The organism is Streptomyces canus (assembly GCF_001514145.1).
GTDB classification, from domain to species: domain Bacteria; phylum Actinomycetota; class Actinomycetes; order Streptomycetales; family Streptomycetaceae; genus Streptomyces; species Streptomyces canus.
The window spans coordinates 120124-349530 of the sequence record NZ_KQ948662.1 but is presented as its reverse complement, the minus strand read 5'-3'; the positions used below and the strand labels follow the sequence as shown (position 1 = coordinate 349530).

193 protein-coding genes and 10 pseudogenes (1 of these 203 only partly in view) are annotated in these 229407 nt (G+C 70.6%); 108 read left to right on the top strand and 95 right to left on the bottom strand.

Features of this window, described 5'->3' with window-relative positions; translation table 11 throughout:
• Positions 1–224 carry the 3' end of an amylo-alpha-1,6-glucosidase gene (locus tag AQJ46_RS24025; RefSeq protein ID WP_059207560.1) on the top strand. It extends 1537 nt beyond the left edge of the window, so 224 of the gene's 1761 nt are visible here — the last part of the coding sequence; its start codon lies beyond the left edge, outside the window; its stop codon occupies positions 222–224.
• Here AQJ46_RS24025 and AQJ46_RS59085 read toward each other — a convergent pair.
• Positions 163–297 (bottom strand): annotated as a pseudogene (locus AQJ46_RS59085) (cytochrome P450); the annotation flags it as partial. The gene AQJ46_RS24025 and the pseudogene AQJ46_RS59085 sit on opposite strands and share 62 nt — an antisense overlap.
• Before the next feature lie 67 nt (positions 298–364).
• Positions 365–772: a RidA family protein gene (locus tag AQJ46_RS24020; RefSeq protein WP_059207559.1), complete on the bottom strand. Its 408-nt coding sequence runs from the start codon at positions 770–772 to the stop codon at positions 365–367.
• Positions 773–1529: 757 nt separating this feature from the next.
• Here AQJ46_RS24020 and AQJ46_RS24015 point away from each other — a divergent pair.
• The 4 genes from AQJ46_RS24015 (at position 1530) to AQJ46_RS24000 (ending at position 8299) form a co-directional block, all read left to right on the top strand.
• Positions 1530–2513 (top strand): hypothetical protein, encoded by a 984-nt coding sequence (locus tag AQJ46_RS24015; protein WP_059207558.1) that lies wholly within the window; start codon positions 1530–1532, stop codon positions 2511–2513.
• Positions 2514–2593: 80 nt separating this feature from the next.
• A complete protein-coding gene (locus AQJ46_RS24010; protein ID WP_059207557.1) occupies positions 2594–4450 on the top strand; it encodes an HSP90 family protein in 1857 nt (618 codons plus the stop codon).
• A gap of 2 nt (positions 4451–4452) precedes the next feature.
• Positions 4453–7386: a hypothetical protein gene (locus AQJ46_RS24005; protein WP_059207556.1), complete on the top strand. Its 2934-nt coding sequence runs from the start codon at positions 4453–4455 to the stop codon at positions 7384–7386.
• A gap of 22 nt (positions 7387–7408) precedes the next feature.
• A complete protein-coding gene (locus AQJ46_RS24000) occupies positions 7409–8299 on the top strand; it encodes an endonuclease/exonuclease/phosphatase family protein (protein ID WP_059207555.1) in 891 nt (296 codons plus the stop codon).
• A gap of 11 nt (positions 8300–8310) precedes the next feature.
• Here the strand turns inward: AQJ46_RS24000 and AQJ46_RS23995 are convergent, their stop codons facing one another.
• On the bottom strand, positions 8311–9531 hold the full coding sequence (locus tag AQJ46_RS23995) for a metallophosphoesterase (protein WP_059207554.1): 1221 nt from the start codon (positions 9529–9531) through the stop codon (positions 8311–8313).
• Between the two features lie 125 nt (positions 9532–9656).
• Positions 9657–11123: a non-reducing end alpha-L-arabinofuranosidase family hydrolase gene (locus AQJ46_RS23990; protein WP_059207553.1), complete on the bottom strand. Its 1467-nt coding sequence runs from the start codon at positions 11121–11123 to the stop codon at positions 9657–9659.
• 310 nt (positions 11124–11433) lie between these two features.
• On the opposite strand from AQJ46_RS23990, the gene AQJ46_RS23985 reads away from it, so the two are divergent.
• From AQJ46_RS23985 to AQJ46_RS23945, 9 genes are all read left to right on the top strand, one after another.
• Positions 11434–12864, top strand: coding sequence for an endo-1,4-beta-xylanase (locus AQJ46_RS23985; RefSeq protein ID WP_059207552.1), 1431 nt, complete (start codon positions 11434–11436; stop codon positions 12862–12864).
• Between the two features lie 117 nt (positions 12865–12981).
• On the top strand, positions 12982–13266 hold the full coding sequence (locus tag AQJ46_RS23980) for a hypothetical protein (RefSeq protein ID WP_059207551.1): 285 nt from the start codon (positions 12982–12984) through the stop codon (positions 13264–13266).
• Positions 13267–13570: 304 nt separating this feature from the next.
• Positions 13571–14407, top strand: coding sequence for an SDR family oxidoreductase (locus AQJ46_RS23975; RefSeq protein WP_059207550.1), 837 nt, complete (start codon positions 13571–13573; stop codon positions 14405–14407).
• 6 nt (positions 14408–14413) lie between these two features.
• Positions 14414–15739 (top strand): NAD(P)/FAD-dependent oxidoreductase, encoded by a 1326-nt coding sequence (locus AQJ46_RS23970; protein ID WP_059207549.1) that lies wholly within the window; start codon positions 14414–14416, stop codon positions 15737–15739.
• Positions 15740–15793: 54 nt separating this feature from the next.
• Positions 15794–17278, top strand: a complete 1485-nt coding sequence (locus AQJ46_RS23965; RefSeq protein ID WP_059207548.1) for a cytochrome ubiquinol oxidase subunit I — start codon at positions 15794–15796, stop codon at positions 17276–17278.
• A complete protein-coding gene (locus AQJ46_RS23960) occupies positions 17278–18318 on the top strand; it encodes a cytochrome d ubiquinol oxidase subunit II (protein ID WP_059207547.1) in 1041 nt (346 codons plus the stop codon). Before AQJ46_RS23965 ends, AQJ46_RS23960 begins: the two co-directional genes overlap by 1 nt.
• A gap of 90 nt (positions 18319–18408) precedes the next feature.
• A complete protein-coding gene (locus AQJ46_RS23955; RefSeq protein WP_059207546.1) occupies positions 18409–20196 on the top strand; it encodes a cation:proton antiporter in 1788 nt (595 codons plus the stop codon).
• A 226-nt stretch (positions 20197–20422) separates the two neighbouring features.
• Positions 20423–20842, top strand: coding sequence for a DUF7144 family membrane protein (locus AQJ46_RS23950; RefSeq protein ID WP_057610702.1), 420 nt, complete (start codon positions 20423–20425; stop codon positions 20840–20842).
• 17 nt (positions 20843–20859) lie between these two features.
• Complete coding sequence (locus tag AQJ46_RS23945) at positions 20860–21402, top strand: gluconokinase (RefSeq protein WP_059207545.1); 543 nt, start codon at positions 20860–20862, stop codon at positions 21400–21402.
• Between the two features lie 39 nt (positions 21403–21441).
• Here AQJ46_RS23945 and AQJ46_RS23940 read toward each other — a convergent pair whose 3' ends face one another.
• Positions 21442–22404 carry a DUF389 domain-containing protein gene (locus AQJ46_RS23940; RefSeq protein ID WP_059207544.1) on the bottom strand — a complete coding sequence of 321 codons (963 nt, stop codon included), beginning with the start codon at positions 22402–22404 and terminating at the stop codon, positions 21442–21444.
• Positions 22405–22534: 130 nt separating this feature from the next.
• On the opposite strand from AQJ46_RS23940, the gene AQJ46_RS23935 reads away from it, so the two are divergent.
• The 5 genes from AQJ46_RS23935 (at position 22535) to AQJ46_RS23915 (ending at position 29512) form a co-directional block, all read left to right on the top strand.
• The gene (locus AQJ46_RS23935; RefSeq protein WP_208616974.1) at positions 22535–23467 is read left to right on the top strand and encodes a cyclase family protein; all 933 of its coding nucleotides are present in this window, start codon (positions 22535–22537) and stop codon (positions 23465–23467) included.
• Between the two features lie 206 nt (positions 23468–23673).
• Positions 23674–24588, top strand: a complete 915-nt coding sequence (locus AQJ46_RS23930; protein ID WP_079072412.1) for a YhjD/YihY/BrkB family envelope integrity protein — start codon at positions 23674–23676, stop codon at positions 24586–24588.
• A 79-nt stretch (positions 24589–24667) separates the two neighbouring features.
• Entirely contained in the window at positions 24668–26254 is a 1587-nt protein-coding gene (locus AQJ46_RS23925) for a GMC oxidoreductase (RefSeq protein ID WP_059207543.1), read from the top strand.
• Entirely contained in the window at positions 26251–27669 is a 1419-nt protein-coding gene (locus AQJ46_RS23920; protein WP_059207542.1) for a DUF2252 domain-containing protein, read from the top strand. The genes AQJ46_RS23925 and AQJ46_RS23920 overlap by 4 nt, the downstream gene beginning before the upstream one ends.
• Positions 27670–27694: 25 nt before the next feature.
• Positions 27695–29512 carry a glycoside hydrolase family 15 protein gene (locus tag AQJ46_RS23915; protein WP_059207541.1) on the top strand — a complete coding sequence of 606 codons (1818 nt, stop codon included), beginning with the start codon at positions 27695–27697 and terminating at the stop codon, positions 29510–29512.
• On the opposite strand, the gene AQJ46_RS23910 is transcribed toward AQJ46_RS23915, so the two are convergent.
• The gene (locus tag AQJ46_RS23910) at positions 29463–30767 is read right to left on the bottom strand and encodes a chloride channel protein (protein ID WP_079072411.1); all 1305 of its coding nucleotides are present in this window, start codon (positions 30765–30767) and stop codon (positions 29463–29465) included. The genes AQJ46_RS23915 and AQJ46_RS23910 overlap by 50 nt on opposite strands.
• 296 nt (positions 30768–31063) lie before the next feature.
• Between AQJ46_RS23910 and AQJ46_RS23905 the strand changes: the two genes are divergently transcribed.
• The 17 genes from AQJ46_RS23905 to hypE all read left to right on the top strand — a co-directional run bounded on the left by AQJ46_RS23905 (position 31064) and on the right by hypE (position 46622).
• Entirely contained in the window at positions 31064–31345 is a 282-nt protein-coding gene (locus AQJ46_RS23905; protein WP_059207540.1) for a DUF6400 family protein, read from the top strand.
• A complete protein-coding gene (locus AQJ46_RS23900; protein ID WP_059207539.1) occupies positions 31332–31577 on the top strand; it encodes a hypothetical protein in 246 nt (81 codons plus the stop codon). Before AQJ46_RS23905 ends, AQJ46_RS23900 begins: the two co-directional genes overlap by 14 nt.
• A 96-nt stretch (positions 31578–31673) precedes the next feature.
• Positions 31674–33455 carry a hydrogenase maturation protein gene (locus tag AQJ46_RS23895; RefSeq protein WP_059207538.1) on the top strand — a complete coding sequence of 594 codons (1782 nt, stop codon included), beginning with the start codon at positions 31674–31676 and terminating at the stop codon, positions 33453–33455.
• 63 nt (positions 33456–33518) lie between these two features.
• Positions 33519–34607, top strand: a complete 1089-nt coding sequence (locus AQJ46_RS23890) for an NADH-quinone oxidoreductase subunit B family protein (RefSeq protein WP_059207537.1) — start codon at positions 33519–33521, stop codon at positions 34605–34607.
• A gap of 86 nt (positions 34608–34693) precedes the next feature.
• Positions 34694–36478, top strand: a complete 1785-nt coding sequence (locus tag AQJ46_RS23885; RefSeq protein ID WP_059207536.1) for a nickel-dependent hydrogenase large subunit — start codon at positions 34694–34696, stop codon at positions 36476–36478.
• On the top strand, positions 36475–36993 hold the full coding sequence (locus AQJ46_RS23880) for a hypothetical protein (RefSeq protein ID WP_059207535.1): 519 nt from the start codon (positions 36475–36477) through the stop codon (positions 36991–36993). The genes AQJ46_RS23885 and AQJ46_RS23880 overlap by 4 nt, the downstream gene beginning before the upstream one ends.
• A complete protein-coding gene (locus AQJ46_RS23875) occupies positions 36990–37631 on the top strand; it encodes a DUF5947 family protein (RefSeq protein ID WP_059207534.1) in 642 nt (213 codons plus the stop codon). Before AQJ46_RS23880 ends, AQJ46_RS23875 begins: the two co-directional genes overlap by 4 nt.
• The gene (locus AQJ46_RS23870; protein ID WP_059207533.1) at positions 37628–38311 is read left to right on the top strand and encodes a DUF6084 family protein; all 684 of its coding nucleotides are present in this window, start codon (positions 37628–37630) and stop codon (positions 38309–38311) included. The genes AQJ46_RS23875 and AQJ46_RS23870 overlap by 4 nt, the downstream gene beginning before the upstream one ends.
• The gene (locus tag AQJ46_RS23865; protein WP_059207532.1) at positions 38308–39738 is read left to right on the top strand and encodes a hypothetical protein; all 1431 of its coding nucleotides are present in this window, start codon (positions 38308–38310) and stop codon (positions 39736–39738) included. Before AQJ46_RS23870 ends, AQJ46_RS23865 begins: the two co-directional genes overlap by 4 nt.
• Positions 39735–40280 carry a hydrogenase maturation protease gene (locus AQJ46_RS23860; RefSeq protein WP_059207531.1) on the top strand — a complete coding sequence of 182 codons (546 nt, stop codon included), beginning with the start codon at positions 39735–39737 and terminating at the stop codon, positions 40278–40280. Before AQJ46_RS23865 ends, AQJ46_RS23860 begins: the two co-directional genes overlap by 4 nt.
• Before the next feature lie 11 nt (positions 40281–40291).
• Positions 40292–40396, top strand: a complete 105-nt coding sequence (locus AQJ46_RS59080; protein WP_371563411.1) for a DUF6893 family small protein — start codon at positions 40292–40294, stop codon at positions 40394–40396.
• 144 nt (positions 40397–40540) lie between these two features.
• Entirely contained in the window at positions 40541–40942 is a 402-nt protein-coding gene (locus tag AQJ46_RS23855; RefSeq protein ID WP_059207530.1) for a hydrogenase maturation nickel metallochaperone HypA/HybF, read from the top strand.
• A 3-nt stretch (positions 40943–40945) separates the two neighbouring features.
• Positions 40946–41701: a hydrogenase nickel incorporation protein HypB gene (gene hypB / locus AQJ46_RS23850; RefSeq protein WP_059207529.1), complete on the top strand. Its 756-nt coding sequence runs from the start codon at positions 40946–40948 to the stop codon at positions 41699–41701.
• Entirely contained in the window at positions 41698–44085 is a 2388-nt protein-coding gene (gene hypF, locus AQJ46_RS23845; protein WP_059207528.1) for a carbamoyltransferase HypF, read from the top strand. Before hypB ends, hypF begins: the two co-directional genes overlap by 4 nt.
• A gap of 32 nt (positions 44086–44117) precedes the next feature.
• Entirely contained in the window at positions 44118–44426 is a 309-nt protein-coding gene (locus AQJ46_RS23840) for a HypC/HybG/HupF family hydrogenase formation chaperone (protein WP_079072410.1), read from the top strand.
• Complete coding sequence (gene hypD, locus AQJ46_RS23835; RefSeq protein ID WP_059207527.1) at positions 44423–45550, top strand: hydrogenase formation protein HypD; 1128 nt, start codon at positions 44423–44425, stop codon at positions 45548–45550. Before AQJ46_RS23840 ends, hypD begins: the two co-directional genes overlap by 4 nt.
• Positions 45543–46622 (top strand): hydrogenase expression/formation protein HypE, encoded by a 1080-nt coding sequence (gene hypE, locus AQJ46_RS23830; RefSeq protein ID WP_059207526.1) that lies wholly within the window; start codon positions 45543–45545, stop codon positions 46620–46622. Before hypD ends, hypE begins: the two co-directional genes overlap by 8 nt.
• Positions 46623–46680: 58 nt before the next feature.
• On the opposite strand, the gene AQJ46_RS23825 is transcribed toward hypE, so the two are convergent.
• The 4 genes from AQJ46_RS23825 to AQJ46_RS23810 all read right to left on the bottom strand — a co-directional run bounded on the left by AQJ46_RS23825 (position 46681) and on the right by AQJ46_RS23810 (position 53243).
• Entirely contained in the window at positions 46681–47055 is a 375-nt protein-coding gene (locus AQJ46_RS23825; protein WP_059207525.1) for a hypothetical protein, read from the bottom strand.
• A 527-nt stretch (positions 47056–47582) separates the two neighbouring features.
• The gene (locus AQJ46_RS23820; RefSeq protein ID WP_059207524.1) at positions 47583–48725 is read right to left on the bottom strand and encodes an acetate/propionate family kinase; all 1143 of its coding nucleotides are present in this window, start codon (positions 48723–48725) and stop codon (positions 47583–47585) included.
• A 931-nt stretch (positions 48726–49656) separates the two neighbouring features.
• Complete coding sequence (locus AQJ46_RS23815; RefSeq protein ID WP_059207523.1) at positions 49657–51831, bottom strand: FUSC family protein; 2175 nt, start codon at positions 51829–51831, stop codon at positions 49657–49659.
• 329 nt (positions 51832–52160) lie between these two features.
• Entirely contained in the window at positions 52161–53243 is a 1083-nt protein-coding gene (locus tag AQJ46_RS23810; protein ID WP_079072409.1) for a hypothetical protein, read from the bottom strand.
• A gap of 516 nt (positions 53244–53759) precedes the next feature.
• Between AQJ46_RS23810 and AQJ46_RS23805 the strand changes: the two genes are divergently transcribed.
• Positions 53760–54209: a DUF1931 family protein gene (locus AQJ46_RS23805; RefSeq protein WP_059207522.1), complete on the top strand. Its 450-nt coding sequence runs from the start codon at positions 53760–53762 to the stop codon at positions 54207–54209.
• Positions 54210–54383: 174 nt separating this feature from the next.
• Here the strand turns inward: AQJ46_RS23805 and AQJ46_RS23800 are convergent, their stop codons facing one another.
• The 11 genes from AQJ46_RS23800 to AQJ46_RS23750 all read right to left on the bottom strand — a co-directional run bounded on the left by AQJ46_RS23800 (position 54384) and on the right by AQJ46_RS23750 (position 65011).
• Positions 54384–54776 (bottom strand): DUF2267 domain-containing protein, encoded by a 393-nt coding sequence (locus AQJ46_RS23800; protein WP_059207521.1) that lies wholly within the window; start codon positions 54774–54776, stop codon positions 54384–54386.
• 145 nt (positions 54777–54921) lie between these two features.
• Positions 54922–55425, bottom strand: a complete 504-nt coding sequence (locus AQJ46_RS23795) for an Hsp20/alpha crystallin family protein (RefSeq protein WP_079072408.1) — start codon at positions 55423–55425, stop codon at positions 54922–54924.
• Positions 55426–55472: 47 nt separating this feature from the next.
• Positions 55473–57254, bottom strand: a complete 1782-nt coding sequence (locus AQJ46_RS23790) for an FAD-dependent oxidoreductase (protein ID WP_059207519.1) — start codon at positions 57252–57254, stop codon at positions 55473–55475.
• A complete protein-coding gene (locus AQJ46_RS23785) occupies positions 57254–57517 on the bottom strand; it encodes a UBP-type zinc finger domain-containing protein (RefSeq protein ID WP_020123227.1) in 264 nt (87 codons plus the stop codon). The genes AQJ46_RS23790 and AQJ46_RS23785 overlap by 1 nt, the downstream gene beginning before the upstream one ends.
• A gap of 5 nt (positions 57518–57522) precedes the next feature.
• A complete protein-coding gene (gene trxA / locus AQJ46_RS23780; protein WP_059207518.1) occupies positions 57523–57969 on the bottom strand; it encodes a thioredoxin in 447 nt (148 codons plus the stop codon).
• Complete coding sequence (gene clpB, locus AQJ46_RS23775; RefSeq protein WP_059207517.1) at positions 57966–60605, bottom strand: ATP-dependent chaperone ClpB; 2640 nt, start codon at positions 60603–60605, stop codon at positions 57966–57968. Before clpB ends, trxA begins: the two co-directional genes overlap by 4 nt.
• Positions 60596–60967, bottom strand: a complete 372-nt coding sequence (locus AQJ46_RS23770; protein WP_208616973.1) for a chaperone modulator CbpM — start codon at positions 60965–60967, stop codon at positions 60596–60598. Before AQJ46_RS23770 ends, clpB begins: the two co-directional genes overlap by 10 nt.
• Positions 60967–61899 carry a DnaJ C-terminal domain-containing protein gene (locus tag AQJ46_RS23765; RefSeq protein ID WP_059207516.1) on the bottom strand — a complete coding sequence of 311 codons (933 nt, stop codon included), beginning with the start codon at positions 61897–61899 and terminating at the stop codon, positions 60967–60969. The genes AQJ46_RS23770 and AQJ46_RS23765 overlap by 1 nt, the downstream gene beginning before the upstream one ends.
• Positions 61900–61905: 6 nt before the next feature.
• On the bottom strand, positions 61906–62490 hold the full coding sequence (locus AQJ46_RS23760; protein ID WP_059207515.1) for a nucleotide exchange factor GrpE: 585 nt from the start codon (positions 62488–62490) through the stop codon (positions 61906–61908).
• Positions 62491–62500: 10 nt separating this feature from the next.
• Positions 62501–64417, bottom strand: coding sequence for a molecular chaperone DnaK (gene dnaK, locus AQJ46_RS23755; RefSeq protein WP_059207514.1), 1917 nt, complete (start codon positions 64415–64417; stop codon positions 62501–62503).
• A 66-nt stretch (positions 64418–64483) separates the two neighbouring features.
• On the bottom strand, positions 64484–65011 hold the full coding sequence (locus tag AQJ46_RS23750) for a general stress protein (RefSeq protein ID WP_059207513.1): 528 nt from the start codon (positions 65009–65011) through the stop codon (positions 64484–64486).
• A 248-nt stretch (positions 65012–65259) separates the two neighbouring features.
• Between AQJ46_RS23750 and AQJ46_RS23745 the strand changes: the two genes are divergently transcribed.
• The gene (locus AQJ46_RS23745; protein WP_079072407.1) at positions 65260–67020 is read left to right on the top strand and encodes a PucR family transcriptional regulator; all 1761 of its coding nucleotides are present in this window, start codon (positions 65260–65262) and stop codon (positions 67018–67020) included.
• Positions 67021–68202: 1182 nt separating this feature from the next.
• Here the strand turns inward: AQJ46_RS23745 and AQJ46_RS23735 are convergent.
• The 3 genes and pseudogenes from AQJ46_RS23735 to AQJ46_RS23730 all read right to left on the bottom strand — a co-directional run bounded on the left by AQJ46_RS23735 (position 68203) and on the right by AQJ46_RS23730 (position 71691).
• Positions 68203–69921, bottom strand: coding sequence for a cellulase family glycosylhydrolase (locus AQJ46_RS23735; protein WP_059207511.1), 1719 nt, complete (start codon positions 69919–69921; stop codon positions 68203–68205).
• 423 nt (positions 69922–70344) lie between these two features.
• Positions 70345–70625, bottom strand: a pseudogene (locus AQJ46_RS59475) (IS5/IS1182 family transposase); the annotation flags it as partial.
• 31 nt (positions 70626–70656) lie between these two features.
• The gene (locus tag AQJ46_RS23730; RefSeq protein WP_059207510.1) at positions 70657–71691 is read right to left on the bottom strand and encodes a LacI family DNA-binding transcriptional regulator; all 1035 of its coding nucleotides are present in this window, start codon (positions 71689–71691) and stop codon (positions 70657–70659) included.
• 181 nt (positions 71692–71872) lie between these two features.
• Here AQJ46_RS23730 and AQJ46_RS23725 point away from each other — a divergent pair, with 181 nt between their 5' ends.
• The 4 genes from AQJ46_RS23725 (at position 71873) to AQJ46_RS23710 (ending at position 75946) form a co-directional block, all read left to right on the top strand.
• The gene (locus AQJ46_RS23725; protein WP_059207509.1) at positions 71873–72655 is read left to right on the top strand and encodes a TIM barrel protein; all 783 of its coding nucleotides are present in this window, start codon (positions 71873–71875) and stop codon (positions 72653–72655) included.
• A gap of 120 nt (positions 72656–72775) precedes the next feature.
• Positions 72776–73795 (top strand): sugar ABC transporter substrate-binding protein, encoded by a 1020-nt coding sequence (locus AQJ46_RS23720; RefSeq protein WP_059207508.1) that lies wholly within the window; start codon positions 72776–72778, stop codon positions 73793–73795.
• 94 nt (positions 73796–73889) lie between these two features.
• Positions 73890–74909 (top strand): Gfo/Idh/MocA family protein, encoded by a 1020-nt coding sequence (locus AQJ46_RS23715; RefSeq protein ID WP_059207712.1) that lies wholly within the window; start codon positions 73890–73892, stop codon positions 74907–74909.
• Positions 74910–74983: 74 nt separating this feature from the next.
• Positions 74984–75946 (top strand): sugar phosphate isomerase/epimerase family protein, encoded by a 963-nt coding sequence (locus AQJ46_RS23710; RefSeq protein WP_059207507.1) that lies wholly within the window; start codon positions 74984–74986, stop codon positions 75944–75946.
• Between the two features lie 700 nt (positions 75947–76646).
• Here AQJ46_RS23710 and AQJ46_RS23705 read toward each other — a convergent pair.
• Positions 76647–76832 carry a hypothetical protein gene (locus AQJ46_RS23705; protein ID WP_159064046.1) on the bottom strand — a complete coding sequence of 62 codons (186 nt, stop codon included), beginning with the start codon at positions 76830–76832 and terminating at the stop codon, positions 76647–76649.
• A 161-nt stretch (positions 76833–76993) separates the two neighbouring features.
• On the opposite strand from AQJ46_RS23705, the gene AQJ46_RS23700 reads away from it, so the two are divergent.
• Entirely contained in the window at positions 76994–77221 is a 228-nt protein-coding gene (locus AQJ46_RS23700) for a hypothetical protein (protein WP_059207505.1), read from the top strand.
• Here the strand turns inward: AQJ46_RS23700 and AQJ46_RS23695 are convergent.
• Positions 77214–78116 carry an SDR family oxidoreductase gene (locus AQJ46_RS23695; protein WP_059207504.1) on the bottom strand — a complete coding sequence of 301 codons (903 nt, stop codon included), beginning with the start codon at positions 78114–78116 and terminating at the stop codon, positions 77214–77216. The two genes, AQJ46_RS23700 and AQJ46_RS23695, sit on opposite strands and share 8 nt — an antisense overlap.
• Positions 78117–78144: 28 nt before the next feature.
• Positions 78145–78549: a Dabb family protein gene (locus AQJ46_RS23690; protein WP_059207503.1), complete on the bottom strand. Its 405-nt coding sequence runs from the start codon at positions 78547–78549 to the stop codon at positions 78145–78147.
• A gap of 122 nt (positions 78550–78671) precedes the next feature.
• On the opposite strand from AQJ46_RS23690, the gene AQJ46_RS23685 reads away from it, so the two are divergent.
• Complete coding sequence (locus tag AQJ46_RS23685) at positions 78672–79289, top strand: TetR/AcrR family transcriptional regulator (RefSeq protein ID WP_059207502.1); 618 nt, start codon at positions 78672–78674, stop codon at positions 79287–79289.
• Between the two features lie 45 nt (positions 79290–79334).
• Positions 79335–79559 (top strand): hypothetical protein, encoded by a 225-nt coding sequence (locus AQJ46_RS23680; RefSeq protein WP_063803842.1) that lies wholly within the window; start codon positions 79335–79337, stop codon positions 79557–79559.
• 13 nt (positions 79560–79572) lie between these two features.
• Here the strand turns inward: AQJ46_RS23680 and AQJ46_RS58805 are convergent.
• Positions 79573–79713: pseudogene (locus AQJ46_RS58805) on the bottom strand (integrase); the annotation flags it as partial.
• A 381-nt stretch (positions 79714–80094) separates the two neighbouring features.
• Here AQJ46_RS58805 and AQJ46_RS52395 point away from each other — a divergent pair.
• Positions 80095–80548 (top strand): annotated as a pseudogene (locus AQJ46_RS52395) (transposase); the annotation flags it as partial.
• 351 nt (positions 80549–80899) lie between these two features.
• On the opposite strand, the gene AQJ46_RS23665 reads toward AQJ46_RS52395, so the two are convergent.
• A complete protein-coding gene (locus tag AQJ46_RS23665; protein WP_059207499.1) occupies positions 80900–81292 on the bottom strand; it encodes a nuclear transport factor 2 family protein in 393 nt (130 codons plus the stop codon).
• A 125-nt stretch (positions 81293–81417) separates the two neighbouring features.
• Here AQJ46_RS23665 and AQJ46_RS23660 point away from each other — a divergent pair, with 125 nt between their 5' ends.
• Positions 81418–81993 (top strand): PadR family transcriptional regulator, encoded by a 576-nt coding sequence (locus AQJ46_RS23660; RefSeq protein ID WP_059207498.1) that lies wholly within the window; start codon positions 81418–81420, stop codon positions 81991–81993.
• Between the two features lie 66 nt (positions 81994–82059).
• Here the strand turns inward: AQJ46_RS23660 and AQJ46_RS23655 are convergent, their stop codons facing one another.
• Complete coding sequence (locus tag AQJ46_RS23655; RefSeq protein ID WP_059207497.1) at positions 82060–83373, bottom strand: DUF3533 domain-containing protein; 1314 nt, start codon at positions 83371–83373, stop codon at positions 82060–82062.
• Between the two features lie 69 nt (positions 83374–83442).
• Positions 83443–84249, bottom strand: a complete 807-nt coding sequence (locus tag AQJ46_RS23650) for an SGNH/GDSL hydrolase family protein (protein WP_059207496.1) — start codon at positions 84247–84249, stop codon at positions 83443–83445.
• A 381-nt stretch (positions 84250–84630) separates the two neighbouring features.
• Here AQJ46_RS23650 and AQJ46_RS52390 point away from each other — a divergent pair.
• Positions 84631–84939, top strand: a pseudogene (locus AQJ46_RS52390) (transposase); the annotation flags it as partial.
• Here the strand turns inward: AQJ46_RS52390 and AQJ46_RS23645 are convergent.
• Positions 84937–86556, bottom strand: a complete 1620-nt coding sequence (locus tag AQJ46_RS23645; protein ID WP_059207711.1) for a PucR family transcriptional regulator — start codon at positions 86554–86556, stop codon at positions 84937–84939. The pseudogene AQJ46_RS52390 and the gene AQJ46_RS23645 overlap by 3 nt on opposite strands.
• 293 nt (positions 86557–86849) lie before the next feature.
• Between AQJ46_RS23645 and AQJ46_RS23640 the strand changes: the two genes are divergently transcribed.
• Genes AQJ46_RS23640 through AQJ46_RS23630 form a run of 3 tightly spaced genes read left to right on the top strand, consistent with a single transcriptional unit; the run spans position 86850 to position 92418 of the window.
• Positions 86850–88118, top strand: coding sequence for an aspartate aminotransferase family protein (locus tag AQJ46_RS23640; RefSeq protein ID WP_059207709.1), 1269 nt, complete (start codon positions 86850–86852; stop codon positions 88116–88118).
• Positions 88115–90982 (top strand): FAD-binding and (Fe-S)-binding domain-containing protein, encoded by a 2868-nt coding sequence (locus AQJ46_RS23635; RefSeq protein WP_059207710.1) that lies wholly within the window; start codon positions 88115–88117, stop codon positions 90980–90982. Before AQJ46_RS23640 ends, AQJ46_RS23635 begins: the two co-directional genes overlap by 4 nt.
• Positions 90979–92418, top strand: coding sequence for an NAD-dependent succinate-semialdehyde dehydrogenase (locus AQJ46_RS23630; protein WP_059207495.1), 1440 nt, complete (start codon positions 90979–90981; stop codon positions 92416–92418). The genes AQJ46_RS23635 and AQJ46_RS23630 overlap by 4 nt, the downstream gene beginning before the upstream one ends.
• A gap of 436 nt (positions 92419–92854) precedes the next feature.
• On the opposite strand, the gene AQJ46_RS23625 is transcribed toward AQJ46_RS23630, so the two are convergent.
• Both AQJ46_RS23625 and AQJ46_RS23620 read right to left on the bottom strand, forming a co-directional pair.
• Positions 92855–93598, bottom strand: a complete 744-nt coding sequence (locus AQJ46_RS23625; RefSeq protein ID WP_059207494.1) for an IclR family transcriptional regulator — start codon at positions 93596–93598, stop codon at positions 92855–92857.
• Between the two features lie 356 nt (positions 93599–93954).
• Positions 93955–94701: an IclR family transcriptional regulator gene (locus AQJ46_RS23620; protein WP_059207493.1), complete on the bottom strand. Its 747-nt coding sequence runs from the start codon at positions 94699–94701 to the stop codon at positions 93955–93957.
• A 279-nt stretch (positions 94702–94980) separates the two neighbouring features.
• On the opposite strand from AQJ46_RS23620, the gene solA reads away from it, so the two are divergent.
• From solA to AQJ46_RS57290, 13 genes and pseudogenes are all read left to right on the top strand, one after another.
• Positions 94981–96117, top strand: coding sequence for an N-methyl-L-tryptophan oxidase (gene solA, locus AQJ46_RS23615; protein WP_059207492.1), 1137 nt, complete (start codon positions 94981–94983; stop codon positions 96115–96117).
• Positions 96118–96122: 5 nt separating this feature from the next.
• On the top strand, positions 96123–97109 hold the full coding sequence (locus tag AQJ46_RS23610) for a succinylglutamate desuccinylase/aspartoacylase family protein (protein ID WP_059207708.1): 987 nt from the start codon (positions 96123–96125) through the stop codon (positions 97107–97109).
• Between the two features lie 107 nt (positions 97110–97216).
• Positions 97217–98320: an ABC transporter substrate-binding protein gene (locus AQJ46_RS23605; protein ID WP_059207491.1), complete on the top strand. Its 1104-nt coding sequence runs from the start codon at positions 97217–97219 to the stop codon at positions 98318–98320.
• A complete protein-coding gene (locus AQJ46_RS23600; protein WP_059207490.1) occupies positions 98313–99452 on the top strand; it encodes an ABC transporter ATP-binding protein in 1140 nt (379 codons plus the stop codon). The genes AQJ46_RS23605 and AQJ46_RS23600 overlap by 8 nt, the downstream gene beginning before the upstream one ends.
• Positions 99449–100387 carry an ABC transporter permease gene (locus AQJ46_RS23595; RefSeq protein WP_079072403.1) on the top strand — a complete coding sequence of 313 codons (939 nt, stop codon included), beginning with the start codon at positions 99449–99451 and terminating at the stop codon, positions 100385–100387. Before AQJ46_RS23600 ends, AQJ46_RS23595 begins: the two co-directional genes overlap by 4 nt.
• On the top strand, positions 100384–101253 hold the full coding sequence (locus AQJ46_RS23590; RefSeq protein ID WP_059207489.1) for an ABC transporter permease: 870 nt from the start codon (positions 100384–100386) through the stop codon (positions 101251–101253). The genes AQJ46_RS23595 and AQJ46_RS23590 overlap by 4 nt, the downstream gene beginning before the upstream one ends.
• Positions 101250–102641: an aminotransferase class III-fold pyridoxal phosphate-dependent enzyme gene (locus AQJ46_RS23585; protein WP_059207488.1), complete on the top strand. Its 1392-nt coding sequence runs from the start codon at positions 101250–101252 to the stop codon at positions 102639–102641. The genes AQJ46_RS23590 and AQJ46_RS23585 overlap by 4 nt, the downstream gene beginning before the upstream one ends.
• Positions 102642–102685: 44 nt before the next feature.
• On the top strand, positions 102686–103639 hold the full coding sequence (locus AQJ46_RS23580) for a succinylglutamate desuccinylase/aspartoacylase family protein (RefSeq protein WP_059207487.1): 954 nt from the start codon (positions 102686–102688) through the stop codon (positions 103637–103639).
• Complete coding sequence (locus AQJ46_RS23575; protein ID WP_059207486.1) at positions 103636–105090, top strand: aldehyde dehydrogenase family protein; 1455 nt, start codon at positions 103636–103638, stop codon at positions 105088–105090. The genes AQJ46_RS23580 and AQJ46_RS23575 overlap by 4 nt, the downstream gene beginning before the upstream one ends.
• Positions 105087–106025 (top strand): aldo/keto reductase, encoded by a 939-nt coding sequence (locus AQJ46_RS23570; protein WP_059207485.1) that lies wholly within the window; start codon positions 105087–105089, stop codon positions 106023–106025. The genes AQJ46_RS23575 and AQJ46_RS23570 overlap by 4 nt, the downstream gene beginning before the upstream one ends.
• Before the next feature lie 44 nt (positions 106026–106069).
• Positions 106070–106735, top strand: coding sequence for a haloacid dehalogenase type II (locus tag AQJ46_RS23565; protein ID WP_059207484.1), 666 nt, complete (start codon positions 106070–106072; stop codon positions 106733–106735).
• Between the two features lie 50 nt (positions 106736–106785).
• On the top strand, positions 106786–108069 hold the full coding sequence (locus tag AQJ46_RS23560) for an NAD(P)/FAD-dependent oxidoreductase (protein WP_059207483.1): 1284 nt from the start codon (positions 106786–106788) through the stop codon (positions 108067–108069).
• A gap of 61 nt (positions 108070–108130) precedes the next feature.
• Positions 108131–108342: pseudogene (locus AQJ46_RS57290) on the top strand (hypothetical protein); the annotation flags it as partial.
• Here the strand turns inward: AQJ46_RS57290 and adh are convergent.
• From adh to xylB, 6 genes are all read right to left on the bottom strand, one after another.
• The gene (gene adh, locus AQJ46_RS23555; protein ID WP_057609888.1) at positions 108339–109862 is read right to left on the bottom strand and encodes an aldehyde dehydrogenase; all 1524 of its coding nucleotides are present in this window, start codon (positions 109860–109862) and stop codon (positions 108339–108341) included. The pseudogene AQJ46_RS57290 and the gene adh overlap by 4 nt on opposite strands.
• Before the next feature lie 55 nt (positions 109863–109917).
• On the bottom strand, positions 109918–111198 hold the full coding sequence (locus AQJ46_RS23550) for a GAF domain-containing protein (RefSeq protein ID WP_059207482.1): 1281 nt from the start codon (positions 111196–111198) through the stop codon (positions 109918–109920).
• Between the two features lie 97 nt (positions 111199–111295).
• Entirely contained in the window at positions 111296–111895 is a 600-nt protein-coding gene (locus AQJ46_RS23545; protein WP_059207481.1) for an N-acetylmuramoyl-L-alanine amidase, read from the bottom strand.
• Between the two features lie 28 nt (positions 111896–111923).
• Complete coding sequence (locus tag AQJ46_RS23540; protein ID WP_059207480.1) at positions 111924–112937, bottom strand: acetamidase/formamidase family protein; 1014 nt, start codon at positions 112935–112937, stop codon at positions 111924–111926.
• Positions 112938–113200: 263 nt separating this feature from the next.
• A complete protein-coding gene (locus AQJ46_RS23535) occupies positions 113201–114409 on the bottom strand; it encodes an ROK family transcriptional regulator (protein ID WP_059207479.1) in 1209 nt (402 codons plus the stop codon).
• A 7-nt stretch (positions 114410–114416) separates the two neighbouring features.
• On the bottom strand, positions 114417–115862 hold the full coding sequence (gene xylB / locus AQJ46_RS23530; RefSeq protein ID WP_059207478.1) for a xylulokinase: 1446 nt from the start codon (positions 115860–115862) through the stop codon (positions 114417–114419).
• A 161-nt stretch (positions 115863–116023) separates the two neighbouring features.
• On the opposite strand from xylB, the gene xylA reads away from it, so the two are divergent.
• Together xylA and AQJ46_RS23520 are read left to right on the top strand one after the other, a co-directional pair.
• Complete coding sequence (xylA, locus tag AQJ46_RS23525) at positions 116024–117190, top strand: xylose isomerase (RefSeq protein WP_031039593.1); 1167 nt, start codon at positions 116024–116026, stop codon at positions 117188–117190.
• A gap of 180 nt (positions 117191–117370) precedes the next feature.
• Positions 117371–117826, top strand: coding sequence for a hypothetical protein (locus AQJ46_RS23520; RefSeq protein WP_063803841.1), 456 nt, complete (start codon positions 117371–117373; stop codon positions 117824–117826).
• Between the two features lies 1 nt (position 117827).
• On the opposite strand, the gene AQJ46_RS23515 is transcribed toward AQJ46_RS23520, so the two are convergent.
• Together AQJ46_RS23515 and AQJ46_RS23510 are read right to left on the bottom strand one after the other, a co-directional pair.
• Positions 117828–119168: an esterase-like activity of phytase family protein gene (locus tag AQJ46_RS23515; RefSeq protein WP_059207477.1), complete on the bottom strand. Its 1341-nt coding sequence runs from the start codon at positions 119166–119168 to the stop codon at positions 117828–117830.
• Between the two features lie 138 nt (positions 119169–119306).
• Entirely contained in the window at positions 119307–119987 is a 681-nt protein-coding gene (locus AQJ46_RS23510; RefSeq protein WP_059207476.1) for a TetR/AcrR family transcriptional regulator, read from the bottom strand.
• A gap of 100 nt (positions 119988–120087) precedes the next feature.
• Here AQJ46_RS23510 and AQJ46_RS23505 point away from each other — a divergent pair, with 100 nt between their 5' ends.
• Together AQJ46_RS23505 and AQJ46_RS23500 are read left to right on the top strand one after the other, a co-directional pair.
• The gene (locus AQJ46_RS23505) at positions 120088–120933 is read left to right on the top strand and encodes a patatin-like phospholipase family protein (RefSeq protein WP_059207475.1); all 846 of its coding nucleotides are present in this window, start codon (positions 120088–120090) and stop codon (positions 120931–120933) included.
• A gap of 52 nt (positions 120934–120985) precedes the next feature.
• Complete coding sequence (locus AQJ46_RS23500; RefSeq protein ID WP_059207474.1) at positions 120986–122161, top strand: cytochrome P450 family protein; 1176 nt, start codon at positions 120986–120988, stop codon at positions 122159–122161.
• Here the strand turns inward: AQJ46_RS23500 and AQJ46_RS23495 are convergent.
• Together AQJ46_RS23495 and AQJ46_RS23490 are read right to left on the bottom strand one after the other, a co-directional pair.
• Positions 122141–123409: an SWIM zinc finger family protein gene (locus AQJ46_RS23495; protein ID WP_059207473.1), complete on the bottom strand. Its 1269-nt coding sequence runs from the start codon at positions 123407–123409 to the stop codon at positions 122141–122143. The two genes, AQJ46_RS23500 and AQJ46_RS23495, sit on opposite strands and share 21 nt — an antisense overlap.
• Positions 123406–126177 (bottom strand): DEAD/DEAH box helicase, encoded by a 2772-nt coding sequence (locus AQJ46_RS23490; RefSeq protein WP_404828480.1) that lies wholly within the window; start codon positions 126175–126177, stop codon positions 123406–123408. The genes AQJ46_RS23495 and AQJ46_RS23490 overlap by 4 nt, the downstream gene beginning before the upstream one ends.
• A 297-nt stretch (positions 126178–126474) precedes the next feature.
• Between AQJ46_RS23490 and AQJ46_RS23485 the strand changes: the two genes are divergently transcribed.
• Both AQJ46_RS23485 and AQJ46_RS23480 read left to right on the top strand, forming a co-directional pair.
• On the top strand, positions 126475–127533 hold the full coding sequence (locus AQJ46_RS23485; protein WP_059207472.1) for an acyl-CoA desaturase: 1059 nt from the start codon (positions 126475–126477) through the stop codon (positions 127531–127533).
• A 130-nt stretch (positions 127534–127663) separates the two neighbouring features.
• The gene (locus tag AQJ46_RS23480; RefSeq protein WP_057609876.1) at positions 127664–127846 is read left to right on the top strand and encodes a hypothetical protein; all 183 of its coding nucleotides are present in this window, start codon (positions 127664–127666) and stop codon (positions 127844–127846) included.
• 53 nt (positions 127847–127899) lie between these two features.
• Here AQJ46_RS23480 and AQJ46_RS23475 read toward each other — a convergent pair whose 3' ends face one another.
• Both AQJ46_RS23475 and AQJ46_RS23470 read right to left on the bottom strand, forming a co-directional pair.
• The gene (locus tag AQJ46_RS23475; RefSeq protein WP_059207471.1) at positions 127900–128907 is read right to left on the bottom strand and encodes a hypothetical protein; all 1008 of its coding nucleotides are present in this window, start codon (positions 128905–128907) and stop codon (positions 127900–127902) included.
• A gap of 135 nt (positions 128908–129042) precedes the next feature.
• Positions 129043–129339, bottom strand: coding sequence for a hypothetical protein (locus AQJ46_RS23470; protein ID WP_059207470.1), 297 nt, complete (start codon positions 129337–129339; stop codon positions 129043–129045).
• A 349-nt stretch (positions 129340–129688) separates the two neighbouring features.
• On the opposite strand from AQJ46_RS23470, the gene AQJ46_RS23465 reads away from it, so the two are divergent.
• The gene (locus AQJ46_RS23465) at positions 129689–131050 is read left to right on the top strand and encodes an FAD-dependent oxidoreductase (RefSeq protein ID WP_059207704.1); all 1362 of its coding nucleotides are present in this window, start codon (positions 129689–129691) and stop codon (positions 131048–131050) included.
• 55 nt (positions 131051–131105) lie between these two features.
• Here AQJ46_RS23465 and AQJ46_RS23460 read toward each other — a convergent pair whose 3' ends face one another.
• Positions 131106–131636, bottom strand: a complete 531-nt coding sequence (locus AQJ46_RS23460) for a PadR family transcriptional regulator (RefSeq protein WP_059207703.1) — start codon at positions 131634–131636, stop codon at positions 131106–131108.
• A gap of 108 nt (positions 131637–131744) precedes the next feature.
• Here AQJ46_RS23460 and AQJ46_RS23455 point away from each other — a divergent pair, with 108 nt between their 5' ends.
• The gene (locus tag AQJ46_RS23455) at positions 131745–132500 is read left to right on the top strand and encodes an alpha/beta fold hydrolase (RefSeq protein WP_059207469.1); all 756 of its coding nucleotides are present in this window, start codon (positions 131745–131747) and stop codon (positions 132498–132500) included.
• 5 nt (positions 132501–132505) lie between these two features.
• Here the strand turns inward: AQJ46_RS23455 and AQJ46_RS23450 are convergent, their stop codons facing one another.
• On the bottom strand, positions 132506–133105 hold the full coding sequence (locus tag AQJ46_RS23450; RefSeq protein ID WP_059207702.1) for a class I SAM-dependent methyltransferase: 600 nt from the start codon (positions 133103–133105) through the stop codon (positions 132506–132508).
• Positions 133106–133258: 153 nt separating this feature from the next.
• Here AQJ46_RS23450 and AQJ46_RS23445 point away from each other — a divergent pair, with 153 nt between their 5' ends.
• The 5 genes from AQJ46_RS23445 to AQJ46_RS23425 all read left to right on the top strand — a co-directional run bounded on the left by AQJ46_RS23445 (position 133259) and on the right by AQJ46_RS23425 (position 138331).
• The gene (locus AQJ46_RS23445) at positions 133259–134032 is read left to right on the top strand and encodes an MHYT domain-containing protein (RefSeq protein ID WP_059207468.1); all 774 of its coding nucleotides are present in this window, start codon (positions 133259–133261) and stop codon (positions 134030–134032) included.
• Between the two features lie 63 nt (positions 134033–134095).
• On the top strand, positions 134096–136621 hold the full coding sequence (locus AQJ46_RS23440) for a sensor histidine kinase (protein ID WP_059207467.1): 2526 nt from the start codon (positions 134096–134098) through the stop codon (positions 136619–136621).
• Entirely contained in the window at positions 136618–137091 is a 474-nt protein-coding gene (locus AQJ46_RS23435; protein WP_059207466.1) for a roadblock/LC7 domain-containing protein, read from the top strand. Before AQJ46_RS23440 ends, AQJ46_RS23435 begins: the two co-directional genes overlap by 4 nt.
• A 22-nt stretch (positions 137092–137113) precedes the next feature.
• Positions 137114–137527 carry a DUF742 domain-containing protein gene (locus AQJ46_RS23430; protein WP_059207465.1) on the top strand — a complete coding sequence of 138 codons (414 nt, stop codon included), beginning with the start codon at positions 137114–137116 and terminating at the stop codon, positions 137525–137527.
• Positions 137528–137725: 198 nt separating this feature from the next.
• Entirely contained in the window at positions 137726–138331 is a 606-nt protein-coding gene (locus tag AQJ46_RS23425; RefSeq protein WP_057609868.1) for a GTP-binding protein, read from the top strand.
• Between the two features lie 30 nt (positions 138332–138361).
• Here AQJ46_RS23425 and AQJ46_RS23420 read toward each other — a convergent pair whose 3' ends face one another.
• A complete protein-coding gene (locus tag AQJ46_RS23420) occupies positions 138362–138790 on the bottom strand; it encodes a PPOX class F420-dependent oxidoreductase (protein WP_059207464.1) in 429 nt (142 codons plus the stop codon).
• Between the two features lie 94 nt (positions 138791–138884).
• Between AQJ46_RS23420 and AQJ46_RS23415 the strand changes: the two genes are divergently transcribed.
• On the top strand, positions 138885–139298 hold the full coding sequence (locus tag AQJ46_RS23415) for a roadblock/LC7 domain-containing protein (RefSeq protein ID WP_057609866.1): 414 nt from the start codon (positions 138885–138887) through the stop codon (positions 139296–139298).
• A gap of 125 nt (positions 139299–139423) precedes the next feature.
• Positions 139424–140308, top strand: coding sequence for a DUF6397 family protein (locus AQJ46_RS23410; protein ID WP_059207463.1), 885 nt, complete (start codon positions 139424–139426; stop codon positions 140306–140308).
• A gap of 1 nt (position 140309) precedes the next feature.
• Here the strand turns inward: AQJ46_RS23410 and AQJ46_RS23405 are convergent, their stop codons facing one another.
• Both AQJ46_RS23405 and AQJ46_RS23400 read right to left on the bottom strand, forming a co-directional pair.
• Positions 140310–141176 carry an acyl-CoA thioesterase gene (locus tag AQJ46_RS23405; protein WP_057609864.1) on the bottom strand — a complete coding sequence of 289 codons (867 nt, stop codon included), beginning with the start codon at positions 141174–141176 and terminating at the stop codon, positions 140310–140312.
• A 19-nt stretch (positions 141177–141195) separates the two neighbouring features.
• Positions 141196–143709 carry a DEAD/DEAH box helicase gene (locus AQJ46_RS23400; protein ID WP_059207462.1) on the bottom strand — a complete coding sequence of 838 codons (2514 nt, stop codon included), beginning with the start codon at positions 143707–143709 and terminating at the stop codon, positions 141196–141198.
• A gap of 145 nt (positions 143710–143854) precedes the next feature.
• On the opposite strand from AQJ46_RS23400, the gene AQJ46_RS23395 reads away from it, so the two are divergent.
• Complete coding sequence (locus AQJ46_RS23395; protein ID WP_059207461.1) at positions 143855–144649, top strand: metal-dependent hydrolase; 795 nt, start codon at positions 143855–143857, stop codon at positions 144647–144649.
• Positions 144650–144672: 23 nt separating this feature from the next.
• Here AQJ46_RS23395 and AQJ46_RS23390 read toward each other — a convergent pair whose 3' ends face one another.
• The 4 genes from AQJ46_RS23390 to AQJ46_RS23375 form a co-directional block, all read right to left on the bottom strand.
• Entirely contained in the window at positions 144673–144933 is a 261-nt protein-coding gene (locus tag AQJ46_RS23390) for a type B 50S ribosomal protein L31 (protein WP_059207460.1), read from the bottom strand.
• 79 nt (positions 144934–145012) lie between these two features.
• On the bottom strand, positions 145013–145483 hold the full coding sequence (locus AQJ46_RS23385; protein WP_059207459.1) for a DUF5709 domain-containing protein: 471 nt from the start codon (positions 145481–145483) through the stop codon (positions 145013–145015).
• A gap of 443 nt (positions 145484–145926) precedes the next feature.
• Entirely contained in the window at positions 145927–147708 is a 1782-nt protein-coding gene (locus tag AQJ46_RS23380; protein WP_059207458.1) for an ABC transporter ATP-binding protein, read from the bottom strand.
• A complete protein-coding gene (locus AQJ46_RS23375; RefSeq protein WP_059207457.1) occupies positions 147705–149501 on the bottom strand; it encodes an ABC transporter transmembrane domain-containing protein in 1797 nt (598 codons plus the stop codon). Before AQJ46_RS23375 ends, AQJ46_RS23380 begins: the two co-directional genes overlap by 4 nt.
• Before the next feature lie 180 nt (positions 149502–149681).
• Between AQJ46_RS23375 and AQJ46_RS23370 the strand changes: the two genes are divergently transcribed.
• The 3 genes from AQJ46_RS23370 to AQJ46_RS23360 all read left to right on the top strand — a co-directional run bounded on the left by AQJ46_RS23370 (position 149682) and on the right by AQJ46_RS23360 (position 153623).
• Positions 149682–150407, top strand: a complete 726-nt coding sequence (locus AQJ46_RS23370) for a L,D-transpeptidase family protein (RefSeq protein ID WP_059207456.1) — start codon at positions 149682–149684, stop codon at positions 150405–150407.
• A 56-nt stretch (positions 150408–150463) separates the two neighbouring features.
• Positions 150464–152083: a peptide-N4-asparagine amidase gene (locus AQJ46_RS23365; RefSeq protein ID WP_079072402.1), complete on the top strand. Its 1620-nt coding sequence runs from the start codon at positions 150464–150466 to the stop codon at positions 152081–152083.
• Between the two features lie 169 nt (positions 152084–152252).
• Positions 152253–153623, top strand: a complete 1371-nt coding sequence (locus AQJ46_RS23360) for a cation:dicarboxylate symporter family transporter (RefSeq protein WP_059207454.1) — start codon at positions 152253–152255, stop codon at positions 153621–153623.
• 63 nt (positions 153624–153686) lie between these two features.
• Here the strand turns inward: AQJ46_RS23360 and AQJ46_RS23355 are convergent, their stop codons facing one another.
• Entirely contained in the window at positions 153687–154124 is a 438-nt protein-coding gene (locus AQJ46_RS23355) for a MarR family winged helix-turn-helix transcriptional regulator (protein WP_057609854.1), read from the bottom strand.
• A 94-nt stretch (positions 154125–154218) separates the two neighbouring features.
• Here AQJ46_RS23355 and AQJ46_RS23350 point away from each other — a divergent pair, with 94 nt between their 5' ends.
• Positions 154219–156057 carry an ABC transporter ATP-binding protein gene (locus AQJ46_RS23350; protein WP_059207453.1) on the top strand — a complete coding sequence of 613 codons (1839 nt, stop codon included), beginning with the start codon at positions 154219–154221 and terminating at the stop codon, positions 156055–156057.
• A 62-nt stretch (positions 156058–156119) separates the two neighbouring features.
• Positions 156120–156968 carry an endolytic transglycosylase MltG gene (gene mltG / locus AQJ46_RS23345; RefSeq protein WP_059207452.1) on the top strand — a complete coding sequence of 283 codons (849 nt, stop codon included), beginning with the start codon at positions 156120–156122 and terminating at the stop codon, positions 156966–156968.
• Between the two features lie 13 nt (positions 156969–156981).
• On the opposite strand, the gene AQJ46_RS23340 is transcribed toward mltG, so the two are convergent.
• The 5 genes from AQJ46_RS23340 to AQJ46_RS59075 form a co-directional block, all read right to left on the bottom strand.
• Entirely contained in the window at positions 156982–158058 is a 1077-nt protein-coding gene (locus AQJ46_RS23340; protein WP_059207451.1) for an NAD(P)-binding domain-containing protein, read from the bottom strand.
• A 45-nt stretch (positions 158059–158103) separates the two neighbouring features.
• The gene (locus AQJ46_RS23335) at positions 158104–159123 is read right to left on the bottom strand and encodes an ABC transporter substrate-binding protein (RefSeq protein WP_059207450.1); all 1020 of its coding nucleotides are present in this window, start codon (positions 159121–159123) and stop codon (positions 158104–158106) included.
• A gap of 41 nt (positions 159124–159164) precedes the next feature.
• A complete protein-coding gene (locus AQJ46_RS23330; protein WP_059207449.1) occupies positions 159165–159989 on the bottom strand; it encodes an ABC transporter ATP-binding protein in 825 nt (274 codons plus the stop codon).
• On the bottom strand, positions 159962–160873 hold the full coding sequence (locus AQJ46_RS23325) for an ABC transporter permease (protein WP_059207448.1): 912 nt from the start codon (positions 160871–160873) through the stop codon (positions 159962–159964). The genes AQJ46_RS23330 and AQJ46_RS23325 overlap by 28 nt, the downstream gene beginning before the upstream one ends.
• Positions 160874–160997: 124 nt before the next feature.
• On the bottom strand, positions 160998–161078 hold the full coding sequence (locus AQJ46_RS59075) for a putative leader peptide (RefSeq protein WP_404828482.1): 81 nt from the start codon (positions 161076–161078) through the stop codon (positions 160998–161000).
• A gap of 123 nt (positions 161079–161201) precedes the next feature.
• On the opposite strand from AQJ46_RS59075, the gene AQJ46_RS23320 reads away from it, so the two are divergent.
• Complete coding sequence (locus AQJ46_RS23320) at positions 161202–161630, top strand: YjbQ family protein (protein WP_059207447.1); 429 nt, start codon at positions 161202–161204, stop codon at positions 161628–161630.
• 23 nt (positions 161631–161653) lie between these two features.
• Here AQJ46_RS23320 and AQJ46_RS23315 read toward each other — a convergent pair whose 3' ends face one another.
• Together AQJ46_RS23315 and AQJ46_RS23310 are read right to left on the bottom strand one after the other, a co-directional pair.
• Positions 161654–162328, bottom strand: a complete 675-nt coding sequence (locus tag AQJ46_RS23315) for a polysaccharide lyase family 7 protein (protein WP_059207446.1) — start codon at positions 162326–162328, stop codon at positions 161654–161656.
• A gap of 169 nt (positions 162329–162497) precedes the next feature.
• The gene (locus tag AQJ46_RS23310) at positions 162498–163985 is read right to left on the bottom strand and encodes an extracellular catalytic domain type 1 short-chain-length polyhydroxyalkanoate depolymerase (RefSeq protein WP_059207445.1); all 1488 of its coding nucleotides are present in this window, start codon (positions 163983–163985) and stop codon (positions 162498–162500) included.
• 291 nt (positions 163986–164276) lie between these two features.
• On the opposite strand from AQJ46_RS23310, the gene AQJ46_RS23305 reads away from it, so the two are divergent.
• The gene (locus AQJ46_RS23305; RefSeq protein WP_059207444.1) at positions 164277–165701 is read left to right on the top strand and encodes a tannase/feruloyl esterase family alpha/beta hydrolase; all 1425 of its coding nucleotides are present in this window, start codon (positions 164277–164279) and stop codon (positions 165699–165701) included.
• 867 nt (positions 165702–166568) lie between these two features.
• On the opposite strand, the gene AQJ46_RS23300 is transcribed toward AQJ46_RS23305, so the two are convergent.
• Complete coding sequence (locus AQJ46_RS23300; protein WP_059207443.1) at positions 166569–167516, bottom strand: ATP-binding protein; 948 nt, start codon at positions 167514–167516, stop codon at positions 166569–166571.
• Positions 167517–167712: 196 nt separating this feature from the next.
• On the opposite strand from AQJ46_RS23300, the gene AQJ46_RS23295 reads away from it, so the two are divergent.
• From AQJ46_RS23295 to AQJ46_RS23270, 6 genes are all read left to right on the top strand, one after another.
• Positions 167713–168528, top strand: a complete 816-nt coding sequence (locus AQJ46_RS23295; RefSeq protein WP_079072401.1) for an oxidoreductase — start codon at positions 167713–167715, stop codon at positions 168526–168528.
• A gap of 70 nt (positions 168529–168598) precedes the next feature.
• Positions 168599–169696, top strand: coding sequence for an SMP-30/gluconolactonase/LRE family protein (locus AQJ46_RS23290; protein WP_225887384.1), 1098 nt, complete (start codon positions 168599–168601; stop codon positions 169694–169696).
• 55 nt (positions 169697–169751) lie between these two features.
• Positions 169752–170342: a TetR/AcrR family transcriptional regulator gene (locus AQJ46_RS23285; RefSeq protein ID WP_059207699.1), complete on the top strand. Its 591-nt coding sequence runs from the start codon at positions 169752–169754 to the stop codon at positions 170340–170342.
• A gap of 119 nt (positions 170343–170461) precedes the next feature.
• A complete protein-coding gene (locus AQJ46_RS23280) occupies positions 170462–170812 on the top strand; it encodes a DoxX family protein (protein ID WP_059207442.1) in 351 nt (116 codons plus the stop codon).
• A gap of 305 nt (positions 170813–171117) precedes the next feature.
• Positions 171118–172398 (top strand): MFS transporter, encoded by a 1281-nt coding sequence (locus tag AQJ46_RS23275; protein WP_059207441.1) that lies wholly within the window; start codon positions 171118–171120, stop codon positions 172396–172398.
• Positions 172399–172573: 175 nt separating this feature from the next.
• Positions 172574–173410 carry a helix-turn-helix domain-containing protein gene (locus AQJ46_RS23270; RefSeq protein ID WP_107117330.1) on the top strand — a complete coding sequence of 279 codons (837 nt, stop codon included), beginning with the start codon at positions 172574–172576 and terminating at the stop codon, positions 173408–173410.
• Positions 173411–173427: 17 nt separating this feature from the next.
• Here the strand turns inward: AQJ46_RS23270 and AQJ46_RS23265 are convergent, their stop codons facing one another.
• The 3 genes from AQJ46_RS23265 to AQJ46_RS23255 form a co-directional block, all read right to left on the bottom strand.
• Positions 173428–174252 (bottom strand): SAM-dependent methyltransferase, encoded by an 825-nt coding sequence (locus tag AQJ46_RS23265; RefSeq protein WP_059207439.1) that lies wholly within the window; start codon positions 174250–174252, stop codon positions 173428–173430.
• Positions 174253–174454: 202 nt separating this feature from the next.
• Entirely contained in the window at positions 174455–177808 is a 3354-nt protein-coding gene (locus tag AQJ46_RS23260; protein ID WP_063803840.1) for a S8 family serine peptidase, read from the bottom strand.
• A gap of 31 nt (positions 177809–177839) precedes the next feature.
• Positions 177840–178592 (bottom strand): DUF3152 domain-containing protein, encoded by a 753-nt coding sequence (locus AQJ46_RS23255; protein WP_059207437.1) that lies wholly within the window; start codon positions 178590–178592, stop codon positions 177840–177842.
• 173 nt (positions 178593–178765) lie between these two features.
• On the opposite strand from AQJ46_RS23255, the gene AQJ46_RS23250 reads away from it, so the two are divergent.
• The 3 genes from AQJ46_RS23250 to AQJ46_RS23240 are packed head-to-tail and all read left to right on the top strand — an operon-like array spanning position 178766 to position 181463.
• Complete coding sequence (locus tag AQJ46_RS23250; RefSeq protein WP_059207436.1) at positions 178766–179461, top strand: response regulator transcription factor; 696 nt, start codon at positions 178766–178768, stop codon at positions 179459–179461.
• The gene (locus AQJ46_RS23245; protein WP_225887383.1) at positions 179458–180918 is read left to right on the top strand and encodes a sensor histidine kinase; all 1461 of its coding nucleotides are present in this window, start codon (positions 179458–179460) and stop codon (positions 180916–180918) included. Before AQJ46_RS23250 ends, AQJ46_RS23245 begins: the two co-directional genes overlap by 4 nt.
• Positions 180915–181463 (top strand): hypothetical protein, encoded by a 549-nt coding sequence (locus AQJ46_RS23240; protein ID WP_059207434.1) that lies wholly within the window; start codon positions 180915–180917, stop codon positions 181461–181463. The genes AQJ46_RS23245 and AQJ46_RS23240 overlap by 4 nt, the downstream gene beginning before the upstream one ends.
• On the opposite strand, the gene AQJ46_RS23235 is transcribed toward AQJ46_RS23240, so the two are convergent.
• From AQJ46_RS23235 to AQJ46_RS23215, 5 genes are all read right to left on the bottom strand, one after another.
• Positions 181429–181827, bottom strand: coding sequence for an ArsR/SmtB family transcription factor (locus tag AQJ46_RS23235; RefSeq protein ID WP_059207433.1), 399 nt, complete (start codon positions 181825–181827; stop codon positions 181429–181431). The two genes, AQJ46_RS23240 and AQJ46_RS23235, sit on opposite strands and share 35 nt — an antisense overlap.
• A 155-nt stretch (positions 181828–181982) precedes the next feature.
• On the bottom strand, positions 181983–182357 hold the full coding sequence (locus tag AQJ46_RS23230) for a roadblock/LC7 domain-containing protein (RefSeq protein ID WP_059207432.1): 375 nt from the start codon (positions 182355–182357) through the stop codon (positions 181983–181985).
• Between the two features lie 267 nt (positions 182358–182624).
• Positions 182625–184382, bottom strand: a complete 1758-nt coding sequence (locus tag AQJ46_RS23225; RefSeq protein ID WP_059207431.1) for a SpoIIE family protein phosphatase — start codon at positions 184380–184382, stop codon at positions 182625–182627.
• A 91-nt stretch (positions 184383–184473) separates the two neighbouring features.
• The gene (locus tag AQJ46_RS23220; protein WP_059207430.1) at positions 184474–184761 is read right to left on the bottom strand and encodes a hypothetical protein; all 288 of its coding nucleotides are present in this window, start codon (positions 184759–184761) and stop codon (positions 184474–184476) included.
• The gene (locus AQJ46_RS23215; RefSeq protein ID WP_208616971.1) at positions 184758–185579 is read right to left on the bottom strand and encodes a phytanoyl-CoA dioxygenase family protein; all 822 of its coding nucleotides are present in this window, start codon (positions 185577–185579) and stop codon (positions 184758–184760) included. Before AQJ46_RS23215 ends, AQJ46_RS23220 begins: the two co-directional genes overlap by 4 nt.
• A 70-nt stretch (positions 185580–185649) precedes the next feature.
• Between AQJ46_RS23215 and AQJ46_RS23210 the strand changes: the two are divergent.
• Positions 185650–186429: pseudogene (locus AQJ46_RS23210) on the top strand (helix-turn-helix domain-containing protein); the annotation flags it as partial.
• A gap of 15 nt (positions 186430–186444) precedes the next feature.
• On the opposite strand, the gene AQJ46_RS23205 reads toward AQJ46_RS23210, so the two are convergent.
• From AQJ46_RS23205 to AQJ46_RS23190, 4 genes are all read right to left on the bottom strand, one after another.
• Positions 186445–187290 (bottom strand): metal ABC transporter permease, encoded by an 846-nt coding sequence (locus AQJ46_RS23205; protein ID WP_059207697.1) that lies wholly within the window; start codon positions 187288–187290, stop codon positions 186445–186447.
• A 14-nt stretch (positions 187291–187304) separates the two neighbouring features.
• On the bottom strand, positions 187305–188105 hold the full coding sequence (locus tag AQJ46_RS23200) for a metal ABC transporter ATP-binding protein (RefSeq protein WP_059207429.1): 801 nt from the start codon (positions 188103–188105) through the stop codon (positions 187305–187307).
• Positions 188102–189043 carry a metal ABC transporter solute-binding protein, Zn/Mn family gene (locus AQJ46_RS23195; protein WP_059207428.1) on the bottom strand — a complete coding sequence of 314 codons (942 nt, stop codon included), beginning with the start codon at positions 189041–189043 and terminating at the stop codon, positions 188102–188104. The genes AQJ46_RS23200 and AQJ46_RS23195 overlap by 4 nt, the downstream gene beginning before the upstream one ends.
• A 129-nt stretch (positions 189044–189172) precedes the next feature.
• Complete coding sequence (locus AQJ46_RS23190; protein WP_059207427.1) at positions 189173–189700, bottom strand: CGNR zinc finger domain-containing protein; 528 nt, start codon at positions 189698–189700, stop codon at positions 189173–189175.
• Between the two features lie 26 nt (positions 189701–189726).
• Here AQJ46_RS23190 and AQJ46_RS23185 point away from each other — a divergent pair, with 26 nt between their 5' ends.
• Positions 189727–190161, top strand: a complete 435-nt coding sequence (locus AQJ46_RS23185; protein ID WP_059207426.1) for a GNAT family N-acetyltransferase — start codon at positions 189727–189729, stop codon at positions 190159–190161.
• Here the strand turns inward: AQJ46_RS23185 and AQJ46_RS23180 are convergent.
• From AQJ46_RS23180 to AQJ46_RS59470, 5 genes and pseudogenes are all read right to left on the bottom strand, one after another.
• The gene (locus AQJ46_RS23180) at positions 190145–191044 is read right to left on the bottom strand and encodes an amidohydrolase family protein (protein WP_057609813.1); all 900 of its coding nucleotides are present in this window, start codon (positions 191042–191044) and stop codon (positions 190145–190147) included. The genes AQJ46_RS23185 and AQJ46_RS23180 overlap by 17 nt on opposite strands.
• A gap of 128 nt (positions 191045–191172) precedes the next feature.
• On the bottom strand, positions 191173–192441 hold the full coding sequence (locus AQJ46_RS23175) for a vWA domain-containing protein (protein WP_059207425.1): 1269 nt from the start codon (positions 192439–192441) through the stop codon (positions 191173–191175).
• Positions 192438–193581: pseudogene (locus tag AQJ46_RS23170) on the bottom strand (AAA family ATPase). The gene AQJ46_RS23175 and the pseudogene AQJ46_RS23170 overlap by 4 nt, the downstream one beginning before the upstream one ends.
• A gap of 61 nt (positions 193582–193642) precedes the next feature.
• Positions 193643–194524, bottom strand: a pseudogene (locus AQJ46_RS57285) (hypothetical protein); the annotation flags it as partial.
• A 483-nt stretch (positions 194525–195007) separates the two neighbouring features.
• Positions 195008–195538 (bottom strand): annotated as a pseudogene (locus AQJ46_RS59470) (hypothetical protein); the annotation flags it as partial.
• A 121-nt stretch (positions 195539–195659) separates the two neighbouring features.
• Here AQJ46_RS59470 and AQJ46_RS23160 point away from each other — a divergent pair.
• Positions 195660–196817 carry a cytochrome P450 gene (locus AQJ46_RS23160; RefSeq protein ID WP_059207423.1) on the top strand — a complete coding sequence of 386 codons (1158 nt, stop codon included), beginning with the start codon at positions 195660–195662 and terminating at the stop codon, positions 196815–196817.
• Positions 196818–196836: 19 nt separating this feature from the next.
• Here the strand turns inward: AQJ46_RS23160 and AQJ46_RS23155 are convergent, their stop codons facing one another.
• The 3 genes from AQJ46_RS23155 to AQJ46_RS23145 form a co-directional block, all read right to left on the bottom strand.
• Positions 196837–197610, bottom strand: coding sequence for a hypothetical protein (locus tag AQJ46_RS23155; protein WP_059207422.1), 774 nt, complete (start codon positions 197608–197610; stop codon positions 196837–196839).
• Positions 197607–198866, bottom strand: a complete 1260-nt coding sequence (locus tag AQJ46_RS23150; RefSeq protein WP_059207421.1) for a glycosyltransferase family 4 protein — start codon at positions 198864–198866, stop codon at positions 197607–197609. The genes AQJ46_RS23155 and AQJ46_RS23150 overlap by 4 nt, the downstream gene beginning before the upstream one ends.
• A gap of 74 nt (positions 198867–198940) precedes the next feature.
• A complete protein-coding gene (locus AQJ46_RS23145) occupies positions 198941–200014 on the bottom strand; it encodes an alkene reductase (RefSeq protein WP_059207420.1) in 1074 nt (357 codons plus the stop codon).
• Between the two features lie 100 nt (positions 200015–200114).
• On the opposite strand from AQJ46_RS23145, the gene AQJ46_RS23140 reads away from it, so the two are divergent.
• The 7 genes from AQJ46_RS23140 to AQJ46_RS23110 all read left to right on the top strand — a co-directional run bounded on the left by AQJ46_RS23140 (position 200115) and on the right by AQJ46_RS23110 (position 211895).
• Positions 200115–200483 carry a MerR family transcriptional regulator gene (locus AQJ46_RS23140; RefSeq protein ID WP_059207419.1) on the top strand — a complete coding sequence of 123 codons (369 nt, stop codon included), beginning with the start codon at positions 200115–200117 and terminating at the stop codon, positions 200481–200483.
• A gap of 43 nt (positions 200484–200526) precedes the next feature.
• Positions 200527–201723, top strand: a complete 1197-nt coding sequence (locus tag AQJ46_RS23135; RefSeq protein WP_059207418.1) for a cysteine desulfurase-like protein — start codon at positions 200527–200529, stop codon at positions 201721–201723.
• Between the two features lie 13 nt (positions 201724–201736).
• Entirely contained in the window at positions 201737–202525 is a 789-nt protein-coding gene (locus AQJ46_RS23130; RefSeq protein WP_059207417.1) for a DUF427 domain-containing protein, read from the top strand.
• Between the two features lie 149 nt (positions 202526–202674).
• Entirely contained in the window at positions 202675–206052 is a 3378-nt protein-coding gene (locus AQJ46_RS23125; protein ID WP_059207416.1) for a pyruvate carboxylase, read from the top strand.
• A 103-nt stretch (positions 206053–206155) separates the two neighbouring features.
• Positions 206156–208870 carry an MGH1-like glycoside hydrolase domain-containing protein gene (locus AQJ46_RS23120; RefSeq protein WP_059207415.1) on the top strand — a complete coding sequence of 905 codons (2715 nt, stop codon included), beginning with the start codon at positions 206156–206158 and terminating at the stop codon, positions 208868–208870.
• On the top strand, positions 208867–210312 hold the full coding sequence (locus AQJ46_RS23115; RefSeq protein ID WP_059207414.1) for an alpha-amylase family protein: 1446 nt from the start codon (positions 208867–208869) through the stop codon (positions 210310–210312). The genes AQJ46_RS23120 and AQJ46_RS23115 overlap by 4 nt, the downstream gene beginning before the upstream one ends.
• A 107-nt stretch (positions 210313–210419) precedes the next feature.
• Positions 210420–211895, top strand: a complete 1476-nt coding sequence (locus AQJ46_RS23110; protein WP_059207413.1) for an MFS transporter — start codon at positions 210420–210422, stop codon at positions 211893–211895.
• Here the strand turns inward: AQJ46_RS23110 and AQJ46_RS23105 are convergent.
• The 9 genes from AQJ46_RS23105 to AQJ46_RS23065 all read right to left on the bottom strand — a co-directional run bounded on the left by AQJ46_RS23105 (position 211870) and on the right by AQJ46_RS23065 (position 224344).
• A complete protein-coding gene (locus AQJ46_RS23105) occupies positions 211870–212640 on the bottom strand; it encodes a helix-turn-helix transcriptional regulator (protein ID WP_059207412.1) in 771 nt (256 codons plus the stop codon). The two genes, AQJ46_RS23110 and AQJ46_RS23105, sit on opposite strands and share 26 nt — an antisense overlap.
• A gap of 208 nt (positions 212641–212848) precedes the next feature.
• The gene (locus AQJ46_RS23100) at positions 212849–215752 is read right to left on the bottom strand and encodes a glycosyl hydrolase 115 family protein (protein WP_107117329.1); all 2904 of its coding nucleotides are present in this window, start codon (positions 215750–215752) and stop codon (positions 212849–212851) included.
• 167 nt (positions 215753–215919) lie between these two features.
• A complete protein-coding gene (locus AQJ46_RS23095) occupies positions 215920–217632 on the bottom strand; it encodes an NlpC/P60 family protein (RefSeq protein ID WP_059207410.1) in 1713 nt (570 codons plus the stop codon).
• A gap of 137 nt (positions 217633–217769) precedes the next feature.
• Positions 217770–218825 carry an NAD-dependent epimerase/dehydratase family protein gene (locus tag AQJ46_RS23090; RefSeq protein ID WP_059207409.1) on the bottom strand — a complete coding sequence of 352 codons (1056 nt, stop codon included), beginning with the start codon at positions 218823–218825 and terminating at the stop codon, positions 217770–217772.
• 140 nt (positions 218826–218965) lie between these two features.
• On the bottom strand, positions 218966–220219 hold the full coding sequence (locus tag AQJ46_RS23085; RefSeq protein WP_059207408.1) for a glucarate dehydratase family protein: 1254 nt from the start codon (positions 220217–220219) through the stop codon (positions 218966–218968).
• Positions 220216–221124 (bottom strand): 5-dehydro-4-deoxyglucarate dehydratase, encoded by a 909-nt coding sequence (locus AQJ46_RS23080; RefSeq protein ID WP_059207407.1) that lies wholly within the window; start codon positions 221122–221124, stop codon positions 220216–220218. The genes AQJ46_RS23085 and AQJ46_RS23080 overlap by 4 nt, the downstream gene beginning before the upstream one ends.
• 27 nt (positions 221125–221151) lie before the next feature.
• Complete coding sequence (locus AQJ46_RS23075; RefSeq protein WP_059207406.1) at positions 221152–222096, bottom strand: carbohydrate ABC transporter permease; 945 nt, start codon at positions 222094–222096, stop codon at positions 221152–221154.
• Positions 222093–223013, bottom strand: a complete 921-nt coding sequence (locus AQJ46_RS23070) for a carbohydrate ABC transporter permease (protein WP_059207405.1) — start codon at positions 223011–223013, stop codon at positions 222093–222095. Before AQJ46_RS23070 ends, AQJ46_RS23075 begins: the two co-directional genes overlap by 4 nt.
• The gene (locus AQJ46_RS23065; RefSeq protein ID WP_059207404.1) at positions 223010–224344 is read right to left on the bottom strand and encodes an ABC transporter substrate-binding protein; all 1335 of its coding nucleotides are present in this window, start codon (positions 224342–224344) and stop codon (positions 223010–223012) included. Before AQJ46_RS23065 ends, AQJ46_RS23070 begins: the two co-directional genes overlap by 4 nt.
• Positions 224345–224519: 175 nt before the next feature.
• On the opposite strand from AQJ46_RS23065, the gene AQJ46_RS23060 reads away from it, so the two are divergent.
• Positions 224520–225386, top strand: a complete 867-nt coding sequence (locus AQJ46_RS23060) for a fructosamine kinase family protein (protein ID WP_059207696.1) — start codon at positions 224520–224522, stop codon at positions 225384–225386.
• Positions 225387–225648: 262 nt separating this feature from the next.
• Here the strand turns inward: AQJ46_RS23060 and AQJ46_RS23055 are convergent, their stop codons facing one another.
• Entirely contained in the window at positions 225649–227820 is a 2172-nt protein-coding gene (locus tag AQJ46_RS23055; RefSeq protein ID WP_059207403.1) for a TerD family protein, read from the bottom strand.
• Positions 227821–227897: 77 nt separating this feature from the next.
• On the bottom strand, positions 227898–228281 hold the full coding sequence (locus tag AQJ46_RS23050; RefSeq protein ID WP_059207402.1) for a DUF5997 family protein: 384 nt from the start codon (positions 228279–228281) through the stop codon (positions 227898–227900).
• 58 nt (positions 228282–228339) lie between these two features.
• Here AQJ46_RS23050 and AQJ46_RS23045 point away from each other — a divergent pair, with 58 nt between their 5' ends.
• Positions 228340–229128, top strand: a complete 789-nt coding sequence (locus AQJ46_RS23045) for a LysR substrate-binding domain-containing protein (RefSeq protein WP_059207401.1) — start codon at positions 228340–228342, stop codon at positions 229126–229128.
• The last annotated feature ends 279 nt before the right edge of the window (positions 229129–229407 follow it).

Here is a 229407-nt window from a genome sequence, read left to right as displayed (position 1 = left end):
ACGGCCTGCGGCGCGGCGGGCACCACCGGCTGGCGGACGAGATCAGCGGCCGCTTCCGCGTCCTGTGCGAGGAGCACGGCTTCGCGGAGAACTTCGACGCTCTGACGGGCACGGGCCTGCGCGACCGCGCCTACACATGGACGGCGGCCGCCTACCTCCTCCTCGCGGAAGCACACGCACAACGAGAGGGCCGGCGAGACGCTGGATCAGCTCCTCGAACATGATCCGGAACTCGGTGGGGGCGAGGAGGTTGCCCAGGCACAGGTGCGGGCTGCCCATGCCGAAGACCTCCTCGTCGCGGTGACGGACGGCCGCCGCACCGGCGACCCGCGCGGGTGCGGCGCACGTCCCCGGGGGACCGTGCTCAGTCGAGAACTGCGACGGCCTCGATCTCGACCAAGTGGTCGGGGACGTCCAGTGCCGCGACGCCCAGCAGCGTGGCCGGCGGGACCGGGGTGACCCCCAGTCGCGCGGCCGCCCGGGACACTCCCTCCAGGAGGAGGGGCATCTTGTCGGGCGTCCAGTCGACGACGTGCAGGGTCAGCTTCGCCACGTCGTCGAAGGAACCGCCGGCTTCGGCCAGGGCCGTGCCGATGTTGACGTAGCACTGCTCGACCTGCGCGGCGAGGTCACCCTCACCGATCGTGCGGCCCTCGGCGTCCCAGGCGACCTGCCCGGCGACGAAGACCAGCTTCGTACCGGACGCGATCGACACCTGCCGGTAGACATCGATCTCCGGCAGTCCGCCGGGATTCAGCAAGGTGATGGCCATCCTCTACGCCTCCATGGTCGGGCCCCATGAGCCCTGGTCTCCAATAGTTACTGGGAAACCGTAGGAGAGTGTTCGCTGACATGGAAGAACGCACTTTTCGGTGCCTCGGGAACCCGATGGTGACCCAGCAGCTCAGCGGCCTTCCCTGGGGGTGTACTCGGGTACGTGACCGTCCACTCGGTGACCCCGGACTCGGCTGTCCGGACTGCGCCGCCACTGAGGCCGGACTGTTCCCAGGAGTGCTCGACGTCGTCTCCGGCAACCTATCCGTGGCCGGAAAAGCCCTCGGTCGTCCGTCGTCGACCGGGTGCCCGTCGCCCTCGGCGGCAGCCTGGATCAGGACAGGTGCGCTGGGCCCCCGGCGCGCGGACGCGTCCTGCTGCCTCCATCCGCGGGTGGAGCGCCTCGGCGCCGGGCTCGGGTCACCTCACGGGCAGCCGACGGCACGGTGGAGGGCCTCGAACTCCCGGGCCTGCCCGGATGTGCACCCCCGCCCCGTGGCATCCGAAGGACACCGCGCACGAAGGCCCCGCCCAACAGGGCCTGTGCCACGCCCTCGTGCGCACCGCGCGCGACGGAGGCCGACGCGGGCCTGAGGGCGCCCCCCGGAGACCGGGCCCCCCTCCCGAGCCAGAAACGTGGAGCCGTCCGCGGGCGCCGGACCGGTGAAGTGCCGGTGAAAACCCGGTGGAAGCGCTGTCAGTGGGCCCGCTTATGCTGCACCGGACGATCACGCGGGACCAGGGGAGGGCGCGGCATGTTCGGCAAGCTGTTCGGCAGGGATGCGGAGAGACCGGTGGCGGATCCGCACGCCCTGCCCGTCCCGCGCAGACAGAAGAACGGGACGTATCCGCTGCGCGCCCTCGGGGACACGCGGGTGCTCGCGCTGGTGGAGGCGGCCGACGCCGGTGACTGGGAGGCGGTCAAGGAAGCCCTTGCCCCCTTCGATCTCGGCCGCGAGCACGCGGTTCTGGGCCAGCTCGCCGACCTGGACGGTGTGCAGGACTGGATCGGCCGGGCCGTAGCGGAGGACAAGGAGCACCGGGCGACCGCCCTGCTGATATCCGGGGCGCGCCACATCAGCTGGGGCTGGGAGGCCCGCACCTCCGCGCTTGCCGTGAACGTCACGCAGGAGCAGTGGCGCGTCTTCCACGAGCGGCTCGAGATCGCCGAGGAACAGCTGCTCGAGGCCGCCGAGCTGCGGCCGGACTGGGTCACCCCGTGGCGCCGCCTCCTCACCTCCGGCCGTGGCATGTCCCTGGGCCCGGCCGTGAACGAGACCCGGCGCGACGCCGCCCTGCGCCGCGACCCACTGGACCTGGAGACCCACATCGAGTGGGTGTCCCAGCTGCAGCCCCGGTGGAGCGGCGAGCCCGGCCAGGCCCTGGCGTTCGCCCGCGAGGCCTTCGCCGGCGCGCCCGACGGGCACCGTCTCGGCTGTGTGGTCGCCATGGCGCACATCGAGGAGTGGGTGGAGTCCGACAACCGTGACTGCCTGCAAGACCCGCGGATCCGGACCGAGCTGAGGGAGGCCGCGGAGCGCAGCATCCTGCACCACTCGTACGAACGCCGCCTGGGCTGGCAGGGCGACTACAACATCTTCGCCATGGCCCTTTCGCTGGCGGGCAGCAGCAAGGCCTCCAATGTCTTCCGCGAACTGGACGGTGTCTTCACCGAGTGGCCGTGGACCTTCATGGCGGACCCCCAGAAAGCCTACGCACGCTTCCGCAAGGCCTTCTGAGCCGAAGGCCGCACGGTCCCCGCCCGTCCCGGCCGGACCATCGCCCACCCCCCGCCGTTCCCTTCTCCCCGGACTGCCCCATGCCTCTGCGCCATGACCCCGCCGACCACGCCACCACCGACCGCACCTTCCAAGTGGACCTGCGCGGCCTCGTCGACCTCCTCTCCCACCACCTGTACTCCAGCCCCCGCGTCTACCTGCGCGAGCTCCTCCAGAACGCGGTGGACGCGCTGACCGCCCGGCACAGCCTCGAACCGGGCGCCCCCGCCGACGCGTTCGGCATCCGCCTCTACGCCGACGGCTCCGTGGTACGCGTCGAGGACGACGGCGTCGGTCTCACCGAGGCCGACGTGCACACCTTCCTCGCCACGATCGGCCGCAGCAGCAAGCGCGCTGAGCAGATCGCCGACCAACGAGCCGACTTCATCGGCCAGTTCGGCATCGGCCTGCTCTCCTGCTTCCTGGTCGCGGACGAGATCCACGTCGTGAGCCGCTCGGCTCGCACCCCCGACGCCCCCGCCGTGGAATGGCGCGGACGCGGCGACGGCAGCTACGCCGTCCGCACGCTGCCCGCCTCCGCCCGCCCCCGGCCCGGCACCACCGTCACGCTGACGCCCCGCGCCGACGCGGGCGAATGGACCCGCCCGGCCCAGGTGCACGCGTTGGCCCGGCACTTCGGCTCCCTGCTGCGCCACCCGGTGACCTTCGACGACGGCACCGGCGGCCCCGGCGGCCAGGCCGCACCCGTCAACCCCGATCCCGCGCCCTGGGCGCGCACCCACCCCACCCCCGGAGCCCGCTCCCGTGCCCTGGCCGCCTACGGCGAGGAGGTCTTCGGGTTCACGCCGCTGGACACCATCGAGCTGGACCTGCCGGCCGTGGGCCTGAAGGGCATCGCATGCGTGCTGCCCGAGGCGATACCGGCCGGGCGCCGCCACGGCCACCGTGTGCACGTCAAAGGCATGCTGCTGTCCGAGCAGGCAGAGGAGATCCTGCCTGACTGGGCGTTCTTCGTCCGCTGTGTCGTCGACGCCGAGAGCCTGCGCCCGACGGCGTCCCGCGAGTCCCTGTACGAGGACGACACCCTGGCCGCCGTACGCGATGCGCTCGCCGAACGGCTGCGCGCATGGATCGCCCGGGCCGCCGCCAGCGACCCCGAGCTGCTCGGCCGCTTCCTCCAGGTGCACCACCTGGCCGTGAAGTCGCTCGCGGTGCACGACGACGAGATCATGCGGATGCTGCTGCCCTGGCTGCCGTTCGAGACCACCGACGGACACGCCACCCTCGACGAGTTCGCGCGCACCCACCGCACCGTCCTCGTGACCTCGAGCGTGGAGGAGTTCCGACAGGTCGCCGCGATCGCCTCGGCCGCCGGGCTCGGCGTCGTCAACGGCGGCTACACCTACGACCGTGAACTGGTCCACCGGCTGCCCGAGATCAGGCCCGAGGTCAGCGTCGCCGACCTCGACCCGGCGACCCTCACCGCCCACCTCGACCCCGTCGACCGGGAGACGGAGCTGGCCGCCGCGGCCTATCTCGCCCAGGCCCGCGACGCCCTCGCCGTCTTCGACTGCGACGTCGCGCTGCGCACCTTCCAGCCCGCCTCCGCTCCCGCCCTCCTCCTCGACAGCCGTGAGGCCCGGCACGAACGCACCCGCTCGCAGCTGGCCCGCGAGCAGCAGGGCGGCGTGTGGGGCGACATCCTCGGCGCCCTGCGCCAGGAGGCCCCGCGGGCCCAGCTGATCCTCAATCAGCTCAACCCGCTGGTGCGCACCGCCGTCGCCATCGGCGAGCCCGAGCTGGCCCGCACCAGCGCCGAAGCCCTCTACGGGCAGGCCGCGATGCTGTCCCGCCGCCCACTCAGGCCCGCCGAGTCGAGCCTCATCAACCGCTCCTTCCTCGACCTCCTCGCCCACGCCCTCCGCAAGGACAGCTGACGATGCCCACCACGATCCAGACCACCGACGAGCTGTACCAGGCGCTCCAGGCCAACGACGAGCGTCCCTACGGCCGTACCCGCACCGTCACCGCCGAGGAACTCGTCGACGCGGCCGAGCAGTTCGAGGAGACCGTCCCGCTCGTCCACGCCCTCCTCGAACTCCAGGAGGCGTACACCTACGGCTCCGAACCCCGGAAGTCTCCCGTCGTCTTCGCCCGGCTGCTCACCCTCTTCGACGAGCAGCCCGACGTCTTCGACGAGCGCCTGCGCCACATGGTGTTCTGGCGGTTCAAGTGGGTGGGCCACGCCCTGCGCCAGCTGCCCGAGATACCGCTGGCCAGCCTGCGCCAGTGGCTGACGGAGATGCGCGACCGCTACGAGAAGGCGGGGCTCGGCCTCCAGCCCTACTACGGACAGGCGTACCAACTCGCCGCCCATGTAGGCGAGGACACCGCTCTCGCCTACGAACTGTGGGCGGGCCGCGCCCGCACCCGGCTCAGCGACTGCGAGGCCTGCGAGATCTGCGAGCGCGCGCTGTTCCACCTCACCGCAGGCGACGACGAACGGGCGCTGCGCACCTGGGAGCCCGTCCTGGCGGGGAAGGAGTCCTGCCAGGAGGAGCCGGCCCGCTCCCTGTCGTACGCGCTGCTTCCCCTGCTGCGCACGGGCCACGCCGACCGGGCGCGCGAACTGCACCTCGTCGGCTACCGCGGCTGCCGCCGCAACCCCGCGATGTCCGGGGAGGTCGGCAGGCACCTGGAGTTCTGCGCGCTGACCGGCAACGAGGCCCGCGGCCTGGAGCTGCTCGCCGAGAACCGGAACCTGTTCGACGAGGTCGACTCGCCCCTGGACCAGCTCGACTTCCTCACCGGCGTCGAGGTCCTCCTCCAGCGCGTCGAGCTCCTCGGCCACGGCGAACTGCCCGCCGCCGGATACGCCGGCCGTACCTGGACGGTGTCCGGGCTGCACACCGAGGTACGGGGCCGCGCGGACGACCTCGCCGCCCGCTTCGACGCCCGCAACGGAACGTCGACCCACACCAACCGCCGCCAGGTCCGCCTCGACCGGGCACCCCTCCTCGACGCGCTGGAACTGACCCTGCGCACCCGCAGCCTCGACGAGGTCGCCCCGGCCGCCCCGGTTGCCGCGCCCGCCTCCCGTACGGCCGCCGCCGTTCCCGATTCGCTGCCCGAACTCATCCTCCAGGCAAGGAAGTTGGAGGAACAGGGACATCCGGACGCCCAGGCCTGCTTCGCGCGGCTGCGCACGCTCGTCGCCGCCCGCGACTACACCCACCCCGACGACCCTGCCGTGGGCCCGCTGGTCCAGCTGCGCGCCGACCTGCTGGCCGAAGAGGCGACCTCGGCGGCCAACAAGGACGACTTCGCCGAAGCCGCCGCGCTCAACGAGGAGGCCGCGGCCCTCTACGACGACGCCTCACAGCCCGGTCACGCGGCAGTCGCCCGCGCCTCCGCCCTGCTCGCCGCCGCCCAGATCCCCGCGGAGGACGCGGACGGAGCCGAGGCGAAGGCGGCCGCGCTGACCGCCGCCCACACGTCCATGGTCCGCCTGCACGAGGAGACGACCGGCCTCGCCCCCTACCAGGAGGCCCGCCTTCTGCGGCTGCGGGCGACCGCGCTCGGCCTGCGCCTGCAGACGACGGGAAGCAAGGAGCACGTCGCGCCGGTGTTCGCCGAGGCGGATCTGCTGCACGCGTTCGCCACCCGGCACGAGGTCGCCGGGCAGATCTCCGGCGCCCTGATGCTGCGGGCCAGCACACACGCCATCTCCGGCGACTTGCCCGCCGCGGTCACCGAGATCGATGCCCTCCTCGACCGGCTGAAGGCGCACGGCCCGGCCTGGCACCTGCCCCGCACCCTTGGACTGCGCGGCCGGCTCCAGCTCGCCCTCCGGGACCCCGAGGCCGCGTACGCGGACCTCACCGAAGGTCTGCGACTGGCCGCCGACTGGCCGGCCGACACGGTCGACACCACCCGCCTGCACGGCGATCTGGCCGAGGCGTGCATGCACCTGGGGCGTCCCGACGAGGCGTTGCGGCACCTGACGCGTTCGGCGGAGGCGGACCTTCGCCAGGGCAGCCGGATCGAGGCGTTCTGCACCTACAGCAACGCGGCCCAGCTCAGCCTCGACCTGGGCCGGGTCGAGGACTGCATCGCCCTGCTCGACTCCCTGTTGGCCGAACCGGACGTCGCCGCCGGGGAGTTGGACGACCGACTCGCCGCACAGCTGCGCCTGACCCGGGCCCGCGCACTGCGCGCGGGGGAGGACCTCAAGGCCGCCACGGCGGAGTTCGCCGCGCTCGCGGCCGAGTCGGCCGGGTGGGACGACGATCCGGGCAGCCACGCCATGATCGCCGCGGAGACGGCCGTACTCCTCGGCGAGTCCGGCGAGTTCGGCCCGGCCCGTGAGGCCGCGGACCAGGCGATCGCCGCCCATGCCCGGGACCCGCGCTACGAACTGCTCAGCAACTCCCTGCGCGAACTCGCCCGCCTCCAGGCCCAGCAGCAGGGCGCCGAGGGCCTGGCCGACGCCCTGGTCTTCCTCGCCGACGCCGGCCGGATCGCCGACGAGGCCCGCGCCGCCGGGTTCGAGGCGCGTGGCCGCTCCCTGGACAGCGCCCTGGCCTACGAACACGGGCGGGTCAACGCGTACGCCGGCGCGTACGAGGACGCGCTGACCGCCCTGGAGAGGGCCCTCGCCCTGCTCGGCGAGCCGGGGCCGGAGGACGACCGGGTCGGTGAGTGGGCCGAGTGCGTCCGCCTCGCGGGTGCCGTGGAGGGCCTCTACCTGAAACGCCCCGCCCCCGCCCTCACCCGCCTCGACGCCGCCGTCTCCCACCTGACCGCCCTGGGCCACACCGAGGAGACCGAGCCGCTGACCTCCCTGGCGGCCCGGCTGCGCGACGAGGAGTGAGCTCCGTCCCATAACATCGTTCATGCAGACGTCAGTTGTCCCATGGTTCCGTGTCGAGGAGGCGAGGGTGTTCGCAAAGGGCACGTGGTTGCTCGTGGGTGCCCTGGTCCTGGCCTGGATGGTGCTCTCCGGACCCAGTGCGCCCAGCGGTGCCCTCGACGCCGGGTCGCTGCCCGACAAACCCGTCCGGGACGTCGTACCGAACCGGGTCGTGACGTGGAACCTCTGCAACCCCTGCGAGACGGGCAACGACGACCGGGCGGCGGAGATCGCCACGTTCGCGCCCCAGGTCATCGGGCTGCAGGAAGCGTGCGTCGGTGACGTCGAGAAGATCCGGGAGTATCTGGAGAACCTTCACGGGCTCGTCTACCACGTCGAGTACGGCCCGGTTCTCCAGAGCTGGAGCCGTTGCGGGGGAGCGCCCTGGAACCCGGGCGGCTACGGCGAGGCGATCCTCTCGGCGGCCCCGATGAGCGACGTCGTCACCAAGGAATATCCCGACGGCGGCTCCGAGGACCGTGGGTACATGGAGGTCACCACGACGGTGGGTGGCCGCCAGGTCCGCGTCTTCAACACCCACCTCGCCGAACGACGTCAGGAATCGGTCCGGATGGACCAGGTCGGCGTACTCGTCAAAGAGGTCGCCCGGCACGACCCCGCGATCGTCATCGGCGACTTCAACGCGGTACCGGAAGCCTCCGAACTCACCAGGATGTGGGCGCTGGCCGAGGACGCGGACCCCCAGTGCCGTCCCTCGGCGACCGGCACCTGCGAACCGACCACCGACTGGCAGAGCAAGTTCGACTACGTGTTCCTGCGCGGCTACGTCCCGCTCGCGCAGCGCGTGCATCCGAACCCGGTCTCGGACCATCACCTGGTGTATGCCGACCTGAAGCCGACTCCGCGCCGCTGACCTGCGGAGAACTACGGCGAGGTGGACACCGGCGCGGAGCGGAGCACGAGCAGGGTGATCTCGCTGGGGGCGAAGACGCGGAACGGCGGGCCCCAGAAGCCGGTGCCGCGGCTGGTGTAGAGAAGGGTGCGGGTGCCGTGCCGGCTGAGGCCGGCGAGGGCGGGCTGGTCGGTGCGGACCAGGTAGTGGAAGGGCCAGATCTGGCCACCGTGGGTGTGGCCGGAGAGTTGGAGGTCGATGCCCTTGGCTGCCGCCCGGTCGACGAACTTGGGCTGGTGCGCCAGGAGCAGGACGGGTAGGTCCGGGTCGGCGCCGTTCAGGGCTCCCGCGAGGTGGGCGCGGTGGCCTGCCAGGCCGGAGGACTCGGCGGTGACGTCGTCCACGCCGGCGACCACGAGGGTGTCGCCTCCGCGTTCGAGCAGCAGATGGCGGTTGCGCAGCGGCTCCCAGCCCAGCTCGCCCATCAGATCGACCCAGCCCTGGGCCTCGCTGTAGTACTCATGGTTCCCGGTGACGTACACACGGGCCCGGGTGGCCGCCACGGTACCGAGGGGGACGGCCTGGGCGCGGCGGCGTTCGGCCGTGCCGTCCGCGATGTCGCCGGTGTGGCAGACCAGGTCGGCTTCCAGAGTGTTCACCGTCTCGCACACCCGCGCCGACCAGCGAGTGCGATCGAGGGGGCCGTAGTGGGTGTCGGTGATGAGGACGACGCGAAGGCCGTCCAACCCGGCACCCAGCCGTGGGAGGTGCACGTCGAGTCGGCGCACGCGCGGCACGCGGCGGGCTTCGGCGTACCCCCAGGCGAGGAGCACGGCGGTTGTGCCGAGGACGGCCCAAGTGACGATGCGGGCCCGGTCCTGGCCCCCGCCGACACCGGCCACGGTCAGGGCGAGCCGCAAGAGGACGCCGAGCAGAATGGACCAGGTGAACAGAACCCAGGAGGCGCCCAGCAGGGTGTCACCGACGATCGCCGCCCGGTCCTGCTGGCGCCGGCCGTGGCCGCGCGCCATCGCGAGCGGCATACCGACGAGGCCGAAGGCGAACAGGGCGGTGCCGACCAGTGTGACGGGCAGCGGCCAGTGCTGGCCGGTGTACAGGAGCACCCCGCAGGGCACGGCCCACAGCAGGACGGGGGCGATCAGGGGCAGGTAGCGCATCAGGCGGAGCAGTCGGCTCTGCCGCGGAGCTCGCGCTTCGCTGTCGGCGGGTCGGGCGTTGCTGGTATCGGTCACGCTTCTTCTCCCTGACCGGGCTGCCGTCTCACGCACTGTATCCGGTAGCCCTCGGGCGCGGCTCGTCCGCCCTCCTTGTCGCGTGACCCGGGCGGGCCCGGCCGTGCGCCGAGCCCGCCACGCCGTCAGCGCTGCAGTGTCAGCAGACCGGGACGGTAGGGCAGAAGGCCGTAGTCGCCGCCGGAGCTGGGGCTGCGCCCCTGGTAGAGCAACTGCAGATTGCAGGGATCGACGGTCATGGTCTGATCGGCGCCGGTGCGGATCAGTTCGCCATGGCTGATGTCGTTGGTCCAGGTGGCGCCACTGTTGGCCTTGCCGGCGAAGGGATTGCTCTCGGTCGCCGCCTGGGGTGTCCATGAGCCGTTCAGACCGGTGGCCGTGAACGAGCGGAAGTAGCGGCCCTGCGAGCCGATCGCCTCGACGATCATGAGGTAGCGGTTCTGGCCCTGCAGCTTGTAGACCTGCGGGGCTTCGAACAGGTTGTTCGTCGTATCGCTCATGACCACGGTCGAGGTCGAGCCGAAGCTGCCCGGGAAGTTCCCGATCGGCATACTGGCCCGGTAGATCTTGCCGTTGTCACCGGCGAAGAACAGGTACATGTTCGTCCCGTCACCGATGAGCGTCTGGTCGATGGGCCCTGTTCCGGAGCCGGAGATGCTTCCGGAGAAGAGCACCTGCTGGGATGACCAGCCATTCGGGTTGGTGGGGTCGCTCGACGTCCGGTAGGAGAAGGCGGTCCCGCCCCACTGGTAGGCGAGCACCCAGATGTTCTTCGGCGCGAAGTAGAAGAGCGTGGGTGCGACGGTGGAGGACGACATCGTGTTCTGGCTTGCCGAGCCCATCTCCGACCAATTGGTGAACAGGCCGAAGTTCATGGATCCCCAGCTCGTCCCCGTGTCGTGCGTCGTCGCATAGACGAGTTGCCTGCCGTTGTAAGGGACGACGGTGAAGTCCTTGAGCGAGACCCACCCCGCCTTGGGCTGCGCCAGCGCGCCCGTTGATGTCCAGCGGTAGGTCGACGGAAGATCGCACGGGCTGGAGGTGTCGCCGCCGACCTTGACCAGCTGCCACTGCTGGTTGGTGCCGCCCCAGTCGTCGTACTGGACGATGTTCGCGCTGTCGGCGGTGGCGGCGCCCTGCACTTCGAGCGCCTTGTTGCTGTGGCGCGAGATCAGCCTCACATAGCCGTCCGAGCTGTCGGCCAGCCGCCACTGCTGGTTGGTGGCGTTCAGGTCGGTCCACTGGACGATCGCGCCGCCGTTCGCGGTGGACCAGTTGTAGACGTCCAGCACCTTGCCCGAGTGGCGGGACTTGATGCGGTAGTAGCCGCCCCCGGCATCGACGAACTGCCACTGCTGCTGGGCCTGGTCGTTCCTGGACCACTGCGTGATGCGGGCGCCGTCGTCGGTCGCCAGGTTGTAGACGTCCAGGGCCTTGCCGCTGTTGCGGTTGACCAGCACATACGAGGCGTTGGGGTCCACGGTCGCCGCGCCGGCGGGCTGGGCGCCGATGAAGGTGGCCACGAGCAGCAAGGGCGCAAGGACGGCGAGCAGGCGTCTGAGACGGGCCGGGGACTGGTGGCGAAACCACATCAGAGGGCCTCCTTCGGGGGCCGGGAGCGATCTCGAAAGTTTCGAAGAAATCCCGGATGCTTCGACGCCACAAGCTAGGAACGTGCGACTCACCGGTCAAGGTCTGTCGCGGATCTGTCCATAAACAGCACCTCATCCGGCTCGCCGGGACTTCGAATGTTTCGGTTGAGGAACGGAAACTTTTTCTGCGGGGAGTATTGACGATCCATCATCGTCCCGGTCCCATGACCGTGGTGCCCGGTGATTCAGGCCGCCCGGGATCCGGCTCGCCCTTCAGTCCTTCCGCGATGTCTACCTTGGAGGCACAGTCATGGGCTCGTACGCCCTTCCCAGACCCGTTGTCCGCCGGAAGATCCGCACTCTGCTGCCGGCCCTGGTGGTCGGCGTCCTCGGTGCGGCCGCCGCACTGGTCGCGCCGCCGCCCGCACACGCCGCCGAGAACACGCTCGGTGCCGCGGCGGCGCAGAGCGGCCGCTACTTCGGTACCGCCATCGCCTCGGGAAGGCTGGGCGACTCGGCGTACACGACGATCGCGGGCCGTGAGTTCAACATGGTGACGCCCGAGAACGAGATGAAGATCGACGCCACCGAACCGCAGCGGGGCCAGTTCACCTTCACCGCCGGTGACCGCGTCTACAACTGGGCGGTCCAGAACGGCAAGCAGGTGCGCGGCCACACCCTGGCCTGGCACTCCCAGCAGCCCGGCTGGATGCAGAGCCTCAGCGGCAGCACGCTGCGCCAGGCCATGATCGACCACATCAACGGCGTGATGGCCCACTACAAGGGCAAGATCGCCCAGTGGGACGTCGTGAACGAGGCCTTCGCCGACGGCAGTTCGGGAGCCCGGCGCGACTCCAACCTGCAGCGCACCGGCAACGACTGGATCGAGGTCGCCTTCCGCACCGCGCGCGCAGCCGACCCGGCCGCCAAGCTCTGCTACAACGACTACAACGTCGAGGACTGGACCTGGGCCAAGACGCAGGCCATGTACGCCATGGTCAAGGACTTCAAGCAGCGCGGCGTGCCGATCGACTGCGTCGGCTTCCAGTCACACTTCAACAGCGGCAGCCCCTACAACAGCAACTTCCGCACCACCCTGCAGAACTTCGCCGCCCTCGGCGTCGACGTGGCCGTCACCGAACTCGACATCCAGGGGGCCTCGGCCACGACCTACGCCAACGTGACCAACGACTGCCTGGCCGTCTCGCGCTGCCTCGGCATCACCGTCTGGGGTGTGCGCGACACCGACTCCTGGCGATCGCAGGACACGCCGCTGCTGTTCAACGGCGACGGCAGCAAGAAGCCGGCCTACACCGCCGTCCTCAACGCACTCAACGGCGGCACCTCCACACCCCCCTCGGGTTCCGCAACGATCAAGGGCGTCGGGTCGGGCCGCTGCCTGGACGTGCCCAGCAGCAGCACCACCGACGGCACCCAGCTCCAGCTGTGGGACTGCAACAACGGCACCAACCAGCAGTGGACGTACACCGCCGCCGGTGAGCTCAGGGTCTACGGCAACAAGTGCCTGGACGCCGGCGGCACCGGCAACGGCACCAGGGTCCAGATCTACAGCTGCTGGGGCGCCGACAACCAGAAATGGCGCCTCAACTCCGACGGATCCATCGTCGGCGTCCAGTCCGGCCTCTGCCTCGACGCCGTCGCGGGCGGTACCGCCAACGGCACCCTGATCCAGCTCTACTCCTGCTCGAACGGCAGCAACCAGCGCTGGACCCGCACCTGAGGGAGACCGTGCGGCGCCGCCGGGTGGTGGGTTGCCTGGAGTCCGACGAAGTCTCCAGGCAACCGCCGGGCCGTTGGTCGGGATGCGAGGCGGCTCCCCCCGTTGGAAGGTGGAGCCATGAACCAGAACTACCGCCAGTCTCAGCGGATGATCGAGATCGACACCCGGCTCATCAGGGCCGGCGCCGTGCTCACCGCGGCCGGTGCCGCGGTGGCGTGCGCCGGCATGGGCGTCGCGGCCTTCGCCGTGTTCTCGGCGGGCCGGCGCATGATCCGCGACATGGACGTGCCCCCCTCGCAGCAGGCGGCCATGAAGTGGCGACAGGCCAAGGAGGCGTCCCTGGCGGGCGCGCGGGCGTGGCAGGCCGCGTCCGACGCCCAGAACGGGTCGCTCGCCCGCTAGGTCCGGCGCCGTCTCCTGGACTTGCCACGCGTGGACGGGATGGTCACGCGTGCCTCCGTTCGCGGCCCCGGCGGCCGCGAGCAGGCTTGAGCCTGCCCTGCAGTGCCGTATACGCCGTCCCTCGACGGCCCCGCATGACGCCCGGGCTGCTAGCCCGACGGTGTGACATACCCCGCCCAAATCGGCGGCACCGTGTGCCGGTCGGTGCTGCCCGTGGCGCAGGGTGCTTTCGTCTCAGGCCGGGTGTGCGACGGCTGTCACCTGTGTCTGCGTGCCGTCCGAAAACGTCCAAGGAGACATCGCGATGACAACGAAAGCCGAAAACCGCGGGACGACGTCCGCGCAACTTCTCAAGGGCCAGAAGGCACTGGTGACCGGCGCCAACTCGGGCATCGGCCTGGCGACCGCCGTTGCCCTGGGCCGGGCCGGAGCGGACGTCGTGGTGAACTACGTCGTCGGTGCGCACGAGGCAGAGAACGTCGTGAAGGAGATCGAGAGCTTCGGCGTCCGCGCCTACGCTCACGAGGCCGACGTGTCCGACGAGGACCAGGTGACCGCCATGGTCGCGCGGATGGTCGAGGAGTTCGGCACCATCGACATCATGGTGGCCAACGCCGGCCTTCAGCGGGACGCGGCCGTGACGGAGATGACGCTCGCCCAGTGGCAGAAGGTCATCGACGTCAACCTGACCGGCCAGTTCCTGTGCGCGCGGGAGGCAGCCAAGGAGTTCGTGCGGCGCGGGGTGGTGGAGGAGGTCTCCCGTTCGGCGGGAAAGATCATCTGCATGAGCTCGGTCCACCAGATCGTCCCGTGGGCGGGCCACGTGAACTACGCCTCCTCCAAGGGCGGGGTGGGCATGCTGATGCAGACCCTCGCCCAGGAGCTGGCGCCGAAGCGGATCAGGGTCAACGCGGTCGCACCCGGCGCCATCCGCACCCCGATCAACCGTGACGCCTGGGACACCCCCGAGGCCGAGGCCGAGCTGCTGCGCCTGATCCCGTACCGCCGTGTGGGCGATCCGGACGACATCGCCAACGCCGTCGTCGCCATGGCCTCCGACCTGCTCGACTACGTCGTCGGCAGCACTCTCTACGTCGACGGCGGAATGACGCTCTTCCCCGGCTTCGCCACCGGGGGCTGATCTCCGATGCAGGATCACATCACGCCCCGCCGGGTGGTGATCCTCGGCGGGGGGTTCGCCGGTCTGTTCGCCGCCCGTGCCCTGCGGAAGTCACCGGTCGCGGTGACCTTGGTCGACCGCCGCGCCCACCACCTCTTCCAGCCGCTGCTGTACCAGTGCGCCTCCGGGATCCTGTCCGAGGGGCAGATCGCCCAGCCGCTGCGCGGGGTCCTGCGGCGCCACCACCATGTGAGGTGCGTGCTCGCCGAGGCCACCGACGTGGACGCCGGCGCCCGGCTGGTCCACGCCCGGCGACCCGACGGCGAAGCGCTCGTGCTGCCGTACGACGAACTGATCCTCGCGGTCGGGATGCGCCAGTCCTACTTCGGGCACAACGAGTTCGCCGCGCATGCCCCCGGTATGAAGACCCTGGACGACGCGCTCGAGATCCGGCGACGGATCTACCGGGCGTTCGAGATGGCGGAAACGGCCGCGGACGACCGCGAACGGCAGCAGTGGCTCACCTTCGCGCTCGTCGGTGGTGGGCCGACCGGTGTGGAACTCGCGGGACAGATCCGGGAGATCGCCGGCCACACCCTCGACCAGGAGTTCCAGAAGATCGACTCCGCCAACGCCCGGGTGCTGCTCTTCGAGGGGTCCGACGCCGTGCTGGGCGCCTTCGGCCCGGCACTGGCCCACCGCGCGGCCCGAACCCTGCGGGGGCTCGGTGTGGAGCTCCACCTGGGCACGAAGGTCACCGACATCGACGCGCGCGGGCTGACGGTACGAGACCACGAGGGCGCGACCACCCGGTTCGACGCGCGCACCGTGCTGTGGACGGCGGGCGTCGAGGCACCGCCGATCGCGGCCGCCCTGGCCCGTGCGACCGGTGCCAAACAGGACCGGGCCGGGCGCATCCTCGTCGAACCCGACCTCACCGTCCCCGGCCATCCGGAGATCCGCGTCACGGGCGACGTGATGAGCCTGAACCGGCTGCCGGGCCTGGCCGAGGTCGCCATGCAGTCGGGCGCCTACGCGGGCCGGACGGTGCGACACCAAGTCGAAGGCAGGACGAAGGAGCCGAAGCCCTTCAAGTACGTGGATCTGGGCAGCGCCGCCTACATCGCCCGCGGCCGGGCCGTCGTCAAGGCCGGCCCCCTGCATCTCTCGGGATTCACCGGCTGGCTCGCCTGGCTCTTCATCCATCTGGCCTTCCTCACCGGCTTCCGCAGCAGGCTGGGTGCGGTGCTCAGCTGGTCCGTCGCCTTCGCCACCAGCTCACGCCGCGAACGCGCCTTCACCATGACCGACACCGACACCGACGCTCCGGCCGCCGGGCCGCCCCCTCAATAGACCTGTCCTTCCTCAGCCCCACCTGCTCATGGGGGGCAGACCTCCGAGGCGCACATGTTCAGCACAGCGATCCATCTCGCGAGCACGCCGGACCAACTCCTGCCGGCTCGCGAGCTGATGGCCTTCACCCTGGCCTCACACATCCTGCTGGTCCCCTTCGGTGTGGCACTGCCGTTCATCACCCTGCTGATGCACCACCGGGGGCTGCGACGCAACGATCCCGTCGCCCTCCTGCTCGCCCGGCGCTGGTCGGCGGTGATGGCCGTGCAGTTCGCCATCGGCATCATCACCGGCACCGTGCTGTCCTTCGAGTTCGGCCTGCTGTGGCCCGGCATGATGGGCCGCTGGGGCGACGTCTTCGGTCTCGGGTTCGGCGTCGAGGCCTGGGCGTTCTTCCTGGAGGCCGTGCTGATCGCGATCTACCTGTACGGCTGGCGCCGGCTCAAGCCCTGGACGCACTTCTGGCTGGCCGTACCACTGCCGCTGGCCGCCCTGATGGGGGCGTTCGGCATCATCGCGGCCAACTCCTGGATGAACACCCCCCAGGGCTTCAGCCTCGACGCCCAGGGCAAGCCGATCAACGTCGACGTGCGGCAGGCGATCTTCACGCCGATCTTCGGCCCGGAGTACTGGCACTTCGTCGTCGCGATGCTCCTGACCGCCGCCTACGTGGTCGCCGGCGTGTACGCGGTCGGCTGGCTGCGCGGGCGGCGAGACCGATACCACCGGCTCGGATTCACGCTGCCGTTCACGGTGGCCGCGATTCTCACGCCGGTCCAGTTCATGCTCGGCGACTCCGCCGCACGCGCCGTCTTCCACAAGCAGCCGGTCAAGTTCGCCGCCACGGAACTCGTCTGGAAGACCGACACCCATGTGCCCGAGTACATGTTCGGCACGCTGAACAGTGACGGGACGGTCTCCGGCGGACTCAAGATCCCCCAGCTGGACTCGATCCTCGCCGGCTTCAAGCCCAGCACGAAGGTGACGGGACTGACATCGGTGCCGGCCTCCGACCGTCCCACCATCGTCCAGGCCACCATCGCCCACTGGGCCTTCGACATCATGGTCACCGTCGGCAGCCTGCTCATCCTGCTCGCGCTCTGGTACGCCTGGTCCTGGTGGCGACACCGGGACAACCCCCGTGGCCGCTGGTTCTACCGCTGCGCCGCCGTCGCGGGCGTCGCCTGCCTGGTCACCGTGGAGTGCGGGTGGATCACCACGGAGGTCGGCCGCCAGCCCTGGATCGTCTACCAGCACATGCGGGTGTCCGAGGCGGTGACAGACACCGCCGCCGGATCGCTGTGGGCGATGCTCGGCATCGTCATCGCCGTGTACGTGGCCGTCTTCGGTTCGTTCCTCGCGGTCGTCCTGAAGATGCGCACCCGCTGGCGCATCGCCGACGAGGGTTCGGCCGCCGCGCGCGCCGGACTGCACCCGGAGGCCGACACCCCGTACGGACCCCGAAGCGAGCCCGAACCCGCGGCCGCCGGGGTCGCGCCCGACGGCGGGTCCGGCCACACCTCTGGCGGTGCGTCGTAATGGCCGAATTCATCGCATGGGTACTGGTGCTCGCGATCGCCGCCTACGCCTGCGCCGGAGGCACCGACTACGGCGCGGGCTTCTGGGACCTCCTGGCCGGGGGCGCGGAGCGCGGCAAGCGGCCCCGCTGGCTCATCGACCACGCCATGGCACCGGTCTGGGAGGCCAACAACGTCTGGTTGATCTTCGTCCTGGTCATCATGTGGACCGGCTTTCCCACGATGTTCCAGGCCGTCTTCGAGGCGATGTGGCTGCCGCTCCTCCTCGCCGCCGTCGGGCTGGTGCTGCGCGGGGCCGGGTTCGCCCTGCGCAAGCCGACCCGACGCCTGGCCCAACGACGGGTCTACGGGGCGATGTTCGCCGTCTCGTCTCTGCTCACGCCGTTCTTCCTGGGGGCGGTGCTCGGCGGCATCGCCTCCGGCCGGGTCAAGGTCGGCACGACCGCCTCCGCGGACGCCTGGGCCAACCCGGTCTCCCTCCTCACGGGTTTGCTGGCCATCGCGGCCACCGCCTTCCTCGGGGCAGTCTTCCTCTGCTCCGATGCCCTGAGGTTCGGCGCGCACGATCTCGTCGACTACTTCCGCGTCCGGGCGCTGATCGCCTTCGGCGCCGTGGTCGTCCTCGCGCTCATCGCCCTGCCCGTCACCCACGACGACGCCCGGTACGTCTGGGACGGCCTCACCCGGGGCTGGGGCCTGCTGCTGATCATCCTGGCCGCCGTCTGCGGACTGGCCACGGTGCTGCTTCTGCTGCGCCGCTCCCACGGCTGGTCCCGCTACACCTCGGTGGCGAGTGTCGCCCTGACCGTCGGCGCGTGGGGCTTCGCGCAGCGGCCCTACCTTCTGCCCACCTCGCTGACGGTGACGCAGGCGGCCGGCGCCGCCCACACCCTGCGTTGGCTGGTGATCGTCACCGCCATCGCGATCGTCCTGGTCGGTCCGGCGTTGGTACTGCTCTACCGGCTCGACACGATGGGCGAGCTGGCGGAACTCACCGACGCCGACACCGGGGCCGCCAGAGCAACGGGGGACAACCTGTAGCGACTTCGGGCCGTTGCTGCCTGTCTCCTGGTGGCGTGGCCCCACCGGATTGAGCACCGACTCGTTCCACCACGCATCGAAAGGCCACTCGTGACAACGGACCAGGTGCTCATCGGCGTGGGCCTGATCCTCGTCCTGGCCGTCGGATCGCAGGTCCTGGCCGGCCGCCTGCGCATCCCCGCCCTCATTCTGCTGCTGCCGGTCGGCTTCGCCGCGGGCGCGTTGATCGACGACGTCGATCCCGAGCGGCTGCTGGGGGCGGCGTTCTCACCGCTGGTGTCGCTGGCCGTCGCCGTGATCCTCTACGACGCGGGCCTCGGGCTGGACCTGGCGAGGCTGAAGGGCCACACCCGCCGCGTCGTCGTCCGGCTGATCTGGATCGGTGTCCTGATCACCTGGTTGCTCGGGACCCTCCTCGCCGCGCCGCTACTGGGGATGTCCCGACGCGCGGCCATCATGATCGGCGCGATCCTCGTGGTCTCGGGGCCGACGGTCGTGGGACCGCTGCTCAGCTTCGTGCGACCGAAGGACCGTCTCCAGCACATCCTGATCTGGGAGGGCTCCCTCATCGACCCGGTTGGTGGCGTTCTGGGAGCACTGGTCTTCCACGCGGTCGTGGCGAGTTCGGGCCACCACCTCGGCAGCGGGACCGCACAGTTCCTGGCCAGCGTGGGCATCGGAGCGGCCGGAGGAGCCGTCGGGGCGGCTCTGCTGTGGCTGTTGTTCCGGGTACTGCGGCTCGGTGAGGTCCTCGGCACCACAGCGCAGCTCGCCGCGGTGATCGGTGTGGCGGCGCTGTGCGATGTGCTGCGTGACGACACGGGACTCATCGCCGCCGTGGTCATGGGTCTGGCCGTCGCCAACCTCCCCGGCATGGGCGCACCCGCACGTCGGCCGTTCTTCGAGACGCTGGTCAGCCTGATCCTCGGCCTGCTCTTCATCTCCATCTCGGCCACCGTCACCCCGCACTCGCTGCGCCATGTGTGGCTGCCCGCGCTCGGGCTCGCGGCCTTTCTGGTGCTGGTCGTCAGGCCGCTGGTCGCGGCCGTGTCCACCCTCGGCACCGACCTGACGCGCGGCGAGCGGGGCTTCATCGGCTGGATGGCGCCGCGGGGCATCGTCGCGGCCGCCACGGCCTCGACGTTCTCGACCGGGCTGGTCGCCAAGGGGATCGGCGGCGCGTCGAAGATCCTTCCGGCCACCTTCGTGATCATCGTCGCGACCGTGACGCTCTACGGCCTGACCGCCTCGCCGGTTGCCCGGCGCCTGGGCGTCGTGCGCCCGTCCCGCTCGCGGCCCTTGCTCGTCGGGGGCGCCCCCTGGGTGGTCGACCTGGGTGTGGCCCTGAAATCGGCAGGGCTGGAGGTCCTGATGTGGGCGGGGGAGGAGGAGCAACGCGACCGTATCCGTCGGGCGGGGATCGAACTCGCGCCCGGTGAGCTGCTGGGTGCGGCCACGGGTGGGGCCGCCGAGCTGGAGGGCATCACGGCGGTGTACTTCCTCACCGCCGAGGACGACTTCAACGCATTGGCGGCGGTGCTTCTGCGAGGCAGCTTGGAGGGTACGGTCCACCGCCTCAACGCACCGGCTGACAGCCACGGAGTGGTGGCGCCGTTCATCGGCGGCGAGGTTCTGTTCGGTCCGGATCTGACCTGGCCGGCGTTCTCCCGTAGATACGAGGAAGGGGCAGCCGTGCTCGGGCAGCCCGCCGGCGACGTCGTACGGCCCGGCAGTGATCCGCTGTTCCTCGTGCGGCGCGACGGCCGCCTCGATCCGGTCACGGCAGGCAGCACGCCGCTGGCCCGGCCGGGGGACACGGTCGTTCTGCTGACACCGGGCGAACGGGCCGGCGAGAACCCGCCGGACAGCCGAGCTTGACCGCACCGCTGTTCCGGCATGGCGGTTTTGCTATCGCGCGCGGGCTGTGGGAAATAAGCAACCGACTTCCGGCCGGGTGCAATTATCGGTGTGCCGGTCTCCTCTATCGGAACACCGTATGCGCCCATACATGTTCTGCCGGTCGGTGATTCTCGTGGCAAGCTGAAATATGAGCCACGGATCGGCTGCAGGTCAGTGGCGAGGTCTACGCTGGAGGATCCAGAAAATGACTACAGCGGGAATGCACCAACGCCGAACCGGGGGAGTGTGGGCGTCCGGTTGGACCGCTTTCGCCGGGGTCATGATGATCTTCGGCGGAGCGATGGCGATATTCGAAGGCATCGCCGCCATCGCCGAGGACGACGTCTTCGTCACCACTCGCAACTACACCTACAACTTCTCTCTGACGAGTTGGGGCTGGATCCACCTCGCTCTCGGCGTCCTCGTCGTGGCCGCCGGTGTCGCCCTCTTCAGTGGAGCGATGTGGGCGCGTGTGATCGGCATCGCGCTCGCGGGCCTGTCGATGATCGCCAACTTCATGTGGCTGCCGTACTACCCCGTCTGGGCCGTCGTGCTGATCGCCGTGGATGCCTTCGTCATCTGGGCGCTGTGCTTCGGAAGGAGCCGGGAGGCCCGCACCGGCTAGGACAAGGGCGCGGCGCTGTGAATGTCACCGCCCACGGGCCGCCGACCGTGGTGGTCCTGGGGGTCTCGGGTTCCGGGAAGACCACTGTCGGCGAGGCGGTCGCCGGGCAGCTCGGAGTGCCGTTTCTCGAGGGCGACGACTTCCATCCGGCAGCGAACATCGCGAAGATGAGCGCCGGCCATCCCTTGGACGACGCCGACCGCGAGCCCTGGTTGCGGGCCCTCGCCGAGCGCATCCGTCAGTCCGCCGAGGCCCACGAGGGGCTGGTCATCGCCTGCTCGGCCCTCAAGCGTGCCTACCGCGACGAACTTCGGTCGGCCGCCGGTGCCGGGCTGTGGTGTCTGTATCTCGCACTGGACCGGGCCACCGCATGGGACAGGGTGTCCCGACGTACCGGTCACTTCATGCCCGCCGGGCTGGTCGAGTCGCAGTTCGCGACCCTGGAGCCGCTGCAACCGGACGAGCCGGGCACGACCCTGGACGCCACCGCAGATCTTCCGGCGCTTCTCAGCCGGGCGCAGGCCGCTGTCCCACGCTGCGACGGGAGCGCGGGCAGCTGACTCATCGCCACCGGTGTCCAGGAACTCGCAGCACCGCTCCTATGCCGTCGGGCGGTCCGCCCGCTCGCCTCGGCGTGCGCTGACCCGGCGCCAGATCGCCCGCTGACACTTGAGTGTGCCGGTCCCGACCACGATCAGTACGACGATGTTGAGCAGCAGTTGCAGCAGTGAGCCCCGGGCCTCGTCCCAGCTGGCGAACGCCGACGAGACACCGATGTCCGCCGCCGCCGGAATCGTGGTCACCGAGATGAAGACACCGAGCAGCGCGCTCGTGCGGGCCTCGGCCAGGGAGACGATGCCGACGATCCCGGCCAGCACCGCCACCGCGGCGGAGAAGAAGTTGGGGGTGTCGATCAGACTCGAGACGGGCCTGAGCCCCAGCTCGAAGGCCCTCGGCTGCAATCCGAAGCCCCGGACCAGCAGGGCGAAGAGGAAGGTCGCGACAATGGCCAGCAGGAAGCCCACGAGCAGCGCCATCAGGCCCTGCTCGATCCGCGGCCGGGCGCGGTGGTCGATTCCGAGCGCGATGCTGGTCATGGCCCCGTACTCGGGCCCGACCACCATGGCCGCGACGATGAGGATCTGGGAGTTGGTGATGATGCCCACCGCGCCGATGAGCCCGGCGATGACCAGGAACAGATAGAAGCTCGGTGGGTACCTGCCCTCGGCCCGGATCCGGGCCTCCACCTGCTCCCACACCGGTGCCCGCAGCCGGGCGCCGAGTACCTCGCTCCCGGTCCTGGCCGCGAGGTCCGAGAACACCGTGTCCACCGGATCGAGGACGAGGGTGCCACGGTGTTCCAGCCCGAGGTCCCGCAGGCCGCGCAACACCTCGTTCGCGGCTCCGGTCAGCACGTCGCACTCGATGGCGTCGCCCTCGGGGTGGCGTACCCGGCCCGTCTGCAGATGCAGGTTCAGCACGCATGTCTCGGCGCTCAGCAGGGCCATGGTGCGTTCGGTGAGGTCCGGCGGACACACCGCTCGGACATGGATCATGTCCATCCGGACCTCCGCGGATCGGTTCGGTGCGGCGGCCTGCGGCCCCGGACGGGGCGCCCATCCATTAACGCGGCGGCCCCCGGCCCCGGCAACTCGGCGTGCCGGTGCCCGGCGCCTGTCGGAGGGTGGGGGTATGCGAACGCCCGACGAGCTGAGCGAGGCCGAATTCCGGTCGCTGTACCGCCGCCTGCGCGCCACGGCCCCCGGCGGTGGCACTCCCAGGGGTGCCCTGGACACGATCACCGGGGAACAGGTGCTGGCGGCCGTCCGCGAGGTGCGGTCGGGACGTACGGTGTCGCTCGCGGCCCCGGTGAACACCCGCCCCGGACCTGACGACGCCGATCCGGCCGAGCACCGGCTCACGGCGCCGGCGGACGCCGAACCGGCGGCGACGGGCCTGGACTTCGCCCGGGACCGCTTCGCCATGAACATCCACGGTGACGTGAACAGTCACCTGGATGCGCTGTGCCACGTCCTCTACGACGGCACCCTGCACGGCGGTGCACCGGCGGCGGGCGTCCTGTCCCCGGCCGGAGCGAGCGCGCTCTCCGTCGATCTGGCCCGCGACGGCATCGTCGGACGCGGTGTCCTGCTCGACGTTCCCCGGCTGCACGGCGTCCCCTGGCTCGAACCCGGAACGGGCGTGACAGCCGAGGACCTCGCCGCGGCCGAGGCGCGGCAGGAGGTCCGGGTCGGCCGGGGCGACATCGTCCTCGTACGGGTCGGACACCGCCGGCGCCGCGAGGAGCTCGGCCCCTGGGACGTGGCCGACGCCCGTGCCGGACTCCACCCGACCGCCATGGAGTTCCTGGCCGAGCGAGAAGCGGCCGTACTCGGCAGTGACGGCAACAACGACACGGCCCCCAGCCCGGTGGAGGGAGTCGCGTTCCCGGTGCATGTGCTCGCCGTCCACGCGATGGGACTGCATCTGCTCGACTACCTGCGGTTCGAGGACCTCGCGCCGATCTGCGCGCGGGAGGGCCGCTGGACGTTCCTCTGCGTGATCGCCCCCCTCAGGCTGCCGGCGGCCACCGGCTCTCCGGTCAACCCCCTCGCGATCCTGTGACGGCAGACGGCAGACGGCAGACGGCAGACGGCAGACGAGCGATCGTCCGGCGTCCCATGGCTCAGGCGGTCAGCCGGAAGACCGCTCTCCTCACCCGTACGGCACAGTCGAGCACGCGCCGAGGGCATCGTCGGCCGCCCGGGGCGGCACTCTGGTGAGGCGGCCACGCCCCGGGCGTGACGGCCGGACCGGACAGCGGGAGCACCATGCGCGCAGACAGAGAATCCGGCTCGCCCGCAGACGGCGGGAAGCGCCGCCGACGCGTACGGGCGGCGGATCTGAAGGCCCGGCTGCTGAGGCTGCGCAGCATCGCCGAGGAGCGGTTCCCGGTGATCACCCGCCTCACCGCCCACCTGATCGCGGTGAACCTGCTGGACTCCGCGACAAGGCTGGCGGCCCAGGCCTTCCTGACCGCCGTACCCCTGCTCTTCCTGGTCGCCTCCCTCGCCCCGCAGGGCGTGCGCGACCAGATCATCACCTCTGTGCACGACCTCTTCGGCATCCACGGCGCCGCCGACCACGAGCTGAAGAAGGTCTACCAGGCCAACCCGGCCAATCTGCAGCAGAGCACCGGAGTGGTCAGCGCCCTGATGGTGCTGCTCTCCGCGACCGCCTGCAGCCGCGCGATGCAGCGGTTGTGCCAACGGGCCTGGCACATGCCGAGTGCGGGCGCCCGGGTCGCCGCCTGGAGATGGCCCGTGTGGCTCGCGGTCTGGCTTGTCGTCGTCGTTCTGCAGGGGCCGTTGCGGGAGGGATTCGGCGCCGGACTGTGGCTGGGCGTGCCGCTCCTGCTGACCCTGGAGGTGGCCGTGTGGTGGTGGACCCAGCACCTGCTGCTGGCCGGGCGCCTCCCCTGGCTGCCGCTGCTGCCCGGGGCGGTCCTCACCGGGGTCGCCCTGACCGCCCTGTCGGTGATCGCGAAGTTCTACGTGCCCGCCGCGCTCAACCGCAGCCTGGACCGGTACGGGTCGCTGGGTGCGGTCTTCACCGTGCTGTCGTGGCTGATCGGACTCTGTGTCGTGGTGGCCCTCTGCATCACCGTTGGTGCGGTCATCGCCCGGGAACCCGCCCTGGCCCGACGTCTTGGATCACCCGCTTGGCCCAACTCGCCGGAAAAGTGACCCAGGGATACGTTGGTACTGGATCAGGTGTCCCTTTCACCCGGCGGGACCGGAGCATGCTCCGAGGACGGTGGCCGGCATGACCGACGAACTGCACTACGACGTCATCATCATCGGTACCGGTGCGGGCGGCGGCACCCTCGCCCACCGCCTGGCCCCCACCGGAAAACGGATCCTCCTCCTCGAACGCGGCGACTATCTGCCCCGAGAACGCGACAACTGGGAATCCACCGCGGTCTTCGTCAAAGGCAAATACCGCGCTCCGGAGTTCTGGTACGACAAAAACGGAAACCAGTTTCCGCCCGAGGTCAATTACTACGTGGGCGGCAACACCAAGTTCTACGGCGCCGCACTTTTCCGAATGCGCCCCGAGGACTTCGGCGAACTCCGGCACCACGACGGCATCTCCCCGGCCTGGCCGCTGAGCTACGACGAGCTCGAGCCGTACTACACGCAGGCCGAGCACCTCTACCTCGTCCATGGCCGGCACGGCGAGGACCCGTCCGAGGGCCCCACCAGCGCCCAGTACGCCTACCCGCCGGTCCAGCACGAGCCGCGCATCCAGCAGCTCAGCCACGATCTGGAGAAGCAGGGGCTGCATCCCTTCCACCTCCCGATCGGGGTGAACCTCACCCAGGACGACCGGGGCCGGGCCACCCACACCAGCGTCTGCATCCGCTGCGACCGGGTCGACGGCTTCCCGTGCCTGGTCGGCGCCAAGTCCGACGCGCAGGTCATCTGCGTCGATCCCGCCCTCGAACACGCCAACGTCGAGATGGTGACCCATGCGGACGTGCGGCGCCTCGACACGGACGGGACCGGTCGCAGTGTCACCTCGGTCGTCGCAACGGTGGGCGACGGGGATCCCACCACCGTGGAGTTCAGTGCCGACATCGTGGTCGTCGCCTGTGGTGCGGTCAACTCGGCCGCCCTGCTGCTGCGTTCGGCCAACGACCGGCATCCTCAGGGCCTGGGCAACAGCTCGGATGTGGTGGGCCGGCACTACATGCGGCACAACAACCTCGCCCTGATGGCCGTGTCCAAGGAACCCAACGACACCAAGTTCCAGAAGACCCTGGCGCTGCACGACTGGTATCTGGGATCCGACGACTGGGACTACCCCCTCGGCGGCATCCAGATGCTGGGCAAGTCCGACTCCGAGCAGATCCACGGCGAAGCGCCCCGCTGGGCCGGGGCCGTCGCCCCCGACATGCCCTTCGAGGTGCTCGCCCACCACGCGGTCGACTTCTGGCTGTGCGGGGAGGATCTGCCCCTCGCCGAGAACCGCGTCACCCTGGACAGGGACGGCGCCATCCATCTGGCCCTCGACGAGAAGAACAACATCGCCGGGCTGAAGCGCCTGCAGCACAAGCTGCAAGGCATGCTCAGCCACCTGGGGATGCACGAACACCATCTGCTGTCGCACAGCATCTACCTGCACAAGGGCATGCCCATCGGCGCCACCGCGCATCAGGCGGGCACGGTCCGCTTCGGCCACGACCCCGAAAGCTCCGCGCTCGACGTCAACTGCAAGTCCCACGACCTCGACAACCTCTATGTCGTCGACACGAGCTTCTTCCCGAGCATCGGAGCGGTCAACCCATCATTGACCGCCATCGCCAACGCCCTGCGTGTCGGCGACCACATCGCGGAGCGACTGCAATGACGTCGAACCACCCGGACAACAGCCAAATCCGGCACCGCACGCCTCAGGAGCGAGCCGAACGGGGCAAGGCCGCCCGGTCGTCCGTGCCCCGTTCCAGCCACGTGGAGTTCGCGCCCACGGTGAAGCGGCCCGACCCGGTGGACATCATCGACGCACAGTCGGCGACGCGGGTACCCGAGCTCGTACCGATCCGCTACGGGCGGATGACCGAGTCGCCGTTCCGCTTTTACCGCGGTGCCGCCGCCATCATGGCCGGAGACCTCGCCGACACCCCCGTGACCGGGATCAGGGCGCAGTTGTGCGGGGACGCGCACCTGCTGAACTTCCGGCTGCTGGCCTCGCCCGAGCGCCGCATGATGTTCGACATCAACGACTTCGACGAGACGCTTCCCGGCCCCTGGGAGTGGGACGTCAAACGCCTGTCCGCGAGCTTCGTCATCGCGGGCCGGGCGAACGGCTTCAGCACCAAGGAGCGGGCCGGCATCGTCCGGGCGACGGTGCGCTCCTACCGCGAGTGGATGCGACGCTTCGCCAAGATGGGCAACCTCGCCGTGTGGTACGCCCAGTTCGACGAGGCGTGGGTGCGGGAGCACTTCGGCGCGGAACTGAGCGCACGAGGCCGCGACCGCTGGTCGCAGGCGGTGACCAAGGCACGCAGCCGGGACAGTCTCCAGGCCTTCGGCAAGCTCACCCACATCGTCGACGGGCAGGTCCGTATCGCCGCGGTTCCCCCGCTGATCACCCCACTCCAGGACCTGCTTGAGGGCGTCGAACGCGACGCGCTGGAGAAGGAGATCCACCGGCTGATCGAACGGTACGGCCGCACCCTGCAGTCGGACCGGCGGTCCCTTCTGGAGCAGTACCGGGTGGCCGACATGGCCCGCAAGGTGGTCGGGGTCGGCAGCGTGGGCACCCGCTGCTGGATCGTGCTCCTGCTCGGCCGGGACGACCAGGATCCGCTGCTCATGCAGGCCAAGGAGGCCGATCAATCGGTTCTGGCCCCCTTCGCCGGGGCCAGCGCCTACGGAACGCAGGGCGAGCGCGTGGTCTCCGGCCAGCGGCTCATGCAGGCCACCAGTGACATCTTCCTCGGCTGGGAGCGGGTCGACGGGATCGACGGTCGCCGACGTGACTTCTACGTACGGCAGTTGCGGGACTGGAAGGGCATCGCCGAACCCGAGGCGATGGTGCCTGCCGGAATGCGGACCTTCGGCGAGCTGTGCGGCGCCACGCTGGCCCGCGCACACGCGCGGTCGGGCGACCGGATCGCCATCGCCGCGTATCTGGGCAAGGGCGACGCCTTCGACCGGGCGCTGGTGACCTTCGCCGAGCGCTACGCCGACCAGAACGAGAAGGACCACCAGGCACTCGTCGACGCCGTCCGTTCGGGACGGGTAACGGCTCAAGCGGCCTGACGAGGCGATCAGCAGGGAGAACGCCATGGAACGCTACCCGCCCATCGCCGATCACGGACTCGTCGGGGATCTGCAGACCGCAGCCCTGGTGTCGTCGAAGGGCGTGATCGACTGGTTCGCGGCACCGCGCTTCGACTCGCCGAGTGTCTTCGCCGCCCTGCTGGACCATGACGGTGGCGGCCATTTCCTCCTCGCGCCCGATCATCCCGAGGGCACCTGGAAGCAGCTCTACTACCCGGACAGCGCCGTCGTGGTGACCCGGTTCATGTCACCCGACGGAGTCGGCGAGATCGTCGATCACATGCCGGTCCTGCCGGGCCCGACGCCGACGGACCGGCATCAACTGGTGCGCGTCGTCCGCGCGGTGCGCGGCACCGTGCACTTCGCCCTCGAATGCCGGCCGCGGTTCGACTACGCGCGGGCCACCCACGACCTCGACCTGGCGGACGGCACGGCCACGTTCCGGGCCCCGGGCACGACCGCCTACCTCCAGGGCAGCATCCCGCTCGAACGGGACGGCCAGGACGTCCGGGGCGGCATCACCCTCAGCGACGGAGACCAGGCTGCCGTGGTGTTCACGGTGTGCGCCCAGGACGGGGAGGCGCCACCGCCACCCACCACGGAACAGATCACCGAAGAGCTCTGGAAGAACGTCGACTTCTGGCACAAGTGGGTGCGCGCCTCGAACTACCACGGCCGCTGGATGGAGATGGTGCACCGCTCGGCGATCACCCTCAAGCTCCTCACCTACGCCCCCAGCGGCGCGCCGGTCGCCGCCGCCACCATGGGACTGCCCGAACAGGTCGGCGGTGAGCGCAACTGGGACTACCGCTACACGTGGGTCCGGGACGGCTCCCTCTCGGTGCGGGCGCTGCTCGACCTCGGCTTCGTGGAGGAGGCGACTCGCTTCACCCACTGGCTCGGCGACCGCCTGGGCGCACGGGAAGGGCCGGACGACGAACCCCTCCAGATCATGTACCGGGTCGACGGCGACCCGCATCTGACCGAGGAGATCCTGGACCACTTCGAGGGCTACCGCGGCTCCTACCCGGTCCGGGCCGGCAACGCCGCCTCCGACCAACTCCAGCTCGACATCTACGGCGAGGCCCTCTACGCCCTGGCCGAGGGCCGCGAGGTCGGCGAACAGGCGGGCTACCACGGGTGGAAGGGCCTGACCCGCACCCTCGACTGGCTCGCCGAGTCCTGGGACCGCCCCGACGAAGGCATCTGGGAGACCCGGGGCGGACGCAAGGACTTCACCTACAGCCGGGTGATGTGCTGGGCGGCCTTCGACCGCGGCCTGAAGATGGCAGCGGAGTTCAGCAGGCCGGCCGACACCGTGCGCTGGACACGGGCCCGCGACGAGATCCTCGAACAGGTCATGGAACGCGGCTGGAACGAGAAGGAGCAGGCCATGGTCCAGCACTACGGCGGCGACGTCCTGGACGCCTCCCTGCTGCTGGCCCCCCGGGTGGGCTTCGTGTCCCCCCGCAGCCCCGGCTGGCTCAACACCCTCGACGCCATGGAGCGGGTCCTCGTCTCCGACAGCCTCGTCTACCGCTACGACCCCCAGGCCTCCCCCGACGGACTGCGCGGCTCCGAAGGAACCTTCAGCCTGTGCACGTTCCTGTACGTCGACGCCCTGGCCCGCGCAGGCCGGCTCCCGCAGGCCCGCTACACCTTCGAGAAGATGCAGACGTACGCGAACCACGTCGGCCTGTTCGCCGAGGAGATCGGCCCGAGCGGCGAGCAACTCGGCAACTTCCCCCAGGCCTTCACCCACCTCTCCCTCATCATGGCCGCGACGACGCTGGACGAGGCGCTCGACCGGGCTGCGCGCTGAACGGCGGGATTCCCGGCCCCTGCGGCAGCAACTCCGTCGTCACGAACGCCACGACAGCGGCGAGCACGATCACGGGGACGGTCTCCGAGTTGCCGACGACGAGCACGACCAGCACCACACAGCTGACGGGCAGTCGGAGCGTGGCGGCGGACGCGGCCGCCATGCCCGCCGCCATGCCCGGTACGACTCCGAGCCCGGGCAGAGGTGAGAGCAGGACTCCGACCACACCACCCAGGAACAGTGCAGGGAAGGTCGGACCGCCGCGCAGGCTGCCCAGGCAGAGCGTGTACGCGATGCCCTTGAACACCAGGACCGCCACCAGAGCGCCGACGGACCATGCGTGGGGATCGGCGGCGAGTTGCGACAGGGTGGTCTGACCGGACAGGGACACCTCGGACGGCGAACGGCCGGTGATGCCGGCGTAGAGCGCCGCGCAGCCGGCCGCACCGAGTGCGCAGAGCACCGTGTTCCTGAGCGGCTGCGCGGCCACGAGGCGCGCCGCGATCCGTCCGCCCACCAGCATCCCGTGGACGGCCACGCCGATGGCGAGCGCCATCAGCAGCGACCACCCCACGTCGCCGACATCGAGGAGGGGCGGGGAGGGCAGCCCGATGTTCAGGCTTTCGGCATTGAGTCCGGTCCAGTGGCCGAAGCCGGTGAACACGATGGCGCCGACTCCGCTGGAGAGCAGGGCGGGAAGCATCACGGCGAACAACTGCGGCCCGCCGACTCCGGCCACTTCCATCAGCAGCACGGCAGCGACCAGCGGGCTGCCGAAGATCGCGGAGATGGCGGACGCGGCGCCGGCCGCACCGAGCAGTGTCGTGCTCGCCTTGGTCGCGGGGGCTCGTACGAGATCCCGGAACGCCAGCGCCAGGCCGCCGCCCAGGGCGATCAGGGGTGCCTCGGGACCGAGCGTGGCGCCCAGCGGCAGGCTGGCCAACGCGGCCAGGACCACCCCGGGAACAGCCGCCTTCGACGCCCCTCCGGCCTGCAGGCCCGCTGCTGGAATGTGGCCGCCCCTGCCGGGAAAACGCAGGACGACGAGGGCGACGCCCGCACCCGACACCAGAGCCAGGGGAAGCGGCCACCACCACGGCGGATCGCTCCAGCCGAGGTCATGCGGCCAGTCCACCCAGATCAGGTTCTCCAGCTCGTGGAGCAGGACGAGAAACCAGAACGCGATCAACGACACCGGGATCCCGATGATGCCGCAGAACACCAGCGCCCGCCGATACTCGGGCCGGCGCAGCATCTCCCGCAACTGGTCGGCCTCTTTGGGCTGGTTTCCCGGAGCGGTCCCGGCGCGCTCGGATTTCGGCTCGGCGATGGGTTCTCTCCTGATTCTGCTCGCAGACGCTTCGGCGGACAGCAGCGCGAGAGTACGCACCGGGTCACACGGCGCCGCTCCGAGCCACGCGGCATCGAACGGAAACCCTCCGTGTGGACGCGCGGACGTGCCGAATTCCTGTCCCCCGGGGGCGCTGGCCTGCTGTGACTTCTCCCACCTGCTCTTGCCGGGACGAGAAGCGCTTGCCTACGTTCGGTCGCATGTCCTCCCATGGCCGCGCCCTTCCAGGCGAACCGGACCGACCCGACCCGCTCCCGACGGTCGACCTGCACATCGACCTGAGCTCACACGAACTGCTCCGGCGCGCTCATGTCCTGGACGCTCTCGGCCCCGACTGGGACCCCGTCGAGGCGCTGCGCGGCGAGGAAGCGGCGTACGCGCTGCTGTATTCCGGCCTCAGCGCGGAGCAGCAGCGCGTGTACGACGATCTGGTCTCGGCCGGTGTACTGCCGCGGAGAGGCGGCAGCGATGCTGCCGCTTGACCCGCAGGCGGACATCGGGCGTCGCGCCTGGGTGGCCTGCCCGAACTGCGACGACCGCCGCGGCTGCGCCACCTGCGAGCAGGGGCGCACCTGTTCCGAGCACTGGCGCTACCTGCTGTCCCACGTCGGCAGCCTGCTCCACCTGCAGTGCCGGTCGTGCACTCACATCTGGGCACACGAGACCCACTTCGGTGTGAGGCCGGACGGCGGATCGGCGCCCGCTTTCGGATGATCTCACCGCCTGTCGTGGGGGACGGCAGGTCGCCTTGTCCGAGGATCGCGTTCGGCGGCCATCGCTGCCTGCCGTTCGTCCGTCCCGGAGGCAGCCGTGCACATCCTGCTACTGGCCAGCGCGTTCAACAGCCTCACCCAGCGTGTCCACGCCGAGCTGCGCGACCGTGGCCACACCGTGGCGGTGGAGCTCGCCCTGCCCGGCAGCCCGTGGCCCGAAACCGTGCGGCGGCATGCGCCGCAGCTCGTCGTGGCACCGATGCTGAAGACGGCGATCCCCGAGGACGTATGGACGGCGCATACCTGCCTCGTCGTCCATCCGGGGCCCGTGGGTGACCGCGGACCCTCCTCCCTGGACTGGGCGATTCACGAGGGCGTCGACCAGTGGGGCGTCACCGTCCTGCAGGCCGACGGGGAGATGGACGCCGGTGACGTGTGGGCCTGTGTACCGTGCCGGATCCCTCCGGTTCCCAAGAGCGAGCTGTACCGGGGCGAGATCGCCGACGCCGCGCTCGAGGCCGTCCTGCTGGCGGTGGAGCGCTTCGCCGGGGGCACCTACGTACCGCGCGAGCAGGACGCGGCGGGCACGGCCGACGCCCGTCTGCGCCCCCGCCCCTACCTCGACCAGAGCGTCCGGCGGATCGACTGGGCCGAGGACTCCACACAGGACGTCCTGCGCAAGCTGAGAGCGGCGGACTCGCAGCCCGGTGTGCTGGACGTCCTGCTCGGTGGTGAGTGGTACCTGCACGGCGGTCACCCCGAGAGCGTGTTGCGCGGCCGCCCGGGCGAGCTGCTGGCCACCAGGGCCGGGGCAGTGTGCCGGGCCACCAGGGACGGCGCCGTGTGGATCCCCGAGCTTCGGTCCCGGCGCGTGCCCGGGCAGCCGCCCACGTACAAACTGCCTGCCGTGCGGGCACTGGGCGACCGGCTGCCGCCCCTGCCCGAGCACGCCCTGCCCCTGCTGCCCGAGGTGCGGCACCGTACCTGGACGGACATCCGGTACCGAGAGGACGGGAACGTCGGGTTCCTCTCGTTCTCCTTCCCCGGCGGCGCCATGAGCACGGAGCAGTGCCGACGCCTGCTGGACGCCTACCGGCAAGCGTGCGAGCGGCCCACGTCCGCACTGGTACTGGGCGGCGAACGGGACTTCTTCTCCAACGGCATCCACCTGGGCGTCATCGAGGCCGCGGACGACCCCGCTGCCGAGTCCTGGGCGAACATCAACGCCATCGACGATCTGGTCGAGGCGGTCCTGACGACGACGGACCGACTGGTGGTCGCGGCGGTCGCGGGCAACGCCGCGGCGGGCGGGGTGATGCTCGCCCTTGCGGCCGACGAGGTGTGGTGCCGCTCGGGCGCCGTACTGAACCCTCACTACCGTCTGATGGGCTTGTACGGCTCGGAGTACTGGACGCACACCCTGCCCCGCAAGGTGGGTGCCGCGACGGCCGATCGGCTCATGTCCGAGGCTCTGCCGGTGAGTTCGGCGGGCGCACTGCGCCTCGGGCTCGTCGACCGGGTGGTCGACTGCGGTCCTGACGCGTTCGCGCGGGAGGTCGGCGGCCTGGCTGCCCGACTGGCGGCACTGTCGGCGACGGCGTCACGGATCACCGCGAAGAAGACGGAGCTGGACCGGCTGGAGAGCGTGACCCCGCTGGCCGGCTTCCGTGAGCAGGAGCTGGCCCGGATGCGCCGGACCTTCGACGACCCGGACGCCCCTTACCACTCGCTGCGTCGTTCCTTCGTCCACAAGGAGCGGCCGACGTGCACCCCGCCGCACCTCGGTCCCGTCCAGGTCGCGCAAACCGGTCCGACCCCCTTGGCCGCGGATGTCACCGGAATGGCCCCCTTCGGCGTCTCATCACGATCGAACGGCTGATACGAAGAAGAGCGATGGTCGAAATCTGGGCTTTCATCCCTAACCTCCCCAGGAGGCGGTCCCATGACTGAGGCGACGCCGGACACGGTCGACGCTGCGGACGCGAGTGGCGCGCCCGCCGACGAGACACCCACGATCCACATTCTCTGGATCAACGCGGGCCTGAGCTGCGACGGTGACTCGGTCGCTTTGACGGCGGCCATGCAGCCCAGCATCGAGGAGATCGTGCTCGGTGTGCTGCCGGGCCTTCCGAAGATCGCCGTCCACTGGCCGCTCATCGACTTCGAGTGCGGTCCGGTCGGCGGCTCGGACACGTTCATCGAGTGGTTCTTCAAGGGGGAGCGGGGCGAGATCGACCCGTTCGTCCTGGTCGTCGAGGGCTCCGTCCCCAACGAGGCGATCAAGCCCGAGGGCTATTGGTGCGGCTTCGGCGACAACCCGGAGACCGGCCAGCCGATCACCACCAGCGAGTGGATCGACCGGCTCGCCCCGAAGGCACTGGCGGTCGTCGCCATCGGCACCTGTGCCACCTACGGCGGCATCCACGCCATGGCGGGCAACCCGACCGGCGCGATGGGCGTACCGGACTACCTCGGCTGGGACTGGAAGTCCCACGCGGGCATCCCCATCGTGTGCGTCCCCGGCTGTCCGATCCAGCCCGACAACTTCTCCGAGACGCTCACCTACCTGCTCTACCAGGCGGCCGGCGCCGCCCCGATGATCCCGCTGGACGACAAACTGCGCCCGACCTGGCTGTTCGGGGCCACCGTGCACGAGGGCTGCGACCGCGCGGGCTACTACGAGCAGGGCCAGTTCGCCCTGTCGTACGACTCGCCGACGTGCCTGGTCAAGCTCGGCTGCTGGGGCCCGGTCGTCAAGTGCAACGTGCCCAAGCGCGGCTGGATGAACGGGATCGGCGGCTGCCCCAACGTCGGTGGCATCTGCATCGCCTGCACCATGCCCGGCTTCCCCGACAAGTTCATGCCGTTCATGGACGAGCCCCCCGGCGCCAAGGTGTCGAGCGGCGCCAGCGGAGCGTACGGCGCCGTGGTCCGCAAGCTGCGGTCGATCACGGCCAGGACGGTGGACAAGGAGCCCCAGTGGCGCAGCACCGGAGACAAGATCACCACCGGATACCGACCCCCGTGGTGAGCAATCGCCGCGGCTGATCCGCTCCCCGTTCTCGTGCATGCACCCCCCACACGAACCTCCCGCGCAACGAAGGGCACGGCACACAGATGGCACCGACGACGAAGGCGGCCGGCGACGGCAGCGGCCTGGTGGAGATGGCCTGGGACCCGATCACCCGGATCGTGGGCAGCCTGGGCATCCACACGAAGATCGACTTCAAGCAGAAGCGGGTCGCGGAGTGCTACAGCACCTCGTCGGTCTTCCGTGGCTACAGCGTCTTCATGCGCGGCAAGGACCCCCGCGACGCCCACTTCATCACCAGCCGCATCTGCGGCATCTGCGGCGACAACCACGCCACCTGCTCGGTGTACGCGCAGAACATGGCGTACGGCGTGAAGCCCCCGCACCTCGGCGAGTGGATCATCAACCTCGGCGAGTCCGCGGAGTACATGTTCGACCACAACATCTTCCAGGAGAACCTGGTCGGGGTCGACTACTGCGAGAAGATGGTCAAGGAGACCAACCCCGGCGTCCTCGAACTCGCCGAGCGCACCGAGGCCCCGCACGCCGCGGAGCACGGCTACCGCACGATCGCCGACATCATGCGTTCGCTCAACCCCCTCGAGGGCGAGTTCTACCGCGAGGCCCTCCAGGTCAGCCGCTACACGCGCGAGATGTTCTGCCTGATGGAGGGCCGCCATGTGCACCCCTCCACGCTCTACCCGGGCGGCGTCGGAACCATCGCCTCCGTGCAGCTCTTCACGGACTACCTCAGCCGGCTGATGCGCTACGTGGAGTTCATGAAGCGCGTCGTGCCCCTCCACGACGACCTGTTCGACTTCTTCTACGAGGCGCTGCCCGGGTACGAGGAAGTGGGCCGCCGACGTGTCCTGCTCGGCTGCTGGGGCGCGCTCAACGACCCCGAGTACTGCGACTTCACCTACGCCAACATGACGGACTGGGGCCGGCGCATGTTCGTCACGCCCGGCATCATCGTGGACGGCAAGCTCGTCACCAACGACCTCACCGAGATCAACCTCGGCATCCGCATCCTGCTGGGCAGCTCCTACTACGAGGACTGGCAGGGCCAGGAGCAGTTCGTCACTCATGACCCGCTCGGCAACCCGGTGGACCCGCGCCACCCGTGGAACCAGCACACCATCCCCACCCCGCAGAAGCGGAACTTCGACGACAAGTACAGCTGGGTCATGTCCCCGCGCTGGTTCGACGGCAAGGACCACCTCGCCCTGGACACCGGTGGCGGCCCCATCGCCCGCCTGTGGTCGACCGCCCTGTCCGGTCTCGTCGACATCGGGTACGTCAAGGCCACCGGCCAGAGCGTGGTCATCAACCTGCCCCGCACCATGACCAAGCCGGAGACCACCTTCGAGTGGAAGATCCCGAAGTGGTCCAACGCGCTGGAGCGCAACCGCGCCCGGACGTACTTCCAGGCGTACTCCGCCGCCGTCGCCCTGCACTTCGCGGAGAAGGGACTGGCGGAGGTCCGCGCCGGACGCACCCAGACCTGGGAGAAGTTCGAGGTTCCGGAGGAGAGCATCGGCGTCGGCTTCACCGAGGCGGTCCGCGGTGTCCTCTCCCACCACATGGTGATCCGGGACGGCAAGATCGCCAACTACCACCCGTACCCGCCGACCCCCTGGAACGCCAGCGTCCGGGACACCTACGGCACGCCCGGCCCGTACGAGGACGCCGTGCAGAACACGCCCATCTTCGAGGAGAACACCCCGGAGAACTTCAAGGGCATCGACATCATGCGCGCCGTCCGCAGCTTCGACCCCTGTCTGCCCTGTGGCGTCCACATGTACGTCGGGGGCGGCAAGACGGTGAAGTCGATGCACGTGCCCACTGGCCTGAGCGGACTGGGCGGATGAGCGCGGTCAGCTCCGCGGAGCAGACCGGGCGCCGCGTCGAGGAAGTCCTCGACAGGCTGGCCGAGAGCGGTGACCCGGCCGCCGCCGCGGCCGCGGAGGAACTCGTCCGCTCCCTCATGGACTTCTACGGTGCCGGCCTCGCCCGCATCCTCCACCTGCTGTCCGGCGCCCCCGGCGAAGCAGTGGCACGCCTCCTGGGCGACGACCTGGTCGCGAGCCTGTTCGTCCTGCACGACCTGCACCCCGAGGACCGCGACACCCGCATCGCCCGCGCCCTCGACGGGGTGCAGGAACACACCCTGGAAGTGGTGGGCTTCGACGACGAGAGCGGCACCCTTGCGCTGCGGGCCCGGGAGGCCGGCGGCTGCGGTTGCGGCTCCGGCACGGGTGCCCGGGAGGCCGCGGAGGCGGCGCTCGCCTGCTTCGCACCGGAGGTCAGGGCGGTCGACGTACAGACCGCCCCCGCGGGGCCGACGCTCCTCCAGATCGGCGCGGCACCGACGGGGGCCCGATGACGGCGTCCCCGGCGACGCGCACGCCCGGCCTGCGGAGGTTCCTCACCGAGAGGCCTCCGCAGCCCGAACGGTGTGAACTGTGCGCCGTGGCGGTGGAGGCGGGCCACCGTCATCTCGTCGACACCGAGAAACGCGCCCTCGTCTGCGCCTGCGCCCCGTGCGCGCTGCTGATGGAGCAGCCGGGCGCCGCCGCGGGCCGCTTCCGCACGGTCCCGGCCCGCTACCTCACCGACCCCGGACACCGCCTCGACGAGAGCGCGTGGGAGGCGCTGCAGATTCCGGTCGGCGTCGCCTTCCTCTTCCGCAACGCGGCGCTCGACCGGCTGGTCGCCCTCTACCCGAGCCCGGCCGGAGCCACCGAGAGCGAACTCGAACCGGCCACATGGACCGACGTTCTCGGTGGCAGCCGCCTCGCCGAACTACTCGAACCCGACGTGGAGGCGCTGCTGCTGCGCCGCACCGACGGCCGCTTCGAGTGCCACCTCGTACCGATCGACATCTGCTACGAACTCGTCGGCCGTATGCGCCTGTTGTGGCAGGGCTTCGACGGGGGAGCCGAGGCCCGCGCCGCGCTGGACGCGTTCTTCGCGGACGTCACGCGACGCGTCCGGCCCCTGGACGAGGTGAGTCACCCATGACCGAGTTCTCCTTCGCCTGCACCGGCGTCCGCGCCGACCGGTACGCCGCCGGACCCACCCTCGTCTTCCGGCTCCGCGTCACCGCCGCCGACAACGCGCATGTGCACGCCCTCGCGTTACGCTGCCAGATCCGCATCGAACCCGCTCGCCGCGGCTACGCGCCCGCCGAGGCCGACGGTCTCGCGGACCTCTTCGGCGAACGCTCACGCTGGGGCAGCACGCTCCAGCCGGTGCAGTTCGCCCAGGTCTCGGTCATGGTCCCGAGCTTCACCGGAGAGATCGAGACCGACCTCGTCGTGCCCTGCACCTACGACATGGAGATCGCCGCCACCCGCTACCTCACCGCCCTCACCGACGGCGAGGTGCCCCTGCTGATGCTCTTCTCCGGTACGGCGTTCACCGGAGACGGCGGCTTCCAGGTGGAGCCCGTCCCCTGGGACCGCGAGACAGCCTTCCGGATGCCCGTCACCGCCTGGCGGGAGATGGTCGAGCAGCACTTCCCCGGCTGCGGCTGGATCCGGCTGCCCCGCGACACCATGGACGCCCTCCTCGCCTACCGATCCCGGCACGCCCTGCCCTCCTGGGAGGCGACCGTCGAGGCGCTGCTGGAGGGTGCCGAGCCGCCCGCGCACGACCCGCTGCGCGCCCTCACCGCCACCACCGGAAGGACCGATCCGTGACCGTGACCGCGTTCGCCCCCGAGACCGAGGAGCGCTTCGCCCTCGCCCGGCAGGTGGCCGACGCCGTCCTCTTCGAGGGCTATGTGCTCTACCCGTACCGCGCCTCGGCGGCCAAGAACCGGCTGCGCTGGCAGTTCGGGGTGCTCGTGCCACCCGGCTGGGGCACCGAGTGCGAGGAGCACGACTTCCAGCACACCGAATGCCTGATGGAACCGAAGGCGGGGGCGACCCTCGCGGTCGAGGTGCGCTTCCTGCACGCCCGACGGCGCACGGTGCAGCGGGCCCGTCCGGACGGCGGCTTCGACACGGTGCCCGAACTCCACCTCGACGACCGGGTGCTGGTGCCCTGGGACGAGGGAAGCGAGGAGCGCGTCGCGGTGGTCGCGCCGATTGAGGCGCTCCTCGGTGACGGCGTCACACATCCCTTCCGGCTCCCTGCCCGCGAGGACACCGCACCGGTCCTGGACGCGGCCGGCCGAACCGTCGGCCGACTGGTCCGGCGCAGCGAGGAGATCAGCGGGACGGTACGGCTGTCCGCCCGCGAACTCGACGGCCCCTACCGGGTGTTGCGGCTGACCGCCGTCGTCGAGAACACCAGCGACTGGACACCGCCCGAGGGCCGCGGCGCGGACCGGGAGGCGGCGCTGCCGCGCTCCCTGGTGGCCACCCACCTCCTCATGGCCCTCAGCGCCGGATCATTCCTGTCGATGACCGATCCCCCCGAGTGGGCGAAGGGCGCGGTCGCCGCCTGTCGCAACCTGCACACGTGGCCCGTGCTCGCCGGTGAACCCGGCCGCGCCGACCTCGTGCTGTCCTCGCCGATCATCCTGGAGGACCATCCGGCCATCGCGCCGGAGAGCCCCGGCGCGCTCTACGACGCCCTCGAGATCGACGAGATCCTCGCGCTGCGCACCGCGGCCCTCACCGACGAGGAGAAACGCGAGGCCCGGGGCACCGACGAGCGGGCGGCCGCCGTGATCGAACTGGCGGACTCGATGCCCCCCGAGGTTCTGGAGCGTCTGCACGGGGCGGTGCGCGGCCTGCGCGAGGTGACCGGTCCCGGCCCCGCCGCCCCGGACGGCGGCTTCCCCGACGAATACGGGGTGATGCGGCCGGACACCCCCTGGTGGGACCCCGCGAGCGAGGAGGGCTTCGACCCGGCGCGGGACCGGGTCGTCGTGGACGGCCGGTCGGTGGGCCAGGGCAGTCGCGTCGAACTGCACCCCGGCCTGCGGCGCACCGACGCGCAGGACATCTTCCTGCGGGGCCGCACCGCGAAGGTCGAGGCAGTGCTGCACGACGTGGACGGCGGGGTGCACCTGGCGGTCACCGTGGAGGGCGACCCGGGCGCCGACGTCCGCCGCGAGCAGGGACGGTTCCTGTACTTCCAGCCCGACGAGGTCACACCGCTGGAGGACGACGTATGAACCCCTTACCGCAGACAGGCCCCAGGACCCTCGTCGCCGGCATCGGCAACATGTTCCTCGGGGACGACGGCTTCGGCGTGGAGACCGTCCGCCGGCTCGCCGAGCGCGACCTGCGCGGACACATCGAGGTCGTGGACATCGGGGTGCGCGGGGTGCACCTCGCCTATCAGCTGCTGGACGGCTACGACACCCTCGTCCTCGTGGACGCCACGGCACGCGGCGAAGCCCCCGGCACGCTGTACGTGATCGAGCACGACGTCGGCGGAGGGAGCCCTTCACCCGCCGCCCCCGCGCTGGACGGCCACCGGATGACCCCCGACACCGTCCTGGCACTGCTGGGCACCCTGTGCGCCGGGACCGGCGGCGAGCCACCACGCCGCGTCCTGGTCGTGGGATGCGAACCGGTCTCGGTGGAGGAGGGCATCGGTCTCAGCCCGTCGGTGTCCGACGCCGTACCGAAGGCCGTCCGGCTGATCGAAAAGCTGCTGCGGGACGGCGAGCCGTCCGTGGCGCAGGCCTCAACCGCTGAGGCTCCGACATGAGGAGAGACGGGATGAAGAAGATCGTCATCGGCGGAGCGGCCGTCGCCGCCATGGTCGCTGTCGTCGTCGAGGTACTTCCCGACCTGAGGCGCTACCTGCGCATCAGACGGATGTGAATCGGAGCCGCCGCCGGTGCGCCGCGCGGTTGCGTCGAACGGCGTACCCGCCGGCCGGCAACGGCGTGCCGGGCCGTGCGACCGGCCGCGCGCGCCTCTAATGAAGGCCGACCGGAGGCAGCCGCGGACGGAGGGACGGAAACCATGCACGAGATGTCCGTCGCGCTGGCCGTCGTCGACCAGGTGGAGGAGGCCGCCACACGGGCAGGTGATGTCACGGCGGTGCGATCGGTACGGCTCCAGGTGGGCGAACTGGCCGGAGTCGTACCCGATGCGCTCGCCTTCTCCTTCGAACTGGCCTGCGCCGGAACCCTGCTGGAAGGCGCCGAACTGATCACCGAAGCGGTGCCTGGGCGGGCCCGCTGCACCCCCTGCGCACACGAATGGGCCGTCGGCATGCCGCCCCGGCTGACCTGCCCCGCGTGCGGCGGTACGCGGACCGACCTGCTCGCGGGCCGGGAACTGCAGATCCTCGACGTGCACTGGGAGGACGGCCTCGGCCCCGCGCACACGCCCACCCGCGAACCGATTCCCGAGGAGCGCTGAACCATGTGCCGTGTCGTCGACCTGCGGCAGGCCGTACTCGCGAAGAACGACGCGAGCGCCCACGAACTGCGCGCGCACCTCGCGGCTCGGGGCATCGCGGTCGTCAACCTGCTGTCCAGTCCGGGCAGCGGCAAGACCGCGCTGCTGGAGCGCGAACTGCTGCTGGCGCGGGAGCGGGCCGTTCCCGTCGCGGCGCTGAGCGCCGATCTGGCCACCGAGAACGACGCGGCCCGGCTGGCGCGTTCGGGGGTCCCGGTCAAGCAGGTCCTCACCGACGGACTGTGCCATCTGGAGGCGGGGATGCTCGCCGGGCACCTGGACGGGTGGCTGCCCGACGACACCCGGCTGCTGTTCGTGGAGAACGTCGGCAACCTGGTCTGCCCGGCCTCCTACGACCTGGGGGAGACGCTGAGGGTCACCCTCGCCTCTGTGACGGAGGGCGAGGACAAGCCGCTCAAGTACCCCACCGCCTTCGGTCTCGCCCACCTCGTGGTGGTCACCAAGACCGACATCGCGGAGGCCGTCGAGTTCGACGAGGCGGCGTTCCGCGCGAATGTGGAGCAGGTCAACCCCGGAGTCGAGGTGATCCTGACGTCGGCACGCCGGGGGCAGGGAGTCGGCGCGCTGCTCGACCGGGCGCTGGCCGCCGTGGACGGCACACCCGTCCACTCACCGGTCATGGCCCGGCAGCCTCATCACCACGGTCACCCGCACACGCACCCGGAGGCCACCGGCACCATGGCCCACACCCACTCGTGAGCGGTCCGCAGGCTCCCACCGCCGTCGCCGAGAACGCCCCACGACGCCGCCGCGTCATCGTCCGGGGAGTGGTACAGGGCGTGGGCTTCAGGCCCTACCTCTACGGCCTCGCCACCGAACTCGCCCTGGCCGGACACGTGACCAACACCCCGGAGGGCGTCGTCGCGGAGGTCGAGGGCAGCGCCTCGGCCGTGGCCCGGTTCTGCGAGCTCGTCGCCGCCCAGGCACCGCCGCTGGCCCGCGTGGAGTCCGTCCACCACCGGGAGATGCCTCCCCTCGGCGGCACCGCGTTCACCATCCTCACCTCGCGCACCGGCGGACCGGCCCGCACCCTGGTCTCCCCCGACTCCGCCACGTGTGCCGACTGCCTCGCCGAGCTGGCGGCTCCGGCGGACCGGCGCTACCGGCACCCGTTCGTCAACTGCACTCACTGCGGCCCGCGCTTCACGATCGTCACCGGCGTGCCGTACGACCGGGCGAACACCACCATGGCCGGCTTCGCGATGTGCGCCGACTGCGCCCGGGAGTACGAGGATCCGGCCGACCGCCGCTTCCACGCGCAGCCGGTCGCCTGCCCGGCCTGCGGGCCCCGTCTGCGGCTGGTCCTCGCCCAGGAGGCACGGCTCAGCGATGTCGAGGGGGCGGACCCGCTCACCGACGCCCGCGTGCTGCTGAAGCGGGGCGCGATCCTCGCCGTGAAGGGCCTGGGCGGCTACCACCTGGCCTGCGATGCCACGAACCAGGAGGCGGTCGCCCTCCTGCGCCGGCGAAAGGCGCGCGGGGACAAGCCGTTCGCCGTCATGGCCAGGACCGCGGACGACGTCCGTCACCTCGTCCGGCTGAGCCCGGCGGAGCGGAACCTCCTCGAAGGCCGGGCCAGGCCGGTCGTCCTGCTGAGGCGGCGTCCGCACGCCGGCGGGGATCCCCGGCCCGCCGAGGCCGTGGCACCCGGCAGTCCCGACCTCGGCCTGATGCTGCCCTACACGCCCGTGCACCATCTGCTGCTCGGTCTGCCCGGCGACCCGGACGGCCCCAGGCTGCTCGTCATGACCAGCGGCAACCTGTCGGGTGAGCCCATCGTCACCGACGACGACGAGGCGCTGGAGCGCCTCGCGCACCTGGCCGACGCCTGGCTCACGCACGACCGGCCGATCCACGTCCCGTGCGACGACTCCGTGGTCCGCGTCTGCGACGGGGAGCCGCTGGTGATCCGCCGCTCGCGCGGCTACGCCCCGTTGCCCCTCTCCCTCCCGCTGCCCGTGCGGCCGGCCCTCGCCGTCGGCGGAGACCTGAAGAACGCCTTCTGTCTCGGGGCGGGCCGTCAGGCCTGGCTGTCGGCGCACATCGGCGACATGGACGACGTAGGCACACAGCGGATCTTCGAGCGCGCGGTGGCGCAGTTGGAGTCCATTACCGGGGTGCGCCCCGAGACCTTGGTCTCCGACCGGCATCCTGGCTACCGCTCCGCCGGATGGGCCGACCGGAACGTGGCGCAGCGGCCCGTCGTACGCGTCCAGCACCATCACGCGCACATCGCCGCCGCCATGGCCGAGCACGGACTGGACGGCACCCGGCCGGTGATCGGCGTCGCCTTCGACGGCACCGGCCACGGCGACGACGGCGCCGTGTGGGGCGGGGAGTTCCTGCTCGCGGACTACGACCGCTTCACCCGGTTCGGACATCTCGCGTATGTTCCCCTGCCCGGTGGTGACGCCGCGGTGCGCCGGCCGTACCGCATGGCGCTGGCCCATCTGAGGGCGGCCGGGATCGACTGGTCCGACGACCTCGCCTGTACGGACGCCTGCCCGCCCGACGAACTCCATGTCCTGCAAAGGCAGTTGGAGCGCGGCCTGAACTGTGTCCCCACGTCCAGCATGGGCCGGCTCTTCGACGCCGTGTCCTCTCTCGCCGGGGTGTGCCACCGAGCCGGATACGAGGCACAGGCCGCCGTCGAACTGGAGGGGGCGGCCCTGCACGCACCGGCCGACGACACCACCGCGTACGCCTTCGCCCTGCACGCGTCGGAGGAGAACCGGGACGGCGTCGTACGGGCCGATGCGGCACCCGTACTCGCGGCGATCGTCGGCGACCTGCGCATGGGCGTCGAGCCGGCCCTGGTCGCCGCGCGCTTCCACCGGGGCGTGACCGTCCTGGTGCACCGGATGTGCGCGCGGGCGCGAGAGCGGCACGGGCTGGACACCGTCGCCCTGACGGGAGGTGTGTTCGCCAACACGCTGCTCTCCTCGGCCTGTGCCGCCACCCTGCGCGAGGACGGCTTCACGGTCCTGCGGCACCACCTGGTGCCGCCCAACGACGGTGGCCTGGCGCTGGGCCAACTGATGGTGGCCGCACGCGCCACCCCCAGTCCCACTCCCACCGACTGAGCAAACGCGCGACCCACAGCGAGGAGAGGCTCATGTGCCTGGCGGTACCCGGCAGAGTGCTGGACATCGAGGAACGGGACGGCACCCGGATGGCCACGGTCGACTTCGGCGGCGTGGTCAAGGAGGTGTGCCTGGAGTACCTGCCCGACCTCCAGGTCGGCGAGTACGCCATCGTCCACGTCGGGTTCGCCCTGCAACGGCTGGACGAGGAGTCGGCGCGACAGACGCTCGAGCTCTTCGCCGAACTCGGCCTGTTGCAGGAGGAGTTCGGCGACCCCTGGGAAACGGCGGCGGCGGAGGCGGCGGGCTCGGAACCGGTGGAAGAGGTGCGCAACAAGTGAAGTACATCGACGAGTTCCAGGACCCGGAGCTGGCCCGCCGGCTGCTCGACGACATCCACGCCACGGTGACCAGGCCGTGGGCCCTGATGGAAGTCTGCGGAGGGCAGACGCACAGCATCATCCGGCACGGCATCGACCAACTCCTGCCGCACAAGGTCGAGTTGATCCACGGGCCCGGCTGTCCGGTGTGCGTGACTCCGCTGGAGGTCATCGACAAGGCACTGGAGATCGCCTCCCGCCCGGAGGTGATCTTCTGTTCCTTCGGTGACATGCTGCGCGTGCCGGGCACCGGACGGGACCTGTTCCAGGTCCGCGGAGAAGGCGGTGACGTGCGCGTCGTCTACTCACCGCTCGACGCGCTGCGGATTGCCCAGCAGAACCCGGACCGCGAGGTGGTGTTCTTCGGCATCGGCTTCGAGACGACCGCACCCCCCAACGCCATGACGGTCCATCAGGCCCGGAAGCTGGGCATCCCGAACTTCAGCATGCTGGTGTCCCACGTCCGCGTACCGCCCGCCATCGAGGCCATCATGTCGTCGCCGAGCTGCCGGGTGCAGGGCTTCCTCGCGGCCGGCCATGTCTGCAGCGTGATGGGCATGGGGGAGTACCCGGAACTGGCGGAGCGCTTCCGGGTGCCGATCGTCGTGACGGGCTTCGAGCCACTGGACATCCTCGAAGGCGTGCGCCGCACCGTCCGGCAGCTGGAACGCGGTGAGCACACCGTCGAAAACGCCTACGCCCGTGCCGTTTGCGCGGAGGGCAACCCGGCCGCCCGGGCCATGCTGGAGGACGTCTTCGAGGTCACCGACCGTGCCTGGCGCGGCATCGGGGTGATCCCGCAGAGCGGCTGGCGGCTGGCGCCGAAGTACCGCGCCTACGACGCCGAGCACCGCTTCTCCGTCGAGGGCATCCGCACCCAGGAGCCGGCCGAGTGCCGCAGCGGAGAGGTCCTGCAGGGGCTGCTCAAGCCGCACGAGTGCGAGGCCTTCGGCACGCTGTGCACGCCTCGTACGCCGCTGGGGGCCACCATGGTCTCCAGCGAGGGGGCCTGCGCCGCGTACTACCTCTACCGGCGGCTGGACATGCCCGCCACCAAGGCCCAGGAGGCGACCCCCGTTGTCTGACACCACCGATCTCCCCGTCCCCGCCCTGGACGTCGAGGCGTGGACGTGTCCGGCGCCGCTGCGGGACCGTCCGCGGGTCGTCATGGGTCACGGCGGCGGCGGAGTGCTCTCCGCCGAACTGGTCCAGCAGATCTTCGCTCCCGCTTTCGGGGGTGAGGTGCTCGCCCAGATGGGTGACGCCGCCGTCCTCTCCCTGGGAGGCGCCCGGCTGGCGTTCTCCACCGACTCCTACGTGGTGCGGCCGCTGTTCTTCCCCGGCGGCAGCATCGGCGACCTGGCGGTCAACGGCACCGTGAACGACCTCGCCATGAGCGGCGCCCGCGCCGCCTACCTCTCCTGCGGGTTCATCCTGGAGGAGGGCGTCGAGCTCGACGTGGTCACGCGCGTGTCCGAGGCGCTGGGCGCGGCCGCGCGCACCGCCTGTGTGGAGGTGGCCACCGGCGACACCAAGGTGGTGGAGGCCGGCCACGGCGACGGGATCTACATCAACACCGCGGGTATCGGTCTCGTCCCGGCGGGCGTCGACCTGCGCCCTCAGCGGGTCGTCCCCGGCGACGTCGTGATCGTCAGCGGCGCCATCGGCGTCCACGGGGTGGCCGTCATGAGCGTGCGCGAGGGACTGGAATTCGGAGTGGAGATCAAGAGCGACTGCGCGGCGCTCGGCGGCCTGGTCGACGTCATGCTCGCCGTCACGCCGGATCTGCACGTCCTGCGCGACCCCACCCGAGGCGGCCTGGCCGCCTCGCTCAATGAGATCGCGCAGGCCTCCGGCACCGGGGTGGTCATCCAGGAACGCGACGTCCCGGTCCCGCCGGCCGTGGCCAACGCCTGCGCCATTCTCGGACTGGACCCCATGTACATCGCCAACGAGGGCAAGCTGGTGGCGTTCGTCCCGCGCGAGCACGCCGACGCCGTCCTCGGGGCGATGCGCGCCCATCCTCTGGGCGCGGACTCCGTGATCATCGGTGAGGCCGTGGAGGACCATCCCGGCATGGTCGTGGCACGGACCGGCCTGGGCGGGACGCGGGTCGTCGATCTGCCGATCGGGGAGCAGCTGCCGCGGATCTGCTGACAGGGGTGTCGCTGGACGAGGCGCCTGCCATCCGGGCCCGATCGGAGGGTTGATCCGGTCAGCGCCCGGACGGCGGATCCTGTGGGTCCACGCCGGTCCTGGCGGCAGCGTCCTTCGTGCCGCTGGGGCGCTGGGAGCGGCCCTTGTGTCCGGTGTCGCGCCTGCCCTTCTCGTCCGCGTCGCCGTACTGCTCGCCGCTCGCGTTCGGGCTCTCGACCGTGTCACCGGGGACGGACTTCGTCTCCTCGGCGGACTTCGTCCGGCCCGGACCGGGCTTGCCGGCATGCTCGGCACGGAAGGAGCGTTCGGCGCTCGGGTTGTCCTGCTGGCGCGTCTCGTCCACATCGGGCGACCAGCCGTGCTGTCCGGTGCCCTGGTGCCGGCTGGGGCCCTTTCCGTGCGGTGGCTCGGACGAACGTGGTTTCTTCGACATGGTCGGATCCGCCTTTTCACGGTTGGTGGGGGGCGTCGGTGACGCGTCCCAAGTTGGGTAAATTATCCCATCTTGCTCAATTTTGGTCACTTCATGAGCGTCCTTGACATGGTGAGGGCCTCCCGGAGAGAGGGCCTCATATGCGTGGTCGCATGTTCTAGAAGAAGCCCAGTTCCTTGGCGGGAATGTCTACGGAGCCCCCGCGTCGGCGGGGACCTCGGGCGATGATGTCGACGGATACCAACGGCACCGGATCGCCGGGCCCGGGCCACGGTGGAGGCCAGACCCAGCGCCACCCGGAAGCACGCTCACGTTCGGTACAGGCGGCGGGCGACGTCGATTCGGCGCAGGGGGGGGGGAGGTCCCGGTGGGCTGAAGGCGGTTTTGGCCCGTGAGCTCTTTCAGCGTTGCCGCTCCAGGGTGCGGATGGCCGCGGTGATTGACGTCACGACTTCAGTAGTGAGACGCCGCGCTCGACGGGTGCCCGTGACGCGGACAGCGCGGTCGACGGTCTGCTGGTTGGTGCGTCACATGCCGAGCACCCGTCGGGTCTCGGCGGCGATCTGCTGTGTCTCGCCGGTTGCGACCACGAGGACCGGGACACCTTTCCCCGCCTGATCGATACGTCGAATGCCGTCCCGCATCAGATCCTCCAGTTCGGGGACGAGCAGCCCCCCTCGAACACCGAGAACGGTCAGGGCCGAGCAGATCTCCTCGCGTACCTCGGGTTGGTCTTCGCCGATCTCTCCGGTGAAGACCAGCGCGTCCAGCCGGTCCAGGGAGGCGGCCATCGAGGCGATGCCCCTGCGGCAGCTGAGTGAGAACGTCGCCAGCGCCAGCGCGGCCGCGGCATCACCCTCCGCGCGGGCGCGCACCAGGTCCCGGGTGTCTCCCGAGGTACCGGAGAGGCCGAGCAGACCGGAATGCCGGTGGAGTGCGTCATCCAATTCGGCCGTGCTCAGACCGTGCCGGCGCTGCAGCCACAGCAGCGCGCCCGGGTCGAGGCTGCCGCTGCGCCGGCTCATCACCAGGCCTTCCAGCGGAGTGAGGCCCATGGTCGTGTCCACGCTGCGTCCGTTCCGGACGGCGCAGGCCGAGCAGCCGCCGCCCAAGTGCACGAGTACGACGTGGAGGTCGTCCACGGGTCGGCCCAGGGCCTGCGCCGTCCTCTGCAGTGCCCACGAGTAGGAAAGCCCGTGGAAGCCGTACCGGCGAAGCCCGTATGCGGCTCGCCATCGCTCCGGCACGGCGTACGTGCGCGCCTGTACCGGCAGATCCGCGTGGAAGACAGTGTCGAAGCAGGCGACATGAGGAACGTCGGGCAGGAGTTCTCGTGCGGCATCGACCACAGGCAGGGCAGGGGTCACGTGCAGCGGCGCGAGATCGGCGACGTCCGCCAGCAGAGCCCGTACGCGTGTGTCGATCAGCGTGTGTCCAGTCAGGTGCGGACCGCTGTGGACGATGCGGTGACCTACCGCCGCAGGAGCGGGCACCTCGCTGAGGAAGTTCCGCAGTTCCGCCGCAGCAGCAGGCCCCGGGGGCTCCGAGGCGTGTCGATCGGCCATCCGTTCACCGTCCGCCGCGAACAGAGCGATGTGCAGGCTCGAAGAGCCGGCGTCGAGGACCAGTACGTGGCCATCAAGGCTCTCGTGGGAGCGGTCAGCACTCATCACACACCTCCAGTGCACTCGCGTCCTTCGGCACGGTGCGCCCGCCACGCAGCAACGGGCCCGTACAGGTTCCCGCATCCCTTCGTGGCACTCCGGCAACGCCGGGTCTCCGCTATTGATCGCGAAACGGTAAGAACTCGGCAGGTTGCGGACGTCCAGGGACGCAGCGGTGACGACCTGCCTGGTCGTGCCGTTGATGAACCCGACGGCCGCGGTGGCCAAGATGTCCGCGCACAGGGGCCCGGGGAACACCGGCCAGGGGCGGCTGGTGCGCGCCATGCCAGGATCAGGCGGGCGTGCGCAGCCCTGGCACCGGGTGGCGCTCGTGCCTGGATTCTTCCCCTGGCGCCGGACGGCCGAGGGCGGGCGTGGGACAGTGCGACCCTGTGCTCAGGGTCGGCCTCGGTGCGGACCGGGTTGTGCACCGCCCGGCTCGGCAGGTCGGTGAGGACGACGCATCCCATATGCCAGTCGCCGTCCTCCAGGCGGGTGCCGACGTTACGGCCACGTCGGACACTTCGACGTGCTCGTTCGCCGCCAGGGGCGACGTCGGTGTCCGCCTGTCGGCGGATGCCCCTGGCGGTGCGGCGACGCGGTTCCTCCCGCAGGCCGCGAGCGAGGTCCGGGACCGTCTCGGAGGGCAGACCCCGGGTCGGCGCCAGGACGGCCCGCAGGTTCCTGCCGTTCGTGTCCGCGTGAGGTTGGCTCATCACCCTTGTCCTGCCGTCGGGTAGGCCACGGAGGTGTCGCGCCTCGCCGCTTCCCCAGGCTGCCACCACAGGGAAGGATCCGCTCGTTCACCCGTTCGCCCAGCACTCGTCGTCGCGGCGCTCCTCGAACTGCTCGCGGGGCTCCTGACCGTCTCGATCCGGGGGGCCCTATCCCAAGGAGACGGTTGTTCTCACCGCCCTGGACACCGTCACCTGAGCCGTCAGCCGACCCGGTGCCCGGATCCTGATCCATCGTCTTCCGCAGCCACGGCCGCCCGCACCCGTTGCTCCTCGCGAGCGGAGCCGACGTCCCGTTCCAGGGGTGTGCGGCTCACGGCCGTCGCGAGATCCTCCAAGGCCCGCTTCTGCAGTTCCGCCCCGCGCCGCAGCACCTGGCTCCGGTCCCCGGCGGCACCCTCCCACGCGTGGAGCGCGTCCTCCACGCGCCCCCAGTCCGGATTCCTGTGCTCGCGCACGTCGACTGCCGCCTGTGCGGTGTCTGCCTCCAAGGCCTCGGCGAGCCGCTCCGCCTCGGGGCCGAAACGGCTGTCGGCCCGCGGGACGTGGCTCTCCATGACCATCGCCGCCCGGTCGAACCCCTTGAGCGCCTCCTCCGCCTCCTCCGCCTCTCGCGACGTCAGACCCCTGGGGCGGACCGGTTCCTGCTGTGCCTGCTCGTAGGCCTCCTGCCAGGCCGCACGTGCCTCCCTGCTCGCCAGCAGGGCCCTGCGCATGTCAGCGCGATGCTCCCGGGTCGGTTCGGCGTGGCTGCGGAGCACCGCGGCCGCGTAGCGGCCGTTGGCAGCGAGCCAGTCCGCCAGCCGGCCCGGCAGCCGGGGAGTCTCCCACGCGGGGAACACCACGTACGCCAGCATGGCCAGGGCCCCGCCGATCAGGGTGAGCACCACCCGCTCCGGGACCGTCTGCTCCCATGCCTGACCGCCCATGCCGAGCAGGAAGACCACGTATGCGGCAGTGAAGCACTGGGAGTAGGCGTACCCGGTACGGATCAGCGTGTACGACAGGGCCGCCGAGATCACCGCCAGCGCGCCGAACACATCGGCGTCCGGTCCCAGGGCCCGCACCGTCCCGGTGGCGAGCGCCACCCCCGCCAGGGTCCCGGCGAGACGGGCCACCGCACGCGCGTACGTCCGGTGGAAGTCCGGCCGCATCACCATCACGGAGGCGATGGGCGCCCAGTAGCCGTGGTTCAGGGGTAGCCGGGAAGCGATCAGATAGCCGAGCGTGGCCACCGCCGCCAGACGGACGGCGTGCCGGAACACGGGCGAGTCCCGGCGGAGTTCAGGGCGGACCGCCCGGACGGCGACCGGGAGGAGCCGGAACATGGTCGGGCGCACCAGGAACGGGGCGCTCGCGGGTCCGTGCGGCGTAGGCGCCTCGTCGCGCGCCCCGCCGCTCCCGGCGATCTCCAACGCCTCGCCGAGCAGTTCCACGAGGCGCTCAGCGGCCTGCCGCGCGAGCCCTTCCAGCACCTCGTGCTCCTCGTCGACGTGCAGGACTTCCGCGGTCCCGGCCGGCACCTCGGCAGGAGTGCCACGTCGGACCGTACGGGCGGCCGCGTCCAGGACGCCGGCGGCCGCGTCGAGCAACTCCCGTGCGCGGTCCCGCCCGGGCCCCTCCGCCGGGGCGCCGACGTCGGGGTCGGCGAGCGCGGCGACGACCGGCAGAATGCGCTCGGCGAGGCCCCGGGGGCCGTGAAGGACGGGGGGACGAGTGCGGGCCTGTGAGGGCGTCACAGCAGCCGCGTCCCGGGCCGTCATCAACGGCTCCGGCTCGAACGGGGCGGTGGGGTCGTGCCGCAGACGGCGGGCGTAGTCCGCCACGGCGGCCAGGGCGTCGGCGAGCGCGTCACGATGCGCCCCCCAACGGCGGATCGGGAACAGCAGGATCAGCACGGCCTGCGCCACACCCCCGAGCGCGATGACCGCGGCGTGCTCCAGGGCTCGTCCGACACTCGTGGGCAGGGTGATGGTCACCAGCATGCTGCCGACCGTCGTCGCCGCGACGATCCCAGCGGTCGATCCGAGGGCCCACGCCATCCCCGCGGCAAAGGCCCATACGGCCAGCAGCGGGAGGAACGTCACGAGTCGCCCCGCCGCCAGGTAACCCACGAAGGTGCTGAGCGCCAGACCGGCGCCAGCACCGAGCGCGATCACCTTGCGGGGACGCCAGGTGCGCTGGAAGGTGGCCCCACCCGCGGAGAAGGCACCGAGGGCGGCGGACGCGGCATACGCGGGGGAGACCAGCCACAGCGCCGAGCCGATGACGATCGCCACCCCGGCGGCCGTGCGCAGCGCGAGCAGGGGCTCCAGCCGCGTCTCCTCGATCGTGAGCCCTGATCGCACGACCTCCCCGAAGGTCCGCAGCCACCGCACGGTGTGAGCCTAGCCGGAACGCCCCGCCGGGTCGCGTCGGCCGCGTGGCCGCCTCCTGACAGCGCCGCGCTCGGCGGACGCGCGCCACGCCGGCCCCCTCGCGTAGGGGCGATCGATGACGCGGCTCAGGAGGGGGCGAGGACCTGCCCTACCGGGACCACCCGCCCCGTCATGCCATGATCAACCCGCCGGGGCACTTCGCGCCGCTGTCGCTGCCATGCTCATTCCGCTGCTGAGCGTTGCTCGTCGCGTGTAATTACCGGTACGCCGGCCGGCGGCGAGCGGCGATGCCGCACGCACGTCCGGGAGCCGTTTTCGCCGGTATCGGTTCACTTCGAGGGCTGGTCACCGTGGTCGTCCTGGAGCGTGCGACGACGTTCCTGTTCGCGCTTGGAGTAGGCGGCTGCCCGGATCGCCTCGTCGCTTTCCAAGCCTGATCCCAGCGCGCCGCCCACGGTGGCGACCGAGGCGACGAACCAGGACAACGTCCAGTACTCCTCGGCGTGCAGCGGGCTTCGTGTCGCGGAAGCGAACACCTGGTCGTTGAGGATGAACAGTGCCCACACCCAGTTGATGACCATCAAACCCACGTAGCAGACGAGCACCCCGATACCCACGGTCATGACCGTCGAGGTGTTGTAGAGCCGCGCCCTCTGCCTCGCCTCCGGTGAGCTTTCTGCTGACCGATGCCACAGATCTGCGTCCACGATCAGCCAGCCGATCATGAGCGCGACAGACCCGACCATGGCGATCACGAGGCGTGGTGTGCTCAGGGACGCGGCCAGGATCCAGACGGTGGAGTTCACGGTGGCGACTGCTCCCGTGGCGAGTGCGGCCGCCAGGGCTTTGGACAAGCCCGGTACCAACCGCCACGGCCGGTTGGCGCGGACCATACCGAGGAGCACCCGCAGGTAACCGCGCGGCCCGCTGACGACGTACCGAAGATCGTCTGTCCCCTTCTCAAGCGGCTGACTTCGCGGAGGTCCTTCAGCCCCAGTGGTGTGCGGACCCGCCAAGCCAAGCACGGCTTCTTCGACGGCCCGCCGGGCCCTCGTCTGCAGCCGCAGGCCGCCCAGTGAAGGAAGGGAGAGCAGCGCCAAGCCGTGTGCGTGATTTAGATTCACGGCGAGCCTGCGCCCTCGTGAGTGCAGCGGAAGGTCGGTGAGGGCCACGACGATGTCCCAGTTCTCCGCACTCCCACGGTCCATGATCCGGCGCATCAAGGTGGGCGGGTCCTCCGTCCCGGACGTGAAGGGCTCACTGACCACCTCGACGTCGAACCGTCGCCCCTGGTCCGACTTGTCGGCGAGCCGAGCGGAAAGTGTCCGGGCCATGCGCTGCGCGATCTCTGTCGGCGCGTCCGGATCCGCCAGGAGAGCCACGACCGTAACGTCCTGAGACGACACCCGCATGACTGGACCCTCCTCGCCGGCTGCCCCCCCGCGATCGCAAGTGCCCAGGATGCCCCTGAGGTAACGTCGAAGCCGCGTGACACGCTGGCCTCCGCCAGGAGGTGCAGGCGGTACGGAGATCTCCTCGGCTTCCCAGCACAGGGCCCGCTCCACCACCTGGACACGACCGCGTGCGTCACCGCGAACACCCGCTCCGTCGCACCACGCACCGCACGCCGCGCCACCGACCACCCCGCTCCGGTGTCCGGCCCGGGAGAGGGCGGGGTGGTCCGCGTCAACCGGCCCGGCTCCTGCTGCTGTTCCCCAGCCTTTCCCAAGCGCTCCCTGTCGATGCCGTCGAGCCGCACGCCCCTCCGAACTTCCCGGGCAGTCAAACACCTGGGCCTGGCAGGGCAAGAGAGGAAGGCTAATTGGGCCCGACATGCGCATGCGTTCACGCACCCCCGTCGGCCAGGCTGACTGGGAAGCCCAGGGGGCCGGGGGCCACCCCGGCGTCCGCAGCCGGAGGTTACCGTCATGACCGTGATGTCCATCGCCAGGTTCGAAAGGTTCTTCCGCGCGGCCGCGGGGCTGGACGTCGACAAGAACGATCTCAAGCGTTACAGCGACTTCGTCGACGCCAAGCTCTACGATCTGCTGACCGTCGCCCAGGCCACGGCCAAGGCCAATGGACGCGACGTCATCCGGACCTGTGACCTACCGATCACAAAAGGCCTGCAGGAGAGCATTCATCACTTCCGGAAGATCGACCAGGAAGTAGACCTCAAGCCGATCCTGGAACAGCTCGCCACCCACCCCGCTCTGGACCGCACGCCCGACGAGGAGACCGAGGCGGCCTATCCGGACATCATCGGCGGGCTCAGCCTGGCCCTTGCCCGGAGCTTCAAGATCCTCCACCCCGACCTGAAGAACCCTCAGACCCAGCACTGGGACGAGGCCCGAGCCGTCTTCGACCTCCTGCTGTGAGTGACGACCACCCCTGGACGTGGCCCGCGGCCGGGCCACGTCCAGGGGTGTCGCCGAGAGCGGAGCGGTCGTGACCTCCGCCAGCGGCGGAACTGGAGCCCAACGCTCCGTCGGCTCTCGGCAATCGGGAGCCGATTCTTTCGTGGGCCTCACCGTTCTGGACGCCGAAGGGACTCAGTCCGCGAGGTCGGCCTTGCCGAACAGGACCGCGTAACTGGAGGGGAGTTGACTGATGATCTGATTCAGTTCTCCGCCGGTGACAGCGTCGGCGACGGTGGTCAGGACCGCGCTGGCGTCCCACTGCGCCGTTCGCGGCCGGGCATGGGTGCGCTCGGCGACCCGGCGGTAGAACTCCTCGATCCCGAAGCTCCGCGCCTGTTGCGGTGTGGCATGGTCCAGAACTTGTCCCAGCGGGTCGGGCAGCTGGGATGCCAGGTCCTTGACCTCTCCCGGGCTGATCCGTTGGGCCAGCACTTCCAGGACGGCGTTGGTGATGTCCGCGGCTTCCTCCTGGTCGTTGTATTCGCCTCGCTCGCGAACATGGGCGAGGAATCCGTCGTATTTCATCGCTGCCTCCTGCCGCGGTCACCGCTGGTCGTGGGGTCGCCCGGTGCGCTGCCGGGCCGGTCGGCTTCGTCGGCCGACGCGTAGTTGCCGTTCGCCGGCCCGGCCGCGGTGCCGGACGTGTGTCCGGAACCGCGGCGTTCGGGTCTCAGCCCTTGCTCTCGGTGCTTTCACTCTTCTCGCTGATCTCGATGTGCCGGGGCTTTGCGACCTCGGCCTTGGGGACGGTGATGTTGAGCACGCCGTCCGAGATCTGCGCATTGATCTTTTCGGTGTCGACCTCTCCGGGCAGCCGCAGGCGGTACTCGAAGGATCCGGTGCGGCGGGTGCTCCGGCGCAGGACGCCTTTGCGCTCCTTCTCCTTGATCTCTCCGGTGACCACCAGCTCCTGGCCGTTCGCTTCGACGTTGATGTCCTTCTTCTTGACGCCAGGGAGTTCGATCTCGACGTGGAAGGCGTCGTCGGACTCCGTGACGTCCGCCAGGGGTGTCCACGCGACTGCGGGCGCCGCGCCTCCCACCGTGGATTCCATCAGCCCGCTCATCTCGCTGAGCAGTTGGTCGAACTCCGTCAGTGGGTTGCGTGCCCAGCCAACGGGCCTGTCCTGCATTGCGCCACCGCGGTGGCGCCGGACGGGCGTGGCCATTGCCATCGCCTCCTTCTCCTTCGACTTCTCGTGATCTCGTCGCCCGCTGGGCGTCATGCGAGCCAAGCGGACTGTTTCGGACGGGTGTGCAGGGAGGTGTCGGTGTTGCCGGGTGCGGCCGTGTGGCCCAGGTAGCGGTGCACGAAGTGGATGCTCATCGCGCCTTCGCCGACCGCGGAGGCCACACGCTTCACCGAGCCGCTGCGGAGGTCGCCGGCGGCGAAGACGCCGGGCAAGCTGGTCTCCAACGTCAGGCAGTCGCGGCCCTGGCTCTGCCACAGTTCGGGAACGGCGCAGGCCTGCGCCTCCGCGCCGGTGAGCACGAAGCCGCGCGCGTCGAGGGCGAGCGCGCCGGACAGCCAGTCGGTGTGCGGGTCGGCGCCGGTGAAGACGAACAGGGCCCGCACCTCGAGGTGGCGGTGCTCGCCCGTACGGTGGTCGACCACGGTGACCGCCTCGAGCGTCTTGTCGCCCAGTGCCTCGGTCACCTCGGTGTGCAGCAGCACGCGCACCCTCGGGTGGCGCTCGATCTGATCGATCAGGTAGCGGGACATGTGCGCCTCGAGGCTCGGCCCACGGACGAGCAGCAACACCTGCGGTGTGTACCCGGCCAGGAAGAGCACGGCCTGGCCCGCGGAGTTGCCGCCGCCGACCACCGCCACCGGGTCGGTACGGCACTGCTGGGCCTCGTAGACGGTCGCCGAGTAGTGGACGCTCGCGCCCTCCAACGGCTCGATGCCGGGCACACGGAGGCGGCGGTAGCGGGCACCGGTGGCCAGGACGACGGTACGGGCGGTGACCTCGCTTCCGTCGGCGAACCCGACGGCATAGTGGCCGTCCCGCCGTTCGAGCCGGGCCGCCTCCGCCGGGACGCTGATCCGAGCGCCGAACTTTTCCGCCTGGAGCACGGCGCGCTCGGTGAGTTCGGCGCCGGAGATGCCTGAAGGGAAGCCGAGCAGATTCTCGATGCGGGACGACGTCCCGGCCTGACCGCCGGTGGCCAGCGCCTCGACCACGGTCGTGCCGAGGCCCTCCGAGGCGGCGTTCACCGCGGCGGCGAGACCGGCCGGGCCGGAGCCGACGATGAGGAGATCGCCGCGGCCGTTGCCCTGTTCCAGCGCCGGCAGGCCGATGAACCGGGCCAGTTCGGCGTTGCTCGGATTGCGCAGCAGGGTCGTGTCCCGCCAGATCACCAGCGGCGTCTGCTCCGGACCGACCCCGAAGCGACGCAGCAGCGCCTCGGCCTCCTCGTCCGCCTCCAGATCGATCCAGCGGTGCGGCAGCCGGTTGCGGGCGGCGAATTCGCGCAGCCGCCGTGTGTCGGGTGAGTAGCGCGAGCCGATGATGCGGAACCCGGCGCCCTGCCCGACGAGCAGAGCACGGCGGCCCAGGCAGGCGCGCAGCACCACATCACCAAGGGCGGAGTCCCGGGTCACCAGGTCACGCAGCTGATCCATGGACAGGGCGAGGATCTCGCCGGGGTCCCTGACCACGGCGGTGTAGAAAGCCACCTGTCCGTTGAGGAGACCGAGTTCGCCGATGAAGCGGCCAGGGCCGTGCACACGCAGCAGGCGTTCGCCGGGCGTGCCGTAGCCCTCGACGATGGCGAGCGAACCACTGAGGACGACATAGAACATCTCGCACCGCTCGCCCTCCCGGATCAGCACGTCACCGGCGTCGACCGTGCGCCGCCGGCCATGCTGCGCCAAGCGGGCGATCTGGTCGTCCGTCAGGCGGGGATAGGCGCCGTAGATGTCGGGGGTCTCGAAGGGGACGCTCTCCTCCGCCTCGTCCCGCACCGGCGCCGCGCCGGGCCGCGTCTCGTCGCCGGGCATCACACGAACGCCTCGTGGACGTAGCACCACCGCCAGTCCTCGCCGGGCTGGAACGACTGCACGATCGGATGGGCGTCGGCAGCTGCGTGCTTGCGCGCGTGCTTGTTCGGTGAGGAGTCACAGCAGCCGACGTGGCCACAGGTCAGGCAGAGCCTGAGGTGGACCCACGGGGAGCCGAGCAGCAGACACTCCTGACACCCTTCCGGGGTCAGTGGCTGGACCGGCCGGACAAGCGCGAGGTGGGGGTCTGCGTGCAAGGTCATGTGGATCACCCTTCCCGGGCCGTGATCGACTGCTCCACCCACCGCCGCAGGGCAGGGGCGGGTGCGGCACCCGCCTGCCGGGCGATGGTCTGTCCCTTGTCGAGGACCAGCAGCGTCGGTACCGCCTGGACCTCGAACCGCTGCGCCAGGCGCGGGTTCTTGTCGATGTCGACCTTGACGAGCTTGATCGTTCCTGCCAGGTCGGTGGCGACCTTCTCCAGCGCGGGGCTGACCATGCGGCAGGGGCCGCACCAGGTGGCCCAGAGGTCGACGACGACGGGCACGGTGGCCTGCTCGACGACCTCGGTGAAGTCGTCGTCGCCCGCGTCGGCCATCCACGGCAGCGGCTGCTTGCAGTTGCCGCACGTGGGGCGGCCCTCGGCGGCCACCGGCACCCGGTTGGTGCGCCCGCAGTGCGGGCAGGTGACGTTGGTGGCTTGCACGGTACTCATGCCGCCCTCGCTCCCCTCACGTCCCCGGGCTGGTCGTAGGTGACCACCAGTTCTCCGTGCTCGGCGTCGACACGGACCTGCGCGCCGTCCTGGACGTCGCCGCGCAGCAGGGCGCGCCCGACGAGGGTCTCGACCTCGTGGGAGATGTAACGCCGCAGCGGCCGTGCCCCGTACACCGGGTCGTAGCCCTGGTGGGCAATCAACTCACGTGCGGCATCGGTGAGTTCGACGGTGATGCGGCGTTCGGCGAGGCGGCGGCGCAGTTCGTCGAACTGAAGCTCCACGATCCGCTCGATCTGCCGCTCACCGAGCGGCTTGAACAGCACGATGTCGTCGACGCGGTTGAGGAACTCCGGGCGGAAGTGCCCGCGCAGCTCGCCCATCACCAGGGCGCGGGCGTCCGGCTTGATCTCGCCCTCGGCGGTGGCGCCGTCGAGGAGGTGTTCGGAGCCGATGTTGGACGTCATGATGATCACGGTGTTGCGGAAGTCGACGGTGCGGCCCTGGGAGTCGGTGATGCGGCCGTCGTCGAGGATCTGCAGCAGGGTGTTGAAGACGTCGGTGTGCGCCTTCTCGATCTCGTCGAACAGCACGACCGAGTACGGCTTGCGGCGCACGGCCTCGGTGAGCTGGCCGCCTTCCTCGTAGCCGACGTATCCGGGCGGTGCGCCCATGAGCCGGCTGACGGTGTGCCGCTCCTGGTACTCGCTCATGTCGAGGCGGACCATGTTCTCCTCGGTGTCGAACAGGGTCCGGGCGAGGGTCTTGGCCAGCTCGGTCTTCCCGACGCCGGTGGGGCCGAGGAAGATGAACGAGCCGATGGGGCGGCGCGGGTCGCGGATGCCGGAGCGGGCGCGGATGATGGCGTCGGCGACGAGCTTGACGGCCTCGTCCTGGCCGATGACGCGCTCGCGCAGGATCTCGTCGAGGCGCAGCAGTTTCTCGCGTTCGCCCTCCTGGAGGCGGGCGACGGGGATGCCGGTCCAGGCGGCGACGATCTCGGCGATCTCCTCCTCGGTGACGACCTCGCGCAGCAGCCGGTTCTGCCCCTGCTTGGCGGCCAGTTGCTCCTCCTCCGCGGCGAGTCGGCGCTCCAGGTCCTGCAGGCGGCCGTAACGGAGCTCGGCGGCGCGGTTGAGGTCGTAGGCGCGTTCTGCCTCCTCCGCCTCGTGGCGGACCTGCTCCAGTTCCTGGCGCAGCTCCTGCACGCGGCGGATCGCCTGCCGTTCGGCCTCCCACTGGGCGTGTTTGGCGTCGGCCTCGCCGCGCAGGTCGGCCAGTTCCCTGCGCAGTTCCTCCAGGCGGGCCTTGCTGGCGGGGTCTGTCTCCTTGGACAGGGCCGCGTCCTCGATCTCCAGGCGGGTCACCCGGCGGGTGATCTCGTCGAGTTCGGCGGGCATGGAGTCGATCTCGGTACGCAGCCGGGCGCAGGCCTCGTCGACGAGGTCGATGGCCTTGTCGGGAAGGAAACGGTCGGTGATGTAGCGGTGGGAGAGCGTCGTGGCCGCGACCAGCGACGTGTCCTGGATCTTGACGCCGTGGAAGACCTCGAGGCGTTCGCGCAGGCCGCGCAGGATGGAGATGGTGTCCTCCACGCTGGGTTCGTCGACCAGGACCTGCTGGAAGCGGCGTTCGAGGGCGGCGTCCTTCTCGATGTGCTTGCGGTACTCGTCGAGGGTGGTGGCGCCGATCATGTGCAGTTCGCCGCGGGCGAGCATCGGCTTGAGCATGTTGCCCGCGTCCATGGCCCCTTCGGCGGCACCCGCCCCGACGACGGTGTGCAGTTCGTCGACGAAGAGCAGGATGCGCCCCTGGGCGGCCTTGACCTCGGACAGCACGGCCTTGAGGCGCTCTTCGAACTCGCCGCGGTACTTGGCGCCGGCGACCAGGGAGCCCATGTCGAGGGCGAACACGATCTTGTCGCGCAGGCCCTCGGGCACGTCGCCGCGGACGATGCGCTGGGCGAGACCCTCGACGATGGCGGTCTTGCCGACGCCGGGATCGCCGATGAGGACGGGGTTGTTCTTGGACTTGCGGCTGAGGATCTGGGTGACGCGACGGATCTCGGCGTCCCGGCCGATGACGGGGTCCAGCCGTCCGGACCGAGCCTCGAGGACGAGGTCGCGGCCGTACTTCTCCAGGGCTTCGTAGGCCACCTCGGGGTTGGCGGAGGTCACCCGCTGGTTGCCGCGGACCTGGGTGAGCACACCGAGGAAGGACTCCCGGGTCACGCCGTGCTCCTTGAGCAGGCGTCCGGCGGCGGTCGCCGAGCCCTCCTCGGCCAGGGCCAGCAACAGGTGTTCCACGGACACGTACTCGTCCTTGAGGCGTTTGGCCTCCCGCTCGGCCGCGTCCAGCAGCCGGGCCAGGCGCTGGGTGACGAAGACCTGCCCAGGCGCCGCGCCCGGGCCCGTCACCTTGGGCCGCCGGGAGAGTTCCTCGCGTACGGCCGCGCGCAGCTCCTCGGGCTCGGTGCCCGCCTGCTGCAGCAGCCGTGGGATCAGGCCCTCCTCCTGGTCGAGGAGGGAGAGCAGCAGATGCTCGCCGTCGACCTCGGTGTGGCCCAGGCGGCCGGCGGCGCTCTGCGCCTCCTGCAGGGCTTCCTGTGACTTCTGGGTCAGGCGGTTCATGTCCATGGTGGTAGATCACTCCTCATGCCTGCACGCCGCAGCGCGGCTTCGAGCAGGCTGATGCGGTCGAGCAGGTCGAGCACCAGACCGAGGGATGCGTAGTTCAGGCACAGCCCGGTGCGCAACCGCTGGACGCGGGCCAGGGCGGCCGGGGCCGTGGGGGCGAACACCAGCCGTCCTGAGGCGTCGGGGCCGGCGTCCACCAGTCCGAGGGCCACGAACCGGCGGATCAGATCGGGATGGAGGCCTGAGCGGCTGGCCACGGTCTCCAGCGAGAGCCCGGGCACGGGCACGATCGCGTACTGCACGCCCACCTCGCTCGTGCGTGCGTGGGACGGGCGGGCCTCGGCGGCCGGTCGGTCGCTCATCATGTCCTCCTGGGGTCGAACGAGGAGACAGCGGCAAGTTCCTCCAGCAGCTCGCGCTCCCGGTCGCTCAGCCGGGGCGGCACCATGATCCGCAGCTCCGCGTACAGGTCTCCGTTCGCGTCGCGCGGGCCCGGCATGCCCTCGCCGCGCAGCCGCAGACGCCGTCCGCTGGAGGACCCGGCGGGCACGGTCACCTTCGCCGTGGCACCGCTCGGCGTGGGCACCGGAACCGTCGCACCCAACGCGGCCTCCCAGGGGGTGACCGGAAGCTGCACGTACACGTCCCGGCCCTCGAGGCGGAACTGGGGGTGCGGCTGGATCCGCACCCGCAGATACAGATCCCCCGCGGAACCGTCGCCGCTGCCGCGGCCGCCCTCGCCCGCCAGCCGGATGCGCCGGCCGTCGGTGACGCCGGGCGGCACGTCCACTTCGTAGCGCCGCTGCCCGTCGGGCCCGGCGAGGGTGACGGTGCGGCGGCCTCCGCGGTAGGCCTCCTCGACGGTGAGCGGCAGTTCGGCCTCCTGGTCGGCTCCGGGGACACGTATGCGTCCGGCGCCCCCGAAGAACGAGCCGAACAGGTCGTCGACGTCGACGCCCTCTGCGCCGAAGCCGCTGGTGGCGTACCGGACGCGGGGGCCGCTCCCGGTGGACCACCGGGAGCCGCTGCCGGCTCCCGCGCCGGCACCGACCCGTTCCTCCCAGTCCTCCGGGATCTTCCGGAAGTCCTCACCGAAGCGGTCGTAGCGGGCTCGCTGCTCGGGATCGGACAGGACGCTGAAGGCCTCGTTGATCTCCTTGAACCGCTCCTCCGCCTGGGGGTCCTTGTTGACGTCGGGGTGGTACCTGCGGGCCAGGGTCCGATAGGCCCGCTGGATCTCGTCCCGGTCGGCGGTGCGCGGAACACCGAGCGCCTCGTAGAAGTCGCGTGCCATGGCCGTTCACTCCCGCTTGGCGACGGTCACGGCGGCAGGCCGCAGCTGCCGCTCGGCCTCCCCGTAACCCGGTCGCAGCACCTGGACCACGGTGTTCGGATCGGCGTCGGGTTCCTGGACCACGCCGACGACCTCGTGCCGTGCCGGATCGAACGGCACGCCGCTCTCCGCCTGGCGCGGGTAGCCCAGCCGCTCCAGGACGTTCACGGCCTGGTCACGCACAGCCCGGACACCTTCGACAATCGCGCCGGGGTCGGCGGCCGCGTGGCTCAGGGCGAGTTCCAGGTTGTCGATGACGGGCAGGAAGGCCGCAGCCGTACGGGCGCGTTCGGCCGCGGCCTGTCCCTTCAGCTCCCTGGCGTGGCGTTTGCGCAGGTTGTCGAGGTCGGCCAGGGCGCGGCGCCAGCGGTCGTCGGCCTCGCGCAGCGCGGCCGCGTGCTCGTCGTCGGGTGCGGCGGTGCCGGTTGCGGCGTCGGGCCCCGGCTCGGCCTGTTCGGTCGGCGGTCCGGGCTGCGTAAGGTCCCCGCGCGGCGGCTGCACGGCGCCTTCCGGCGGCGGGTCGGGCTCTGGGCCCCGGGGTGGGATGGGCATGGCGGGCACCTCAGCCCTTGTCGAACTCGGCGTCGATCACATCGTCGTCGCCCCCGGCGCCGCCCGGCGCGGCTCCGCCGGGACCGGATCCGTCCGGTGAGCCGGTGTCCGCCGGACCGCCCGCGGCGGCTCCCGCCTGGTGGCCCGCGAGCCCGGCGAAGACCTGCTGGAGTTCGGACGTCAGCGGCCGGGCCTTGTCCGCCCCGACCTCGTTCTTGACCGCCTCGCGGGCCTCGGACACCAGCATCTCGGCGCGGGCCTTCTCGTGTGCGGGTGCGGCGTCGCCGAGCTCGGCGAGGCGCTTTTCGACCTGGTAGGCGATGGCGTCCAGTTCGTTGCGGGCGTCGACCGCTTCACGCAGGGCCTGGTCCTCGCCGCGGTTGCGCTCGGCCTCCTGGACCATCCGCTCGACCTCGGTGCGGTCGAGGTTGGAGCTCTCGCTGATGGTGATGCCCTGCTCCTTGCCGGTGTCCTTGTCCCGCGCGGTGACGTTGAGGATGCCGTTGGCGTCGATGTCGAAGATGACCTCGATCTGCGGCTCGCCGCGCGGCGCGGGGCGGATGTCGGTGAGCTGGAAGCGCCCCAGGACCCGGTTGTCGGCGGCCCTCTCACGCTCGCCCTGCAGGACGACGACGTCGACGGCGGGCTGGTTGTCCTCGGCGGTGGAGAAGGTCTCGGAGCGGCGCACCGGGATGGTGGTGTTCCGCTCGATGATCTTCGTCATCACGCCGCCGCGTGTCTCGACGCCCAGCGACAGCGGGGTGACATCGAGCAGCAGGACGTCCTTGACCTCGCCCTTGAGGACCCCGGCCTGGATCGCGGCGCCCATCGCCACGACCTCGTCGGGGTTGACGCTCATGTTGGGTTCCTTGCCGCCGGTCAGCCTGCGCACCAGGGCCTGGACGGCGGGGATGCGGGTGGAGCCGCCGACGAGGATGACCTCGTCGATGTCGTTGTCACTGACCTTGGCGTCGTCCATGGCCTGCCGCACCGGGCCCAGACAGCGCTCCACCAGGTCGCCGGTGATCTGCTCGAACGTGGACCGCATGATCGTCGTGGTCAGGTGCTTGGGCCCGGAGGCATCGGCCGTGATGAACGGCAGGCTGACCTGCGTCTGGGTCACCGAGCTGAGCTCGGTCTTGGCCTTCTCGGCGGCCTCGAACAGGCGTTGCAGCGCCTGTGGGTCCTGGCGCAGGTCGATGCCGTTGTCCTTCTGGAAGCCGTCGGCGAGCTGGTCGACCAGCCGGCGGTCGAAGTCGTCGCCGCCCAGGTGGCTGTCGCCGGCCGTGGACCGTACCTCCACGACACCGTCGCCGACGTCGAGGATGCTGACGTCGAAGGTTCCGCCGCCCAGATCGAAGACGAGAACCGTCTCGTGCTCCTTCTTGTCCATGCCGTAGGCGAGGGCCGCCGCGGTCGGCTCGTTGATGATCCTCAGCACCTCCAGGCCGGCGATCCGTCCGGCGTCCTTCGTGGCGGTGCGCTGGGCGTCGTTGAAGTAGGCGGGCACCGTGATGACCGCCTCCGTGACCCGCTCTCCCAGCTGCTTGGAGGTGTCGTCGGCGAGCTTGCGCAGCACCTGTGCGCTGATCTCCTCAGGCGCGTAGAGCTTGTCGCGCACCTTGAAGCGGGCCGCCCCGCCGTCTCCCTCGACCACGTCGTACGCGACGGCCTTGGCCTCTTCGGAGATCTCGTCGAAGTGCCGGCCGATGAACCGCTTGGCCGAGTAGATGGTGCCCTTGGGGTTGAGGATCGCCTGCCGTCGGGCCAGCTGGCCCACCAGGCGCTCGCCGGTATCGGTGAAGCCGACCACGGACGGCGTCGTCCGGTTGCCCTCGCTGTTGGGTACGACCGTCGGCTCGCCGCCCTCCCAGACGGCGATCACCGAGTTCGTGGTGCCCAGGTCGATGCCTACTGCTTTGGCCATGAGGAACTCCTTCCGCGACGGGCGCCCCCGTGCCCCCTCGGAGCCGCGCCCGTCTTCCGCAATCGCTCAGGTGACGGCGGGACCGCTCCGCGGGCGGCTGCCCTTCCATGCCCCGCTGCTTGTGCCGGTACCGGTCCCGCGGGGCAGCTCGGCCAGCAGCCGCACCGCCTCGTCGGCGACCGCGTCGTCGGCGACGACGTCGTACCGGCTGGGCTGCATGAAGCTGACCGAGGCGAAGTCCCGGCGGCCGCGCTGGGCCGCGTGCACCAGCAGGCCGAGCAGTGCGCCGACGAGTGCTCCGAAAATCAGCCCGTACAGGGCGAGGAGCAGCCCCGACACGACCGGGTCCAGCCAGTTCAGCAGCCCGAAGATCCATCCGATCAGTGCGCCGGGCAGGGCGCCGCTCGCCGCGCCGTGCAGGGCGGCCCCGCCGAGTCCCATGCGGCCGGTCACCTGCTCGACCAGGCGCACGTCCTGCCCGATGATGGCCACCCTCTCGACGGGGAAACCCTGATCGGAAAGGTGATCGACGGCGCGTTCCGCTTCCTGGTAGGTCGTGTACGAGGCGATGGTCCTGCGGGCCTGCTCGTTCATCAGCCAGTCCTTCCTGCCACGGTCCCCGGTGCGCCGGCGATCGCTGACGAGCCCAGCGTGGCAACAGAGCAGCGCGGTCCGCCTGCACCCGGCAGGTCAGAATTCGGCGTACTCGGTCGGTCCATGAGAACAAGGCAAAATCCAGACAAGCCGGATGGCCTTGCCCAGGCTGGGTACTCAGGGCTCGCCCAGGCGTGGATCCCACGATTCGCATGATCGCCTCCGATGACCGGAGAACGGAGTGATCTATGGCCTGCCGTCCGTCACAGAAGCTGTCGCCTCACGTCCCCGACCAGGAAGTGACCGGCCACCCGGGAGACACCGCGGGCACCCAACGGCGCGACCCGCGTCCGCTCGCGGCGCTGGACCCCCACGGGCTGCTGGTGCTGTCCCACGCCCTGTTCACCTGCGCGGAGCAGAGTGAGATCGTGCGGTTGGCCATGCGGCAGGTCAGTGCCCTTGGTCCCTACCGCGCCGAGGCCGGATACCTCGCGACGGGCGGCGGTTTGTCCCGCGTTCCAGGCCACGACGCGGGAGCGCCGACGGTCGACGACGCACAAATGACGAAGCTGGGCGAGGCCGACGGCTCCGTATCCCTTCCGGAGCGGTCCTGGAACTGGGCGTTCGGCCTGCGCGGGGCCGGCGGCCTGCTGGGCTACATCGTGGTCTCCTCCCACTCCGGTCCCGATGAGCAGGGGCACTTCCTCCTCGCGAGCCTCGTGGGACTCACTTCCGCCGCCCTGTCACTGGCGGCCACTCGCGTCTCGCAGCACGAGAGCACCGGCGAACTGGTCCGACTCCGCACCGAGCGGGACACCGCACTGCGGCGCTTGGACACCATGCGCTCCAAGCTGCACTTGCAGAGGACAGTGCACGAGACCCTCGCCCGTGTCGCTGCCCGGGGCGGCGGCGAGCACGCCATCACCCAAGCGCTGTACGAGCTCACCGGGCTGTCGGCGCTCGTCGAGGACCGGTTCGGCAACCTGAGGTCCTGGGCCGGTCCCGACCGGCCCGACCCCTATCCGGTGCGGTCCGCGACCAACCAGGAAGAGATGTTGCGGCAGGTCACGCGTGAGGCGGGCCCGGTCAGATTCAAGGACCGGCTGATCGCCCTGGCCCGGCCGCGCGGCGACCTCCTCGGCGTACTCGCGCTCCAGGACCCCGGGGCCACGGCCGACGAGCAGACCGTGTTCGCCTTGGATCACGCCCAGCGCTCGCTCGCCCAAGAGCTCATGCATATGCGCGAACTCGCCGGGGTCGAACTGCGGCTGCGCCGCCAGCTGATCGACGACCTGCTGGAGGGCACTGACGAGACGAGCGCCTACGCCCGGGCCGAAGCCGTCGGCCACGACCTGCAACGTACCCACTACGTGGTCGTGGTGCACTGGCCGGGCAACGGCGCCGACGACTCCTTCACCCGTGCCGTCGAGCAGGCGACGGACACCACGGCGGCCCGCCCGCTGATCACCCGTCGCGGCGACCGGGTGGTCCTGCTGACCGAAGCGAGGCCCGACGACGATGCCGTGCACGCGGCGCTGGCCCATGAGCTGGGGACGCCCGAGGGAGCGATCGGGGTGAGCACCCGCTGCGACTCCCCGGACGGCGTTCCGCGCTGCTATCAGGAGGCGCTGAGGGCCCTGAAGGTGCGGCAGAACTCCCGTCAGCGCAGCGGGACGACCTTCTTCGACGACCTCGGGCTGTACCGGATCCTGGGGCCCGGCAACGATCTCCGGGAGCTGGAAGACTTCGTGCGGGAGTGGCTCGGCCAGCTGATCGACTACGACGCAGGGCACGACACGGAGTTGGTGGAGACGCTCTCGCGTTACTTCGACTGCGGAGGCAACTACGACGATGCGGCCGCCGCGCTGACGGTCCACCGCAGCACTCTGCGCTACCGGTTGCAGCGCATCCGTGAGATCAGCGACCGTGATCTGGCGGATGTGGACACCCGGCTCAATCTGCAGGTGGCGACGCGCGTCTGGAAGATCATCCTGAGTGGGCGACGCTGACCGCCGATACTCTTCGTCCGGTCGCTGCGCTCATGAGCCGACGGCTCACGGGGTGGTGTTCTCCGGCGCCAATTGGTCCGCGACTGGTCCGGTGGAATTCCACGGGATGCCATGGACCAACGAGAAGAATCCTTTCTTTGGACCGTATGAAACAAGAAGGTCTTCGTCTGCTGGTGGTACACGCCTGACCTCGCTCCTGGCCTGCGATAAAGAGTGGAAACGTCGAGTGGGCTGATTCGGTCCGCTCCTGGTCCGGATCTTGATGAGTGGTACGTGGTGTTGGCGAGTGGGCACCGCAGTACCACCTGGCACATGTCGTAGAAGCCGTCTCTGGGCGTCCAGTTGGTCCAGGACGGGCGGGTAAGTCCAGGTCGGAGCCCTGTGACACGCAAGCGTCCATGGGGCTCGAGTTGAAGCGGGGGATCCTGATCCGGGACTGCTTCTTGGCGTCGGCGAGTTCCTTCTCGGTGGCGACGTGCTCGGTCCGGTCCTGTTCCTGGAGGGCGAGGAACCCCACGGTCTGGCCCTGTGCGGTGATGGTGAAGTGGGGAGACGCTCTGCGGCGGCGATGAGATGGGGGCGCGAAGCCGGTCGCTCCCGCCGAACTGGAGTGTCCTTCGGCCTCGGCAGCGGTGATCAGCGCCTGGATGAGCCGGAGAGCACGGGACAGCGACTGGCGTTGCCGGCGGTCTCGGCGTGGGCGTTGCCGAAGAGGACGCGGTGGGTGGTGGCCGCTGCGGCGGGGGTCGCGACGGACGCCTGAAGGGTTGCGCCTGCGGTCAGCAGACCGAGGACGGTGAGGGCGGTGGTGAACCTGCGGGGGGGGTAGCGGTACTGAGGCCGAGCATCGCGTGAACCTCTGTGTGTGGGGGGCGAGTTGGGAGTCCGGAACAGGTGCGGGGGCCGGTTCTTTCGCGCGTAGAGCAGTGAACGGATCATTGACATGTCCACTGCTCAACACAGCCGGGACGCTACACAGAAGATCGCCGGGGGTCGGCAGGGGCGCCGGTGGGTTCACGTAGATCTCTTACTCGCGGACACGCTCGCCGGGTCGGAGGTGAACGGTGTGACGGCCGATCCCTGGAGATCTGCCGCCACACCGCCGGACACGTACAGCGAAGCGCCCGCCAGCAGCCACTACTGAAGGTCTCGCAGCCTCGCGACTCCCTGATGGGCCCGATTTCAGGCGGAGGTACCAGTGACCGCGGTGCCGGACCTGGTCAGTGTGTACGTCAGTCGCGTCCCGCTCCAGAAGTAGAAGGTGAGGGTCACGGCGGCGCCGTCGGTGACATCGCCGAAGAACGCGGTTGGCAAGGTGATCGTGCCCGCGGTGTAGTCCGGCGTGAAGGCCACGTTGAACTGCTTGTACGTCGTCCAGGACTGCGGACCGGCGGGGCTGCCGTCGGCATATACGGCTTCCATGGTCGCCAGTTTGTCCCCGTTGAACGCGGTGGGTATCACCAGCGAGGCGGTCGTACCCGTCGCGCTCGTCACCACCGGCTTGTCGTAGGTGATGACGTTGACGGCCCAAGGAGTTCCGTCCGTGAACCGGAGGGACAGGACGGCGTTCGTGCCGTGCTCCTGCGACGCGGTCAGCCGGCCGAGCGTCGCCGCCGCGATCGTCAGCGTGCTGCCGCTGACGGTGTAGTCCACGCCCCGGATCAGATGGCGGGTGCCGACATCGATCCTCGTCAGCCTGGTGCCGTTGAGGTTCAGCGTGATCGTCGCGTCCGCCGGGGTCCTGCCCTTGGGCACGAAGAGCTGATCGGTGGAGGCGGTGCCGGAGCGCCCGGACCAGCTCGAACGTATCTGCGCATAGAGGCTCGGGTCGTTCCATTGCATGGTGCGGCGGTTGAAGCGACTTCCGTTGTCCCACAGCATCGTGGTCAAGCCCCGGTGTCGCGCGTAGTGGCCGAGATACTCGAGGTACTTGAGCGTCTCTCCCTCTTCGACCGTGCCGGGGCCGGAGTCCCAGCCGAGCAGCCCGTACTCACCGACGACGGCCGGGATCCCGTTGGCCACGAAGGCCTTGTGGACCAGGTCGAACGTGTCGGTCAGGTCCTGCTGGGTGGCCGCGTTGAAGGTCGTGTAGCCGGCGAGGTTCACGCTGAAGGGCCAGAAACTGTAGTAGTGGACCGAGGCCACGAGATTCGGGTCGTCGAGCGCGGCGAAGGTGGCGAGCAGGCTGTCGATCTTGGCCTGATCCGGGGTGTCCCCCAAGGTCGGCATGACAAGTAGCCGGTCGGCATTGCCTCCGCCGGTCGCGCGCACAACGGAGTGGAAGGTCGTGTTGAGCTCGTTCATCAGAACGGCGTTCTGCTCGTCGCCTGAACTGCCGGTGAAGAAGGGCTCGTTGACGCTCTCGAAAAGCAGTCGGCGCGACTCGTCCCGGAAGGTGGCCGCGATCTGCTGCCAGGTTGCCGTGTACTGGGCCAGGACCGCGTCATGCTGGGCCGGCATGTTCAGCACCCACTGCCACGCGTCACCGTGCATGTTGATCAGAACGTGGAAACCATCGGCCAAGGCCCAGTCGACCACCTCCTTGATCCTGGCCAGGAACATCGGGTCCAGGGTGTAGGCCGGAGCCGGGCCCTCGTGCTGGCCCCAGGTCACCGGGATCCGGATGCTCCTGAAGCCCTGCGCCTTCAGCCTGCGGAAGAACGCCCGGGTCACCCGCGGGTTGCCCCACGCCGTCTCGTCGGCGCCGATGGCCTCGAAGGTGTTGCCCAGATTCCAGCCCGGCTGCATGTCTGCGACCACGTCCAGCGCGGACGCCGACGCGGCGGAACCAGCGGACCGGGCAGCGGCCTGCGCGGCCGATGGGGTGGACAACGCCGCGACGGCGAGGGCCGCGGAGGTCGTCATGGCCTGGCGGCGAGTGAAACCGGCTGAACTCGGCATAGAGCTCTCCATTGAGTCGAAAGGCCTGCCCTCATGTCGGCGGCGCCAACTCAACGTCGAAGCGCTTCGACACGATGCGGGAGCCTAGCGCAGCGTGGCGACGGAGAGAATGGGCTGATCCACATGGAAACTGCACCGAGTCCGAAAGACCTTGCGTCGAAGCGCTTCCCTCTAATAGGCGTCAGGCGCGGTGTCGCGCAGGCTCGTCGGGGTTCCCTGCTCATCTGCCCCCTCCAGGTCCGGGACCTGGCCTCGCACCGAGACCTGGCGGGTGCCTGGACGAGCGCGGGCGCGAACACCTGCGGCGACGACAACTCCCGCGTGGAGTTCGATCCCCGCGGCCACCTGCTCGCGGCGGTCTCCGAGACGGACGTACACGTCTGGGACACGGCATCGGGAGAGCAGGTCGCGGACATCGCCTACCCGGACGCCGCGTCCGTGTCCTTCAGGGTCGGCCAGGACCTTGGTGGGGCGGGTCCGGGGCCGGCCTGGGCCGGTTTTCGGCACGCGGATGCGGGCCACGACCGCCTCGAAGGCGGGCGCGTCACCGGCCTGGCCCGCGGTGACGGCCAGAGCCAGGGGCCGTGCACGGCCGTCTGCCGCCAGGTGAATTTTGGTGCTCAGCCCGCCGCGGGAGCGTCCGAGTGCGTGGTCGGCCGGCTCGTTTCGGCCTGCGGCCCCCTTTTGATTGCTCCGGCGGCGTACCAGGACGAGCCGGGACTGGAGCAGCGCGGGTCAGGAGCGGCAAGGTGCCCTGGTGGTGCTTCGTATGACGAGGTGTGGTGTGACGACGACTTCTCGTTCGTCGTCCGTCGCCCCGCCCTCCAGCCGGGCGACGACCCGGCTCACGGCCCGGCGCGCCAGCTGGCGGGCTTCTTGCCCGACCGTGGTGAGTTGGACGTGGGCGAGGCGGGCGAGGTGGCTGTCGTCGAAGCCGACGACCGAGATCTCGTCGGGCACCCGGATACGGGCGCGCAGGAAGGTGTCGAGGACGCCGATGGCGCAGTGGTCGTTGAAGGCGAGGACGGCGGTGGGGCGGGACGAGTCGGTGAGGAGTGTCCGGGCGGCTGCGGCGCCGTGGTCCTCGGTCAGCCCGCCCGGCACGAGGCGGACGCGGTCGGTGAGGCCGTGGTGCTTCATGGCCGACTTGTAGCCGCGGCGCCGATCGGCCGCGCCCGGCGCCCTGCCCCCGTCGATGTGGACGATGTCGCGGTGGCCCAGTGCCACGAGGTGGTCGACCGCCTGGCGGGCGCCCTCGTCGTCGGCCGCGCGGACGACGTCGACGCCCTCCGTGAGCGGACGCAGCCGGCGGGCCACGGAGACGACGGGTAGCTGCGCCGCGAATTCTGCCAGCCGGGCCGCCGGGGCATGGGGGCTGAGCAGGATCAGCGCCTCGCAGCGGTCGGCGAGCAGCATCTCCACCGCCTCCTGTTCGCTGCGGCTCGCGGCGACGGCGCTGAGTGCGATCTGATAGCCGGCCGCCCCGGCCGCGGCGTAGAGCGCTTCAACCATGTCGGCGTGGAAGGGCTGTTGCAGGTCGAACTGCACTCCCACCAGGTGCGAGCGGCTGCTGCGCAGCAGGCGGGCCCTGCTGTCCGGCCGGTAGCCGATTTCCTGCGCGGCCTGCAGCACCCGCTCGCGACTTGCCGCGCTGGGCCCCTTGGCACCGCGCATGACCATGGAGGCAAGCGGCACGGAGACACCTGCCCGCGCCGCGAGGTCGCTGAGCGTCGGCCGCTTTCCGTCCGGGACGGCAGAGCGCGATGGCACCGTCGGCCTTCCTGATCGAGGGTCTTCTGCGAGGTGATCGTAGACCGAGCCATGCAGGACCCGTACTGGTCAACGTTGTTACAACGTTATAAATCAAATGTCCGCACAAACCCTTGACAGGCTGCCCGGCGCCTGGCGTACTGCTCCTGTTCTCTTAGAACGTTATAAGTCTGGAGCTGCGATGTACACGTTGGCGGTCTGTGCCGAGATGCTCTACCGCGACCTGCCGATCGAGGAGCGGGCCCGGCGCATCCACGAGGCCGGCTTCCAGGTGGAGATCTGGGACTGGACCCGGCACAACCTGGACGCACTGGCCCAGACCCCCGCCGAGTTCTCCTCGATGACCGGCTACATCCGCGGCACCCTGACCGACCCGGACGGCGCTACCGAACTCCTGCGCACAGCCGAGGAGTCGATCAAGGCAGCCGAGCACCTCGGCTGCCCCCGGCTCAACCTGCACGGCACCGGCCTGGACGGCGCTGGCCTGCCCGTGGTGCCGGTGATCGGCGAGGCCACCGGCGAGACGTGGATCACCGCCCATCGCACGCTCACCCGCTTGGCCGAACTGGGCGAAAGCGCGGGCGTCACCTTCACTCTGGAGAACCTCAACACCGCCGTCGATCACCCCGGTATCCCGTTCGCGCGGGCCGCCGACACCTACGCCCTGGTCGCGGCAGTCGATCGGCCCGGTCTGCGGATGAATCTGGACCTGTACCACGCCCAGATCGGCGAGGGAAACCTCATCGAGCTCGTCCGCCGCGCGCATGGCGCGGGGCTGATCGGAGAGATCCAGGTCGCCGACGTGCCCGGCCGCTGCGAACCCGGCACCGGAGAGATCAACTATCCGGCCGTCGCCCGCGCCCTCACCGACCTCGGTTACGACGGCACGGTCGCCCTGGAGGCATGGCCCTCCGGCGACAGTCACACCGCCATGGAGCGGTTCCGTGCCGCGTTCACCGTCTGATCCCCACCCCGAGCCGCACAGCCGGCCACCCCATCAGCTCCCCGCCCGACCCACAACGGGACGTGTCGCGTCCCGCCGGTGGATCACCCTTCCCGCAAGTCAGCACAGTGAGGTGCCGAAATGAACCGCTCGCTCCCCTCCCGCTCCCGCAGATTCACCGTCCTGGTGGCCGTCGCCGCCAGTACCGTCCTGGCACTCGCCGGCTGCACCAGCAGCTCGGGCGGCCAGAAGTCGGAGGAGAGCGCCGGTGGCGTCTCCGCAGGCAAGGCCACCACGCCCCGCATGACCATCGCGATGATCACCCACGCCGTCCCCGGTGACACGTTCTGGGACACCATCCGCAAGGGCGCCCAGGCCGCGGCCGCCAAGGACAACGTCAAGCTGATCTACACGTCCGACCCGAACGGGGGCAACCAGGCCAACCTGGTGCAGAACGCGATCGACCAGAAGGTCGACGGCATCGCAGTCACCCTCGCCAAGCCCGATGCCATGAAGGGCACCGTGGCCAAGGCGGTGCAGGCCGGTATCCCCGTGGTGGGCTTCAACTCCGGTGTGGACGACTGGCAGAAGCAGGGCCTGCTCGAGTACTTCGGCCAGGACGAGACCGTCGCGGGCGAGGCGGTCGGCAAGAAGCTGAGTTCCCTCGGTGCCAAGAAGGTCGCCTGTGTCATTCAGGAACAGGGCCAGGTCGCCCTGGAGGCACGCTGCGCGGGCGTCAGGAAGGGCTTCTCGGGCACGACGGAAAACCTGTTCGTCAACGGCGCCGACATGCCGTCCGTGCAGTCGACCATCACCGCCAAGCTCAAGCAGGACCCCTCCATCGACTACGTCGTCACCCTCGCCGCCCCGGTCGCGCTGACCGCCACGCAGGCGGTGTCCGAGGGCGACAGCAAGGCCAAGGTCGCCACCTTCGACCTCAACAAGGAACTCGTGAAGGCGATCCAGGCCGGCAGCATCCAGTTCGCCGTAGACCAGCAGCCCTACCTGCAGGGCTACCTGGCGGTCGACTCCCTCTGGCTCTACAAGAACAACGGCAACTACAGCGGCGGTGGCGTGGCGCCCGTGCTGACCGGCCCGGCCTTCGTCGACAAGTCCAATGTCGCCGCCGTCGCCACGTTCGCGGCCAAGGGAACACGGTGACGCGTACGACCCGGGTCACGGCCGGACCCATGTGGGTTCGGCCGGCCCTCTGCTGACCGTCACCGCCATCGCCCCCCTCAAGTCAAGGAACCACATGACCTACCGCACCTCCCTTGGAGTCGCCGTGATCGGCGCCGGCCGCATGGGAGCCGACCACGTACGCCGGATCAGCGAGGTGACCAGCGGCGCCCATGTGGCCGCCGTCGTCGACGTCGACATCGATCGCGCCAAGACGGTCGCCGCCGACGCCGAAGGATGCGCGGCCTACGGCGACGTCGTCGAAGCGATGGCCTCACCCGACGTCGACGCGGTGCTGCTCGCCTCCCCGGGCGTCGCCCACGAGGCGGCACTGCTCAGTGCGTTCGAGCACGACCTGCCCGTCCTGTGCGAGAAGCCCCTCACCCCCGACGCCGCCTCCGCCCTGCGCGTGCTGGAGGCCGAGCAGCGGCTCGGGCACCGCCGGGTGCAGGTGGGCTTCATGCGCCGTTACGACCACGAGTACATCAAGCTCAAAGCGCTGCTGGACAGCGGAGAACTGGGCCGGCCGCTGATGCTGCACAACCGGCACCGCAACCCGTCCTGCCCGCCGGACTTCACCAGCGCCATGCTCATCAACGACTCCGTGACCCACGAGATGGACATCACTCGCTGGCTGCTCGGCCAGGAGATCACCTCCGTCACCGTCATGCGGCCGCGGCCCTCCGGCAACGCGCCCGAAGGGCTGGCCGATCCGCAGTTCGTCGTCTTCGAAACCGACGGCGGCGCCCTGGTCGACGTCGAGATCTACGTCAACGCCCGCTACGGCTACCAGGTCCAGGCCGAGGCGGTGTGCGAGCACGGCACCGCCCGCATCGGCGACCGGCACGACATGCTCGTCAGCACCGGCGGACGCTGGGGCGGCACGGTCACCCCCGGCTTCGTCGAGCGGTTCGAGGAAGCGTACGACCGCGAGGTCCAGGCATGGATCGACGCCACCCGGCGCGGTGAGGTCACCGGCCCCAGCGCCTGGGACGGCTACGCCGTGGCCGCGGTCTGCGAGGCGGGCATCCGCGCCCAGACCGAGGGGCGCCGCGTCGAGGTGGAACTCGCCGACCGCCCAGCCCTCTACATCTGACCCCCACCGCCGGCACACCGAACCAGCGGGGAACCACCGCTCCCCGCCCGACCACACCGTAGACGGGACGCATCATGAAGATCGGTCTGAACACCGACAGCGTAGGGCACCTCACGCTCGACGAGACCCTGGACCTGGCCGCCGAACTCGGCCTGGACCACGTGGAGTTCGCCACCGGCGCCTGGTCCACCGCCCCGCACATCGACATCGACCGGCTTCTCGACAGCGACGGCGCGCGCCGCGAACTGCTGGCCAAGGTCGCGGACCGAGGGCTCACGATCAGCGCCCTCACCTGCTCAGGCAACCCCCTGCACCCCGGGCCCAGCGGCCGCGAGCACGACCAGGTCGCGCGCAGGACGATCGCTCTCGCCCCGCTCCTCGGCGTCGACCGCGTGGTGATGATGTCCGGGCTGCCGGGCGGGCCGGGCGACGCCAACCCCAACTGGATCACGGTCTCCTGGCCGCCGGAGACCACACAGATCCTCGAGTGGCAATGGACCGAAGCCGTACTCCCGTACTGGCGAGACCTCGTCGCCCACTCCCGCGACCGGGGCGTACCCAAGCTCGCTCTGGAGATGCACGCCCACCAGGCGGTCTACAACGTCCCCACCCTCCTGCGCCTGCGCGAGGAGGTCGGGCCCGTGGTCGGGGCCAACTTCGACCCCAGTCACCTGATGTGGATGGGTGCCGACCCGCTCGCCGCCATCGAGACCCTGGGCGAGGCGATCTACCACGTGCACGCCAAGGACACCCGGCTGGAACCCTCCCGCCAGGCACTGACCAGCAGGCTGGAGACGCTGCCGGTCATGGCCGCCAAGGAACGCTCCTGGAACTACGTCACCCTCGGCTACGGCCACGACGACGCGTTCTGGCGCGCTTTCTGCCTCGCCCTGCGTCGAGTCGGCTACGACGACGTCCTGAGCATCGAGCACGAGGACGTTCTTGTGGCCCCCGTCGAGGGCGTCACCAAAACCGTCGACCTCCTAGGTCGCGTCGCGCTGCGCGAACCCAGCTCCTACAAGCCCCAGGAGATCTGAGTGGACGTCAAGTCCGATCTTCCTCGGTTCGTGTGCGCGAGGACGGGCTCGACCAGCGGATCTCCGAACTCCTGCGCTGCCAGGTGCGGGAGAGAGCGAAGCGGAGCCCGCAGCCTGCTGCGTGCCGTTGCAGTAATGGGTGGAGGCGCAGTTCGCCAGTCGCTTCATCGCCGTCGAGGCCCAGCTGAAGTCGCCGCTTTAGGTTGGCGGGTCAGCGGCCAGGGCCGTTCCTACGGTGATGCCGAGCGCGAGCACCATGCCGGTCCTCCCTGTGCTGACGCGGGCCGCGATGTGTGTTGCACGTGAGCGCCTGGTAGTCGTGGGTGCCATGGTCCCGTCTTTCGCTGGGGGGTGAGGAACTGATGACTGAGAAGGGACATCTCCGGCCCGCTGAATGGCGTGGAACGGATGATCGTTTCCTGGCAGGCTTCCGGGCACCGCCGGACGGACGGAGGCTTTGGAGCGGTCCACAAGCGGCGTGAGGATCAGGGCTTCGCCGAGGTCCAGCTCGTAGGTGACGTCGGGGAAGAGTTCAGGCGCGCAGCTCGGAGAAGGACAGCACCTCTGGCGGCGCGGACGGCGACAGGTGGGCGGCGACGTCGGCGAGGTAGGGGTTGTCTGCAGTCGGCGGCTGGCAGCGCGGGTCGCCTTGTTGAAGCGGATGCCGGGCCACTCGCGGTCGGTGATCTGCGCATGCGCTTCACGAGGGGGCCGGCGCCGTCGATCTCTTCAGGGTGTCGCCGAGGTTCGCATGCATGGTGGGCAGGTCGAAGGGGCTCTCGAGGATCTTGTCCTGCTCCCACGTCATCCGCTGCATGTACGCCAGCAGGCCGCGAGCAAGGTCGCGGGCCGTCTTGTCGTGTTGCAGGTGGTAGAGCCCGGCCATGGTCAGGTACACCGGCCAGTCGGCCTGCGGCGTGTAGCCGTGCCTCCGCCACCGACGGCCCGGTAGCCGTTCGAGACCTGGTCGTGGCCGATCACGGATGGCCGTAGAGGACCTTCGCGGCGTGGCCGGGCTTGCACATGCGGTAGGCACCGTGGAAAAAGTTGGGGAAGCGCTCGTGTTCGATCAAAGGGCAGGCGCTGGGCGGAACCCACGTCGAATGGGTCGTCACCGAGCCTGTCTGTCGCGCCGTCGAACTCGCAGAAGCCCTGCACGACGACCGGCAGGACGGGTCCTTGCTCTTCGGACGGTTCGCCTTCGTGACCACGAACGTTCACGGTGTCGGCGGCCATGCCGTCGGCCTGCAGGTGTGGCGGTGGGAGTTCAGCTGACCTCGTTGCGGACGGCGGTGTCGAGGTCGGTGGCGGTCAGGCGGAAGGTGTCGGCGGTCTCCGTCGCGTCCATGTGGAACGGCGCGTACCACTGGTAGTCCATCTCGGCCATCTCGCGGGCGATCGGCACGATCAGCCCGGCCGTACGCGTCACGGAGCGCGGTATCTGGATCAGTTTGACCGGTGGCCGGCCTGCCGCGACGGCGTAGCGCCGTGCCAGCTCGCGAATGGTGACGGCCGGCGCGGACGGCACGTGCCAGGGTCGGCCCCACGCGCGTTCTTCCGAGGCCAGCGTGATGAGGGCCTGTGCCATGTCGCCGTTGAAGGTGAAGGTGTGCGGCATGTCCAGGTGGCCGGTGATCCAGGCCGCTTTCCCCTTCTGCAGGGCCGACTTGATGAGCAGGGAGTAGATACCGTTGGCGTCCTTGCCGATGTAGTCGGAGCCGCGGACCTCCACGGTGCGGATCCCCCCGGCGAGGGCCTGTTCCCACATGCGTCTGCGCAGGCGGCCCTTGTGCCCGGTGGCGGCCATGGGGGTGTGTTCGTTCATCCGGCCACCGGGCTGCGGACCGTAGGCGTAAAGGCTGCCGGTCAGCGCGAGGACGGCGTCGTTCGCCTTGGCGGCGGTGATGGCCGCCGTCTGCAGGGGCGGCAACAGGCGCTCCCACACCGTGTATGAGGGTGGATTGGCGCAGTGGTAGATCACTTCCGCGCCGCGGGACAGCTCGGTCAGGCGGGACGGGTCTGACGCGTCCGCGGCGACCCGGTCGACCAGCGGGTGCTCGGGGCCGGACCCACTGCGGGTGACGATCCGGACGCTCTCGCCGCGCTCGGCGAGCAGACGAGCGACGTTGGTACCGATGGAACCGGCACCGATGATGACGTGCTTGGCCATGACGGTTTCTCCTTCTCCGGGGTATCGGTCAGTCGTCCACGCCGGAGCCGGTATAGGTGGGCACGTCGGCGAGCATGCCGGCGATATGCGGGTTGGGCTCGTTGCGGCGCCGGTGCAGTTCCTGGATCTTGGCGTTCAGGTCAGGGTCGTCGTCGTCACTGACGTCGAAGATCTCCAGCCGTTCGACCAGGTGCAGTCCGAGGTGGTCGGTCTGGTAGGTGGTCGGGTGCGTCAGGTAGGCGAAGAGCCCGTCGAGATGTTCGAAGACGAACACCGCGCCGTACGTGTACTCGCCGCCGTGGTCGCGGCCGACGACAAAGGACTTGATGGCGGGGTTCGACCGGCCCTGATCGCGCCAGCTCTCCAGCACCCCCTCGATCTGCTCAGGCGTCGCAGTGGCCTTCATCGTGACTCTGTTGATGTGGTAAATCATGACTTACTACCCGTTTCTAACGTTGTTAGATTTCCTAACGGCGTTAACTATGACGCGCGTCGTCGGCGCGGTCAAGGCGGTGACTAGTGTTCGAGGACACCATCGAAGCGAAGTGACGGACCATGTCGACCAGCACGAGACGGGCCCGCGAACGGGCGAACACCCGGGAGCGGATCATCGAGGCCGCGCTGCACGTTCTCGAGACCGAGGGTGTCGCGGCCCTGACGATCCGGCGCATCGCCACCGACGTCGAATATTCCGCGCCCGTCGTCTACCAGCACTTCGCCAACAAGGACGCGCTCGTACTGGAGCTGGTCGCGCACGGTCACCGCCTGATGCTGACCGAGTTCCGCCGAGCCGCGCAGGAGCCCGATACGGACCGGCGCATGACGTGCATCGCGTCGCAGTACGTCCGGTTCGCCGGCGAGCACCCCCACCTCTTCCAGGTCATGAACGACCCGATGGTCGACGCGGACGAACGCCGACGCGTCGCGGAACCGGTCATCGACGTCCTCAAGGAGCTGCTCACCACCTGGTCGGCTGCACACGACGTGGTCCTGGCCGATTTCGACCAGGCTTGCGAGATCCTCTGGGGCACGCTGTACGGCATCGCATCGCTCAGTTACCTCGGCAGCGTCGGCAACGATCGCGCCCGCTACCTCGCCGAACAGGCGCTTCGCACGATCCTCCTCGGCTGGCGAACCGAGACGCCGGCGAACGGTCGACCGGCGAGCAGCTAGGTGCCCTGACCGCTGTGGTTCGCCGGGTTCAGAGGGAGGACCGGAGTGGTCGTCGAGATCGTCTTCGTGGGGCTGCCGATCGATCGTGACGACGTCGAGGAGGCTCTGGAGACGGCGTTCGAGCTCGACGGCGAGGTCACCGTCGCGGGCAGCGGCATGGGTCGTTGCCATCTTGACCTTGAAATCGCGGAGAGCCGGACACGACCGCGGCCCTGGAGCGGCTCCAGGCGGTGCTGTCCGAACTGGGAGTCGCGGACTGCGCGACGTTGACGTTGGCGAATGATCAAGCCGCCGTCCTCGCTCGTCCGTCCCATCGGATGCCCTTCGCGCTGCGGCTGCGGGCGCGCTCTCGACGCTGGGCGGCAAGGACGTCGGGGTGGCGGGCGTTGGCGTTGCGCCAGCGGAGATAGGCGTAAAAGCGCCTTCGCCGGGAGCTGGCCGACCTCGCTCGCCGCGAAATCCCGACCGGGCGGCGCGGGCATCCGGTCGAGTACGGCACCGAGGGCCTGGGCCAAGGGAGCGCGAGTGGCCCGCCTGCTCGATCTGATGCCGAAGGTGGCCACCGAACTCCAGCTGCTGGTCAAGTCCCGCTACGCCGCCCACGATCCACTTCATCGACGCCCTGCCCAAGACCTCCAGCGACAAGACCCAGCGCTACCTGCTGCGCAATCGCCGGCGCACCGAACTCGCCGCCCCGGAGCCACGTTGACCGGCAGGAAACCTCTGCTCGTCGAGCAACGCGGCACCGTCCGGTGGCTGCTGCTGCTCAACCGTCCCGAGCGGCGCAACGCCCTCGAGCAGAGGCGACGGACGGGCAGCCGTCCTCGACGTTCGTGTGCGGGGGCGGCGCTTGGTGTGTCCCACGCGCGGCTGCCGACCGCCCTTCCGCGAGCAGATGCCCGGAGTTTTTGAGTGTCACCAGCGATGCACGGCCCGTCTGACCAGGTAACTCAAGGCTTTGGTGAAGGAGTTGGCGGGCCGGGCGGGATCTCGTTTGCCGGCGATACTCGCGGCGGGCCTGCTCGCCACACGGCCCTGCGCGCCCTGCTGCGCATGCCGTTGCGCACCGGGCGGACACCCGCGTGATCGGCGTCGACGACTTCGCTCTGCGCCGGCCGCACCGCTATGCCACCGTGGTGATCGACGCCGAGACCTGTGAGCGGATCGACGTGCTGCCCGACCGCACCGCCGACACGCTGGAAGCTTGGCTGCGCGAGCATCCGGGCGTCGAGGGCGTGTGCCGTGACGGCTCCGGCACGTCCCTGGCGAGCGCGAAGAAACGCTCGACGCGGGCGCGGTTGCCGGGGAAGGCGTCCTCCAGGGCGTCCACGGCGCCGGCCCAGTCGGCGGGCTGGGTCACATCGTGTCGACCGGGTACCACGGCGCGATACAGGTCGTGCTCCTGGACGACACTTGCAGGCCGACTCCGGACAGCTGGTGCAGCGCCGTCTCGAACTCGAAGCGGCCTCGTCGAAAGGAGGTGGCGCAGCCGCCGGGGACGTTGTGGCGCTCCGCCAGGAGGGTGCGCAGTCCCAGCGTTGGAAGGTGGCGGCGGTCAGTCCGGCGTCGCCCCGCGCCGATGACCACCGCGTCGAAGTCCGTCGTCGTGGTTACTGTTCGGCGGCCTCTCGGGCGATCTGCTCGAACTGGGCGCCCATGGCCTCGCCGAGCGCCTGGGCGGCGGAGAGCGGGCGCACCATCACCGTGAACTCGTCGATCTTCCCGGCGTCGTCGAAGTGCAGGAAGTCGCATCCCTGGAGCTGCTTGCCGGCGACGGTGGCGGTGAAGACGAAGGCGTGATCGCGGCCCTCGGAGTTGGCGATCTCGCGGATGTAGGTGAAGTCCTCGAAGACCCGGAGCACGCCGCGCAGTATCGCCGCGGTGATCGCCTTGCCCGGGTACGGCTTGAAGGTGACGGGGCTGGTGAAGACGACGTCGTCGGCCAGCAGAGCGGCCACGGCGTCCAGGTCGCGGCTCTCGACGGCCTTGCGGAAGGGATGCATGAGCCCACCTCTGATACTCAAAAATGTGAATAGGTATGGTTGAGAATAGAGGGCCTGTTAGGGCGTGTCTACGGGGGAGGGGTGACTATTAGTCACGCTGTTGATTAATCTGTTAGCGTGCATTTATGGCTTTGCGGAACGCGGTGATGGCCGCGCTGTTGAAGGGCGAGGCGTCCGGGTACGACCTCGCGAAGGCGTTCGACGCGACGGTAGCCAACTTCTGGATGTCGACGCCCCAGCAGCTCTACCGGGAGCTGGATCGCATGGAGGCCGAAGGACTCGTCACGGCCCGCGTCGTCGAGCAGGAGCGCCGCCCCAACAAGCGGTTGTTCTCCTTGACGGAGGCCGGGCGGAAGGCCGTCCACGCCTACACCGCCGAACCCTTGGGCAAACCGGCGGTGGTCCGGGACGAGTTGCTTGTCAAGGTGCAGTGCCTGGACGCGGGCGACATGGAAGCGGTCCGGACTGCCATCGCGGAGCGCATGGAGTGGGCCACCGCCAAGCTGGCCCGCTACGAGCGGCTCCGGCAGCGCCTGCTCGACGGGCGCTCGGAGGAGGCGTACTTCGCCGAGGCCGAGCGCATCGGCCCGTATCTCACCCTGCTGCGCGGGATGTCGTTCGAGCGGGAGAACCTCCAGTGGGGGGACATGGCGCTGCGCAGGCTCGAACAGCGCACGGCCGCGCTCCGGGCCGACGGCTGACCGCGACGATCCCACCTGCACGATCGGTCAAGAAAGTGAGTGGGCGGTCGTGCCCGACTCCACCCCTCACCGGTCGTCGGACCATGCCCGGGCGAGGAGCGGCCGCGGTTCCTCGTCGGCGGGAATGCGATGGAGTCCCTTGCGGTCGTAGAACCGGGTCACACCGAAGCCGAAGAGGCCGGCGACCGCGAGTCCCACGCCCAGCATCACCCAGCCCCGGGTCAGACCCGCGTCGGCCTGGGCGTCGTAGTAGAGGATCGAGCGGACGGCGCCCGTGATCTGGCGCAGGGGCTCGAACTCGCCGAGGACGCGGTAGAAACCGGGGAGGGCTTGGAGAGGGACCGTGGCGCCGGACGTCGGTACCGCCATGGCGATGTAGAAGATCGTGATGAACAGCATCCCCGGCGTGCCGAACACAGCGAGCAGTCCGAGCCCGCCGATGCCGACAACCGCGATCGTGCACACGGAGAAGAGCCACAACAGGGGCAGGTGAGAGGCGTCCATGCCCATGATGCCCACCGCACCGGCCAGGGCCAGGCTGCCCATGAGCAGGGACAGACCGATCATGAGCGTGCTACTGATGGCCAGGGTCTGGACCCGAGTCGCGCGCAGCAGCGGGTTGTGGACCCGCAGCGGGCCCATGTCGCTGTGGGTGTAGCCGAGGGCGTGGTCCACCTGGCCGCTGATGACGTTGGCGGCGAGCATGCCGCAGACGACGAGGACGAGGGAGTAGTAGAAGGCACTCAGACCGAGGCCGCTGTGCGAGTCGAGCGGATGCCCGTCCTCGATCTGCAGCACGGCCGGGTCGGCCAGCAGCAGGCGCGCGGCAGCGGGCAGCTGGGCCTGCGCGGCCTCGGCCTGAGCGGTCAGCTGTTCACCCACCTGCGCGGAGGCCGACTGCGCGGCCGTTGTCGTGGCCTGCCGCGCCATGCTCGACCCCACGCTGCCGGCGGACTGGTTGGTCAGCACGGTGAGTGTCGGGCGGACGGGCTTGCCGGCCACCCCGGGGCCGGTGAGGGCGGCGACAGTGGCGGTGAAGTCGCGGGGCACGACGAGCGCGCCGAACAGCTTGCCCTTGCCCAGTTCCTCCTTCATCTCCGCCTCGTCCATCAGCTTCCAGTCGATCCTGTCTCCGCCCTGGGACGACTTCTTGATCGACTGGGTGATCTGTGCACCGAGGTCGGTCTGCTTGCCGCCGACCTTCGACCCCTCATCGGCGCTGACCAGGCCGACGGGCAGCTTGTGCAGGTGACCGGCAGGGTCGATGTTGGCGCCGACGTAGAACACCGTGAACAGCACTGCCACGAAGCCCACGATGACGCCGTTGACGGTCCACAGACGCTTCGCGCGCAGGACGCGGAAGGGGTGGGCGTTACTCATTTCCAGCTCCGGTACGAGGAAGAGAGAAGCGCAGCAGGAGGAGCCGCCGGCGTCGTCGCGGGCGGAGCCTCATACGGCTGAGGAGGTGTCCCCGGTGGGCGCGGCCACCGGAAGCAGGGCCGGCCGCTTGGCCTGGCGGCCGTCGCCGGAGGAGCGGCCACGCAGGCGGCGGCCGACCCAGGGGCCGAGGAAGGTGCCGGCCCAGCGCAGTTCGGCACCCACGGTCCTCCAGCCGGAGGTGCCTGTCCTCTCGGCCGGAAGGGGGAGGGTCCAGGTGTCGTCGCTGTCCGGCAGACCGAGCGCTTGGGCCACGGCAGCCGCGATGCGCGCGTGTCCCAGGGGGCCGGCGTGCAGCCGGTCAGCACTCCACAACCGCGGATCGGTCGCCGCCGCGTGCGCGGCCGTCTCCGCCACCACCACGCCGTGGCGGTCGGCGGCCTCCCGGATGCGTGCGTTGAGTGCGAGAACACGGTGACCGATCGGGCGGGCCAACGGCGTGATACGCCCGACATCGGGAAACATGAGGGTCGCGACGGTGGCGCCCTGCGCCGTGAGGGCGGCGAACATCGCCTCAACATGGTCGGCCACCTCGTCGAGGTCGCAACCCGGGCGCAACACGTCGTTGACCCCAGCCACCACGGTGGCGAGGTCGGGCCGCATCGCGAGAGCCGGAGCCAGCTGCTCGGCGCGCACCTGACCGGCCTTACGGCCGCGCACCGCGAGGTTGGCGTAGAGCAGGCCGGGGCTGTGGCGGGCGACCTGCTCGGCGAGCCGGTCCGCCCAGCCCCGAAGACCACGGACGTCGTCGCCGTCCCCGAGCCCCTCGGTGTGACTGTCGCCCAGGGCGACATAGCGCAGATACCCACTGCTCGACACGGGGCCGACCGCCTCTCGTCAACGCTGCTGATGGAAGTGGCACACGGCCATCGCTAAACAACTAGGCACCTAGTCGCATTGTTGAATATGAGGATAGCTGCGGGCTCACCTTCCTGCAAAGTGACGCCGCTCGTGCAGGAGCTGAGCCGTCGAGGGCGCTCCACCGCCGCAGTCCACCGCCTTGATCCCGCGCCGACCTCACCGCCCATTCCCTCTTCAGACCTGAGCACCGACCACGGGTCTGCGTCGGCACCTGAGCGCCCGGGTCGTCAACGGCATGCACAACGAGGATGCGGTCGGCTTCACCCACCGCCCGCCGTTTCGCGCCGAACCGCCCGTACCGGATCACCTTCAACGGTGGCGTCCACGGCCCGGGCGGCAATGGTGGACGGGGGCGAGGCGTTGAGCCCACGTGGACGGGTTGTGCCGCCGACGGTCGTGCAGAGGCCGCAGGGTGGTGGCCGCCGTCGTGCTGGCGACCGGGAGGCGCTCGCGGCAATCGTGTTCGTCGCCACGTCCGGCTGCACCTGGCGCCAGCTCCCCCCGGTCTTCGGAGCCCGTTGGCAGACGGTCTACCGCGGGTTTGCCCAGTGGAGCCGGGACCGAGTGTGGGCCCGGTTGCACCGAGTCATCCTTGACGCACTCGGCGCCCAGGGCGAGTTGGACTGGTCCCGGTGCGCCATCGGGTCACCCGGTGCGCAAGACGTCCAGCGCCATCATGGCCACGTGCAATGCGGTGCGCTGTTCGCCGGATTCGAGGTCGCAGTCGAGCAGGCGCTCGATGGTGCGCAGGCGTTGGTAGAACGTCTCGCGGGACAGGCCGCCGCGGCGGGCGGCGCTGGTTTTGTTGCCGGCCACGTCGAGGTAGTGGCGGAGGGTCGTCAGCAGGTCGGTGCCGTGTCGGGCGTCGTGATCGAGGAGGCGGCCGAGTCGTCGTTCGGCGTAGTCCTGGATCCGGGTGTCCTCGCGGAGCGCATACAGCAGGCGGCGCAGGTCGACATCGCGGAGTTCGTGGAAGGAGCGGCCCGGGGGGAGAGGCTGGTCGGGCGGGGTGGCCTCGGCCACGCGGCTCGCCTGATGAAAGGAACGGGGAGTGTCAGTGAGGAGGTCGACCTCCAAGCCGACGCTCACGACGGCCCGCGGGGACAGGTCGCGCGCCACGTGGCTCAGCCGTTCGACCGCGGGTTGCCAGGGGTGTGAGGGGCTCAGGGCGAGCAGTACTCCCAGGCGGCCGGGGGTCAGTTCGCCGATGAGCGCCGGGATTCCCGTGGCGTGCAGGACTTGGGAGAGGCGGGCCTCGGCTTGCGTTGTGGTGTCTCTTGCGGGGAGGTCCACCACGACCGTGAGGAAGCGGCTGTTCTCGGTGGGCAGGCCCAGTGCGGCCAGCCGGGCGCAGGCGTCCGCTGCGGAGCGGTGGCGCTGCTCGACGAGGTCGCGCAGAGCGTTGCGGTGCGCTGTGCTTTCCCAGGGGGTCGGGTGGGTGAGGCGCGCGACGGTCAGGGCCATCGCCGTCCTTTCCAGGACGGTGATGTGCTCCGGTCCGAAGGCCGGTTCGGTGGTGGGGACGGGCAGCATGGCCACGCGGCCCCAACGTTCACCTTGATACTCGACCGATGCCGTGAGCCAGCCTTCCGGGCCGCGTCGGCTCGTGCGGTCGCCGGGCGGGGTTGCTCTCGAGCGCTGCTCCCAGTCGGTGAGCGCTTCCTCCAGGGTGGTGCCGGAGGGTTCGCAGATCAGTGCCTGGTGGACCAGATTTTCCAGGACGACCGTGCGGCCGCTCATCTCGGCTGCCGCGCGTATGGCGTCCTCGGGTCCGGCGCCGCGCAGGGTCAGCGTCGTGAACGCCTCGTGGACGCGCTGGGTGCGGCGCATCGCCTCGGCCTGGTTGCCGAGGATGAGGCCGTGGACGACCTGGGTGACCTCGAGGAAGTTGACGTCCTCGGCGAGGGTGATCAGGGGCAGCCCGCGGGTGCGGCAGGCGTGGACGAGGGCGTCGGGCGGGCGGTGGTAGCGCCGTACGAGTTCGATGACCAGGGCCGCCGCCCCGATGCGGGCGAGTTCGTCGACGTAGCGTTGGATGCCTGCGGACTCCTCGGGCAGGGGCATGCCGGTGGTCAGGACGAGTTCGCCGCCCTTGAGGAAGGACGCGGGATCCGTCAGCTCGGTGATGTGGACCCAGCGGACCGGCCGGTCGAGCAAGGTCACGCCGGTCACGACCTGAGGCCGGCCGGCGGCCAGGACGGGCAGAGCCAGGACGTCGGCGACGGTGAGGGCGCGGGCGGGAGGGGTGCTGTCCGGGCCGCCCATGTCCGGCGGTCGTGCCGTCGAACGGCTGTCGTTCACGGTGTCTCCATGGGGGTGCCCCGCCCGAGCGAAGCCGGGAGGGGAGTGCCCGGCCACTGTGACAAGCCTTGCTGACCTGCGCAAGGGCAGTCCTGCCTCGGTGGAATGAGGCAGTGAGCGCCGCATTTCCGGCCCGTGCTTGACACAACGTCCGAACAGCGGGCCCGTACCGGACAGATCGCGCGTTGGCTCGCCGCCGGGCGGCGGAGATGCTCGGCAGAGCGCACCAGTCCGACGACCCACGCCGGGAGACGACCATGACCGCACTGTCGCCGCACCTTCGCCAGGCCACGCCCGTGGTGGCGACCCGGGGCGAGGGCGTCCATCTCTTCGACCAGGACGGCCGCCGCTACCTCGACTTCACCGCCGGCATCGGCGTCACCAGCACCGGCCACTGCCACCCCAAGGTCGTGGCGGCGGCGCAGGAACAGGTCGGCACGCTGATCCACGGCCAGTACACGACGGTCATGCATCAGCCCCTTCGCCGCCTCGTCGACAAGCTCGGCGAGGTGCTGCCGACCGGTCTGGACAGCCTGTTCTTCACCAACTCCGGAAGCGAGGCCGTCGAGGCCGCGCTGCGCCTGGCCCGCCAGGCCACCGGTCGGCCGAACGTCATCGTGTGTCACGGCGGCTTCCACGGCCGTACGGTCGCCGCCGCCGCGATGACCACCTCCGGCACCCGCTTCCGCTCCGGTTTCTCCCCGCTGATGAGCGGCGTGGTCGTCACCCCCTTCCCGTCGGCCTACCGGTACGGCTGGGACGAGGAGACCGCCACCCGCTTCGCCCTGAAGGAGCTCGACTACACGCTCCAGACGATCTCCTCGCCCGCCGACACGGCCGCGGTCATCGTCGAGCCGGTCCTCGGCGAGGGCGGGTACGTGCCCGCCAACCGGGTCTTCATGGAGGGGCTGCGGGAGCGCGCGGACCGCCACGGGTTCCTCCTGATCCTCGATGAGGTGCAGACGGGCGTCGGTCGCACCGGCCGCTTCTGGGGGCATGATCACTTCGGTGTCACGCCGGACATCCTCGTCACCGCCAAGGGGCTGGCCAGCGGCTTCCCGCTGTCCGGCATCGCCGCCTCCGAGGAGCTGATGAGCAAGGCGTGGCCGGGCTCGCAGGGTGGCACGTACGGCGCCAACGCCGTGGCCTGTGCGGCGGCCTGTGCCACGCTCGACGTGGTGCGGGACGAGAAGCTCGTCGAGAACGCCGAGGCGATGGGCAAGCGGCTGCGACACGGTCTGGAGGCGGTCGCCGACCGCACCCCGGGCATCGGCGACGTGCGGGGCCTCGGCCTGATGCTGGCCAGCGAGTTCGTCACCGAGGACGGCAGCCCCGACCCCGAGACCGCCGCCCGCGTACAGCGCGCCGCCATCGACGAGGGCCTGCTCCTGCTGCTGTGCGGCGCCTGGAACCAGGTCGTACGGATGATCCCGGCACTCGTCATCGACGAGACGGCGGTGGACGAAGGACTCCAGGCGTGGGCGACCGCGGTCGAAGCCGGTACCTCGGGAGCATCGCCGCGATGAGCGACAGCGTGGCGCGGCTGACCGCCCGCCTCACCGAGACGGCTCCCGGTCTGCGGGTGGAATCCGGTCCGGGCGCCCTCGGCCCGTACGCCTACGACGCCTCCAACTACCGCGTCCCCCCGCAGGCCGTGGCCTTCCCCCGCAGCGCCGACGACGTGGTCGCGGTGCTGCGGGCCTGCAAGGAGACGGGCGTCCCCATCACCGCCCGCGGCGGCGGCACCAGCATGGCCGGCAACGCGGTCGGGCCGGGCGTCGTCCTGGACTTCTCCCGGTACATGAACCGGATCCTGGACATCGACCCGGCCGGCGGGACCGCGCGTGTCGAGGCCGGAGTCGTCCTCGACGCGCTGCAGAGCGCGACCGCCCTGCACGGGCTCTCCTTCGGCCCCGACCCGTCCTCGCACAGCCGCTGCACCATCGGCGGGATGATCGGCAACGACGCGTGTGGCAACCGGTCCGTGCGGCACGGGCGGACCAGCAGCCACATCGAGGCGCTGGAGATCGTGACGGCCGACGGTGTGCGGGCCGTCGCAGACCGTACCGGCCTGCACCCGACCGACCCACGCGACACCGACCACGTCACCCGCCTCGAAGCGGACGTACGACGCCTGATCGGCGAAAACCTGGGGCCGATCAGGACCGAGCTGGGCCAGATCCCCCGTCAGGTCTCCGGCTACCAGCTGCACCACCTGCTGCCCGAGGGCGGCTTCGACATGGCCCGCGCGTTGGTCGGCACCGAGGGCTCCTGTGCGGTCGTCACCGCCGCGACGGTCCGCCTGGTGGCGACCGCCCCGGCTTCGGCGCTGCTCACCCTCGGCTACGACGACGTCGTCGACGCGGCCGAGGATGTGCCGGAGATCCTGCGGTGGAATCCGACCGCCGTCGAGGGCATGGACGAGGCGATCGTCGCCACCATGCGGGCACGGCGTGGTCCCGACGCCGTCACCGGACTGCCCGAGGGGCGCGCCTGGCTGTACGTCGAGCTCGACGGCGACGACCAGGCCACGGTCAACACGCGCGCGGCCGAGCTCCTCGACGTGCTCAAGGCACAGGGTCGGATGACCGGCGGGCGGGTTGTGGAGAGCGCGGCAGAGCGGCGCTCCCTGTGGCGGGTCCGCGAGGACGGGGCCGGCCTGGCCGCACGTCTCGTCGACGGCGGGGAGTCGTGGCCGGGCTGGGAGGACTCGGCGGTCGCACCGGAGAACCTCGCCGGCTATCTGCGGGTCTTCCGCAAGCTGCTGGCCGACCACGGGCTGACGGGCGTGATGTACGGGCACTTCGGCGCGGGCTGCGTCCACGTGCGCATCGACTTCGACCTCGCCACGGACGAGGGGCGCACCGCCGCCCGCCGCTTCCTGCACGAGGCGGCCGCCCTGGTCGTCGCGCACGGCGGCACGCTGTCCGGCGAGCACGGGGACGGACGGGCCCGCGGTGAGCTGCTGGAGGTCATGTACAGCCACCGGATGATCCGGGCGTTCGCCGCCTTCAAACAGGTCTTTGACCCCGAGGGGCTGCTGAACCCCGGCGTCATCGTGGCTCCCGCTCCGCTCGACGCCGATCTCGCGCTGCACCAGATCCAGCCCCTGGCCACGGAGTTCACCTTCCCGCACGACGAGGACGGCTTCGCGGGCGCGGCCCGCCGCTGCGTCGGCGTCGGCCGGTGCCGCAGCGACGCGGGCGGTGTGATGTGTCCGAGCTACCGGGCCACGGGGGAGGAGAACGACTCCACGCGGGGCCGGGCGCGCCTGCTCCAGGAGATGGTGCGCGGTGAGACGGTCCAGGACGGCTGGCGCTCGACGGAGGTCCGCGACGCCCTCGACCTGTGCCTGTCCTGCAAGGCGTGTTCCAGCGACTGCCCGGTCGGCGTCGACATGGCCACGTACAAGGCGGAGTTCCTGCACCAGCACTACAAGGGCCGCGTGCGACCCCGTTCGCACTACTCGCTGGGCTGGCTTCCCCTGACCTCCTCGCTCGCCGGATGGGCAGCCCGGCCGATCAACGCCCTCCTGCGCGGACCGGTCGGCACCCTGCTCGCCCGCCTCGGGGGCGTCACCACGAAGCGCAGGATCCCGGCCTTCGCCTCCCGGCGCACCTTCCGCAAGGTCCTGCGCCAGGCGTTGAACGGAGAACCGGCGAAGGCCCTGCTGTTCGTCGACAGCTTCACCCGCGCCTTCCGTCCCGAGGTCGCGGGAGCCGCGAGCCGGGTACTCGTCGACGCCGGGATCCCCTGCACGACCGAAGACGGCCTGTGCTGCGGTCTGACCTGGGTGAGCACCGGCCAGCTGTCGGTCGCGCGCCGCATCATGACCCGTACGGTCGCCCACCTCGACAACGGCGATGGGCGGCCGATCATCGTGGCCGAGCCCAGCTGTGCCGCCGCCCTCAAGCGGGACGTGCCCGAACTCCTCGGCACCGACGCCGCCCAGCGCGTCGCGGACCGGGTCCACACCTTCACCGGCGCCCTGACCGACCTCGCCGACCCCGACTGGACCCCGCCCGCCGTGCCTACGAGCGTCGTCCTGCAGACCCACTGCCACGAGTACGCAACCTTCAAGGGTCGGCGCCCCGCCGACCTGCTGCGCCGGCTCGGCGTGGGCAACGTCGACGAGGCCGAGGGCTGCTGCGGACTCGCCGGGAACTTCGGCTTCGAGGAGCAGCACTACGACACCTCGATGGCCGTCGCCGACCTGGCACTGAAGCCCCGCCTCGACGCCATCGACCAGGCTGCACCGGCCGTCGTCGTGGCCGACGGCTTCAGCTGCGCCACCCAGATCGACCATCTCGCCGGTGACCGGGACATCCGAGCCCTGCACCTCGCCGAACTGCTCGACCCCGCCGCCGATCAACCAGGAGAGACGTCATGACCGACACACCCACGCAGTTGTTCATCGGCGGGGCCTGGGTGGACGCCGCGGACGGCGCCACCATGCCCGTCGACGACCCCGCCAGCGGCGACATCCTCTGCCACGTCGCCGACGCCGGCGCCAAGGACGCCCGGCTCGCCGAGGACGCGGCCGTCCAGGCGCAGCAGGAATGGGCCCGTACCGCGCCGCGGGCACGCAGCGAGATCCTGCGCCGCGCCTACGAGATCATCCTCGACCGCGTCGACGAGCTTGCCCACCTCATGACGGCCGAGATGGGCAAGCCGCTCGCCGAGGCGAGGGGCGAGGTCGCGTACGCGGCGGAGTTCTTCCGCTGGTTCTCCGAGGAGGCCGTACGGATCGACGGCGGCGCAGGCATCCTGCCCGACGGCCGCAACCGCATGCTGCTCTCCCGCCGCCCGGTCGGCCCCTGTCTCCTCATCACCCCGTGGAACTTCCCGCTGGCGATGGGCACCCGCAAGATAGGTCCCGCCATCGCGGCGGGCTGCACGATGATCCTCAAGCCGGCTCCGCAGACCCCGCTCTCCAGCCTGGCCCTCGCCGCGATCCTCAAGGAGGCCGGGCTGCCCGACGGCGTATTGAACGTCGTCACCACCTCCCGTGCGGGGGAGGTGTGCGAACCGCTCCTGCGCGGCGGGCGGATTCGCAAACTGTCCTTCACCGGCTCCACGCAGGTCGGACGGATTCTCCTGGCTCAGAGCGCGGACGCGGTCGTACGGACCTCGATGGAGCTGGGCGGCAACGCGCCGTTCATCGTCTTCGACGACGCCAACCTCGACGTGGCCGTCGACGGCGCCATGCTCGCCAAGATGCGCAACATGGGCGAGGCGTGCACCGCCGCCAACCGCTTCTTCGTCCACAGCTCGGTGGCCGCCGAGTTCGGGCGGCGCCTGGCCGAGCGTATGGGCGCCCTCGTGGTCGGCCCCGGCACCCGGGACGGTGTCGATGTCGGCCCGCTGATCGACAGGACTGGTCGCGCCAAGGTCGAGGAACTGGTCGCCGACGCGGTGGAGCGCGGCGCCGAGGTGCTCGTCGGCGGCCGTACGCCGGAAGGGCCGGGCTGCTTCTATCCGCCGACCGTGCTCGCGGGAGTCGACCCCGAAAGCCGCCTGATGGACACGGAGATCTTCGGTCCCGTCGCCGCGATCCTCACCTTCGACGACGAGGACGAGGTCGTGCGCCGCGCCAACGACACCCCCTGGGGGCTGGTCGGCTACGTCTTCACGGAGGGCCTCGACCGCGCCCTGCGCGTCAGTGAACGCCTCGAAGTGGGCATGGTCGGCCTCAACACCGGTCTCGTCTCCAACCCGGCCGCGCCCTTCGGCGGGGTCAAGCAGTCCGGGCTTGGCCGTGAGGGCGGCCGGGTGGGGATCGACGAGTTCCTCGAGTACCAGTACCTCGCGGTGCCTGTGCGATGACGGTGGTCATGCCCTGACTACCCCGCTTCGCGCACCGCGACGGGCTGCCCCGTGCCCGGTTTCCACGCCACCGGGCACGGGGCGGCGGCTTTTCCTCCACCTGGCGGCGGGCGCAGGTCCCTCACCATGCACAGGCAGGCTGCGCATGCGTCGCATGGCGCAAGGGTCGGCCGCTGGTCCGGTGGACTGCTGCACGGCCGGGGCGGCGGACGCGGCTGACAAGTAAGCCACGACGTGCGGCCCTCTGCTCAGCCTGGTGGGGGCGGCTGATTACCCGAACAGTTCGTCGCCGCCCGTGAGGAGCGGAATGGCGCACTGGAAGGCTCGCCACATGCGCCCAGGGCGCCGTACGCCGCGAGGAGGCCGGCGCTGCCCGGCACGTCTGCGCTCTCTGGGAGGAGAGAGCGCTGCGCCGGCGTTCGGCCGGCCGCTGCTCTCAGCCCAGGTGGCGGGCGGTGATGTCCGCCGCGGTGTCGGTCACCAGCCGCCCCAGCTCGGCGAGCCGGCCGGGGTCGAAGCGTGAGTCGGGCATGGAGACGGCCACGCTGGCCAGCGGCGTGCCGTCCTCATCCAGGACGGGTGCCGCGATGGCGCAGACACCCGGGCGGTACTGGTTGTGGTTGACGGCGTATCCGCGGTCTCTGACGCGGCGGAGCTCGGCACGCAGCTCCGCCGGGTCGGTGATGGTCTCCTGGCCGAAACCCTCGAGTGCGCCCGCCGTGAGCTCGTCGACCTCGGACTTCGGCAGATGGGCGAGGACGGCGTGTCCGGTGGCGGTGGCGTGCAGGGGGGAGATGTCGCCGATGGCGTGGAAGGTTCGTACGGTGTGGTCGCAGTCGACGCGGTCCACCACGACGACGCCGTGCAGGGCGTCCGGCACCGTCAGGTGGATGGTCTCGTTCAGGGTGTCGCGGAGCCGGAACATGGGCTCGCGGGCGGCGGCGAACAGGCTGGACCCCTGTAGGGCGGCGGGTCGTACGGCCAGTACCCGGGCGCCGACCTCCCAGCGCGTGGTGTCCCTGCGATTCGCCCGTAGCCAGCCCGCCTCGTTGAGCGTCACCAGGGTGCGCTGCACGGTCGACTTGGGCAGCCCGAAGATCTTCGTCAGCTCTCCCACGGTCACCGGCTGGTGCTGCGCCACGGCCTCCAGGATGCGCAGCGACCTGGTCAGGCTCTTCATTTGAATCCCGGCCCCTCAGTTCTGCGGATTTGTCGCGCTGTCCTCTTGACTCGCTTCCGGAGCCACAGGCATGATCATGCCGTAATGTAGCATGGCGTTCCACAATGTGGCACGTGATGGTGGTCTCCGGTGGTCGGACCGAAGTCAGGACTGTGCTGTTCCGGTGCTCCGCGGCGCCTGGCGCTGCCCTGAACGCGCCGTACCGCGCCGCCGCGTGATGTGGCCGCCCTGTGCCCGGCACTCTCCCCAGGCCGGGCGCAAGGCCGGTCCTGCCGTGAAGCGAACCGAGGGTCGGCTCCCGTATGGGGGAGTCGACCCTCGGTGATGCGGGGCCGAAGTCGGCCGCCGCGACACGCTCAGGTGCCCAAGCGGCGCCCCGTGATCTCCGCAGCCGTGTCGGCGACCAGGCGGCCCCACTCGGGCAGCTCGTCGGCGTCGTACCGCGAATCGGGCATGGAGATGGCCACGGTGGCCAGCGGCGTGCCGTCCTCGTCGAGGATGGGTGCGGCGATGGCGCAGACGCCCGGCCGCCACTGGTTGCGGTTGACCGCGTAGCCGTCGGTGCGGATCCGCCGCAGCTCGGCGCGCAGCTCCTCGGGGTCTGCGGGTGTCGTCTCGCTGTAGCGCTCCAGACCCTGCCTGATGAGCTCCTCGATGTCCTGCTTCGGCAGGTGGGCGAGGACCGCGCGCCCGGTGGCGGTGGCGTGCAGGGGTGAGGTGTCGCCGATGGCGTGGAAGGTTCGTACGGGGTGGTCGCAGTCGACGCGGTCCACCACGACCATGCACTGGAGTGCGTCCGGCACCGACAGGTGGATGGTCTCGTTGACCTTGTCCCGCAGCTGCACCATGGGGTCGCGGGCGGCGGCGAACAGGCTGGACCCCTGTAGGGCGGCGGGCCGTACGGCCAGCACGCGGGCGCCGACCTCCCAGCGCGTGGTGTCCTTCCGGCTGGCCCGTAGCCAGCCGGCCTCCGCCAGCGTGACCAGGGTGCGCTGCACGGTCGACTTCGGCAGGCCGAAGATCTTGGTCAGCTCGCCAACGGTCACTGGCTGATGCTGGGCGACCGCCTCCAAGATGCGCAGCGATCTGGTGACGCTCTTCATTTCCATCCGGTTTCCCCCCGTTAATCCTCGGAACTCTTTGCGGGCACCTCTTGACTCCCCTCTTTACCGCTGCCATTCTCGTGCCAGATTCTAGCACAGCATTCCACAATGTGGCACGGCTTCGGGAGGGATCCCGCGGAAGTGAGCCGGACCTACGAGATACGGACGATTGCGAGCTGTGGTCCCGCCGAGGGCCCGGACCCGTCCAAACCGCCTCGAATCGATCAGCCTCACGCCGGGGGCTCAGCATGCGCCGCGGCGATACGAAAGGAAAGCCCTGTGTCAGCTGCCAGGAAGCGCGTCGCCGTCGTCGGCGTCGGAACGATGGGCAGCCAGGCCGCCTGGCGCCTGGCCGCCCGTGGCGCCGAGGTGGTCGGCTACGACCGCTTCGCCCCGGGCCACGACCGCAGCGCGGCCGGCGGCGAGACCCGGATCTTCCGCAGCGCCCACTTCGAGGACTCCCGGTACGTGCCGCTGCTCCGGCACGCCGACGCCCTGTGGGAGCAGCTTCAGCAGGAGACCGGCCGCGAGCTGCGCCGCCTGACCGGCTGCCTGCTCATGGGGCCGACCGATCACCACCAGATGGCCACGGTGCTCGAGTCGATCGCCGAGCACGGCCTCGACCACGAGGTCCTCGACGCCGAGCTGCTCGCCAAGCGCTTCCCGCAGTTCCGGATCGAGGACGGCGACGCGGCCGTGCTCGACCGCCGCGCCGGCTTCATCCGGCCCGAGCTGACGATCCAGACCGCCGCCCGCCGCGCCGAGGAGCTCGGCGCCCGCATCCACCGCTACACCACGGTCCGCGAGATCGTGCCCGTCGCGGATGGCGTCGAGATCCGCACCGACGCAGGCAGCGAGCACTTCGACACCGCCGTCGTCACCGTCGGCCCATGGGTGAACGACCTGCTGCCGGACCTGCCTTGGGAGGTGGACATCCGCCGCCTCATCAGCGCCTGGTACGTACCCACCACCGACGCCTGGTTCGGCGAAGAGCGCCCCGCCTTCATCCGGACGGCGCCCACCCACTTCTACGGCCTGCCCTCCCCGGACGGCGTCTCCGTCAAGCTCGGTCTCTCCCGCGCCCTGCACCGCCCGGCCGGCGACCCGAACCGGCTCGACCGAGAGGTGGCCCCGGAGGAGCTGGAGATCTTCACCGAGCTGATCGGGCGTCACATGCCTGACCTGAACCCCGATCCGACCCGGCTCTCCGTCTACATGGAGGGCTACACCGAGAGCAGCCGTCCTCTGGTCGGGCCGCTGCCGGGAGCGGAGAACGTCGTCCTGCTCGCCGGGTTCTCCGGACACGGCTTCAAACTCTCGCCCGCCTTCGGCGACATCGCCGCCGACCTCGCGCTGGACGGCACCACGCCCCGGCCCATCGACTTCATCTCCACCCTCGACCGAGCGGAGGCGTGACGACCATGACCGCCCCCCTGTCCGTCGGCGTCCTGCGCGCCGAGCCCGGGACCAAGACCCGCGGCACCGTCCCCGCCGACCTCGGCACCCTCACCGTCGACATTCCGCTGACCCTGGTCAACGGCGCCCACCCCGGCCCCCGCGTTCTGATCACCGCGGGCGTGCACGGCGGCGAGTTCACGGGGGTCGACGCGGCCACCCGATTGGCCGCTCTGCTGGAGCCCGGCGAGGTGCACGGTCAGGTGATCGTCTGCCCGGTCGCCAACCCCCCGGCCGTCTACCGGGGTCGCCTCGGAGTCTCCCCGCTCGACGGCGTGAACATCAACCGCGTCTTCCCCGGCGACCCCGACGGCAGCCCCACCGAACGTCTCGCGGCGTGGCTGTTCACCAACCTCGTGGACGGCGCCGACGCCTACGTCGACCTGCACTCGGGCGGCATCGACGAGGTCCTGACGGACTTCGTCGGCTACCGCCTCACCGGAGACCCCGCTCTGGACGCGAAGACGGCCGACCTGGCCGGCGCACTCGGCATCGAGGACGTCATCTTCGGGATGAACGCCGACGGCGGCAACAGCCACGCGGCTGTGGCCCGCCGGGGCGTCCCGGCGATCCTCGTGGAGACCGGACAGCTTGGCGAACGCGACGCGGACACCGCCCGTCGTCTCGTCGAGGGCCTGTACGGAGTACTTGGCCGGCTCGGCGTCCTGGACACCAAGCCCCAGGACGACACGGCCATTTGCGCATGGGTCTGGGCCGCCGGCATCACTGCCGAGGCCACCGGCCTCTGGTACCCGGAGTTCACAGTCGGCGACGACGTGACGGAGGGCCAGGTCATCGGCCGCGTCATCGACCCGGCCGACGGCCAGGAGCACAAGGTCCACACCCCGGCCACCGGCCGGATCTTCTACGGCATGCGCGGCCTGACCGTCGCCCCCGGCACCGAACTCGCCGCCATCGCCGCCCCGGCTCCCCAGGACCCCGGCGACCACTGACCCCACCACCCCAGCAAGTCCCCTCCCCGTACCACCAGAACGAGATCCCACCAGCACGCACCCCCACACTCCCCTTCCCCATGCACCGCACCACCAGGAGGCACCCGGTGAGAGATGTCCGGATAGACCGCAGAGGGTTTCTGCGCGGAGTCGGCGGCGTGGCCGCAGGCATCGCCGCCGCCACCTCGCTCAGCGCTTGCGGCACCGGCACCAGCCGGTCCGTCGGCAGCGGCGGCAAGAGCTCCAAGACCCTCGTGGTCCGCAACAGCGGCGGCTCCTACGGCGACGCCAACCAGCAGGCGATCTACGAGCCGTTCACCAAGGAGACCGGCATCCAGGTCAAGGTGGTGAACATCGAGTACGCCCAGATGCTCGCGCAGATCAAGCAGGGTCGCCCCCAGTTCGACGTCATCGACGACTCCATGGCCGACTTCGTGCTCTTCAAGCAGCAGGACGCCACCGAGGACCTCGACTACGACCGGCTGAAGAACTTCAAGAACGCGGGCATCGCCAAGACCCTGGTGACCTCCAACGCGGTCGGCAAGAACTACTGGGCCAGCGTGATGGCGTACCGCACCGACGCGTTCGACGGAAGGAAGCCGGCCTCGTGGGCCGACTTCTGGGACACCAAGACCTTCTCCGGCAACCGCGCGCTGCAGGCCCTGGACGCCGACCTGCCCGAGCTGGAGTTCGCCCTCCTCGCCGACGGCGTGGCGCTGGACAAGCTCTACCCGCTCGATGTGGACCGTGCCTTCAAGGTCCTCAGTGAGATCAAGCCCCACGTCCGCAAGTTCTGGGACACCGGCGCTCTGCCCGGCGTGCTGCTGGGCCGCAAGGAGGTCGACGCCTCCAGTGTGTGGCACGGCCGCCTGGACGCCCTGATCAAGGGCGGCGCCCCGCTCGCCTACCAGTGGAACGGCGCCCGCCGGCAGAGCAACGCCCTCGGCATCCCCAAGGGCGCGGCGAACCTCGACGCCGCCTACCAGCTCATCGACTTCGCCCTGCGGCCCGAGGTGCAGGCGGCCTACGCCGAGATCTACCCGATGGCCCCGTCGGTGCCGGCCGCCTACAAGAAGCTCAAGCCCGCCACCGCCGCGAACCTGGCCAGCTCGCCCGAGCACCTGGAGTCCGGCTTCGACCTGGACGTCGACTGGTGGATCAAGAACCAGGACGCCGTGTCCAAGCGGTGGCAGGAGTGGACGCATGCCTGAGACCGACGTGATGCCCGAGCTGTCCCTGGCCTCCGCTGCCGGCCTGACCGGTTCCGGCAAGCCCCTGTCCGTGACACGGCTTCGGAAAACCTACGGGGGAGTGACGGCCGTCGACGAGGTCTCCATGGAGATCGCGGCCGGCGAGTTCGTCACCTTCCTCGGCTCCTCCGGCTCCGGCAAGACCACCACCCTGATGATGATCGCCGGGTTCTGCGAGCCCGACTCCGGCAGCGTCGTCGTCGGCGGCCGTGACGTGACCCGCCTCGCCCCGCAGAAGCGCGGCCTGGGCTTCGTTTTCCAGCAGTACCTGCTCTTCCCGCACATGACCGTCTGGGAGAACGTCGCCTTCCCCCTGCAACTGCGGGGCGTGTCCAAGGCGGAACAGCGCCGCCGGGTCGGCGAGACCCTGGAGATGGCCGGGCTGTCCGCCATGGCCCGCCGCCGGCCGCGCGAGCTGTCCGGAGGCCAGCAGCAGCGCGTCGCGCTCTGCCGGGCCCTGGTCTACCGCCCGCCGGTCATCCTCATGGACGAGCCGCTCGGCGCCCTCGACAAGAAGCTGCGCGACCAGCTCCAGAACGAGATCAAGCGCATCCAGCAGGAACTCGGCCTGACCGTCATCTACGTGACGCACGACCAGGAAGAGGCCCTGGTCCTCTCCGACCGGATCGCGGTGATGCGGGACGGGCGGATCGACCAGTTCGACACCCCGCAGGAGCTCTTCGAGCGCCCGCGCACCCCGTTCGTCGCCGACTTCCTCGGCGCCGCCAACTTCCTGCCGGGCCACGTGGAGCAGCGGACGTCAGGCCACACCCTGGTACGTCTCGACACCGGCGGGGTAGTGAAGGCCCGCCCGCAGGCGGGGACCGAAGGAGCCCGGGTCCGTGCCGCGGTCCAGCCCGGCCGACTCGCCCTGTGTCCGCCCGACGACGGATTCTGTACCGGGACGGTCGAGACCGTCACCTACGTCGGCACGCTCGTTCGCGTCACCGTCCGCCCTCTCGGCGGGGCGGCCACCGAACTCGTACGGCTGGAACTGCCCGCCGGCCGAGCCCCCGACCTCGGCGAGCGCGTCGGCCTCACCGCGGATCCCGCGAACGTCAGCGTCTTCCCGGACACGGAACACGGGGGATGACGATGGCCGGAACCGCACTGGCACCCACCCCGGCGCCCGCCGCACCCGCACCCGCCCCGGGCAAGCGCGGCCTGGGCCGCGCGTTGTCCGACCGTCGCACCCGCTTCGGACTGCTCAACGCCACGCCCGTCGTCGTCTACCTGCTGATCCTCTTCGTCTATCCGATCTTCAGCACCCTGATGCTGAGCCTGAAGGGCGAGGAGGGCGGCTTCACCCTCCAGTGGTACACCGACGCCTTCCAGGGCGCGAACCTGGAGATCCTGCTCACGACCCTGCGGATCTCCGCCGAGACCTCCCTGCTCGCGCTGGTCGTCGGGTTCGTCCTGGCCTCGGCCATCTCGCGGCTCAAGCCGCTGTGGGCCGGTCTGGCGATGCTCGTGGTGGTCGTCCCGCACTTCATCAGCGCGCTGGTGCGCACCTACGGCTGGATCATCCTGCTCGGTGACAACGGCGTGGTGAACAACGCCCTGACGGACATGCACGTCCCCGGCGCGCCCGTCCAGTTGCTCTACAACGAGATCGGCGTCGTCATCGGCACCACCGCCGTGATGCTGCCCTACACCGTGCTGCTGCTGTTCGCGGTGATGAAGGGCATCGACCGGCGGCTGCTCGCCGCCGCGGCGAGCATGGGCGCGGGCCGGATCACGATCTTCCGCCGGGTCTACGTGCCCCTGGTGGCCCCCGGCCTGGTCAACGCCGGCGTGCTGTGCTTCATCCTCTGCCTGGGCTACTACCTCACGCCCGCCCTCATGGGCGGCGAGAAGCAGACCATGGTCGCCTCGCTCATCGACGAGCAGGTCATGAAGCAGAACCAGTGGAACGGCGCCTCGGCGCTCGGCATCATCCTGCTGCTCCTCACCTTCGCCGGACTGCTGCTGCTCAGGCTGCTGAAGTCGGCGGGCGAGGCCCTTCGGAACCGGGGTACGGCGTCATGATCGAGCTCCGTTCCACGCCGGCCGGACGCATCACCCTGGCCGTCCTGTCCACGCTGATCCTGCTGTTCCTGGCCCTGCCGATCATCGTCATAGTCGTCACCTCCTTCGGCAAGGACGCCTTCGGCTCCTTCCCGCCGGAGGCGTGGACCCTCGACTGGTACACGCAGCTGTTCGCCGACGGCAGCAAGTGGCCCGCCGCGCTGTCGCTCAGCGCCCTGGTGGCGGCCATGACCACGGTCTTCTCGCTGATCCTGGGGATGACCGCGGCCACGGCCCTCGTCCGCAGCGAACTGCCGCTGCGGTCGGCGGTCTACGGCCTGGTCCTCGCCCCGCTGGTGATCCCCCAGGTCGTCATCGCCCTCGGTCTGTTCCTGCTCTTCGAGCCGGCCGCGATGCTCGGCAGCCCGATCGCCATCGCTCTCGGCCACACCGTGCTGGCCTCACCGATCGCCGTGATGATCCTCATGGCCACGCTGAAGGGCATCGACGAACGGCTGGAGGACGCGGCCGCCAGTATGGGCGCGAACCGGCTGACCGTCTGGAGGCGGATCACCCTCCCGCTGGCCATGCCCGGCATGGTCGCCGCCGGCATCTTCTCCTTCATCACCAGCTTCGACGAGTTCTTCATCTCGCAGTTCCTGTCCTCCGTGGACACCGTGACCCTGCCCGTGCAGGTGTTCAACGTCCTCCAGTACAACGTCGACCCGTCGGTTACCGCCGTCAGCGCGATCCTCATCGCCGTCGCCGTCGTGGCCCTCGCCCTGGTCGGCGTGGTCCGCAAGCTCAGCGGCTCCGGCAAACAGGACGGCCTGCTGCCCACAGAACCCGGACTGGGCCTCCCCGCCGGAAGTGAGACCGCATCATGACCACCAGCACCCGCACACCCGCCGGTGAACTGTCCGCCACCGCGGCCAGACATCTCCTGCTCAACATGACCCCCAACGGCTCCCTCGGCCAGGACGGCGAGAACCTCTTCGTCGTCCAGCGCGGCGAGGGCCCGTACGTCGACGACGCCGACGGCAAGCGCTACATCGACGGTCTCTCCGGCCTGTACTGCTGTCAGCTCGGCTACTCCTACGCCCCCGAGTTCGCGGAGGCAGCGGACAAGCAGCTGCGCGAGCTGTGCTTCAGCCCGCTGTGGTCCTCCTCCGCGCACCCCACCGCCATCGAACTCGCCGAGCGGCTCTCGCGGATCGCGCCCGTCGATGTCGAGCACACGTTCTTCTCCGGCGGAGGGGCGGAGGCGGTGGAGACCGCCTGGAAGATCGCCCGCCGCTACCACGCCCTGCGCGGGGAACCGGGCCGGGTGAAGGCGATCTCGCGTCGTGGCGCCTACCACGGGCTGACCATCGGGGCTCTCTCCCTGACCGACGACCCCGGGCTGCGCGAACCCTACGGGCCGGGCGCGATCGAGACCCGGTTCGTGTCCAACACCAACCGGTTCGGCCTCGCCCCCGAGTACGCCGACGACGGCGTGTACGCCGCCCGGCTGCTCGCCGAGCTGGAGGCGGCGATCCTGGCGGAGGGCCCGGAGAGCATCGCGATGCTCATCGCCGAGCCGGTGCAGAACCGCGGCGGCTGCATCACCCCGCCCCACGGCTACTGGCCGGGCCTCAGGGCGCTCGCCGACCGGTACGGCTTCCTCCTCGTCGCCGACGAGGTGATCACCGCCTTCGGGCGGCTGGGGGAGTGGTTCGGCGGCGACCGCTACGGGGCCCGCCCCGACATCGTCACCGTCGCCAAGGGCATCACCGCCGGATACGCCCCTATGGGAGCAACTCTGGTGAGCAACGGCGTCGTCGAGGTCATCAATCGGCCTGGCGCGGTCCTCAACCACGGCTACACCTTCGCCGGGCACCCGCTGAGCGCGGCCATCGCCCTGCGCAGCCTGGAGATCATGGAACGGGACCGGATCCTGGACAACGTCCGAGGGCTCCAGGACCACCTCGCGGGACGGATGGCCTCCCTCGCCGACCTGCCGATCGTCGGCGACGTCCGCGGCGCTGGCTTCTTCTACGCCTGCGAACTCGTCGGCGACCTCGACGGCGGCGGCTTCAGCGACGGCGCCCGCGCCCGCCTGATCACCGACCTGATCCCGCGCAGGCTGCGCGAGGCCGGGCTGCTCGCCCGCGTCTACAACCGCACCGCGCCTCTGGTGCAGATCGCGCCCCCGCTGATCAGCGACCGGCACCTCCTCGACCGTATCGCCGACATCCTCGCCGACACCCTCGACGAGGCGTCCGCCCGTCTGTGATCCACGGTGTGACACCCCTGCATGCTTTCGAAAGGAACACCCTGATGTACTCCATCGGTCCGCTGACCGTCGCCCCCGGCGAGCGCGCCCAGGGCCTCATCCCGGTCGGCACCAGCAGTTACGGCGTCGAGCTGGGCATCCCGCTCATCGTCGTCAACGGCGCCCAGGACGGTCCCGTGCTGTGCGTGGACGCGGGTGTGCACGGCGACGAGTACGACGGTCAGGAGGCCATCCGCCGCGTCCTCGCCGACATCGACCCGGCCACCCTGCGCGGCACCCTCGTCGGCATCCCCTGCATGAACACCCCCGCCTTCGAGGCAGCCGCCCGCACCAGCGGCCTTGACTACCTGAACCTCAACCGGATCTTCCCGGGTGACGCGGACGGCTCGTACTCCCTGCGGCTGGCGGCCACCTTCGTCGAGCAGGTCGTCCCCGCCATCGACGCGCTCGTGGACCTGCACACCGGCGGCACGTTCGGCGAGATCGCCCCGCTCGTCATTCTCCAGGGCGGCTACGAGGAGCTCGCCACGGACCTGGCCCTCGCGGCCGGTCACGAGTTGGTCTGGAAGGGCGGCAAGTGGGGCGGCACCGTCCGCCATCCCACCCTCGCGGCGGGCAAGCCGGCCATCACCATCGAGGCGGGCGGCGGCACGTACCGCGAGGCCAACGTCGAGCTGCACATCGACTCGATCCACAACATCATGCGGCAGCTGAAGATGATCGACGGCGAGGTGAAGCTGCGCGACAGCTACACCGCCACCTCCGGCACCTTCGCCCGTTCCGCGGCCGGCGGATTCTTCCTCGGACACGCCGAGCCGGGGGAGACCTGCAAGGAGGGCGACCTGATCGCTCACATCGTCGACCACTACGGCAACACGCTGGAAGAGGTGATCGCCCCGCAGGACGGCATCGTGCTCTGGGTGCGCCGGATCCGGACCGTCCGTCCGGGCGACGAGGTCGTCATCTTCGGTGAGGTGCAGGGGGAGATACGGCCATGAGCGGCGACACCCAGTTGCTCCTCGTCGACGGCAAGCAGATACCCGCCGCCGACGGCCGCACCTTCACCGTCCTCGACCCGTCCGACGGCACGGCCATCACCACGGTGGCGCTGGCCGGCTCCGCGGACGTCGACCAGGCGGTGGCGGCGGCGCGCGCGGCGTTCACGGCGCCGGAGTGGGCACGGATGCGGGCAGCCGACCGGGGGCGGCTCCTGTACCGAATCGCCGAGGCCATCCGCTACCAAGGCGAGCGGCTGGCGCGGCTGGAGAGCCAGGACACCGGCAAACCGCTCAGCCAGGCGAAGGCCGACGTCGAGGCCGCCGCCCGCTACTTCGAGTTCTACGCGGGCTTCGCCGACAAGCTCGGCGGCTCCACGATCCCCCTCGGCCCGGGGCTGCTCGACTACACCGTGCGCGAGCCGATCGGCGTCTCCGGGCAGATCATCCCGTTCAACTACCCACTGCAGAACACCGCGAGGGGCTCCGCTCCGGCGCTGGCCGCGGGCTGCACGGTGGTGCTCAAGCCCTCTCCCGAGGCGCCGCTGACCCCGCTGGAGATCGGCAGGATCGCACTGGAGTGCGGGCTTCCGCCGGGTGTCCTCAACGTCGTCCCCGGCGACGGCGAGACGGGAGCGGCCCTCGCCGGGCACCCCGGCATCGACCAGGTCACCTTCACCGGCTCGGTTCCCACCGGCATCAAGGTCGCCCAGGAGGCCGCCGCCAACGTGGTGCCGTCGGTCACCGAGCTGGGCGGCAAGTCGCCGTTCGTCGTCTTCGCCGACGCCGACTTCGACCTGGCGCTGACCGCGATCCTGGGCGCCTCGTTCAGCAACGCGGGACAGATGTGCTCGGCCGGGACGCGCCTGCTTCTTCAGCGTGGCGCGGAGGAGTTCCTGGACCGGCTGGTGGAGAAGATCGCCACTCTGCGCGTCGGCCCCGGCCTGTCCGACCCGGACATCGGCCCGCTGGTCGCCGCCCGCCAGCGCGACCGGGTGCTGGGCTACCTCAACTTGGCGCGCGAGGAGGGCGCGACGGTCCGTGTCGGTGGCGGCGCACCGTCCGACCCGGCTTTGGCCGACGGCTACTACATCGAGCCGACCGTCCTCACCGGCTTGACCAACCAGGCCCGTTGCGCCCGCGAGGAGATCTTCGGCCCCGTCGTCACCGTCATCGACTTCGACGACGCGGACCAGGCCCTGGACATCGCCAACGACAGCCCGTACGGCCTCTCCTCCTACGTCTGGACCCGCGACATCGACAAGGCGATGCGCCTCGCGGAGGGCATCCGGGCCGGCCAGGTCTCCGTCAACGCCACCGGCGTCGGCACCGGCGTCGAGCTGCCCTTCGGCGGTTACAAGCACAGCGGCTGGGGCCGGGAGAAGGGCCTCGAAGCCCTGGCGAGCTACACGCAGACGAAGAACGTCTGCATCGGGTTCGGGAGCCGGACATGAGGTACCGCACGCTCGGTGAACGCGGGCCGGCCGTCTCGGTGGTGGGCGCCGGCGGCAACAACTTCGGCTCCCGTCTCGACGAGGACGGCACGAAGGCCGTCGTCCACGCGGCCCTCGACGCCGGGATCACCCTGTTCGACACGGCGGACATGTACGGCGGTTTCGGTGACCGGGGCGGAGCGCGAGGTGACGGTGAACGCCTCCTCGGGGCAGCCCTCAAGGGCCACCGCGACGAGGTCGTCCTCGCCACGAAGTTCGGCATGGAGATGGGCCGGGATGCCGATCTGTACGGCCCGCGAGGCGCCCGCGGCTACATCCGCCACGCGGTGGAATCGTCGCTGAGCCGCCTGGGCACGGACCGGATCGACCTGTACCAGTACCACGAGCCGGACGGCGTCACCCCGCTCGACGAGACGGTGGCCGCGCTCCAGGAGTTGGTGGCCGAGGGCAAGATCGGGTACATCGGGTGCTCCAACCTGCCGGCCCAGGACCTGTCGGAGGCGTTCGTCAGCACCCAGGCCCGTTACCACCTGCTCGACCGCAGCGCGGAGAACGACCTGATCCCCGCCTGCCTGAGCCACGGCATCGGCCTGCTGCCCTACTACCCGCTGGCCAACGGCCTGCTCAGCGGCAAGTACCGGCGTGGCCAGGAGCCCCCGCCCGGCAGCCGCCTGTCCTGGCGGCAGGGCTGGCTGACCGACGCGGCCCTTGACCGGGTCGAGGCGCTCACGTCGTACGCCGTCGAGCGTGGCCTGACCCTCCTCCAGGTCGCGGTGGGCGGACTTGCCACCCTCCCGGCCGTCGGCTCGGTCGTATGCGGCGCGATGACCCCCGAACAGGTCACCGCCAACGCGGCGGCGGCCGACTGGCTCCCCGACGCGGCCGACCTGGCCGCACTCGACGCGATCGTCACCCCCGGCGAGCGGATCGTCTGACCCTTCCCCCTCCCTGTAAGAACCGGAAACCGAGGTTGCACACCATGCGAGAGATCGTCACCTTCGACGCCTACGGCACCCTGGTCGACTTCCAGCTCGGCCCCACCACCCTCAAGGTCCTCTCCGACCGGCTGGACCTGGACAACCTGGACGTCGACGAGTTCCTCGACGACTTCCGCGTCATGCGCTTCCAGGCCGTCCTGGAGGCATACCGCCCCTACCACGAGATCCTGCACTCCAGCCTCCAGATGGCCATGCGCCTGCACGGTCTGGAGTACCGCACCTCCGACGGCGACGCTCTCGTCGAGGCCGTCCCCACCTTCGGCCCCTTCCCGGAGGTCCCGGACGCCCTGCGCGCCTTGAAGACCAAGTACGAGATCGCCATCATCACCAACAGCGACGACAACCTGATCGCACGGAACGTCGAGAACATCGGCGTCGACTTCGACTACGTCATCACGGCCGAACAGGCCGGCGCGTACAAGCCGGACCGGCAGACCTTCGAGCATGCCTTCAAGACGATGGGCGTCGAGCCGTCCCAGGTCATCCACACCGCGCAGGGCTGGGAGTACGACCACATCCCCACCCGCGACCTCGGCCTGAAGCGCCGCGTGTGGATCAATCGCTACGGCCGTCCCGGCAGCGCCGACTACCAGCCCTACGACGAGCTGACCGACCTGTCGGGCCTGCCGAAGCTGCTCGGCTGCTGACAACACGGCTACACGGCGACACAGGACAGAGAACACAGAGGACGCACGCCATGAAGCAGATCCCCTACTGGCTCGACACCGCCCCCGCCCTGCCCGACCGGTCCGGAAAGGACCTGCCCGACGAGGCGGACGTGGTGGTCATCGGCGGCGGCCTCACCGGCCTGTCCACCGCCTACCATGCCGCCCGCAAGGGCGCCCGGGTCGTCCTCGTCGAGAAGGACAAGGTCGGCTCGGGGGCCTCCGGACGCAACGGCAGCATGTGCACGCAGGGCATCACCATCGGTGTCGGCGAGGCCCGCAAGCGCTTCGGCCAGGAGCGCGCCCGCGAGCTGTACGACGCTTTCCGCGAGGCCGTCGACGTCGTCGAGGAACTCACGCACACCGAGAAGATCGACTGCGACTTCAACCGCGCCGGACGCCTCGGAGTCGCGTTCAAGCCCCAGCACTTCGAGTCGATGAAGGCCACCCAGCGCGACCTGGCCGACAACTTCGACCACGAGACCCAGCTCCTCACCCGGAGCGAGCTGAAGTCGGAGCTGGGCTCGGACTACTACCATGGCGCCCTGCTCGACCCGCTCAGCGCCGCCCTGCACGTCGGCAAGTACGTCCACGGCCTGGCCGAGGCCGCTGAACGCGCCGGCGCGGAGATCCACGAACGCAACGCGGCCACCGGCCTCACCCGCCTCCCCGGCGGCGGCTTCCTCGTCGAGACCCTGCACGGCACCATCCGTGCCAAGCAGGTCATGGCCGCCACCGACGCCTACACCGACAAGGCCCTGCCCTGGTTCCGCAAGCGGCTGATCAACGTCGGCAGCTTCATCATCGTCACCGAGCCGCTCGGCGAGGCGCGCGCCAAGGAACTGATCCCCAACGCCCGCCTGGTGGTCGACTCCAAGAACGTCGGCCACTACCTCCGCCTCACCCCCGACAACCGTCTCGCCTTCGGCGGCCGGGCCCGCTTCGCCCCCTCCAACCCCGCCTCCGACGTCAAGAGCGGCGACATCCTGAAGCAGGAGATGACGGAGATCTTCCCGCAGCTGGCGGGCGTCCGCGTCGACTACGTGTGGGGTGGAATGGTCGGCTTCTCCTGGGACCGCCTCCCGCACGCGGGCGAGGTCAACGGCCTGTACTACTCCATGGGCTACTGCGGTCACGGTGTCCAGATGGCCACCTACATGGGCCGTGCCGTCGCCGAGATGATGGACGGCAGGCCGGAGGCCAACCCCCTGCGCGGACTCGGCTTCCCCAAGGTCCCCGTCCCCTTCTACAACGGCACTCCCTGGTTCCTGCCGTTCGGCGGCGCCTACTACAAGGCCAAGGACCGCCTGCGCTGAGCCGCTGCCGACCTCGGTGACACTGCGGGGGCTTTCCGCGAAGTGGTCGTGGAAGCCCCCCGCCGGCCTGGTCACCGCCCTCAACCCGCACATCGGCTACACGGCGGCCACCGACATCGCCAAGGAGGGGCCCTCGTCGCCGGCCGTGGCGTCGCCGAACTCGCCCTGGCACGACGCCTGTTGCCAGCCGAGATGCTCGCCGACCCGGGTAGCTATCGTGTCGGGTTGCCTGGAGCGCAACGGCGCCCCCAGGCAACCGACTTGAGACTCTAGAAGAACCCAAGTTTCTTCGGGCTGTATGAAACAAGAAGGTTCTTCGTCTGCTGGTAATGCTCCAGCATCATCTTGTGCGTCTCCCGCCCGATCCCCGACTGCTTGTACCCGCCGAACGCGGCATGCGCCGGGTACGCGTGGTAGCAGTTGGTCCAGACGCGGCCCGCCTGGATCGCCCGCCCTGCCCGGTACGCCGTGTTCATGTCACGGGTCCACACGCCCGCCCCGAGCCCGTACAGCGTGTCGTTGGCGATCTTCAGGGCGTCGTCGAAGTCGTCGAAGGAGGTCACCGAGACGACAGGGCCGAAGATCTCCTCCTGGAAGATCCGCATACGGTTGTCACCCTCGAAGATCGTCGGCTGGACGTAGTAGCCGCCCTTCAACTCACCGTCGTACTCGATGCGTTCGCCGCCGGTGAGGACTTTCGCGCCCTCCTGCCGGCCGACGTCCAGGTAGGAGAGGATCTTCTCCAGCTGGTCGTTGGAGGCCTGGGCGCCGATCATCGTGTCGGTGTCGAGGGGATGGCCCGGCTTGATGAGCTCGGTGCGGGCGACGGCGGCCTCGAGGAACTCGGCGTAGTTGCCGCGCTGGATCAGTGCCCGGGAGGGGCAGGTACAGACCTCGCCCTGGTTGAGGGCGAACATCGTGAACCCTTCGAGCGCCTTGTCACGGAAGTCGTCGTCCCGCGCCCAGACGTCGTCGAAGAAGATGTTCGGTGACTTGCCACCGAGTTCGAGGGTCACCGGCTTGATGTTCTCCGAGGCGTACTGCATGATCAGCCGCCCCGTGGTGGTCTCGCCGGTGAACGCCACCTTGGCCACCCGCGGGCTGGACGCGAGCGGCTTGCCCGCTTCCACACCGAAGCCGTTGACGATGTTCACCACGCCCGGCGGCAGCAGGTCCGCGATCAGGCTCATCCAGTAGTGGAGGGAGGCCGGGGTCTGCTCGGCGGGCTTGATGACGACCGCGTTGCCCGCCGCGAGGGCCGGGGCCAGCTTCCACACCGCCATCAGGATCGGGAAGTTCCACGGGATGATCTGTGCGACGACACCGAGCGGCTCATGGAAGTGGTACGCCACCGTGTCGTCGTCGAGCTCGCCGAGCGAACCCTCCTGCGCGCGGATCGCCCCCGCGAAGTACCGGAAGTGGTCGATGGCAAGGGGGATGTCGGCCGCCAGCGTCTCCCGCACCGGCTTGCCGTTCTCCCAGCTCTCGGCGACCGCCAGCTTCTCGAGGTTCGCCTCCATGCGGTCGGCGATCCTCAGCAGGATGTCGGACCGCTCGGTCACCGAGGTCCGGCCCCAGCCCGGAGCGGCGGCGTGCGCGGCGTCCAGCGCCCTCTCCACGTCCTCCGCGGTGCCCCGCGCGACCTCGGTGAACGGCTGCCCGTTCACCGGGGACGGGTTCTCGAAGTACTGCCCGCGCACCGGCGGCACGTACTCGCCACCGATGAAGTGGTCGTAGCGCGCCTGGTAGGAGACGATCGCGCCCTCGGTGCCGGGTGCCGCGTAACGGGTCATGCTGGCCAGCCTCCTTCAGCAGCGCTGCCCGCCGTTGGGCAGCTCTGGCGTGAGGCTAGGAGCGCGGACGTTGCAACCACGTTGCCGTCGGCGCGGCCAGCTCGGACTCCAGCGCGGCCAGTCGGGCCCGGACGCTCGCCGTGGGCCGCACGGCGACGAGAGCCCGCCACACGTCGACGTCGTCCTCGCCCCAGGGCGCATGTGCCCAGTCCGCCAGCAGGTCCGGGTCGTGGCCGGCGACCAGCGCCGTCCGCAGCCCGTCGGCGATCCGGCGCCTGAGCCTGACCACCGCCGGTGCCTGCGAGGCCGGCAGCAGCGGACCGGTGTATCCCCGTGCCGCCGCGGTGACCGCCCCGCTCTCCAGCCGCCGCTCCACGACGGCCACGTCCGACTCGACCTGCACGGTCAGCCGGTACGGCCGCGACGACAGCAGCCCCGGACCCAGCACCCTGCGCAGCCGCGCCAGTTCGGCCCGCAGCGTCACCGGTGTCACCGACTCGTCCTCGTACAGCGCGCACAGCAGCTCGTCCCCGGTCAGACCCTCCGGGTGCCGGGACAGCAGCACCAGGATCTCGCTGTGCCGGCGGCTGAGCCTGACCCTGCGGCCGGCGCCGACCAGCAGCGCCTCGTCCCGGCCCAGTGCGCTCAGCTCGGACGTGTCGGTGGCGGGCTGCTGCGGGAGGAGCAGCGCCAGCTGCGACTCGGCGGCCCGCGCGACCGCCTGGACGAAGCCCAGGCTGTGCGGATGTGCGAGCCCGTCCCCGCCGGTGATGTCCACGGCCCCCAGTACCCGCCCGGTCCGCGGATCGTGCACCGGCGCCGCCGCGCAGGTCCACGGCTGCACCCGGCGGATGAAGTGCTCCGCCGCGAACACCTGCACCGGCCGGTCCACCGCGACCGCGGTACCCGGCGCGTTCGTCCCGACAGCGGTCTCCGCCCACCGCGCGCCCGGCACGAAGTTCATCCACTCCGCCTGCCGCCGGGTCCTCGTGTGACCCTCGACCCAGAGCAGCCTTCCGTGCTCGTCGCACACCGCGAGCAGGTGCTCCCCGTCGGAGGCGAAGGTCCCCATCAGCTCACGGAACAGCGGCATGACCCGCGCCAGCGGGTGCTCGGCCCGATACGAGCCGAGGTCCCCGTCGCTCAGTTCGACGCTCGCGGTTCCGTCGGGCCCGACACCGGCCCGCGCGGAACGCCGCCACGACTCGGCCACCACCGGGCGCACCGGCCGCTGCACCGTGCCCGCCTCGGTGAACGTCTCGTGTGCGCGCCGCAGCAGCCGGACGTGCTCGGCAGGGTCGGCCCCCGGTTCCAGGGCCACCCATGGATCGGTCAACTCGGCCTCCCGGAAAGCGATGCGGCTGCGCCCATCGTCACTCCGGGTGCGCGCGCAAACAACCTCCTCGACCGGCCTCACCCGAACGATGCGCGGCTCACACGGCTTCGACCATGCGCAAGTAGCGCTGCCAGTCCCAGTACACCCCCGGGTCGCTGTGGTCGGTGCCCGGCACCTCGTAGTGCCCGATGATGTGCGCGCGGTCCCTGGGGATGCCGTATCTCTCGCAGATCCCCGCCGTGAGTTTCGCGGACTGCTGGTAGAGGGCCTCGGTGAAGTAGGCGGGCTTGTCCACCCATCCCTCGTGCTCGATGCCGATGCTGCTGGTGTTGTCGTCCCAGTTCCCGGCATGCCAGGCGATGTCCGCCTCCCGCACGCACTGCGCGATGTGCCCGTCGGCCGATCGCACGACGTAGTGCGCGGACACCTTCTTCGCCGGGTTCTGGAAGATGGCCAGGGTGCCGGTGTAGGCGGTCTGTGTGACGTGGATGATCACCCGGTCCACCTGGTGGGACCAGGGGCGCTCCGCCGCCGTGAAGTTGGACGGGGTGGCCGGCTGCCACTCGGCGAACGGGTGGTCGACGGGTTGCGGGGCCGCTCCGGCCTGGGCTTCGGGAAGCAGCGCGTACGGTGTGGCGGCCAGGACGGCCCCCTTCAGCAACCGCCGTCTGCCGAGCAGCGGTCTGGCGCGTTCCATGAATCAGTGCCTTTCGTCTCAGCGGTGTTCAGCCAAGCAGGGCCACCGCGGTCTCACGGAGCCGGTCGTGTACTCCGCGGTGAGTCTCGCGTGCCGGCAGCCATTCCTTGCGGATCTTCGCCACGCAGGTGTAGTTGGTGTCGCACACGTTGGCCAACGGCGACTCCACCGCCTGGGTGGCGAACTGGTACGCGTCCAGTTCGCTGAACCCGTAGTCGCGCACCAGCCACCGCACGAGGTCGAGCTGGGATATCCGGAACGCGTCCTCCAGCGGGCGTGCCGAACCGGTCGAGATGATGTGGGTGTCCGACTCGATGCGCGGCCAGGGTGTGGCAAGGCCCTTGAGCAGCTCGACGATGACCACCGTGTTCATCGCGCACTCGACGGCGACCCCGCAGGTCTCTCCCTCGCCCTGGCGGGCGTGTCCGTCGCCGAGGCTGAGCAGGGCGCCCTCCACATTGACGCCGAGGTAACAGGTGACACCCGCCCGCATCTCCGGTGTGTCCATGTTCCCGCCGTGCGCGTCGGGCACCAGTGCCGAACGCACCTCCAGATTGGCGGGAGCCACCCCCACGGTGCCGTGCATCGGGTCCATGGGCAGTTCGATCTCGATGTCGCTGTCGCGCGCCCGGAACAGTGCCGTGCGCCGACTCCGGTCCAACTGCCAGATCCACACGGTCTCCGGCAGCGGGGGCTGCAACGTGGCGGTGGTGTGCGTCGAGGTGAGCGCGCCGAACAGGGGAACTGTGGTCGACGCGGCCCAGTCCCGGGCCGGTTCGATCGACACGAAGTGCACGGCGACCGTGTCACCCGGTTCCGCTCCCTCGATGTGGAAGGGACCGGTCTGCGGATTCAGGAAGGGGAACTCGCACACCTCGGACACCAGGTCCTTCTCGGACCGCACCCGCCCCGCGAAGCAGTCCTCCGTGTGCAGGTCGAGGACTGTGCCGGGCGCGATGCGGGCCACGGGCGGTGCGCCGCCGAACGTCCAGGCGTACTCGCCGGGTTCTGGCCGTACGGTCAGGATCATGGGGTCGCTCATCGCTGTACAGCTCCGATTCGTACGGGTTCGGCGAGGTGGTCACAGGCGGTGTCGGCCATGCTTTCCGGAGGCCGCCGTATCAGCATGATCAGCGCCACGATGCCTACGTCACCCCCCGGTTCCCGCCGTTCGAGGCCGTTGGGTGCCTCGCCTGAATCACGGTACGGCGGCTGCCGGTCGGGCAGTAGAGCGCTTGGTGTTTCGGTGGACAACCTTGGGGTTGTGGACAACTTCCTCACCCGATGGGGTGAGGTCGCCGCGGCTCAGGCCCGTTCGCCCACAACCGCCGGGTCGTCCAGCACGGCCCGCACCACCGAGTGCGCGGCCCCCAGCAGCGGACCCTCCGAACCCAGGCGGGACACGGACACCGGACAGGCCGGACCCGCGGTGCGCCGGGCCAGCTCGTCCCGCAGCGAGGGCAGCAGCCAGGGCGCGAGCCCGGCCAGCGCGCCGCCGAGCACCACGGCTTCGGGGTCCAGCAGATTGACCGCCCCGGTCAGCGCGATGCCGAGCGCCTCGCCGGCCTCGCGCAGGGCACCCCGTACGTCCTCGTCGCCGTCCGCGGCATGCTGCGCGAGGAGTCCGACGCGGTCCTCGCCCGGCTCCAGGCCGGCCGTCCGCAACACCGCCTCCTCCCCGGCGTACTGCTCCAGGCAGCCGCGCCCGCCGCAGGCGCACCTGGGGCCGTCGGGGTGGACCGGCACATGCCCCAGCTCGCCCGCGAATCCGCGGGTGCCGCGCAGCAACTGCCCGTCCACCACGAGCGCCGCGCCGATACCGATCTCCGCCGAGACGTGCAGGAAGTCGTGGGGGGTGCTGTCGCCGAGCCAGAGTTCGGCCAGTGCGCCGAAGTTGGCTTCGTTGCCCACGGTCAGCCGGAAGTCCTCGGGCAGCAGGGTGCCCAGGTCCGTGTCGTGCCACTCGAGGTTCGGGGCCCGGACGACGGTCCGGGCGTCACGCGCCACCAGACCGGGCACCGCCACCGCCAGGCCCGCTGGCCACAGGCCCTCGGCCTCCGCCTCGGCCACCACCTGGTGTACCAGGGAGGTGAGTTCCGCGATCACCGGCTCGGGGGAGCGGCCCCGGTTCGCGGCGTACCGCACCACTCGTGAGCGCACCTGTCCGCGCAGATCGACCGCGCAGACCGCGAGGTGGTCCACGCCGATTTCGGCGCCTATCCCGGCCGGCCCCTGCCCGCTGACGGCGAGCGCGGAGCCCGGCCTGCCGACCCGGCCGGGACGCTCGGGGCCCAGCTCCTCGAGCAGCCCCGAGCGTATGAGCTCGTCGACGAGGGTCGACACCGCGGCCCTGGTCAGCCCGATGCGCGAGGCGACCGCGGCACGCGACAGCGGTCCCTCGGCGCTCACGGTGTGCATGACCCGGGCCAGGTTGCGGCGGCGCATGCCCTGCTGGGTGTCGGGCAGGCCACGCCCCGGACCCGCCGGGTGGGCGTCGTGCACCGGTGCCGTCATGCCTCCCTCACCCCTCAGAGGTCCCCCGCTCCAGCAGCGGCGCCGCGTCGGAGAGTACCCCGGCGATCCTGGCCAGCGTCTCGTCGTCCCGCTCCACGGCCGCCAGTACCGGTCCGGCGGCCGTGTTCCAGCGCCGGGCGACCGCGCCCGGGTCCTCGCCGGTGAGCAGTCCGGCAGCCTGCGCCGCGGCGCCGAGCGCGACCAGCTCCTTGGCCTCGGGCACCTGGACGGGACGCCCCGAGAGCCGCCGTACGGTCTGCTGCCAGGCGGTGCCCTGCGCGCCGCCGCCGATGAGCAGCAGCGGCGTCGAACGATCCGCGTCCTGGTCGAGCACCAGGTCCAGCGCTCCGAGCAGTGCCTGTACGGCGCCGTCGTAGGCCGCCTGGAGGAGCTGGCCGCCGGTGGTGTCGTGGCGAAGGCCGTGCAGTACCCCGGAGGCGTTCGGCAGGTTCGGGGTCCGCTCGCCGTCCAGGTAGGGCAGCAGGGTGACCCCCGAGACCGGCTCGACGGCCTCGCGGTCCAGGCCCAGCAGCGCCGCGACGCGGTCCACGGCGAGCGTGCAGTTCAGGGTGCAGGCCAGCGGCAGCCAGTCTCCGTGGGCGTCGGCGAAGCCCGCCACGGTGCCGGTCGGGTCGGTGGGGCGGTGCTTGGAGACGGCGTACACCGTGCCCGAGGTGCCCAGGCTCATCACCGGCGTGCCGGGGCGCAGCCCGAGGCCGAGCGCGGCCGCGGCGTTGTCGCCGGTGCCGGGGGCGACCAGAGTGCCCTTGGAGAACGGCAGGTCATGGCCGTCGCGCACGGTGCCGGCCACCTCGCCGGGCCGGACCACGCGGGGGAGCAGAGCCGGGTCGAGGCCCACGCGCGCGAGGATCTCGTCGTCGTACGACTCCGTCGCCGATGCCCACCAGCCGGTGCCGGAGGCGTCGCCCCGGTCCGTCGTGCCCTCGCCGGTGAGGCGCTCGGTGAGGTAGTCGTGCGGAAGACGCACGGCCTTCGTGGCGCGCAGGGCCTCCGGCTCGTGCTCGGCGAGCCAGGCCCACTTCGTGACGGTGAAGGAAGCGCCCGGCACGCTGCCGGTCCGCTCCGCCCAGGCCTTCGGGCCGCCCAGCTCCTCGATGAGACGCCGAGCCTGGGGCGCTGAGCGCACGTCGTTCCACAGGAGGGCCGGGCGCACCGGCTCGCCCTGGGCGTCGAGTGTGACGAGGCCGTGCTGCTGTCCCCCGATCGACACCGCGGCGGCCTCGCGGGCCGCGTCCCCGCACTGGCGCAGCGCCTCGGACAGCGCGTCCCACCACTGACGGGGGTCGCTCTCCCGGCCGGCCCCGGAGGACACGGTGTGCGGCGCCTGGCCCCGCGCGACGACCCGGCCGGTGGCCGCGTCGACCACCAGCGCCTTGGTGGACTGGGTGGACGTGTCCACGCCGACGACGAGCGGACCCTCGGCTGCTGACATCGGGTTCTCCCTTTTGCGGCTCTTGACCGTGATGCGGCTCGTGACCCTGATATGGCTCATGTCTCCACCCGGAGACACCTTGTCTCTTCCCAGAGACGTGTGTGCATACTAATTTGTAAACCGCCATGACGAAATAGTCCACAGCAGCAAGGAGCCGCGTCATGAACTACCAGCCCACCCCCGAGGACAGGTTCACCTTCGGCCTGTGGACCGTCGGCTGGCAGGGAAGGGACCCGTTCGGCGACGCCACCCGCCGCGCCCTCGACCCGGTCGAGACGGTGCAGCGCCTGGCCGAGCTCGGCGCCCACGGCGTGACCTTCCACGACGACGACCTGATCCCCTTCGGAGCGTCCGACAGCGCGCGCGAGGGTCACATCAAGCGCTTCCGTGAGGCCCTGGACGCGACCGGCATGAAGGTGCCGATGGCGACCACCAACCTCTTCACGCACCCCGTCTTCAAGGACGGCGCGTTCACCGCGAACGACCGCGACGTGCGCCGTTACGCGCTGCGCAAGACGATCCGCAACATCGACCTGGCGGTCGAGCTCGGCGCCGAGACCTACGTCGCCTGGGGCGGCCGCGAGGGCGCCGAGTCCGGCGGGGCCAAGGACGTACGCGTCGCGCTGGACCGCATGAAGGAGGCCTTCGACCTCCTGGGCGAGTACGTCACCGAGCAGGGCTACGACCTGCGCTTCGCCATCGAGCCCAAGCCGAACGAGCCGCGCGGCGACATCCTGCTGCCCACCGTCGGCCACGCCCTGGCGTTCATCGAGCGACTGGAGCGCCCCGAGCTGTACGGCGTGAACCCCGAGGTCGGCCACGAGCAGATGGCCGGGCTGAACTTCCCGCACGGCATCGCGCAGGCCCTGTGGGCGGGCAAGCTCTTCCACATCGACCTCAACGGCCAGTCCGGCATCAAGTACGACCAGGACCTCCGCTTCGGCGCCGGCGACCTGCGGGCCGCCTTCTGGCTCGTCGACCTCCTGGAGAGCGCCGGTTACGCCGGCCCCAAGCACTTCGACTTCAAGCCGCCGCGCACCGAGGACCTCGACGGTGTGTGGGCGTCGGCCGCGGGCTGCATGCGCAACTACCTCATCCTCAAGGAGCGCGCAGCCGCCTTCCGTGCCGACCCGCAGGTCCAGGAAGCGCTGCGTGCCTCGCGTCTGGACGAGCTGGCGCAGCAGACGGCGGCGGACGGCCTGAAGTCGCTGCTCGCGGACCGCAGTGCCTTCGAGGAATTCGACGTGGAAGCGGCCGCCGCGCGCGGCATGGCCTTCGAGCAGCTCGACCAGCTCGCCATGGACCACCTGCTGGGTGCGCGCGGCTGAATGAGCCCCACGCGCGTGTGCTGTCGGCCGTGAGTGGCCTCCGCCGACGGCACACGCGTGTGCGGACTTGCAGCGACCCTCGCGGGGAATGTGCCGGAATCATGCGATCCACGGCATGGGGGCGTATCAACTGCCGCGCGGGGGTCGCCCCATGACCGGTTCGAGGCGACTCTGGACGGTATGGCCATGCCGCCGGTACCGCCCCAGCCGCCCGGACCGCCGGGTGACACACCGCCTCCGGGCGGTGGCTTCGGACCGCCTCCTGACGACTTCGGGCGCAACGACCCGAACCCGTACGGGGGTCTGCCGTCGACCCAGCGGATGGGTTCGGTCGGCGACCCTGGGACGAACGGTCCGAGAAAGCGGCGGAGCCCGCTGTTCGCCCTGCTCGCCGTGATCGCGGCGGCCTTGGCCGTCGCCCTCGTGGTGGTCTTCATGGCATCGGGGAACGACGACTCGCCGGTCAAGGACCCGGCCCCGGCGACCAGTCCGAGCAGTTCTCCCAAGCCGTCGTTCAGTCTGCCCACCCGGCTTCCCAGCGAGTTGCCCAGTGAGCTCCCGTCGCAGTTTCCGACCGACATACCCAGCGAGTTCCCGAGCGACCTGGAGTCCTTGCTCCCGTCTCTGATCGGGTGAGTCAGAGGCGGTGCGGCAGCCGGACGTACGACACCGTCGTCTCCACCCCGCTGTCGACCAGTCGGCCGTCGGCGTCGAACGCTCCCGCTCCGTCCGTCATCCCGAAGTCGTTGTCGTTGATCAGGGCGAGTGTGTCGTGATCCACCCGTGCGATGCCCTCGATCTTCCCAGGCACCCCGGCGACCGCGCCCAGGCCGACGACCAGGTTCTTGGCGAGTACGGGCACGCCCGAGGCCGCCGGATCGTCGAGCTGCTCCAGTGACGGAGACGTGGTGTCGTCGTCCCAGGTGCTGCCGAGGATGTTCGAGGACCGGTCCAGGCGCACCAGTTGAAGCCGTGCGGCCTTGTCGGTGCGCTCCTCGACCAGCAGCCGGTCACCGCCCACCGCGACCACCGAGGAGATCTTGAGCTCGGAGGTGTCGTCCTCGCTCGGGTCCACGACGTTCACCGGGTCGAAGCGGTACGCGTACTCGGCGGTGACCGTCTTCTTCTTCGGCGAGAAACGCAGCAGCCGGGTGGTCCTGGAGGACTCTCCGGCGCTCGTGTCCGGCAGGGACAACGGGCTCTGCACCGCCAATACCAGTTCCCCGCCGGGCAGTTGGGCGAGCCCCTCGAAGCCCCGGTTGATCTTCCGGTGCAGCAGGACGGAGGGCAGCGCCTCCACCACCGGGTAGCCGGCGCCGGTGAGGTTCAGCCCCTTGGGCACATAACGCGTGAGGACCTTCCCGCGCGCGGAGACGTGGACCAGGCTCGGCCCGTACTCGTCGACAAGCCAGAACGTCCCGTCCGGGGCCCGCACGATGCCTTCGGTGTCCAGGCCGTTCGGGTTGTACGACAGTGCTGTGAGCGCGTTGTAGTCGTACGGCGCCTCGTCGCGGCCCTGCTGGTCGGGCAGCCCGGTGACGGGCTTGCCGGAGGAGGTGGTGACCGGGATCGCGTCCAGCACCTTCACGGTGTCGCCGCGGACGCGGATCTTCACCATCGCCGGGTCGAAGCCGGGGACCGGGAACGTGCGGCGCTTGGTGCCGGCCACCTTGATCTGACCGTTGGGTCCGCGGTCGGTGACGGTCCAGAACTCGCCCTTGCGGCCCGCCGGGTAGATGTCACTGCCGATGCCGCCGAGGTCGACCCCGCGGTCGTCGGCCACCGTGCCCGGCAGGAGCCTGTTGCTGAACACACCCAGCGGGATGTCGCCGAGCGTCGCCGTCCTTACGACCTGCGCCTCGCCCGACGGGGCACCCATGGCCGGTCCCGCTGCGATCAGGGCGGCGATGAGGGCGAGGGGTACCCCCGCCGCTGCGGTGCGTCTGGCGGGGCGTCGGCCGTCGAGGTGCGGGGACATGGGGCCTCCTGGTAACCAAGTTCGGTGACAGCGGCCAGATTTGAGCCCCGCGCGGAACGCCGTTCGACCGAAGGGTGAACGGGTGGCGTCGGCCGTGCGTCGGCCCGACATCGCGTTACGCGCGCGCGTGCCGCGTGTTCAGCCGGTCGCGCTGCGGGGTGGCCGGTGCGGTCCCAATCCTTGGAGCACATCGCCGAGTTCGTCCGCCGTGAGCGCGGGGGACGGGAGGGGGGCCACGGCCGGCGAGGCACGCAGACCGTCGAGGAGCAGGGCGAGAGGGCGACGCCAGGTTTCGGGACCGGCGGCCGCGGCGAGGGAGGGGACGGCCCGGCCGAGCGCGGCCAGCGCGAAGAGAACGTCCTCCGTCGTGACGTCCGCCCGGATGCTTCCCTCCTCGCGCCCACGACGCAGGAGCAGCTCCATGGTCGCCCGGTTGTGAGCGTGCACGGCCTGCAACGACTCGACGCCCTCGAGGTGCGTGGTCATCAGGTCGTTCGTACCGCGATCGGTCGCCAGGACGGCGAACACCGCTTCCGTGTAGCCGACGAGTCCCTCCCAGGGGTCAGCGGCGGCCCGGGCCTGCTCGCCGGCGGCCATGGTGCCCGCCAGCGGGTCACGGAAGACCGCGTCGACCAGGGCGGCACGGCTCGGAAAATGCCGGTAGAGCGTGGCGTTTCCCACCCCCGCGCGTCGCGCGATGACGTCCAGGGGTGCCTCCAACCCCTGCTCCGTGAAGACCTCGTGAGCGGCTTCGACCAGCAACTCCCGGTTGCGTCGCGCATCGCGACGCCGTACCGGCGCTGTCGAGTCGTCCGCCATGATCGCCCCTTCGCATTACCGGGGAGTGTTCCCCGGTAACGATGCTATCGTCGTCCAGGTAAGTGGGGAGTGCTCCCCACTTACCTGGGAGGGGTGGGACATGGGCAGTACGGCGCTCGTTCTCGGCGGGGGTGGGCCCGTCGGCGGAGCCTGGATGACGGGAGTTCTCGCAGGCCTGTGCGACGCCGGTGTCGACCCGGCCCGCGCGGATGTCGTCATCGGGACCTCAGCCGGTGCGATCTTCGGTTCGCGCCTCCGCGCGGGTGAGCCCGCGCGCGAGTTGTACGAACGCCAACTGGCCGGCGCCGACCGGGTGGGCCTCGGTGTGACGTCTGCTCAGACGCTTCGCTTTCTGTGGGCCGCGCTGGGCTCCCGCGATCCGGAGCGTTCCGTGCTGCGCCTCGGGCGAGCGGCGCTGAGGGCCCGCACGGGTCCCGAGTCCGATGTGTACGACGCCCTGCGGCCATTGCTGCGGAGCGTGGGCGCCTGGCCCGACCGCCCACTGCGGATCACGGCCGTCGACGCCCTCTCCGGGCAACTGACGGCCTTCGACGCCGACTCGGACGTCACGCTCCTCGAAGCCGTTGTCGCGAGCTGCGCGGTGCCCGTGGTCCTGCCTCCGATCACCTTGACCGGGCGCCCCTGGATGGACGGGGGCAGCCGTTCCACGGCCAACATCCACCTCGCGCGTGGCCATCACCACGTCCTGGCCATCGCCCCGATCCCCGCCGCCGTGGGCCCTCATCCCGGTGCCGAACAGCAGGCGGCCGTCCTCACCGCCGAAGGCGCCCACGTCACCCTCGTGACGCCGGACCGCGCCGCACGCCGGGCCATGGGCCGCGACATGACGTCGGACGCGCGCCGCCCCGCGGCCGCCCGGGCCGGCCACGCCCAGGCGACAGCCCTCGCGGCCTCGGTGCACCCGCTCTGGCGCGCGGAGCGGTGAAGGCCGGGTCGGGACGCCGTCAGCCTGACGACCGCAACCGAAAGGAACCACCATGCCCGCCCCCACTCTCGAGGAGCTGACCCCGGACGGCCATGACTTCGCCTCGAACCCGTACCCCGTCTACGCCGCGCTGCGGGCCAAGAGCGCCGTGCACCGCGTCCTCGTGCCCGGAAGCGGTGAGACCTGGCTCGTCGTCGCCCATGACGCGGCGCGAGCCGCGCTGACCGACCCGCGACTGCGCAACGACATCCGGCATTCCTCGTCCTGGCGGAGCGACGGCGGACACGCCGTCGGCCGCAACATGCTCCAGAGCGACCCTCCGCAGCACACCCGGCTGCGTCGACTGGTGGCGGCTCACTTCACGGCAGGAAGGATCACCGCGCTGCGACCGAGAATCGAAGCCACCGCCCTCGAACTCCTGGAAGCACTGCCGAAGCGGGGAACGGCGGACCTGGTCGCCAGGTACGCGCTGCCGCTCCCCGTCACGGTGATCTGTGACCTCCTGGAGGTGCCCGCGGCCGACCGCGCGGTGTTCCACGCCTGGGCCGACGAACTCGTCATGCCCGCCTCGGCCGAGACGGCGACCGCCGCCGCGGCGTCACTGACCGAGTACCTCGCCGGTCTGCTCGCCCGAACACGCGAACGGCGGGCGACAGGCCTGCTCGGCGACCTCGTGGCAGCCTCGGACCTCACCTCGGAAGAACTCCTCGGCATGGCGTTCCTGATCCTCGTCGCCGGCCATGAGACGACCGTCGACCTGATCTCCGGAACCGTCCACGCGCTGCTGGCCCATCCCGACCAACTCGCCCTGCTCCGCGCCGAACCGGACCTCACCGCCCCTGCGGTCGAGGAGTCCCTGCGCTACAACTCACCCGTGCACGCCACCGCGTTCCGCTTCGCGGCCGAGCCGCTCGACATCGACGGCACCCCGATCCAGGCGGGCGACTCCGTACAGGTCTCCCTCGCCGCGGCCTCCCGCGATCCGCTGCGTTTTCCGGACCCCGACCGCTTCGACCTACGGCGTCCCACGCGCGCGCACCTGGCATTCGGCCACGGCCCGCACCACTGCCTGGGTGCCCCGCTGGCCCGCGCGGAGGCGGCCGTCGCTCTGCGCCTGCTGCTGCGCCACCGGCCCGCTCTCGCCTTCGCGACCGACCCGGGCACGTTGACCTGGCGCAGCAGCACGCTCCTGAGGGGCCTGGCCGATCTACCGCTGCGGTTCGGCTGAGGAGAGCTCCGCCGAGGACAGAGCCGTCGCCGGATCCAGGGCTGCCGGGCCCGCGAGTACCCAGCGTTCCCGCTCCCGGTGGTACGGCCACCACCGCCCGTCCCGCCCCAGGCGCACCTGGGCCAATGCGCCGACGGCCGTCCACCGGTTGCCCTCTGCCCTGAGCGACGGCCGTTCGTCCTCGTCCCAGGCCGAGTCCAGAGCGGCACGCGCGCGTGCGAGTGTGTCGTCCGGGGGCGTCCATTCCTCTTCCAGCACCGACAGCGCCTCCGCACCACCGAGCCCCCACGCGCGCGTGGCGTCCGCCAGCGACTGCGGATCGCGGCCCGATCCGTTGGCGAGCCGTTCCGTCAGTGCCGGGTCGGGCGCGTCGACGGCGAGGCGTACCGCATCCTGAGCGGCCGTCAGCCCGAGTACGGCAAAAGGCCGTTCGGACGGTCGTCGGAGGGCGTCCGCGAGCAGCCGATGAGCCTCTACGGCGGTCCGAGCGGCCAGATGACGGACGGCGACCGGATCGACTCCCGGCCCGGGCGGGGCCTCGGTGTCCAGCGAGGGTGGCGAGCCGGGCTTCTCGGGCATCTCCGCGGTCTCGGGCAGGGGCGGCAGGATGTCGCCGGCCGCATACGCCTCGGCGGCGTCCACGCCTTCCGGTTCGTGAGCTTCCTCCACGGGCGCGGCGCTGCGGCCCTGGAGGTCCTCGATGAGGGCGAGTTCGCCGCGACCGCGCATCAGCAGCAGGACGAAGGGGTCCTGGTCCAGCAGCCGGGCCACCTGATAGCAGAGAGCTGCCGTATGCCCGCAGTGGTCCCAGGCGCCGCAGTCGCACTCCGGTTCCAGATCGCCCAGCCCCGGCAGGAGTTCGATGCCTTCGGACGCCGCGTCCTCGACCAGATGCGGCGGCATCTCACGGTCCAGCAGGGCCGCGACGTGACCGGCCCGCTCGACGGCCATGTCGAGGAGGCGGTCCCACTGCTCGGCCGACAGTTCGGCCAGCAGAACGTCGGCGCGGTGCGTGGTGCGATCATGGTCCTGGACCACGGCCGTGATGCGCCCGGGACGTACCGACACCGCCCCCACGGCGCCCGCGCGGGCGATCCTGCGGCCCGTCTTCACCTGCCCCGAGTCCAGCGCGGCGTCCTCCAGCGCCCGCAGCCAGGCCTGGCCCCACCACGTCTGTGCGAAACCCCGCCCGTGCGCGGGCGGCAGCGCCGCGAACGTGCGCTCCGTGTCAGCGTCATGTCCGGTCATCGTGCACCCCCTCGAAGCTCGACCAGATCGGCCAGCTCCGCGTCCGTCAGCTCGGTCAGTGCCGCCTCGCCGGAACCGAGTACCGCGTCGGCCAACTCCCGCTTGCGGTGCAGCATGTCGGCGATGCGGTCCTCGACGGTCCCCTCGGCGATCAGCCGGTGCACCTGCACGGGCCGGGTCTGGCCGATGCGGTACGCGCGGTCCGTGGCCTGCGCCTCGACGGCCGGGTTCCACCAGCGGTCGTAGTGCACGACGTGCTCGGCCCGGGTGAGGTTCAGGCCGGTGCCGGCCGCCTTCAACGACAGCAGGAACACGGGCACTTCGCCCTCCTGGAAACGCCGCACCATCGCTTCACGCCGGGCGACCGGTGTCCCGCCGTGCAGGAACTGCGACGGCAGGCCACGCGCCGCGAGGTGCTCCTCGATGAGACGGGCCATGCGCACGTACTGCGTGAACACCAGGACGCTCGCTCCCTCGGCGACGATGGTGTCGAGGAGTTCGTCCAGCAGTTCCAGCTTGCCGGAACGGCCGGCGATCCTCGGCTGCTCCTCCTTGAGGAACTGCGCCGGGTGGTTGCAGATCTGCTTCAGCCCGGTCAGCAGCTTCACGATCAGCCCGCGCCGCGCCATGCTGTCCGCCCGGGCGATCTCGGCCAGGGTCTCGCGCACCACTGCCTCGTACAGGCCGGCCTGTTCCTGGGTGAGCGACACGGCACGGTCGGTCTCGGTCTTCGGCGGCAGTTCCGGGGCGATCCCAGGGTCCGACTTGCGGCGCCGCAGCAGGAAGGGGCGCACCAGCCGGGCGAGACGTTCCGCGGCGACCGGATCCTGACCGCTCTCAATGGCCTGCGCGTACCGGGCGCGGAAGGTGCCGAGGCGGCCCAGCAGACCGGGAGTCGTCCAGTCGAGGATCGCCCACAGCTCCGACAGATTGTTCTCCACCGGGGTTCCGGTGAGCGCCACGCGTGCGCGTGCCCCGATCGAGCGCAGTTCCCGGGCGGTCGCCGAGTACGGGTTCTTCACGTGCTGTGCCTCGTCCGCCACGACCATCCCCCACGCGGCTTCGGCGAGCCGGGGCGCGTCCAGGCGCATCGTGCCGTACGTGGTGAGCACGAACTCCCCGTCGGCCAGGCCGTCGAGCTCGCGCCGCGGGCCGTGGAAGCGGCGCACGCGCGTACCCGGTGCGAACTTCTCGATCTCGCGCTGCCAGTTGCCCATGAGGGACGTCGGGCACACCACGAGGGTGGGGCCGGCGGTGGCTGTGTCGGTCTGCCGGTGCAGATGCAGCGCGATCAGGGTGATCGTCTTGCCCAGTCCCATGTCGTCGGCGAGACAGCAGCCGAGTCCCGAGGACGTCATACGGGCCAGCCAGTTCAGGCCCCGGCGCTGGTAGTCCCGCAGGGGCGCGGCGAGCGCGGCGGGTTGCGGGACCGGCTCCTGCGCCTCCGGGTCCGCCAGCCGGTCCCGCAGCGCCGCCAGCCACCCGGTGGGCTGCACCTCGACCCTGCGGCCGTCGACCTCGGCCGAGCCCGTCAGAGCGGCGCTCAGCGCGTCGACGGGAGTCACCTTGCGGTCCTGCCGGGCACGGGCCCGGCGCACCTCGTGCGGGTCGACCAGCACCCACTGGTCACGCAGCCGCACCACAGGCCGGCTGGCCTCGGCGAGCCGGTCCAGCTCCTCGCGCGTGAGCTGCTGGTCGCCCAGCGCGAACCACCAGTCGAACGCGAGCAGCGCGTCGGCGGACAGGAACGACGGAGTGCCCGCCCCGATCCGGTCGCTGTCGTCCGGCGGACCGACCATCGCGCGCGTGGTGAGCTTTCTGGCCAGCTCCTTCGGCCAGTGCACCTCGACACCCAGGTCGGAGAGACTTCGCGCGCCCGCTCCGAGCAGATCGGTGATCTCGTCGTCGGCGAGTTCGACCGCGTCCGGGACGGTGGCCGAGAGCAGCGGGTTGAGCGGGGGCCACGCGCGTGCGGCCCTGCGGAGCGTGAGCAGGCAGTCCATCTGCGTGTGGGGGCCGAAGGCCGTGGAACCGGCCCACACGTCGGCGGCGTCCGCGATGATCGTCGGATCGTTCACGCTGTGCACTTGGAGGACGGCGCGGAAGGAGGGCGCCACACCAGTGGCCAGGCCGTGCACTTCGACGCGCAACGAGACGCGTACGCCCGCGTCGTGGCCCGCGGCGACATCCGCCGCCCAAGCGCGCTGCTCGGGCAGGTGCTGCGGTTCCTGGGCGGCGTAGGCGGGTCCGCCCGTCACCAGGGGTGCCGCGGGGGAGCGGGGCAGGGTGTCGGCGACGGCGTCCAGGAAGGCGCGCACCAGCCGTTCGGGGTCGGGCAGCCGGAGCGGCTCGACGGCGCTCAGGGGTACGGCGTGCGCCTCGGGCGGCATCGCCGCGGCGAGTCGGCGGACACGCTCGATGTCGGCCCCTCCCAGGGGACCCATGCGCCAGGCGTCGTGGTCGGCGGGGGACAGTCCGGGCAGCAGCAGCCCACGGGCCGCGCACTGCAGGGCCAGCACGGCGGCGGCACCCCAGAAGAGGGTCGCCCGGTGCCCGTGTGCGGAGGCACGCGCACGCGTGAGGATCGGCAGGGCGGCGCGGACCGGCAGCAGCACCGCGGGCAGGCTGACCAGATCGACACCGCCGTTGCCGGGTACCACGAGCGTCAGATCCTCGACCGTCCCCGCCGCGACAGCGGGAGGAGGAGCGCCGTCGGACCGCCAGAAGGCCACACTGCCCGTGCGGGCCGGGTCGCCGGGCACGAACACGGCACAGCACAAAGCCAGTTCGGAGATCTCGGACGGTGATGCCGCGGGAAACCTCTGGACAGAGATCGCGGGACTCCTCAAACTTGACTACGTCGGCGGAGTGGTCGAGGGTACATCACCTCTCGGGCCCACTGGGAGTGGCCCTTATCACATTCACGCCAGGGTGTTGTCAACCCCCCGGTGCGGCCGGTGCTGCCCCCAGCACGGAGACGGGGGGTTGCCACATGGTCGCGACCGGTCACCGGTCCGTACGTTTCCTCAGGTCAGCACGTTTCCTGAGAGAGCCGGAGCCCGGACATGCCGCAGAGCACCGCAACCGTCGCACGCCACCCGCGCGGCACGTCCGGCTCTCCGCCCGGCGGAAGCGAGTTCGCACCCCTCCTGCGCGCGGTCAAGGGCCAGTGCCTCCTGGACCGCCGCCACGGCTGGTACGCCCGGACCATCGTCGTCAACGTACTCGCCCTCGCCGGTCTCGTCACCGCCGTCGCCCTGTCCGGCGATTCCTGGCGGACCCTGCTGCTGGCCCCGCTCCTCGCCGTGTTCTGCGCCCGCACCGCCTTCATAGGCCACGACGCGGGCCACGCGCAGATCACCGGTGACAAGGCGGTCGGCCGCGCCATCGGTCTTGTCCACGGCAATCTGCTGCTCGGGATGAGCTACTCCTGGTGGAACCACAAACACCATCGCCACCACGCCAACCCCAACCACGTCGACAAGGACCCCGACGTCGCCGCGGACGTCCTCGTCTTCACCGGCGAACAGGCCAAGGGACGCACCGGCTTCAGGCGCTGGCTCACCCGCCATCAGGCATGGCTGTTCTTCCCGCTCACCCTCCTCGAAGGCGTCGCCCTCAAGGTCCAGGGCTTCCGGGATCTGCGCCGACAGGCGCCGGGGGAGCGTGCGGTGGAGGGCGCCCTCCTGGTGGGCCATCTCGCCGCCTACGCCACCCTGCTGCTGGCCACCATGTCCCCCGGCAGGGCGCTGGCCTTCGCGGTGATCCACCAGGCGCTGTTCGGCCTGCACCTCGGGATGGCCTTCGCCCCCAACCACAAGGGCATGGAAATGCCGGACCCTGACGGCGAGTCCTGGGGCCACCTGCGCCGCCAAGTGCTCACCTCCCGCAACATCCGCGGCGGCACCCTCACCGACTGGTTCCTCGGCGGCCTCAACTACCAGATCGAGCACCACCTCTTCCCCAGCATGCCCCGGCCCCATCTGCGCCTCGCACAGCCGCTGGTGCGCGCCCACTGCCGGGATCTGGGTATCCCCTACACGGAGACCGGACTCGTCGACTCCTACCGACAGGCCCTGAGCCACATGCACGAGGTGGGCGAGCCACTGCGGGCGGACCGCTAGAGGGCGCTCATCCGGGGCGTCTCAGGGCGAGGTCTCAGGGATGTCTCAGGGTCGCGGTTCGGAACTGCAGGAGGCGCGAACCCGTTCCTCTGGACAGAGAGCGGCAACCGCCGCAAAGGAGGCGACGCACATGTCGAAGAACGCGAAGATCGCCGCAGGGGGAGTGGCGGTCGGGCTGCTCCTGCTGATCTGGCTGCCATGGTGGGCCTCGGTCCTGATCATCCTGGGAGTCCCGGCCGCCGCATACCTGACACTGGACCCCTCACAGCGGCGCCGACTGCGCCGCGTCACCCGCAAGGAACTCGGCCGCTGACGCACCCGCACCGGCCGGGAGCACGACAGGCCCGGACGGTGCGGCGCGGCGGTTCAGCTGGGACGTACAGCCATCTTGTCGAGCGCTTCCAGCAGCCCCGGCAGCTGAGGGCCCCGGCCCACCGGCAGGACCTCTCCGGGCTTGTCGTCGAGCAGCACGAACGCGATGTCGTCGGTCCTGGCCACCAGCGACCAGCCGGGACCGTCGGCACGCAGCATCCGCGCCTCGCCCGACGCGAAGGACGACCGGACCCGCCCGAGGGGCGGTGGCGAATCGACGTAGGCGCGGGCCTCCGCGAGGACGCGCCGGATGCCGTTGTGGCCCTTGCGAGGCTCCTTCTCGGTCCCGCCCGAGGCCTGGTTTCCCGCCGCCTGATTTCCCGCGGCCTCGTCTCCCGCAGTGTTTCCTCCCGGGCCCTCGTGGCCCGAAACGTCGTCGCCCGTGGCCTTGTTCTCCGAGGCGTCGCGGTCCGAGGCATCGCGGTTCGCGGCTTCCTGGTCGGAGACCTTGCCGGCCACGGACTGGTCACCCGGGGTCGACCCGCCGTTCGGGCTCGGGAAGGCCGCGTCGTCGATCTGCTCCCGCCACATCGCCCACTGAAGCGCGATCTCATCGGCGCCCAGCCGCCGCTGGGCGGACCCCCATGTCGACGTGTCCGGCGGCGTCAGCGGCGGGCCGTCGGCGGTCTCGGGATCGGGGTCGTGCGGCGCCGGCACGCCCGGCGCGGCGACGGCGACCGCGAGCGGCCAGCCGGGCAGCGCGGCCACGACCGTGCGCTCGTCGGGCGACAGGTCGTACTCCATGCCGCAGTCCCAGGACGCGATGGCGACGGCGACCAGCGAGACGTCGTCGATGACGACCGTCCATCGGGCGCCGCCGCCGTCCTGGCCGAGCACCAGGCCGTACCCGTCGGCCAGCGGTGCCAGACCGAGCGCCGCGCAGGCCTCCGGATAGTCGTCGCCCAGCACGCTCGGGAACTTCGCCGGCGTCAGCAGCACCGCCGTCAGCACATAGAGCGCGTCGTCCGCAGCGGCGACGGCGTCCTCGTCCGTCCCGGCCATCCCAGCCTCCCCATCGGTTCGTCCAACGGCGCGCACCCTAGTGTGCGCGGAAGGCCCTTGTCACGACTACCAAGCACACCCGGAGCTGCAGTTTTCCGGCTGGACGGGGCGAATCGACCATCCCTTGCCGGCCGGTCAGGCCACCGGCAGCCCGAGGAGCGCTCGTGCCACCGTACGCGGCGACTCGTCGCGCTCCCGCGCGAGGGCGATGACGGCCCGGCACGCGAGCTCGCTGACCCCGAACGACAGTGCTTCCGGCGATACCCAGGCCGAGGCCTCGTCGATCCGGTCCTGATCGTCCTCCGCGCAGGCCGAGACGTACGCGGCGGCGGCCTCGAACAGGTTGTGCGTGCGGCCTTCCCGGCCGGTGGGCGCCTCGGTGCGCAACGCATCGACGAATCTGGCGCTGGACTTGCGGATCCTGCCCCACATGCCGACCACCTTCCCCCTGAGTGACGTGGTCCTGCCGAATGTGCATCTTCTGCTACTCACCGTAAGGTCGGAGCCCTGGTCGCAGAAGGGGGACGAGGTGGCGAAGCCTCAGTCCGCCCGTCGGCCGCCGCCCGTTGCGGCACACCCGGATGATCGATGAAGCCGACGGCCCGGGGCGGTCGTCCCCATGACGCTCGGAAGGGCCGGAAAACGGTCAACCAGCTTTGCGGGGCTGGATACTTGTGTCTTCTCACCACTTGGCTACCAGGGGAGCGGTTCGGTGAACTCTGCCGGAGAGAAGAGCCGTTGGGCCGCGGACGACGGCCGCGGCGGTCGGCACGCCGTGGTCGTGGGCGGGAGCCTCGCAGGGCTTCTCGCGGCACATGTCCTGGCCGGGCACGCCGACCGGGTGACCGTCGTCGAGCGCGACCGGTTGCCGGACGGCCCCGAGCCGCGGCCCGGCGTGCCACAGGGCCGGCATCCGCACGTCCTGCTGCAGGGCGGGCAGGTGGCCATGGAATCGCTGCTGCCGGGGTTCCTGGCGGAGCTGCGGGAGGCGGGCGCGCCTCGAGTGGGCATGCCGTCGGACATGGTGATGTGGCAGACCGGCCGCTGGTTCCGTCGGCTGCCCGCGACGACACACATCTACACCGGTTCCCGTGCACAGTTGGAGGACATGGTGCGGCGGCGGGTTCTCGCCAACCCGGTGATCAGCGTGTTCGAGGGGACCGACGTCGTCGGGTTCCTCGGTGATGCCTCGCGTGTGCGGGGTGTGCTGGTGCGGGACCGCTCCGGCGACGCCCGTGCCGCGTCCCGGCCTCTGGATGCCGATCTGGTCGTCGACGCCTCCGGCAGCGGCACCAAGGCTCCGCAGTGGCTGGCGGCGATCGGCGCCGAGGGCCCGCAGGAGGAGACCATCGACACCGGACTCGCCTACGCCTCCCGTGTCTACCGCGGCACGAACGGCGCCCTCGACGGCGAGACCCGCGGCTACTACGCCTATCCCGACCCCGACCAGGTGCATGCCGGTGGCGCACTGCCGCTGGAGGACGGCAGCCACCTGGTGATCGTGTCGGGCCTGCGCGGTGACGAACCGCCCACGGACGACGACGAGTTCGTGACGTACGCCAAGAGGTTGCCGCATCCGCTCCTGCACCGGTGGCTGGACGAGGCCGAACCGCTTTCCCCGGCCTTCGGCTTCCGTCGGACCGCGAACATCCGCCGCCGCTACGACCTTCCCGGCCATCCGGCAGGATTCCTCGCCACCGGCGACGCCCTGTGCACCTTCAACCCGATCTACGGGCAGGGCATGGCCGTGGCCGCGATGAGCGCGGTCGCCCTGCGGGACGCGCTGGCCGACCGGCGCCGGACACCCACGACACGGCGCGTGCAGCAGGCGCTCCTCGCGGCGTCCCGGCTGGCGTGGGACATCTCAGCCGGGGCGGACCGCAAGATGCCGGGCGCGGTCGGCACGGCGACCGACGGTGGGCCCGCGGACCAGATCGCCGGCTGGTACCTGAGCCGCGTCCAGGAGCGGGCCCCGGGCGACCCTGTCGTGGGGCGGGCCTTCCGTGCCGTGCTGACCCTCTCCGCGCCCGTCACCGCCCTGTTCGCTCCGCCCGTGGCCCGGGCCGTCCTCTTCCGGCCACCCTCGCCGACGCCCGCCGAGCCGCCCGCGGCACCGGAGGAGCCCGGGTCCCGGGCGGAGTGATCAGCTGACTCGCGCTGTGCGCTTCGGTGCCGGTCCTCCCGCGCTTGGCCGACGCCTACGAAGCGGCGTCGAGTGACGCGATCGTCTCCCGCAGCCAGCTGAGCTCGGCCCGGGAGGTGGCGCGTGCGATGGTCAGCACACCGCGCCGGAAGGGATCGTCCAACTCCTCGGCGCTCAGCGGCCGGTCGCCTTCGTAGAAGAAGCTCGCCGGCTCCTCCAGGAAGGCGAGTCGGCGCCGCAGTACGGCCGCCTGCGCGCCGGCGTCGTCCAGGTGCCGGAGGAAGGCGAGGACCGTGAACCAGCGGTTCTCGTCGGTGATGTCGCGCGCGGCCGGTTCGGCGAGCCGGCGGCGCAACTCCTGACGGCCTTCGTCGGTGAGCGTCAGGACATGGCGCGGCGCGGCCACGGCACCAGGTTCCGTCGCGCGCGCCAGCAGCCCCGCCTTCTCCAGCCGCTTGATCGCCGGATACAGCGTGCTCTCGGCCACGGGCCGCACGTGACCCGCCAGCGCTGTGATGCGTTTGCGCAGCTCATAGCCGTGCAGCGGGGTGTCGTAGAGGAATCCGAGGATAGCGAGCTCCAGCATGCACGCATTCTGCCGCATCAGCGTTGTACATCCCTCCCGTCTTACCTCCTCTTCGCTATACATCGGTGACGATGTATTGTCCTGGGTGACGCATCGAGGGAGGGCACCATGAGGCAGGCCGAGTTCGACGGCAAGGGAAGCTGCATCCGCTGGACCGAGACGCCCGGCGAGGAGCCGGCACGCGTGTACGTGCACGGGCTGGGATCGATCTCGACTGTGTATCACGCGCACATCGCGGCCCGGCCCGAACTCGCGGGTCGGCGCAGCTTGTTCGTCGATCTGCCCGGACACGGGGTCAGCGACCGCCCCGAGGGATTCGGATACACGCTGGAGGACCACGCGGACGCCCTGGCCGCCGCTTTGCACGCCGCGGATCTGACCGGCGTCGAGATCGTCGCGCACAGCATGGGCGGGTCGGTCGCGCTCGTCCTGGCTCACCGTAGGCCCGAGCTCGTCTCCCGGCTGGTCCTCACCGAGGCCAACCTCGACGCCTCGCCTCCGGCCACGGCGGGCAGCACCTGGATCGACGCCTATGAGGAGGACGACTTCGTCGCCGGCGGACACGCGCGCGTGCTCGAGAAAGTCGGCCCGCTGTGGGCGGCGACCATGCGGCTGGCCGACCCGCGCGCCCTGCACCGCAGCGCGACCGGGCTCAGGCGCGGATCGGTGCCCATGATGCGCGCGATCCTCGAAGGGTTGTCCATCGACCGCGTGTATCTCCAGGGCGAGCTCAGCGGTGAACTGGAGGGGCGGCGGACGCTGGAGGCGTCAGGAGTGCGGGTGATGACCGTCCCCGGCGCGGGTCACAACGTCATGCTCGACAACCCCGACGCCTTCGTGGCTGCGGTCGCCGGGACGGAGTGAGCCGGTCAGTCCTCGCGGACGGCCAGGGCCAGGAAGCGGGCGTCCTCGTCGGCGTACGACGTCATGCGCCAGCCCGCACCGGCCAGCAGGGGACGGAGGTGGGGCTCCGCGCGCAGGTCCTCCGGGGTGATCTGCCGGCCCTGGCGTGCGGCCAGCGCTGCTCTGCCGATCGGGTGGAACAGGGCCAGGACGCCGCCGGGCCGCACCACCCGGGCCAACTCGCGCAGATTCTCGGCCGGCCGGGGCAGATGGGAGATCAGGCCCGCTCCGAAGACGGCGTCGAGTGACCGGGAGCGGAGCGGCAGCGCGGCCACATCGGCGAGCAGTAGCTGCCCGTCCCGATGCCGTCCGGCCCCTACGGCGGCCTCCAGCATGGCCGGGGTCAGATCGGCCCCCAGGACGACCCCCGAGGGCCCCACGGCCGCACGCAGGGGCGGCAGGGCCCGTCCGGTGCCGCAGCCCGCGTCGAGCACGCGGTCGCCCACGCGCAGCCCGAGCTCCGCGACCGCGGCGGCGTAGGCCGGGCCGTCGTCCGGGAACCGGCTGTCCCAGTCGGCGGCACGGGCCGAGAAGAACTCCTGGACATGTGTGTGGTCGTCGGTCATGTTCCGCATGATCCCTCACCGACACGGATGAGGGCCCGTGCGCACACGTTCGAGCGTGACGCGATCGTTCAGATGCATCTCTGCGCCATATTGCGGCACCTTTCGAAATGCGCCCTCTTTGTGCGCCCCTGCCCCCACTAGCGTCCCTTGGTCATGGGACACCTGGACCACGCTGCCCTGGGCTGGCTGACGCCCACGCTCTCGTACGTCATGGCCTGTATCGGCGCCGCGCTCGGCCTGCGCTGTACCGTCCGCGCGCTCGGCGCCACCGGGCGTTCGCGCCGCAACTGGCTCATCACCGCGGCCTCGGCCATCGGGACCGGCATCTGGACCATGCACTTCGTGGCCATGCTCGGCTTCGGCGTCAGCGGTACCGACATCCGCTACGACGTACCACTGACCATCGTGAGTCTCCTGGTCGCGATGGTCGTCGTCTCCGCGGGGGTCTTCGCGGTCGGCTACAGCCGTGACCGGGTCCGCGCGCTCTTCCTGGGCGGGCTCACCACCGGCCTGGGCGTGGCGAGCATGCACTACCTGGGCATGGCTGCCGTACGGCTGCACGGCGACGTCGACTACGACCCGGTGCTGGTCGGACTCTCTGTCCTCATCGCCGTCGTCGCGGCGACGGCGGCCCTGTGGGCGGCGCTGAACATCAAGTCGCCCGTCGCCGTCACCATCGCCTCCCTCATCATGGGTGCCGCGGTCAGCAGCATGCATTACACCGGGATGTTCGCGGTGAGTGTGCGGGTCTCGCCCTCCGGTGCCGTCCTGCCCGGGGCCACGGCGATGCAGTTCATCTTCCCGCTCGCCGTCGGTCTCGGCTCCTACCTGTTCCTGACCTCGGCCTTCGTCGCCCTGTCGCCCACGACGGGAGAGCGCGAGGCATCCGCCTCTGCCCAGCGCGCGGTCGAGAGCGTCCCCTCCTAGCGGCGGATCCCGGCCGGACGGCCCGACGACACGCCCCCCGAACCACTCCCGAGCGAGGAGGCCATGCGTACACCGCGTAGGACCCCCACAGACGGCGCCGAGGCGCCGCTCCAGACACCCGCGCGCGGGCGACGCGCACATGCCGGACGACCGGCCGACGAAAGCCCGGACGACCCGGCGGGCCCCCTGCCGGAGGACATACCCGAGCGCACGGGGCACTGGCGGATACGTCCCCGCACAGTCCGCGCCAAGATCGTCTGCCTGCTCATGGTGCCCGTCGTCTCGCTGCTCGCCCTCTGGGCGTACGCCACGGTCACCACCGCCCAGGACGTGTCCCGGCTGCGCCAGTTGCAGCGCGTGGACAACGCCGTCCGCTCTCCTGTCACCGACGCCGTGACCGCGCTCCAGGCGGAGCGTGCCGCCGCGGTCCGCTACGCGACCGACCCGTCCGCCGCGCAGAGCGACGACCTCCGCAAGCTCGCCGAGCGCACCGACCAGGCCGTGGCACGGCTGCGGCTCGGTGACGGCAACACCGTCGCCGACAGCGAGGAACTGCCCGCCGGTGTCGCTCAGCGACTCGAAGCCTTCGTGACCGGCGCCGAACAACTGCGCTCCGTGCGCACCGCCGTTCTGGACCGCAGCGCCGGATGGGACGAGACGTACGGTCGCTACACCAGGACCATCACCGGTGCCTTCGTGGTGGGCGGCGCCCTCACCGGCATCCAGGATGCCGACCTCGGCTCCGACGCGCGCGTGCTGCTCGAGTTCTCCCGTGCCCGCGAGTCGCTGGCCCAGGAGGACGTGGTGCTGGCCAGCGCGCGCCTGTCGGGCGTTCTCGCCGGTGAGCGACTGCGCCTTTTCACCGGAGCCGTCGACACCCGCAGGGCCCTCACCGAGGGCGCCGTGGCCGACCTGCGCGGCTCCGACCGCACCGCCTGGCGGAAGGTCGCCGACAGCGGCGCGTACGCCACCGTGACCGCCGCCGAGGACCGGACACTCGCAGCCGCCCCCGGCACCCGCGCCGTCGAGGCGACACCGCAGGGCACCTGGCAGGCGGCACACACGCGTGTGCAGAGCGGCATGCGGACCGTCGAACAGGCGGCGGGCAGCGGTGTCGCCCACCGCGCCGACCCGTTCACCCGGGGGCTGCTCACCCCGGCCGGCGCCGCGGTCCTGCTCGGTCTGATGGCCGTCGCCGCGTCGCTCGTCATCTCCGTGCGTATCGGGCGCGGACTCGTCGTCGAGCTGGTGAGCCTGCGCAACAGCGCCCTCGAGATCGCCCGCCGCAAGCTGCCCGAGGCCATGGGGAGGCTGCGGGCCGGCGACGAGATCGACATCCAGTCCGAGGCCCCGCCAGGGCCGCCCGCGGAGGACGAGGCCGGACAGGTCGCCGAGGCCCTGACCACCGTGCACCGCGCGGCCTTGCGGGCCGCTGTGGAGCGCGCCGAACTCGCCAGCGGCATCTCCGGGGTCTTCGTCAACCTCGCCCGCCGCAGCCAGGTCCTCGTCCACCGCCAGCTGAGCCTGCTCGACAGCATGGAGCGCCGCTCCGACGACCCGAACGAACTGAGCGACCTCTTCCGGCTCGACCACCTCACCACCCGCATGCGTCGCCACGCGGAGAGTCTGATCATCCTCTCCGGAGCGGCACCCGGCCGCGCCTGGCGCATGCCGGTGTCGCTGACCAACGTGGTCCGCGCGGCCGTCTCCGAGGTCGAGGACTACGCGCGCGTGGAGGTGCGTCAACTGCCCGACGCCTCCGTCGTCGGCGCGGCGGTCGCCGACCTCACCCACCTGCTGGCCGAGATCATCGAGAACGCCGCCCAGTTCTCACCGCCCCACACGCGCGTGCGGGTCACCGGGGAACCCGTCGGCAACGGCTACGCCGTCGAGGTCGAGGACCGCGGTCTGGGCATGGGCAAGGAGACCCTCGCGGAGGCCAACCGCCGCATCGAGCAGTCCGAGGCACTCGACCTGTTCGACAGCGACCGGCTCGGCTTGTTCGTGGTCAGCAGGCTCGCGGCCCGGCACGGCATCAAGGTGCACCTGCGCACCTCGCCCTACGGCGGCACCACCGCGGTCGTCCTGCTGCCCACGGCGCTGCTGCACATCAAGGCGGCGGAACGTTCCCCCGCCAAGGCCGCGGACCGCGAACGGCTCACGGGACGCGAGTACGCGCGTGTGGCGGCCGCCGAACAGGACCAGGAGTCCGTCCCCGCCCCGGCCGAGCGGCCCGCCCTGGTGGCTCCCCTGACGGCCTCGGCGGACCGGGGAACGACCGACACACCGCCCTCCGGAGTCACCGCCCTGCGTCTGCACCGGCCGCCCGACGAGCCGGAGGAGTCCGGCGACCTCCCCCGCCGGGTGCGGCAGGCGCACCTCGCTCCCCAGCTGCGCGAACAGCGATCCGAGGAACCGGCCCGGGCAGCCGCAGACCGGGACGACGACGGCCGTACACCCGAGATGGTCCGGGACCGGATGGCGGCGTACCGGGACGGCTGGGCGCGCGGTGGCGGCAGGCAGCCCGGCCGTGGTGCCGCCCCTGATTCCCCAGCGGGCAGAGACAGCAGCGAAGGAGACCGAGGATGATCCAGGACCCGAGCACGAGGGCCGACATGGGAGTCCCCCCGCGCGAACGAAGCCGGGAGTGGGGAAGGTCCGGCGAACTCGACTGGTTGCTGGACGACTTGGTGCTGCGGGTGAGCGAGGTGCGGCATGCCGTGGTGCTCTCCAACGACGGCCTCGCCGTGGGGGCCTCGACGGACCTGCGCCGCGAGGACGCGGAACACCTCGCCGCGGTCTCCTCCGGCTTCCACAGCCTGGCCAAGGGGGCGGGCCGGCACTTCGGTGCCGGGGGAGTGCGCCAGACCATGGTCGAGATGGACGACGGCTTCCTGTTCGTGGCCGCTGCGGGAGACGGCTCCTGTCTTGCCGTCCTCACCGCTGCTACCGCGGACATAGGCCTGGTCGCCTACGAGATGGCACGGCTGGTCAAGAGGGTCGGCGAGCACCTCTACACGCCACCGCGCGTGGGCGCGCGGCCCCCTGCGGCGGGATGAGAGGGAAGGGCGGTCGGCTCAGATGACCGAGGACATGGAGGGCGTCCCGTACGAACCGGGCAGCCAGTGGTACGACGGCGAGGCCGGGCCCCTCGTCCGCCCCTACGCGATGACGGGCGGACGCACCAAACCCGGCCCCACCGGGGTGCGTTTCGACCTGATCGCCCTTGTCACCCTGGACGTGGGCGCACCCGGAGCCGGCGACGACACTTCGCTCGGGCCGGAACACCGTGCCCTGATCGACCTGTGCCGTACGGAGACGCAGTCGGTGGCGGAACTCTCCGCCGGCGCCGACCTGCCCGTGGGCGTGGTCAGGGTGCTCCTGGGAGACCTCCTGGAACTCGGCTGTGTCACCGTCAGCCGCCCGGTGCCGCCCGCGCAGCTGCCCGACGAACGGATTCTGCGCGAGGTGATCGAAGGGCTCCGGGCGCTGTAGATGAACGTTCAGAACCACCGCGGTCCAGTACGGCACCGACTCGTGCACTCTTTCCGACACCGATCGGGCGCGAGTCGGCCAGAACAGGCAATAAGCGGTCCAACCACTCGAAGGGGAGCTCCAGTTGTCATGATGCTGCCTTCGCGACCCCGTACCGACGTCGCCGCCCGTTGCCGGCCCTCCCGAGAGAAGTGATCGATGGTCTCCGAGAACTCCGATGCCCAGGGCGGCGAGACGACCGCCCTCGCGCTGAAGATACTGGTCGCCGGCGGTTTCGGCGTGGGCAAGACCACCCTGGTGGGCGCCGTCAGCGAGATCAGGCCGCTGCGCACGGAGGAACTGCTCAGCGAGGCGGGCCAGTTGGTGGACGACACCGACGGTGTGGACCAGAAGGTCACCACCACGGTCGCCATGGACTTCGGACGCATCACGATCCGCTCCGGCCTGTCCCTCTACCTCTTCGGCACCCCGGGACAGGACCGCTTCTGGTTCCTGTGGGACGAGTTGTCGCAAGGAGCCCTGGGCGCCGTCGTCCTCGCGGACACCCGCCGCCTGGAGGACTGCTTCCCGGCCGTGGACTACTTCGAGCACCGCCACATCCCCTTCGTGGTGGCCGTCAACTGCTTCACCGGTGCCCGCACCTACGGCGCCCACGACGTCTCGCGCGCTCTCGACCTCGACCAGGGCACACCCGTGGTGCTCTGTGACGCACGGGACCGTGACTCGGGCAAGGAGGTGCTGATCCGACTGGTCGAGTACGCCGGGCGGATGCACACCGCCCGGCTGCTCGATTCGGTGGGCTGACCAAGGGGGAGGGGCCCGCTCACCGGCACGTCACTCCGCGACGGCCTTCTCCGCCAGCACCTTGTCGATCTGCACGCGGACGAGGAGTTCTCCCGGGACGCCGTTGCGGGCGCCGAACTCCTCGGCCCGTTCCTCGCCCATGTACCGCGCCCCGATCCGCCCGGCCCAGTGCCTGACCTCGTCGAGATCCTCCGAGATCCGGGCCTGGCCCCGGAGCACCACGTAGTCGAAGGGCGGCCGGTCGTCGTCCACGCACAGGGCGACGCGTCCGTCCCGCGCCAGGTTGCGTCCCTTCACGGTGGCCTTGCCGGTGTTGAACACCACGTCGTCACCGTCGAGTACGAACCAGACCGGTGCCACATGCGGGCTCCCGTCGGCCCGGACGGTCGACAACTTGCCGGTGCGGGTGCCGTGCGAGACGAACTCCCGCCATTCCTCATCGGTCATCTTCTGTGCCATGTCCCCATTCTCCTTGCCCCGTCGACGGCCGTGGGGAAGGCTTGTGTGGAGATCCTCCGGGCAGGAGGAGACGTCACACGGGGAGACGGGACACATGCCGGAGAAGCAGGGGCTCGGCTGGCTGCTGGACGATCTGACCGAGCGCGTCGACCATGTGCGGCACGCGCTGGTGCTGTCCAACGACGGGCTGGTCACGGGCGCCAGCACGGGGCTGCGCCGTGAGGACGCGGAACATCTCGCCGCCGTCTCGTCCGGACTGCACAGCCTGGCCAAGGGCTCGGGACGCCACTTCGGCGCGGGCAAAGTACGGCAGACGATGATCGAGTTCGACGACGCGGTGCTCTTCGTCACCGCGGCGGGCACCGGCAGCTGCCTGTGCGTACTCAGCGGCTCGGACGCCGACATCGGCCAGATCGCCTACGAGATGACGCTGCTCGTCAACCGGGTCGGCGAGCACCTCGACGTGGACGCCCGCCAACCCGAGCGGAGCCCGGCGCCGGACCTCTGACCTGCGCGTTCTTAGGTCCACGAGGAGTTATCCACAGGCTCGCCACGCATCTCGCCCCACCGGTTACGGTTTTTGTCACGGCGAACGCACACAGCGTGAGCGATGACTCCAGGGGGAGAGCGACCATGTCGGGCAGCCTGATCACCCAACGCCATCACCAGGCGCACACACCCAGCCGAGCCGCCCGGGAACTGGGTCTGAAGCGAAGCGAGTTCGACCTCGCGGTGCACCTCGGGCAGATCCGGACCGTGCCCGACGAAGGAGGCGGCGGGCGACGTGTCACCGGCTCCGAGATCGACCGGCTGCGGGCGGCGGACGGTTTTCCGGACTGGCTGCTTCAGCGTGTGCGGGTCGTGGGCACCACCGAGGGCGCCAAGGTCATGGACGTCCCTGCGGGCAGGTTCACCCGCCTGGCCCGCCTGGGCCTGTTCTCGCCGGTGCGCTTCTATCTCAACCGGTACCGAGCCGTGGTGTGGCTGTATCTCGCCGACGAACTCGAGGAGTTCACGACAGTCGGGGAGAACACCCCGCTGCTGACCGCACGCCGTATGCCCGAAGGACTGCGCGACATGCTGGACGCGGGCGTGGACCTGCGGGCCCGCAACTGGCGGGGGCGCCACCGCGGATTCCTCTTGCGGCTCGCCGAAGACCCCTGGGAGAGCGCAGGAGCCCTTGCCGCCTTCCTCGACCTCGTACAGATCGCGGAGCTCGTCCCCGACCCGTACGAGCGATCCCATCTGGGTCGCTTCCGGCCGGGACCACCGGCCCAGGGCGCACAGGGATCGCCCGCCGCGCACCTCATCGAGAAGATCATGACGGCGGACCACCCGGACGAGATCGAATGGCTCAGGACCGACCTGATCCGCGCCTTGGAGGACGCCCGGACATTCCGGCCCGCGCCGCGCCCCACGGCCCGGCGGACAGCCTCCACCCAGCCGCAGGACCTGTCGACACTCCAGGAGGAGCCGACTCGCGGCCTGCTGGGCTGGCTCCGGCGCAGAAGCTCCTGACCTACAGCGGCCGGAACAAGCCTTCCTGGACGACGGACACCAGCAGACGTCCCTCCAGGTCGTAGATCCGGCCGCGAGCCAGACCGCGTCCGCCCGTCGCGATAGGTGACTCCTGGTCGTACAGGAACCACTCGTCCGCGCGGAACGGCCGGTGGAACCACATGGCGTGATCCAGCGACGCGATGTCGAAGCTCCGCGGCCCCCACAGGGGCTGGACCGGGATGCGGACGGCGTCCAGGAGGGTCATGTCGCTCGCGTAGGTCAGCGCGCAGGTGTGCACGACCGGGTCGTCCCCGAGCGGCCCGACCGCGCGCATCCACACCGCGCTGCGCGGCTCGGCGTCCTTGACCTCCTCGGCGCTCCAGCGCAGCCGGTCCACATACCGGATGTCGAAGGGCTGGCGACGCGCCATCCGCTCCAACTGCTCGGGCAGTTCGCCCAGATGCTCCCGGATCTCGTCGCCGACCCTCGGCAGGGACTCCGGGGCCGGGACCTTGCGCGCGGGCGGCAGCTGGTGCTCGAAGGGACCTTCCTCAGGCTTGTGAAAGGAGGCGGTGAGATTGAAGATCGTGCGGCCCTGCTGCACGGCGGTGACCCGGCGCGTGGTGAAGGACCGTCCGTCCCGCACCCGCTCGACCTGGTACACGATCGGTACGCCGGGCCGGCCAGGGCGCAGGAAGTACGCGTGCAGCGAGTGCACCGGGCGGTCGCCTTCCGTGGTGCGGGCGGCGGCCACCAGCGCCTGGCCCGCCACCTGGCCGCCGAAGACCCGCTGGAGAGACTCGTGCGGGCTTCGGCCACGGAAGATGTTGACCTCGATCTGCTCCAGGTCGAGCAGGTCGACGAGCTTCTCGGCCGGGTTCGTCATGGGTGGGATTCTCCTGTGCTCACAGCTGGCCGACATCGGTGACCCGGACGACCGCGCGGCCCTCCGCGTCGGAGGCCGTGAGGTCGATCTCCGCGCTGATGCCCCAGTCATGGTCGCCGTTGGGGTCGGCGAAAGTCTGCCGTACGCGCCACAGCCGGTTGTGCGGCTCCTCCTCGATCTGCAGCAGCTTGGGACCGCGGGCGTCGGGTCCGGTGCCGAGGTCGTCGTACTCGTCCCAGTACTTGTCCATGGCCTCGCCCCACGCGTCGGCGTCCCAGCCGGCCTCGGCGTCCATCTCGCCCAGCTCCTCGACCTGGTCGAGGGCAGCGAGCTCGACGCGGCGGAACAGGGCGTTGCGGACCAGGACGCGGAAGGCGCGCGCGTTGGTGGTGACCGGCTTGACCTCGTCGGCTTTCTCCTGAGCCTCCTCGGCGGTCATCTCCTCGGGGTTGGCGAGCTGCTCCCACTCGTCCAGGAGGCTGGAGTCGACCTGGCGGACCGTCTCGCCGAGCCACTCGATCAGGTCCTGCAGATCCTCGGACTTGAGGTCGTCCGGGATGTTGTGGTCGAGCGTCTTGTAGGCACTTGCGAGGTAGCGCAGGACAATGCCCTCGGTGCGTGCCAGCTCGTAGAAGGACACCAGCTCCGTGAAGGACATGGCCCGTTCGTACATGTCACGGATGACGGACTTCGGGGAGAGGGGATGGTCGCCGACCCAGGGGTGACTCTTGCGGTACGTGTTGTACGCGTGGAAGAGGAGCTCCTCCAGGGGCTTCGGGTACGTGATGTCCTGGAGGCGTTCCATGCGCTCCTCGTACTCGACGCCGTCCGCCTTCATCGCGGCCACGGCCTCGCCCTTCGCCTTGTTCAGCTGGGCGACGAGGATCTGGCGGGGGTCGTCCAGGGTGGACTCCACGACAGAAACCATGTCCAGGGCGTAGGACGGCGATTCGGGGTCGAGCAGCTCGAACGCGGCGAGCGCGAACGTGGACAGCGGCTGGTTGAGCGCGAAGTCCTGCTGGAGGTCCACGGTGAGGCGGACGATGCGGCCGCTTGCGTCGGGCTCGTCGAGCTTCTCGACGATGCCGCCGTCCAGCAGCGAGCGGTAGATGGCGATCGCCCGCCGGATGTGCTTGAGCTGCTGCTTGCGCGACTCGTGGTTGTCCTCCAGCAGATGCCGCATCGCCTCGAAGGCGTTGCCCGGACGGGCGATCACCGACAGCAGCATCGTGTGCGTGACGCGGAAGCGGGACGTCAGCGGCTCCGGCTCGGAGGCGATCAGCTTCTCGAAGGTGTTGTCCGTCCAGCCGACGAAGCCCTCGGGTGCCTTCTTGCGGACGACCTTGCGGCGCTTCTTCGGGTCGTCTCCGGCCTTGGCGAGCGCCTTCTCGTTCTCGACGACGTGCTCGGGTGCCTGGGCGACGACGAAGCCCGCCGTGTCGAAGCCCGCCCGGCCCGCGCGGCCCGCGATCTGGTGGAACTCGCGAGCGCGCAGGGTGCGGACACGGTTGCCGTCGTACTTGGTCAGCGCCGTGAACAGCACGGTGCGGATGGGCACGTTGACGCCGACGCCGAGCGTGTCCGTGCCGCAGATGACCTTCAGCAGACCGGCCTGGGCGAGCTTCTCCACCAGCCGCCGGTACTTGGGCAGCATGCCGGCGTGATGGACCCCGATGCCGTGCCGCACGTAACGGGAGAGGTTGCGGCCGAACTTGGTGGTGAAGCGGAAGTTGCCGATCAGGTCGGCGATCTGGTCCTTCTCCTCACGCGAGCACATGTTGATGCTCATCAGCGCCTGCGCCCGCTCCACCGCCTGCGCCTGCGTGAAGTGCACGATGTAGACGGGCGCCTGCTTGGTCTCCAGGAGCTCCGTGAGGGTCTCGGTGAGCGGGCTGAGCTTGTACTCGTAGGAGAGCGGTACGGGGCGGGTCGCCGAGCGGACCACGGACGTGGGCCGGTTGGTGCGCCGAGTGAGGTCCTTCTCGAACATCGAGACGTCGCCGAGCGTGGCCGACATCAGGATGAACTGCGCCTGGGGCAGCTCCAGGATCGGGATCTGCCAGGCCCAGCCGCGGTCCGCCTCGGCGTAGAAGTGGAACTCGTCCATGACGACCTGGCCGACATCCGCGCCCTTGCCGTCGCGCAGCGCGATCGAGGCGAGCACCTCGGCGGTGCAGCAGATGACGGGAGCGTCGGCGTTGACGGATGCGTCGCCGGTCAGCATGCCGACGTTCTCCGTGCCGAACATCTTGCACAGCTCGAAGAACTTCTCCGACACGAGCGCCTTGATGGGCGCGGTGTAGAAGGTGACCTCGTCACGGGCGAGGGCGGCGAAGTGCGCACCCGCCGCGATCATGCTTTTGCCGGAGCCGGTGGGCGTCGACACGATCACGTTCGCGCCGGAGACCACCTCGATCAGCGCCTCCTCCTGATGGGGGTAGAGCGTCAGCCCCCGCTCCTCGGCCCACGACTCGAAGGCGTCGTAGAGGGCATCGGGGTCGGCGGTCGGCGGCAGCTGATCGATGAGGGTCACCCACCCATCTTGCCTGCCCGGATGCCCGATGGGGGAATCGGATGCGAGTGGGAAGATCACGACCAGTACGCTGTGTCGCCGACGGAGCGTCAGCGCAGCCGGTCAACTGGACAGTGGCACACGAGGAATGGGGCGGGCAACGCCGATGATGGGACCAGCACACTCACTGTCGGGCGCCGCGGCCTGGCTGGGCGTAGGAGCGGCGGCCGCCGCCACGGGGCACACCATGCCGTGGCCCGTACTGCTGGCTGGAGCCCTGATCTGCGCGGGCGCCGCGCTCGCTCCCGACCTCGACCACAAGGCGGCCACGATCTCGCGGGCCTTCGGGCCGGTCTCGCGGGGCCTGTGCGAGATCGTCGACAAACTCTCGTACGCCGTCTACAAGGCCACCAAGAAGCAGGGCGACCCACGTCGCTCCGGCGGACACCGCACGCTCACCCACACCTGGCTGTGGGCCGTGATGATCGGCGCGGGCTGCTCGGTGGCGGCGATCACCGGCGGCCGCTGGGCGGTGCTGGCGATCCTGTTCGCGCACATGGTGCTGGCCATCGAGGGCCTGCTGTGGCGGGCGACCCGGGGTTCCAGCGCCGACGTCCTGGTCTGGCTGCTGGCCGCGACCAGCGCGTGGATCATAGCGGGCATTCTGGACAAGCCGGGCAACGGCTCGGACTGGCTGTTCACACAGCCGGGCCAGGAGTACCTGTGGCTGGGGCTGCCGGTCGTGCTGGGCGCGCTCGTGCACGACATCGGGGACGCGCTGACGGTCTCCGGCTGCCCGGTCCTGTGGCCGATCCCGGTGGGCCGCAAGCGCTGGTACCCGATCGGCCCGCCGAAGTTCATGCGGTTCCGGGCGGGCAGCTGGGTCGAGCTGAAGGTGCTGATGCCGGTGTTCATGCTCCTCGGGGGAGTGGGCTGCGCGGCGGCGCTCAACTTCATCTGAGGCCGGGGCGACGGATTCCTCCGTCAGCTGCCCTGGCCGGTCCCGCCTCCGTAGCGCCGCTCGAAGGCGGCCACACGTCCCTCGGAGTCCACCGTCCGCGCCTTGCCGGTGTAGAAGGGGTGGCTCTCGGAGGAGATCTCCACGTCCACCACCGGGTAGGTCTCGCCGTCGTCCCAGTCGATGGTCCGGTCGCTGGTGGCGGTGGACCGGGTCAGGAACGCGTAGCCGGCGGAGCGGTCACGGAAGACGACCGGGTGGTAGTCGGGCTGCTTGTCCTGCTGCATGGCTGCTCCTTCTGCGGGGCGGGGTGGGGCGTGGGCGGTGCGGTGGGCAGTGCTGGGACCTGTCGGCCGGCCACGGTGGTCAGCCCGACAGGGGCTCCTCGTCGACGATGTGCATCGCGGCCTCCTCCGCGGACGCCGCGGCACCGTCGATGCCCACGTCCGTGGCGATCAGCGCGCTCTCCTCGTCCTCGTGGGCCCCTTCGTCGGGGGCCACGAGGCGGCCGGAGCGCATCGCGCCGACCTCGTTGTCCAGGAGCTCGCCGTCGGAGCCTTCGTAGTCACCGATGCCGTCACCTTCGGCCGGCGCGAGGTCGGGCGTCTCCTCCGCGAGCCGTTGGTCCAACGTCTCGCCCCGCCGGCGCTCCGCGGCCGTCACGCCGCTGTGCTCCACCGCCCACGGTCTCTCCGGCGGGGACCAGCCGCGGTCGAGAGGGTCGCCGACCCCGTCGTCCTCCAGGGTGTCCTCCGCGTCGAGTAGCCCCGCGTCGTCCTGGATCTCGGAGCCGTCGGGCTGGTAGACGTCGTCTCCCCATCCGTCGGAGCTGTCCACGGGTACCTCCAGGTGAAGGGGACGGGCCCGGTCCTCCCGCGGCCCGGGACGGACCACGGACTCACGGGGCACTTGCCGCGCCCGCCGTCGAACCATGCCGTCCGCGGGCGCTCCCTGAGCCGGTGCTGCTGTCCAGCCTTCCACTCCCTTTCGGGACAGCGCAACGCCACGGGGGCGCTGCGCCGGCTTGAGCGGTGGTCGGAGGGGGCGGGGTGTGGGTTGGGCCGGTGGTCAGAGGGGCCGCAGGTGTGGGTCGGGTCGGTCGTTGGAGGGGCCGGTGTGTGTGCTGGAGCGGCCTGTTGGAGCGGGCCGGGTGTGGGTTGGGCTGGTTGTCGGAAGGGCCGAGGGTGTGGGTCGGGCCGGACGGTGGCGTGGGTCGGGGTGGGGCTGGACTGGTCGTCGGAGGGTCACCCCCACCCCCACCCCATGCCCCACCCCCACTCTCACCCGTGCCAAGACCTCCACAACGCCGCATACGCCCCGTCCGCCGCGACGAGCTCGTCATGGCTGCCCAGCTCGCTGATGCGGCCGTTCTCGACGACGGCGATGACGTCCGCGTCGTGGGCGGTGTGCAGGCGGTGGGCGATGGCGACCACCGTGCGGCCGTCGAGGACGCGGGCCAGGGAACGTTCGAGGTGGCGTGCGGCCCGGGGGTCCAGCAACGACGTCGCCTCGTCCAGGACCAGGGTGTGCGGGTCGGCCAGCACCAGCCGGGCCAGCGCGACCTGCTGGGCCTGGGCCGGGGTGACGGTCAGGCCGCCCGAGCCGACCTCGGTGTCCAGACCCTCGTCGAGCGCACCCGCCCATCCGTCCGCGTCGACCGCGCCGAGGGCCGCCCAGAGCTCGGCGTCCGTGGCGTCCGTGCGGGCGAGCAGGAGGTTGTCGCGCAGGGAGCCCACGAAGACGTGGTGCTCCTGGTTGACGAGGGCCACGTGCTCACGGACGCGTTCGGCGGGCATCCGGGACAGTTCGGCGCCGCCGAGGGTGATGCGGCCGTCCCGGGGCGCGTAGATCCCGGCCAGGAGACGGCCGAGGGTGGACTTGCCGGCACCCGAGGGACCCACCAGTGCCAGCCTCGTGCCGGGGGCGACCTCCAGGGACACCTTGCGCAGGACGTCCACGCCCTCCACGTAGCCGAAGTGCACCCGGTCCGCGTGCACGTCCCGCCCGTCGGGAGCGAGCCCGGCGTCCCCGCTGGAAGGCTCGATGTCCCGGACCCCGACCAGCCGGGCCAGCGACACCTGGGCCACCTGCAGCTCGTCGTACCAGCGCAGGATCAGCCCGACCGGGTCGACGAGCATCTGCGCGATCAGCGCGCCCGTCGTCAGCTGACCGACCCCGATCCAGCCCTGGAGCACGAAGACCCCGCCGACCATCAGCACCGACGAAAGGATCATCACGTGGCTGACGTTGATGCACGGGAAGAGGACCGACCGCAGCCACAGGGTGTAGCGCTCCCAGGCGGTCCACTCCTTGATCCGCTGTTCCGACAGCTCGATGCGGCGGGCGCTCAGCCGCTGCGCCTCGACGGTGCGTCCGGCGTCCACGGTCTCCGCGAGCGCGGCGGCCACGGCCGCGTATCCGGCGGCCTCCGAGCGGTACGCGGACGGCGCCCGCTTGAAGTACCAGCGGCAGCCGACCACCAGCAACGGCAGGGCGAGCAGCACTGCGGCGGCCAGCGGCGGCGCGGTGATCACGAGCCCGCCGAGCAGCAGGGCAGCCCACACCACGCCGATCGCCAGCTGTGGCACGGCCTCGCGCATCGCGTTGCCGAGCCGGTCGATGTCCGTCGTGATCCGGGACAGCAGGTCACCGGTCCCGGCCCGCTCCAGGACGCCGGGCGGCAGGCCGACCGACCGTACGAGGAAGTCCTCGCGCAGGTCGGCCAGCATGCGTTCGCCGAGCATCGAACCGCGCAGCCGCACCTCCCGTACGAACACGGCCTGGACGATCAGCGAGATCAGGAACAGCCCGGCCGTCAGCTCCAGATGGAGTTCCTTCGCTCCGTCCGACACCCGCTCGACGAGGTCACCGAGCAGCCAGGGCCCGACCATGGAGGCCACGACCGAGACCGTGTTGACCCCGACGAGGAGCGCGAAGGCGCGGCGGTGCCGGTGGAACAGTTCGGCCACGTAGGCGCGTACGGTCGCGGTGGCTCCGACGGGCAGGGTGTTCGCCGTCGTCGGGGCCGCCGGGTCGTAGGCCGGTGGCGCGACGCCGATCATGCTGTCTCCTCGATCTCTTCCAGTTCGTTCAGTACGCCGTTGAGGGCGGCCTCTTCGTCCGTCTCGCGGGTGACGACCGCCCGGTACCGCGGTTCCTTGCGCGCCAGGTCGCGGTGCACGCCGACCGCCGCGACCTCGCCCTCGTGCACGAGCACCACGCGGTCGGCGTGGTCCAGGAGCAGCGGCGAGGAGGTGAACACCACGGTGGTGCGCCCGGCCCGCAGGTCCCGCACCCCCTGTGCGATCCGTGCCTCGGTGTGCGAGTCGACGGCGGAGGTCGGCTCGTCCAGGACGAGCACCTCCGGGTCGGTGAACAGGGACCGGGCCAGGGCGAGCCGCTGGCGCTGGCCGCCCGACAGGGACCGTCCGCGCTCGGTGATGCGCGCGTCCATCGGGTCCTCGGCGCCCAAGGACCCCTGGACCAGGGCGGCCAGCACGTCCGCGCACTGCGCGGCCGCGAGCGCCTCCTCGGCGCCGACAGCGCCTGAGGCGGGCACGTCGAGCAGTTCGCGCAGGGTCCCCGAGAGCAGGACCGGGTCCTTGTCCTGGACCAGGACCGCCGTGCGCGCCGAACCGAGCGGCAACTCGTCCAGCGGCACTCCGCCCAGCAGCACCGACGTGCCCTCTTCCGAGGGGTGCCCGCCGAGGCGCTCGGCGAGCACTCCCGCCGCGTCCGGGTCGCCGCATACCACCGCGGTGAGCCGGCCGGAGGGGGCGAGCAGACCGGTGGCCGGGTCGTACAGATCCCCGGCCGGCAGGCTGTCCCCGGCCCTGTCCCGCGAGCCCTCGGCGGACATGGCGCGCTCCAGCGACAGCACCCGGGCGGCCCGCGTGGCTGAGGGCCGGGAGAAGGAGTACGCCATGGCGATCTCCTCGAAGTGCCGCAGCGGATAGGACAGGATCATGACCGAGCTGTAGACGGCGACCAGTTCGCCGATCTCGACGCGGCCCTGACGGGCCAGGTGGACGCCGTACCAGACGACCGCGATGAGCAGCAGTCCGGGCAGCAGTACCTGGATGGCGGCGATCAGGGACCACATCCGGGCGCTGCGCACGGCCGCGTGACGGACCTCCTGGGAGGCCCTGCGGTAGCGGTCGAGGAAGAGCTCCTCGCCGCCGATGCCGCGCAGCACCCGCAGGCCGGCGACGGTGTCGGAGGCCAGCTCGGTGGCGCGGCCGGCCTTCTCGCGCTGGAAGTCGGCGCGCCGGGTCGCCCGGGGCAGCAGCGGCAGCGCCGCGAGGGCCAGGACCGGCAGGCCTACGGCGACCAGCACGCCGAGTTGCGGCTGGTAGACGACCATTCCGGCACAGACCACGACGATGGTGACCGCCGCCGCGGTGAACCGCGACCAGGCCTCCACGAACCAGCCGATCTTCTCGACGTCGCCGGTGGAGACGGCCACGACCTCGCCGGCCGCGACCCGTCGGGTCAGCGCCGAGCCCAGGTTGGCGGCCTTGTGGGCCAGCAGCTGCTGGACGCGCGCGGCGGCCGTGATCCAGTTGGTGACGGCGGAGCGGTGCAGGAAGGTGTCGCCGAGCGCGCTGCCGATGCAGCACAGCACCAGCAGGCCGCCCGCGAGGGCGAGTCGGCGGCCCGAGTGGTCGACGACCGCCTGGACGGCCACGCCGACGCAGAAGGGCAGCGCGGAGATGGAGAGGAAGTGCAGCAGTCCCCAGGCAAGTGACTTGAGCTGTCCGCCCAGTTGGTTCCTGAAGAGCCACCACAGGAACCGGGAGCCCGAGCGTGCGTCGGGCACACCCGGGTCGCGATACGGAAGGTCTTGGATCTGCATGACGGTGACGTCCAGTGGCTCGTGTCAGCGGGGTGGGAGGGAGCCGCACACGGCGGCTGCAAACCGTGAAAGGGTCGCGGCAGAGCGTGGTCAAAGGCAACAGGTTTTCCGCCGCGCCGCAGAGAAGCGGCTGCGCTCGTGGAGTCGGTTTTCCCCGGCCCGCGGTGCGACCATGGAGCGATGCGAGGCGGAGACGCACGACGTGCCGTGGTGATGACGACGCTCCTGGGAGCGCTGCTGATCCCCCTGGGAGGATGCGGAGGCCCGGGCCCGGCAGGCACCGGCAACCCCCACACCAAGGCCGCCGACAAGCCCGCGGATGGACCGACCCGCGTCCCCGGCGTCGGCGACCGCCTCCAGCGCCGCATCCCCGCCGCGTCCCGCCAGGTCGTCGCGGTATACGGCGACGGCAAGGACTCCGCGGACGCCACCGTCGTGCTCTACACCAAGCACGGTTCCACCTGGGACCGCGTCCGCGGCTGGCCCGCGCACAACGGCAAGAAGGGCTGGACCACCGGCCACCACGAGGGCGACAAACGCAGCCCTGTCGGCGTGTTCACGCTCAGCGACGCCGGGGGCGTGCTCCCGGACCCCGGGGCCCGGCTGCCGTACACGCGATCCGCCGCCATCGCGGCCCCACGCTGGTGGCCCCGGTCCTACTGGCACGACTTCGACTACGTCATCGCCATCGACTACAACCGGATCGAGGGCACGCCGCCCAACAACCAGGCCCGGCCCCAGGGTTACGCCAAGGGCGGCGGTATCTGGCTGCACATGGATCACGGCAGTGGTACGTCCGCCTGTGTCAGCGTGTCCAGGGCGGCGATGCGGTACCTGCTGCGCACGCTCGATCCGGACCGGCATCCCGTGGTGGTGATGGGGGACAGGGCGGACCTGAGGGCCTGAGCTCGTGGCGGGAGGCGGCATTGCGGGGGATGGCCAACTCGCCGTAGAACACGGCCATGAAGAGACGGATCGTCATGTCCATGCTCGCAGGGGCGACCCTCCTGGCGGGCACCCTGCTCGGGGCGACCCCCGCCCAGCCCGCGGAGGCTCCCTCCGTGGCAGCCCAGTCCGCCGACCTCCCCGCCGAGTTCGGAACCGACTGGCACGACCCCCTCACCGCGGCACCACCCGTCGCCAAGCCCTCTGGCAAGTCCTGCCAACTCACTGTCGCCGAAGCGCAGTTCCGCGATTTCACCCCGTACACCGGTACCTACACACCTCCCGAGGGCTGCGGCGACCGCTGGAGCAAGGTCGTGCTGCGCATGGACGGCAAGGTCAGGGGACGGCAGTTCGACCGGCTCGGGTATCTGCACATCGGCGGGGTCGAGGTCTTCCGTACGTCCACACCGCAGCCCTCGCCCGACGGTATCCAGTGGTCCGTCGAGAAGGACGTCACGCGCTACAGCGACACCCTTCGCACCGGTCACGACGTAGAGATGCTCATCGGAAACGTCGTCGACGACACGTACACCGGGATCATCGACGTGAAGGTCACGCTCACGTTCTACGAGGGGCGACAGGCCCCGGCGCCGGACCGTGTGCTGACGCTCGACGACAACACCCTCACCACTCCGCGCAACAGCGAGCGCATTCTCGCCGAGGTGTACGCCACCGGTTCGGGCGGCGGCTGTGAGGAGTACTGGTACCTGACGGTGCCGTCCGAAGCGCCGTACTCCTGCCAGGCCGACAACGGTCCCTACCGTGAGGTGCAGATCAAGGTCGACGGCCGGCTCGCGGGGATCGCTGCTCCGTTCCCGACGGTGTGGACGGGTGGCTGGTCCAATCCCTTCCTCTGGTACGTCGTCCCCGGCCCCCGTGCCTTCGACATCAAGCCGATCGAATACGACCTGACTCCCTTCGCCGGGATCCTCAACGACGGGCGCCCGCACCGCGTGGAGGTCGCGGTCGTCGGCGTCCCCGAGGGGCAGCCGGGCTGGAGCACCCCCGTGAACGTCCTCGTCTGGCAGGACGCCAAGAGCACCCACGTCGCAGGCAAGCTCACCACGCACCAGAACAGCGACCTCGCCAACTCCTCGACGTACACACCGGGTTCGGAACACCGCGTGGACACCGAGGGTGACCACCGGCTCACCGTCGCCGGATATGTCGACACCTCGCACGGCCGCGTCACGACCACGGTCCGCCGCTCGCTGGCGAACACGTCCACCCACCGCTGGGGCGACGGCGAGAACCCCGACGCGCTCAAGGCGACCTGGAGGGACAACGAGTCGGTCAGCGTCGACGGTCGCGGACCGGCCCGCACCACCCGCGCCCACCGCACGTACGCGATGGACGGCACGACCACCATCGGCACGGGCGACCGGCTGCGCACCGTGCTGATCCTCGGTGACCGTGCCGAAGCCTCGGTGATCCGAGCGGGCCACCGCACGGGGTGGTCCCGGCTCGACGACACCTACGCGGGCGACGCCACGTACACGATCAACGTCCCGCGCGACCAGCGGCACGCGGTCGGCACGACGAGCGAGCATTACCGGATCCGCGGTTCGACCGGCTGCTACGACCGTTCTCTCACCACCGCTCAGGGGGTGCTGACCGGCGAACGCAGCGGCTGCTGAGGCGAGTTGTGTGCGATGTGTCACAGATGCAGTGATTTACACGGCCGAAACGCGACGGTCTTGCGCGTGATCAACGGTCCCTCCAGAGTGATCGCCACGGAAACCGCTTTCCGTATCGCAGAAGTATCCCCCATGCTTCTGCGCGTCCCCCGTCGCTCAAGGAGTGCCCGTGCCGCCGTCCGTCCCGTCCCTGCCGCGACGCGTCGCACACATACTGCGTACGTCTCTCTTCGCGCAGGTCGCCTGCGCCCTCGTGCTCGGCGTCCTCGTCGGAAAGCTGTGGCCCGGCTTCGCCTCGGACCTGCAGCCGCTCGGCGACGGTTTCACCCGGCTCATCAAGACGATCATCTCGCCGCTCGTGTTCTGTGTGGTCGTCGTCGGCATCGCGAAGGCCGGTGACCTGAAGGCGTTCGGCCGGATCGGGCTCAAGGCGCTGATCTGGTTCGAGGTCGCGAGCACCCTCGCGCTGGTCATCGGTCTGGTCGCCGCCAATGTGATCCAGCCCGGCTCGGGGATGCACGTCGACCCGGCCACGCTCAACACCGCCGCCGTCGACGCCAAGACGGGCGGCGGGCACCTTCCCTCGACGACCGAGTTCATCGTCAACGCGCTGCCCACCAGTTTCATCGGCGCCTTCGCCGAGAACTCCCTGCTCCAGGTGCTCATCCTGGCCTGTCTGGTCGGCGCCGCGCTGCTGCACCTCGGCCACACCAAGGTCCCGCAGGTGCTGCCCGCCATCGAGCAGGCCCAGGAGATCATCTTCGCGGTCGTGGGCTTCGTGATGCGCCTCGCGCCGATCGCGGTGTTCGGCGCGATGGCCGTCCTGATCGGCCAGTACGGCCTCGGCGTCATCGAGACCTACGCCAAGTTGATCGTCCTGTGCTACGCGGCCGCCGCCCTGTTCATCGTGCTGCTCGCCGTCGCGCTCAAGGCGGTCACCGGGCTCAGCCTCTGGAAGTTCCTGCGCTACATCCGCGAGGAGATGCTCCTCGCGCTCGGCACCGCGTCCACCGAGTCCGTCATGCCGCGCGTGATGCAGAAGCTGCGCAAGGCCGGCGCCCGCGACGACGCGGTGGGCCTGGTGCTGCCCACCGGCTACTCCTTCAACCTCGACGGCGCCTCGCTCTACCTCTCCATCGGCACGTTGTTCATCGCCCAGGCGGTCGGCGTCGACCTCAGCCTGAGCCAGCAGATCACCGTGGTCCTGGTGCTCATGCTGACCAGCAAGGGCATGGCGGGCATCCCGGGCTCGGCCTTCCTCGCTCTGTCCGCCACGGCGTCCTCGCTGGGTGCCATCCCCGCCGGGGCGGTCGCCCTGCTCCTCGGCGTGGACCGCATCATGGACTCGATGCGCGTCGTGACGAACCTGCTCGGCAACTGCGTCGCGGTCTTCGCGGTCTCCCGCTGGGAGGGGGCGCTGGACATCGAGCGGGCGAAGAAGGTGCTGGGCGGTGAGACCGTCGAGCCCGTGGCGCAGGAGCAGCTCGCCGAGGTACCGGCCGAGGGCACCAAGGAGCCTGCGGTCTCCGAGGCCGGCTGACCGGCGTTCCTGAACAGACCGCGGCCACCGCTCCAGGGTTACGGAGTGGTGGCCGCGGTCTGTTCAGCAGTGCGTGTCCACCAGGGTGTCCAGGAGTCCGCCGAGCGCCCGGCGCTGCTGGTCCGTCAGGGGGGCGAGGATCTCCTCCGCGGCCGCCCTGCGCGCGGCGTGCAGTTCCTGAAGAACCTTCACTCCGTCGTCGGTCAGCTCGATGCGGATCACCCGGCGATTGGCCGGATCAGGAACCCGGCGCACCTTGCCGCTCGCCTCCAGCCCGTCCACGAGCGTGGTCACCGCGCGCGGCACCACCTCGAGCCGCTCCGCGAGATCGGCCATGCGCGGTGGCGTCTCCCAGTGCGCGAGGGTGCGCAGCAGCCGGGACTGGGCCGGAGTCACGCCGAGACCGCGCTCATGAAGCTGGCGCTTCTGGATGCGGTGCACCCGGCGCGTGAGCCTGAGCAACTGCTCGGCGAGCAGGCTGTCGGAATCGGGCGTGTCCATGCGGGAACAATATCAGGATCTCGTTCATTGTGAGCATAGGTAACAATGAGCTAGGCTCCGCTGGTCCTCGCCCTCTCACCCTCCGTAGGAGACCATGCCCCGCGATCACATCGACTGGACCCCCACCCCGGGCACCTCGACCGACCAACCCCGTCAGGTGCGCCGCATCCTCCGGCTCTTCAAGCCCTACCGCGCCAAGCTCGCCGTGGTCGGCCTGCTGGTCGGCGCCTCCTCCCTCGTCACCGTGGCCACCCCGTTCCTGCTGAAGGAAACGCTGGACGTGGCCATCCCGGAGGGCCGCACCGGACTGCTCAGCCTGCTCGCGCTGGGCATGATCCTGAGCGCCGTCCTCACCGGCATCTTCGGCGTGCTGCAGACCCTCATCTCCACGACGGTCGGCCAGCGCGTCATGCACGACCTGCGCACCGCGGTCTACGGCCGACTGCAGCGCATGTCGCTCGCGTTCTTCACCCGCACCCGCACCGGCGAGGTGCAGTCGCGCATCGCCAACGACATCGGCGGCATGCAGGCCACCGTCACCTCGACCGCCACGTCCCTGGTCTCCAACCTGACCAGCGTCATCGCCACGATCGTCGCGATGATCGCCCTCGACTGGCGCCTGACCGTCGTCTCGCTGCTGCTGCTCCCGGTGTTCGTGTGGATCAGCCGCCGGGTCGGCAAGGAACGCAAGAAGATCGTCACCCAACGCCAGAAGCAGATGGCCGCGATGGCCGCGACCGTCACCGAGTCGCTCTCCGTCAGCGGCATCCTGCTCGGCCGCACCATGGGCCGCTCCGACTCGCTCACCCGGTCCTTCGCCGACGAGTCCGAGGGTCTGGTCGACCTCGAAGTGCGGTCGAACATGGCCGGCCGCTGGCGCATGGCCGTCATCGGGATCGTCATGTCCGCGATGCCCGCCATCATCTACTGGACCGCGGGCTTCGCCCTCCAGACGGGCGGCCCGGACATCTCCATCGGCACCATCGTCGCCTTCGTCTCGCTCCAGCAGGGCCTGTTCCGTCCGGCCGTGAGCCTCCTGTCGACCGGCGTCCAGATCCAGACCTCGCTCGCGCTCTTCCAGCGCATCTTCGAGTACCTCGACCTGCCGATCGACATCACCGAGCGGGAGGACCCGGTCCACCTCGACCGCGTCAAGGGCGAGGTCCGCCTGGAGGGCGTGGAGTTCCGATATGACAGCGACGACGACCAGCGCGGCCCCATCCTCGGCGGCATCGACATCGACGTCCCCGCCGGCAGCAGCCTCGCGGTCGTCGGCCCGACCGGCGCCGGCAAGTCCACGCTCGGTTATCTCGTCCCGCGGCTCTACGACGTGACGGGCGGCCGGGTCACCCTCGACGGGGTCGACGTCCGCGACCTGGACTTCGACACCCTGGCACGCGGCATCGGGGTCGTCTCCCAGGAGACGTACCTCTTCCACGCCTCGGTCGCCGACAACCTCCGCTTCGCGAAGCCGGAGGCGACCGACGAGGAGATCGAGCAGGCGGCGCGGGCGGCCCAGATCCACGAGCACATCGCCTCGCTGCCGGACGGGTACGACACGGTCGTCGGGGAGCGCGGCCACCGGTTCTCCGGCGGTGAGAAGCAGCGCCTGGCGATCGCCCGGACCATTCTGCGAGACCCGCCCGTCCTCATCCTGGACGAGGCGACCAGCGCCCTGGACACCCGGACCGAGTTCGCGGTGCAGGCGGCCATCGACGCGCTCTCGGCCAACCGCACCACACTCACCATCGCGCACCGCCTGTCCACCATCCGCGACGCCGACCAGATCGTGGTCCTCGACTCCGGCCGGGTGGCCGAACGCGGTACGCACGAGGAACTGCTGGAACGGGACGGGCGGTACGCGGAGCTGGTACGCCGGGACGCCCGACTGGACCCCGCACACGGGGACGCGCAGCTGGAACCGACCAGCTGAACCGTATCCGACAAGCCGAAGATATGCCTGGTTTATGACGATATGCGGGTTACCGTGCCCGCATGCACATGAACACTCCGCCACGGAGCACGATTCGACTGACGCGCCGGGGCCGACTCGTCCTCATCGCGACCGGGGCCGTCGTGGCAGGCACCGCCGTGGCGGTACCGCTGCTGAGCCTGGAGAGCCAGGGGGAGAAGAAGCCCATCACGCTGGTGATCCCGGAGGGCTGGCGGGCCGGGCAGATCTACGACGCCGTGGACAAGGCCCTCGCCCAGCCCCCGGGCACCGCCAAGAAGTCCTTGGCGAAAGTGCACCTCACGCTGCCCAACGAGGCGGAGGGCAACCCGGAGGGCTATCTCTTCCCGGCGACGTATCCGCTGGAGCGCAACGGGAGGAAGACGACGCCCGAGGCGCTGCTCTCGTTCATGGTCGACACCGCGAACCGGAAGTTCAAGGGCGCCCCCGTCGCGGCCGGCGCCCAGCGCAACGCGATGAACGTCTACCAGGCCGTCACCATCGCGAGCATCATTCAGGCCGAGGCGGCGGCCAAGGCCGACATGGGGAAGGTGGCCAGGGTCATCTTCAACCGCCTGGAGCGCGGGATGCCGTTGCAGATGGACTCCACCATCAACTACGCGCTGAACCGCTCCACGCTGAGGACGACCAGCGCCGACCTCCGGATCGACAGCCCCTACAACTCGTACCAGCGCATGGGGTTGCCGCCGACCCCGATCGACAACCCGGGCGAGGACGCGATGCGCGCGGCGATCAGCCCGCCCCCTGGGGACTGGCTGTACTTCGTGACGGTGAAGCCGGGGGACACCCGCTTCACCAACAGCTTCGAGGAACACCGGCGCAACGTGGCCGAGTTCAACAAGAACCAGCAGAAGTCGGCCAAGGCGGGGTGACGATGACGGAGCGTCAGGCTGCTACGGGTTCCGTCGTCAGCAGCCGCCTGATGTCGCGCACGGCCGCACGGCCCGCGCGGTTGGCGCCGATGGTGCTCGCCGACGGGCCGTAGCCGACGAGATGGATCCGTGGGTCGGCCACCGCGCGCGTGCCTTCGACCCGGATCCCGCCACCCGGCTCGCGCAGCTTCAGCGGAGCCAGGTGATCGATGGCGGCCCGGAATCCGGTCGCCCACAGAATTACGTCGGCCTCCAGACGCCGCCCGTCGTTCCACTCCACGCCCTCGGGCGTGATCCGGTCGAACATGGGCTGCCGGTCCAGGACCCCGTCCGTGATCGCCTGCCGGACCGCGTCGTTGAGCGGCAGCCCGGTCACCGACACCACGCTCTTCGGCGGCAGTCCCTGCCGTACCCGCTCCTCGACGAGCGCCACGGCCTCCCGGCCGACGTCCTCGCTGAAGGGGCCCTCGCGGAAGACGGGCTCACGCCTGGTGACCCACGTGGTGGCGGCCGCGTACGGGGCGAGCTCCATGAGGTGCTGGGTGCCCGACGCGCCCCCGCCCACCACGACCACCCGCAGCCCGGCGAACGCCTCGGGCCCGGGGTACTGCGCGGTGTGCAACTGCCGCCCCCGGAAGGTCTCCTGGCCGGGATAGCGCGGCCAGAACGGCCGGTCCCAGGTGCCGGTGGCGTTGATCAGCGCCCGGGTCGACCAGGTCCCGTCCGAGGCCTCGACGAGCAGCCGCCCTTCGTCACCCTCGCGTACGGCACGGACATCGACGGGCCGCCGTACCCGCAGGTCGAAAGCGCGCTCGTACGCCGTGAAGTACTCGGCGATCACCTCCGACGACGGCCGCTGCGGATCGGCGTCCGTGAGCTCCATCCCCGGCAGCGCGTGCATGCCGTGGACCTTGCCGTACGTCAGCGAGGGCCACCGGAACTGCCAGGCGCCGCCCGGGGCGGGGGAGTGGTCCAGCACCACGAAGTCGCGTTCCGGCTCGAAACCGGTGCGGCGCAGGTGATAGGCGCTGGACAGACCTGCCTGACCAGCGCCTATGACGACGACCTCGACCTCGCGGAAGTTGTTCACCTTTCTACCAACGGTGCGGAGGTGCTGGATCTTCCCGCGGTCGTGTCAGTCCGTCTCCGCGGGGCGGGGCGTGGTGGTGGACGGCGGGAGGCCGCCGTTGAACCGCGCGTCCGTGAATTCGCCGAAGTCGACCTTGCGGGGGATGAGCTTCAGGCCGGTGAAGGTGTCCGCGATCTCCTGTTCGGAGGCGATGAGCCGCTGGTCCACCGCCACCGCGACCCGGGTGGTGTAGGTGCGCTTCACCGCGGCCAGCGCCACGTCCTCGGGCAGCCCGGTCTCCTTCGCCCAGACCTTCGCCCACTCCGGCTCGTGGGAGTAGACCCACTTGTAGGCGCGTCGCAGCCGCTCCAGGTAGTCGTTGATCGCGGCGACCTTCTTCTTGTCCTTCAGCGCGCTCGGCGCCGCCACCTGGAAGGTCAGGCCGTTGGTGATGCCGTCCCCGGTGGTCAGCACGCGACCCTGCTTCGCCTGGAGGATCTGCGAGGTGTACGGGTCCCACACCGCCCACGCGTCGACCTTGCCGGAGGTGAACGCGGCCAGGGCGTCGGCCGGCTGGAGGTACTTGACCTTCACGTCGCCCAGACCGAGCCCGGCCTTCCTGAGGGAGGCGACCAGTTGGTAGTTGGCGGACGAACCCTGGGCCACGGCGACGGACTTGCCCTTCAGCTGCGCCGGACCGGTCAGCTCGGAGTCGTTCGGTACGAGGATGGCGTCGCCCTTGGACGTACCGTGCCAGGCCGCCACCACCGTGATCTTCGAGTCGGCGCCGGCCGCGAACACCGGCGGGGTGTTGCCGACGCCGCCGATGTCGACGGCCTTGGCGTTGACGGCCTCCAGAAGAGGCGGGCCGGAGGTGAAGGTAGACCACTTGATCTTGTAGTCAAGGTTGTCGAGCTCCCCGGCGGCTCGCAGGATCGCCTCCGAACCACCCTTCTGGTCACCGACGTTGAGCGTGAGGGAGCCCTTGCCGTCGGTGTCGGTGCCGGCGGAGGCGTTTCCGCCGCAGGCGGTGAGCAGAAGAGCGAAGGGAAGGAGCAGTGCGGCGGGGGCGAGGCGACGTCGCATGGGGATCCGTTCTGTGGAACTTGGTGTGTGGGTAGGGGAGTTCAGGCGGCTTCGGCTGCGGTGTCGACGCCCAGGCGCTCCAGGAGCTGCCCGCGGATCTCCGCGAACCGGGGATCGGTGATGTCGCGGGGCCGGTCGAGGTCGATGGCCTGCTCGTGCGCGATGACACCCTCGTCCATCACGAGGACACGGTCGGCGAGCAGCACGGCCTCCTCGACGTCGTGCGTCACGAGCAGCACCGCGCAGCCGCGCCGCTGCCACAACTCCCCGACCAGACGCTGGGCCTTGATCCGGGTGAGGGCGTCGAGCGCGCCGAACGGCTCGTCCAGCAGCAGGAGATCGGGCTCGCGCACCAACGCCCTTGCCAGCGAGGCGCGTTGGGCCTCGCCGCCGGAGAGGGTCTTGGGCCAGGCGTCCGTGCGGTGGCTCAGGCCGACCTCCCCCAGGGCCTGGTCGGCGACGGCGCGTGCGGGCTTGCCCGGCAGGCCGAGCAGGACGTTGCGCCACACCTTCTTCCACGGCATCAGCCGGGGTGCCTGGAAGGCGACCGCCTTGCGGCGCGGTACCAGGACGGTGCCCTCGATGTCCCGGTCGAGTCCGGCGAGGATGCGCAGCAGGGTGGACTTGCCGCAGCCGCTGCGGCCGAGCAGGGCCACGAACTCGCCTGCGCGGACGTCGAGTCGGAGGTCGTCGATGACGGCACGGCCGTCGAAGGAGCGGGTCAGCCCCTCGACGCGCACGGCCTGCGCGGGGCGGGGTGCCTCGGCCTTGGACGCATCGCGCTTGGGCTCCTCGGCCGTGGATGCCTCGGCCGTGGGTTCCTCGGTCACCTGGTGGTTCACCGGCCGGTGAACGTCGGTCGCCATTGCAGCAGCAGCCTTTCGAGCGAGCGGACGATGAAGTCGGCCAGCAGGCCGAGGAAGGCGTAGACGATCAGGCAGACCACGATGACGTCGGTGCGCAGGAAGTCCCGCGCCTGCACCATCAGGAAGCCGATGCCGGAGTCCGCGTTGACCTGCTCGGCGAAGACGAGCGCGAGCCAGGAAATGCCGAGCGAGTAGCGCAGACCGGTCATGGCGCCGGGCAACGCGCCGGGCAGGATGACGTGCCGTACGAGCCCCCACCGCGAGAGACCGAGGGACTCCCCGGCCTCGATCAGCTGGGCGTCCACGCCACGGATGCCCGCGTAGACGTTGAGGTAGAGCGGAAAGGTCACGCCGAGCGTGATGATGGCGATCTTCGGGGCCTCGCCGATGCCGAACCAGATGATGAACAGCGGGATCAGACCCACGAACGGCACGGTCCGCAGCATCTGTACCGGGGCGTCCACGATGTCCTCGCCGATCCGGAACAGCCCTGCGACGAGGGCGAGTCCGGTGCCGATGAGGCCGCCGAGGAGCAGCCCGCCCGCGACCCGCTGCAAAGAGGTCGTCATCGCCGAGGTCAGCGAACCGTCGGAGATCAGATCACCCGCGACCTGGGCGATACGGCCGGGGGAGGCGAGGACGTCGGCGGTCAACACGCCGGTGCTGCTGAGGAGTTGCCACAGCACCAGCAGCAGGACCGGACCGGTGGTGCGGCGCAGCCAGCGGGGGACGCGGGTGTGGCGGGAGGAGGTGGGGACGATGGGCTCGAGGTCGAGAGGGAGGACGGGGACCGGGCCGAGGGCTGTGGGCTCGGCGGCATTCGGATGGGAGGTTTCCGAAATGTCGGTTTCCGGGGAATCTGGCGGGGCGTGGCTGATGCTCATGATGCTCCACGGAGGGGGAGAGCGGCCGGCGAGGGGCGCACCTCGACGCCGCCTGAGTGCGGCACGGATCAGCGTGCGCGCCGGTCGGCGGAGCGAGGGTGCGGGAAAAGTGGGGAGAAGGGCGTCAGCAGCCGCGGCGACACGCGGCGGAGGCCACCCGCAGCAGGTCGATGTGACCGCGCGTGGTGAGCAGGACTGAACGCATGGGGCCGAAGCTAGCCATTCGGCGTGTCCACGGTCAATGGTGTCTCGCGGACTGGACTCGCCGTATCGCAGAATGGTCTGGGAATGACGAGTGGATCCGGCCTCAGGGGTGAGGATGGTTGGCATGGCAGACGCTTTCACCACCCGAGTCCTGAACGTCGCCTCCGGTTCGTCGGAGCGGATCGTCGACCTCACCGGCGACTGCGAGGCCTTCCTGAGGGAGGTGGCCGCCGGCCGCGACGGCCTCCTCAACGTCTTCATCCCGCACGCGACAGCCGGCGTCGCGCTCATCGAGACCGGTGCCGGCAGCGACGACGACCTCCTCGCCGCCCTCCACACCCTCCTCCCCGCCGACGACCGCTGGCAGCACCGCCACGGCAGCCCCGGCCACGGCCGCGACCACGTCCTGCCGGCGATCGTCCCGCCCCATGCGACGCTGCCGGTGGTGAACGGGCAGCTGGAGCTGGGGACTTGGCAGTCGGTGTGCCTGGTGGACACCAACAGGGACAATCCTCAACGGAAGGTGCGCTTCACTTTCCTTGCCGGTTCCTGATCAGCTCCGTCGGCCCGTCGGGATCACCGCGTCCAGTACCGGATGTTGCGGAATCGGGCCTCCACGCGCCCCGAGCCGTGGTTGTAGACGCCGTTCTTGAAGTAGCGGGTGGCCGGGCCCCGGTCGGCGACGGTCAGGACGAGGGAGTCGTCGAAGTAGACCTTGACCGTGCCCGTTCCTGCGGTGGCCTGGTGGGCGATCTTCACGTTGAACCAGGTGTCGTAGGCCCCGGTCTTGAGGGCCGTGCCGTCGTAGCGCCGCACGGTGCCCCCGCCCGTGTCGTAGACGTTGAGCATGATGTCGGTGGCCGGAGTTCCGGAGGGGTGGACGCTCCGCAGGATCTGGACGAACGAGGCGCCGTCCGAGCCGGAAGGGAGATAGAGGTCGGCGTCCCACATGCGATCGCCCGTGGTGTAGTCGACCTTCCAGCGCATCTCGGTGCGTGGATCGGTGGAGCTGCCCTCCTGGAAGGGCTCGTCGGTGGCGTGCACCCACATCCGGTGGACTCCGCCGCTGTAGGTGTGACGCTCGCTCAGGTCGAGGTTCCATGGCTTCTGCCAGCTGTAGGTGAACGACGTCTGGTTCCAGCCGTCGGTCGGGTCGGCGGCCACCGCCGCGCCCGCGGGCCGGGGGAGCGCGAGTGCGGGGCCGCCGGCCAGTAGTCCGGCCGCTGTCCGTAAGACGGATCTCCTGTTCATCGGGTGGCCTTTCCGTTGCGGTAGTGGAGGTCGATCCGGTTGGGAGGGAACACCAATACATCGGAGGAGTCAATGACTTCGGCCGCACCTTGCGCGGGTGCGGCCGATTCGAGGGTGATTTAAGTCGAGGAATGTCTCCTGATACACCCGATGTATCGAGCGTCCAGGATCAGGCCGGACAGCCTGAGTCCGCGACGACGTAGTAGCCCGGCGCGGTCTGCTCGAGGGTGTGCCGGGTGTTGGTGTTCCACAGCCCCATGGGCTCGTCGGAGCCGTTGGCGTAGGTCTGACCGCCGCTCTGATGCGCCCGTCCGGCGACCGTGTGGTCGTAGTTGCTCGCCGTATGACACGTGGGCGTGAACCCGGTGGTGGATGCGGTCACCGGGGCGGAGATCGTGCCCGCCGCGCCCGCGGAGTCCACCGCCGCCACGGTGTAGTCGTACGTCGTGCCCGCGGTCAGGCCGGTGTCGGTGTAGGCGGTCGACCCGGTGGTGCCCACCTTCGTGCCGTCCCGGTGGACCGTGTACGAGGTCGCCTCGGGCACCGCGTTCCAGCTCAGGGCCGTGGTGGTGTCGGTGGTCCCGGTGACCGTCAGACCCGTGGGCGCGGGCAGGGCGCCGGTGCCCTGGTCGTGGCCGTCGAGGCCCCAGAACCGGACGGTGTGGTAGCCGGAGCAGATGGTGTCGAGGTAGTACGTGCCGGTGGCGCCGCACTGCTCGGTGCCGCTGCCCGGGTCGACCGCGAGCCCGTGCGCCATGCCCGCGACCGAGTAGACCTCGACCGCGGGCCGGCCGGAGGCGTCGTCGTAGGCGGTCAGCGTGGTGCCCCCGCTCAGGTTTTCCGTGCGTGAAGGCGTCTGGCCGATGCCCCACACGTCGGTCCACTGGTCGCGCAGCTCGGTGGCGTTGGCGGGCCGGACCGTGGTGTCGGCGGTGCCCTGCCAGATCGCGACGCGCGGCCAGGACGCGGTGCCGGCGGGAGCGGCGGAGCGCACCAGGTCGCCCCACTGCCCGGGGGTCCTGTCCGGTGGGCTGTACATGCAGGTGTACGCCGCGGACACGGTGGTCGCGCAGTACGCGGGCAGACCGGAGTCGATGGCCCCGCCCGCGAAGACGTCGGGGTACGCGGCCAGCAGGTTCGCGGTCATGCCGCCGCCGGCGGACAGGCCCGTGACGTAGATCTGCCGGTTGTCGCTGCCGTACTGCGAGACGGCCTTGTCGACCATCTGCCTGATCGACAGGGCCTCGCCCCGACCGCGCGAACTGTCCCCCGGCTCGAACCAGTTGAAGCAGGAGTTGGCGTTGTTGGCGCTGCTCGTCTGGGGGAGGACCAGCGCGAAGCCGTAGCGGTCGGCGAACTTCGGCCAGCCGGAGTGGGCGTAGTAGTCGCTCGCGCTCTGGGTGCAGCCGTGCAGGGCGATCACGAGCGGGGCTCCGGGCGCCAGGGTGTCCGGCGCATAGGCGTACATGGACAGGTTGCCGGGGTTGGTGCCGAAGCCGGTGACCTGGGTCAGGCCCGCGGCGGACGCCTGCGGACCCATGGCGACCAGGCCGGCTGTGAGGGCCAGAGTGCCCGCGGTGGCGGCGACCCGGCGGCGGATGCCTCTGACGAGGCGGCGGCTCTTCGTGAAGCGGATCGGAGGGTGCGACGGTCCCATGACGACTGCCTCCTGATGTCCGGGCGGGGCCCATCGGTTGGTGTGCCGTGCATCATCGGGGCGCACCTGTCGGCCTTGGCATGGGCTGAATAGCCAGGACCGAGGGACGCGCTGTGTGACGGTCGCCCATAGTCGCTCTCGCGCTCGGCCGTGCAGGCGACTTGCTTCCCGTCCGGGGTGGTGTTTCGCACCATCGCCGACAGGCTGACGGTGGTTGGCCGCCCCATACCTGAGGCTGGGTGGGGCGCCCTAGTCTCCCGCGCATCCCTCAGCGTCCTCGGAGGCACACTGATGCGTCTGTCCCTCAGCTCTCCGTCAGGCTCCCGGCAACACCGCGTTCCTCTCGCCCTCGCCGTGGCTGCTCTCGTGCTCACTCCTCTCCCGTCGGCCACCGCCGCATCGGGGAATCCGGGCGATCACTGCGCGCACCGCGAGCGGTTGCGCGTTCCGGGTGCCGAGCATCAACAGGCGGCGTGCCTGGCCGAGTTGACCACGGCCGGCACGGTCGCATCGGGGCACACCGATCCGGCCGACTGGGCCGGGCTGACACCGAAGGACCTGGCCGTCCCCAGCGGAGTCCCCGGCATTCAGATCGACGGCTACTTCCCCGACACCTCCACCACCAACACCAACCACGGCTGGAGACACGACTCCCAGTTCGTCATCCGTCTGCCCGACCGGTGGAACGGCGGCCTGGTGGTCGCCGGCACCCCCGGCAACCGAGAGCAGTACGCCAACGACCGGGCCATCGCCGACTCGGCGCTGTCCCGCGGCTACGCGTACGCCGCCACCGACAAGGGCAACACCGGCCTCGCCTTCTACCGGGACGGCAAGGCGCCGGGCGACGCCATCGCCGAGTGGAACGCCAGGCTCACCCAGCTCACCCGAGCCGCCCGGATCACGGTCGCCCGGCGCTACCACCGCCCGCCCGCACGCACCCTGGTGACCGGCATGTCCAACGGCGGATACCTGGTGCGCTGGCAGTTGGAGAACCGTCCCGAGCTCTACGACGGCGGAGTCGACTGGGAGGGCACCCTGTGGCGACCCGACGGGCCCACCCTGCTGGACTTCCTGCCGGAGGCGCTGCGCCACTACCCGGTGTACGCCGCCGGGGGCGGACGCGCCCGGGAGGCGCAGGAGGCCCTGCACGCAGCGGGGTTCCCGGCCGGGTCGGAGTTCCTCTGGCCGTATCACCACCAGGTCTACTGGGACCTGACCCAGCGCATCTACCGTGAGGAACTCGACCCCGGTTTCGACGGGGCGACAGAGGCGGGTACGCCGTACTGCGCGGCGGGGACACCGGCCTGCGACACCGACTACGACTACGCGACGCGTCCCGACGAGGTGAGGCGGGCCGTGGCGAGGATCGGCCTGACCGGACGGATCGGCAAGCCGCTGATCACCCTGCACGGCACCCTGGACGTCCTGCTGCCGATCGGTCAGGACTCCGATGTCTACGCCCGTATGGTGCGCGACGCCGGACGAGGCGGTCTGTACCGCTACTACCGCATCGAGGGCGGCACCCACACCGATGCCCTTGCCGACGTGTTCCCGGACCGGCTGCGTCCCCTCGCGCCCTGCTACCGCACGGCGTTCACGGCCCTCGAACGCTGGCTCGGCACAGGCCGGCGGCCGCCCGCCTCCCGGACCGTCGGCCTGCCCGCGGGGGCGGAAACCGCGACCCTGGTGAACCACTGCTCCCTGGAAGGGCGGTAGTGAACTCCCCGGCAATCGACACCACGTCATGGGCCAAGGCGCCCGCTCGACGTACACGGATGCCCCCAAGCCCGCCGACCGCGCGCCTGCTTCGAGAGCACCGAGGACGCCTGGTCGACACTCGAGGCGGGCGACCCCACGACTCCGGAGCGGGCGAGCCTGTTGCGGCCGGCCTCCGCCCACCTCGCGAAGTCCTCCCTCGACGTCGTCCGGGCCGCCCACCAACTCGGCGGCAGCCCCTTGGGCCGCCATCTGCGCGACGCCTCCGTCGTCCCGCAGTATGCCTTCCTGCGCTACGGCATGTACGACGGCGCGGGTAAGGTCCTGTTGGGCGTGCGTTCTGTCCGCGACGGGCGGGCACCTCAGGCGAGCGAGGTCCACACGCTCTTGACCTCCGTGTACGCGTCGATGGCTCCGCTGCCCGGGGGAAGCGGCTTCTGGGCCGAACGCGTTCTGATCAACGCGGATCATGCGGCAGCCTGCTCACCCGCTCTGGACGCCGTGCACGCGGCGGCGCTGCCGGTCAACGGACCCGCCTGGCAGGCCCTGGAGAAGCTGGACCTCAGCCCAGTCCAGCGGCTCCTGATCACCAACGGAGGCGGGGCCACCGGAGCCCTGGCCATCCAGCTCGCCGCAGGCGACACGGATCATCCGCAAGGTGAATGCGCTGCGGAAGCGCCGTCAACCCGTGCAGAAAATCCAGGAAGTGACGTCACTGCGGGCCCGTCCGCTGACCACCCGGGTGAACGCAGCCGGTCCCTCGCTCAGCGGCGGGGGTTCCGGCGCCTGTTCCAAGGTTCCCGCGGCGACCCGCATGCTCAGGCTGCCTTCTGGGCGCAGGTAGTCGGGTCTGCAGTGGAGGACCACTCAGCGCTGGTCGACCAGTTGGTCGCCAGCGGTCGCATGCCCCCAAGCCGACTCGATGCCCCAGGCCACCGCGAGCGGTGCCGGTGGCATCAGGAGCCAGGAACTGCCGCTGAGCCGGCTGAGGATATGAGCGCCGGGGGCCGCGGTCCGGGCACGATCCTCGGCGCCGCCGCCCGGTTCCTCCGTCCACCATTGACGCGGCAACGGCAGCAGATCGGCGTTCGGGAAGTTCCCTGGCGGGAGCCGCCGCTCGAGCCGCTGGAGCGCCTCGCGCTGAAGTGCGTCATGACCGGCCGCCCACGCCGCCCGCAGCGCCATGCTGCCGAGCGTGAACGCCTGCCCGGGTTCGGCCACCCGCTCCATGTCCCGGGTCAGCTGACGGCAGGCGGTTTCCAGATTGCCGTGTGCGAACTCGATCAGCCCGCGCAACCCCTCGCTGAGATCCGCGACCGTGGATGCGGAGGAGACCCCTTCGGCCTGCTCCAGCATTCTCCGCGCCACGTCGACGTGGCCGACCTCCCAGGCCGCCCGCGCTCCGTGAGCCAGCCGTCTGGCCGCGTCGTCCATCGAGGAGGACAGCTTCGCCGCACACCGCAGGGCACGGGCCGCCGTGGCACAGGCGCCGCGCGCCCAGGACCGGTGGGCCGACTCCTCCAGCAGCCGGGCCACCTCGTCGTCGAGTCGGCCCACGGCTTCCGAAGCCGCGGCGAGGTGCCAGAGACGCAGCTCGTCGGCGTTCTCACCGGTCAGTACGGAGGCGAGCGCATGATGAACGGCCTGGCGGTTCGCGGGCGGCGCCTCCTCGTGGACCACCGCCTCCATCAGCTGGTGGCGGAAGCGGATCCGCCCGTCCGAGCGCTTGGTGAGCAGGCCCGAGTGCAGCGCCTCGTCCCACGCGACTGCGTCGAGGCCGAGCACAAGTCCGGCCTGGTCCGGGCCGGTGAACACGGACTAGCGGCGCCGGTCCCGGTCGCCTGCTCGTCCCCCGCCCGTGGTCCTCCCCGTAACGCGCACCAGGTTTCCGGATCCTTCTCAGATCTTTCTCGGATCGCGGGGTGTGACCACTTGCCATCCACCGGCGACCCCCCTATTGTCGTACGAACGTAAGACGTACGGACGTAATCCAAAAGTAGGGGAGCTCGTGATGGCGACAACTCGACCGGTGGCACTCGTGACGGGTGCCTCATCGGGGATCGGCAAGGAGACGGCCCGCGCCTTCGTCGAAGCGGGCTTCGAGGTGATCGGAACCGGCCGCAAGACCTCCGGGCTCACCCCGCCCGCAGGCGTGACGTACCTCGATCTCGACGTGGGGAGTGACGAGTCGGCCACCGCCGCGGTCGCAGAGGTGATCGACCGGTTCGGCCGCATCGACGTCCTGGTCAACAACGCCGGCATCGGTGCGTCAGGCGCCGTCGAGGAGAACTCCGTCGCCCAGGCCCAGAACGTCCTGAACATCAACGTCCTGGGTGTCATCCGCATGACGAAGGCCGTTCTGCCGCACATGCGCGCCCGGGGCGCCGGACGCGTCATCAACGTCTCGTCCGTCCTCGGCGTCGCTCCCCAGCCCTTCATGGCCCTCTACGTCGCCTCGAAGCACGCCATCGAGGGCTACTCCGAGTCGCTGGACCACGAGGTCCGCGAGCACGGCGTGCGGGTCCTGCTCGTCCAGCCCGCCTACACCAAGACCAGCTTCGAAACCAACGCCGCGCAGCCCGACACCCCGCTGCCTTTGTACGCGGAGCGGCGGCGCGTCTTCGACGAGGTGATCGCGGCGGCGATGAAGGCCGGAGACGATCCCGCCGTCGTGGCCAAGGCGATCGTCACCGCGGCCACCGACAAGAAGCCGAAGCTGCGCTACACCGCCGGCCCGCTGGCCTCACGCGTCACCACCGCGCGCCGCTTCGTCCCCGCCGGAACCTTCGACAAGCAGATCCGCAAGACCAACCGCCTGCCCGCCTGACGGTGCCTCCGGTGCCTTCGGTTTCTCCCAACGTCCATTGTTCAGGCACTTGTTGAAGCCCAGGAGAGTCATGCAGCAGCAACACCAGCACACGGCCCGGCGCAGCGCACTCGGCGCACAGCGTTTGCTGAAGAAGAAGGTCGCCATCGCGCTGGCGGTCACCGCGACGGCGGCCGTCCTGGCGTCGGCGCCGTCCGCGTCCGCATGGACGGGAGGCTCGTACGGCGGGCACTCGTACGGCGGTTCCGTGGTCACCGACGTGCAGACCGCGGCGAGGTTCGACTTCGCGGCCGGTGAGATCCCCGAGAACATCACCGCCAACCCCGACGGTTCGGTGACCCTGTCCATGCTCGGCAGCTGCGCGGTGTGCCAGCGCACCCACGGTCCGGAGCTGATGCGCGTCTCCGCCTCCGGAGAGCGCACGGTGATTGCCACCGGGCAGGTGGGCGAGGCGATCAGCGGCAACGCCCGCGGCAGTGACGGCACCGTCTACTACGCGTTGTGGGCCCCGGGCAACGCGGACCGCAACGGCGTGTACAAGCTGCTCGGCGACGGCACCCCGCAGCGCGTCGCCGCTCTGCCCGCCGACTCGGGTCCCAACGGGCTGGCCGTCGATGCGGCCGGACGCACCCTCTACATCGCGGACAGCCTCAAGGGCATCATCTGGTCCGTTCCGGTCGCCGGCGGATCGGCGACGCCGTGGCTGACCGACGCCGCTCTCGCCCCGGTGCCCACCGAAGCCCTGCCGATCGGCGCCAACGGACTCAGGTTCCACAACGGCGCCCTGTGGATCAGCAACTTCAACAAGGGAACCCTGCTGCGCGTGCCGATCACCCCCGCCGGCGCGCCCGGCCCCATCCGCCAGGTCGCCGGCGGCCTGCCCAACATCGACGACCTCAGCTTCCTGACCCCGTTCTCCGATGTGGTGTTCGCCGCACAGAACGGATCCTCTTCGGACAACGGCCCGGACAGGGTCGTGGTCATCTACCCGAACGGCACCTACAAGCCCGTCCTGACCAGCGCGGACGGCCTCGCCTCGCCCTCCGCGACCGCAGTGCGCGGCGACCGCCTGTACATCACCGACGGCGGGGTCCCCGACCCGCACGACCCGAAACTGCAGACCGCCAGGATCAACTTCCCCGCGCTCCTTGCAGGCGCGACCCACTGACCCGACCAGGATGGCGGCCGGGGCGCACGCCCCGGCTGCCGCGATGGAGGAACGCATCGTGCGGTACCCGAAAGAACACAAACACCAGACACGGCAGCGGATCGTCACGACGGCCGGCCGCCGGCTCAAGCGCAACGGCATCGACGGCTCCGGAGTCGCGACGCTCATGAAGGACGCGGGCCTGACGGTCGGCACCTTCTACGCCTACTTCGCCTCCAAGGAGGACCTCGTCGCCACCGCGGTGGCCGACCAGATGCGCGCCCAGCACGAGAACATCGTCGCGCAGGCGGCACCCGGCCGCGCCGGACTCGAGCAGATCATCCGCTGGTACTTCTCCACCGAGCAGCGCGACAGCGTCGAGGACGGCTGCCCCAACGCCGCCCTGCTCGACGAGATCGGACGCTCCACGGATCGCACCAAGCAGGCCTACACCGACGGCGCGCTGATCCTCATCGACGGCTTCGCCGCCCGCCTGGCACCCCACGACCCGCCCTCGGCACGCCTGAAGTCACTCAGCCTGCTCGGCATGATGGCCGGAACCCTGCAACTCTCCCGCGCCCTGACCGACCGGCAACTCGCCGACCAACTCCTCGAACAGGGCATCCACAACGCCCTCGCCCTGATAGACGCAGAACAGCACAACTGATCACTCCGGTGACCTGTGTTTGCCCCGGACACAAGGCAGTTCACATGACCGCGGCTCATCCCTTGGCGCCCTGGATTCCTGGACCGATCGACGGTCCCCTTCTTGCTCCGGAGCTCTCCGTGTTCCTCGCCTATGCCATTGTCGCCGTCGTGCTGTCCCTGCTGCTGGTCTTCTCCGCCGTTCCCGACATCACCCGCGACCCGAAGATCACAGAAGGGCTCAAGGCGCTCGGGGTGCCCGACAGCTGGTTCCTGCCGCTCGGCCTCGTCAAGATCGCGGGCGCTCTGGGGCTGCTCGCCGGCATCGCCTACCGGCCGTTGGGCATCGCGGCGGCGACCGGTGTCGTCCTGTACTTCCTGGGCGCCGTGATGACGCACGTCCGTGGGGGCGACAAGAAGGGAAGCGCCACCCCGGCCGCCATCATGCTCCTCGCCGTGGCGCCGCTGGTACTGGGGGTCGCGACGGTCTGATCGTGCCCCCGCCATCGCCATCGGGCCGGCTCACGATCGCACGGCGCCACCACTGCCGGACGCTGCCTGCAGCGCCCGCGCAGGACGCAAGTCACTCCGGGACGGCCCACGTCGGCCGCCCCGGACAGCCTCGGTCCAGCGCCGGCCGGCCGCGCACATGCCGTCGCCACCCGTGGCTTCCTGCGCGCTGTGCCGGGAACTCGCCCTCGGCTTGGCACAATTGTGGCTCTTGCTTTGCTCGTCATGCGTTGTTCGCGTTGTCGTCCGGACCTAGCCTCACCTGCGCAACCGTGGGAAGGGCCGACATGCTGAATACCGTTCGGGAACAGGCGAAGGGGCTCACCAAGGACCAGCGCAACGCGTTCGTCGCCGCCTATCTGGGATGGGCGATGGACGCGTTCGACTACTTCCTGGTGGTCCTCGTCTACAGCGAGATAGCCGACGACTTCCATGTCTCCCTCACCGACATGGCCTTCCTCACCACCGCCACCCTCGTGATGCGTCCGGTCGGGGCCTTCGTCTTCGGCATGTGGGCGGACCGCAGGGGCCGCAGGCTCCCGCTCATGGTCGACGTCGTCTTCTACTCGATCGTCGGGTTCGCCTGCGCCTTCGCGCCCAACTACGCCGTGCTGCTGGTGCTGCGTCTGCTCTACGGCATCGGCATGGGCGGCGAGTGGGGCCTGGGCGCGGCGCTCGCCATGGAGAAGATCCCCGCCGAGCGGCGCGGTTTCTGGTCGGGCCTCCTGCAGAGCGGCTACTCGCTGGGGTATCTGCTCGCCGCCGTGGCGTTCTTCGTCATCGAACCCGTCTTCGGCTGGCGCGGGTTGTTCGCCTTCAGTCTGGTGCCCGCCATGGTCGCCCTGTGGGTGCGCAGCCGGGTGGAGGAGAGCGAGGTGTGGGAGAAGAGCGTCAAGCTCAACCACACCCCCGCGTACCAGGTGTTCAGGGACCCGGCCGTGCTGAAGCGCTTCGTGTACCTCGTGGCGCTGATGACCGCCTTCAACTGGATGTCGCACGGCACCCAGGACATCTATCCGACCTTCGTCAAGAAGGGCCTGGGTCTGTCCCCGGACACCTCCATCGCCATCGCCGTCGTCTACAACATCGGGGCCATGATCGGAGGCGCACTGCTCGGGGCCTTCTCCGAGAGGCTGGGGCGCCGTCGCACGATCATGATCGCGGCGGCCGGTGGTCTGGTCGTGGTGCCCTTCTTCGTGCTGTCGACGACCGTGGGCTGGCTGATGCTCTCCTCCTTCCTGATGCAGATGTGCGTCCAGGGAGCCTGGGGCGTCATCCCCGCGCACCTGACCGAGATGAGCCCGGACGCGATCCGCGGCTTCTACCCCGGTGTCACCTATCAGCTCGGGAACCTGATCGCCGCTCTCAACCTGCCCATCCAGGAAGCCCTCGCCGAACGGCACGGCTATCCGGCGGCGATGGCCTGGACCGTGGTGCCGGCCCTGGCCGTGGTGATCGTGCTGAGCGCCGTCGGCAAGGAGGCCAAGGGCATCCGGTTCGGCGGCACGGGCACCGCGGGCACCCCGGGCGGCCCGACCCCGAGCACCGCGGCGGCCGACAGCGCGTAGGCCCGCTTCGGCGTACCGATCCGAGCGGGGCCGTCAGCCCCTACGATGGCAACTCGCAGTGCCTGTACGTGTGCACAGTCGAGTTTCACCGCAGGGAGAAATGCCCATGGGTGCCCATAAGTCCGCAGGAACACCGATCGACAGCGGGATCCTGGGCGGGCGGTCGGCCGGGCCCATGGTGCCGCGGCTGCTGCTGGGCGCGCGGCTGCGCAGGCTGCGGGAGGAGCGGGGGGTCTCCCGTGAGGATGCGGGACATGCCATCCGCGGCTCACGGTCGAAGATCAGTCGCATGGAGGCCGGCCGTCACGGCTTCAAGCTGCGGGACGTGGAGGATCTGCTCACTCTCTACGGCGTCACGGGCGAGGCCGAACGCGCCACCCTGCTGACCTTGGTCGAGGAGTCCAACACCCCTGCCTGGTGGCAGTACTTCAACGATGTGGTGCCCGCCTGGACGCAGAACTACCTCGCGGCCGAACAGGCGGCGAGTCTCGTCCGCTGCTTCGAGGTCCAGCGTGTTCCCGTCCTGCTGCAGACCCCCGACTACGCCCGTGCCTCCCTCCGGCTCGCCCACGCGGACGCGTCCCCCGAGGAGATCGAACGACGTGTCGCGTTACGGATGTCACGGCAGCGGATCCTGCACAGGCAGCCGGCGACCAGGCTCTGGGCGGTGCTCGACGAGGCGGCGCTGCGGCGGCCCGTGGGCGGCAGCTCCACGATGCGCGCCCAGCTCAGGCATCTCATCGAGATCTGCCGACTCCCGCAGGTCTCCGTCCAGGTCCTGCCGTTCCACTCCGGCGGACACTCGGCGGAGGGCGGCCCGATCACCATCGTGCGGCTGCCCGGCAGCGAGCTGCCCGACGTCGTCTACCTCGAACAACTCGCCACCGGCCTCTATCCCGACCGTCCCGCCGAGATCGAGTGCTACTGGGACGCCATGAACCGCCTCGCGGTCGAGGCCGAGTCACCGGACGAGACGCCCACGATCCTGCACCGCATCCTCCAGGAGACCTGACCCCGCCGGGAGCGGTCTCAGCTCTTGCGAGCGACACCGCCGTACTGGTGCACCTCCGCGGGAAGGCCCCACGCCTCGGTGTCGGGGCGCCAGCGCGAGCACGACGCCACGCCCGGCTCGAGCAGTTCCAGTCCGTCGAAGTAGCGCGCGAGCTGCTCCGGGCTGCGCAGGATGTAGGGGATCGAACCGCCCTCGTTGTACTGCTGGATGGCCTGGACGTAGGCCTCGCTGGTGGCGGTGCTGTCGTACTGCACGAGGAAGCTGCCGGAGGGCAGCCCGGCCACCAGCTCCCGCACGATCGCGCATGCCTCGTCGTGGTCCTCGATGTGACCGAGGATGCCCATCAGCATGAGGGCGACGGGTTTGTCGAAGTCCAGGGTCTTCCCGGCCTCCCGCAGGATCGTGGCGGGGTCGCGCAGGTCGGCGTCGACGTAGTTGGTGACCCCCTCCGGGGTGCTGGTGAGCAGCGCGCGGGCGTGGGCCAGCACCAGCGGGTCGTTGTCGACGTAGACGATCCGGGACTCCGGGGCCACCCGCTGGGCGATCTGGTGGGTGTTGTCGACGTTCGGCAGTCCGGTGCCTATGTCGAGGAACTGCCGGACGCCCTCCTCACCGGCCAGATGACGGACGGCGCGGGCGAGGAAGTACCGCGCCGCGCGGGCGCCCGTCTCGATGCCGGGGAAGATCTCGCGGAAGGCGTCACCGGCCACCCGGTCGACCTCGTAGTTGTCCTTGCCTCCCAGCCAGTAGTTCCAGATCCGAGCCGACTGCGGCACAGAGGTGTCGATCTTGGGCAAGGCCTCCTGCTCGGACTGCTCGGAGTTCTCTGCCTGATCAGCCATGGACGCTCCTGCGTGTGCGCGACGGGGAATCCCGCCGAACGGTCGAACACCGGTCGTGGACCTCCACGTTAATCCCCGAGCCTCGTCTCATGTGAACCATCGGCCCCAACAGGCTTGGATCCGCTGCCTGTTGGGGTACGAAAGGTGTACCCACCGGCCCGGGACAGCGGCGAGGCCGTCCCGGGCCGGTGGGTACAGGGAGTTACGGGGTGGTCAGGTAGGCCCTTTCGATCGTCTGCGTCAGGGTGTTGCCGGCCCGGTCCGTCAGCTCCGCGCGCAGGGAGACGGAGCCTGCCGTCGCCGGGTGCTTCAGCGACAGGTGCGTGCCGCCCACGGACGTGGCGGACTGCCAGGTCTTCCCCTCGTCGTAGGACACCTGGAAGGCGAGCTTCGCCGGGCGCTGTCCCGCCGCCGCGCCCTCGACGGTGAAGGGCACCTCGAAGCGCTTGCCCGCCTTCGCCGTGCCGGCCAGGGTCAGGTCGGGACTGAAGCGGAGCGTCGACACCGGCAGTGCGGTGAACTCGTCGTCCGGGGTCTTCGCCGAGCGGAAGGTCCACTCCGCGCGGACCCGGGTGCTGACCGGATACACGGCCGGGTCACGGGAGTTGTCCACGGTCAGCTTGTACGTGGTGTCCTCTGCCGGAACCGTGTACTCGGTGAGGCCGTCGGTCGGAGGGATGCCGTAGTCGTCGGCGATCTCCTTGCCGTTCGCCTCCAGTCTTGTCGTCACCGCGGTGGTGTTGCTGGTGCCCCAGTGTCCGGCGCCGTCGCCGAACAGCGGGACGTACGCCCTGACGGTGTTCCCCATGCGGGCGATGCCGGGGAAGCCCCTGGCCGGTCCGAGCTGTCCGGTGCCGGCCAGTGCCGGGCCGAAGACGCCGACGTTGAAGCGCTCCTGGTAGCTGTGACCGGCCTTCCAGATCCGCGGCATCCTCATGAGGAAGTTCTCGAAGACCGACTCCCGGCCCTCGCCCGAGAGCTGCCAGGTGCGCAGGGACCACTTCACACCGTTGTCGAGGATGTACTCGGTGCTCCGGAACGGCAGGTCGCCCCGCATGTCGGTGAAGCCGAACACCAATTCGCCGTCGGGCAGGTGCGGGCTCACCTCGGCCTGGACGCGTCGGCCGTCGACCGCCTCGCCCACCTGGAGGTCGACCTTCGCCAACTGCTTCCGCTCGACCTTGGCGGTGAAGCCGTCCAGGCTGCCCTCCCGGAACCAGGCCGCGTGGTAGTTGACCCGGTCGCCGTCCGCGCCCCGGCTGCTCCAGCCGCCGGAGTACAGGGCGTTGAGACCCTCCACCGGCTCCCCGCCGCCGAGCCGCCCGAACCGCGAGCCCTTGAAGCTCGGCATCATGTACTGGAGTGAACCGTCACGCTTGCCCTCGCCGCGCCCGAAGCCGATGAGGACGGTGGCGTCGGTGTTCTCGGCCGCCGGGTCCGGCACGGTGATGTCCACCGGCTTCGCCTGCCGGGCGTCCACGGTGACGGTCTTGTCGCCGTCCAGCCGGAACCTCGGCTCCACCAGAATGCCGTGGCCGGGCGACGAGGTCTCCGGGTGGATGATCCCGCTGAGGATGTAGTCGCCCTTGGGCAGCCGCACCGTCAGTTCGCCGTCCTGCTCGTCGGCGTACTCGGCGTAGAAGTCGCCGTCGAAATCGGCGACGGCGGTGGCGGCGTCCCCGGTCGGCCGGCCGTTCTCGTCGAGGTGCTTGAGCGTCAGGCTGTACGACTCCACCTCGCGCGCCGCGCCTATCGCGGACCGCACCTGGACCTTGCCGTCGGCCGACGTGGCCTGCACCGAACCGCCGAAGCTGCCGTCGGCGCTCCCCGCGCGGGTGTCCGCCGTGACCTCGGCGCTCGCGGTGCCGCCCGCCGGGACGGTGATCCGCTGCGGGGACACGCTGAACATGCCCTCGGCGGCGGGCTTCCCGTCCACCGCGAAGGCGTCGACGGACAGGTCGAGGGTGACCGGCTCGGTGCCGAGGTTGCGGTAGGTGAGCTGCTTCGTGGACGGCTTGTCGTCGTCGTGCGGCCACTGCTGCTCGCCGAAGTCGAGCGGCCCCTGCTCGGTGACGACGTTCTGTTCCAGCGCCCGGACCAGATCGGTACGGCCGGTGCCCTGCTGGAAGGAGCTGTACGTCCCCGGCTTCGCGGAGCCGGTGAGGACCGCCTTGAGACGCTCGCCGCTCCAGTCCGGATGCTGCTGGGCGAGGAGGGCGGCGGCGCCCGCGACATGCGGGGTCGCCATGGACGTACCGTCGAGGGTGGCGTAGCCGGGGACGCCGGAGGGGTACTCCTGCTCGACGAGGCTCCCGGCCGCCGCCGCTGCCGTGATCTCGACACCGGGCGCGGTCAGGTCCGGCTTGACGCCGCTGTCCCCGACCCGCGGGCCGCGACTGGAGAAGTCGCCGAGGGCATCGGACTTGTCGACCGCGCCCACGGTGAGCGCGGCGTCCGCGCTGCCGGGCGAGCCGACCGTGCCCTCGCCGAACTCGCCCTCGTTCCCGGCCGCCACGACGAAGAGCGTGTCGGATTCGGCGGAGAGCCGGTCCACGGCCTCCTCCATCGGGTCGGTGCCCGGCAGGTCGGTGCCGCCGAGGCTGAGGTTGACGACGTCCGCCTTCTGGGCCACCGCCCACTCCATGCCGGCGATGATCCCGGAGTCCGAGCCGAAGCCGGTGTCGTCCATGACCTTGCCGTTGAGGATCTTCGCGCCCGGCGCGACCCCCTTGTACTTGCCCCCGGACTTGGCGCCGGTGCCGGCCACGGTGGACGCCACGTGCGTACCGTGCCCGAACTTGTCGCCGGTACCGTCGGAGCCCGAGAAGTCCTTCTCCTCGATCACCTGGTCCGCCAGATCGGGGTGGGAGGTGTCGACTCCGGTGTCCAGGACGGCGACCTTCACCCCGGTGCCGTCGTACCCGGCGGCCCACGCGGCAGGGGCGCCGATCTGCGGGACGCTCCGGTCGAGCGAGGCCTTGCGCCGGCCGTCCAGCCAGACCTTCTCGACAGACCCGGACTCGTCAGCGGTGACGGTGTCCCAGAAGTCGGCCGTCCGCTTCTTGACGGAACGCATCGACTTGCCGTTGACCACCGGCAGCGCACGGCCCATCCGGGCCCCGGCCTCGGTGAACGGGCTCAACGAGGGCGCCTTTTTGCCCTTGAACGTGACGATCAGCGGTACGTCGGACCGGCCCGCGTCGTCGTAACCGTCCTTGAGCAGCTGGGTCACGTCGAACAGCCTCGCGTCCAACTTGCCCTGCGCGAGCAGCAGTTCGGCGTCACCGGGAACGACCCGGGTGTGCCCGGCGACCTCCCGGACCGAGAACGGCACGTCCTTTCGGCCCGGTGCCCGCTCCACTCCGGAGACCCGGCCCTTGTCGCCGATCAGGACCCGGTCGCCGGTGACCAGCGTGACCGTCCGTACCGCGGCGGCCGTACGACCGCCCGCGGTGTCGACGGCTCCCGCGCCGGCCGGCAGACCGGCGAGGACCAGCGTCACGGAAGCCACTCCCGCGGCCATGGCCGCATGTCTGTGGCGTACGCGTAACTCCATCTGAACTCCTGACAGTTGGGGGATCAGTGCGTCACGGGACGGAGGGGCCCGTGAGGAGACGGCCGTCGCTGTCGTACGGCCAGACATTGGGGACGCAGCCGAGCAGGCCCTTGATCTGCTGCATCATCGCGGGGGCCGGCTGCCCCTCGCCGGGGCAGGTCACATGGCCGTGGCCGAGGAAGTGGCCCACTTCGTGGTTGATGATCAGCGAGCGGTACCCGACGACGTCCTTCGGGTAGAACTCGGTCGCCAGCACCCAGCGTCTGAGGTTGACCATCACGTCGTGGTTGACGCTGCAGTTGACCTTGCCGCCGGTGTCGAGACCGCCCTCGGCGCAGAACTTGTCGACGGTCGCCGGGGTGGCGAGCCGGACCCGGAAGTCGGTGGGACCACTGGACACCCGCTGGAACGCCGAGTGGCCGTCGGCCGTCCAGCCGCGCGGGTCCGCCAGGGTCCGCTCCACCTGCTCGGCGACGTCCTCGGGGGAGATCGTGATGCCCTTCTCCACCTCGACCCGGTAGCGCAGAGGCGTGCCCTTGCCGACCCGCCCGCTCCCGCCGGGCGCGGTGACGAAGGTCCCCGGACCGCTCTGCGGGAGGGGAGTCGTGGAGGGGCTGGGAGGCGGGCCGGACTCTTCCGGTTCCGGTGACTCAGGGGTCCTTCGGGATTCCGGACTCGCCACGGGTGAGGGCGCCGCGGATGTTCCACTCGCGTCGGACGGCAGCCACGCCACCACCGCGCCACCGACGGCCGCGAAGGCCACCAACGCGGCCAGGCCGCCCATCAGTTGGCTCTTCACACTCCGCTCGGAGTGCTTCCGGCGACGACGGCCGGCGGGGTTTCGTTTGTGCGCTGTCACGGTGGTTCACGATGTGATCGCCATGTGATCGGACCTGGCCCGGAAGGTAACGAACCGATAACCCTCCTCGGGGTCATGATCGTGTGGATACTGTGCGCATGTCACGTGTACTACTGATCGAAGACGACCCCGCCGTGCGGGAGGGCGTGGCCCTGGCCCTGCGCCGCCAGAACCACGACGTCGCCGCCACCGCGACCGGCGAGGAGGGGATGGACCGGCTGCGGGCCTTCCGGCCGGACATCGTCGTCCTCGATCTGATGCTGCCCGGCATGACCGGCCTGGACGTGTGCCGGGGCATACGGGCCGTCGACCAGACCCTGCCGATCATCATGGCGACCGCACGGGGAGACGAAGTGGACATCGTCGTCGGCCTGGAGGCGGGCGCCGACGACTACGTCGTCAAACCCGTCCTGGCCCGTGTGCTCGACGCGCGCATACGCGCCGTACTGCGCAGGGCGGCCGGAAGCGCACCCCGTGCCGAGGGTCTGCCGAAGATCGACACTTACGGCGACCTGGCCGTCGACCGGGCCGGCCTGACCGTCGCGCTGAACGGCGAGCCGATCGCCCTCGCCCCCTCCGAGCTACGGCTTCTGCTCACCCTCTCCGCCTCGCCGGGCCAGGTGTTCAGCCGCCAGCAACTCCTGGAAGCCGTCTGGGAGCACGACTACCACGGCGACGCCCGCCTGGTGGACGCCTGCGTCAAACGACTGCGCACCAAGATGTCCGAGCCGCCCCGCGCACCCCGCTACATCCACACCGTGCGCGGGTTCGGCTACCGCTTCGCGGCGCCGTGAGGAAGCGCCGGCTGCGGGGCCTGCGGGCCCGTCTGGTGGTGGCCTTCGGGCTCGTCGCCGCCGTCGCGGCCATCTCGACCGGAGCCCTGACCTTCCGCGAGGCGCGCACCGGCGTACTCCAGCAGAGCCAGGACGCCACCATCAGACAACTGCGGGCCCAGCTCAACCAGCATGCCACCGAACTCGCCGTGCCCCCCGAGGAATCGGCACTGCGGGAGTTCGCCCAGGACGTGGCGGCCACCGAGTCGCAAGGCAGTTGGCGGGTACTGGTGACCTACGGGGACCTCAGCGGCTCCTCCGCCCCGGGAGACCCCTTCACCGAGGTGACGCCCGCCCTGCGCGAGGCCGTCGCCTCCAGCCGGGCCACCGTCTTCCAGCGGGTGCGCGGCGAGGGGCGCACCTCCCTCGTCGTCGGCATGTCGATCCTCTTCGGCGGCCGGGGCACCGCCGCCACGGTCACCGGGGTCCACGTCTTCCTCGTCGTTCCGCAGACCACGGAACAGGCGTACGTCGACGCCCTGGTCACCGCTGTGGAACGGGCCATGGTGGCGGCCCTCGCGCTCGCCGTCGTGCTCGCGCTCCTCGCCGCCCGCGGGGTGCTGGTGCCGGTGCGCAAGCTGCGGCTCGCCACCCGCAGGATCGCCGAAGGGCACCTGGACACCCGGCTCGCGGTCAACGGCTCCGACGAACTCGCCGACCTGTCCCACACGTTCAACGAGACGGCCGCCGCGCTGGAGACCTCGGTGGCCGAACTGCGCGAGATGGAGGCGCGGGCCCGCCGCTTCGCAGCCGACGTCTCGCACGAACTGCGCACCCCGCTCGCGGCCATGTCCGCGGTCACCGACGTCCTCGACGAGGACGCCGCCCGGCTGGATCCGGACACCGCCACCGCGGTCCGGCTCATCAGCGAGGAGACCGTCAAACTCGCCCGTCTCGTCGACGACTTGATGGAGATCTCCCGCTTCGACGCGGGCGCGGCGGTGCTGCACCTGGACGAGATCGACCTCGCCGAGTCGATCCGGCGCACCCTCGCCGCCCGCGGCTGGACGGACACGGTGGCGACCGATCTGCCGCCGCCGCACGCGGTACGCGGACGCGTCGATCCGCGCCGCCTCGACGTGGTCGTCGCCAACCTGGTCGGCAACGCGCTCAAGCATGGCGCCCGCCCGGTACAGGTGCGGCTGAGCGTCGGCGGCGCGGGGGCCATGATCGAGGTACGGGACAGCGGCCCCGGCATCCCCCACGACGTGCTGCCCCATGTCTTCGAGCGGTTCTACAAGTCGGACACCGCCCGGATCCGCTCCGAGGGCAGCGGCCTCGGTCTGTCCATCACCGCCGAGAACGTCCGCATCCACGGCGGCACCGTCCGCGCGGCCAACCATCCGGCGGGCGGCGCCGTCTTCACCGTAGAACTTCCGCTGTGGCGGGACGAGTCGCCTGAGGAGTACCCGTCATGAAGGCCCTGCGCAGCATTCCGCTGCTGTCGCTCCTCGCGCTCACCTCCTGCGGGATCCCCGCGACCGGAGTGGTGGAGGCCGGCGGTCCCGCGAGCGGGACCCTCCCGCTGACGCCGGTCTACTTCGTCGAGAACGGCGCACTCGTCGCGGTGCCGCGCACGACCGAGCGGCCCGGTGACCCCGAGGCGGCGCTACGGCTGCTGATGGCCGGTCCGCTGGCCGGGGAGGGACGCCTGGACGGCCTCTCCACCGAGGTACCGGGCGTGCCGACCGCCATGGCGCTCCCACCCGCCACCGACGAGCCCGGGAACCCCGACCCGCCCTCGCCGGACACCCCGACGGTGACGGTGAAGGGGGACGCGATGACGATCCGACTCCCCCCGGGCATGGACAGGTTGAGCGACATCGGGGTACGGCAGATCGTCTGCACGGCCACCGCCGCGTACCGCCTCACGCGTCCGTCCGACGCCACGGTCACCGCCGAAGTGACCGACGGCGGCGGGCGGCGGGTCACGGCGTCGGACGAGGGCTGCCCCGACCGGTGAGGAGGCTTCCCGCGCCGGACACTTCGGCCGCGGTGGTGTCGGCCTGCTGAAGCTGGCTCAGGAGCTGGTTCTGGCCCGCCAGGAGTTCCGTGAGGATGCGGCGGGCGGCGCGCAGCAGCTCGGCGACGTCGCCTCCGGCCAGGGCGTAACTCACCGTGGAGCCTTCGCGGATGGAGACGACGATGCCGGAGCGCCGCAGGACTGCCAGCTGCTGGGAGAGGCTGGAGGGCTCGATGTCGATGTCGGCGAGCAGGTCGCGGACCGGCACGGGCCCGTGCTGCAGCAGCTCCAGGACGCGGATGCGCACCGGGTGGCCGAGCATGCGGAAGAAGTCCGCCTTGGCCTGGTAGAGGGGGACGTGCATGGGCGCTCGCTCGCTCCCTGCCGGACGGTACGGGGTGTCGGTGTCAATCCTTCTGGTCGGGGACGCCGAGCGGCCACGGTTTCGACTCATGTGGATGTGGCGACTTGAAGAAGTCTTCACATCGTGGGCGCACGGCGTCCCTGACCTTGAGCGGGCTAGACCTCCAACTGTTGCTCCACGCGCTTGAGTTGGTGCCGGGCCAGCGCCAGGTTCGAGCGGGCCTTGTCGAGGACCAGATAAAGGAACAGTCCGTTGCCGTTGCGGCCGGTGACCAGGCGGATGAGGTGGTACTGGTTCTCGAGCGTGATGAGGATGTCCTCGATGTTGCTCTTGAGCCCCAGCTGTTCCATGGTGCGGACCTTGGCGCGGATGACGTCGGTGTTGCCGGCCGCCGCGACCGTCGGGTCCAGGTCCTTGCCGCCGCCGAGGGTGCCCAGCGCCATTCCGCTGGTGTAGTCGACCACCGCGGCCGCCATCGCCCCTTCCGTCCCGGCCATCATCTCCTTCAGTGACACTTCCACATTCGCCACGGTGCCTCCCTTTGTGCCTGCGGATCGCGGCGGGCCCGTGGGTCGGGCCCGTCCGCCGGATGCCGGGACCGTATGCGCACGGCGGCGGCAGGGCGCGGCGTCTTCGGGACTGACCCTCGTTGACTGAACGCCATGCCGAAGAGACAGTCCTATGGGCCACAACTGGCCTCAAGCGGACGGAAGATGACGCCGTAACCGGACTCCGGGGCTCCGGTCGAAGGGTCGAGGCGACACGGGGACTCCTCATACGTCACCGGTCGCGCCGCGCTACCGCGTGCGGGCCGCCAGCAGCGTCACGTCGTCCTCCGAGTTGGCCGGGGCCATCCGGCCGAGGACGGTGTTCAGGATGTCCGGCAGGGCGTTCCCGGCGGCGACGGGTGCGTGGGTGAGGGCGGCGAGGCCGGTGTCGATGTCCTCGCCGCGCCGCTCCACGAGCCCGTCGGTGTAGGCCAGCAGCAGGGTGCCCGGCGGCAGCGGGCAGTGCCGGCTCTCGTATCCGCCGAAGCCCGTGCCGAGGGGAGGGCCTACGGGCAGGTTCGCGAGTTCGGGGGCGCTGCCCGGCCTCACCAGCAGGGGCGGGACATGGCCGGCGGTGGCCAGGACGGCGAGTTCGGCGGCGGGGTCCAGGAGGACCAGCACACACGTGGCGACGCGGTCCAGATCGAGCGCGTGGGCGGTACGGTCCGCCTCGGCGAGCAGCCGGTCGGGAGCGAGCCCCTGCAGGGCCAGCGCACGGAGCAGGGAGCGGTACTCACTCATGGCCGCGGCGGCCCGCACCCCGTGCCCCATGACGTCCCCGACCACGAGCAGGGTGCGCCCCGAGGGCAGCGCGACGGCGTCGAACCAGTCGCCGCCGACCTCGGCACCCCGCCCGGCGGGCAGATAGCGGCTGGCGATCTCCACTCCGGGCCCCGGTATGTGCGGGGTGGCCAGGAAGGCGCGCTGCATCTCCAGCGCGGTCTCGTGCTCGTGGGTGTAGCGCAGGGCGTGGCCGATGCCCGTCGCGGCCCGCGCGGTCAGCAGCTCCAGAACCTCGGCGTCGTCCGGCGTGAACTCGGGAGAGTCCCCCCTGCGGCCGACGATGACCGCGCCGACGGGTTCCTCGCCGACCATGAGGGGCAGATAGGCCACGGAGTGCAGCTCCAGGGCCCGGTAGCGCTCCAGCCGCTGCCGCGTGGGGGCGAGCAGACGCACGGTGTCGTCGTCGGGCCGGTTGAGCACCACGGGTTTGTGTCCGGTCAGCACCTGGGCCATCGATGAACTGGCCTGGTGGAAGATCACCTCGCCGCTCCTGGTCACGGGGGTGAACAGCTCGGGCGTGCCGGGCGCCGCGGCCACCGCCATGCGCCGCAGCCGCACCGGGACGGGGGTGGCCGGGGCCCTGCGGGTGCCTTCGGGGTCGAGCACGTCCACGGCGGCGTAGTCGGCGAACCGCGGCACCAGCAGGCCGGTCAGCGCCCGGCAGGCCTCGGCCGCGTCGAGCGTGCCGCCGACCCGGGCGGCGGTCTCCTCCAGCAGCTCCAGACGCTCCTGGGCCCGCCTGAGCGACTCGCGCTGCCTGATGCCGTCGGTGACCTCCATGACGACGGCGGCGACACCGAGGATCTCGCCGTCCTCACCCTCGAGCCGGTGGAAGGCGCCGAGCCACCAGCGCGGCACGTCTCCGTTGTCATCGGGCGCCCGGCCGTCGAACACGACCGTCTGCGGCAGTCCGGTACGGAGTACCTCGCGGGCCAGCTCCGCCGAGGGCCCGGAGCCGGGGATCACCTCCGGCATGGGACGGCCGAGGTGCTCCTCGACGGGTAGCCCGTTGAACCTGGCCAGGGTGTCGTTGAGGTACAGATAGCGCAGGTCCGCGTCCAGGACCGCGACGGCCGCCGGTGTCCCGTCCAGGAACAGGCCGGCCGTCCACAGCTCGTCCGGCGCCTGCCCCGTCCCCGCCGCCCGGGCCGCTTCCGACAGCTCCCGAATCGTCCCCGAGGGGAGGAAGGGGGCGGAGCGAGCGGACAGACGGGGATGGGTCATCTGGTCTGATTCCTCGAGAGGCAGAAGTCCGATTCGTCATGCTTACGGCGTATTGGACCATATTTGCGGTTTCGAGGCTGTGAGCTGTGTCTCATCCGCCGCTCACGAGCTTTTCGAAGAAGAACTCGTGCTTGAGGAACGACGTCTCGTGCTCGGTCCCCGGGTACGGAGGGACGAGCTGCGCGGCCTGGAAGAGCCGCCAGCCGTCTTCCAGAGCGGCGACGCCCGTCTCGTACGGCGGTTCGTCGCTGTCCCCGGTCGTGGGGCGGGTGGTGCCCGTCCCGTCGTAGCGGGCCCAGCCGACGACCCGCGAGTCGAGCGCGGAGGTGTCCAGGTACAGGACGAGAACCTGCTGGCGCAGGGTGTTCGAGTGGGTCACGCCTCGCTCCTCTGTGCGGTGGGCCGGTTGGTGATGCGGGTGGCCCAGTACTCGATGTCGAACGTTGGATCGCTGGTCAGGGCACGCCACCACCTGACCCGGTTGAGGATCTCCAGCCGGCCGGTGGCCTGCTCGTACCAGGGGAAACCGTGCCCCAGCTCCTCCCGGACGGCGGGCGCGTCCAGGTCCGCCGTGTCCCACAGCCGCACCTGCGGCACGGTCGGGTTGAAGCGGATCTTGTACATGTGGCGGACGGTGTCGCTGTCGTTGCGCCGTCCGCCGTGCCAGATCCCGTGGTGCAGCAGCACGACCGTGCCCGCCGGGCAGGTCAGCCGGGTCTGGCCGCGCAGGTTCTGGTAGCGGCCGGTGTCGGACTCGTTGGTGCGGCGCAGATGGCTGCCGGGGACGATGAGCGTGCCGCCCATCTCCGCGGTGACCTCCTGCGGGTAGTACATGAGCTGGACGTCGAAGGCGTCGGACCGCAGATCGATGACGGCGTCGGCGTGCAGCGGCTGGGCGCTGCCCTCGCGCGGCTCACGGGTGTGCACGAAGTGGTGGTCGACGGTCGGATCCGGACCCACCAGACTCTCCAACGCCCCCGCGACGGCGGGCAGTTCGACGAGCCGTCGGGCGAAGGAGCCGTCGGGGAACGCCTTCGGCACAGGAGTGCCGTACGGCACGGAGGGCAGCCCGGCGGCGAAGACACCGAGCGCCTCCTCGTTCATCTCCCGGGGCACGATGCCGTCCAGGCGCAGGAAACCGTGGGCCACGAACCGCGCCACCTGGGCGGAGTTCAGCAGCTGTCGTGTGGTTGGCATACGGCAACCGTAGGAACAGTCACCCGGGAAGTAGTGGGCTGTATTCGGCGACCACTGGTAATTTTCCATCATGACCCAGCACGTCGACCTCACCCTCGACCTGCCGCCTCACGTGGAGAACGCGGGCGTCGGCGTGCACGGTTTCGCGGGCCCGCACGACGTGTTCCGGCTTCCACGGCTGTGGCAGCTCCATCTCTACGGCTACTCCGGCGCCCTGGAGTTGGGCGGCTCCCGGCATCCGATCCGCCCGGGGCACGTGAGCCTCGTCCCGCCCGACACCGAGGTGCACTTCCACTACGACGCCACGCGCTGCGAGCACCTGTACGCCCACTTTCGGCTGCCGGGCGACGGCGAGCGGCGCCGGGTCCCGGTGATGCAGGACGCCGGTACGGACGCGGCGGTGCTGACCGGGCTGCTGCGGCAGACGGTCGCCGCGAGCACGCAGTCCTCGGCGCGGGCCTCCGCCGAACTGTGGACGGTGCTGTGGCGCACGACCGGCCTGACCGCCGCGGGCGAGAACCGTCCCGGCTCCCGGCACCCGGCCCTGCGGACAGCCGTCGCCCATATCGAGGAGCATCTGGCCGGGCCGCTGAGCGTCCCCGCCATCGCTCGCGCCGCCGGGGTCTCGCACACCCATCTGACCCGGCTGTTCCGCGAGGACACCGGACACACGGTCGTCGCCTACATCCGGCGCCGTCGCACGGAACGCGCCCGGCACCTGCTCATCGCCTCCACGCTGGCCATCCCGGCGATCGCGGCGACCGTCGGCATCCCTGACCTGCAGGCCTTCAACAAGGCCTGCCGCAAGGAGCTGGGCGCGTCGCCGCGGGCCGTACGGGAGGGGTACGGACAGGGCGGGCCCGGCTCAAGCCGGGGCCGTACGCCGGGCGCCCCAGCGCCGGGTCCGGTATCTGCCGACCGCGGCACAGGCGACGTAGAGGACGAACGAGATCGTCGTGACGTACGGGCTGATCGGGATGCTGCTGCCCAGGGCCAGCAGGATGCCGCCCTCGATCGACGTCATGGCGAAGACCACGCTGAGCAGGGGCAGCAGGACCGGTGACGCGGTGACGCGGGCGGCGGCCGCGGCCGGGGTGATCAGCAGGGAGAGCACCAGCAGGGCGCCCACCACCTGCACGGACAGGGCGACCGCCAGGCCGAGCACGATCATGAAGGCGAAGGAGAGCCCGCGCACCGGGACCCCGCGGGCCTCGGCCACGTCGGGGTCGGCGCTGGCGAAGGCGAGCGGGCGCCACATCACCGCGAGGGCGATCAGGACCACCGCGGAGGTGACGAGCAGCCAGGCCGTCTGCGGGGTGTCCACGGCGACGATCTGTCCGGTGAGCAGGCCGAACTTGTTCGCCGCCCGCCCCTTGTAGAGGGCGAGGAAGAGCACCCCGAGACCCAGTCCGAACGGCATCAGGATGCCGATCACCGAGTTGCGGTCATGCGCGCGCGTGCCGAGCAGACCGATCGCGCCGGCCGCCAGGAGGGATCCGGTGATCGAGCCCGCCACGATGTTCATGCCCAGCAGCAGGGCTCCGGAGGCGCCGGCGAAGGAGAGTTCGCTGATGCCGTGCACCGCGAAGGGCAGGTCGCGCATCGCGACGAACACCCCGGCCAGGCCGCCGACCAGGCCCAGGGCCGCGCCGGCGATGAGCGAGTTGCGGACCAGGACGAGGAGTTCGCCGTAGTTCTCGAAGTCGAACATCTGGTGCCAGACGCTCACGGGTGGACCTCCTCCGGCACGTGGTGCGCAGGGTCGTCGAGGGCGCCGACCACCATGACCCGGCCGTGCACACGGACGACGTCGACCCGGGAGCCGTACAGCCGGGACAGGGACGCGGAGGTGAGGACCTCGTCGGGGGTGCCGACGCGGTGACCGCCCGGCGCCAGGTACAGCACCCGGTCGACCAGACCGAGCACCGGGTTGATCTCGTGGGTCACGAACACCACCGCCGTGCCGTGGGAACGGCGGCGGGCGTCCACCAACTCGGTGACGGCGCGCTGGTGGTGGAGGTCGAGGGAGAGCAACGGCTCGTCGCACAGCAGGATGCGGGGGTCGGTCGCGAGGGCCTGCCCGATGCGGACGCGTTGCCGCTCGCCGCCCGACAGCAGGCCGAGCGGGACGTCGGCGTACGCCGAGGCACCCACCGAGGCGAGGATGCCCTCAACACGCGTGCGCACGGCGGCTGTTCGCAGGCGCGGCCCGAAACGGTGGCCGTCGATGCCGAAGCGCACGAGGTCACGGGCGCGAAGCATCGCCTGCGCGGACAGGGCCGCCTGCTGGGGGACGTAACCGATGTGCCGGGCGGCCTCGCGGGGAGAGCGGCCGAGGACCGTCAACGTCCCTGCGGACAGCGGCTGCCGGCCGAGCAGGGCCCGGACGAAGCTGGTCTTGCCCGCTCCGTTCGGGCCCAGCACGGCGATGAACTCCCCTGGCTGTACGTCGAGTTCGAGGTCGCTCCAGACCGTGCGCGGACCGTAGGAGAGACCGGCCCCGCGCAGGCTGATGACCGCACTCACTTGGCCAGCGCGTTCGCGAGCGCGTCGACGTTGCCGGTCATCCAGGCGAGGTAGTTCTTGCCGCTCGGCAGGGTCTCCGTCACCGGAACCACGGGGATGCCGGCCGCCTTGGCCGCCTGCTCGGACTTCTCGGTCTGCGGGCCGGAGGTCTGCGCGTTGTAGACCAGCGCGTCGACCTGCTTGCCGGTGAACAGGGCGAGGGTCTCCTGGAGGACCTTGGGGGAGACGTCGTCGCCCTCCTCGATGGCCTCGCTGAACTCCGTGGGCGTCTTGTCGACGAGCCCGCTCGCTCCGGTCATGTACAGCGGCACGGGCTCGGTGATGGCGATCGCCTTGCCGCCGTGCTCCTTCTTGATCTGCGCCTCCTTGGCCTCCAGCGGCTTCAGGTCGGCCTTGAAGGCGTCGGCGTTCTTCGTGTACGTCGCGGCGTTCGCGGGATCGGCCTTGCCCAGGGCGGCCGCGATACGGTCGGCGATCTTCGCGACCGTGGGGAAGTCGTACCAGACGTGCTCATTGAGTTCGCCGCCCTTGGGAGCGGTCCGGCCGGAGACCTTCACCGCGTTGATGACCTCGGCGGAGGAGTTGCCGGCGCTTTTGAGCATCCGGTCCACGAAGTCGTCGTAGCCGCCGCCGTTCTCGATGACGACCTTCGCCTTCGACAGGGCCAGCTGGTTCTGGGTGCTGGCCTCGTAGGAGTGCGGGTCCTGGTCGGGGTCGCTGATGACCGAGGTGACGGAGACCTTGTCGGCGCCTATGCGGGAGACGATGTCGCCGTACACGTTGGTGGAGGCGACGACGGCGACCTTGGACGAGGCGGCCGGGGCCGCGGAGGCGCTCCCGTCGCTCCCGGAGTCCGAGGAGCTGCCGCAGCCTGCCAACAGGGTGACGGAGGCGCCGACGAGCAGCACCAAGCGGCGGGATGACGGGGACGTGGACATGGATCCTCCAAGCGCGGTTCTGATTGCCTCCTCACGCTAGATGGAAATGATTGTCGTAAACAGGTCTGCCGATCGGTATGTGAAAACCGTTGCCAATAATTGACTCGTCCCTGGTCCGGACCTCGTCCGCTAGCCCGAGGTCGCGGCGCGGGCCCGGTGGCGGCGGACCGCGTCCCGGTTGGCGCAGCGGGGGGAGCAGTACCGCTGCCGGCCGGTGCGGGAGGTGTCGGCGAAGATCGCGGCGCACTCCGTCACCTCGCAGCGCCGCAGGCGGTGCATGCCGCGTCCCGCCAGGTGCAGGGCGGTGCCCACGGAGATCAGGGAGTACAGGACGTCGCCGAGCGACTGGCCCTCGTCGCGGTAGTGCAGATGCCAGCCGGTGCCCACGTGGTTGGTCATCCGCGGATACGCGGCGGCCGCCGCCAGCATGCGGTTGAGGAGCTCGGCGCGCTCCTCCTCGTCCGCGGCGTCGACGACCTTCTCCCATGCGTCCAGGACCTCTCCGGTGCGGGCCAGGTCCCCTGGGGTGACCGGGCCGTCCAGCACCACCCCGGCGGCGAGGCAGCGGTCCGCGAGGTCCGTGACGTCGGCCGGACGCCGGTTGGCCAGATCCGCGGCCAGCTTCACGGGGTCCTCGCCGTAAGGGTTGAGATGCACAAGGGCATTACACCAGTGTGGTCGGTATGGGACAAGGCACCGGAAGCTCAGCGGCCGTACGGCAGGCGGTGGAGTACGACCTCGTGGAGCTCGTACGTCTGCAGGCTCTGCGATCAGGGGATCTCGACGGCAACGAGCTGGACTCACTGGCCGTGGCGCTGTGGGAGCAGCTCACCGCGGACGACGTGCGCGTCCTGGTGGTGGACGCCGAGGACGAGGGGCTCGCCGCCTGTGGCATCGGCGCCATCGACCGACGCCCGCCCCGAGCGGGCTCGCGCGGCGGACGGACCGGGCATGTCATCGGAGTCGTCACCGATCCGGACCACCGGCGGCACGGCCACAGCCGTACGGTCATCGGGGGCCTGCTCGCCTGGTTCCGGGACCACGACGTCTCCCGGGTGGAACTGCGCGCTCCCGTCGAGAACGCGCCCCATCACCGCGCTGTCATTCCTTCCCGGTGAGCAGTCGCCGCGGGTTGGCGATACGGAAGGCGTAGGCCGCCGCTCCGCCGAGCCCGTGGCCGGGGTGCTGCGGCGGCTCCGCGTACGGCCGGTCCGAACCCTGGACCACGGCGTCCACGCCCAGCGCACGCACGACGGACTCGACGGCACGCGGCCCGTACGAGGAGGTCTCGACGAAGACCAACGGGTCCGGTTCCGTCCTGCCGTCCCCGCGAGCGGCGAACCGTTCCCCGTGCAGCGGGGCGAGCCCGGCCAGCAGTGCGAAGCAGACCCGCAGCCGCGGATGGCGGGGACGGCCGTAGGCGCGGAAGGCGAACCAGGCGGCGTGCATCTGCTGGACGTAGGGGACCATCGCGGGCCACCACCCGGGCCCCTCCGAGCCACCGGCCGCGGGCCCCGGGTGCACGAACAGCGGGAGGTCGCGTTCTTCGAGCAGCTCGAGCAGGGGGGCGCACCGGGCGTAACCAGCCGCGTCCGCGAGGGCGTCGGCGGGCAGCTGGAGGCCGGCGAACCCCTGGTCGAGGCAGTCCGCCGTCGCCTTGGCGTCGATGTCCCGCACACAGGCGGCCGCCCACGCCCCGAACGGTGCGGGGAGCGCGGCCGCGCCCTCGTGATAGGCGTCCAGCAGCGGCCGGGCCTCGGCCGCGGGCAGCCACTCCACGCCGATCGGCGCCGAGAGGGAGACGAGCGCGAGGCCGAGGCCGTCGGTGGCGGCGAGTTCCGCGCGCCGGGCCGCGTCGTGGTCGGCGGGCGGGAGGCCGTAGGGTGGCTCGCCGTCCAGATACAGCGTCCAGCCGTCGAGATACGGCGGCTCGCGGCGTGCCCTCAAGGCCGCTACCAGCGACGGGCTCCACAGATGCTGGTGTACGTCGACATTGGTCATGTCGCTCCTCCCACCCAGGCCCGCGATGTACTCCGGACTCCCCGACCCCCATGATCTCGTGGCCGACCACCCCCGCGTCCACCCCGCGGCGACTGTGAGGTCAGCCGACCCGCTCGGAGCTTCGTGGCTCACCCGGCTCCGGATGCCGAGCCGATCTCCACCACGCGGGCCCAGGCGGGCGGTGAGTCCGGCATGTACTCGGGGTCGTTCTCGCGTCGTGCGCGGCTCCTCCCCGGCCGGGGGAACAGACCGATGACGGTACGGCATGAGGGCCGCGCGCTCGGCCAGGGTGTCTGCCCGTCGGTCAGGGCCACGACGACGTCCGGACGGGGCCGCGAGCGCAGCGCCTTCTCGAAGCCCGTGCGCAGATCCGTACCCCCGCCGCCGACCAGCGGGATGCCCTCGGCCCGGCACAGCGGACGCACCACCCCGGCCGCCGCGTCGCACGACAGCACGTTGATCAGATCACGTCGGCCGCCCACGGCGTGGGAGATCGCGGCGACCTCCAGGAGCGCGCTGCCCAGCTCGCCGTCGCTGACCGAACCTGAGGTGTCGATGATCACGCAGACCCTGGGTGGCCGGCGTCGCAGGCTCGGCAGCACCGTGCCGGGCACCCCCGCCGAGCGCCGCGACGGACGGCCGTAGCTGTAGTCGTCGCCCGCGCCGGAGCCGGAGACCGCCGAACGAAGTGCCGCGCCCAGCAGGTCCCGCCACGGCTGCGGCGGATGGAACGCCTCCTCCGCCCACCGCCGCCAGCCCTGCGGGGTGTCCCCCGGATGTGCCTTGATGCCCTGCGCCACCCGGAAGCGGACCGCGTCCCGCTCCTGTTCGCTCAGGCCGTCCGCCCCGTCGGAGCCCAGGTCCCACTCGCGTTCCAGGCCGTCGGCACCGCTGCCGCAGTCCAGCCAGGACAGGTCAAGGGTGAGCGGCCCGAGGCTGATCCCGCTCAGGTACTCCTCCATCAGCTGCCCCTCTGGCAGCTTCAACCGCCAGGGCCGCACGGCGCCCTTGGGCTGGACCAGTCCGTCTCCGTACACGTCGTCGTTGATCTCGCAGTCCGCGGCGATGTTCATCCGCAGCCGGTCTCCGACACCGGTCAGCCCGCGCTCACGGGCCACCCGGTCACCGCGCCCGTGGTGGTCGCGCAGCAGGTGGGACACCTCGTGCACCCACGCGCCCGCCAGCTCCTCCACCGGCATGCGGTCCACGAACGCCGGTGAGACGTAGCACCGCCAGTGCCGGTCCACGGCCATCGTCGGCACCCGCTTCGACTCGACGGTGTGCAGGGCGAACAGCGCGGTGGCCAGGTAGGGGCGGGCCCGGGCGGCGAGGAGGCGGGCGGCGAAGAGCTTGTCGCGGTCCAGGCGTCCTGCCTGTTCGGGGGTGTCCGCGCTCATCGGCGGGTCTTGGAGGCGACGGCCGCCCGGTCCGCCCGCCGGGACAGCGCCACCGTCCCGGCGAGCCTCTCGATCGCCGCCGGCACGTCCCAGTCCTGCTGCCGCAGCGAGGCGAGCGTGGTCGCGGGCACGACCACCAGGTCCGGCGCCCCCGTCTCCAGCGCCCGCACCAGCACCGCCCACGCGGAATCCCAGCGGGCCCGGTCCGGACGTGCCCGTACGGCCGCCACCACACCGTCGAGCACGGCCTGCCGCAGATCTCCCCGCTCGGGCAGGACGGCCCCCGCGGGATCGGCGAGCACGTCCTCCGGGTCCGGGAGGTCGAGCCGGTCCAGGCTCGCCAGCAGCTCCAGCCCCGGGCCGTCGCCCACCGTGCCCCGGACCAGTGAGGAGAGCACGTCCCGCGCGGAGCCGGCCGCGGTCGCGAAGGCGATCAGGGACAGGGCCATGTCCCAGCTCCGCGGCGACGGCCAGGGACCGCCCCGCCCGGTCTCGTTGGTGGGCAGCCGGTGCACGAGCGTGGGCCGCGCGGCGAGCAGCCCGCACACCGCCGAGCCCGCGTACGACGGTCTCGTGGTCGTGGGTCCACTGGAGATGGACGAACCGGTTGGCCAGCGGCGGGCTCAGCTCCCAGCCGTCGGCCGCCGAGGACCTGGGGTTGGCGGCGGCCACGATCCGCACACCGGGCGGCAGCCTGAGTGCGCCGATCCGCCGCTCCAGGACGAGCCGGAGCAGCGCGGCCTGGACGGCGGGCGGTGCGGTGGACAACTCGTCCAGGAACAGCAGCCCCCGGCCGGCCCGTACCAGCCGTACCGCCCAGTCCGGCGGGGCCATCGGCACGCCCTGGGTGGCGGGATCGTCCCCGACCACGGGCAGCCCCGAGAAGTCGGACGGTTCGTGCACGCTGGCGATCACCGTGGTCAGCGGCAGGTCCAGGGCGGCGGCGAGCTGGGTCAGGGCCGCGGTCTTGCCGATGCCCGGCTCACCCCACAGCAGTACGGGCAGGTCGGCGGCAACGGCCAGGGTGAGGGCCTCCAACTGGGAGTCGGGGCGCGGTTCGGTGGTGGAGTCGCGCAGCAGGGTCAACAGGTCGGCGGCGATGTCGAGTTGGGAGGCGGGAGCAGGGGCGGTCATGGGCATGAGTGATCACCTATGGGTTAGGAGTGGGCCACGAGGAGGGGACGATGTGTCCCCGGAGGATTCAGGTCGCGTGACGCGGATGGGTACGCCGGTTCCGGGAGTCGCGGCCGCTCGGACGCGGCCGGAACCAAGTGGGCCCGGGTCCCGTCAGGCCGGCCCTGAACAGGCCGTATGTGATGCGCCGTAGCGCGGCCGCCTCCAGTTCGTCCCGGAGGGGGCCGGTGCGCAGCAGCGCGTCGGGGCCGAGCAGTCCTTCGACGACGGCCAGGGCGCCGGCGGTGTCGCCGTGCACGAGACGTTCGCGGACGCCGGCCAGGCAGTGCGGACGGCGGTGTGCCTCGTCGATCGCCTGGAGGCAGGGGAGCGGGGTGCCGGTCAGCGCGACCAGCAGTTCCTCCCGCCGGATCTCGTCCGGGTCGTGGTCCAGCGGGGCCAGTACCCCGTCGACCAGGCCGATCCGGTGTCGGGCTCCCCGGCACTCCACGAGACGTGGTCGTCCCGGCCGGTCCGGGGTGCGGGGTGGTCCGGTGGCCGCTCGGTCCGGCGCCAACGCGGCGGCGACCAGGGGGTGCAGTCGTTCCGCCTCGATCGCGCCGGCGCGCAGCAGTTGGAGGTCGGGCAGCACCCACGTCGCCGCGTCCGGCAGGACGGGAAGCGCGGAGACGGTACCGGCCGAGGGAGTCGGTACGGGACGCATCACGTCGTCGTCCGCGCCGAGCTCCAACACCAGCCGCTCCCGCCCACCGAGCCGCACCAGCACGACTCCACCGGTCCGTCCTTCGGCCGCGAGCAATATCCGCGCCTCCGCCGCCCACCGGTCGGCGGCGCAATCGGGCGGCACCATCAACTCCGGATCATGGCCTGCAAGTTGAGTGGGCCGCGACCGCATCGAGGGCTCACCGACGTCCGACCCTTGCCGCAGCTCGTCGGTTCCGGTCTGGTCGGGAGTCTGACTGGTTCCGGTCCGGGCGTGGCCTTCAGCGGCTTCGGTCCGGTCGGGGAGCTGATCGGGGATCTGACTGGTTCGGGCCCGGTCGCGGGTCTGCCTGGTTCCGGTCCGGTCGTCGTCTTCAGCGGTGCCGGTCTGGTGGTGGGTCTGGTTGGTCGCGGTCTGGTCGCGTGCTTCAGCGGTTCCGGTCGGGTCGCGGGTATCACCGGCCCCGTGCCGGTCGCGGGTCTGACTGGTCCCGGTCCGGTCGTAGCCTTCACCCGCTCCGGTCCAGTCGCACACCTCAGCGGCCCCGTTCGGGTCGCGGAGTTCACCGCCCCGGTGCCGCTCCCGCGCCTCACCGGGCCCCGACCGTTCCCGCACGTCAGCGGCCGCGTCCGGGTCGCGGAGTTCACCGCCCCTGTCCCGTTCCCGCACGTCACCGGCCCCGTCCGGGTCGCGCACTTCACCGCCCCGGTCCCGTTCCCGCACCCCACCTGCCCCCGACCGCGCCCCCAACTCCCCAGCCCTGCCCGCATCCCACAGATGCCGGTGCAGATCCAGTCGGAAGCGTCGGTTCGGGCGCGGGTGCGGATGGCCTACCGCGTTGGCCGTGGACCGGGACCACAGCGCGAGGCTGATGCGCTGTCCGGCGTCGGCCCAGGCCGGTGCGGTTCGGGCCACGAGATGCACAGGGCCCTCGGGTGTGTCGTACTGCGCCAGTGTCAGGGTCACCCCGGGCCGCAGCAGCCCGTCCGGGGCGATCCTCGGCATGTGCCAGCGCAGCAGGTCGGGAGCGAGGGCGCGGAGATCGGACCGGACCCGGGACGCCAGCTCCCGGCCGTGATCGCGCGCCACGGCACGGAGGTTGAGATCGACGTCGAAACCCGCGGCGGCACACGCCCCCGCCCAGTCCCCGGCGAGGCGACGGGCGGTCGCGGTCTCGATCATGGAGGCCGGCACGGCGAACTCGCGCACGCGCGGCCAGAAGGATGTACGGATGTCCTCGTTCGCGGTCGAAGTGAGCATCAGCACTCACCTTGCGCGGACGGGACCCCCAATCGTTCAGGAGTATGAGTCGTCATCGTCGAGCAGCGTAGGCCGCCCCACGCCCCTCTGCCACGTATTTTCCGCCGGGTTAGCCTGGAGCGTGATCAAATTCCCGCTCGGTGCCACCACCACGCTGGCCGAACTCGCCAGTGATCCGCATCCGCGGCTGGCCCGACTGCGTGCCCACGAACCCGTGTCCTGGCTGCCCGAACTGAACGGCTGGCTGGTGACCCGGCGCGATCTCGCGCTCGACGTGATGCGGGACGCCGAGACCTTCACCGTGGACGACCCCCGCTTCTCGACCGCCCAGGTCGTCGGCCCGAGCATGCTCTCCCTGGACGGCGACGAACACGCCCGCCACCGCGAACCGTTCACCGCGCCCTTCCGCCCGCGTGCAGTACGGGACGGCTTCGCCGAGTTCATCGAGCAGGAGACCGACCGCCTCGTCACCGCACTCGAACCGGCGGGCGCCGCCGAACTGCGCCGCGGCTTCGCCGGCCCCCTCGCCGTCGCCGTCGTCACCGAGGCACTCGGACTGGTGGGCGCCGGCACGGACACCGTGCTCTCGTGGTACGACGCCATCGTGCGGACCGTCTCGGACCTCACGGCAGGCCGTACGGCCGGACCCGCGGGCCCGGAGGCGTACGCCGAGCTTCGGACGGCGGTCGAGACCACGGTCGCGGAAAAGGGCACCACGTCCCTCCTGACCTCCGCCGCGGACCGGTTGGCCCTGCCGGAAGTGGCCTCCAACGCCGCGGTACTGATGTTCGGAGGCATAGAGACCACCGAGGCGATGATCACCAACGCACTGCTGCATCTCCTCCGGCACCCGGATCAACTCGCCTTGGTGCAGGGCGACTCCGCCCTGCTGGACGGCGCGATCGAGGAGTCCCTGCGTCTCGAACCCGGCGCGGCCGTCGTCGACCGCTACGCCACCCGGGACACCACCCTCGGCCCGGCCTCGATCCACCAGGGCGACCTCGTCACCGTCTCCCTGACGGGTGCCAACCGGGACCCCGCGGTCTTCCCCGACCCCGACCGCTTCGACGTCCGCCGCGCGAACGCCCGCCTCCAGCTGGCCTTCGCCCACGGCCCCCACTACTGCCTCGCCGCCCATCTGGCCCGCCTGGAGACCCGCATCGCCCTGCGGCACCTGCTCGACCGTCTCCCCGCTCTCCGCCTCGACCCGGACCAGCCCACCACCCCGTACGGCCTGGTCTTCCGCAAGCCGCCCACCCTGCACGTGCTCTGGGGATGACCTCCAGCGCGGTGACCGCTCAGCCGGTCCGCTTCACGTCCAGGGACAGGTCGTTGTCGACCGTGTAGTACGGCCGCACGACGATCCCCGCTGCCGTGGCACCCGGGTAGACGAAGACCTCCTTACGGTCCGCCACGTCGTCCAGAAGCCGGGCGAGCCGGATCATCGGCGCTTCGGGAGCGGGCCGTACGAACATGTCCCAGACGCCCATGTCCAGGGTCTCGTCGGCGACCGTGAACGAGAAGCTCCGGCCGTCCTGTCCGACCAGTGGCTCGAGCGTGCGGACGGTCCCTGTCTCCCGCCGCAGCCGCAGCCGCACCTCGGCGCCGGCCGGCAGCGAGGCACCGTGCAGCCGGGCCGAGACCGTCAGCGCCCCGCCGGTGACGTCCACGCGGTCGACCTCCGCGTGCGCGGGCCGCAGCCAGGTCCGCACCGCGAGAAAGCCGTCCTTGGTGACGTAGGGGACCCGGACGGCCAGCGGCGCGTGCCGGTCCCGCAGGTGTCCGTCGACCAGGACCCGCAGGTCACGCGGGCCCGGACGCAGCCGTGTGCGCGCGAACCCGTCCAGCAGATATACGTCCCACCGTCCCTCCGTGAGCACGGGATCGGCCGCGAGCACGGCACGCGCGCGCCCCTCGTCGGCCGAGTTCAGTTCGAGGACGTGCAGGGTCTCCTCGGGCAGCCCCTTCTTCGGACGCAGCCGCAGCAGCAACCGGCGGCCGTGGGCCTCGGGCACCTCGAAGATGATCCTGCCGTCCGTGTCCACCGCGCATCCGGCGCGTGTCGTCGTCACGGCCTCCCCTTTCGTACGATGCGCAGCGCACCGCTCGCCGCGACCAGAGCCGTGTCCCGGGCGGCGAAGCCCCGGGCGGCCAGATGTGTGTTCCGGCGGTTCCGCACGACCGGCTGTCCCGCCCGCCGCGCCGAGACCGCCTCGGTGATGAGTCGCTCGGCCTGCTCGACCACCGGTCCGGGAGCGAACCGCCGCGCGTTCTCCAGGGCCGCCCGGCTCATACGGCGGCGCAGCTCGTCGTCCCCGACCAGCTCCAGCAGGGCCGCCGCCATGGCGTCCCGGTCCCCGACCGGCACCAACCGCCCGTCGACCCCGTCCGCGATGATCTCGGCGGGGCCATGGGGGCAGTCGGTGCTCACCACGGGCAGCCCGCAGCGCATCGCCTCGACGATGGTCATGCCGAAGGGCTCGAAGTCGGAGGCGGCCGCCCCGATCGAGCCCTTGACCCACTCCGCCTCCATGGGAGCCGCGGCGCCCATCAGGAAGACGTTGTTCCACAGCCCGAGGTCAGTGATGAGCTGCCGAAGCCGGTCGTGTTCGTCCCCCTTGCCGTAGATGCGCAGCTGCCAGTCCGGATGCTCGGCGGCGACCGCGGCGAAGGCCTCGACCAGAAGGTCGTACCGCTTCACCGGGACCAGCCGGCCGGCCGCGACGACCACCTTCGCGGAACCGTCGGCCGCAGGCAGCACGGGATCCGGCACGCTGTTCGGAAGGGCCTCGACCCGTACGCCGGGCAGCCGCATCCGGCGCCGGTAGGCGCCCGCGTCCGCCTCGGTCACCGTGGTGAGCACGTCGAGCCCCCGGTAGGCCCGCCGCAGCGCGGTGCGCAGCCGGGGCGAGTGGTTGTTCAGGGTGAGGTGCTCCTGCCCGATCCGGGCGACATGGGGTGGCGCCTGACCCGCGAGATGCACGTTGAGCCCGGGCCGGGTGCCGATCACCGCGTCCGCGTCGATGGCGGCGAGGGCCTCGGATATGCGCTGGTCGGTCAGCTCGCTGTACTGCCCGTACCGGTACTCGGAGCGCGGGAACACCCGCGCCGGTCTGAGATGTAAGGGGTGCTCCTTCTCCTCTCTGAGATCGACCAGCGGCCGCAGCGAAACCCTTGGATCCAGCACGAAGTTGGGCAGTTCCCGGTGCCGCAGCACGGAGACGATCTCCACCTCGTGCCGTTCGGCCAGAGCCTGGGCCAGATTGAACGTGGTGGTGATGGTGCCTCCGATCCCGTAGGCGTTGTGAAGCAGGAAAGAGATCTTCATGCTGGGCTAGACCACCCGGCATTGCCTGCGGTTGACCTTCGTTACCCTTTCGTGGTGTCCTCGCCATCAGGACGTCATGCCGTGTACTGGTATGCGGGATAAGTGAGGTAGCCGCTGTCCCCGCCCTGGAAGTACGTGGCCTCGTCGGCGGGGGCGATCGGCAGATCGGTGCGCAGCCGCTCGACCAGGTCCGGGTTGGCGATGAACGCGCGGCCGAAGCTGATGAGTTCGGCGCCGAGACCGAGCCAGTGGTCGGCCTCGGAGCGGCCGGCCTGCTTGGCGCCCAACGGCAGCACCGGGTTCATGACGAGCGCACCGGGCCATGCCCGGCGCAGGTCCAGGAGCGTCTCCTCGGGGGCGGTGGCCTCCAGATGAACGTAGGCCAGTCCGAGACGGGACAGCTCGGTCAGCAGGGCGGTGTACAGCTCGACGACCTCGGTCTCCTCAACTCCCCAGAACGTGCCGCCCGGTGAGAGACGGATCCCGGTGCGCTCGGCACCCACGGCGTCGACGGTCGCGGCCGCCGCCTCGACGGCGAACCGGATCCTGTTGGTCACCGAGCCGCCGTAACGGTCCGTGCGCAGATTGGCGTTGGGGGCCAGGAACTGCGAGATCAAGTACCCGTTGGCGCCGTGCAGTTCCACCCCGTCGAACCCGGCGTCGACGGCGCGGCGCGCGGCCTCGGCATACGACTCGGCGTGCTCGGGCACCTCCTCCGTGCCCAGCGCGCGCGGAACCGGCGCGGGCTGCGGCCCCGTGGGCGTGAACACCCCGCCGGTGGCGGGGACGGCCGAGGGGCCGACGGGCCGCAGGCCGGTGGTGTCCGGGTGCGAGACCCGGCCGCCGTGCATGATCTGTGCGAAGATCCGGCCCCCGTTGGTGTGCACGGCCTCGGTCACCGGCCGCCAGGCGGCGACCTGCTCGTCGGTGTACAGCCCCGGCGTCCCCGGATTGGACTGCCCGATCAGGCTCGGCTGCACCCCTTCGGTGACGATCAGGCCTGCCGTGGCGCGCTGGGCGTAGTAGCGCGCCATCGACGGCGTCGCCAGACCGCCCTCGGCGGCCCGCACCCGTGTCATCGGGGCCATGACCACCCGGTTGGGCAGCCGCAGTCCGCCGAGCCGGAAGCCGGTGAAAAGGGTCGTCACGGCATGTCTCCTTCGTGATCCGTCGCGCCCGAATCCCGGGCACGCAGGTACGCTAAAACCTGACGTCCACGTGAGGGTCAAGTCCGCGAGGGAGGAACGCGTGCGCATCGGGGAACTGGCGGCACGGGCCGGGGTCAGCGTCCGGGCCTTGCGCTACTACGAGGAGCAGGGCCTGCTCACCAGCACGCGCAGCGCGAGCGGGCAGCGGCACTACACACAGCACGCGGTCGAGCGCGTGACCTTCCTCCAGCGAATGTACGAGGCCGGTCTGTCCAGCCGTACGATCGCCGAACTCCTGCCGTGCGTCGACTCGCCCAGCGCGGAGACGTCGGACGCCGCTCTGGAGCGGATGGCCGAGGAACGCGACCGGCTCTCCGACCACATCGAGGAGTTGATCCGGACCCGGGACGCCCTCGACGGGCTGATGGCCACGAACCGGGCTCACCGCGAGACCCTGCGAACGGCGTGACAGGCTGAGATCACCTGGAACCGGCCGGACCGAGGAGCCCCACGTGCCGTACGACATCGCCGCCATCCGCTCCCACTTCCCGGCCCTGGCCGCCGGTATCGCCCACTTCGACGGCCCCGGCGGCACCCAGACCCCCGAGCCAGTCATCCGGGCCATCGCCGGCGCCCTGGCGCAGCCCCTGTCGAACCGGGGACAGGTGACCCTGGGGGAGCGCAACGCCGAGGCCCTCGTCACCGGGGCCCGCCGGGCGATGGCCGACCTGCTCGGGGCGAGTCCCTCGGGAATCGTCTTCGGCCGCAGCGCCACCCAGCTCACCTACGACGTCGCGCGCACCCTCGCCAAGACCTGGTCACCCGGCGACGAGGTGGTCGTCACCCGCCTCGACCACGACGCCAACATCCGCCCCTGGGTCCAGTCCGGCGCCACCGTGCGGTGGGCCGAATTCGACCCGGAGACAGGTGAGTTGACGGTCGACGCGATCCGGGCCGTACTGTCCGAGCGGACCCGGCTCGTCGCTGTCACCGCGGCCTCCAACCTGATCGGCACCCGCCCCGACATCCCCGCCATCGCCCGGGCGGCCCACGAGGTCGGCGCACTCGTCCACGTCGACGGCGTCCACCACACGGCCCACGCCCTGGTCGATGTCGAGGCGCTCGGCGCGGACTTCTTCGTCTGCTCCCCCTACAAGTTCCTCGGCCCGCACCACGGAGTCCTCGCCGCCCGCCCGGAGTTGCTGGAGACCCTGCGCCCGGACAAGCTCCTGCCCTCCACCGACGCCGTCCCGGAGCGCTTCGAACTGGGCACGCTGCCCTACGAGTTCCTCGCCGGCACGACAGCGGCGGTCGACTTCCTCGCCGAGCGGCTGGACATGGAGGCCACCGGCACCCGGCGGGAGCGGCTGAGTGCCGGATACGCCGCGCTCGAAGCCCACGAACGGGTCCTGCGCGCGCAGATCGACGAGGGGCTCGCCGCGCTCGACGGCGTCACCGTCCACTCCCGGGCCGCCGACCGCACCCCGACCGTCCTGCTGACCTTCGAGAACCACAGCACGGCCGACGCGTACGGCTTCCTGGCGGAGCGTGGCGTCCAGGCCCCGGCCGGTTCCTTCTACGCCATCGAGGCCTCCCGGCACCTCGGCCTCGGCGACACCGGCGGCCTGCGCGTCGGGCTCGCCCCCTACAACGACTCACCGGACGTCGACCGGCTCCTGACGGGACTGACCGACTTCCTGAAGAGGTGAAGGAGAGACGCCCATGACCACCTTCCCCACCGCACGAGAGGTACGGACCACCCCGGAAGGCCTGCTGTGGGAGCCCAGCGAACGCTGGGTGCGCGGCCGCAAGGGAGACGTCACCGTCGTCGACAGCCGGCGCCCCGTCCTCGTCTGGGAACCGGACGTCCCCGTCCCGCTGTACGCCTTCCCGCGCGCCGACGTCCGCGGGGATCTGCTCCGGCCCGCGAAGAACCCGGCCACCGGCACCCACACCGGGTCGCGGATCTTCTACGACCTCGAGGTCGACGGCGAGCTCGTCGAGAACGCCGCCTGGACCTTCCCGGCCGCCGACCTGGCCGACCACATCGCCTTCGCGTGGTTCCGGCGCTGGGGCACCGGCCTCGACCACTGGTACGAGGAGGAGGAAGAGATCTTCGTCCACCCCCGTGATCCGCACAAACGGGTCGACGCCATGCCCAGCAGCCGCCATGTCCGGGTCGAGATCGACGGGACGGTCGTCGCCGACACCCACCGTCCTGTCCTGCTCTTCGAGACAGGTCTGCCCACGCGGTACTACATCCCGCGCGAGGACATCCGTCTCGACCTGCTCGAAGCCACCGACCACCACACCGACTGCCCCTACAAGGGCACCGCCGAGTACTGGTCGACGGGTGGCCACGCGAACATCGTCTGGAGCTACCCGGGCCCGCTCCCTGCCGTGGCCGTCGTCCAGGGGCTGCTCGCGTTCTTCAACGAGGCCGTCGACATCACCGTGGACGGGGAGCGCCTGGAGCGGCCGGTGACCCCCTTCACCGGGACGGTGGAGTGATCGGAACGTGCCCGCAGGAGGTCGTACAACCGCTGTACCTGCGCAGATCACCCCCAAACCGTCAGCGACACGTGACCTGACTCTCATGGCCACCGGCGGTCTTTGCCGAGACCATGGGGGGCGTCACCGGCAGGCCGAAGGGAACGGGAATGCTCCGCAAGGTACTGGTCGCCAACCGTGGTGAGATCGCGATTCGCGCGTTTCGCGCGGGTTATGAGGTGGGCGCGAGGACGGTCGCCGTCTTCCCGCACGAGGACCGCAACTCACTGCACCGACTCAAGGCCGACGAGGCCTACGAGATCGGCGAACCGGGCCATCCCGTGCGGGCCTACCTGTCTGTCGACGAGATCATCCGCGCCGCCCGCCAGGCCGGTGCCGACGCCGTCTACCCCGGCTACGGCTTCCTCTCCGAGAACCCCGAGCTCGCGCGCGCGTGCGAGGAAGCGGGCATCACCTTCGTCGGCCCCAGCGCCGACATCCTCGAGCTGACCGGCAACAAGGCCCGCGCGGTCGCCGCCGCCCGCGCCGCCGGCGTACCGGTGCTGGGCTCCTCGGCACCCTCCACCGACGTGGACGAACTGGTCCGGGCCGCCGACGACATCGGCTTCCCGGTGTTCGTGAAGGCCGTCGCCGGCGGTGGCGGACGCGGCATGCGCCGGGTCGAGGACCCCGCCCAGCTGCGCGAGTCCATCGAGGCGGCCGCGCGTGAGGCGGCCTCGGCCTTCGGCGACTCGACCGTCTTCCTGGAGAAGGCCGTCGTCGAGCCCCGCCACATCGAGGTGCAGATCCTCGCCGACGGGGACGGCAACGTCATCCACCTCTACGAGCGCGACTGCTCGGTGCAGCGCCGCCACCAGAAGGTCATCGAGCTCGCCCCCGCGCCCAACCTCGACCCGGACCTGCGCGACCGGATCTGCGCCGACGCCGTCCGCTTCGCCCGCGAGATCGGCTACCGCAACGCTGGCACCGTGGAGTTCCTCCTCGACCGCGAGGGCAACCACGTCTTCATCGAGATGAACCCGCGCATCCAGGTCGAGCACACGGTCACCGAGGAGGTCACCGACGTCGACCTCGTCCAGGCCCAGCTGCGCATCGCCGCCGGCGCCACCCTCGCCGACCTCGGCCTGTCCCAGGAGACGGTGCAGCTGCACGGCGCGGCGCTCCAGTGCCGTATCACCACCGAGGACCCCGCCAACGGCTTCCGCCCCGACACCGGCCGCATCAGCGCCTACCGCTCGCCCGGCGGCTCCGGCATCCGCCTCGACGGCGGCACCACCCACGCCGGTACCGAGATCAGCGCCCACTTCGACTCGATGCTGGTCAAGCTCTCCTGCCGGGGCCGGGACTTCACCACCGCGGTCAACCGGGCCCGGCGTGCCGTGGCCGAGTTCCGCATCCGGGGCGTGGCCACCAACATCCCGTTCCTCCAGGCCGTCCTCGACGACCCGGACTTCCAGGCGGGCAACGTCACCACGTCGTTCATCGAGCAGCGTCCGCACCTGCTGACCTCCCGGCACTCGGCCGACCGCGGCACCAAGCTGCTCACCTACCTGGCCGACCGGACGGTGAACAAGCCGCACGGCGAGCGGCCCGACGTGATCGATCCGGTCACCAAGCTGCCCCGTGTGGATGCCGGGGTGGAGCCGCCGGCGGGCTCCAAGCAGCGGCTCACCGAGCTGGGCCCCGAGGGCTTCGCCGGCTGGCTGCGCGAGTCGCCGACCATCGGCGTCACCGACACCACCTTCCGCGACGCCCACCAGTCGCTGCTCGCGACCCGCGTGCGCACCAAGGACATGCTCGCCGTCGCCCCGGCCGTCGCCCGCACCCTGCCCGAACTGCTCTCCCTGGAGTGCTGGGGCGGTGCCACCTACGACGTCGCCCTGCGCTTCCTCGCCGAGGACCCCTGGGAGCGGCTGGCCGCCCTGCGCGAGGCCGTCCCCAACATCTGCCTCCAGATGCTGCTGCGCGGCCGCAACACCGTGGGCTACACCCCCTACCCGACCGAGGTGACGGACGCCTTCGTGCAGGAGGCGGCAGCCACCGGCATCGACATCTTCCGCATCTTCGACGCGCTCAACGACGTCAGCCAGATGCGCCCCGCCATCGAGGCGGTACGGGCCACCGGCACGTCGATCGCCGAGGTCGCCCTCTGCTACACCTCGGACCTGTCCGACCCGAACGAGCGCCTCTACACCCTCGACTACTACCTGCGCCTGGCCGAGCAGATCGTCGACGCGGGCGCCCACGTCCTGGCCGTCAAGGACATGGCGGGCCTGCTGCGCGCCCCTGCCGCGGCGAAGCTGGTGTCGGCCCTGCGCCGCGAGTTCGACCTCCCGGTGCACATCCACACCCACGACACCGCGGGCGGCCAGCTCGCCACCTACCTGGCCGCGATCCAGGCGGGCGCGGACGCCGTGGACGGTGCCGTGGCCTCCATGGCCGGTACGACCTCGCAGCCCTCCCTGTCGGCGATCGTCGCCGCGACCGACCACTCCGACCGGCCCACCGGCCTCGACCTCAGGGCCGTCGGCGACCTGGAGCCGTACTGGGAGAGCGTCCGCAAGATCTACGCGCCCTTCGAAGCGGGCCTCGCCTCCCCGACCGGCCGGGTCTACGACCACGAGATCCCCGGTGGCCAGCTCTCCAACCTGCGCACCCAGGCCGTCGCGCTCGGGCTCGGCGACCGGTTCGAGGACATCGAGGCGATGTACGCGGCCGCCGACAAGATCCTCGGCCACCTCGTGAAGGTCACCCCGTCCTCCAAGGTGGTCGGCGACCTCGCGCTGCACCTGGTCGGCGCCGGGGTCACCCCGAAGGAGTTCGAGGAGACCCCGGACCGCTTCGACATCCCCGACTCGGTGATCGGCTTCCTGCGCGGCGAGCTCGGCACCCCGCCCGGCGGCTGGCCCGAGCCCTTCCGCACCAAGGCGTTGCAGGGCCGCGCCGACGCCAAGCCCGTCCAGGAGCTGAACGCCGAGGACCGCACAGGGCTGGAGAAGGAGCGCCGCTCGACCCTCAACCGGCTCCTGTTCCCCGCCCCGACCCGCGAGTACGAGACCCACCGCCAGTCCTACGGCGACACCAGCCTCCTGGACAGCAAGGACTTCTTCTACGGCCTCAGGCCGGGCAAGGAGTACGCCGTCGACCTGGAACCCGGCGTCCGGCTCCTCATCGCGCTGGAGGCGATCGGCGAAGCCGACGAGCGGGGTATGCGCACGGTGATGTCCACGCTCAACGGCCAGCTGCGGCCCATCCAGATCCGCGACCGCGCGGCCTCCTCCGACATCCCGACCACCGAGAAGGCCGACCGCTCCGACCCCGGCCATGTCGCCGCCCCGTTCGCCGGTGTGGTCACGCTGGCGGTCGCCGAGGGCGACGAGGTCGACGCGGGGGCGACCGTGGCCACCATCGAGGCCATGAAGATGGAGGCCGCGATCACCGCGTCGAAGGCGGGTCGCGTGTCCCGGCTCGCCATCAACAAGATCCAGCAGGTGGAGGGTGGCGACCTGCTGGTCGAGATCGCCTGAGCCGGAACGGTGACGCCCGTTTCCGGACGGGTCAGCGCCATTGCGGTCACGTCGGACCCGTTCGAGTCTGGACCCATGTGCCGGGCGGCCGGGAGGACGGGCGATGGCGACGGACAGCAGCGCACCGGACGCCGAACGGCGGCGCCTGGCGGAAGCCGACGCGGGTGCGGTGCCCTGGCGACGCTGGGGCCCGTACCTGAGCGAACGCCAGTGGGGCACCGTCCGCGAGGACTACAGCGACGACGGCGACGCCTGGTCGTACTTCACCCACGACCAGGCCCGCTCCCGCGCCTACCGCTGGGGCGAGGACGGCATCGCCGGAGTCAGCGACGACAAACAGCGGCTGTGCTTCGCGCTCGCCCTGTGGAACGGCCGCGACCCCCTCCTCAAGGAGCGGATGTTCGGCCTGACCAACGCGGAGGGCAATCACGGCGAGGACGTGAAGGAGTACTACTTCCACCTCGACAACACGCCCACCCACTCGTACATGAAGTACCTCTACAAGTACCCGCAGGCCGAGTTCCCCTACGGTGACCTCGTCACCACGAACCAGGCCCGCGGGCGCGAGGACCTTGAGTACGAGCTCCTCGACACCGGCGTCTTCGACGAGGACCGCTACTTCGACGTGTTCGTCGAATACGCCAAAGCGGGCCCGGAAGACCTCCTGATCGAGATCACCGTCCACAACCGGGGGCCCGGTGAAGCGGTACTGCATGTGCTCCCGACTCTGTGGTTCCGGCACACCTGGTCCTGGGCAGGCGGTGCGGCGGTCCCGAACCTGTCCCTCACGCAGAGCGCGATTCGGGCCGATCATGAGGAGCTCGGCACCCGCTGGCTCTACTTCGACGGCGCCGAGGCCCTCTTCACCGACAACGAGACCGACAACGAGCGGATCTTCGGCAGCCCGAACAGCACGCCGTACGTGAAGGACGGCATCGACCGTTACGTCGTCCACGGCGTGCGAGAAGCCGTCAACCCCGCGCGCACCGGCACCAAATCCGCCGTCCACCACGAGCTGACGATCCCCGCCGGAGACAGCGCCCGGATCCGCCTGCGCCTGACCGACGCCGAACTCGTGGACCCCTGGGGCGAGTTCGAAGCCACCATGGAGATGCGCCGAACCGAGGCCGACACCTTCTACGCGGGCATCACGCCGCCCGCCACCGGAGAGGAGGAAAAGCGCCTCGTCCGCCAGGCCCTCGCCGGAATGCTCTGGAGCAAGCAGTACTACTACCTCGACGTGGAGCGCTGGCTCGCCGAGCACGGCGTCGACCCGCTCTCCGCCGACCCGCGCATCCGCAACAGCGCCTGGTACCACATGGTCAACGACGAGATCATGTCGATGCCGGACACCTGGGAGTACCCGTGGTTCGCGGCCTGGGACCTCGCCTTCCACACCCTGGCCCTCTCCATGGTCGACATCGGCTTCGCCAAGGGCCAGCTGGAGCTGCTGCTGCGCCGCCTCTATCTCCACCCAAACGGCCAGATCCCGGCCTACGAATGGAACTTCGGGGACGTCAACCCGCCGGTGCACGCCTGGGCCGTCCTCTTCGTCTACGAGCTGGAGAAGCACCGCACGGGCCACGGCGACCGCGCCTTCCTGGAGAACGCCTTCCTGAAGCTGATGAAGAACTTCACCTGGTGGCTCAACCGCAAGGACGCCGACGGCAACAACGTCTTCCAGGGCGGCTTTCTCGGTCTCGACAACATCGGCGTCTTCGACCGCAGCGCGCCCCTGCCCACCGGCGGTCAGCTCGACCAGGCCGACGGCACCGCCTGGATGGCGCTGTACTGCCAGAACCTCCTCGACATCGCCATCGAACTCGCCGTCGACAACCCCGTCTACGTCGAGCAGGCACAGATGCTCTTCGAGCACTTCGCCTGGATCGCCGTCGCCCTGAACCGCATCGGCAAGGACAACGCCAGCCTGTGGGACGAGGAGGACGGCTTCTTCTACGACGTCCTCCGGCTGCCCGACGGCACCGCGACCCGGTTGAAGGTGAGGTCCCTGGTCGGCCTGATACCGCTCGCGGCGACAAGTGTCATCGGCGGCCGTGCGAACCGCGCCTTCCCCGAACTGGTCGAGGGAGCAAGGAACTTCGTCAGGCGGCACCCGGCCGTGGAGGCCTTCGTCTCGCAGCACGCGAACGCGGGCCCCACCACCGACGGCCGCTACCTCTTCGCGCTGTTCGGCGAGGACCGGCTGCGCCGCATCCTGGCCCGGATGCTCGACGAGGACGAGTTCCTCGGCCCGCACGGCATCCGGTCCCTGTCCCGATACCACGCGGCGCACCCGTACACCTTCGACGTGCACGGCCGGACGTTCGGTGTCGGCTATCTGCCGGCCGAGTCCGACTCGGGCATGTTCGGCGGCAACTCCAACTGGCGCGGCCCGGTGTGGTTCCCGATGAACATCCTGCTGATCCGCGCACTGCTGAACCTGCACAGCTACCACGGCCCCGACTTCACCGTGGAGTGCCCGACCGGTTCCGGGCGGCAGCTCAACCTGTACGAGGTGGCCCGCGAAATCTCCGGCCGGCTCACCGCGACCTTCCTGCCCGACACCGACGGCCACCGCCCGGTGCACGGCGCCCAGACCGTGTTCGCCAAGGACCCGCACTGGAAGAACCTGATCCTCTTCTACGAGTACTTCCACGGTGACAACGGCGCTGGTCTCGGCGCCTCCCACCAGACCGGCTGGACGGGCCTGGTGGCGGCCACCGCGACCCTGTTCCACTCGATCAGCGAGGAGGACTGGCACCGGGGCGGGCGGGAGTCGCTCCGGCCGCCGGGCGAACGGGAGGTGCCCCTGTCATGACGGTGATGTACGAGATCAACACCCTCGTGTGGCTCACCGAGTTGAGCTATCGCCACGGCCGTCCCGTCACCCTCGGCGACGTGCCCGGCGAGGTCTGGGACTCCGTCGCGCCGCCCGGCGTCGACACCGTCTGGCTGATGGGCGTATGGCAGCGCAGTCCGGCCGGACTGGAGATCGCCCTGCGTGACGAGGGGCTCAGGGCCTCCTTCCGTGAGGCCCTGCCCGACGTCACCGACGCGGACATCGCCGGATCGCCGTACTGCGTACGCGACTACGTCGTCGACGCCTCCCTCGGAGGACCCGAAGGGCTGGCCGCTGCCCGCACCCAACTCGCCGCACGGGGACTGCGGTTGATCCTCGATTACATCCCCAACCACGTGGCCCCCGATCACCCCTGGCTCACGTCGGGCCCCGACCGTCTCGTCCGGGGCACCGTCGGCGACCTGGCCCGCACACCGGCCGAGTTCATCGAGGCCGGGGGAAAGGTCTTCGCCCGCGGCCGTGACCCCTACTTCCCGCCCTGGCCGGACGTGGTCCAGCTGAACGCCTTCAGCGACGCGCTGCGCGAGGCGACCGTGGACACCCTCGTGTCCATCGGCCACCAGGCCGACGGCGTGCGCTGCGACATGGCCATGCTGCTGATGAACGACATCTTCGGGAAGACCTGGGGAGACCGCACGGGCCCGGCCCCCGCCGAGGACTTCTGGCCGTACGTCATCGCGCGCGTGCGGACCCTCCACCCCGATCTCCTCTTCGTCGCCGAGGCCTACTGGGACCTCGAAGGGGCCCTCCAGCAGCAGGGCTTCGACCACTGCTACGACAAACGGCTCTACGACCGTCTGCTGCACGAGAGCGCCGACTCCGTCCGTGCTCACCTCGGCGCCGACCCCGCCTACCAGCGCGGTCTCGTCCGCTTCCTGGAGAACCACGACGAGCCCCGGGCCGCCGCCACCCTGCCCGGCGACCGGGGCCGGGCGGCGGCCGTGGCGGTGGCGACGCTGCCGGGTGCGACTCTCTGGCACGAGGGCCAGTTCGAGGGCCGCCGGGTGCGGCCGCCCGTGTTCCTGAGGCGCAGGCCGCAGGAGCCGGTCGACGAGCCCCTGCGCGACTTCTACGGCCGACTGCTGCCTGCCGCTGCCGCCGTACGCAGGGGAGACTGGCGGCCCCTGACGCCGACGGGATGGCTGGACAACGAGACGCACCGCGACCTGCTCGCCTGGACCTGGACGCACGCCGACGCCCGCCACCTCGTCGTCGTGAACGACTCCGACCGCCCGGCCCAGGCGAGGCTGCCGCTGCCGTGGGACGACCTGAGGGGCCGCGAGTGCCGTGCGACCGACCTGCTCACCGGGGCGGTGTACCACCGTGACGGAGACGAACTGGCCGACTGCGGTCTGTTCGTGTCCCTGGAGGGCTGGGGGTGCCACGTCCTCAAGTGGTGACGGCTATGGCGGGGGCGTACGGTCGAACGGAGACCATGAGCAGCGACCCGCAGGCGAGTTCTGCACCACGGACGGCCCCACCGGACTCCGGCGGCGGCGGAAACGTCATGGCTCTGCTGGTCATCGCGTCCTGCCAGCTCATGGTGGTGCTCGACATCACCATCGTGAACATCGCGCTCCCGGACATCCAGCGTTCCCTCGACTTCTCCACCACCAGCCTGGCCTGGGTGGTCAACGCGTACACCCTGACCTTCGGCGGGCTGCTGCTGCTCGGCGGCAGGACCGGCGACATCCTCGGCAGACGCCGCATGTTCGTCTTCGGAGTACTGCTGTTCGTGCTCGCCTCGCTGCTCGGCGGGCTCGCCCAGAACGAGGCCCAACTCCTCGCCGCACGCGCCTTCCAGGGCGTCGGCGGCGCCATCGCGTCCCCGACCGCCCTCTCCCTGGTCAGTACGACCTTCCGCGAAGGACCCGAGCGCAACCGGGCGTTCGGCGTCTTCGCCGCGGTCTCGGCGGGCGGCGGCGCGATCGGGCTGCTGGCCGGCGGGGTCCTCGTGGAGTGGCTCAACTGGCGGTGGGTGCTGTTCGTCAACGTCCCGATCGGACTGCTCATCGCGCTCGCCACGCCCCGCTGGATCCGTGAGTCGGAGCGGCATCCCGGCAACTTCGACATCGCCGGTGCGCTGACCGCCACCGCGGGCATGGTGCTGCTGGTGTACGGCTTCATCCGGGCTGCCCAGGAGGGCTGGCGGGACGCGCTCACGCTGGCCTCGTTCGCCGGGGCGGTCGTCCTCCTCGTGGTGTTCGTGCTGATCGAGAAGCGTTCCCGGCAGCCGATCACCCCGTTGCACATGTTCGCCGACCGCAACCGCGCGGGCACCTACGGCATCATGCTGTGCCTCGCGGCTGCGATCTTCGGCATGTTCTTCTTCCTGACCCTCTTCACCCAGAACGTGCTGGACTTCAGCCCGCTGGCGACCGGGTTCGCGTTCCTGCCGGTCAGTGCGGTCATCGCGATCGGCGCCGGTCTCGCCTCGCGGTTCCTGCCCGTGTACGGGCCCAAGCCCTTCATGGTGGGGGGCGCGATCCTCGCGGCGGCCGGGCTGGCCTGGCTGACGCTGACCGACGTCCATTCCACCTATGCGGGCAGTGTCCTCGGGCCGATGCTCGTCTTCAGCCTCGGCATGGGCATGGAGTTCGTGTCGCTGACCCTGATGGCACTCTCCAACGTGCCCAACGAGGAGACCGGCGCGGCCTCCGGGCTCCTCAACGCCACCCAGCAGGTGGGCGGTTCGCTCGGGCTGTCCATCCTGGTCACGATGTTCGGCACGGCCAGCACCAACGAGGCGGAGAAGCAGGTCCCGCGCTTCCTCGCCCAGGCCACCCCGGCCGAGCGACGTCTGTTCCAACGCACCGGTGAACTCCCGGGCACCTGGGGCGACGAGGTCCTCACCGCCGGTGTCTCGGCCGCCTTCGTGATGGCCGCGATCTTCACGGTGGTCGCCGCGCTCATCGCCGTCGTGGTCATCCAGGTACGCCCCTCCGACCTGGAACGCCTCAAGGGCGGGCCGTCGGTGCCCTAGGGACGAGCCCGAGCCGCTGGGCGTGCAGCACCGTACTGACGCGGTCGTGCGTGCCGAGTTTGCGGTAGATGTTCGCGATGTGCTTGTGGACAGTACGCTCGGATATCCCGAGTCTGCGGCCTATGGACACGGCGGTCAGGGCGTCGCCGAGCAGGAGCAGCACGGTCGTCTCCCGGGGTGTGAGCGCCACGTCGGCAGCCTCCTCGGAAGGGGTGCTGAGCCGTCGCAGGAGTTGCCGCTGCTGCTCGACGGCGGCCAGCAGGGGCTGCAACTGCTCGGCGAGGCGCAGTTCGTCGTCGGTGAAGTCCCGCCCGGAGCGGTAGACCATGCACCCGGTGACGGGGGTGGTCGAGTGCGGCAGCGGAATGCCCAGCACATGGTCGACGTCCAGGAGGTCGTCGAGCAGCTGCGCGGTCGCGCTTCCCGACCAGGAACGGCCGGCCACCCGACGGGCCGTGACCGGCGCCCGGTCGGGTCTGTCCGCGTAGTGCCGGGCCAACGGGTATCCCGAGCGCAGCAGCGCGGTGTCCTCGTCCCCGAGCGCGACGAACTCCGCGGTGGCATCGGGGGACAGACCGAGCGTGCCCTCGCTCTCGTTCCAGTTGTCCAGCTTGTAGATCAGGGCGTCGCCACCGCACAGGACCGGCAGTTCGGCCGCCAGCAGGGGCCACAGTCGCTCAGGGTCGCGTTCGTGGAGCGCGGCCACGGCGACCGCCAGCATCCGCTCATACGCAGTTGTACCCATACCGGGGTAGTACCTCGCTGACCCACACTTCATCCGAGCAACATCGACGTTCTCGGATGTACTCCAGCACAGTGAAGCTCCGGCGGGCCGCAGTGGGGGGAGGGCGGCCCGTCGGATACGCCTGTTTCCCCGCGGGGACGACAGCGCCGGCCGCGACGCGTGCGGGCCGCCGGCACGGGGGACCGGCGGCCCGCACGAAGCCCTCGGTCTACTGCTCCGGCGCCTCCAGACCCGGGTCCGGCGCGGGCTCCGGGTTGAATACCGGGTGGTAGCTCTCGGGCGGCGCGAGGTAGGTGGCGGGCAGGCCGCCCGTGTCGATCACGATCTGGTCCACCGCGATCGCCGGATCGACCATGAAGACCCTCAGCACATGCTCCCCGGCCTTGGCGACCGTCACGGTGGCGGTCAGCCGCTCGACGCCGTCCTCCACCTGGCGGGCCCAGGCGTCCCCCCGGTTGCCGGTGGCGACGGCCTGCCCGGACAGGACGGTCACCGGCTGGTCGTCGAGGCCGACGGCCACCCGCCGCTGCCCGCGCTCGTCCAGCGAGGGCAGCCGGAACACGGTGACGGGGAAGGTGCCCGTGCTGCCGAACCGCACCCGGTACCGCAACTCCGGTGCACGTAAGGCGAAGTCACCGGTGATCGGAGCCGCCGTGGAAGGAACGGCCTCGACGGCGCCCGTACGACGTCCGAGGCCCCGCACGGTCCGCCAGCGGCAGCCGCCTCGGCCCACCCTCCGGTCGGCGTGCGCCGCGTCGATCGACACGTAACCATGGGCCTCGACGAAGCCTCGGGCCCGTCGACGGCCGTTGACCACCCGCAGCGGCACCTCGAAGCGCTGCCCCGGGCCGGTGAAGACGACCGTGGCCTCCTGCGCACCCTCGGGCGCGCGCTCCCAGTCGATCTCCACCCACACCCGCCGCTGCTCGGTGAGCGAGCCACCGGCCGTGCTCAGCCCCACCCAGGGGTGACTGGCCTCGGCCGCCCAGTCCAGCGGCAGGAACCCGGTGTTGAAGACGTCGACGAAGCGCCGGTCGCGGGTGTACGAGGAGAACGACAGCGGCCGGCCGGCCCCGGTCTCGTTCCCCTCGGCCGCCACCCCGAGCCCGCTGGTCTCCTGCCGGGTCACCCTGGTGACGGTCGGGCGCCCGGGAGCCTTCGGGATCTGGGACGGGTACGGATTGATGAACCCGTCCCATTTCCCGCCCGCCACCTCGGTGTTGTACCGGCTGGTGAGAGCGGCCTCCGCCGTGTGCGCGGCGAGCGCGAGGTCCGCGAAGCGATTCGTGCCGGCCCCACGGCCCTGCCGGGCGGCGAGCGCGTTGCGGTCCGCCCAGTAGTACTTGAGGTTCATCAAGTACGCGCCGTGCACCGGATATTCGACCAGCTCGTAGAAGGCGTCCCGATAGGTGTCGGGCAGCTCGGCGCCCACCGCCCGGACCCGCGCGAGGAGTCGCTCGTACGCGGCCATCCGGCGGCCTGCCTCGTCGCCGTGGTGGACGACGGAGACGAGGCCCGCGGCGATGAACTCGGGGCGCAGCTCCCCGGCGAGCCGGTAGTACTCGGTGCGGATCGCGGCGATCTCCCTGGCATGGCGTCGCCCGAACTGCCTCCCGGCCCACTCCGCCAGGAAGCCCTCGACCGCGTCGGCCTCCCAGCGGTTCACGTCCCAGGCCATGTCCATCGCGAAGGACAGGCCGGTCTCGATCGACTTGACGTCACCGACGTTGAAGATCCACATGCGGTCGGTGCCGTGCTCGTAGACCCGCCGCAACTCCTGCCAGACCTTGGCCACTTGGGTGGTGTCCAGCCACAGGTAGCTCTTCGGACGTCCCCAGTAGGAGAGGTGGTAGTAGATCCCGTTGCCGCCCGACCGTGCCCGTTCCGCCTCGTTCGGCAACTGGCGCATGTTGCCGTGGTTGTCGTCCGGCCAGATCAGCGTGACGTCGTCGGGGACCTGGACACCCGCGTTGTACAGGTCCAGGACCTCCTTGTACGGGATGAAGATCTGCGGCTCGGCGGCGGAGCCGACCTCTTCGGCGAGGATCCGGCGCTGGTCGGCGATGATGTCGTTCATCACCACGACCTTCTCCGGGATCGTGGTGGCGTACTTCGTCTCCAACGCAGTGTCGTGCAGGCCGCGCATGCCGAGGGTCCAGCTGCTCTCGTACGCGGCGTTCTGTCTCGCCCGCGCCCTCCAGTAGTCGGAGATGACAGCCGGATTGACCGTGTAGTCGTAGACCGGCGCACTGCCGTCGGCGTTCGGGTGTTCGGCGATCCACGGCTCCCATTCGTGCACACCGTTGCGGAGCAGGGCCTCGGGGTGGCTGGAGCCGACGACGATGCCGTAGCGGTCGGCCAGTTCGGGGTTCTCCCGGTACTTGTTGAAGAAGTCGGAGTACGGATGCATCGCCGGCCACAGGTAGTTGGCCTTCAGACGCAGCAGCAGCTCGAAGACGCGCTGGTACGTCTCCGGGCCGATGTTCTTGTCGGTCTCCTGGGTGCGGTGGGACCAAGTGGTCAGATTCTGCTCGTCGTTGATGAAGACGCCCCGGTAGCGGACCGACGGCTCCCGGCGCTCGAAGCGGCCCGCGGGGACCGTCACGGTGTCCCGGCGCTCGACGGGGACGTCCGCCCACCAGTACCAGGGGGAGACGCCGATGCGTTCGGAGGTGTCGTAGATCCCGTAGACCGTGCCGCGCCGGTCGCTGCCCGCGATCACCAGGGCGCGGTCCACGCCGGGCAGCGGACGCTCGATCACCTGGGTCACGGACGCCTCCCAGCGGCCCTTCACCCGGGAGACGTCCAGGCGGCCCTGCGAGACGAGGCGGTCGATGGCGGGGCTCGCGCCGAGGGTGCCCACCAGGACGAGCAGGGGGGCGCTCCGCGGCAGCGCGCGGAGCAGGTCGGGTCTCGCCCCGGAGACCCGTTCGACGTCCGAGCGGAGGTCGCCCGCGGCACGGACGACGGCAGGGTCGTCCGCCGCGTCCACGAAGATGGCGACGGCCGTGCCTCCCGCCGCGAGCGGGAAGGCGGGGCGGTCCGAGGAGGCCGCGTGAGCGCTGGTCGGGATCAGGCCGGGGAGGAAGGGGGCCGCGCCGACGGCGGCCATTCCCCGGAGGAAGGACTTGCGGGTCCATTGCTGGTGCGGCACGAGACGCTCCCCCTGGTTGGCATGGTCAGGCCAGAAAGCGCTTTCTCCGGAACCCTAGGCGAGGTGTTCGCGGGGCGTCCAGAGGTGTGCGTGAAAGGAGTGCCGTGATGTGCTCGCCGAGCGTGTCAGACGGGCCGTATCGCGCCGCGGATGATCGACTCGCCGGTCGGGTAGATCGACTCCTCGCGGATGGACGCACCCGGGCCCGGCGCGTGGATCATCATGCCGTTGCCCGTGCACAGGCCCACGTGGCTGAAGTCGTCGTGGAAGAAGACGAGGTCGCCGGGTTGCATGGCGTACAGGGACACCGCCGTGCCGGTGCTCGCCTGGCCGAGGGCGGTGCGGGGGAGGGAGACGCCGGCGACCTTCCAGGCGGCCTGGGTGAGGCCCGAGTTGTCGTACGAACCCGGGCCCGCCGCGCCCCAGACACAGGGCTTGCCGATCTGGGAGCGGGCGAAGGCGAGCACCTGGATGACCTTCGAGTCGTAACCGGGGTCGACGGTGGGGAGATCGGCGCTCGGGGCCGCGGCCGGCTGAGGCGCCTGCCAGTCCGGCTCGGGGGCGCGGGGGGCCGGGATGGCCGGGATGCTCTGGACGGCGGCCGGGGCGGTCCGGACGGGGTCGGCCGACGGGGGTGCGATCGTCGCGAGGGGGGCGGTGAGGGGGGTGGAGTACTCGGGGTAAGCCGTGGTGAGTTGCGCGGAGTACTCGGCGAAGCCTGTGGTGGTCTGTGCGGTGTACTCGGGAAATCGCGGGGTGGCCGGTGCGGCGTATTCGGGTATGGCGGAGGTGAGTTGGTCGCCGTAGTCCGGGAAGCCCGTGGTCGACTGTGCGGTGTATTCAGGTGTCCCGGCGCCGAGTTGGCCGCTGTAGTCCGTGAACCCCGTGGTCGTTTGTGCGGTGTACTCGGGGTACCCCGCGTTGACCTGCGGGACGTACTCCGGGAAGCCGGTGGCGGGTTGGGTGGCGTACTCGAGGGTCCCGGCAGTGGGTTGCGTGGTGTAGCCGGCCGCCGCGATGGCCGGCTGCGAGGTGTGATCGGGGGTCGCGGGGGCTGGTTGCGGGGCGTACTCCGGGTAGCCGGTGGCGGGTTGGGCGGTGTACTCGGGAGCCACGGTGACAGGCTGGGCGCTGTACTCGGGAACCCCGGTGACGGATTGCGGAGTGTATTCAGGGACCCCGGTGACGAGTTGGGGGCTGCCCAAGGCCGGCATTTCGCCGGTGCCGGTGAGGTTCTGCGAGGCCGGTTCCGGTGTCCACGAAGGTGACTGGGCCGGGGCGGCCGTGAGCGCGGCCGGTGCCGACTCCGGTGCGCTCGGCAGGGCGAGCATGGGCGCGGCGGTCAGTTCCGGCATGGCGCGTTCGGCCGGCTTCGGTTCGCGCGCCGGGGGAGTGTCCGACGGGCGCTGGCGACGTGACTCGGCGGGGCGGGCGGTCACGCGGTCGGAGGGCAGGGTCGCCGCGATCATCGGGCCCGTCTTCGCGCGGGCCGCGCCGTACCACTGCTTGGCGATGTCGTCGAGGGCGGGATCGCCGCCGGTCCCGCGCCCGCCGCCGGTCCTGCGCCCGCCGCCGGTCGCCGGACCGGTACGGCCGCGGGTGCTCGACGCCGTTCCGGCCGCGCGCGTGGCGTTGTAGGTACCGGAGTCGGTCTCGGCCCGGTCGTAGAGATTGGTGACCCGCCGGCTCACCTCGTCATGGCTCGGCCCCTCGTCCGCGGCGGCGTTGCCGGTCTGCGAGAGGAGGGCCGCGGAAGCGATGGCGGCCGTCGCGAGTGCTGAGTTGCGCTTGGCCGGGAGGCTGAACCCTCCATTGCGCGAAATTCGATCCGGCGCCATGAAAGACGTGCCCCTTCCGTCGTGCTGCTCGCCGTCAACTTAGCCAACTTGTGAGGCTCTCGTGAAGGTTGAAGTGTGAAAAGCGTGAGATGTAACTGTGACCTTCGTCGCGTGCGAGCCGGTCCTCCTGGTGCAAATCAGCGTTTTCCCTGTTGAGCGAGCCACGCCTCGTAATGATCGAGGACCGTCTCCTCGACCGGGCGGTAGGTGAGGCCCAGTTCGTTCACGCTGCGGCTGTTGTCCACCGTGAAGCGGATGCCGAGGTGTTTGCGGATGTAGTCCTGGGTCAGTCCGAAGGCGGGGCCGAGTACGCGCACGGGCCAGTGCGGGAGCGCGGTGCGCGGGATGCGCAGGCCGCGGGGATGGCGGGTGCGGATGATGCGGGACATCTCGTGGAACGACGTCATCGTCGGCGCGGCCAGGATGTAACGGCCCTTGGCGTCGGGGTTCTCCGCCGCCGCGATGTGCGCGTCGGCCACGTCACGGACGTCGACCGTGGTGAAGCTGAAGTCCGGGGCGCCATAGAAGAAGTAGCCCTTGAAGAGTTCCTCCAGGAGGAAGAGGCTGCCGGACTCGGAGGCGGGCGCGAGCGAAGGGCCCAGGATCAGGCCGGGGTTGACGGACACCATGCGCCAGCGGTCCTGCGCGGCCTCCGCGTCCCAGGCCGCGCGCTCGGCGACCGTCTTGGCGTAGTGGTACGGGTTGTTCTCCACCGTGCTGCTGGTGTTGAAGTACTTCTCCGACAGGACCTGCCCGTCCATGTCCCGCACGTCGGAGTAGTCGCCGAAGATCGCGCCGACCGTGGAGGTGAAGACCAGCCGCTCCACCGTCGGGGTCCGCTCGATGCCGGCCAGGACGATGCGGGTGCCGGTCAGGGCCGGGTCGACCATGTCCTTCTGGCCGTCCTTGATCTTCTCCGGCATGAAGAACGGCGAGGCGACATGGAAGACGACGCGACAGCCCGCCATCGCCTCGTCGAAGGAGCCCTCATCGAGGAGGTCCGCCTCGAACAGCGCGAGCCGGCCGGGGAACTCCGCTTCCAACTGCCGCAGCGGCCGCACCTTCGCCGCGTTCGCGAGACTGCGCACGGTGGCGTGCACCTCGTCACCCCGCTCCAGCAGCCGCCGTACCAGATGGCTGCCGACGAAACCACTGCCGCCGGTCACCAGGACGCTGCCCGACTCCGCACCCATGCGTCGCTCCTCCACCCGGGGAGTGACATTGAAGCACCGGCGGATCTTCGGCGGGAGGTGACCGGACTCGGGTGGCAGCCCTGGGCCGGAAAAGCCAAGGCGCCCGGGTTCGCCGGGCGCCTTGGCTCTTGGGGGTTCTGTCACCAACGGGGAAGCCTGAGTTCGTAGTCGGGCTGGAACCGCTGCATGTATCCGGTGTCGTCGCGGCTGCGTACCCCGGAATCGAGGTAGAGGCGGTGCAGCCGGTCCAGGGACTCGTGGTCGAGCTCCACGCCGAGGCCGGGGCCGGTCGGGACCTTGACCTCGCCGTCGCGGAACTCCAGGACACCGGGCAGGACGACGTCGTCCGCCGAGTTCCACGGGTAGTGCGTGTCGCAGGAGTGGTCGAGGTTCGGGATCGCCGCCGCCACATGGGTCATGGCGGCCAGGCTGATGCCCAGGTGCGAGTTGGAGTGCATGGACAGGGCGAGCCCGAACGCCTCGCAGACCGCGGCCAGTTCACGGGTGCGGCGCAGACCGCCCCAGTAGTGGTGGTCCGTCAGCAGCACCTGGATCGCGTTCTGTTCGATCGCGGGCCTCAGGTGCTCCCAGGCGATCACGCACATGTTGGTGCCCAGCGGCATCGGCGCGTCCTTCGCCACCGCCGCCATGCCCTCTATGCCCTTGGTCGGGTCCTCCAGGTACTCCAGGACACCGTCGAGTTCACGGGCCACGTACCTGGACGTCTCCACCGTCCAGGCCGTGTTGGGGTCCAGGCGCAGCGGCTGCCCCGGGAACGCCTCCGCGAGTGCCTTGATCGCGGCGATCTCCTCGTCGGGCGCGAAGACACCGCCCTTCAGCTTGAACGACCCGAACCCGTACCGCTCCTGCATCAGCCGGGCCTGCTCCACGACGCCGGCCGGGTCCAGGGCCTCGCCCCAGTCGTCGCCGACGGCGGCGCGGCCGTCGAGGGCCGGGTGTTCGGCCCACTTGTAGAAGAGATATGCGGCGAACGGCACCGAGTCCCGTACCGTCCCGCCGAGCAGGTCGCTGACCGGGCGGCCGAGCAGCTTGCCCTGCGCGTCGAGACAGGCCACCTCCACCGCCGAGGTGGTCCAGCCGCGCTCGTGGGAGCTGGGCACGGTCGGGAGCAGGGCGGCGTCGATCGCGGCGCCGAGGGCGGTCGTGTCAAAGACGTCCATGCCTGCGACGACCTTCGCCGCGGCCTCAAGTCGTTCCAGGCGGGCCACGCCGCCGGGGGACTCGCCGAGGCCCACTGTGCCGTCCTCCAGCACGAGTTGGAGGATGATGCGCAGGGCGAGGGGCTCGTGGACGCCGTTGGAGTTGAGCAGCGGCGGGTCGCGGAAGGCGATCGGGGTGACGATCAGTTCCTTGATCCGGGTCGGGTCGCTCATGCGCCGACCACCTCCAGGCCGTGGTCGATGAGCCTGGACAGGCGCGCGAGGTGCTCCGGGGCCGGATCGACCAGGGGCGCCCGTACGCCGCCGACGTCCAGTCCACGCAGGGCCACTCCCGCCTTGACGAGCGCCACGGCATACCCCGGCACCTCGTCGCGGAGCTGGACGAGGGGGCCGTAGAACTCGTCGAGGAGGGTGTCCAGAAGCGGTCGGTCGCCCGCGGCGAGGGCCCGATGGAAGGCGAGGGCGATCTCGGGCGCGAAGGCGAACACGGCGGAGGAGTACAGCGGGACGCCGATGCCCTGATAGGCGGGCGCGGTCACCTCCGCCGTCGGGAGGCCGTTGAAGAACTGGAAGTCCTCCGTGCCGGGCACGGCACGCACCGCGCGCATGATGCGGTGCATCCGCTCGATGTCGCCGAGGCCGTCCTTGAGGCCGACGACCCTGGGTAGTGCGGCGATCTCGGCGGCCGTCTTTTCGGTGAGGCGGGCGGTGCCCCGCTGGTAGAAGATCACCGGGAGCTCGCTCGCGGCGGTGACCTCCTCGACGTAGCGCACCAGACCCTGCTGCGGGGCCGTCACGAGGTACGGCGGGAGCAGCAGGATGCCGTCGGCGCCGGCCTGCGCCACGCGGGCGGCCTGGTCGCGGGCGACCAGGGTGGGGCCGCCGGCCGCGGCCAGGACGGGCACCCGGCCCGCGGTCGTCTCGACCGCGACCCGGGTGGCCCGCTCGATCTCGTCGGGTGTCAGCGCGTGGAACTCACCGGTGCCGCAGGCGACGAACACGCCGCCCGCACCCGCCGCGACGCCGCCGTCGATGTGCTGGGCGAGCCGTTCCTCGTCCAGCGAGCCGTCCGCGGTGAACGGCGTCACCGGGAAGAACAGCACTCCTTGGAACTTCATGTCTCCCTCAAACGTGGGGGGTCGGGGTCAGCCCTTCGTGGCACCGGCGGCGATGCCGGTGACCAGGGAGCGCTGGAGGAGCAGATAGACGATCAGGCTGGGTATCAGGGCGATGACCGCACCGGCCAGGACCACCCCGGAGCCGACCTCGGGGTCGGTGCGCAGGATGGACAGGGCGACGGTGACCGTGTAGTCGGTCGGGTCCTTGGAGGCGATCAGGGGCAGCAGGTACTGGTCCCAGATCATGATGAAGCCGAGCACCCCGGCCACGCCCAGCGCGGGCTTGCACAGCGGCAGGATGATCTGCCAGAGCATCCGCAGTTCGCCGACGCCGTCGAGGCGGGCCGCCTCCTCGATCTCGGCGGGGATGTCCCGCATGAACTCGGTCAGCATCATCACCGAGAAGCCCCAGGCGCCCAGCGGCAGGATGACGCCCCAGACCGTGCCCTTCAGGTCCAGGTGGACCACCGGGACGTCACCGAGGACCAGGGACAGGGGGATCGCGATGACCTCCTCGGGCAGCATCAGCGTCATCATGAACAGCATCATGATCAGTGCCTGGCCACGGAACCGGTGCCGCGCCAGCGCGTACGCGGCCAGCGTGCACACCACGAGCTGGAGCAGCAGTCCGCCGCCCGCGATGACCAGGGAGTTGCCGAGGTAGTCCCAGATGCCGCGCTCGCCCGCCACCCTGAAGTTCAGCAGCGTGCTGTCGTGCGGCAGGAACGACAGCGAGGATCCGCTGGGGTTGGTGGTGAAGGCGCCCGAGAAGATCGTCAGGAACGGCGCCGCGAAGACGACGAGGGCGATCAGACAGAGCAGGATGCGCAGGGCCCAGGCGAGACCGGGCCGGTCGTTCCAGCCGAGGGCGGTGTCGAAGCGGGCCGGGGTGGTCCGCTGCGCCGGGGTGGTCCGTCCGGCCGGGGTGTCAGGTGCCGCCGGCCGGACGGGGTCGATGACGGGGGCGCTCATCGCGCTTCTCCCCTCTTACGGAGGTTGTTGACCAGGACGGTGAGCAGCAGCGTCACGCAGAGCAGGACGACCGAGGCCGCCGAGGCGCCGCCGATGTCGTTGCGGGTGAAGCCCAGGGTGTAGGCGCGGGTCATCCAGACGTCGGTGGACCCGGCGGGGCCGCCGCCGGTGAGGACGTAGACCTCGGTGAACACGCGCAGTCCGCGGATCGTGGCGAGGGTGAGCACGATCATGAGCGCCGGACGGATCGCGGGAAGCGTGACGTACCGCAGCCGCTGCCACAGCGAGACACCGTCCATCGCCGCCGCCTCGTACAGCGAGCGGTCCACGCCCGCGAGACCGGCCAGGAAGATCACCATGTTGTACGGCGCCCAGATCCAGATGCCCATCACCATCGTCGAGTACAGCGCGATGTCGGGGTTGTCGAGGAACTGGACGGTCCCGAGTCCGAAGAAGTGCAGGCCGCTGTTGAGCAGGCCGTCGGAGGTCGGGTAGTACATCAGCCGCCACAGCTCGCCGACGACCGCGGTGGCCGTGACGGCGGGCAGGAAGACCGCGGTACGGAGGAACTTCAGCGAGCGCGCCTGGCCCTCGAGGAGCAGCGCGAGGGCGAACCCGAGCAGGATCGCGCCGACCGACTGGCCTATGCCGAGGATCAGGGTGTGCCCGATGGCGTCCTGGAAGCGGTGGTCGGTCAGGACCCGGCTGTAGTTCTCGAGGCCGATCCACTTGTCGCCGAGGAAGGGCCTGACGTCGAGGAAACTGAGCCAGATGCCCTTGGCCATCGGCCAGAACTTGAAGACGAGGGCGAGCAGCAGACCCGGAGCCAGGAAGAGCCAGGGGACGACGGCCTTCTTGTCGAAGGCCCTCCTGCCCGTGCCTTTGCGCGCCGCGGGGGCGGGAACGGTAGCGGTCATTTCAGCAGGTCCTGGTCCTTGAGGTCACCGGCGAGGGTGTCGTTCAGCTCCTTGAGCTGCGAGCGGACGTCACCGCCGCAGTACGTGAAGATCGCGTTCAGCGCGTCGGCGGTGTCCTGCTTGATCGGAGCGAAGTCCGGCGCGTTCGGGAACTGCTCGGAGGCGTCCTCGTAGGCCTTCTGTACGACACTCCAGCGGGCGTCGTTCCTGACCTTCGCCGCGTCCAGCGTGGAGTTCACGGGGATACGGACGACGGGCTGGTGGCCGTCGACGCTGGTCATGGCGATCTTCTGGCCCTCGGCCGAGACCAGGAACGAGGCCAGCGCCAGCTCCTGCCTGTCCTTGCCGGTCTTGGCACCGAGGTAGACGTTCTCGCCGTCGGCCAGCACATCGCCGCCTGCCGGCCCTGCGGGGGCCGGGACGACTTCGTACTTGTCCTTGCCGGGCGTGGCGTCGAAGGTGGTGATGTTGTACGGGCCGGTCATGTACATCCCGGCGTTGCCGTCCTGGAAGTTGGTGGCCGTCGCCGTGACGGCGGTGATCGCGCCGGGCTGGACGACACCCTTCCTGCCGCAGAAGAGGTGGTCCTTCATCCAGGTCACGGCGTTGATCGCGGCGGCCGAGTCCATGGCCGGGGCGTACGTGCCCTTGCCGTCCGGCGCGATGATCTGTGCGCCGCCCTGCCACAGGAAGCTCGCGCCCCACCAGGCGGCGTAGCCGTTCTGGGCGCTGGCCGGTGCGACGATGCCGTAGGTGTCGGCCTTGCCGTCGCCGTCCGGGTCCTCGGTGGCGAAGGCCTTGGCGACGGAGAGCATCTCCTGCCAGGTGGTCGGCACCTTCAGCCCGAGCTTCTTCAGCCAGTCGGTCCTGATCATCAGGGCCTGGGCCTGACGGGAGTAAGGGATGCCGTAGTGCTTCCCGTCGATGCCGACCGTGGAGGACCAGGACTTGTCGGTGATCCGGTCGCCGCCCGCGATCGAGGCGGGGTCGATCGGCTTGAGCAGGCCCTGGCTCTGGTAACTGCCCATCAGCGCCGTGTCGTTGATCATGACGTCCGGCAGGTCCTTGGTGGACGCGCGGCTCTGGAGCTGCTGGTCGAAGTTGATGACCGGCTGGTAGTCGATCTTGATGCCGGTCTTCTTGGTGAAGGCGGCGAAGACCCGGTCGTAGGTGGCGGCCGAGTCCGGATTGCTCCGGGTCCAGACCTCCAGCGTGTTGGGGTCGCTGCTGCCCGCGCTGTCGGAGCCGGAGCCACAGGCGGCCGTTGTGAACATCAATCCCGCGACGGTGGCCGCCGCGGCCAGGCGGCGTCGTCGTCGGCGATCGCCCATGGACACTCTCCGTTCATATCCGTGAACCCGCTTCACGAATCTAAATGATCGGCCAAGCTACGGATCGTTTCTTCCGTATGTCAAGACATGACTGAGAGTCTTCACAGAGGCTGTGCACGAGCCCTTGGGGAACGCTGGTGCGAAAGCAGTGGCGTGAGTGATCAGGGAGACGCAGGTGTACGACGACAGCGACGGCCCGGGTGCGGCGGCGGAGCGGCTCACCGGCCATACGGCGACGGATGAGCGCCCGCTGTCCGGCGCGCTGACCGAGGTGGTCCTCGACGACGGCCGGACGGTGGTGGTCAAGCGCACCGACAGTCCGGAGGAGGCCCGGGCGGAGGCGACGGGGCTGCACTGGCTGGCCGGAGCCGGCACGGTCCGGGTGCCGATCGTGTACGGCCAGGACGGCCACTGGCTGGTCACCGACCTGATCGCGCGGGGTCGGCCGAACCGGGAGGCGGCGCTCGACCTGGGCCGGGCACTGGCCGGGTTGCACCTCGCCGGGGCACCCGCCTTCGGCTCGGCGCCGCCCGGTGGCCCACGGGACGCGTACATCGGGCGAGCCCCGATGCGCAACGTCGAAGGCGCCGAGTGGCCCGAGTGGTACGCCGAGCACCGGGTGCTGCCGTATCTGCGGAGCGCGGTGGACGACGGCACGATCGAGCGCTCGGAGGCAGAGGTGATCGAGCGGCTCTGCGCGCGGCTGCCCGACCTCACGGGCCCCGCCGAGTCGCCCGCCCGGCTGCACGGCGACCTGTGGAACGGCAACGTGCTGTGGGGCGCCGACGGCCACGCCTGGCTGATCGACCCGGCCGCGCACGGCGGCCACCGCGAGACCGACCTCGCGATGCTCCACCTCTTCGGCTGCCCGCACCTGGACGAGGTGCTGCGCGGCTACGAACAGGTGGCACCGCTCGCCGACGGCTGGTCCGACCGCATCGGGCTCCACCAGCTGTTCCCCCTGCTGGTGCACGCCGTGCTGTTCGGGCGGGGATACGCGGAACAGGCCCTCAGCACGGCGAAGGCGGCCCTGGAACGGTGAGTACACCGGTCCGGGCCGCCTGAGCCTGTGACATCGCGGGCGAGGAAAGCGAAGGAGCTGATTTCACGCCCCGAGAGGCAGTCGCTGAGAAGGAAGCTCCCTCATGGCCTCGCCACGGGCGGTACGGCCGCGGTGACCCGCGGGTGCCGCCCGGTGCGATGTCGACGGCGAGGAAAGCGAAGGGGCTGGAGCTTTGGAGGCCCGGTTTTCAGCCGGTGAGAAGGAAGCCCCTTCATGGCCTCGCCAAGACAGACGCTAGCAGTCACGCGGGGATCAAGTCGCGCAGATTTTCCGGGGTGATGACCACCGAGTCAGGGTGCAGCCCCTCAGGACGCTCCAGGCCGATGTAGGTGACGGGCACGTCCGGCACCGACCCGGCGTCCCAAGGCGCCACGTCCGTACCGCCGTTCGCCATCAGTTCGGTCAGATACCCGACCGTGAGCTGCTCGCGCTCCACGACGGCGCGCAGCAGCGTCGCCACCGACACCCGGTTGCCCTCGACGCGGTTGTACGCCGGATGCCCCTTCAGGTACAGGTGCAGCCACTTGGCGTGCCAACTCCCGTCCTGCGCACGCCGGAACGCCAGCGGCAGTGCCACCCGGCCCGGTCCGCGCAGCTCCGACTTCATCCGCACGGTACGCGCCTCGAAGGGCCGCCCCTGCTGCTCGGTCTCGCGCAGCATGAACCCGAAGAACGACTCCTCGGCCTCCTCGAACCCCTCCCCGGAGTAGATGTTGACCTGCGGGACGATGTACGTGCCCCGCACCGCACCGAGCCGCAGATTGATGAACTCCGAAGCGCCGTCAGGGGCGTTGGTGATGTCACCCGAGTGCTCGCCCTCCACCTCGCGGAGATTGGTGTACGACAGCCACGACACCGTGTCGTACTTCGCGTCCAGCAGGAGCGCCGACAGGTCGTAGTCGGTGACCCGCTGGGTCTGCTTCCAGTACACGAAGAACCGCAGCAGCTCCCCGTCGACCGGCGAGACGGAGCCGCGCGGCAGCACACCGAGTCCGGCCGAGGTGGCCCGGCCGCTGAGCGGAAGCGCCACGTCGAGGACGTCGGGGCCGACCAACAGCCGTTCCGGGGACGGGAGTCGACGGCCGATCTCCGCGTCGAGCGTGGCGATCAGACGCTCCCGGTCCGCCTCCGGTACGGCCGCACGCGTGTCGTCGGCGACGTGCGCGCGGCCGAGCCGGTTGATGAACACCCGCTTGCGGCCCGTCTCCGCGGCCCGGTTGTGCAGGTACTCACGCACCGACAGCACGACCCGCCCGGAGACCTCCGAGGCGGTGTGCTCCACGGCGGCCACCACCGCGTCCCGCTCCTCCTGCGTGCGCGCGGTGCGCAGCAGCCGGTCCAGCGCGCGGAAGAGCCTGCCGGGCGCGGACTTGAGCAGCTCCGCCGCCCCGGTGACGTCGTCCGCACCGAGCAGTGCCTCGACGCGCGCGTCGAAGGTGTACGCCTTCTGCTCGCCCCGGGCGACGGCGAACACCTCGGCGGCACGCGGCCACTGGGGGTACTCGTGCGGGTGGAGCCGCTCGCCGAGCCGCTTGAAGGCCTCGCGGTGCGCGAGGACGTCGGCGAGCTTGGCCGGGGCGGCCGCGACGACCGAGTCGAGCCCCGCGAGCAGGGACCGTCGGGCCGGCCGCGGCAGGGCGCGGAACCGGGTCGGCTCCTGGAGGGACACATCTCCGCCCGACAACGCGCAGGCGAGCCGCAGCACATCGGTGACGGTGTCCAGCAGCAGACCCGAACCCGCCTTCAGCCGGGCCTCGTTGACGACGGCACGGTTCTCCCGCACCGGGATCTCGTCTGGCTGGGGCCCGTCGGCGCAGTGCTCGGCGAGCACCTTGAGGTCGGCCAGGTGCTCGTCGCCGAGCGGCGTGGCGCTGCCGGCCAGCGCCAGGTACAGGGCGGTGACCTCGTCGTCCAGGGAGCCGCCCAGGTGCAGGACGGTCAGCCGGTCGCCCACCGCGGCCGTCAGCTCGTCGTGCGCGGCGAGCATCTCGTCGTACGTGTGCTGGTAGTTGCCGTACGACGGCAGTGTGAGCAGGTTGATCACACCGTTGCGCAGCTGGGTCAGGACGCCGGAGCGGGCCTTGCCGTCCTCCAGGGCCTCGCGCACGCAGCGCATCCAGAACTCGAAGGTGTCCGGGACGTTGGCCGGGAAGTCCTTGAAGTAGACGTTGTGCCGCACATGGTCGCCGGCCATCTCACGGACGGCGGCGAGCGTGTCCACGGCGGTGTCGACGACCGTGGCCTCCGGCAGCCCCGACAGTTGCCTCAGCGCATCCGCCGACAGCTTGAAGCCGACGGACATCAGCGCGGCGTCGAACTGCCGCGCCGCGACGGCGCCTTCCCCGACGGGACCCGCGGGGGAGGGGAGACGGAGGGTGTGCCGGATGACCAGGAGTTCCAGACGGTGGACCATTCCGGAATGGTCGCAGAGGTGTTCGACCCGGCGCACCGGAGTTTTCGGGGGGCCCCGGTCTTCCGGTGGCCCCGGCGTCAGGACTCCTGGCCCTGCTTCTTCTCCTTGATGCGCGCCGCCTCCTTGCGGACCTCCGCCTGGGTGTCGCGCTCCTTCTCCAGCCACTCGGGACCGTCCTCCCGCAGCGCCTCGATCTGCTCGGTGGTGAGCGGCTCGGTGACCCCGCCGCGCGCGAGGCCCGCGATGGAGACGCCCAGCCTGGCCGCGACGACCGGGCGGGGGTGCGGGCCGTTCTGGCGCAGGTCCTGGAGCCACTGCGGCGGATTGGCCTGCAGTTCGTTCAGCTCGGCGCGCGAGACCACGCCCTCCTGGAACTCCGAGGGGGTGGCGGGGAGGTACACACCCAGCTTCTTCGCCGCGGTCGCGGGCTTCATCGTCTGGGTGCTCTGGTGCGACTTCATGGAGTCCAGACTATCGGCCGCGCACGAGACCTCCGACCACAGTGGGTAACCTTGCCGCGTGACAGACTCGCCAGAACCCCCCTCCTTCCGGCTCGCGTACGTCCCCGGGGTGACGCCCGCCAAGTGGGTGCGGATCTGGCACGAGCGGCTGCCGGACATCCCCCTGGAGCTCCTCCAGGTGAGCGCCGCGGAGGCCTCCGACGTGTTGCGCGACGGCGGTGCGGACGCCGGTCTCGTACGGCTGCCGGTCGACCGGACGGTGTTCAGCGCGATCCCCCTCTACTCCGAGACGTCGGTCGTCGTGGTCCCCAAGGATCACGTGGTGACCGCGGCGGAGGAGGTGACCCTGGAGGACCTGGCCGACGAGGTCGTCCTCCACCCCCTCGACGACGTCATCGGCTGGGACCAGCCGCCGGGGGAGCCGGCCTTCGAGCGCCCCGCCACCACGGCGGACGCGATCGAACTCGTGGCCGCGAACATCGGCGTCCTCGTCGTCCCCCAGTCCCTGGCACGCCTCCACCACCGCCGTGACCTCACCTACCGCCCGGTCACTGACGCGCCGCAGTCCGACATCGCCCTGTCCTGGCGGGAGGACGCCACGACGGACATGGTGGAGGACTTCATCGGCATCGTCCGGGGGCGGACGGTCAACAGCTCCCGGGGGCGCACCCAGCCGGAGCCGGAGCGCAAGCAACGGCCCGAGAAGAGCGGCGGCCGCAAGCCCGCGGCCGGTGCCGGGAAGGGCGCGGCGCGGGGGTCCTCCGGCGCGGCCAAGGGTTTCCGCGGCGGGTCCGGCAACGCGAAGGGTGCCGGCGCCCGACGGGGGAAGCCCAAGAGGAGGGGTTAGCTTTTCTCGGGGCTCGGGGCTCGGGGCTCGGGGCTCGGGGCTCGGGGCTCGGGGCTCGGGGGCGCGGCTGGCGTTGTGAGCCTGGCGTTGGGAGTGCGGAGCCCGGGTGCCGGATGCGCGGTCCCGGTGCCCGGGGCCCGGAGCTCGTGAGTCGGAGACCCAGCGCCCGGGAGCCCGGGGCAGGAGCTCAGAGCGGGGGAGCCTGGAGTTTGCGGCTCGGTGCGCGGAGTCGGGGTGCCGGAGGTTGTGAGTCCGGGAGTTGAAGGCCTGGGGCTGGGA

Coding starts and splice junctions, on each gene's coding strand:
- AQJ46_RS23440 (WP_059207467.1), top strand. CDS start 134,096: ATGCGTACACCGCGTAGGACCCCCACAGACGGCGCCGAGGCGCCGCTC.
- AQJ46_RS23870 (WP_059207533.1), top strand. CDS start 37,628: ATGACCGAGTTCTCCTTCGCCTGCACCGGCGTCCGCGCCGACCGGTAC.
- AQJ46_RS23630 (WP_059207495.1), top strand. CDS start 90,979: ATGACCGACACACCCACGCAGTTGTTCATCGGCGGGGCCTGGGTGGAC.
- AQJ46_RS23485 (WP_059207472.1), top strand. CDS start 126,475: ATGCCGCAGAGCACCGCAACCGTCGCACGCCACCCGCGCGGCACGTCC.
- AQJ46_RS23460 (WP_059207703.1), bottom strand. CDS start 131,636: ATGCTGGAGCTCGCTATCCTCGGATTCCTCTACGACACCCCGCTGCAC.
- AQJ46_RS23800 (WP_059207521.1), bottom strand. CDS start 54,776: ATGAAATACGACGGATTCCTCGCCCATGTTCGCGAGCGAGGCGAATAC.
- AQJ46_RS23510 (WP_059207476.1), bottom strand. CDS start 119,987: ATGGCGGACGACTCGACAGCGCCGGTACGGCGTCGCGATGCGCGACGC.
- AQJ46_RS59075 (WP_404828482.1), bottom strand. CDS start 161,078: ATGCGTTCAGTCCTGCTCACCACGCGCGGTCACATCGACCTGCTGCGG.
- AQJ46_RS23575 (WP_059207486.1), top strand. CDS start 103,636: ATGAGCGGCGACACCCAGTTGCTCCTCGTCGACGGCAAGCAGATACCC.
- AQJ46_RS23175 (WP_059207425.1), bottom strand. CDS start 192,441: ATGAGCGCGGACACCCCCGAACAGGCAGGACGCCTGGACCGCGACAAG.
- adh (WP_057609888.1), bottom strand. CDS start 109,862: ATGACCCGTTACGCGGCACCCGGCACCGAGGGCGCGATCGTCTCCTAC.
- AQJ46_RS23720 (WP_059207508.1), top strand. CDS start 72,776: ATGAACCGCTCGCTCCCCTCCCGCTCCCGCAGATTCACCGTCCTGGTG.
- AQJ46_RS23620 (WP_059207493.1), bottom strand. CDS start 94,701: ATGAAGAGCGTCACCAGATCGCTGCGCATCTTGGAGGCGGTCGCCCAG.
- AQJ46_RS59080 (WP_371563411.1), top strand. CDS start 40,292: ATGAAGAAGATCGTCATCGGCGGAGCGGCCGTCGCCGCCATGGTCGCT.
- AQJ46_RS23640 (WP_059207709.1), top strand. CDS start 86,850: ATGACCGCACTGTCGCCGCACCTTCGCCAGGCCACGCCCGTGGTGGCG.
- AQJ46_RS23760 (WP_059207515.1), bottom strand. CDS start 62,490: ATGCCCATCCCACCCCGGGGCCCAGAGCCCGACCCGCCGCCGGAAGGC.
- AQJ46_RS23805 (WP_059207522.1), top strand. CDS start 53,760: ATGACCGTGATGTCCATCGCCAGGTTCGAAAGGTTCTTCCGCGCGGCC.
- AQJ46_RS23910 (WP_079072411.1), bottom strand. CDS start 30,767: ATGCTGCGCCGGCCCGAGTATCGGCGGGCGCTGGTGTTCTGCGGCATC.
- AQJ46_RS23545 (WP_059207481.1), bottom strand. CDS start 111,895: ATGGAACGCGCCAGACCGCTGCTCGGCAGACGGCGGTTGCTGAAGGGG.
- AQJ46_RS23295 (WP_079072401.1), top strand. CDS start 167,713: ATGGCGACAACTCGACCGGTGGCACTCGTGACGGGTGCCTCATCGGGG.
- AQJ46_RS23725 (WP_059207509.1), top strand. CDS start 71,873: ATGTACACGTTGGCGGTCTGTGCCGAGATGCTCTACCGCGACCTGCCG.
- AQJ46_RS23825 (WP_059207525.1), bottom strand. CDS start 47,055: ATGTCGAAGAAACCACGTTCGTCCGAGCCACCGCACGGAAAGGGCCCC.
- AQJ46_RS23380 (WP_059207458.1), bottom strand. CDS start 147,708: ATGATCGGCGTCGCGCCACCGGCCTACGACCCGGCGGCCCCGACGACG.
- AQJ46_RS23635 (WP_059207710.1), top strand. CDS start 88,115: ATGAGCGACAGCGTGGCGCGGCTGACCGCCCGCCTCACCGAGACGGCT.
- AQJ46_RS23600 (WP_059207490.1), top strand. CDS start 98,313: ATGCCTGAGACCGACGTGATGCCCGAGCTGTCCCTGGCCTCCGCTGCC.
- AQJ46_RS23940 (WP_059207544.1), bottom strand. CDS start 22,404: ATGGACATGATCCATGTCCGAGCGGTGTGTCCGCCGGACCTCACCGAA.
- AQJ46_RS23105 (WP_059207412.1), bottom strand. CDS start 212,640: ATGGGTACAACTGCGTATGAGCGGATGCTGGCGGTCGCCGTGGCCGCG.
- AQJ46_RS23745 (WP_079072407.1), top strand. CDS start 65,260: ATGGCCTGCCGTCCGTCACAGAAGCTGTCGCCTCACGTCCCCGACCAG.
- AQJ46_RS23355 (WP_057609854.1), bottom strand. CDS start 154,124: ATGGACACGCCCGATTCCGACAGCCTGCTCGCCGAGCAGTTGCTCAGG.
- AQJ46_RS23090 (WP_059207409.1), bottom strand. CDS start 218,825: ATGGGTGCGGAGTCGGGCAGCGTCCTGGTGACCGGCGGCAGTGGTTTC.
- AQJ46_RS23425 (WP_057609868.1), top strand. CDS start 137,726: ATGGTCTCCGAGAACTCCGATGCCCAGGGCGGCGAGACGACCGCCCTC.
- AQJ46_RS24020 (WP_059207559.1), bottom strand. CDS start 772: ATGGCCATCACCTTGCTGAATCCCGGCGGACTGCCGGAGATCGATGTC.
- AQJ46_RS23890 (WP_059207537.1), top strand. CDS start 33,519: ATGACTGAGGCGACGCCGGACACGGTCGACGCTGCGGACGCGAGTGGC.
- AQJ46_RS23660 (WP_059207498.1), top strand. CDS start 81,418: ATGGCTTTGCGGAACGCGGTGATGGCCGCGCTGTTGAAGGGCGAGGCG.
- AQJ46_RS23685 (WP_059207502.1), top strand. CDS start 78,672: ATGTCGACCAGCACGAGACGGGCCCGCGAACGGGCGAACACCCGGGAG.
- AQJ46_RS23880 (WP_059207535.1), top strand. CDS start 36,475: ATGAGCGCGGTCAGCTCCGCGGAGCAGACCGGGCGCCGCGTCGAGGAA.
- AQJ46_RS23960 (WP_059207547.1), top strand. CDS start 17,278: ATGGCCGAATTCATCGCATGGGTACTGGTGCTCGCGATCGCCGCCTAC.
- AQJ46_RS23390 (WP_059207460.1), bottom strand. CDS start 144,933: ATGCAGCAGGACAAGCAGCCCGACTACCACCCGGTCGTCTTCCGTGAC.
- AQJ46_RS23275 (WP_059207441.1), top strand. CDS start 171,118: ATGCTGAATACCGTTCGGGAACAGGCGAAGGGGCTCACCAAGGACCAG.
- AQJ46_RS23125 (WP_059207416.1), top strand. CDS start 202,675: ATGCTCCGCAAGGTACTGGTCGCCAACCGTGGTGAGATCGCGATTCGC.
- AQJ46_RS23695 (WP_059207504.1), bottom strand. CDS start 78,116: ATGGCCAAGCACGTCATCATCGGTGCCGGTTCCATCGGTACCAACGTC.
- AQJ46_RS23950 (WP_057610702.1), top strand. CDS start 20,423: ATGACTACAGCGGGAATGCACCAACGCCGAACCGGGGGAGTGTGGGCG.
- AQJ46_RS23520 (WP_063803841.1), top strand. CDS start 117,371: ATGGCCATGCCGCCGGTACCGCCCCAGCCGCCCGGACCGCCGGGTGAC.
- AQJ46_RS23100 (WP_107117329.1), bottom strand. CDS start 215,752: ATGGCCGCCGTCGGCGCGGCCCCCTTCCTCCCCGGCCTGATCCCGACC.
- AQJ46_RS23975 (WP_059207550.1), top strand. CDS start 13,571: ATGACAACGAAAGCCGAAAACCGCGGGACGACGTCCGCGCAACTTCTC.
- AQJ46_RS23690 (WP_059207503.1), bottom strand. CDS start 78,549: ATGATTTACCACATCAACAGAGTCACGATGAAGGCCACTGCGACGCCT.
- AQJ46_RS23195 (WP_059207428.1), bottom strand. CDS start 189,043: ATGTCCACGTCCCCGTCATCCCGCCGCTTGGTGCTGCTCGTCGGCGCC.
- AQJ46_RS23270 (WP_107117330.1), top strand. CDS start 172,574: ATGGTGCCGCGGCTGCTGCTGGGCGCGCGGCTGCGCAGGCTGCGGGAG.
- AQJ46_RS23535 (WP_059207479.1), bottom strand. CDS start 114,409: ATGACGGCACCGGTGCACGACGCCCACCCGGCGGGTCCGGGGCGTGGC.
- AQJ46_RS23370 (WP_059207456.1), top strand. CDS start 149,682: ATGCGAGGCGGAGACGCACGACGTGCCGTGGTGATGACGACGCTCCTG.
- AQJ46_RS23070 (WP_059207405.1), bottom strand. CDS start 223,013: ATGACCGCTACCGTTCCCGCCCCCGCGGCGCGCAAAGGCACGGGCAGG.
- AQJ46_RS23840 (WP_079072410.1), top strand. CDS start 44,118: ATGTGCCTGGCGGTACCCGGCAGAGTGCTGGACATCGAGGAACGGGAC.
- AQJ46_RS23735 (WP_059207511.1), bottom strand. CDS start 69,921: ATGCCGAGTTCAGCCGGTTTCACTCGCCGCCAGGCCATGACGACCTCC.
- AQJ46_RS23875 (WP_059207534.1), top strand. CDS start 36,990: ATGACGGCGTCCCCGGCGACGCGCACGCCCGGCCTGCGGAGGTTCCTC.
- AQJ46_RS23240 (WP_059207434.1), top strand. CDS start 180,915: ATGAAGGCCCTGCGCAGCATTCCGCTGCTGTCGCTCCTCGCGCTCACC.
- AQJ46_RS23185 (WP_059207426.1), top strand. CDS start 189,727: ATGGGACAAGGCACCGGAAGCTCAGCGGCCGTACGGCAGGCGGTGGAG.
- AQJ46_RS23255 (WP_059207437.1), bottom strand. CDS start 178,592: ATGGGCGGCCTGGCCGCGTTGGTGGCCTTCGCGGCCGTCGGTGGCGCG.
- AQJ46_RS23580 (WP_059207487.1), top strand. CDS start 102,686: ATGTACTCCATCGGTCCGCTGACCGTCGCCCCCGGCGAGCGCGCCCAG.
- AQJ46_RS23795 (WP_079072408.1), bottom strand. CDS start 55,425: ATGGCAATGGCCACGCCCGTCCGGCGCCACCGCGGTGGCGCAATGCAG.
- AQJ46_RS23920 (WP_059207542.1), top strand. CDS start 26,251: ATGACGTCGAACCACCCGGACAACAGCCAAATCCGGCACCGCACGCCT.
- AQJ46_RS23500 (WP_059207474.1), top strand. CDS start 120,986: ATGCCCGCCCCCACTCTCGAGGAGCTGACCCCGGACGGCCATGACTTC.
- dnaK (WP_059207514.1), bottom strand. CDS start 64,417: ATGGCCAAAGCAGTAGGCATCGACCTGGGCACCACGAACTCGGTGATC.
- AQJ46_RS23405 (WP_057609864.1), bottom strand. CDS start 141,176: ATGACGAACCCGGCCGAGAAGCTCGTCGACCTGCTCGACCTGGAGCAG.
- AQJ46_RS23585 (WP_059207488.1), top strand. CDS start 101,250: ATGACCACCAGCACCCGCACACCCGCCGGTGAACTGTCCGCCACCGCG.
- AQJ46_RS23925 (WP_059207543.1), top strand. CDS start 24,668: ATGACCGACGAACTGCACTACGACGTCATCATCATCGGTACCGGTGCG.
- AQJ46_RS23560 (WP_059207483.1), top strand. CDS start 106,786: ATGAAGCAGATCCCCTACTGGCTCGACACCGCCCCCGCCCTGCCCGAC.
- AQJ46_RS23665 (WP_059207499.1), bottom strand. CDS start 81,292: ATGCATCCCTTCCGCAAGGCCGTCGAGAGCCGCGACCTGGACGCCGTG.
- AQJ46_RS23970 (WP_059207549.1), top strand. CDS start 14,414: ATGCAGGATCACATCACGCCCCGCCGGGTGGTGATCCTCGGCGGGGGG.
- clpB (WP_059207517.1), bottom strand. CDS start 60,605: ATGGACATGAACCGCCTGACCCAGAAGTCACAGGAAGCCCTGCAGGAG.
- AQJ46_RS23990 (WP_059207553.1), bottom strand. CDS start 11,123: ATGTGGTTTCGCCACCAGTCCCCGGCCCGTCTCAGACGCCTGCTCGCC.
- AQJ46_RS23515 (WP_059207477.1), bottom strand. CDS start 119,168: ATGTCCCCGCACCTCGACGGCCGACGCCCCGCCAGACGCACCGCAGCG.
- AQJ46_RS24000 (WP_059207555.1), top strand. CDS start 7,409: ATGCAGACGTCAGTTGTCCCATGGTTCCGTGTCGAGGAGGCGAGGGTG.
- AQJ46_RS23710 (WP_059207507.1), top strand. CDS start 74,984: ATGAAGATCGGTCTGAACACCGACAGCGTAGGGCACCTCACGCTCGAC.
- AQJ46_RS23075 (WP_059207406.1), bottom strand. CDS start 222,096: ATGAGCGCCCCCGTCATCGACCCCGTCCGGCCGGCGGCACCTGACACC.
- AQJ46_RS23540 (WP_059207480.1), bottom strand. CDS start 112,937: ATGAGCGACCCCATGATCCTGACCGTACGGCCAGAACCCGGCGAGTAC.
- AQJ46_RS23645 (WP_059207711.1), bottom strand. CDS start 86,556: ATGGGCGGCCCGGACAGCACCCCTCCCGCCCGCGCCCTCACCGTCGCC.
- AQJ46_RS23590 (WP_059207489.1), top strand. CDS start 100,384: ATGATCGAGCTCCGTTCCACGCCGGCCGGACGCATCACCCTGGCCGTC.
- AQJ46_RS23750 (WP_059207513.1), bottom strand. CDS start 65,011: ATGAACGAGCAGGCCCGCAGGACCATCGCCTCGTACACGACCTACCAG.
- AQJ46_RS23065 (WP_059207404.1), bottom strand. CDS start 224,344: ATGGGCGATCGCCGACGACGACGCCGCCTGGCCGCGGCGGCCACCGTC.
- AQJ46_RS23305 (WP_059207444.1), top strand. CDS start 164,277: ATGCGTCTGTCCCTCAGCTCTCCGTCAGGCTCCCGGCAACACCGCGTT.
- AQJ46_RS23445 (WP_059207468.1), top strand. CDS start 133,259: ATGGGACACCTGGACCACGCTGCCCTGGGCTGGCTGACGCCCACGCTC.
- AQJ46_RS23095 (WP_059207410.1), bottom strand. CDS start 217,632: ATGGCGCCGGATCGAATTTCGCGCAATGGAGGGTTCAGCCTCCCGGCC.
- AQJ46_RS23150 (WP_059207421.1), bottom strand. CDS start 198,866: ATGAAGATCTCTTTCCTGCTTCACAACGCCTACGGGATCGGAGGCACC.
- AQJ46_RS23770 (WP_208616973.1), bottom strand. CDS start 60,967: ATGAGCGACCGACCGGCCGCCGAGGCCCGCCCGTCCCACGCACGCACG.
- AQJ46_RS23235 (WP_059207433.1), bottom strand. CDS start 181,827: ATGCACGTCCCCCTCTACCAGGCCAAGGCGGACTTCTTCCGCATGCTC.
- AQJ46_RS23325 (WP_059207448.1), bottom strand. CDS start 160,873: ATGAGCATCAGCCACGCCCCGCCAGATTCCCCGGAAACCGACATTTCG.
- AQJ46_RS23900 (WP_059207539.1), top strand. CDS start 31,332: ATGCTGCCGCTTGACCCGCAGGCGGACATCGGGCGTCGCGCCTGGGTG.
- AQJ46_RS23180 (WP_057609813.1), bottom strand. CDS start 191,044: ATGACCAATGTCGACGTACACCAGCATCTGTGGAGCCCGTCGCTGGTA.
- AQJ46_RS23430 (WP_059207465.1), top strand. CDS start 137,114: ATGACCGAGGACATGGAGGGCGTCCCGTACGAACCGGGCAGCCAGTGG.
- AQJ46_RS23495 (WP_059207473.1), bottom strand. CDS start 123,409: ATGACCGGACATGACGCTGACACGGAGCGCACGTTCGCGGCGCTGCCG.
- AQJ46_RS23570 (WP_059207485.1), top strand. CDS start 105,087: ATGAGGTACCGCACGCTCGGTGAACGCGGGCCGGCCGTCTCGGTGGTG.
- AQJ46_RS23790 (WP_059207519.1), bottom strand. CDS start 57,254: ATGCCCGGCGACGAGACGCGGCCCGGCGCGGCGCCGGTGCGGGACGAG.
- AQJ46_RS23260 (WP_063803840.1), bottom strand. CDS start 177,808: ATGGAGTTACGCGTACGCCACAGACATGCGGCCATGGCCGCGGGAGTG.
- AQJ46_RS23625 (WP_059207494.1), bottom strand. CDS start 93,598: ATGAAGAGCCTGACCAGGTCGCTGCGCATCCTGGAGGCCGTGGCGCAG.
- AQJ46_RS23080 (WP_059207407.1), bottom strand. CDS start 221,124: ATGAAGTTCCAAGGAGTGCTGTTCTTCCCGGTGACGCCGTTCACCGCG.
- AQJ46_RS23810 (WP_079072409.1), bottom strand. CDS start 53,243: ATGCGGGTGTCGTCTCAGGACGTTACGGTCGTGGCTCTCCTGGCGGAT.
- xylB (WP_059207478.1), bottom strand. CDS start 115,862: ATGTCAGCAGCCGAGGGTCCGCTCGTCGTCGGCGTGGACACGTCCACC.
- AQJ46_RS23365 (WP_079072402.1), top strand. CDS start 150,464: ATGAAGAGACGGATCGTCATGTCCATGCTCGCAGGGGCGACCCTCCTG.
- AQJ46_RS23420 (WP_059207464.1), bottom strand. CDS start 138,790: ATGGCACAGAAGATGACCGATGAGGAATGGCGGGAGTTCGTCTCGCAC.
- AQJ46_RS23315 (WP_059207446.1), bottom strand. CDS start 162,328: ATGAACAGGAGATCCGTCTTACGGACAGCGGCCGGACTACTGGCCGGC.
- AQJ46_RS23450 (WP_059207702.1), bottom strand. CDS start 133,105: ATGACCGACGACCACACACATGTCCAGGAGTTCTTCTCGGCCCGTGCC.
- AQJ46_RS23205 (WP_059207697.1), bottom strand. CDS start 187,290: ATGTTCGACTTCGAGAACTACGGCGAACTCCTCGTCCTGGTCCGCAAC.
- AQJ46_RS23785 (WP_020123227.1), bottom strand. CDS start 57,517: ATGACCTTGCACGCAGACCCCCACCTCGCGCTTGTCCGGCCGGTCCAG.
- AQJ46_RS23610 (WP_059207708.1), top strand. CDS start 96,123: ATGACCGCCCCCCTGTCCGTCGGCGTCCTGCGCGCCGAGCCCGGGACC.
- trxA (WP_059207518.1), bottom strand. CDS start 57,969: ATGAGTACCGTGCAAGCCACCAACGTCACCTGCCCGCACTGCGGGCGC.
- xylA (WP_031039593.1), top strand. CDS start 116,024: ATGAACTACCAGCCCACCCCCGAGGACAGGTTCACCTTCGGCCTGTGG.
- AQJ46_RS23505 (WP_059207475.1), top strand. CDS start 120,088: ATGGGCAGTACGGCGCTCGTTCTCGGCGGGGGTGGGCCCGTCGGCGGA.
- AQJ46_RS23715 (WP_059207712.1), top strand. CDS start 73,890: ATGACCTACCGCACCTCCCTTGGAGTCGCCGTGATCGGCGCCGGCCGC.
- AQJ46_RS23855 (WP_059207530.1), top strand. CDS start 40,541: ATGCACGAGATGTCCGTCGCGCTGGCCGTCGTCGACCAGGTGGAGGAG.
- AQJ46_RS23215 (WP_208616971.1), bottom strand. CDS start 185,579: ATGCCAACCACACGACAGCTGCTGAACTCCGCCCAGGTGGCGCGGTTC.
- AQJ46_RS23980 (WP_059207551.1), top strand. CDS start 12,982: ATGAACCAGAACTACCGCCAGTCTCAGCGGATGATCGAGATCGACACC.
- AQJ46_RS23435 (WP_059207466.1), top strand. CDS start 136,618: ATGATCCAGGACCCGAGCACGAGGGCCGACATGGGAGTCCCCCCGCGC.
- hypB (WP_059207529.1), top strand. CDS start 40,946: ATGTGCCGTGTCGTCGACCTGCGGCAGGCCGTACTCGCGAAGAACGAC.
- AQJ46_RS23655 (WP_059207497.1), bottom strand. CDS start 83,373: ATGAGTAACGCCCACCCCTTCCGCGTCCTGCGCGCGAAGCGTCTGTGG.
- AQJ46_RS23935 (WP_208616974.1), top strand. CDS start 22,535: ATGCGAACGCCCGACGAGCTGAGCGAGGCCGAATTCCGGTCGCTGTAC.
- AQJ46_RS24015 (WP_059207558.1), top strand. CDS start 1,530: ATGTTCGGCAAGCTGTTCGGCAGGGATGCGGAGAGACCGGTGGCGGAT.
- AQJ46_RS23475 (WP_059207471.1), bottom strand. CDS start 128,907: ATGGCCGGGACGGACGAGGACGCCGTCGCCGCTGCGGACGACGCGCTC.
- AQJ46_RS23110 (WP_059207413.1), top strand. CDS start 210,420: ATGGCTCTGCTGGTCATCGCGTCCTGCCAGCTCATGGTGGTGCTCGAC.
- AQJ46_RS23250 (WP_059207436.1), top strand. CDS start 178,766: ATGTCACGTGTACTACTGATCGAAGACGACCCCGCCGTGCGGGAGGGC.
- AQJ46_RS23335 (WP_059207450.1), bottom strand. CDS start 159,123: ATGCGACGTCGCCTCGCCCCCGCCGCACTGCTCCTTCCCTTCGCTCTT.
- AQJ46_RS23330 (WP_059207449.1), bottom strand. CDS start 159,989: ATGGCGACCGACGTTCACCGGCCGGTGAACCACCAGGTGACCGAGGAA.
- AQJ46_RS23290 (WP_225887384.1), top strand. CDS start 168,599: ATGCAGCAGCAACACCAGCACACGGCCCGGCGCAGCGCACTCGGCGCA.
- AQJ46_RS23915 (WP_059207541.1), top strand. CDS start 27,695: ATGGAACGCTACCCGCCCATCGCCGATCACGGACTCGTCGGGGATCTG.
- AQJ46_RS23885 (WP_059207536.1), top strand. CDS start 34,694: ATGGCACCGACGACGAAGGCGGCCGGCGACGGCAGCGGCCTGGTGGAG.
- AQJ46_RS23320 (WP_059207447.1), top strand. CDS start 161,202: ATGGCAGACGCTTTCACCACCCGAGTCCTGAACGTCGCCTCCGGTTCG.
- AQJ46_RS23985 (WP_059207552.1), top strand. CDS start 11,434: ATGGGCTCGTACGCCCTTCCCAGACCCGTTGTCCGCCGGAAGATCCGC.
- AQJ46_RS23905 (WP_059207540.1), top strand. CDS start 31,064: ATGTCCTCCCATGGCCGCGCCCTTCCAGGCGAACCGGACCGACCCGAC.
- AQJ46_RS23820 (WP_059207524.1), bottom strand. CDS start 48,725: ATGAGTGCTGACCGCTCCCACGAGAGCCTTGATGGCCACGTACTGGTC.
- AQJ46_RS23050 (WP_059207402.1), bottom strand. CDS start 228,281: ATGAAGTCGCACCAGAGCACCCAGACGATGAAGCCCGCGACCGCGGCG.
- AQJ46_RS23395 (WP_059207461.1), top strand. CDS start 143,855: ATGATGGGACCAGCACACTCACTGTCGGGCGCCGCGGCCTGGCTGGGC.
- AQJ46_RS23480 (WP_057609876.1), top strand. CDS start 127,664: ATGTCGAAGAACGCGAAGATCGCCGCAGGGGGAGTGGCGGTCGGGCTG.
- AQJ46_RS24010 (WP_059207557.1), top strand. CDS start 2,594: ATGCCTCTGCGCCATGACCCCGCCGACCACGCCACCACCGACCGCACC.
- mltG (WP_059207452.1), top strand. CDS start 156,120: ATGCACATGAACACTCCGCCACGGAGCACGATTCGACTGACGCGCCGG.
- AQJ46_RS23310 (WP_059207445.1), bottom strand. CDS start 163,985: ATGGGACCGTCGCACCCTCCGATCCGCTTCACGAAGAGCCGCCGCCTC.
- AQJ46_RS23705 (WP_159064046.1), bottom strand. CDS start 76,832: ATGGCCGGGCTCTACCACCTGCAACACGACAAGACGGCCCGCGACCTT.
- AQJ46_RS23765 (WP_059207516.1), bottom strand. CDS start 61,899: ATGGCACGCGACTTCTACGAGGCGCTCGGTGTTCCGCGCACCGCCGAC.
- AQJ46_RS23965 (WP_059207548.1), top strand. CDS start 15,794: ATGTTCAGCACAGCGATCCATCTCGCGAGCACGCCGGACCAACTCCTG.
- AQJ46_RS23415 (WP_057609866.1), top strand. CDS start 138,885: ATGCCGGAGAAGCAGGGGCTCGGCTGGCTGCTGGACGATCTGACCGAG.
- AQJ46_RS23410 (WP_059207463.1), top strand. CDS start 139,424: ATGTCGGGCAGCCTGATCACCCAACGCCATCACCAGGCGCACACACCC.
- AQJ46_RS23860 (WP_059207531.1), top strand. CDS start 39,735: ATGAACCCCTTACCGCAGACAGGCCCCAGGACCCTCGTCGCCGGCATC.
- AQJ46_RS23225 (WP_059207431.1), bottom strand. CDS start 184,382: ATGACCCATCCCCGTCTGTCCGCTCGCTCCGCCCCCTTCCTCCCCTCG.
- AQJ46_RS23085 (WP_059207408.1), bottom strand. CDS start 220,219: ATGAGCGACCCGACCCGGATCAAGGAACTGATCGTCACCCCGATCGCC.
- AQJ46_RS24005 (WP_059207556.1), top strand. CDS start 4,453: ATGCCCACCACGATCCAGACCACCGACGAGCTGTACCAGGCGCTCCAG.
- AQJ46_RS23470 (WP_059207470.1), bottom strand. CDS start 129,339: ATGTGGGGCAGGATCCGCAAGTCCAGCGCCAGATTCGTCGATGCGTTG.
- AQJ46_RS23595 (WP_079072403.1), top strand. CDS start 99,449: ATGACGATGGCCGGAACCGCACTGGCACCCACCCCGGCGCCCGCCGCA.
- AQJ46_RS23930 (WP_079072412.1), top strand. CDS start 23,674: ATGCGCGCAGACAGAGAATCCGGCTCGCCCGCAGACGGCGGGAAGCGC.
- AQJ46_RS23375 (WP_059207457.1), bottom strand. CDS start 149,501: ATGCAGATCCAAGACCTTCCGTATCGCGACCCGGGTGTGCCCGACGCA.
- AQJ46_RS23130 (WP_059207417.1), top strand. CDS start 201,737: ATGACCACCTTCCCCACCGCACGAGAGGTACGGACCACCCCGGAAGGC.
- AQJ46_RS23565 (WP_059207484.1), top strand. CDS start 106,070: ATGCGAGAGATCGTCACCTTCGACGCCTACGGCACCCTGGTCGACTTC.
- AQJ46_RS23350 (WP_059207453.1), top strand. CDS start 154,219: ATGCCCCGCGATCACATCGACTGGACCCCCACCCCGGGCACCTCGACC.
- AQJ46_RS23120 (WP_059207415.1), top strand. CDS start 206,156: ATGGCGACGGACAGCAGCGCACCGGACGCCGAACGGCGGCGCCTGGCG.
- AQJ46_RS23455 (WP_059207469.1), top strand. CDS start 131,745: ATGAGGCAGGCCGAGTTCGACGGCAAGGGAAGCTGCATCCGCTGGACC.
- AQJ46_RS23265 (WP_059207439.1), bottom strand. CDS start 174,252: ATGGCTGATCAGGCAGAGAACTCCGAGCAGTCCGAGCAGGAGGCCTTG.
- AQJ46_RS23115 (WP_059207414.1), top strand. CDS start 208,867: ATGACGGTGATGTACGAGATCAACACCCTCGTGTGGCTCACCGAGTTG.
- AQJ46_RS23055 (WP_059207403.1), bottom strand. CDS start 227,820: ATGGTCCACCGTCTGGAACTCCTGGTCATCCGGCACACCCTCCGTCTC.